189 protein-coding genes, 3 pseudogenes and 1 riboswitch (1 of these 193 cut by a window edge) are annotated in these 230,686 nt (G+C 73.5%); of the genes and pseudogenes, 114 read left to right on the plus strand and 78 right to left on the minus strand.

Annotation, left to right across the window (positions count from 1 at the left end; genetic code table 11):
• Positions 1-90 (plus strand): acyl-CoA dehydrogenase family protein (locus CD790_RS26350; protein WP_144385854.1); only part of this gene is annotated, 90 nt, incomplete at its 5' end.
• A gap of 77 nt (positions 91-167) precedes the next feature.
• On the opposite strand, the gene CD790_RS26355 is transcribed toward CD790_RS26350, so the two are convergent.
• Both CD790_RS26355 and CD790_RS26360 read right to left on the minus strand, forming a co-directional pair.
• The gene (locus CD790_RS26355; RefSeq protein WP_144385855.1) at positions 168-380 is read right to left on the minus strand and encodes a DUF397 domain-containing protein; all 213 of its coding nucleotides are present in this window, start codon (positions 378-380) and stop codon (positions 168-170) included.
• Positions 377-1,144 (minus strand): helix-turn-helix transcriptional regulator, encoded by a 768-nt coding sequence (locus tag CD790_RS26360; protein WP_260867893.1) that lies wholly within the window; start codon positions 1,142-1,144, stop codon positions 377-379. The genes CD790_RS26355 and CD790_RS26360 overlap by 4 nt, the downstream gene beginning before the upstream one ends.
• Before the next feature lie 371 nt (positions 1,145-1,515).
• Between CD790_RS26360 and CD790_RS34860 the strand changes: the two genes are divergently transcribed.
• The 3 genes from CD790_RS34860 (at position 1,516) to CD790_RS26375 (ending at position 5,273) form a co-directional block, all read left to right on the plus strand.
• A complete protein-coding gene (locus CD790_RS34860; RefSeq protein ID WP_186319246.1) occupies positions 1,516-2,052 on the plus strand; it encodes a hypothetical protein in 537 nt (178 codons plus the stop codon).
• 343 nt (positions 2,053-2,395) lie between these two features.
• Positions 2,396-3,175: a phosphotransferase gene (locus CD790_RS26370; RefSeq protein ID WP_260867919.1), complete on the plus strand. Its 780-nt coding sequence runs from the start codon at positions 2,396-2,398 to the stop codon at positions 3,173-3,175.
• Between the two features lie 145 nt (positions 3,176-3,320).
• Entirely contained in the window at positions 3,321-5,273 is a 1,953-nt protein-coding gene (locus tag CD790_RS26375) for a propionyl-CoA synthetase (RefSeq protein WP_260867894.1), read from the plus strand.
• 104 nt (positions 5,274-5,377) lie between these two features.
• On the opposite strand, the gene CD790_RS26380 is transcribed toward CD790_RS26375, so the two are convergent.
• Both CD790_RS26380 and CD790_RS26385 read right to left on the minus strand, forming a co-directional pair.
• Positions 5,378-5,869, minus strand: a complete 492-nt coding sequence (locus CD790_RS26380) for a hypothetical protein (protein WP_144385859.1) — start codon at positions 5,867-5,869, stop codon at positions 5,378-5,380.
• A 189-nt stretch (positions 5,870-6,058) separates the two neighbouring features.
• Positions 6,059-8,023 (minus strand): TIGR03086 family metal-binding protein, encoded by a 1,965-nt coding sequence (locus CD790_RS26385; protein WP_186319247.1) that lies wholly within the window; start codon positions 8,021-8,023, stop codon positions 6,059-6,061.
• 152 nt (positions 8,024-8,175) lie between these two features.
• On the opposite strand from CD790_RS26385, the gene CD790_RS26390 reads away from it, so the two are divergent.
• Positions 8,176-9,273: a YafY family protein gene (locus CD790_RS26390; protein WP_144385860.1), complete on the plus strand. Its 1,098-nt coding sequence runs from the start codon at positions 8,176-8,178 to the stop codon at positions 9,271-9,273.
• Between the two features lie 22 nt (positions 9,274-9,295).
• Here CD790_RS26390 and CD790_RS26395 read toward each other — a convergent pair whose 3' ends face one another.
• The 3 genes from CD790_RS26395 to CD790_RS26405 form a co-directional block, all read right to left on the minus strand.
• Positions 9,296-9,931: a peptide deformylase gene (locus CD790_RS26395; RefSeq protein WP_144385861.1), complete on the minus strand. Its 636-nt coding sequence runs from the start codon at positions 9,929-9,931 to the stop codon at positions 9,296-9,298.
• Positions 9,932-10,152: 221 nt separating this feature from the next.
• Positions 10,153-11,376, minus strand: coding sequence for a hypothetical protein (locus tag CD790_RS26400; RefSeq protein ID WP_144385862.1), 1,224 nt, complete (start codon positions 11,374-11,376; stop codon positions 10,153-10,155).
• A 76-nt stretch (positions 11,377-11,452) separates the two neighbouring features.
• A complete protein-coding gene (locus CD790_RS26405; RefSeq protein ID WP_144385863.1) occupies positions 11,453-12,778 on the minus strand; it encodes a 6-phospho-beta-glucosidase in 1,326 nt (441 codons plus the stop codon).
• Positions 12,779-12,992: 214 nt separating this feature from the next.
• Between CD790_RS26405 and CD790_RS26410 the strand changes: the two genes are divergently transcribed.
• The 7 genes from CD790_RS26410 to CD790_RS26440 all read left to right on the plus strand — a co-directional run bounded on the left by CD790_RS26410 (position 12,993) and on the right by CD790_RS26440 (position 21,728).
• The gene (locus CD790_RS26410; protein ID WP_186319248.1) at positions 12,993-14,390 is read left to right on the plus strand and encodes an ABC transporter substrate-binding protein; all 1,398 of its coding nucleotides are present in this window, start codon (positions 12,993-12,995) and stop codon (positions 14,388-14,390) included.
• Positions 14,387-15,295: a carbohydrate ABC transporter permease gene (locus CD790_RS26415; protein WP_144385864.1), complete on the plus strand. Its 909-nt coding sequence runs from the start codon at positions 14,387-14,389 to the stop codon at positions 15,293-15,295. Before CD790_RS26410 ends, CD790_RS26415 begins: the two co-directional genes overlap by 4 nt.
• 50 nt (positions 15,296-15,345) lie before the next feature.
• Positions 15,346-16,170, plus strand: a complete 825-nt coding sequence (locus tag CD790_RS26420; protein ID WP_144386099.1) for a carbohydrate ABC transporter permease — start codon at positions 15,346-15,348, stop codon at positions 16,168-16,170.
• 64 nt (positions 16,171-16,234) lie between these two features.
• Complete coding sequence (locus CD790_RS26425) at positions 16,235-18,328, plus strand: SpoIIE family protein phosphatase (RefSeq protein WP_144385865.1); 2,094 nt, start codon at positions 16,235-16,237, stop codon at positions 18,326-18,328.
• 104 nt (positions 18,329-18,432) lie between these two features.
• Positions 18,433-19,251 (plus strand): NAD(P)H-binding protein, encoded by an 819-nt coding sequence (locus tag CD790_RS26430; protein WP_144385866.1) that lies wholly within the window; start codon positions 18,433-18,435, stop codon positions 19,249-19,251.
• 345 nt (positions 19,252-19,596) lie between these two features.
• On the plus strand, positions 19,597-20,274 hold the full coding sequence (locus tag CD790_RS26435; protein ID WP_144385867.1) for a DUF4142 domain-containing protein: 678 nt from the start codon (positions 19,597-19,599) through the stop codon (positions 20,272-20,274).
• The gene (locus CD790_RS26440) at positions 20,271-21,728 is read left to right on the plus strand and encodes a DUF1996 domain-containing protein (RefSeq protein WP_313956538.1); all 1,458 of its coding nucleotides are present in this window, start codon (positions 20,271-20,273) and stop codon (positions 21,726-21,728) included. Before CD790_RS26435 ends, CD790_RS26440 begins: the two co-directional genes overlap by 4 nt.
• Before the next feature lie 112 nt (positions 21,729-21,840).
• Here CD790_RS26440 and CD790_RS26445 read toward each other — a convergent pair whose 3' ends face one another.
• Positions 21,841-22,710: a CdaR family transcriptional regulator gene (locus CD790_RS26445; protein WP_260867895.1), complete on the minus strand. Its 870-nt coding sequence runs from the start codon at positions 22,708-22,710 to the stop codon at positions 21,841-21,843.
• 955 nt (positions 22,711-23,665) lie between these two features.
• On the opposite strand from CD790_RS26445, the gene CD790_RS26450 reads away from it, so the two are divergent.
• The 6 genes from CD790_RS26450 to CD790_RS26475 all read left to right on the plus strand — a co-directional run bounded on the left by CD790_RS26450 (position 23,666) and on the right by CD790_RS26475 (position 29,648).
• Positions 23,666-24,325 (plus strand): hypothetical protein, encoded by a 660-nt coding sequence (locus CD790_RS26450; protein WP_260867896.1) that lies wholly within the window; start codon positions 23,666-23,668, stop codon positions 24,323-24,325.
• Complete coding sequence (locus CD790_RS26455; protein ID WP_144385869.1) at positions 24,322-25,815, plus strand: NADH-quinone oxidoreductase subunit NuoF family protein; 1,494 nt, start codon at positions 24,322-24,324, stop codon at positions 25,813-25,815. The genes CD790_RS26450 and CD790_RS26455 overlap by 4 nt, the downstream gene beginning before the upstream one ends.
• A gap of 175 nt (positions 25,816-25,990) precedes the next feature.
• Positions 25,991-27,019: an SCO0930 family lipoprotein gene (locus CD790_RS26460; RefSeq protein ID WP_144386101.1), complete on the plus strand. Its 1,029-nt coding sequence runs from the start codon at positions 25,991-25,993 to the stop codon at positions 27,017-27,019.
• Between the two features lie 2 nt (positions 27,020-27,021).
• Positions 27,022-27,444, plus strand: a complete 423-nt coding sequence (locus CD790_RS26465) for a hypothetical protein (RefSeq protein ID WP_144385870.1) — start codon at positions 27,022-27,024, stop codon at positions 27,442-27,444.
• 201 nt (positions 27,445-27,645) lie between these two features.
• Positions 27,646-29,166, plus strand: a complete 1,521-nt coding sequence (locus tag CD790_RS26470; RefSeq protein WP_144385871.1) for an MFS transporter — start codon at positions 27,646-27,648, stop codon at positions 29,164-29,166.
• On the plus strand, positions 29,163-29,648 hold the full coding sequence (locus tag CD790_RS26475; protein WP_144385872.1) for a MarR family winged helix-turn-helix transcriptional regulator: 486 nt from the start codon (positions 29,163-29,165) through the stop codon (positions 29,646-29,648). The genes CD790_RS26470 and CD790_RS26475 overlap by 4 nt, the downstream gene beginning before the upstream one ends.
• An 81-nt stretch (positions 29,649-29,729) precedes the next feature.
• On the opposite strand, the gene CD790_RS26480 is transcribed toward CD790_RS26475, so the two are convergent.
• The 8 genes from CD790_RS26480 to CD790_RS26515 all read right to left on the minus strand — a co-directional run bounded on the left by CD790_RS26480 (position 29,730) and on the right by CD790_RS26515 (position 39,710).
• Positions 29,730-30,635 carry a UbiA family prenyltransferase gene (locus CD790_RS26480; RefSeq protein WP_186319249.1) on the minus strand — a complete coding sequence of 302 codons (906 nt, stop codon included), beginning with the start codon at positions 30,633-30,635 and terminating at the stop codon, positions 29,730-29,732.
• Positions 30,636-30,694: 59 nt separating this feature from the next.
• A complete protein-coding gene (locus tag CD790_RS26485; RefSeq protein WP_260867897.1) occupies positions 30,695-32,476 on the minus strand; it encodes an NAD(P)/FAD-dependent oxidoreductase in 1,782 nt (593 codons plus the stop codon).
• Positions 32,477-32,526: 50 nt separating this feature from the next.
• Positions 32,527-33,339, minus strand: a complete 813-nt coding sequence (locus CD790_RS26490; RefSeq protein WP_144385874.1) for a TauD/TfdA family dioxygenase — start codon at positions 33,337-33,339, stop codon at positions 32,527-32,529.
• Positions 33,320-34,294 (minus strand): L-tyrosine/L-tryptophan isonitrile synthase family protein, encoded by a 975-nt coding sequence (locus CD790_RS26495; RefSeq protein WP_144385875.1) that lies wholly within the window; start codon positions 34,292-34,294, stop codon positions 33,320-33,322. The genes CD790_RS26490 and CD790_RS26495 overlap by 20 nt, the downstream gene beginning before the upstream one ends.
• Positions 34,295-34,451: 157 nt before the next feature.
• A complete protein-coding gene (locus tag CD790_RS26500) occupies positions 34,452-35,756 on the minus strand; it encodes a cytochrome P450 (protein ID WP_222108305.1) in 1,305 nt (434 codons plus the stop codon).
• A 243-nt stretch (positions 35,757-35,999) separates the two neighbouring features.
• Positions 36,000-37,268, minus strand: a complete 1,269-nt coding sequence (locus tag CD790_RS36660; RefSeq protein WP_186319250.1) for an effector-associated domain 2-containing protein — start codon at positions 37,266-37,268, stop codon at positions 36,000-36,002.
• A 34-nt stretch (positions 37,269-37,302) separates the two neighbouring features.
• Complete coding sequence (locus CD790_RS26510) at positions 37,303-37,851, minus strand: hypothetical protein (protein WP_144385878.1); 549 nt, start codon at positions 37,849-37,851, stop codon at positions 37,303-37,305.
• A gap of 56 nt (positions 37,852-37,907) precedes the next feature.
• A complete protein-coding gene (locus CD790_RS26515) occupies positions 37,908-39,710 on the minus strand; it encodes a hypothetical protein (protein WP_186319251.1) in 1,803 nt (600 codons plus the stop codon).
• Between the two features lie 168 nt (positions 39,711-39,878).
• Between CD790_RS26515 and CD790_RS26520 the strand changes: the two genes are divergently transcribed.
• On the plus strand, positions 39,879-40,367 hold the full coding sequence (locus tag CD790_RS26520) for a glutathione peroxidase (protein ID WP_144385880.1): 489 nt from the start codon (positions 39,879-39,881) through the stop codon (positions 40,365-40,367).
• A gap of 125 nt (positions 40,368-40,492) precedes the next feature.
• Here the strand turns inward: CD790_RS26520 and CD790_RS26525 are convergent, their stop codons facing one another.
• From CD790_RS26525 to CD790_RS26540, 4 genes are all read right to left on the minus strand, one after another.
• Complete coding sequence (locus CD790_RS26525) at positions 40,493-41,557, minus strand: zinc-dependent alcohol dehydrogenase family protein (RefSeq protein WP_144385881.1); 1,065 nt, start codon at positions 41,555-41,557, stop codon at positions 40,493-40,495.
• A gap of 372 nt (positions 41,558-41,929) precedes the next feature.
• A complete protein-coding gene (locus CD790_RS26530) occupies positions 41,930-42,739 on the minus strand; it encodes an SDR family oxidoreductase (RefSeq protein WP_144385882.1) in 810 nt (269 codons plus the stop codon).
• Between the two features lie 133 nt (positions 42,740-42,872).
• Entirely contained in the window at positions 42,873-44,012 is a 1,140-nt protein-coding gene (locus tag CD790_RS26535) for an amidohydrolase family protein (RefSeq protein WP_144385883.1), read from the minus strand.
• A 1-nt stretch (position 44,013) separates the two neighbouring features.
• Positions 44,014-45,432, minus strand: coding sequence for a glutamine synthetase family protein (locus CD790_RS26540; RefSeq protein WP_260867899.1), 1,419 nt, complete (start codon positions 45,430-45,432; stop codon positions 44,014-44,016).
• A 472-nt stretch (positions 45,433-45,904) separates the two neighbouring features.
• Here CD790_RS26540 and ssuE point away from each other — a divergent pair, with 472 nt between their 5' ends.
• The 7 genes from ssuE (at position 45,905) to CD790_RS26575 (ending at position 52,240) form a co-directional block, all read left to right on the plus strand.
• The gene (gene ssuE, locus CD790_RS26545; RefSeq protein WP_144385885.1) at positions 45,905-46,546 is read left to right on the plus strand and encodes an NADPH-dependent FMN reductase; all 642 of its coding nucleotides are present in this window, start codon (positions 45,905-45,907) and stop codon (positions 46,544-46,546) included.
• Between the two features lie 541 nt (positions 46,547-47,087).
• Positions 47,088-47,219, plus strand: coding sequence for a pyrroloquinoline quinone precursor peptide PqqA (pqqA, locus tag CD790_RS26550; protein ID WP_144385886.1), 132 nt, complete (start codon positions 47,088-47,090; stop codon positions 47,217-47,219).
• A gap of 7 nt (positions 47,220-47,226) precedes the next feature.
• Positions 47,227-48,132, plus strand: coding sequence for a pyrroloquinoline quinone biosynthesis protein PqqB (pqqB, locus tag CD790_RS26555; protein ID WP_144385887.1), 906 nt, complete (start codon positions 47,227-47,229; stop codon positions 48,130-48,132).
• Positions 48,133-48,259: 127 nt separating this feature from the next.
• Positions 48,260-49,066 (plus strand): pyrroloquinoline-quinone synthase PqqC, encoded by an 807-nt coding sequence (gene pqqC / locus CD790_RS26560; RefSeq protein ID WP_144385888.1) that lies wholly within the window; start codon positions 48,260-48,262, stop codon positions 49,064-49,066.
• Positions 49,063-49,341, plus strand: coding sequence for a pyrroloquinoline quinone biosynthesis peptide chaperone PqqD (gene pqqD, locus CD790_RS26565; protein ID WP_144385889.1), 279 nt, complete (start codon positions 49,063-49,065; stop codon positions 49,339-49,341). The genes pqqC and pqqD overlap by 4 nt, the downstream gene beginning before the upstream one ends.
• Entirely contained in the window at positions 49,338-50,435 is a 1,098-nt protein-coding gene (pqqE, locus tag CD790_RS26570) for a pyrroloquinoline quinone biosynthesis protein PqqE (protein ID WP_144385890.1), read from the plus strand. Before pqqD ends, pqqE begins: the two co-directional genes overlap by 4 nt.
• Before the next feature lie 323 nt (positions 50,436-50,758).
• Complete coding sequence (locus CD790_RS26575) at positions 50,759-52,240, plus strand: SDR family NAD(P)-dependent oxidoreductase (RefSeq protein ID WP_144386103.1); 1,482 nt, start codon at positions 50,759-50,761, stop codon at positions 52,238-52,240.
• 130 nt (positions 52,241-52,370) lie between these two features.
• Here the strand turns inward: CD790_RS26575 and CD790_RS26580 are convergent, their stop codons facing one another.
• From CD790_RS26580 to CD790_RS26590, 3 genes are all read right to left on the minus strand, one after another.
• The gene (locus CD790_RS26580) at positions 52,371-53,186 is read right to left on the minus strand and encodes an SAM-dependent methyltransferase (RefSeq protein ID WP_144385891.1); all 816 of its coding nucleotides are present in this window, start codon (positions 53,184-53,186) and stop codon (positions 52,371-52,373) included.
• 144 nt (positions 53,187-53,330) lie between these two features.
• Positions 53,331-53,546 carry a DUF397 domain-containing protein gene (locus CD790_RS26585; protein WP_144386104.1) on the minus strand — a complete coding sequence of 72 codons (216 nt, stop codon included), beginning with the start codon at positions 53,544-53,546 and terminating at the stop codon, positions 53,331-53,333.
• A 54-nt stretch (positions 53,547-53,600) separates the two neighbouring features.
• On the minus strand, positions 53,601-54,422 hold the full coding sequence (locus CD790_RS26590) for a helix-turn-helix transcriptional regulator (RefSeq protein ID WP_186319268.1): 822 nt from the start codon (positions 54,420-54,422) through the stop codon (positions 53,601-53,603).
• A 285-nt stretch (positions 54,423-54,707) separates the two neighbouring features.
• Between CD790_RS26590 and CD790_RS26595 the strand changes: the two genes are divergently transcribed.
• Positions 54,708-55,154: an ATP-binding protein gene (locus tag CD790_RS26595; RefSeq protein ID WP_260867900.1), complete on the plus strand. Its 447-nt coding sequence runs from the start codon at positions 54,708-54,710 to the stop codon at positions 55,152-55,154.
• Between the two features lie 102 nt (positions 55,155-55,256).
• Entirely contained in the window at positions 55,257-56,210 is a 954-nt protein-coding gene (locus tag CD790_RS26600) for a TAXI family TRAP transporter solute-binding subunit (RefSeq protein WP_144385893.1), read from the plus strand.
• Here CD790_RS26600 and CD790_RS26605 read toward each other — a convergent pair.
• From CD790_RS26605 to CD790_RS26615, 3 genes and pseudogenes are all read right to left on the minus strand, one after another.
• Positions 56,189-57,610, minus strand: a complete 1,422-nt coding sequence (locus tag CD790_RS26605; protein WP_144385894.1) for a HAMP domain-containing sensor histidine kinase — start codon at positions 57,608-57,610, stop codon at positions 56,189-56,191. The two genes, CD790_RS26600 and CD790_RS26605, sit on opposite strands and share 22 nt — an antisense overlap.
• 113 nt (positions 57,611-57,723) lie before the next feature.
• Positions 57,724-58,389, minus strand: a pseudogene (locus tag CD790_RS26610) (response regulator transcription factor); the annotation flags it as partial.
• A gap of 30 nt (positions 58,390-58,419) precedes the next feature.
• A complete protein-coding gene (locus CD790_RS26615) occupies positions 58,420-59,775 on the minus strand; it encodes an MFS transporter (protein ID WP_260867922.1) in 1,356 nt (451 codons plus the stop codon).
• Between the two features lie 875 nt (positions 59,776-60,650).
• Here CD790_RS26615 and CD790_RS26620 point away from each other — a divergent pair.
• From CD790_RS26620 to CD790_RS26720, 21 genes are all read left to right on the plus strand, one after another.
• Positions 60,651-62,129, plus strand: coding sequence for a sugar transferase (locus CD790_RS26620; protein WP_144385896.1), 1,479 nt, complete (start codon positions 60,651-60,653; stop codon positions 62,127-62,129).
• A gap of 82 nt (positions 62,130-62,211) precedes the next feature.
• Positions 62,212-63,537 (plus strand): nucleotide sugar dehydrogenase, encoded by a 1,326-nt coding sequence (locus tag CD790_RS26625; protein WP_144385897.1) that lies wholly within the window; start codon positions 62,212-62,214, stop codon positions 63,535-63,537.
• Positions 63,527-64,792, plus strand: a complete 1,266-nt coding sequence (locus tag CD790_RS26630; RefSeq protein ID WP_144385898.1) for a glycosyltransferase family 4 protein — start codon at positions 63,527-63,529, stop codon at positions 64,790-64,792. The genes CD790_RS26625 and CD790_RS26630 overlap by 11 nt, the downstream gene beginning before the upstream one ends.
• On the plus strand, positions 64,789-66,156 hold the full coding sequence (locus tag CD790_RS26635) for a Wzz/FepE/Etk N-terminal domain-containing protein (protein ID WP_144385899.1): 1,368 nt from the start codon (positions 64,789-64,791) through the stop codon (positions 66,154-66,156). The genes CD790_RS26630 and CD790_RS26635 overlap by 4 nt, the downstream gene beginning before the upstream one ends.
• The gene (locus tag CD790_RS26640; RefSeq protein WP_144385900.1) at positions 66,153-67,682 is read left to right on the plus strand and encodes a Wzz/FepE/Etk N-terminal domain-containing protein; all 1,530 of its coding nucleotides are present in this window, start codon (positions 66,153-66,155) and stop codon (positions 67,680-67,682) included. The genes CD790_RS26635 and CD790_RS26640 overlap by 4 nt, the downstream gene beginning before the upstream one ends.
• Before the next feature lie 3 nt (positions 67,683-67,685).
• Positions 67,686-69,614: an asparagine synthase (glutamine-hydrolyzing) gene (gene asnB / locus CD790_RS26645; RefSeq protein WP_144385901.1), complete on the plus strand. Its 1,929-nt coding sequence runs from the start codon at positions 67,686-67,688 to the stop codon at positions 69,612-69,614.
• A 17-nt stretch (positions 69,615-69,631) separates the two neighbouring features.
• Positions 69,632-71,815 carry a bi-domain-containing oxidoreductase gene (locus tag CD790_RS26650; protein WP_144385902.1) on the plus strand — a complete coding sequence of 728 codons (2,184 nt, stop codon included), beginning with the start codon at positions 69,632-69,634 and terminating at the stop codon, positions 71,813-71,815.
• Positions 71,812-73,797: an alginate lyase family protein gene (locus tag CD790_RS26655; protein ID WP_144385903.1), complete on the plus strand. Its 1,986-nt coding sequence runs from the start codon at positions 71,812-71,814 to the stop codon at positions 73,795-73,797. Before CD790_RS26650 ends, CD790_RS26655 begins: the two co-directional genes overlap by 4 nt.
• Positions 73,798-73,806: 9 nt before the next feature.
• Positions 73,807-75,351, plus strand: coding sequence for a right-handed parallel beta-helix repeat-containing protein (locus CD790_RS26660; RefSeq protein ID WP_186319253.1), 1,545 nt, complete (start codon positions 73,807-73,809; stop codon positions 75,349-75,351).
• Complete coding sequence (locus CD790_RS26665) at positions 75,341-76,645, plus strand: O-antigen ligase domain-containing protein (RefSeq protein WP_144385904.1); 1,305 nt, start codon at positions 75,341-75,343, stop codon at positions 76,643-76,645. The genes CD790_RS26660 and CD790_RS26665 overlap by 11 nt, the downstream gene beginning before the upstream one ends.
• Positions 76,646-76,653: 8 nt before the next feature.
• A complete protein-coding gene (locus CD790_RS26670; RefSeq protein ID WP_144386108.1) occupies positions 76,654-77,931 on the plus strand; it encodes a glycosyltransferase in 1,278 nt (425 codons plus the stop codon).
• Positions 77,928-79,163 carry a class I SAM-dependent methyltransferase gene (locus CD790_RS26675; protein WP_144385905.1) on the plus strand — a complete coding sequence of 412 codons (1,236 nt, stop codon included), beginning with the start codon at positions 77,928-77,930 and terminating at the stop codon, positions 79,161-79,163. The genes CD790_RS26670 and CD790_RS26675 overlap by 4 nt, the downstream gene beginning before the upstream one ends.
• Positions 79,164-79,176: 13 nt before the next feature.
• The gene (locus tag CD790_RS26680; RefSeq protein ID WP_144385906.1) at positions 79,177-79,971 is read left to right on the plus strand and encodes a glucose-1-phosphate cytidylyltransferase; all 795 of its coding nucleotides are present in this window, start codon (positions 79,177-79,179) and stop codon (positions 79,969-79,971) included.
• Entirely contained in the window at positions 79,968-80,615 is a 648-nt protein-coding gene (locus CD790_RS26685; RefSeq protein ID WP_144385907.1) for a PIG-L deacetylase family protein, read from the plus strand. The genes CD790_RS26680 and CD790_RS26685 overlap by 4 nt, the downstream gene beginning before the upstream one ends.
• A 3-nt stretch (positions 80,616-80,618) precedes the next feature.
• Positions 80,619-81,644 (plus strand): NAD(P)-dependent oxidoreductase, encoded by a 1,026-nt coding sequence (locus CD790_RS26690; RefSeq protein ID WP_144385908.1) that lies wholly within the window; start codon positions 80,619-80,621, stop codon positions 81,642-81,644.
• On the plus strand, positions 81,632-82,915 hold the full coding sequence (locus CD790_RS26695; protein WP_144385909.1) for a DUF4910 domain-containing protein: 1,284 nt from the start codon (positions 81,632-81,634) through the stop codon (positions 82,913-82,915). Before CD790_RS26690 ends, CD790_RS26695 begins: the two co-directional genes overlap by 13 nt.
• A 5-nt stretch (positions 82,916-82,920) precedes the next feature.
• Positions 82,921-84,231, plus strand: coding sequence for a hypothetical protein (locus CD790_RS26700; RefSeq protein WP_186319254.1), 1,311 nt, complete (start codon positions 82,921-82,923; stop codon positions 84,229-84,231).
• Positions 84,228-85,184: a glycosyltransferase family 2 protein gene (locus CD790_RS26705; RefSeq protein WP_144385911.1), complete on the plus strand. Its 957-nt coding sequence runs from the start codon at positions 84,228-84,230 to the stop codon at positions 85,182-85,184. The genes CD790_RS26700 and CD790_RS26705 overlap by 4 nt, the downstream gene beginning before the upstream one ends.
• The gene (locus CD790_RS26710) at positions 85,181-86,389 is read left to right on the plus strand and encodes a polysaccharide pyruvyl transferase family protein (protein ID WP_144385912.1); all 1,209 of its coding nucleotides are present in this window, start codon (positions 85,181-85,183) and stop codon (positions 86,387-86,389) included. The genes CD790_RS26705 and CD790_RS26710 overlap by 4 nt, the downstream gene beginning before the upstream one ends.
• Positions 86,386-86,937, plus strand: coding sequence for a dTDP-4-dehydrorhamnose 3,5-epimerase (gene rfbC, locus CD790_RS26715; protein ID WP_144385913.1), 552 nt, complete (start codon positions 86,386-86,388; stop codon positions 86,935-86,937). The genes CD790_RS26710 and rfbC overlap by 4 nt, the downstream gene beginning before the upstream one ends.
• A 7-nt stretch (positions 86,938-86,944) precedes the next feature.
• Positions 86,945-88,309: a glutamate-1-semialdehyde 2,1-aminomutase gene (locus CD790_RS26720; RefSeq protein WP_144385914.1), complete on the plus strand. Its 1,365-nt coding sequence runs from the start codon at positions 86,945-86,947 to the stop codon at positions 88,307-88,309.
• A 17-nt stretch (positions 88,310-88,326) separates the two neighbouring features.
• On the opposite strand, the gene CD790_RS26725 is transcribed toward CD790_RS26720, so the two are convergent.
• The 5 genes from CD790_RS26725 to CD790_RS26745 form a co-directional block, all read right to left on the minus strand.
• The gene (locus tag CD790_RS26725) at positions 88,327-89,016 is read right to left on the minus strand and encodes a phosphatase PAP2 family protein (protein WP_144385915.1); all 690 of its coding nucleotides are present in this window, start codon (positions 89,014-89,016) and stop codon (positions 88,327-88,329) included.
• Positions 89,017-89,138: 122 nt separating this feature from the next.
• The gene (locus tag CD790_RS26730; RefSeq protein WP_144385916.1) at positions 89,139-89,495 is read right to left on the minus strand and encodes a zinc ribbon domain-containing protein YjdM; all 357 of its coding nucleotides are present in this window, start codon (positions 89,493-89,495) and stop codon (positions 89,139-89,141) included.
• A 70-nt stretch (positions 89,496-89,565) separates the two neighbouring features.
• Positions 89,566-89,961 carry a helix-turn-helix domain-containing protein gene (locus CD790_RS26735; RefSeq protein ID WP_144385917.1) on the minus strand — a complete coding sequence of 132 codons (396 nt, stop codon included), beginning with the start codon at positions 89,959-89,961 and terminating at the stop codon, positions 89,566-89,568.
• A gap of 10 nt (positions 89,962-89,971) precedes the next feature.
• Positions 89,972-90,622, minus strand: a complete 651-nt coding sequence (locus tag CD790_RS26740; RefSeq protein WP_144385918.1) for an NAD(P)-dependent oxidoreductase — start codon at positions 90,620-90,622, stop codon at positions 89,972-89,974.
• An 88-nt stretch (positions 90,623-90,710) separates the two neighbouring features.
• Entirely contained in the window at positions 90,711-91,358 is a 648-nt protein-coding gene (locus CD790_RS26745; RefSeq protein ID WP_144385919.1) for a DsbA family protein, read from the minus strand.
• A gap of 85 nt (positions 91,359-91,443) precedes the next feature.
• Between CD790_RS26745 and CD790_RS26750 the strand changes: the two genes are divergently transcribed.
• From CD790_RS26750 to CD790_RS26760, 3 genes are all read left to right on the plus strand, one after another.
• Entirely contained in the window at positions 91,444-92,358 is a 915-nt protein-coding gene (locus CD790_RS26750) for an AraC family transcriptional regulator (protein ID WP_144385920.1), read from the plus strand.
• A 244-nt stretch (positions 92,359-92,602) separates the two neighbouring features.
• Positions 92,603-94,105, plus strand: a complete 1,503-nt coding sequence (locus tag CD790_RS36210) for a phosphoribosyltransferase family protein (protein ID WP_260867901.1) — start codon at positions 92,603-92,605, stop codon at positions 94,103-94,105.
• A 29-nt stretch (positions 94,106-94,134) separates the two neighbouring features.
• Positions 94,135-94,407, plus strand: a complete 273-nt coding sequence (locus CD790_RS26760; protein WP_144385921.1) for a DUF1876 domain-containing protein — start codon at positions 94,135-94,137, stop codon at positions 94,405-94,407.
• 190 nt (positions 94,408-94,597) lie between these two features.
• Here the strand turns inward: CD790_RS26760 and CD790_RS26765 are convergent, their stop codons facing one another.
• Positions 94,598-95,905, minus strand: a complete 1,308-nt coding sequence (locus tag CD790_RS26765) for a DMT family transporter (RefSeq protein ID WP_144385922.1) — start codon at positions 95,903-95,905, stop codon at positions 94,598-94,600.
• A gap of 159 nt (positions 95,906-96,064) precedes the next feature.
• Positions 96,065-96,847 (minus strand): thioesterase II family protein, encoded by a 783-nt coding sequence (locus CD790_RS26770; protein WP_260867902.1) that lies wholly within the window; start codon positions 96,845-96,847, stop codon positions 96,065-96,067.
• Positions 96,848-97,552: 705 nt separating this feature from the next.
• On the opposite strand from CD790_RS26770, the gene CD790_RS26775 reads away from it, so the two are divergent.
• On the plus strand, positions 97,553-98,233 hold the full coding sequence (locus tag CD790_RS26775) for an alpha/beta fold hydrolase (protein WP_186319255.1): 681 nt from the start codon (positions 97,553-97,555) through the stop codon (positions 98,231-98,233).
• Positions 98,234-98,282: 49 nt separating this feature from the next.
• On the opposite strand, the gene CD790_RS26780 is transcribed toward CD790_RS26775, so the two are convergent.
• Complete coding sequence (locus CD790_RS26780) at positions 98,283-99,266, minus strand: DUF3048 domain-containing protein (RefSeq protein ID WP_399218269.1); 984 nt, start codon at positions 99,264-99,266, stop codon at positions 98,283-98,285.
• 192 nt (positions 99,267-99,458) lie between these two features.
• Here CD790_RS26780 and CD790_RS34870 point away from each other — a divergent pair, with 192 nt between their 5' ends.
• From CD790_RS34870 to CD790_RS26815, 8 genes are all read left to right on the plus strand, one after another.
• Complete coding sequence (locus tag CD790_RS34870) at positions 99,459-99,629, plus strand: hypothetical protein (protein ID WP_186319256.1); 171 nt, start codon at positions 99,459-99,461, stop codon at positions 99,627-99,629.
• Between the two features lie 670 nt (positions 99,630-100,299).
• Positions 100,300-102,495 (plus strand): hypothetical protein, encoded by a 2,196-nt coding sequence (locus CD790_RS26785; protein WP_144385925.1) that lies wholly within the window; start codon positions 100,300-100,302, stop codon positions 102,493-102,495.
• 74 nt (positions 102,496-102,569) lie between these two features.
• Positions 102,570-104,084 (plus strand): GT4 family glycosyltransferase PelF, encoded by a 1,515-nt coding sequence (gene pelF / locus CD790_RS26790; RefSeq protein ID WP_144385926.1) that lies wholly within the window; start codon positions 102,570-102,572, stop codon positions 104,082-104,084.
• Entirely contained in the window at positions 104,081-106,285 is a 2,205-nt protein-coding gene (locus CD790_RS26795) for a hypothetical protein (protein ID WP_144385927.1), read from the plus strand. Before pelF ends, CD790_RS26795 begins: the two co-directional genes overlap by 4 nt.
• A gap of 197 nt (positions 106,286-106,482) precedes the next feature.
• Positions 106,483-107,484, plus strand: a complete 1,002-nt coding sequence (locus CD790_RS26800; RefSeq protein ID WP_144385928.1) for a GDP-mannose 4,6-dehydratase — start codon at positions 106,483-106,485, stop codon at positions 107,482-107,484.
• A 151-nt stretch (positions 107,485-107,635) separates the two neighbouring features.
• Complete coding sequence (locus CD790_RS26805; RefSeq protein ID WP_144385929.1) at positions 107,636-108,349, plus strand: sugar phosphate nucleotidyltransferase; 714 nt, start codon at positions 107,636-107,638, stop codon at positions 108,347-108,349.
• Between the two features lie 8 nt (positions 108,350-108,357).
• Positions 108,358-109,356: an NAD(P)-dependent oxidoreductase gene (locus CD790_RS26810; RefSeq protein WP_144386111.1), complete on the plus strand. Its 999-nt coding sequence runs from the start codon at positions 108,358-108,360 to the stop codon at positions 109,354-109,356.
• A 29-nt stretch (positions 109,357-109,385) separates the two neighbouring features.
• Positions 109,386-110,087 (plus strand): spherulation-specific family 4 protein, encoded by a 702-nt coding sequence (locus tag CD790_RS26815; protein WP_144386112.1) that lies wholly within the window; start codon positions 109,386-109,388, stop codon positions 110,085-110,087.
• Between the two features lie 252 nt (positions 110,088-110,339).
• Here CD790_RS26815 and CD790_RS26825 read toward each other — a convergent pair whose 3' ends face one another.
• Positions 110,340-112,190, minus strand: a complete 1,851-nt coding sequence (locus tag CD790_RS26825; protein ID WP_144385930.1) for a protein-arginine deiminase family protein — start codon at positions 112,188-112,190, stop codon at positions 110,340-110,342.
• Positions 112,191-112,545: 355 nt separating this feature from the next.
• Here CD790_RS26825 and CD790_RS26830 point away from each other — a divergent pair, with 355 nt between their 5' ends.
• The 10 genes from CD790_RS26830 to cobM all read left to right on the plus strand — a co-directional run bounded on the left by CD790_RS26830 (position 112,546) and on the right by cobM (position 124,740).
• The gene (locus CD790_RS26830; RefSeq protein WP_144385931.1) at positions 112,546-113,046 is read left to right on the plus strand and encodes a helix-turn-helix domain-containing protein; all 501 of its coding nucleotides are present in this window, start codon (positions 112,546-112,548) and stop codon (positions 113,044-113,046) included.
• Positions 113,043-113,741, plus strand: a complete 699-nt coding sequence (locus CD790_RS26835) for a hypothetical protein (RefSeq protein WP_399218271.1) — start codon at positions 113,043-113,045, stop codon at positions 113,739-113,741. The genes CD790_RS26830 and CD790_RS26835 overlap by 4 nt, the downstream gene beginning before the upstream one ends.
• On the plus strand, positions 113,734-114,927 hold the full coding sequence (locus tag CD790_RS26840; RefSeq protein WP_144385932.1) for an MAB_1171c family putative transporter: 1,194 nt from the start codon (positions 113,734-113,736) through the stop codon (positions 114,925-114,927). Before CD790_RS26835 ends, CD790_RS26840 begins: the two co-directional genes overlap by 8 nt.
• 277 nt (positions 114,928-115,204) lie before the next feature.
• Positions 115,205-116,452: a cytochrome P450 gene (locus CD790_RS26845; RefSeq protein ID WP_144385933.1), complete on the plus strand. Its 1,248-nt coding sequence runs from the start codon at positions 115,205-115,207 to the stop codon at positions 116,450-116,452.
• A 212-nt stretch (positions 116,453-116,664) separates the two neighbouring features.
• The gene (gene mutA, locus CD790_RS26850) at positions 116,665-118,551 is read left to right on the plus strand and encodes a methylmalonyl-CoA mutase small subunit (protein ID WP_144385934.1); all 1,887 of its coding nucleotides are present in this window, start codon (positions 116,665-116,667) and stop codon (positions 118,549-118,551) included.
• A complete protein-coding gene (scpA, locus tag CD790_RS26855; RefSeq protein WP_144385935.1) occupies positions 118,548-120,752 on the plus strand; it encodes a methylmalonyl-CoA mutase in 2,205 nt (734 codons plus the stop codon). Before mutA ends, scpA begins: the two co-directional genes overlap by 4 nt.
• 4 nt (positions 120,753-120,756) lie before the next feature.
• Positions 120,757-121,773, plus strand: coding sequence for a methylmalonyl Co-A mutase-associated GTPase MeaB (gene meaB, locus CD790_RS26860; protein ID WP_144385936.1), 1,017 nt, complete (start codon positions 120,757-120,759; stop codon positions 121,771-121,773).
• A 24-nt stretch (positions 121,774-121,797) separates the two neighbouring features.
• Positions 121,798-122,619: a (2Fe-2S)-binding protein gene (locus tag CD790_RS26865; protein WP_144385937.1), complete on the plus strand. Its 822-nt coding sequence runs from the start codon at positions 121,798-121,800 to the stop codon at positions 122,617-122,619.
• Positions 122,620-122,732: 113 nt separating this feature from the next.
• A complete protein-coding gene (cbiE, locus tag CD790_RS26870; protein ID WP_144385938.1) occupies positions 122,733-123,959 on the plus strand; it encodes a precorrin-6y C5,15-methyltransferase (decarboxylating) subunit CbiE in 1,227 nt (408 codons plus the stop codon).
• Positions 123,960-123,969: 10 nt separating this feature from the next.
• Positions 123,970-124,740 carry a precorrin-4 C(11)-methyltransferase gene (gene cobM / locus CD790_RS26875; protein ID WP_144385939.1) on the plus strand — a complete coding sequence of 257 codons (771 nt, stop codon included), beginning with the start codon at positions 123,970-123,972 and terminating at the stop codon, positions 124,738-124,740.
• Between the two features lie 112 nt (positions 124,741-124,852).
• Here cobM and CD790_RS34875 read toward each other — a convergent pair whose 3' ends face one another.
• Together CD790_RS34875 and CD790_RS26880 are read right to left on the minus strand one after the other, a co-directional pair.
• Complete coding sequence (locus CD790_RS34875; protein ID WP_186319257.1) at positions 124,853-125,008, minus strand: DUF6131 family protein; 156 nt, start codon at positions 125,006-125,008, stop codon at positions 124,853-124,855.
• Positions 125,009-125,203: 195 nt separating this feature from the next.
• Positions 125,204-126,298, minus strand: a complete 1,095-nt coding sequence (locus CD790_RS26880; RefSeq protein ID WP_144386113.1) for a cobalt-precorrin-5B (C(1))-methyltransferase — start codon at positions 126,296-126,298, stop codon at positions 125,204-125,206.
• 230 nt (positions 126,299-126,528) lie between these two features.
• Here CD790_RS26880 and CD790_RS26885 point away from each other — a divergent pair, with 230 nt between their 5' ends.
• Positions 126,529-127,314 (plus strand): cobalt-precorrin-6A reductase, encoded by a 786-nt coding sequence (locus tag CD790_RS26885; protein ID WP_144385940.1) that lies wholly within the window; start codon positions 126,529-126,531, stop codon positions 127,312-127,314.
• A 272-nt stretch (positions 127,315-127,586) separates the two neighbouring features.
• On the opposite strand, the gene CD790_RS26890 is transcribed toward CD790_RS26885, so the two are convergent.
• The 4 genes and pseudogenes from CD790_RS26890 to CD790_RS26905 all read right to left on the minus strand — a co-directional run bounded on the left by CD790_RS26890 (position 127,587) and on the right by CD790_RS26905 (position 133,109).
• Positions 127,587-129,122, minus strand: coding sequence for a precorrin-2 C(20)-methyltransferase (locus CD790_RS26890; protein ID WP_144385941.1), 1,536 nt, complete (start codon positions 129,120-129,122; stop codon positions 127,587-127,589).
• Positions 129,119-129,769 (minus strand): precorrin-8X methylmutase, encoded by a 651-nt coding sequence (locus tag CD790_RS26895; protein WP_399218276.1) that lies wholly within the window; start codon positions 129,767-129,769, stop codon positions 129,119-129,121. The genes CD790_RS26890 and CD790_RS26895 overlap by 4 nt, the downstream gene beginning before the upstream one ends.
• Before the next feature lie 797 nt (positions 129,770-130,566).
• A pseudogene (gene cobG / locus CD790_RS36220) lies at positions 130,567-131,904 on the minus strand (precorrin-3B synthase); the annotation flags it as partial.
• A gap of 147 nt (positions 131,905-132,051) precedes the next feature.
• Positions 132,052-132,131, plus strand: a riboswitch (cobalamin riboswitch).
• Between the two features lie 9 nt (positions 132,132-132,140).
• Positions 132,141-133,109, minus strand: coding sequence for a hypothetical protein (locus CD790_RS26905; RefSeq protein WP_144385944.1), 969 nt, complete (start codon positions 133,107-133,109; stop codon positions 132,141-132,143).
• 60 nt (positions 133,110-133,169) lie between these two features.
• Between CD790_RS26905 and cobN the strand changes: the two genes are divergently transcribed.
• On the plus strand, positions 133,170-136,796 hold the full coding sequence (gene cobN / locus CD790_RS26910) for a cobaltochelatase subunit CobN (RefSeq protein WP_144385945.1): 3,627 nt from the start codon (positions 133,170-133,172) through the stop codon (positions 136,794-136,796).
• Positions 136,797-136,842: 46 nt separating this feature from the next.
• Here cobN and CD790_RS36225 read toward each other — a convergent pair whose 3' ends face one another.
• Complete coding sequence (locus CD790_RS36225) at positions 136,843-136,980, minus strand: hypothetical protein (RefSeq protein ID WP_260867903.1); 138 nt, start codon at positions 136,978-136,980, stop codon at positions 136,843-136,845.
• Positions 136,981-137,309: 329 nt separating this feature from the next.
• Between CD790_RS36225 and CD790_RS26920 the strand changes: the two genes are divergently transcribed.
• The 4 genes from CD790_RS26920 to CD790_RS26935 all read left to right on the plus strand — a co-directional run bounded on the left by CD790_RS26920 (position 137,310) and on the right by CD790_RS26935 (position 141,780).
• Positions 137,310-138,539, plus strand: a complete 1,230-nt coding sequence (locus tag CD790_RS26920) for a cation diffusion facilitator family transporter (RefSeq protein ID WP_144385947.1) — start codon at positions 137,310-137,312, stop codon at positions 138,537-138,539.
• 270 nt (positions 138,540-138,809) lie between these two features.
• Entirely contained in the window at positions 138,810-140,771 is a 1,962-nt protein-coding gene (locus tag CD790_RS26925; protein WP_186319258.1) for a BTAD domain-containing putative transcriptional regulator, read from the plus strand.
• Positions 140,772-140,905: 134 nt separating this feature from the next.
• On the plus strand, positions 140,906-141,322 hold the full coding sequence (locus tag CD790_RS26930; protein ID WP_144385949.1) for a cupin domain-containing protein: 417 nt from the start codon (positions 140,906-140,908) through the stop codon (positions 141,320-141,322).
• A gap of 5 nt (positions 141,323-141,327) precedes the next feature.
• Complete coding sequence (locus CD790_RS26935; RefSeq protein ID WP_144385950.1) at positions 141,328-141,780, plus strand: SRPBCC family protein; 453 nt, start codon at positions 141,328-141,330, stop codon at positions 141,778-141,780.
• Positions 141,781-141,803: 23 nt separating this feature from the next.
• Here the strand turns inward: CD790_RS26935 and CD790_RS26940 are convergent, their stop codons facing one another.
• Together CD790_RS26940 and CD790_RS26945 are read right to left on the minus strand one after the other, a co-directional pair.
• Positions 141,804-143,249 carry a lipase maturation factor family protein gene (locus tag CD790_RS26940; RefSeq protein ID WP_144385951.1) on the minus strand — a complete coding sequence of 482 codons (1,446 nt, stop codon included), beginning with the start codon at positions 143,247-143,249 and terminating at the stop codon, positions 141,804-141,806.
• Positions 143,250-143,390: 141 nt separating this feature from the next.
• Complete coding sequence (locus CD790_RS26945) at positions 143,391-144,899, minus strand: alpha/beta hydrolase (RefSeq protein ID WP_144385952.1); 1,509 nt, start codon at positions 144,897-144,899, stop codon at positions 143,391-143,393.
• Positions 144,900-145,111: 212 nt separating this feature from the next.
• On the opposite strand from CD790_RS26945, the gene CD790_RS26950 reads away from it, so the two are divergent.
• The 10 genes from CD790_RS26950 (at position 145,112) to CD790_RS26995 (ending at position 157,130) form a co-directional block, all read left to right on the plus strand.
• Positions 145,112-146,368 carry an ATP-grasp domain-containing protein gene (locus CD790_RS26950; RefSeq protein WP_186319259.1) on the plus strand — a complete coding sequence of 419 codons (1,257 nt, stop codon included), beginning with the start codon at positions 145,112-145,114 and terminating at the stop codon, positions 146,366-146,368.
• Positions 146,365-147,174 carry a Rossmann-like domain-containing protein gene (locus tag CD790_RS26955; RefSeq protein ID WP_144385953.1) on the plus strand — a complete coding sequence of 270 codons (810 nt, stop codon included), beginning with the start codon at positions 146,365-146,367 and terminating at the stop codon, positions 147,172-147,174. Before CD790_RS26950 ends, CD790_RS26955 begins: the two co-directional genes overlap by 4 nt.
• Complete coding sequence (locus CD790_RS26960) at positions 147,171-148,298, plus strand: PLP-dependent cysteine synthase family protein (protein WP_144385954.1); 1,128 nt, start codon at positions 147,171-147,173, stop codon at positions 148,296-148,298. The genes CD790_RS26955 and CD790_RS26960 overlap by 4 nt, the downstream gene beginning before the upstream one ends.
• Complete coding sequence (locus CD790_RS26965) at positions 148,295-149,365, plus strand: enolase C-terminal domain-like protein (RefSeq protein ID WP_144385955.1); 1,071 nt, start codon at positions 148,295-148,297, stop codon at positions 149,363-149,365. The genes CD790_RS26960 and CD790_RS26965 overlap by 4 nt, the downstream gene beginning before the upstream one ends.
• Positions 149,349-150,644 (plus strand): MFS transporter, encoded by a 1,296-nt coding sequence (locus CD790_RS26970; RefSeq protein WP_144385956.1) that lies wholly within the window; start codon positions 149,349-149,351, stop codon positions 150,642-150,644. The genes CD790_RS26965 and CD790_RS26970 overlap by 17 nt, the downstream gene beginning before the upstream one ends.
• A complete protein-coding gene (locus tag CD790_RS26975; RefSeq protein WP_144385957.1) occupies positions 150,641-151,438 on the plus strand; it encodes a class I SAM-dependent methyltransferase in 798 nt (265 codons plus the stop codon). The genes CD790_RS26970 and CD790_RS26975 overlap by 4 nt, the downstream gene beginning before the upstream one ends.
• Positions 151,439-151,616: 178 nt before the next feature.
• Complete coding sequence (locus tag CD790_RS26980) at positions 151,617-153,227, plus strand: ABC transporter substrate-binding protein (protein ID WP_144385958.1); 1,611 nt, start codon at positions 151,617-151,619, stop codon at positions 153,225-153,227.
• Complete coding sequence (locus tag CD790_RS26985; protein WP_144385959.1) at positions 153,224-154,177, plus strand: ABC transporter permease; 954 nt, start codon at positions 153,224-153,226, stop codon at positions 154,175-154,177. The genes CD790_RS26980 and CD790_RS26985 overlap by 4 nt, the downstream gene beginning before the upstream one ends.
• A gap of 308 nt (positions 154,178-154,485) precedes the next feature.
• On the plus strand, positions 154,486-155,265 hold the full coding sequence (locus CD790_RS26990) for an ABC transporter permease subunit (protein ID WP_260867925.1): 780 nt from the start codon (positions 154,486-154,488) through the stop codon (positions 155,263-155,265).
• Positions 155,266-155,318: 53 nt separating this feature from the next.
• On the plus strand, positions 155,319-157,130 hold the full coding sequence (locus tag CD790_RS26995; protein WP_144386116.1) for an ATP-binding cassette domain-containing protein: 1,812 nt from the start codon (positions 155,319-155,321) through the stop codon (positions 157,128-157,130).
• On the opposite strand, the gene CD790_RS27000 is transcribed toward CD790_RS26995, so the two are convergent.
• The gene (locus CD790_RS27000) at positions 157,094-157,660 is read right to left on the minus strand and encodes a putative glycolipid-binding domain-containing protein (protein ID WP_144385960.1); all 567 of its coding nucleotides are present in this window, start codon (positions 157,658-157,660) and stop codon (positions 157,094-157,096) included. The two genes, CD790_RS26995 and CD790_RS27000, sit on opposite strands and share 37 nt — an antisense overlap.
• Positions 157,661-158,067: 407 nt before the next feature.
• Here CD790_RS27000 and CD790_RS27005 point away from each other — a divergent pair, with 407 nt between their 5' ends.
• Positions 158,068-160,539 (plus strand): excinuclease ABC subunit UvrA, encoded by a 2,472-nt coding sequence (locus CD790_RS27005; RefSeq protein ID WP_144385961.1) that lies wholly within the window; start codon positions 158,068-158,070, stop codon positions 160,537-160,539.
• 61 nt (positions 160,540-160,600) lie between these two features.
• Here the strand turns inward: CD790_RS27005 and CD790_RS27010 are convergent, their stop codons facing one another.
• The gene (locus tag CD790_RS27010; RefSeq protein ID WP_144385962.1) at positions 160,601-162,055 is read right to left on the minus strand and encodes an amino acid permease; all 1,455 of its coding nucleotides are present in this window, start codon (positions 162,053-162,055) and stop codon (positions 160,601-160,603) included.
• A gap of 465 nt (positions 162,056-162,520) precedes the next feature.
• Here CD790_RS27010 and CD790_RS27015 point away from each other — a divergent pair, with 465 nt between their 5' ends.
• A complete protein-coding gene (locus tag CD790_RS27015) occupies positions 162,521-163,399 on the plus strand; it encodes an Fpg/Nei family DNA glycosylase (RefSeq protein WP_144385963.1) in 879 nt (292 codons plus the stop codon).
• Positions 163,400-164,330: 931 nt separating this feature from the next.
• Complete coding sequence (locus CD790_RS27020; RefSeq protein WP_144385964.1) at positions 164,331-165,257, plus strand: aminoglycoside phosphotransferase family protein; 927 nt, start codon at positions 164,331-164,333, stop codon at positions 165,255-165,257.
• Between the two features lie 409 nt (positions 165,258-165,666).
• Here CD790_RS27020 and CD790_RS27025 read toward each other — a convergent pair whose 3' ends face one another.
• Positions 165,667-165,882 (minus strand): MbtH family protein, encoded by a 216-nt coding sequence (locus CD790_RS27025; protein WP_144385965.1) that lies wholly within the window; start codon positions 165,880-165,882, stop codon positions 165,667-165,669.
• Positions 165,883-166,117: 235 nt separating this feature from the next.
• Here CD790_RS27025 and grpE point away from each other — a divergent pair, with 235 nt between their 5' ends.
• Both grpE and CD790_RS27035 read left to right on the plus strand, forming a co-directional pair.
• Complete coding sequence (gene grpE, locus CD790_RS27030) at positions 166,118-166,576, plus strand: nucleotide exchange factor GrpE (protein WP_186319260.1); 459 nt, start codon at positions 166,118-166,120, stop codon at positions 166,574-166,576.
• 139 nt (positions 166,577-166,715) lie between these two features.
• Positions 166,716-168,020 carry an FAD-dependent monooxygenase gene (locus tag CD790_RS27035; protein ID WP_144385967.1) on the plus strand — a complete coding sequence of 435 codons (1,305 nt, stop codon included), beginning with the start codon at positions 166,716-166,718 and terminating at the stop codon, positions 168,018-168,020.
• A 210-nt stretch (positions 168,021-168,230) separates the two neighbouring features.
• Here CD790_RS27035 and CD790_RS27040 read toward each other — a convergent pair whose 3' ends face one another.
• Positions 168,231-168,449 carry a dodecin gene (locus tag CD790_RS27040; RefSeq protein WP_144385968.1) on the minus strand — a complete coding sequence of 73 codons (219 nt, stop codon included), beginning with the start codon at positions 168,447-168,449 and terminating at the stop codon, positions 168,231-168,233.
• A 263-nt stretch (positions 168,450-168,712) separates the two neighbouring features.
• Between CD790_RS27040 and CD790_RS27045 the strand changes: the two genes are divergently transcribed.
• The 10 genes and pseudogenes from CD790_RS27045 to CD790_RS27090 all read left to right on the plus strand — a co-directional run bounded on the left by CD790_RS27045 (position 168,713) and on the right by CD790_RS27090 (position 184,079).
• Positions 168,713-169,564, plus strand: coding sequence for a metallophosphoesterase (locus tag CD790_RS27045; protein WP_144385969.1), 852 nt, complete (start codon positions 168,713-168,715; stop codon positions 169,562-169,564).
• A gap of 93 nt (positions 169,565-169,657) precedes the next feature.
• Positions 169,658-169,894, plus strand: a complete 237-nt coding sequence (locus CD790_RS27050; protein ID WP_144385970.1) for a DUF5988 family protein — start codon at positions 169,658-169,660, stop codon at positions 169,892-169,894.
• Positions 169,895-170,214: 320 nt separating this feature from the next.
• A complete protein-coding gene (locus tag CD790_RS27055) occupies positions 170,215-171,099 on the plus strand; it encodes a TauD/TfdA dioxygenase family protein (RefSeq protein WP_399218284.1) in 885 nt (294 codons plus the stop codon).
• 9 nt (positions 171,100-171,108) lie between these two features.
• Positions 171,109-171,651, plus strand: coding sequence for an FcoT family thioesterase (locus tag CD790_RS27060; RefSeq protein ID WP_144385971.1), 543 nt, complete (start codon positions 171,109-171,111; stop codon positions 171,649-171,651).
• A gap of 29 nt (positions 171,652-171,680) precedes the next feature.
• Positions 171,681-177,992, plus strand: coding sequence for a type I polyketide synthase (locus CD790_RS27065; RefSeq protein ID WP_144385972.1), 6,312 nt, complete (start codon positions 171,681-171,683; stop codon positions 177,990-177,992).
• On the plus strand, positions 177,992-179,551 hold the full coding sequence (locus CD790_RS27070) for a long-chain-fatty-acid--CoA ligase (RefSeq protein WP_144385973.1): 1,560 nt from the start codon (positions 177,992-177,994) through the stop codon (positions 179,549-179,551). Before CD790_RS27065 ends, CD790_RS27070 begins: the two co-directional genes overlap by 1 nt.
• Positions 179,552-179,559: 8 nt before the next feature.
• Positions 179,560-180,819, plus strand: a complete 1,260-nt coding sequence (locus tag CD790_RS27075; RefSeq protein ID WP_144385974.1) for a cytochrome P450 — start codon at positions 179,560-179,562, stop codon at positions 180,817-180,819.
• 2 nt (positions 180,820-180,821) lie between these two features.
• Positions 180,822-181,016, plus strand: coding sequence for a ferredoxin (locus CD790_RS27080; protein ID WP_144386118.1), 195 nt, complete (start codon positions 180,822-180,824; stop codon positions 181,014-181,016).
• Between the two features lie 276 nt (positions 181,017-181,292).
• Positions 181,293-181,769, plus strand: a pseudogene (locus CD790_RS37010) (ATP-binding protein); the annotation flags it as partial.
• Positions 181,770-181,781: 12 nt separating this feature from the next.
• Positions 181,782-184,079, plus strand: a complete 2,298-nt coding sequence (locus CD790_RS27090; RefSeq protein WP_144385975.1) for a helix-turn-helix transcriptional regulator — start codon at positions 181,782-181,784, stop codon at positions 184,077-184,079.
• Positions 184,080-184,100: 21 nt separating this feature from the next.
• Here the strand turns inward: CD790_RS27090 and CD790_RS27095 are convergent, their stop codons facing one another.
• Entirely contained in the window at positions 184,101-184,868 is a 768-nt protein-coding gene (locus tag CD790_RS27095; RefSeq protein WP_144385976.1) for a DUF4239 domain-containing protein, read from the minus strand.
• A 20-nt stretch (positions 184,869-184,888) separates the two neighbouring features.
• Positions 184,889-185,020, minus strand: a complete 132-nt coding sequence (locus tag CD790_RS36230) for a hypothetical protein (protein WP_260867904.1) — start codon at positions 185,018-185,020, stop codon at positions 184,889-184,891.
• A gap of 844 nt (positions 185,021-185,864) precedes the next feature.
• Between CD790_RS36230 and CD790_RS27105 the strand changes: the two genes are divergently transcribed.
• A complete protein-coding gene (locus tag CD790_RS27105) occupies positions 185,865-186,737 on the plus strand; it encodes a carbonic anhydrase (protein WP_260867905.1) in 873 nt (290 codons plus the stop codon).
• A gap of 102 nt (positions 186,738-186,839) precedes the next feature.
• Here the strand turns inward: CD790_RS27105 and CD790_RS27110 are convergent, their stop codons facing one another.
• Positions 186,840-188,120, minus strand: coding sequence for a YhgE/Pip family protein (locus CD790_RS27110; RefSeq protein WP_313956541.1), 1,281 nt, complete (start codon positions 188,118-188,120; stop codon positions 186,840-186,842).
• A 165-nt stretch (positions 188,121-188,285) separates the two neighbouring features.
• Here CD790_RS27110 and CD790_RS27115 point away from each other — a divergent pair, with 165 nt between their 5' ends.
• Entirely contained in the window at positions 188,286-188,948 is a 663-nt protein-coding gene (locus CD790_RS27115) for a MerR family transcriptional regulator (protein ID WP_144385979.1), read from the plus strand.
• Positions 188,949-189,064: 116 nt separating this feature from the next.
• Here CD790_RS27115 and CD790_RS27120 read toward each other — a convergent pair whose 3' ends face one another.
• Together CD790_RS27120 and CD790_RS27125 are read right to left on the minus strand one after the other, a co-directional pair.
• Positions 189,065-189,895: a carbohydrate-binding protein gene (locus CD790_RS27120; RefSeq protein WP_144385980.1), complete on the minus strand. Its 831-nt coding sequence runs from the start codon at positions 189,893-189,895 to the stop codon at positions 189,065-189,067.
• A gap of 42 nt (positions 189,896-189,937) precedes the next feature.
• Positions 189,938-190,864 carry a helix-turn-helix domain-containing protein gene (locus CD790_RS27125; protein WP_144385981.1) on the minus strand — a complete coding sequence of 309 codons (927 nt, stop codon included), beginning with the start codon at positions 190,862-190,864 and terminating at the stop codon, positions 189,938-189,940.
• Between the two features lie 292 nt (positions 190,865-191,156).
• On the opposite strand from CD790_RS27125, the gene CD790_RS27130 reads away from it, so the two are divergent.
• Positions 191,157-192,026: a class I SAM-dependent methyltransferase gene (locus tag CD790_RS27130; protein WP_144385982.1), complete on the plus strand. Its 870-nt coding sequence runs from the start codon at positions 191,157-191,159 to the stop codon at positions 192,024-192,026.
• A gap of 64 nt (positions 192,027-192,090) precedes the next feature.
• On the opposite strand, the gene CD790_RS27135 is transcribed toward CD790_RS27130, so the two are convergent.
• The 3 genes from CD790_RS27135 to CD790_RS27145 form a co-directional block, all read right to left on the minus strand.
• Complete coding sequence (locus CD790_RS27135) at positions 192,091-193,515, minus strand: NAD-dependent malic enzyme (protein ID WP_144385983.1); 1,425 nt, start codon at positions 193,513-193,515, stop codon at positions 192,091-192,093.
• A gap of 65 nt (positions 193,516-193,580) precedes the next feature.
• Positions 193,581-195,017, minus strand: coding sequence for an aspartate ammonia-lyase (gene aspA, locus CD790_RS27140; RefSeq protein WP_144385984.1), 1,437 nt, complete (start codon positions 195,015-195,017; stop codon positions 193,581-193,583).
• Positions 195,018-195,062: 45 nt separating this feature from the next.
• On the minus strand, positions 195,063-196,202 hold the full coding sequence (locus CD790_RS27145; protein ID WP_260867906.1) for an asparaginase: 1,140 nt from the start codon (positions 196,200-196,202) through the stop codon (positions 195,063-195,065).
• Positions 196,203-196,317: 115 nt separating this feature from the next.
• Between CD790_RS27145 and CD790_RS27150 the strand changes: the two genes are divergently transcribed.
• Positions 196,318-196,773 carry an Lrp/AsnC family transcriptional regulator gene (locus tag CD790_RS27150; protein WP_144385985.1) on the plus strand — a complete coding sequence of 152 codons (456 nt, stop codon included), beginning with the start codon at positions 196,318-196,320 and terminating at the stop codon, positions 196,771-196,773.
• Positions 196,774-196,818: 45 nt separating this feature from the next.
• On the opposite strand, the gene CD790_RS27155 is transcribed toward CD790_RS27150, so the two are convergent.
• The 6 genes from CD790_RS27155 to CD790_RS27180 form a co-directional block, all read right to left on the minus strand.
• Positions 196,819-197,223, minus strand: coding sequence for a VOC family protein (locus tag CD790_RS27155; RefSeq protein ID WP_144385986.1), 405 nt, complete (start codon positions 197,221-197,223; stop codon positions 196,819-196,821).
• A gap of 87 nt (positions 197,224-197,310) precedes the next feature.
• Positions 197,311-197,997: a hypothetical protein gene (locus CD790_RS27160; protein WP_144385987.1), complete on the minus strand. Its 687-nt coding sequence runs from the start codon at positions 197,995-197,997 to the stop codon at positions 197,311-197,313.
• 109 nt (positions 197,998-198,106) lie between these two features.
• On the minus strand, positions 198,107-199,336 hold the full coding sequence (locus tag CD790_RS27165) for a serine hydrolase (protein WP_260867907.1): 1,230 nt from the start codon (positions 199,334-199,336) through the stop codon (positions 198,107-198,109).
• Positions 199,337-199,554: 218 nt separating this feature from the next.
• Entirely contained in the window at positions 199,555-200,088 is a 534-nt protein-coding gene (locus CD790_RS34880) for a hypothetical protein (RefSeq protein WP_186319263.1), read from the minus strand.
• Positions 200,085-200,642, minus strand: coding sequence for a hypothetical protein (locus CD790_RS36235; protein ID WP_260867908.1), 558 nt, complete (start codon positions 200,640-200,642; stop codon positions 200,085-200,087). The genes CD790_RS34880 and CD790_RS36235 overlap by 4 nt, the downstream gene beginning before the upstream one ends.
• A 101-nt stretch (positions 200,643-200,743) precedes the next feature.
• Positions 200,744-201,949: a helix-turn-helix transcriptional regulator gene (locus CD790_RS27180; protein ID WP_144385989.1), complete on the minus strand. Its 1,206-nt coding sequence runs from the start codon at positions 201,947-201,949 to the stop codon at positions 200,744-200,746.
• Positions 201,950-202,156: 207 nt separating this feature from the next.
• On the opposite strand from CD790_RS27180, the gene CD790_RS27185 reads away from it, so the two are divergent.
• Complete coding sequence (locus tag CD790_RS27185; RefSeq protein ID WP_144385990.1) at positions 202,157-202,771, plus strand: DUF3995 domain-containing protein; 615 nt, start codon at positions 202,157-202,159, stop codon at positions 202,769-202,771.
• A gap of 40 nt (positions 202,772-202,811) precedes the next feature.
• Here the strand turns inward: CD790_RS27185 and CD790_RS27190 are convergent, their stop codons facing one another.
• Positions 202,812-203,624 carry a crotonase/enoyl-CoA hydratase family protein gene (locus CD790_RS27190; protein ID WP_144385991.1) on the minus strand — a complete coding sequence of 271 codons (813 nt, stop codon included), beginning with the start codon at positions 203,622-203,624 and terminating at the stop codon, positions 202,812-202,814.
• A complete protein-coding gene (locus CD790_RS27195) occupies positions 203,621-205,267 on the minus strand; it encodes an acyl-CoA dehydrogenase family protein (protein ID WP_144385992.1) in 1,647 nt (548 codons plus the stop codon). Before CD790_RS27195 ends, CD790_RS27190 begins: the two co-directional genes overlap by 4 nt.
• A gap of 96 nt (positions 205,268-205,363) precedes the next feature.
• Here CD790_RS27195 and CD790_RS27200 point away from each other — a divergent pair, with 96 nt between their 5' ends.
• Complete coding sequence (locus tag CD790_RS27200) at positions 205,364-206,161, plus strand: PaaX family transcriptional regulator C-terminal domain-containing protein (RefSeq protein ID WP_144385993.1); 798 nt, start codon at positions 205,364-205,366, stop codon at positions 206,159-206,161.
• Positions 206,162-206,188: 27 nt separating this feature from the next.
• Here CD790_RS27200 and CD790_RS27205 read toward each other — a convergent pair whose 3' ends face one another.
• Positions 206,189-207,193, minus strand: a complete 1,005-nt coding sequence (locus CD790_RS27205; RefSeq protein WP_144385994.1) for a LacI family DNA-binding transcriptional regulator — start codon at positions 207,191-207,193, stop codon at positions 206,189-206,191.
• 241 nt (positions 207,194-207,434) lie between these two features.
• On the opposite strand from CD790_RS27205, the gene CD790_RS27210 reads away from it, so the two are divergent.
• Complete coding sequence (locus tag CD790_RS27210) at positions 207,435-208,457, plus strand: class I SAM-dependent methyltransferase (protein WP_260867909.1); 1,023 nt, start codon at positions 207,435-207,437, stop codon at positions 208,455-208,457.
• An 88-nt stretch (positions 208,458-208,545) separates the two neighbouring features.
• Here the strand turns inward: CD790_RS27210 and CD790_RS27215 are convergent, their stop codons facing one another.
• The 3 genes from CD790_RS27215 to CD790_RS27225 form a co-directional block, all read right to left on the minus strand.
• The gene (locus CD790_RS27215; protein WP_144385995.1) at positions 208,546-209,562 is read right to left on the minus strand and encodes an isopenicillin N synthase family oxygenase; all 1,017 of its coding nucleotides are present in this window, start codon (positions 209,560-209,562) and stop codon (positions 208,546-208,548) included.
• Between the two features lie 428 nt (positions 209,563-209,990).
• Positions 209,991-211,271, minus strand: coding sequence for an acyl-CoA dehydrogenase family protein (locus CD790_RS27220; RefSeq protein ID WP_144385996.1), 1,281 nt, complete (start codon positions 211,269-211,271; stop codon positions 209,991-209,993).
• A gap of 15 nt (positions 211,272-211,286) precedes the next feature.
• Positions 211,287-212,579, minus strand: a complete 1,293-nt coding sequence (locus tag CD790_RS27225) for an acyl-CoA dehydrogenase family protein (RefSeq protein ID WP_144385997.1) — start codon at positions 212,577-212,579, stop codon at positions 211,287-211,289.
• 50 nt (positions 212,580-212,629) lie between these two features.
• Here CD790_RS27225 and CD790_RS27230 point away from each other — a divergent pair, with 50 nt between their 5' ends.
• The 3 genes from CD790_RS27230 to CD790_RS27240 all read left to right on the plus strand — a co-directional run bounded on the left by CD790_RS27230 (position 212,630) and on the right by CD790_RS27240 (position 215,306).
• The gene (locus CD790_RS27230) at positions 212,630-213,418 is read left to right on the plus strand and encodes an SDR family oxidoreductase (protein WP_144385998.1); all 789 of its coding nucleotides are present in this window, start codon (positions 212,630-212,632) and stop codon (positions 213,416-213,418) included.
• A 15-nt stretch (positions 213,419-213,433) separates the two neighbouring features.
• On the plus strand, positions 213,434-214,045 hold the full coding sequence (locus tag CD790_RS27235; protein WP_144385999.1) for a TetR/AcrR family transcriptional regulator: 612 nt from the start codon (positions 213,434-213,436) through the stop codon (positions 214,043-214,045).
• A gap of 103 nt (positions 214,046-214,148) precedes the next feature.
• A complete protein-coding gene (locus CD790_RS27240) occupies positions 214,149-215,306 on the plus strand; it encodes an acetyl-CoA C-acetyltransferase (RefSeq protein WP_144386000.1) in 1,158 nt (385 codons plus the stop codon).
• A 48-nt stretch (positions 215,307-215,354) separates the two neighbouring features.
• Here CD790_RS27240 and CD790_RS27245 read toward each other — a convergent pair whose 3' ends face one another.
• From CD790_RS27245 to CD790_RS27265, 4 genes are all read right to left on the minus strand, one after another.
• Positions 215,355-216,404 (minus strand): nitronate monooxygenase, encoded by a 1,050-nt coding sequence (locus tag CD790_RS27245; RefSeq protein ID WP_186319273.1) that lies wholly within the window; start codon positions 216,402-216,404, stop codon positions 215,355-215,357.
• Positions 216,405-216,421: 17 nt separating this feature from the next.
• Positions 216,422-217,156, minus strand: a complete 735-nt coding sequence (locus CD790_RS27250; RefSeq protein WP_144386002.1) for a CoA-transferase subunit beta — start codon at positions 217,154-217,156, stop codon at positions 216,422-216,424.
• The gene (locus CD790_RS36240; protein ID WP_260867926.1) at positions 217,153-218,166 is read right to left on the minus strand and encodes a CoA transferase subunit A; all 1,014 of its coding nucleotides are present in this window, start codon (positions 218,164-218,166) and stop codon (positions 217,153-217,155) included. Before CD790_RS36240 ends, CD790_RS27250 begins: the two co-directional genes overlap by 4 nt.
• Positions 218,167-218,306: 140 nt before the next feature.
• Entirely contained in the window at positions 218,307-219,068 is a 762-nt protein-coding gene (locus tag CD790_RS27265; RefSeq protein WP_144386003.1) for an enoyl-CoA hydratase family protein, read from the minus strand.
• A 79-nt stretch (positions 219,069-219,147) separates the two neighbouring features.
• On the opposite strand from CD790_RS27265, the gene CD790_RS27270 reads away from it, so the two are divergent.
• On the plus strand, positions 219,148-219,930 hold the full coding sequence (locus tag CD790_RS27270; RefSeq protein WP_144386004.1) for an SDR family oxidoreductase: 783 nt from the start codon (positions 219,148-219,150) through the stop codon (positions 219,928-219,930).
• A 33-nt stretch (positions 219,931-219,963) separates the two neighbouring features.
• A complete protein-coding gene (locus CD790_RS27275) occupies positions 219,964-220,878 on the plus strand; it encodes an SDR family oxidoreductase (protein WP_144386005.1) in 915 nt (304 codons plus the stop codon).
• Between the two features lie 499 nt (positions 220,879-221,377).
• Here CD790_RS27275 and CD790_RS27280 read toward each other — a convergent pair whose 3' ends face one another.
• From CD790_RS27280 to CD790_RS27305, 6 genes are all read right to left on the minus strand, one after another.
• Positions 221,378-222,682: a transglycosylase family protein gene (locus CD790_RS27280; RefSeq protein WP_144386006.1), complete on the minus strand. Its 1,305-nt coding sequence runs from the start codon at positions 222,680-222,682 to the stop codon at positions 221,378-221,380.
• 275 nt (positions 222,683-222,957) lie between these two features.
• Complete coding sequence (locus CD790_RS27285) at positions 222,958-225,975, minus strand: glycoside hydrolase family 38 C-terminal domain-containing protein (RefSeq protein ID WP_144386007.1); 3,018 nt, start codon at positions 225,973-225,975, stop codon at positions 222,958-222,960.
• Between the two features lie 55 nt (positions 225,976-226,030).
• Entirely contained in the window at positions 226,031-228,133 is a 2,103-nt protein-coding gene (locus tag CD790_RS27290) for an endo-beta-N-acetylglucosaminidase (RefSeq protein ID WP_144386008.1), read from the minus strand.
• Between the two features lie 25 nt (positions 228,134-228,158).
• Positions 228,159-229,418 (minus strand): glycosyl hydrolase, encoded by a 1,260-nt coding sequence (locus CD790_RS27295; protein WP_399218298.1) that lies wholly within the window; start codon positions 229,416-229,418, stop codon positions 228,159-228,161.
• A 71-nt stretch (positions 229,419-229,489) separates the two neighbouring features.
• Positions 229,490-230,317, minus strand: a complete 828-nt coding sequence (locus tag CD790_RS27300) for a carbohydrate ABC transporter permease (protein WP_144386009.1) — start codon at positions 230,315-230,317, stop codon at positions 229,490-229,492.
• Positions 230,317-230,686: the 3' portion of a carbohydrate ABC transporter permease gene (locus tag CD790_RS27305; RefSeq protein WP_144386010.1), read on the minus strand. It continues 647 nt past the right edge of the window; only the last 370 of its 1,017 coding nucleotides appear in the window; the start codon falls outside the window, past its right edge — the gene reads right to left on this strand; its stop codon occupies positions 230,317-230,319. Before CD790_RS27305 ends, CD790_RS27300 begins: the two co-directional genes overlap by 1 nt.

A 230,686-nucleotide genomic window follows, 5' to 3' on the forward strand; every position in this document is an offset into this window, starting at 1 on the left:
GAGCGGATGATGCGGGACGCGAAGATCACGCAGATCTACGAGGGCACCAACCAGGTCCAGCGCATCGTCATGGCCCGCAACCTCCCGTAGCAGGTTTCGCAGGTCAGTGGCCCTCGCGGCACAAAGACGCCCCGGCCGGATCGGCCGGGGCGTTTCCTGCTCGGGGCTCAGGCGCCCGGGAACTCTCCCGCCTTCACGCCCTTGATGAACGCACCCCACGCGGTTTCGGGGAAGAGCAGGGAAGGGCCCTCGGGGTTCTTGCTGTCACGAACGGGGACGACTCCGGGGAAGTTGTCAGCTACTTCGACGCAGTCATTTTCGAGTCCGCTGTGAGTGGACTTACGCCATCGCGCTATACCAAGGCCGAGACTCTCGCTCACCGGTACTCCTCCAAGTATTTCCGAACCAGCTCCAACGACTCGCTCTCCGGTAGCGCCATGCCGCGCACCTGGTCGAAGCGTTGGGCCAGTTCCACGACGCGCTTAGGGGACTCTACCAACTCACCCGACCCAAACGATTCGACATAAGCGAGAGTTGAGCCGTTCGGTGCCGTCAGTAGCGTCAGGCTGCCACCGAGCATCCAGTGTTCCCCGCGTTCAAATGGCAGCACCTGAATCGTAATGTCGGGGTTCTCCGCAGCCTTTACGATCCTGGCAAGCTGCTCAGCCATGGCCTGCTTGCCCCCAATTGGGCGGCATAGAGCAGATTCATCCATGATGGCCCAATAGGGGGGTGCGTCTTCGCGGTGAAAAACCTGCTTGCGGCTCATTCGCTTGGCTACGTCTTCGCTGAAGTGGTTTGGCGGTTCCTTCGGGCGGGCTGTGCGAAGCAGTGCGCGCGCATACTCTTCCGTCTGAAGTAGAGCAGGGATAGTGCTACTCGTGAAGACCTGAATGCGTTCAGCTATCCCCTCTCGGGCAGCAGCCTTCCGGCCATACTCCTGCACGGATCCTTCTCGGGCCATGGCCAAAAATGCGATCAGCGTTCCGCCCATGTTGAAGTGCTTATCAAGAGCGGTGATCAGAGGGTCAGATGGGAGTTGATCTCCTGATTCTGCTCTGTGGATATAGGTGTGCTGGTATCCCAACTTGCCCGCCAGGTCTCGCAGCGACAGCCCATCGCGCTCTCTGAGGTGCCGCAGCATGTCTCCGAGTACCCGACGGGGCGTCAGCCGTACGTCTTGCTCTCGCTCAGTCATCGAACAACCGCCCGTCGCTATCTGCGAGTTGTGCACAGTCGGCCTCTGGCGAGGGTATCGCCCCGTGCTCCACGGTAGTAACCGGCCAGTCACGGCGCGTGGGCTATGCCCCGGTGCCGGGCTACCCAGGGCGCGAGAGACCCCCGCGACGCGGCGAACGTCCGGGGGCGTGGCCACCAACCAAGCGGAGTTGATGACATGAGCAAACGTACCGTGCTGGTCTTCGAATCGGTGCTGGGGAGGCTGCGTACATCGGTGCGACGACGCAGTCTCGGGGCCAACGAGTGCGCGGGCCGCGGGTCCACGGGGGTGTCGTGGTGACTCTCCGACAACTGCCCCCGGACGAACACGGCCGGTCGGCGTTCGTGATCACTGACAACCCCGACAGCCCGCTCAGCCGCCTGGCCGACGAGTTCGACAGGGTGGCCGAAGACGAGAACGTGTTCATGTGCAGCCAGCTCCTGGGGCACGCCCGTCACTTGCTCAAGCAGCCGAAGGTGACCGTGGAAGAACTGCGGTTCCTCGCTGAAAGGCTCCTTGAGGGGCTGCTCATGGCCATCAACGCGGCCGAGAGCCGAGACTCCCGTTCGGTGCCGATCACCCCCATGCCCATGATCGGTGATCCCGTCATGGACACGGAGACCGGCAGGGTGGGTCTGATGATGGGCTGGGAGGGCCCTCAGCAGGCGCGGGTGACCCTGTATCCGCCGAATGGGAAGGGCACGCCCTGGGACACCGCCGGCTTCCGCCAGCCCACGAAAGAGGAGTGGCCCGTTGAGGCCCCGCCCCGGCTCGCGGGAGCGCTGAACATGACCGCCCAAGCGTCTCCGCCTGCCTCGATCTTCGGACCGTAGAAGACTCCTGGTCCCCGCCGTCCTCGGCTACCTCGGCGGGGACCAGGTTCAACGCCCGTCCCTACCGTGTGCCAGTCACCCCCCGAAGGCGACACCGGTAGGGGCGGGTACACGTGCACCCAGATGGATATCACTCTCGCGTTGTCGCTGGAATGGAGATCACATGACCATGCAGAACTGCCCCGGAGGCGGGGACCACGACCCGGTGCCGTGGAGCGGAAAGCAGCGCTGCCGTAAGTGCGGCGAGACCCTGTCGTAGGCGCGGCGAGTCTCTGTAAGTAGATCTATCTCATTGGAGGGCCGGTTCCCCCGGCCCTCCAGCCATTCAGGAGAGAGGTTGGAAGTGCGCACCGACTGGATGAGCCTCCCCGCAGCCGTCAGGGACACTGTGGAGTCGCGTACGGGCCCAGTGGTCTCGACGGCGACCATCGAAGAGGGGCTGAACTGCTCTCTCGCGCTGTCATTAAGAACCGCTGAGGGCGATGCGCTGTTCGTCAAGGGCGTACGCAAGGACGATCGCGAAGGCCGCAAGGCGCAGGTCTGGGAGGTGACCGCGAATCCCTGGGTCGCAGGTATCGGTCCGAGCCTCCGTTGGCACGTGGAAGCGGAGGGGTGGTTCCTCCTGGCCTTCGACTACATCGACGGACGGCACGCGGAGCTTGGGCCTGACTCGGACGACTACGAGTGCGTGGCCGATCTTCTCCAGCGGATGCAGGGGCTTCCCCTGCCTGACACTTGGGTTCCCTCGCTGAGCGAGCGGTTCGCTTCCTTCCTGCCTCCGTGGAAAGCCGAGCTACTGAAGGGAGAACACCTCCTTCACACCGATATCAACCCACACAACGTCCTGATTACTGACGGCGGTCGCGCCCATCTAGTGGATTGGGCCATGCCTGCTGTGGGACCGGTCTGGGTCGATGCCGCCTACACCGCCGTGCGGCTGATGGAAGGCGGCACCCCTCCTGTGACGGCTCGCCGCTGGCTGGACCGCTTCCGCTCCTGGCGACAGGCCGACGCGGAAGCCGTCAGGGCCTTCGTCGAGGGCACATGTCGGCACTGGGAACACGTGGCCGGGAACAAGGCTGCGCGGCACAGCAATGCCCGCTTCCGTGCACTGGCAGAGTGACCTACCAGCCCCAGGGGCACCCTGGGAGAGCGCCCGTCGTAGGTGTGTCTGTGCAGGTCAGGGCACTGACAGCGGTAAAGCACGCAGATCTACGAGGGGACCAACCAGGTCCAGCGCATCGTCATGGCCCGCGACCTCCCGTAGCGTGAGCGGCGTCGCGTGGCCGGGTGCCGCGCGGCGTCCGTCCGCGACGACGAGGGAGGCCACACCGATGGGCTCGTACTCCGACAGCTACCGGCACAGCCTGGCGGACCCGACGGGATTCTGGCTGGACGCGGCGAAGGCGATCGACTGGACACGGCCGCCCACCCGCGCACTGGACGACACCGACGCCCCGCTGTACCGCTGGTTCCCCGACGGGGAGTTGAACACCTCCTTCAACGCGCTGGACCGGCACGTCGCGGCGGGCCGGGCCGGGCAGACCGCGCTGATCTGGGACTCGGCCGTCACCGGCGCCAGGCGCGGCTACACCTACCAGGAGCTGCGTGACGAAGTGGCCCGCTGCGCCGGCGCCTTGCGGGGCCTGGGGGTGGAGCGCGGCGACCGGGTGGTCGTCTACATGCCGATGGTGCCGGAGGCCGCCATCGCCATGCTGGCCTGCGCCCGCCTCGGCGCGGTGCACTCCGTGGTCTTCGGCGGCTTCGCCCCCAGGGAGCTGGCCGCGCGGATCGAGGACGCGCGCCCCAAGGTGATCGTGGCCGCCTCCTGCGGCATCGAGCCGTCCCGCGTGGTGGAGTACCTGCCCATCATCGACGCCGCGCTGGAGACGACCGCGCACCAGCCGGAGACGGTCGTGGTCCTCCAGCGCGAGGCCGCGCCGGCGACGCTGCGCCGCCCCCGCGACGTCGACTGGCACGAGCTGATGGCGGACGCCGCCCCCGCCGAGCCGGTGCCGGTCTCCGCCACCGACCCGCTCTACATCCTCTACACCTCCGGCACCACCGGAAAGCCCAAGGGTGTCGTCCGCGACACCGGCGGGCACGCGGTCGCGCTGGCCTGGTCGATGGGGGCGATCTACGGCGTGCGCCCCGGCGACGTCTGGTGGACCGCCTCCGACGTCGGCTGGGTGGTCGGCCACTCGTACATCGTCTACGCCCCGCTGCTGATCGGCGCGACCACCGTGCTGTACGAGGGGAAGCCGGTCGGCACCCCGGACGCGGGCGCGTTCTGGCGGGTGATCGCCGAGCACCGGGTGACGGCCCTGTTCACCGCGCCGACCGCGCTGCGCGCCATCAAGCGCGTCGACCCCGAGGCCCGTGAGCTCGCCGGGTACGACCTGTCGACCTTCCGGACGCTGTTCCTGGCGGGGGAGCGGCTCGACCCCGAGACGTACCACTGGGCGCGCGAGAAGCTCGGCACGCCGGTGGTCGACCACTGGTGGCAGACCGAGACCGGCTGGCCGGTCGCCGCCAACCCGCGGGGCCTGGAGCCGCTGCCGGTCAAACCGGGCTCGGTGAGCGTGCCCGTGCCCGGCTACGACGTGCGGGTCCTGGACCAGGCCGGCGCGCCGCTGCCCGCCGGGCAGGAGGGCGCCATCGCGATCCGGCTGCCGCTGCCGCCGGGCACGCTGCCCACCCTGTGGGGCGACGACGCCCGCTATGTCGAGGGCTATCTCTCCCGCTACGAGGGCTACTACCTCACCGGCGACTCCGGCTACCTCGACGAGGACGGCTACCTCTTCGTCATGGGCCGCACCGACGACGTGATCAACGTGGCCGGACACCGGCTGTCCACCGGATCGATGGAGGGGGTGCTGGCCGGCCACCCCGCGGTGGCCGAGTGCGCCGTCATCGGCGTGCGGGACGAGCTCAAGGGGCAACTTCCGCGCGGGCTCGTGGTGCTGAAGGCCGGTGTCGAGGTCGACGAGGCGGTGCTGCGCGAGGAGCTGATCGCCGCGGTGCGCCGGGAGATCGGCCCGGTGGCCGCCTTCCGGCAGGTGTCGGTGGTCGACGCGCTCCCCAAGACGCGGTCCGGGAAGATCCTGCGGAAGACGATGCGGGGCATCGCCGAGGGGCGTGACGAGCCGGTGCCCTCGACCATCGAGGACCCGTCGGTCCTGGACGCGCTCCGCCCGGTGCTGCGGGACGAAGGCGTGTAGAGGCCCGTCCCCGTTCCCCGAGGGAGCCTCGGGGCGGGGCGGGGCGGGGCGTCGGACGGGCGGGGGCGTCCCGCCCGTCCGACGCGCGCGGTGCGGAGGGTCCGTCAGTCGAAGACGAACGGGCCGGGGGACTGCGCCGACGTGGCGGTGCAGTTGACGGTGATGAGGCCGAAGACGACCAGCTTCAGGGACTTGGCCTCCAGGCGGTCACCGGGGGCGACCGTGCCGTTCAGCGGGCCCGTGCTCACGTCGTCGCCGGTCTTGATGGCCGGGTTGGCGTTGCCGGTGAAGGTGGCGGTGCTGGAGCCGTTCTTGGTCAGGGTGAGCGTCGACTTCACCGCGCCCGCCGGAATGTCGAGCGGCGCCTTGACCGCCGACGAGCTGAGGTTGATGGTCGCCGAGGTGCCGTTCTGGGTGGCGGTCAGCGTCGCCGCCCCCGCGCCGTAGCTGCCGCACTCCGCGGTCAGCGTGGCGGTGGTGGGGTCGACGGCCGCCGCCGTGGGGGCCAGCGCCAGGGCGCCGACGGCCAGGGCCGCGGCGCAGGATGTCGTGCCGATCACGAGCGTGCGGGGTCTACCGGGCTTGCTTCGTGTCATGGAGCTTCCTCCGATGTGGGGGAGTGCCGCGGGTGCGTTCGCCGACCCGCTCCATTCGCCATGGCCATGGCAAGCCCTGTCATTGATGCGTAGGCCATCGAAGAAGGCAAGAGTGATTCCCGGTGATTTTTCCGGCGCCCCCGGGCGGCGAGGCGGAATCACCCGGGGGCGGCCGTACGGAGCGCCCCGTCAGCGCGCCGGCGGCAGGTTGTACGTGAGGCGGAAGATGTTGCCGGGGTCGTAGGCGGCCTTCACCTCCGTCAGCCGCCGGAGGCCGGCCGCCCCGTACAGCGCTTCCAGCCGCTCACCGGTGCCGCGCTCGCCGTGGCCGTAGACGAAGTTGACGGCGCGTCCGACGACGCCCGGCGCCAGCGCGTCCAGCAGGGCCCGATGGGCCTCCGCGATCCGGTCCCGGTCGTCCGCGCCCACCATCGACAACACGCTGACCAGGAAGCGGGCGTCGCGGTGCGCGACCGCGTTCTCCACCGCCGGCCGGCGGCCCAGCGCCCCGCCGAGGTGGCGGATCTGCACCACCGACCAGACCGGCGAGCCGGGCCCGGTCAGCTCCACGACCGTCCGGGCCGCCGAGGCGTCCAGGCCGCTGAGCATCGCGGCGTCGCCCTGGTACGGGTGCGGCTGCTCCGGGTCGTCGTAGATGGACCCCGACTCCGCGTACGGCATCTCGCGGAGCGAGTCGACCAGCCGCGGGCCGACCGCCCGCAGCGGCGCCACCAGCCGTTCGCCCTCGGCCGGGTCGCCGGTGTAGGCGATCCGGATGTGCGCCACATAGCGGCCGCGAAGGTGCTCGGGGACCTGCGGCAGGTCGGGGAAGGGGATCATCCCGATCGACGAGGTCAGCTCCTCGGGTACGGTCTCGGTCCAGCTCAGATAGGTCCGCAGGGCCTCCTCGGCCAGCTCGGCGTCGAACATCAGCCCGCCGCCGTAGAGCCGGGCCACCGGGAACAGGTCGACCTCCATCGCCGTCACCACCCCGAAGTTGCCCACCCCGCCGCGCAGCGCCCAGAACAGGTCCGGGTCGCTGTCCGCCGTGACGTGACGCAGCCGTCCGTCCGCGGTCACCACGTCGAGGGAGCGCACATGGTCGGCGGCGTAGCCGAACTCCCGGGACAGCAGGCCGAGCCCCCCGCCGAGGGTGTAGCCGACCGCACCCACGTGCGGCGCCGAGCCGCTCAGCGGGGCCAGGCCGTGCCGCGCCGCCTCCGGCACCACCCGCGCCCAGCGCACTCCCGCCTCGAACCACGCCGTGCGCGCCTCCGGGTCCACCCGGACGCCGGTCATCCGTCGGGTGCTGATCAGCACCCCGCCCTCGGCCGCGGCGGGCAGCCCGTGCCCGGTGGCCTGGACCCCCACCGGAAGCCCGTAGGCGCGGGCGAACTCCACCGCGGCGCGCACGTCCTCCGCCGTCCGCGCCCCGACGACCACCGCCGGGCGGTGCCGGAAGGCGGTCTGAAAGCCCGCCACCTCGGCGTCGTAGCCGTCCTCGCCGGGCCGCAGCACCGGCCCCGAGACCCGCGCGGCCAGCGCCGCCGCGGCACGGGCCGGGTCCGGCGCCCAGTCGGGACGGCGGCCCAGGAAGGCCGCCAACCGGCCGTAGGCGTCGGCGCCCTCGAGGGCCGGCAGCGCGGCGTCGAACGGGACCGGGCCGCCGCGCCGCTCGGCCGGCAGCGCGGCGTGGACGAACTCGAGCGTGAACTCGGCCAGTTCCGCGTCGAGCGGCCGGGTGTCGCCGAGCGCCCGCGCCAGGTCCCAGGCGTGCGCGACCGCCTCCATGACATATCCCGCCAGCGCGACCCGGCCCGGCACCTCGCCCCAGGGCACCGAGACGGCCGCCGTCAGCCGGGCGTCGTCCGCCCAGGCGGCCACGAGCCGGGCCCGCGCCTCGGCGTACGCCTTGGGCCAGCCGTCGTCCGACACGCCCGGGGCCTCGGCCGGCACCTCCAGCGCCGCGCCGCCCTCACCGACGTGGGAGATCCGGTGTGTCCCGCCCACCACATGGCTCAGCAGGGCCCGCACGTCGTACTCCGCGCACGGCGTCGGCTCCGTGAGCAGCTCGGGACGTACCGCGTCGATGAGGGCGGCGAGCTGGTCGGCGGCGCGCTCGAAGTGGGGGCGCGGGTCGGTCATCGCGTGCATGCGGGTAACTCTCCATTCGTCGCGACGCCCGGTCCGGGCGTCGCGATGACCTTCCCGCCATAACCTGACACCCGCCGTCATGTTTTCCGCCGACCTTCCGCAGCGGCGGCCGGGCGGCGTCCACCGGTCGCACCGTCCGGCAGCATGGGCGGGTGAAATCCGATCGTCTGCTCTCGGTCCTGCTGCTGCTCCAGACCCGCGGCCGGGTGCCCGCCGCCGAGCTCGCCGCCCGGCTGGAGGTCTCGGTCCGCACCATCTACCGCGACGTGGAGTCGCTCTCGGCCGCCGGCGTGCCCGTCTACGCCGAGCGCGGCCGCCACGGCGGCATCGCGCTGCTGCCCGGCTTTCGCACCGACGTCACCGGGCTGACCGGCGATGAGGCGCGGGCACTGTTCGTGCTGGCCGCGCAGGGGACGCACAGCGCGCTCGGCCTCGAAGGGGCGTTCGGCTCCGCACTGCGCAAGGTGATGGCCGCGCTCCCCGCCCCGCACCGCCCCACCGCCGAACTCACCAGCCGCCGCATCCTCGTCGACCCCGACCGCTGGCTGTCCGGACCGCCGGGACGCCCCGACCTCGACACCCTCCACGACGCCGTCTTCGCCGACCGCCGGCTGCGCATCCGCTACCGGCACGGCGGCGAGAACCGGCCGCGCACCTACACCGTCGACCCGTACGGGCTGGTGGCCAAGGCCGGCGTCTGGTACCTGATCGCGGACCGACAGGGCACGCCGCGGCTGTTCCGCGCCGACCGGGTGGCCGAGGCGACCCTCACCGACGCGCCGGTGCGCCGCCGCGACGGGGTGGAGCTGGCCGACGCCTGGGAGGAGCTGCGGCGCCGGGTGGAGCGGCTCCCGGAGGGGATGTGGGTACGTGCCAGGGTGCGCCGCTCCCGGCTGGACATGTTCATCCGCATCATCGGCGCGGCCCGGCTCGCCGGATTGCCGCCGACCGTCCCGGCCCCGGACGGAGAGGGCACGGACGGGGAGAAGGGGATGGACGGCCCGGAGGAGGCGGGGGAGCGCACGAGGACCGAGGACGCGACGGAGGACGGCGACGCGTGGGTGCCGGTGGAGGTCTCCTGTCCCGTCCCCGTCGCCGCACGCCAACTCCTCCAGTTCGGAGCGGACGTCGAGGTGCTCGGCCCGCCCGAGGCCCGCGCGGCGGTGGCGGAGGCCGCCGCCCGGTTGGCGGAGACGTACGCCGAGGACATCCGGGCGGCGGGGGCGACCGGTCGACCGGACGACGACTGACGGCTGACGGCGCGCCGGCCGGTCAGGGCAGCTCGAAGCCGAGCGCGCGGGCCGCGGCCGCCGGGGTGGGCTGCGTCCAGCGCTCCTCCATGGCCCGCGCGGACGAGAGCGAGCGGGTGATGGCCCGGTCGAGATAGAGCATGCCGTCCAGGTGGTCGGTCTCGTGCTGCACGATGCGCCCGGGCCATCCGGCCAGCTCCTCGTCCAGCTCCCGGCCCAGCTCGTCCTGCCCGCGCAGCCGCACGCGCGCGTGCCGCGCGACGACCGCCTGCCAGCCGGGGACGCTCAGACACCCCTCGTAGAAGGCCGCTCGCTCAGCGTCGACCGGCTCGTAGGACGGATTGACCAGCACCCGGAAGGGCAGCGGCAGCCGTCCCCGGGCCCGGGCCACCTCCTCCTCCACCTGAGCCGGGTCCTCCACGACGGCCAGCCGCAGCGGCACCCCGATCTGCGGCGCCGCCAGCCCCACGCCGGGCGCCGCGTGCATGGCCTCCCGCATCGCGGTGATCAGCCGGTCCCACAGCCGGCCGTCCAGCTGCCCCTCGTACGGCACGGCCGGGCTCCGCAGCAGCGGGTCCCCGGCGGTGAGGATGGGCAGCGGCCGGGGGCCGGCGAGCAGGGTCTCCACAAGCTTGGGCAGCGCGCTGATGGTGGACATACGACCAGCCTGGCAAGGGTGGTCGGGCCAGGGCAAACCGGAGTGGGACGGCGGTGCGCACACGGTCCGCGGCGGCCGGGCCGTCGGGCGTGGCGGGCCCGCCTGCCACGGCCGGTCACCCCGCCGACCTCGACGACAGGGGGTGCGGCACCGGTCGGGCGCCCGCTACCCCACGTGTTCGCGCGCGGACACACCGCGACGAGTGCCTCCGCCCGCGCCGCTCAGTCCGTCCCGCCCCGGGGCTTCGGCGACGGGACCGGCGGCTTGCCGGACGGGGGCGCGGGTGCCGGCTTGGGGGCTCCGGGCTGTTCCTCGAACTCCTTCCCGGAGCCGCGGATGTTGGCGAGCACGGTCTTGCCCTGCTGGTCGACGAGGCGGGTGACGGTCTCCTGGAGGATGCCGAAGGCCAGCGCCCAGGCCACGATCTGCGGGCTGGTGTCCAGCGCCTTGAGGCCGGGGACGAACTGGCCGCCGATGAGCAGGATGCCGATGATGGCGGACAGCGCCCCGACCGGAAGACGCAACAGCAGCAGCATCGTGGGGATCTGGTACGGAGCCCCGGTGCCCTGCATGTTCCGCAGCGAGAGCGCGCCCGCGAACGCCGCGGCGAGCGCCCCGGCGAAGGCGACCAGCAGCACGTCGCTGCCGTTCGCCTCGTGGCCGATCGGGCACTCCAGCGTGTTGCCCGGCTTCGGGGTGAAGCACATCTTGACGGCCACGCCGTTCGCGTCGACGAAGCCCCAGACGACGAACAGCGTGGTGAGCACCGACATGACGAAGACGGACAGCATGAGGATGTTGCTGAAGCTGCGCACCCGCGCGCGCTCGATGCTCTCCGCGTGGTTGGCGGCGTCCAGGGTGCGCGCCGCCAGCTCGCGGGCGCCCGGGGTCAGCCTGCCGTTGGTGCGGCGCAGCTCGGCCCGCAGCGCGACCAGCCGCCAGTCGTCCGGCCGCAGATGCTGCTCGGCCTGGGCCAGCACGCCCGCGCTGAACCAGGCCAGCGTCCTACGGGGCGCCAGCCGCAGGAGCTGCACCTCGGCCTCGTGGATGTTGGCCAGCGCGCGGTCGGGCTGGGAGCCGGTGAACCGGGACCTCCAGTCGTGGCTCTCGACCGCGGCGCGCGCGGCCCGTAGCAGAGTGTCGATCTTGTCGGCGATCGCGGTGTCGGAGGGCGACAACCCGGCCTTCCGCATGGCGTTGACCTGCGCCTGCTGAGCCGCGAGATGGGCGCTGTACCGCTGGCACCAGGAGGACTTCCGCAGCCCGGCCACATCGCCGTTCTCGTCGGTCGGGTGCCTGCCGGCGGGGTTGTTCCCGCCTCCGTGGCTGTTCCCGCCCGCGTGGCTGTTCCTGCCGGGTCTGTGCCCGCCGGCGGGGCCGTTCGCGTCGGTCCCGTGCCTGTCGGCGTGCTCGTCGGGCTGCTTGTCGGGGTGCTTGTCGGCCATAGGACGACGCCCTCCGCTGAACGGGTCCGCGTAGGTGCCCCATCACCCATTAGATCACCGGACCGCCGAGATCACCTCACCACGCGGCCCGCAGGATGCGCTCGGCGACCCGCACCGAGTCGACCAGCGGATGCAGCGCCAGCGCGCGCAGCGCCGCCGCCCGTTCACCGCTCTCAGCGGCCTCCATCGTGCAGCGCTCCACCGCCTTGAGGGAGAGCATCAGCCCGAGCTGGTCGGGCGCGACCGCCCCGGCCGCCAGCGGGCGTGGGCCGCCGGCGTCGACCAGGCAGGGCACCTCCACCACGGCGTCCTCGTCCAGCCCCGGCACCGCGGAGCGGTTGCGCACGTTCAGGATCAGCGTGGCGCGCTCGTCGCGCGCGATGGCGCGCATCAGCGCCAGCGCCACCCGGTCGTAGCCGCCGCCCTCCAGGTCGCAGGAGTCGCGCTCCCAGCCGCCGCTGGCCTCCCGGCTCGCCGCCAGATAGGTCACCTCGCGCTCCAGCCGGGTGCGCTCCCACAGCGCCAGCGCCTCCCGCGGACGGTCGGCCGCCTCGGCGTAGAAGCCGGCCTGCTGCTCGCGGAGGAACTCCCCGCGGGTGGCGGCCGCTTCGCGGATCGAGGCCACCGCCTCCCGGTTGAAGTAGTAGTAGTGCAGATACTCGTTGGGCAGCGCGCCCAGGGTCCGCGTCCAGTCGGCGCCGAACAGCCGGCCCTCCTCGAAGGACTCCAGCGCGAACGGGTCGGCGAGCAGCTCCGGCAGCCGGTCCCGGCCGTCGACCAGCATCCGGCGCAGCCAGCCGAGGTGGTTGAGGCCGACGTAGTCGAAGCTCACCCGGTCCGGGTCCGCCCCCAGGGCGCGGGCCGCGCGCCGGCACAGCCCCACCGGGGAGTCGCAGATGCCGATCACCCGGTCGCCGAGCACCCGTTGCATGGCCTCGGTGACCATGCCCGCGGGGTTGGTGAAGTTGATGACCCAGGCGTCCGGGGCGAGCGCGGCCACCCGCTCGGCGATCCGCACCGCCTCCGGCAGCGTCCGCAGTCCGTAGAGCACGCCGCCGGCGCCGACCGTCTCCTGGCCCAGCACCCCCTCGGCGAGCGGGATCCGCTCGTCGCGGGTCCGCCCCTCCAGGCCGCCGACGCGGATGGCGGAGAAGACGAAGTCGGCGCCGCGCAGCGCCTCGTCGAGGTCGGTGGTGGCGCGCACCGAGGGCGCGGCGGACCCGCCCGCCGGGTGGTCGGCCGTCTGCCGGGCGAGGACCGCGCCGATGGCGTCCAGTCGCCGTGGGTCGGTGTCGTACAGCACCAGTTCGGTGCGGTGGCCGCCCTCGCTCGCGTCCCCCAGCAGGGCCCGGTGCACCAGCGGCACCCGGAACCCGCCCCCGCCCAGCACGGTCAGCCTCATCCGGCCACTCCCTCCACATCGACCTCACGGACCGCGGCGAGCCTGGCCGGATCCGCTCTCTTGACTGCCTCTTGCCGTCTCCTGCTGCCGATCAGTGTGCCAAGGAAGCGGCGGACTGCCCCTTGCCCCGCGCCACGAGGGAGGTGCAGGGTGACCCGCACCCGCGGCGACGGCGAAGGGCGGGCCGGGGGAGACCCGTGGAGAGGGGAGACGGATGGGGCGGCGCAGACGGGAGCGGAGCAGGGCCCTGCCGGCCGCGTTAGCCGCCGGCGTGCTGGTGCTGGCGGCGGCCTGTGTGCCGGGCACCGACGGCTCGGCGGCGGACCGGCCGGGTACCGGCGTCGGCACCGCCGTGCCCGACCCGGCCAAGGCCGGCAAGGTCACGCTGACGGTCTGGGACCAGGAGGTCCAGGGCGGTCAGAACGACGAACTGGAGCAGTTGAACCGGGAGTTCCAGAGGAAGTACCCGAAGGTGACCGTCAAGCGGGTGGCGCGCGGATTCACCGATCTGAAGGCCACCCTGAAGCTCGCCCTCTCCGGCAACAACCCGCCCGACGTCGTCCAGGCCAACCAGGGCTACCCGGACATGGTGGCCTTCGTGCGGGCCGGGCTGCTGGCCCCGCTGGACGACTACGCGGGGATCTACGAGTGGAACACCCGCTATCCGACCGCCCTGCTCAACCTCAACCGGGTCTCCGCGGACGGCCGCCGCTTCGGCACCGGCCGCCTCTACGGCATCTCCCAGACCGGCGAGTACATCGGCCTCTACTACAACAAGGACGTGCTGACGAAGGCCGGGCTGCGGCCGCCGACCACCTGGGAGGAGTTCACCGACGGGCTGGCGCGGCTCAAGGCGGCCGGCGAACTGCCCGTCCAGTTCGGCAACCTCGACAAGTACCCGGCGATCCACACCTTCGGCGTGCTCCACGGCCGGCTCGGCGCGGACCGCGCCCGGGCCACCGTGTTCGGCCGTGGCGACGGCTTCGACACCGCCGCCACCCGGGAGGCGGCCGCCACCCTCGCCCACTGGGTCGACCGCGGCTATCTGCCGGCGGGCGCCAACGGTCTGGGGTACGACGACGCGGCCAAGAAGTTCGCCGCCGGCTCCGGCGGCTATCTGATCACCGGCACCTGGCAGCTGGCCGAGCTGAAGCGGGCCATGGGCGACCGGCTGGGCTTCATGCCGCCGCCCCCGACCACCGTCGGCGGCGCCTCGGTCACCACCGGCGGTCAGGGCCTGGCCTGGTCCATCGCCGCACGCTCCCGCCACCGCGAGGTGGCCGCCGCCTATCTGGACTTCCTCACCAGCCCGCACGCCGCCGACGTGATGACCCGGCACGGCGTGCTGCCCGTGGTGCCCGGGCCCGCGGCGCGCCGGGCCGGGCCGGGCACGGTCGACGGCCAGCTGGTCGCCGGCTGGGAACGGCTGAGCGCGGCCGACGGACTCGTCCCGTACCTCGACTACGCCACTCCGACCTTCTACGACACGCTCTCGGAGTCCCTCCAGGGCGTCCTCGCGGGGAACCTCTCCCCGCGCCGGTTCGCCGCCACCCTGCAACGCGACTACGGCGCCTTCCTCAGGGAGCGGCGGACCCGGGCGGCGGGCCGGTGAGCCGCCCACCCCGCCGGCGGGCCGGCCGGGGGCGGGCGCCCGGCGAGCCGCGCGCCGTCGGCTACCTCTACGTCCTCCCGGCCCTCGCCCTCTACGCGGCCTTCCTGCTCTACCCCTTCGGCCAGGCGGTCTGGCTCTCCTTCCTGCACTGGGACGGGCTGACCCGCGCCACCCCGGCCGGCCTCGACAACTACCGCGCTCTGTTCACCGACCCCGAACTGCGCGCGCCCTTCGCCCACGCGCTGCTGCTCCTGCTCTTCTCCTCGGCGCTGCCGGTGTTCCTCGGGCTGCTGCTGGCCGCCGCGCTGTCCCGGAACCGGGTGCGCGGCACCACCTTCTTCCGCACCGTGCTGTTCCTGCCCCAGGTGTTGGCGCTGACCGTGGTCGGCGTCGCCTGGCGCTCCATCCTCGCCCCCGACGGCCTGCTCAACGACACGCTGCGGGTGCTCGGCCTGGGGCGGCTGGCCCGGCCCTGGCTGGGCGACTACGACTGGGCGCTGCCCGCCGTCGGCATCGTCGGCACCTGGGTCGGCACCGGGCTGTGCCTGGTGCTCTTCCTCGCCGGGGCGCAGCGCATCCCGCGCGAGCTATACGAGGCGGCGCGGCTGGACGGCGCCGGGCCGCTGCGCGAGTTCCGCGCCGTGACCCTGCCCGGGCTGCGGCCGCAGCTGGCGGTCGCGCTCACCCTGACCATCGCGGCGGGGCTGCGCAACTTCGACCTCATCTACATCACCACCGGCGGCGGGCCGGGCGACGCCACCTCCGTGCCGGCCTACGAGGTCTACCACCGGGCCTTCGAGACCAACCAGGTGGGCTCCGCCGCCGCGGTCGGGGTGGCCCTCACCGTCCTGATCTTCGCGCTGACCGCCACCGTCGCCCGGCTGGCCGAGGGGCGGCACCCATGAGCCCCCGAGAGCGCGGCCGCGCCGCCCCGACCGCCGCCCACGGCGGCGGGGTGACCTCCCGGTTCGAGCGCGGCGTCACCTACGCCGTGCTGGGCGTCTTCACCGCCCTCGCGCTCACCCCGGTCGTCGGCGTCCTCACCACCGCCCTGGGCCCGCCCGACTCCCTCGACACCGGCTTCTCGCTGCCGACGGACGGGCCGCACTGGGAGAACTTCGCCGACGCCTGGAGCCGCGGCCGCTTCGGCACCTACCTGGGGAACTCCGCCCTGGTGGCGGTGGCGGTGGTGCTGCTCAGCACCGCGCTGGCGGTGCCCGCCGGCTACGCCTTCGGAGTGCTGCGCTTCCCCGGCTCCACGGCGCTGTTCTACCTCTTCGTGATCGGGCTGACCCTGCCGCAGGAGGCACTGGTCGTCCCCCTCTACTTCGATCTGCGGCACCTCGGGCTGACCGACGGCTACGCGGCGCTGATCCTGCCGCAGACCGCCCAGTCGCTGGCCTTCGGCGTCTTCTGGATGCGCGGCTACTTCCGAAGCGGCGCCCTCCCGGTGATCGAGGCGGCGCGGGTGGACGGCGCGGGGAGCTGGACCACGCTGTGGCGGATCCTGGTCCCGATGTCCCGCCCGGCCGTCTCCACCCTGGTGGTGCTCACCTTCATGTGGACCTGGAACGAGTTCCTGATGGCCCTGGTGATGGTGAGCGACGAGGCGCACCGCACGGTCCCGCTCGGCCTCGCCTTCTTCCGGGGGCAGCACGCCTCGGACGCCGCCCCGCTGGCCGCCGCCGCGGTGCTGATCGCCCTGCCGGTGGTGGTGGTCTACGTGCTGCTCCAGCGCCGCCTCATCGCCGGGGTGCTGGGCGGGGCCGTCAAGGAGTGACCGCACGGTCGGGGTGGGCCACCGCCGTGTCGAAAAAACCGACGAATGGTGGCAGAGTGGCGCTATGGCTGAACGGCGAGCGACGTCGGCCGCCGAGTCGGTGCCGGACGACTGGCCCGCCCGCCCGGAACTGAGCCTGGCCCTCAACCGCATGGGCTGCTTCGACTGGGACCTCGACAGCGGCCTGATGTATGTGGACCCGCCCGCGCTCGGGGTGCTCGGCATGACCGCGGACCAGTACGACGGGCATCCGTCCTCCCTCGGCCGTACCCTGCCCACCACCGAGACCGCCCGGCTGGACGCCGTGGTCTCCCAGGCCCTCAAGGACGGCAGCGAGCGCTACAGCACCTACATCCGGGTCCGACACGAGGACGGCGAGCAGAGCTGGGTGCACACCCAGGCCACCATCCAGCGGGACGGGACGGGGCGGCCGTACCGGATCATCGGGATCTTCCGCGACGCCCCCGGCGAGCCCGGCGGCGAGTCCGGGCGCCCGGACCTGGCCGAGGAGCGCATCCGGGTGACCAGCGTCGTGGAGCGGGTCACCGCCATCCTCGCGCACGCCAGGACCGTGCCCGACGTCATCGACGTGCTCAACGACGCCCGTGCCCTCGGCCACCTGGGCCTCGCCAGCGTGATCCTCGGCCTGGTCGAGGGCGGCCGCATCCACATCGTCGCCGAGGGGCAGCTGGGACAGCCCATCCCGGAGTTCGACTGGACCGGGATCGACGACCCGTTCCCGATGAGCGAGGTGGTGCGGACCCTCAAGCCCCGGTTCATCGAGACCCGCCAGGACTTCGCCACCAGCTACCCCGTCCTGTGGCCGCACCTGGATCCGCTGGGCGTCTCCCGCGCCGCCTATCTGCCGCTGATCGCCCAGGGCCGCCCGATCGCCACCCTGGGCCTGCTCTACAAGGACAAGGAGGGCTTCGGCGCCGAGGAGCGCAACCTCATCGTCACCCTCGGCACCAGCATCGCCCAGGGCCTGCAACGCGCCATGCTCTTCGAACAGGAGCACGACCTGGCCGAGGGGCTCCAGCAGGCCATGCTGCCACGCCGCATCCCGGCCATCCCCGGCACCCATATCGCCGTCCGCTACCGCTCCGCCCGCATCGGACGCGACATCGGCGGCGACTGGTACGACGTCATCCCCCTGCCCGGCGGCCGGGTCGGGGTCGCCGTCGGGGACGTCCAGGGCCACGACACCCACGCCTCCGCCGTCATGGGCCAGCTCCGCATCGTGCTGCGGGCCTACGCCGCCGAGGGACACAGCCCCTCCACCGTCATGGCCCGGGCTTCGATCTTCCTCCACGAGCTGGACACCGACCGCTTCGCCACCTGCGCCTACGGCGAGGTCGACCCGCCCACCGGGATGGTGCACCTGGTGCGCGCCGGCCATATCGACCCGCTGCTGCGCCACACCGACGGCACCTGCCGCCGGCTGCCGCTGGCCGGTGGGCTGCCGCTGGGCCTGTCCGCCGAGTTCCGCCGTCTGGAGTACCCCGTCACCACCGTGGAGCTGGACCCCGGCGAGACCCTGCTGATGTGCACCGACGGGCTGGTCGAGGTGCCCGGAGCGGACCTGGACGACGGCATCCAGCAGCTCACCCAGATCGTCCGCGACGGCCCCTACGACATCCAGCAGCTCGCAGAGAAGCTCTGCGCCGTCGTGGAGGACCGCGGCGGCGAGGACGACATGGCGCTGCTGCTGCTGCGCCGCCGCGGTACCGATGTGCCGCAGTCCAGCGGCAAGCTCCAGCAGCACGTCGCCCAGGGCGACCCGGACGCGCTCTCCTCGGCCCGGCACATGATCCGCGCGGCGCTCCGAGCCTGGGGCGCCGGCGAGCGCTCGGACGACATCGAGCTGGTCGCCGACGAGTTGATGACCAACGCGCTGCTCCACACGGACGGCCCCGGGGTCGTGACGGTCCGGATGCTCACCGGCTACGAACGCCGGCTCCGGGTCGAGGTCGAGGACACCTCCAGCGCCCTGCCCCGCCGCCGTGAGGCCGGGGAGTCCGGGGTGTCCGGGCGCGGGCTGCTCCTGGTGGACCGGCTGGCCGACGTGTGGGGCGTGGAGTCGCGCGGCGGCGGGAAGGTGGTGTGGTGCGAGTTCGTCTGCCCGCCGCGCGCCGCCGGCCAGACGTCGCGTCCCTAGCCCGGGCGCGCCCCGGGCGGCGTGGACCGGCCCTGGACGCACGGACATTCCGCTGAGCGTTTCGACGATGGTCGGGCACGGCCGGCGGCGGTTGACTCGTCGCCATGACCGACAAGCCGATCGTTGTTCTCGGCGGCACCGGCAAGACCGGCCGCCGCGTGGCCTCCCAGCTCCAGGAGCGGGGCCACCTGATCCGTGTCGCCTCGCGCTCCAGCGCGCACCGCTTCGACTGGTACGACCGGTCCACCTGGGCCGCCGTGCTCGACGGCGCGGCCGCGGTCTACGTGGTGGACTCCGAGAGCCCCGACGCGGCCGAGCAGCTGCGTGACTTCGGGGCGCTCGCCGCCGAACGGGGCGTGGAGCGCCTGGTCTACCTCTCCGTGCGCGGCGGAGAGCAGGCCGGCGACCAGGACCTGCTGTCCAAGGAGGCCATCGTGAAGGAGGCCGGACCGACCTGGACCATCCTGCGACCCAGCTGGTTCGCGCAGAACTTCGGCGAGCTGTTCATCCTGGCCGACGGGGTGGCCGCGGGAGAGCTGCGCCTGCCGACCGGCGACGGTCGGGAACCGTTCGTCGACGCCGAGGAGATCGCGGCGGTGGCGGTCGCGGCCCTCACCGAGGACGGCCACGGCGGGCAGACGTACGAGCTGTCCGGGCCGCGGTCGCTCTCCTTCGGCGAGGCGGTCGCGGAGATCGCCGAGGCCACCGGCCGGGAGATCCGTTATGTGCCGCTCACCGAGGAGGAGTACGCGGCCGAGCTCACCGCCCAGGGCCTCCCGCCGGAGGTGGTCACGCTGCTGAACGAGCTGTTCCGACGGGTCCGGGAGAACCGTGACGACCATCTGTCCGACGGCGTCCAGCGCGTTCTCGGTCGCGAACCCGCCGACTTCGCCACGTACGTCCAGCGCACCCGCTTCTTCTGAGGGCACGGTTCGCCTATGGGCACCATGGCCGAGCCCGCCTCACGGCTGCGGACGCACTCCGTCCCGTACGGACCGGCGAGTGAGCCGAAGGGCGCGCGGCTGCCGAAAGGGAGAGCGCGCGGAGCCTGTGAGGAACGAGCAGGCGAGCACGGTCGACCGTCGGCAGTCGCACAGAGCGCCCGGAGGCGAACCGAGCCCTGAAAAAAGGGGCTGGCGGCACGGTAGCAGGGATTCCGTGCCGCCATCGTTGTTTGCTCATTCGGTGACCAACCCTCACCGGCACCGCCGCACCCGGCGCTAGCGTCCCTTCGCATCCCATCCGGCAGCGAAGAGGAGGACAGCCCCGTGCTATCCGGCGTGCGGCGTTTCGTCTCCGGCAGATCGACCGCGTCCCGCTACGCGCTCGCCACCACCCTGGTGGTGGGTGCGTTGGCGGCGACGCTCGTGGCCCTGCTGATCCCCGTGCAGTCCTTCGGCGGCGGCGGAGGCACCGGCGCCGCCACCGCGCCCGCCGGGCAGGCGAGCGAGGACGACGGGCGGGGGGTCATGAGCACCCAGTACGGGCCGCTCACCCCCCTGGACCGGGAGTTCGTCCGCAAGGTGCGACTGGCGGGGCTGTGGGAGCTGCCCGCGGGACGCCAGGCGCAGCAACGCGGCAGCACCAGGGCGGTCAAGGTCGCCGGGGAACACCTCGTCGAGGGCCACACCGAACTCGACCGGATGGTGATCCAGGTCGGCGGCGCCGTCGGCGTCGACCTGGCCAACCAGCCCAGCGAGCAGCAGCAGGAGTGGCTCCGACAGCTGGAGGAGGCCAGCGGCCGGGAGTACGAGCGGCTCTTCGCCAACCTACTGCGCCGGGCGCACGGCAAGGTCTTCAACCTCGTGGCGCAGGTGCGTGCCAACACGCGCAACTCCATGGTCCGATCCCTGGCCACCCGCGCCAACACGATCGTCCTCGACCACATCACGGTGCTCGAAGAGACCGGGCTTGTCGACTTCGACGCGCTGAACGACACCCGATGACGAAGCGAAGTGAGCTGATGAGAGAACAGAGCCATAAACGCGCGCGGTTCGCCCGCCCCTATGTGGTGCTGGCCTCGGTGCTGGCGCTGGGCGCCGGCGGCGTCGCCGTCATCGCGGCGAACGCCTCGGCCGGAAACTCCTCGCCACCGGAGGCAGGGCGCGACACCGGGGGCGCGAACACCCGACAGCGCGCCCAGACCATCGACTGCCCCGACGTGGGGGACCGGCTGCGGGACGTCCCCGCCGCCTCCCGCCGGACGGTCGACCGCAATCTCGCCCAGCTCGATGTGCAGGTCGCCGACGCCTACCGGCGACTGACCTCCGGGCGGGCCGCCGGCGGCACCGTGCTCACCGAGCTGAAGGACAAGCGCGGCGCCACCATCGGCCGGATCGTCAACGCGCTGCGCGCCGCCTCCGTGGACACCTCCGGGTTGACGAGGATGAGCGGCTGCCAGGTGAAGTGGGACACGGTGCGCACCACCGGTCAGACGGGCGGCCAAGGGCCGGGCCAGGGCGCTCCGGGCCAGGACCAGGGGCAGGGCGCTCCCGACCAGGGCCAGGGCCAACAGGGCCAGGGCTCCTCGCGCGACGACTTCGTCGACATCAGGAACGTCCGGCCCAACGTGAACGAGCCCGGATTCCGGCGCGACGGCTCCACCGGCACGTTCACCTCGGAGTGCGGCCGCAACGAGAACGGCAGGTTCAACTCCGACAACGTCATCGTCGCCCCCGGGGTGAGCAACGGAGCCCACCACATGCACGACTACGTGGGCAACGACTCCACCGACGGCTTCTCCACCAACGAGAGCCTGGCCGCGGCCGGCACCACCTGCGGCAACGGCGACCAGTCCACCTACTACTGGCCGGTGCTACGGGTGCGCGACGGTCGCCAGGAGCGGGACGTCAACGCGCCCGGCGGCGGCATCGAGGGCAACGTCGGCACCATCCTCACCCCCTCCGAGGTGTCCATCGAGTTCCGCGGCAGCCCGGTCAGCCGGGTCACGCCGATGCCGCGCTTCCTGCGCATCATCACCGGCGACGCCAAGTCGTTCACCAACGGCACCGCGAACGCCAACGCGTCCTGGACCTGCACCGGCTTCGAGAACCGCGAGCTGACGGACAAGTACCCGATCTGCCCCGGCGGCAGCAAGGTGGTGCGCACCTTCCGCTTCCAGAGCTGTTGGGACGGCCGGAACATCGACAGCGCCAACCATCGCACCCATGTCGCCTTCGCCGACGACAACGGCGTCTGCCCCCAGGGCTTCCGGGCGATCCCGCAGCTGGTGCAGCGGATCACCTATGACGTCCCGGGCGGCGCCGTCTTCGCCGTCGACAGCTTTCCCGAACAGTTGCACAAGCCCGTGACCGACCACGGCGACTTCATCAACGTGATGTCGAACCGCCTGATGGCGCGCGCGGCGGGGTGCATCAACAGCGGCCGCGACTGCGGCTGATCCAAGGGAGAGCCGGCTACGGAAACGGCGGACCACCCACACGGAAACAGAGAGGAGGTCACACAAGCGGCGGCCCCGGCGCGATGCCGGGGCCGCCGCGTCACCGTCCGCCCTACAAGCCGTTGACCCGGGCCTCACGTGCGACACCCAGGCTAAGCCGGCCACCCGCCATGCCTCCCACGGTGCCGGCCACGCTCCCCGTCACGCCGCGCGCCTTGCGCGCCATACGGGAGCGATGCCGACGCACCTGCGCCATCAGCCGCCGGCTGCGCAGGGCCAGCTCCAGCTCGAACCGGGTCCTGGGGTCGCGCAGCCCCGGACCGAAGAGCTTCTCGATCTGCCGCAGCCGATAGCGCACGGTCTGCGGATGCACGTGGAGCGCCTTGGCCGCCTCTGGCGCGCCGCCGCCCTCCAGCCAGGCGAGCAGGGTCTCCTCCAGCCGTTCGCTCTGGCGGGGGGTCAGCCCCGCCAGCGGCTGGAGCCAGCGCGTGGCCAGCGCCCTGGCCAGGGACTCGTCCTGCAACAGCAACAGGGTCGACAGGTGGTCGTCGACGAAGACCACACGGGCCTCGGGGCCGCCGCTCTGCGGGGTCAGGCTCAGCAGCCGCCGCGCCCAGCGCAGCGAGGCGCCGGCGTCGTAGAGCGGGACGGTGTGCCCGACGGCCGCGGTGCGGCCGCGCAGCGCGGACTCCAGGGTGAGCCGTGCCTCCGCATCGGGGTCGGGGACGAGCAGGCAGGGCCGGTTCTCCACCATCCCGACAAGGTTGTCACCCAGCGCGGCGGTGAGCCGCGGCAGCTCGCCGGGTGCGGCGAGGGCGACGGCGAGGACCGTGTCGGGCAGCGGCCACCGGGCGGCGTGCGCCAGTTGCGGCAGCGACCGCTCGCCGGCGGAGGCGGGATCCCGGGTCAGCGCCTCGAACAGGTCCTGGCGCGCCCGGTCGGCCGGATCGGCGACCGACGGGGCGGCACGGAGGGGGGTCACCGGGGTCACGGTAGTGACCGCGGCGACGGGCGCCAGGGGCACCGGCCGCACATGACCGCGCGGGTTTACGCGCGTCGACGTATGGTCAGAAACGGTCATGGGCCGGTCATCGGGCGCCTCGCGCAGCCCGAGAGCCAGCAACAGGGCCTGTTCGACGATCCGTTGGGCCTCTTCAGGGGACGTTTCCGCCAGAAAAGCGGGAAAGCCTGGCTTTGCACTCCGAAGTGCGTCTGTGACCGATTCCGCGAAAGATGGGATTTCACTGCGGAGAACGCAGTGCCACTCGCTTTTCGGGCGCGACCACATTCGGTTGAGTAGTTCGCACATTTTTACCTCGATCTGGCCGGGGCTAGAGACGCCCGGTGAAACAGGAGTTGAGGGTCCTCCTCCTGCGCCCTGATGGGCGCTCCTCAGCGCGGTCGGTGCGGGCTGCGGGATCTCCCCGCGGCCGACATCGGGTGGGGGGCAACCGAAGGTCGCGAACCGCAGAATGCGTGCATGGGGACACCTTCCACTCTCGGGGGGTGGTCGGGATCGGCGTCCGGACCGCCCGGATGGGCATCTTCCGCAGCCGCGTGGCGCGACGACTGCGTGCGCCGAAGAATTTGTCACACCGCGATAAAGCTTGTGAAGCTTCTGGGTAGACCCGAGATACTTCAGCACTCCGGCCGGTGCCGCTGGGCAACTCGGCCGGCCACCCCCCGACCTGGGCGTCGAGGTCCTTGTGAAGTGCTCGGCGCCGCGCGCTCGGAAGGCTTCGATGACCTTTTCCCCGACGCAGTCGCAAGTGCAAACAACAACAGAGGCATACGCACCGCCCCGCCCCCGCCGCAGGGGACGTCACGCCGGGCCGCCGCCTCGGCCCGGTGGCGGGCGACGCGCCGCCGGCCGCACCACCACGGCCCGCCGCCCCGCCCCTCCGCCGCTGGTCGGCCGCTCCGGCCCCCGCCCCGCCATGGTCGGCCTCTTCGCCGCGGCCGTGCTGCTCTCCCTGGCGGTGGCGGGTAACGCCGGCGCCTTCACCCGCTTCATGGACTTCCTCGACTTCGGCGCGGGCGTGCTGGCGCTCGTGTCGCTCAGCTCCACCGTGCTGTGGGGCCTGGTGGCCACCGATCGGCTGCTGCTCCAGTCCTCGCACCGGCTCGTCGCCCAGGCCGTCCACCGCGGCCTCGGCGTCTCCGGGCTGGGCTTCCTGGGCCTGCACATCTGGGTCAAGGTGGCCCGGGGGCAGGCCAGCGGCTCCTCCGCCGTCCTGCCGTTCACCGACAGCTCCCAGCCGGTCCTCATCGGTCTGGGCACGCTGGCCGGCTATCTGTTCGTGACGGTCGCGGTGACCGGGGCGCTGCGCAGCGCCTTCGCGCCCAAGGGGCGCTCCCAGTGGTGGCGGGCCGTGCACATGAGCGCCTACGTGGCCTGGGGCTCCGCTCTGGTGCACGGCCTCAAGTCGGGCCGCCTGGCGGCCGGTTGGGTGACCTTCGCCTACGCCCTGTGCCTGGTGGGGGTCGCCGCGCTGCTCGTCCATCGGCTGCGCGCCCGGACCGGAAGCGGTGGATCGGCGGCGCGGGCGAACGCCGCCGACCCCCGCCCCGGTGGCCGGCGCCGGTTCCGGCGGTGACCGGACCCTGGCCGACGCTCGCCTGTGTGGGCCCGCCACGGCTGCTGGCGGGCCTGGACGAGGTGGCGCGGCTGGACCGGGTGGGGCACCTGACGGTGCACGGCGCGCTGCCCGAGCTGCGCGCGGACGAACTGGTGGAACTGGCGGAGAACATCGACCTGCGCGGTCGGGGTGGCGCGGGCTTCCCGTTCGCCCGCAAGCTGCGGGCGGTGACCGCCTCGGCGCGCCGCCGCGACGGCCGGACGGCGGTGGTCGTCAACGGCAGCGAGGGGGAGCCCAGCTGTCTGAAGGACACCGCGCTCTGGCTGCACGCCCCCCACCTGGCGCTGGACGGCGCGCAGTTGGCGGCCGAGGCGCTGGGCGCCGAGGAGGTGGCGGTCGGGGTGACCCGGCCGGACGTGGAGCGCTCGATACGGGAGGCCATCGCCCAGCGCGCCCCCTCCGGGGGCTGCCCCATACGGGTGACCCTGCTGCCCGAACGCTTCGTCACCGGCGAGGGGACCGCGCTCACCAGCGGGCTCAACCGGGGCCCGGCGCTGCCCTCGGGGCGCAAGGTGCGCTCCAGCGACAGCGGCCTGTCCAGCCTCCCCACCCTGCTGTCCAACACCGAGACCTTCGCCCAACTGGCCGTCGCCGCCCGGCTGGGGGCGCTGCCGTACCGCGAGGCCGGGCTGCCCACCGAGCCCGGCACCGTGCTGCTCACCGTCGCCGGCCGGCAGGTGGTGGAGACCCCCACCGGGGTGCCGCTGACCTATGTCCTCCAGCTCTCCGGCACCGACGCCGGACAGGGCGTCCTGGTCGGCGGCTACCACGGTCGATGGCTGGGCCCGGAAGCCGCCCGCGCGGCGACGATCTCCCGCGCCTCGCTGGCCGCGTACGACGCGGTGCTGGGCGCGGGGGCGGTGCTGCCGCTGCCGCACGACACCTGCCCGGCCGGGGAGACGCTCCAGGTGGCGCGCTGGATGGCGGCCGAGTCGGCCGGGCAGTGCGGACCGTGCGTGCTGGGGTTGCCCGCGATGGCCGACGCGCTGGCCCGAGTGGTGTACGGAGGCGGGCGGAACGCCTTCGAGGCCCTGCACGGCCGGGTCAGGGCGGTCCGCGGCCGCGGCGCCTGCAGCCACCCCGACGGCACCTCCTCCTTCGTGGCCTCCGCGCTCGCGGCCTTCCCGGAGGAGTTCGAGGAGCACGCCTTCGGCTCCGGCTGCGGACGCGAGGTGCTGGGCGCCCTGCCGCTGCCCGCCGAGGAGGGCGGACCCGAGCCGGCGGCGGCGTCCGCGCCGGGGCGTGGCGGGGGAGAGGAACGGCTGATGGTGGACTGGACGCTGTGCCAGGGGCACGGGCTGTGCGCCGACATCATCCCCGGCGTCATCCAGCTCGACGCCGACGGCTACCCGGCGCAGGCCAGCATGCCGCTGCCGCGCCGACAGCGCCCCCGGGCCCTCCGCGCGGTGCGCCGCTGCCCGGCTCTCGCGCTGCGCATCCAGGAATGAACTGTTACCCGCCTGTTGCGCTTTTGACGCGATGTGACAAATTCCCCGGCCTTTGAACATCCGCGGCCTCGCCGCCCGTATCAAGGGGCACAACGGCGCGGCAGAGCCGGACCGAGAGAACCCGAACGCACCACCAGAACCGCATCGAAGGCGAAGGGAAACACACATGAGGAACATGAGGAACAAGCGGCACGCGGCATTCGCCGGAGCGGCGGCCACCCTCATCATGCTCACGGCCGGTGCCTGCGGCGGAGAGGACACCAAGTCCCAGGAGAGCAACAACAAGGTCCAGCCGGTCGGTGACACCAAGGACATCGGCAAGGACGGTTATGGAAAGGGGAAGGATTACGGATCCGACGGTTACGGGTCCGACGGCTACGGCGGCGACGCGGGCTCCGCGACCGACGGCGAGGGGGCGGACGCCAAGCCGGCCAAGCAGCTCTCCGTGCGGGAGGACGCCAAGCTGGGCGAGATCGTGACCGACAGCCGGGGCTTCACCCTCTACCGGTTCGACAAGGACACGCCCAAGCCTCCGAAGTCCAACTGCGACGGCGACTGCGCCACGGCGTGGCCGGTCGTCCCCGCCGACGACGCCTCGGCCGCGGCGGGCATGGACTCCTCGCTGCTCGGCTCGGTGGTCCGCTCCGACGGCAGCAAGCAGCTCACCCTGGGCGGCTGGCCGGTCTACCGCTTCGCCAAGGACACCAAGGCCGGCGACACCAAGGGCCATGGTGTGGGCGGCACCTGGAACGCCCTCGCCCCCGACGGCAAGAAGGCAGGTCAGGCGGGCGGCGGCGAGCAGGGCGAGGGCTGGGAGCAGGGTGCCGGTGCCGCCGACACCGAGCTGACCACCACCGAGGACCCCAAGCTCGGCACGATCATCGTCGACGGCAAGCGGATGACGCTCTACCGCTTCAACAAGGACAGCGCCTGGCCGATGAAGTTCGCCTGCAACGACGCCTGCCTGGACACCTGGAAGCCCGCCCCGCCGGTCGACAAGACCAAGGTCGAGGGCGTGGCCGACAAGCTGGTGACCACCGTCACCCGGCCCGACGGGACCAAGCAGCTCGCCATCGACTGCTGGCCGGTCTACACCTTCACCGGCGACGCCAAGCCCGGCGACACCAACGGCCAGGGCAAGCAGGGACTCTGGTTCGCCGTCACCAAGGACGGCAAGAAGGCGGGCGTCGCGGCCGGGGAGTGACGATGACCCCGCCTCCGCGGCACCCCGTCCTCGCCGTCACCGCCCTGGGTTGCGCATTCCTCCTGAGCGGCTGCGGCGGAACGGGAAACGCCGCCGAATCCGACCGGGAATCCCCGGCCCGGCCACAGTCCCTACGGAATATCGCCGACGCCATCGGCTGCACGGCCCAGATCAATGTCAAAGCCGAGGAACTCACCCAGGGCGGCTGCACCACCGAGCGCGGCACCTATAGCATGGTGACCTTCGCCGCGGATTCCGGACAGCGCGCCTGGCTCACCGAATCCGAGGCGTACGGCGGGAAATACCTCATCGGAAAGCGATGGGTCGTCGTCGCGCAATCCCTGGAATCCCTGGACGAGTTGCGCGGGAAGATCGGCGGCACCATCGAGGCGGCGGCCGGCCACAACGGCATGGCCTCGCACTGAACGCGCGCCCCACGCGCACCCGGCGGCGGCCCCGGGGTCCACCCGACCCCGAGGCCGCCGCCGCGCGCACCCGTTCCCTCCCCCTCCCCCCGGGCACGACCGTGTCTTGGCAGCGGCGCACCGCCCCCGCTACGGTGACCGTCAGCTCCACTGACGAATGTGACGGAAGGACAGTCGACCTCCGAACGGTGGGATCGGGCAGTGGCCAAGTGGCGAACGCTGGTCGCGGTGTCCCTCGCGACCTTCATGCTCCTGTTGGACGTCACGGTGGTGAACGTGGCGCTCCCACAGATCCAGCGGGACCTGGACGCCGACTTCGACGCCCTGCGATGGGTGATCGACGGCTATGCGCTGGCCCTCGCCGCCACCACACTGACCTTCGGTTCCCTCGGCGACCGGATCGGCCACCGGCGCACCTTCCGCTGGGGCCTGGTCGTCTTCTCACTCTCCTCGCTGGCCGCCGGGCTGGCCACCACCCCGCTCGCCCTCAACCTGTGCCGGGGCGTCCAGGGCATCGGCGGCTCCGCGCTGCTCGCCCCCTCGCTCGCCCTGCTCGGCGCCGCCTACCGGGAGCGCGACCGGGTGGTGGCGCTCGGCGTCTGGGGTGCCATCAACGGCGGCTCCCTGGCGATCGGCCCGCTGGTCGGCGGCGCTCTGGTCGAGTCCCTCGACTGGCGCGCCATCTTCTGGATCAACATCCCCGTCGGTGCCCTGGCCTGGCTGATGGTGCTGCGCGGCACCCCGGAGAGCCGCCGCGACCGGGTGCCCGGCCGCCTCGACCTGCCCGGGCTGCTGGCCCTGTCCGGCGGGCTGACGGCGCTGGTCCTCGCGCTCTTCGAAGGCAACGCGCGCGGCTGGACGAGCCCGCTCATCCTGGGACTCTTCGTCGCCGCCGCCGCACTGCTCGCCCTGTTCACCACGGTCGAGCGGCGCGCCGCGGACCCGCTGCTGGACCTCGGCCTGTTCCGCACGCCCAGCATCACCGGGGCCTCGCTGGCCGTGCTGGCGCTGGCCACCTCGGTCTTCGCCATGCTCACCTTCTTCGTCCTCTACCTCCAGAACGTCCTGGGACACGACGCGCTGGAGACCGGGCTGCGGCTCATGCCCATCACCACCGGCGCCTTCCTGGCCGCCGGGCCCGGCCTGGCGCTGGCCCAGCGGCTGCCGATACGGGCCGTCCTCAGCGGCGCCCTGGGATGCGCGGCCGCCGGGCTGCTGTTGATGTCCGCCAGTGTGGGGCCGGGCGACGACTGGACCGCGATGCTGGCCGGCGGGGTGCTCATCGGGCTGGGCATCGGCGCGTTCAACCCGGTCGTCGCCCGGGTGGCGCTGGGCACCGTGGCCCCGGCACGCGCCGGGATGGCCTCCGGACTGAGCAGCACCTGCCGGGTGCTCGGGGTGGCGCTCGGCGTCGCGCTGCTCGGCACCGTCTTCGACAGCCGGGTCCGCGACCGGTTCCAGGAGCTGGTCCCCTCCGCCGCGCCGGGGACCGCGGACGCGGTCAGCTCGGCCGGGCTCCAGGAGGTCGCCGCGCGGGCACCGGTCGGGACGCGCGAGCAGGTCGCGGCCGCCGCCGAGCAGGCGTTCGTCTCCGGACTCGACCACATCCTGCTGCTCGCCGCCGTCCTCGCCGCCGCCGGGGCGGTCGCCTCGGCCCTGCTCGTCAGGGGGAGCGACTTCCTCGCCGAGAGCGACGCCACGCCCGCTACCCTGAGTTCATGAACTCGCCTTCGCCTCTCGAAGACCTCTCAGTGGCGCCGGGCCTGCCACCGGGAGCGGTGCCGGAGGTGTTGGGCGAGTGCATCGGCTACCTCCTCGGACGCTCCCACGCCCTGATCCGCTCGCGCGCCGAACTCGCCTTCGCGGAGAAGGGGTTGAGCGTCAAGGAGTACGGGGTGCTGTGCATCCTGCACACCGAGGAGTCCTCCTCGCAGCAGGCGCTGGCGGAGCGCCTGGGAGTGGATCGCACGACCATGAGCTCCACGGTCGACGGCCTCGTACGGCGATCCCTGGTGCGCCGCACCCGCAACCCGCGCGACCGGCGCGCCTACCGGGTGTGGATGACCGCCGAGGGATATCGCACCGCCGAGGAGATCGAGGAGCGGGCGGCCGCCATCGACAAGGAGTTCACCGACCGGCTCTCGGAGGACGAGGCGCGCCGACTCAAGCAGCTGCTCGGGAAGTTGATCGCGTCCTGGGGATGACCGCCCCGACCGCCCCGACCGCCCCGACCGCCCCGACCGCCCCGACCGCCCCGACCGCGCCGGCCCAAGGCGGTCGACGGGTCAGCGGTGCGAGAGCACCAGCGCCGCGGAGGAGAGCACGCCCCAGGCGATCGCGGTGAGCCAGGCCGGCATTCTCCGGGCCGGCGGCCGCAGAGCCGCCACCGCGGCCTCCAGCGGCTTCCCCCGCACGGCGATCCAGATCGCCGCCAGCTCCCACAGCACCCAACCGGCCGCGAGCCCCAGCCCCAGCAGCCCCCAGGACGGGTCGCCGAGGGCGAGCAGCGACAGCGTGCAGGCGACTCCCCCGATCGTCACCATCGCCGCGCCCACCGCGACGGCGTTGGCCGGCCCCAACGTCAGCGCGGAGGTGCGCAGCCCGGCCTCGGCGTCCTCGGGGATGTCCTCGGCCGTGTTGACCAGGATCACGCCCTCCTGGAGCACGCTGTAGCCGGCGATGAGCGTCAGCAGCTCCCAGGGCGGCGCGGCGGCGTACACGCGAGTGACGATCAGCATCGGCAGCGTGAAGATGATGACGCACAGGGTCGGCACCTGCCACAGCCCGCGCGCCTTGAGGTGCAGCGGTCGCACCGAGTACTGGGCGGCCCACAGCAGTTCGAGCACGACCAGCGGTATCAGGTCCCAGTGTCGGGTCCACACGGCCAGCAGGGTGCCGAGCACCACCGCGGCCAGCCAGGTGAGCCGCATCTGCCAGCGCACATTGGACACGCCCAGCCGGTGGACGGCGCCGGAGAGCCGCACCTTGTACTTCGCGTCGAGGTCCCGGTCGGCGAGGCAGTTGATGATGTCGCCGAACTGGAAGAGCAGATAGGCCAGCACGAACGCGCCGGCGAACCGCCAGGAGACCACGGCGCCGAAGTCCGCGGCCATCAGCAGCGTGGGGATCATCACGATCGGGAACGCCGCCACCATGAACTCCGGCCGACGGATCGTCAGGGAGTCCCGCAAGACACCGCGCCACGGGCGGCGCGAGGCCGCCCGTGGCGTAGAGACGTGCGCACACATGATCAGCTCACATGGATCATTTCTGCTCGCACCAGGCGCTTGACGAGCTGGATCTGCGGCGGGCTGAGCCGCTCGCACAGCTCCCCGTAGCGCACCGGCCCCTCGTTCAGCAGCTCCCACAGTCCGGTGCCGCCGTCCCGCTCCAGCGCTCGGACCCCCATGCGGTCGGGGCCGTCGATGAAGTGGAAGCGCTGGCACGGCACCGGCTCGGACAGCGGGGCGGGAGCCATGTGGGAGTTGGCTATCGGGTCCTCCCAGTACTTCGCCATCGCGGCCTTGGCCTCATCCGGCAGCTCGTACGGCTGCGGCAGCTCCATGCCCTTGAAGCCCGGGATGTCCAGGCCCAGGGTCTCCCGCATGGCGACGTTCGGGGCGAGGGTGAGCACGGCGTCCGGGGCCGGGTCGGCCACCGCGCTGCCGAAGGCCCGCATGTACGGGCCGTCCCGCTCCAGGTCCTTCATCTCACCGCTGCCGTGGGTCATGATCCGCAGCAGGTCCGGCACCAGGGCCGTGTTGAGCAGCGCCTGGAAGGTCTGCTCCCGGATGTCCAGGTCCGGGCTCGACCCCTTGGAGTTCCAGTAGACGCTCTCCGGGGAGTACTTGCCGATGGCGTGGTACCACTGGTCGATGGCGAGGGCGAAGGTGTCCGCCATGCCCCGCCACTCGGTGTCGTAGTCGTGCCACAGCTCCTGCTTGACCTCTTCGGAGAGGTCCGGGTCGAAGGTGGACCGCAGCAGCAGCGCCGCCCCCATCGCCTGGGTCACCGCGAACGAGGCGCCCGAGGAGAACAGCGGGTCCACGAAGTACGAGGCGTCGCCCACGGCCAGCCAGCCCTGCTGGTAGGAGGCGAACCGCTCGCTGATCCGCGAGTAGTTGGTGGCGGTGAGCATGTGCTCCCGGACCGGCCGGGCCCGCTGCGTCATCTCCTTGAGCAGCGGCACCTGCCGGATGGTCTCCAGGAAGCGGGTCGGATCGGTGTAGTCCTTCTCCTTGTCCTCCAGCACGGCGGGGTTGGTGACGATGCCGATGGAGTGCACCGTCTTGCGCTCGCCGTCGACGAGCTGCCGGGTGGGGATGTACCAGATCCAGCCGTCGGTGAAGCTGAAACAGCCGATCGGCGACCAGGCGCGGTCGCGGAAGATGTTCCAGTCGCCGGGCAGGTTCTCGGTGAACTCGCAGTCCAGGAAGTGCGACCAGATCGCGATGTTCTTGTAGCCCGAGAGCCAGTCCCGGCGCTTGCGCTCCCCGAGCGGAGCCACGTTGTTCTGGCGGCCAGAGGCGTCGACGAAGAACCGTGCCCGGACGCTCCGGCCGTCCTTGAACGTCACGGTGCACAGGTCGTCGCCGGGCTCGGCGGGCTCGAAGGTGGCGACCTCCACCCCCTCGAAGACGTCCGCGCCGCAGTCGGCGGCGTGGTTGAGGAGGACGTGGTCGAACTCGGCCCGGTTGACATGCATGGACCAGCGGGGAACACCGTCGGAGATGACCGCGGCGTGTTCGAAGTAGGCGGCCGAGGGGTCACCGGGACCCCAGTTGTAGACCCCGCCGTACTTCTGGATCCAGCAGTCGCTCTCGAGCACCTTCTCCAGCGCGCCGCTCTCCTGGATGACCGGAACCAGCGGATGGGCGAAGGACTCACCGATGTGCTCGCGGGGGAAGATCTCCCGCTCCATGATCGCGACGCTTAACCCCGCGTCGCGGCGGAGGAAGGCGGCCAAGGTCGATCCGGCCGGACCGCCTCCCATGATGACGACGTCGTACTGGTCCTGCATGTGGCCTGTCAAGACCCGCTCCTTTCGAGCGGCCGTGCATCTGGCAGATGTCGCTGGACGTACTAGAGGATCTGGATGCGCTGCAACCACCGGGAGGAATCGCCGACGAAGGCGTTCCGGCCGTGGATCAGGGAGTGGTTCTCGGCGATGAGAATGTCGCCGCTCCGCCATCCGTGCGCATAGCAGTATTCCGGACGGTGGGTGATGTCCCGGATCTCCTCGATGAATGCCTCGTGTTCCGCCTCCGGAATTCCCTCCGGTTCCACGGAGAGCGGGTTGAGGAACTTGTCCGCGGGCAGCGGCTCGGCGTACCGAAGCACCTTCTCACCGGACTGCGGATGGATGTCGACGAGCGGTCGGGTCACCTTTCCGCCGTAGTGCGCGAGCTTGTCGGTCCGGTAGGTGATGTTGATGCCCTCCCACCGCCGCCGAAGTTCCTCGCTGGCATCCTGGTACACCAGGCGGGTATCGCAGAAGACCGTTTCCCCGCCACCCGCCTCCGGTGCCTCATGGCACTGGAACATGAAATAGTGCGGGGTGGCCTTGGCGAATGCCCCGTCCCAGTGGAACGGCACCGATCCGCGCGCGAACAGATAGTTCTTCGGGTCCTCCTGGATGTTCAGATCCAGGACCGCTCCGAAGTCCCACTGCAGAATCTCGCCCCAGGTCTCGCAATAGGCGACCCAGTCCTCCTTCTCCAGCAGCTTGAAGCCGCGGAGGACGACCACCTTGGCCTCGTCGGTCCACCGCCCGAGGGTTTCCGGGGCGATATCGCGGAAATCGGCGTCCCCGGCCGGCGATTCGAGGAGCACGCCGAAGGGGCTGAGCGGGGTGCGCTTGAGGTCGGTGACAGCGCTATCGGACGGGTTCGGCATTGATGCTGACTCCTACGGAACCGGGTGCGGGGGCGACGTAGTGGCTCGGCCGCTTGTTGCGCCAGACGAGGGTGGCCGACATCTCCTCGGCCGTCTCCTTCCGCACCAGGCGGAAGCCGCTGCCGTCGTCGAGGGCGACGGAGTGCCAGGGGGTGAACCAGTTCTCCGAGGTCTGCAGCAGCTGGAAGCCGATCTTCTCGGCGTGGCACTGCTGCGGGTGGATGGAGAGACGCAGGGAGCGCGGGAAGCGCTCGGCGACCAGACGGCTCCAGGCGTCGCTGCGCTGGATCACGGAGTAGGCGGTGCCCTTGGCCTGCTCCCGCATCCGGTTGCGGCTGAGCCCGGCGTTCTCGGGGAGCCCGGACTGGTCTTCGAAGACGAACCGGTGGATGCCGTTGAACAGGTACTTGGAGTTCTGGTCGGTGCTGACCTGACGGCGGAGCTCTTCCAGCGGCGTCGCGTACTTGAACGTCAGTTCCTCGCGCATCAGCGAGTAATCGGCCGGCGGGAAGGCGTCGTCGAGCGAGTACAGATCGATGTTCTCGCAGCCGGAGGTCTCGATCATTCGGACCAGCTCGGCGCGGTATTCATCGATGGTGTCGTCCGGAACCCTCACCAGGTCGCCGAACACATGGCCGTCGGAGGCTATTCGGACCCGGGCGCCCGGGGCGTGGAAGTGGCTGATCTGCTCGCAGAACGCCTGCAGGAATTCGACGGCGAGTCGCTCGCCGTGGTCGGGCAGATGGCCCAGGACCTTGTTGGGGTTGGGTGATTTGGCCGGGAAGGCGAGAATGACGAACTCGATCGGTAACTGCTGGCTGAGGAAGTACTCCAGCTTGTCCCGGTGAATGTCGATGCATGTCTCGCAGGGGTTCTCGGCGCACGGATCCTGCGGATTCTGCGTGCGGCGGAACCGGAAGACGTGCTTAAGGATCTGGGCGGCAAGGTCGCTCATCCAGGACTCTCCCCCGTGGATACCTTCTGGACGGGAATGAACTTTTCTTCGATTCGCACAGTGAAGCTCAGGCTAGAGGCTAACTCGTGCTGAGGGCAACGTTTTCCGTCGAGTCGATCTATCAAACTTTGATGATCATCGAAACGGAGTCATTGCTTCAGGTGCGCTCCAGCCGTACGGGAAGGCCGTCCCGCGGGATCGGCAAGGTGCTCATGTCCACCGGCATGGTGTACCCCGGCGGCACGCTCCAGCGGTGGCGCAGCAGCAGTTGGTGTAGCACCGCCTTGATCTGGAGCCCCGCGAACCGCTGGCCGACGCACTTGTGCACCCCGCCGCCGAACGGCGCCCAGGCCAGCGGATGCACCTTGTCCTCGCGTCGGTCCTCGGCGAACCGCCCAGGGTCGAAGCGCTCCGGGTCCGGCCAGTACTCGGACAGCCGATGGGTGGCGTGCAGCCCGAGTACCAGTCTGGTGCCCGCCGCCACATGGTGCCCCAGCAGCTCGGTGTCCCGGACCGCCCGGCGCATGAGCACCGGCACCGGGGTGTGGAGTCGCAGGGCCTCCTTCATCACCAGGTCCACCGCGACCAGTCGGTCCAGGTCCGCGTAGCCCAGCACCGGGGTGCCCACCGCCCGGCTCTCCTCCCGGGCCCGGTCCTGCCACTCCGGGTGTCTGGCCAGGTAGTAGAGCATCGCGGTCAGAGTGATCTTGACGGTGTCGTGGGCCGCCATCAGGAGGAAGACCATGTGATTTATCACATCGTCGTCCGTGAAGCGCAGCCCGTCGTCGGTGCGCAGCCGACACAACACGCTGAACAGGTCCTCGCCGTCCCCGGCCCGCTTCTCCGGCAGCTTGCGGGCGAAGAAGTCCTCCAGTGTCCGGCGTCCGCGCAGCCCGGCCGACCAGCGGCTCAGCGGCAGCGGGAACCGGATCACCGCGGGTCCGGCCCGTACCGTGTCGATGAAGGCGCGGCTCACCCGGTCCGCCTCGGCCCCCAGCCGCAACCCCAGGAACACCTCGGTGGCCAGGTCCAGCGTCAACTGCTTCATCGCCGGCAGCACCCGGAAGTCGGGCCCCGGCCGCCAGCCGGCCAGCCCCTGGGCGATGCCCGTGTTGAGTGCGGTGAGATACCCGGCGAGCCGGTCGCGGGTGAACGCGCCCTGCATCACGCGTCGGTGGTCCAGGTGCTCGGCGAAGTCCAGCAGCATCAGCCCGCGATGGAAGAACGGGCCGATGAAGTACTCCCAACCCTCCCCGCTGGCATACGCCTTGTGCGGATTGGTCAGCACCTCGGCCAGGGCGTCCGGTCCGGTGAGCATGACCAGCCGGGTGCCGAACGCGCGCGTCCAGGTCACCGGGCCGTAGCGGGCGTACTGCTGGAGCCACCAGGGCAGCGGATCGCGCACCAGTGTCAGCGACGTACCGATCAGTGGGAGCCCGGCGGTGCCCTGGACGGCGGTCAACCCGCTCTGACGAGGCGGTTGGGCAAGCGCCCGCGGCCGGGATATTCGTGCGGTAAGAGACATGACCCGCCTTCCCCCGTGTTTCGTCATGATGGCGCGTCAAGGGCCACTGTAACGGGCCGCCTTCGAAGGGCATGGGCGCCAGGGTCACCTGTACAGAACAGACACAAGCGGAGCAACCGCTGCTGCATCAGCGGATGGTGCGGGCGTCCGACCGTCCCGGGGAGACCCTCGGGGCGGGGCTCAGCCCAGTCCCAGCTCCGTCACCAGTGCGGCGAACCGGGCCGCCGCGGGGGAGCGCGGCGCGATGAGCAGCACGCCTTCGACGAGCTCGACCCAGGCGCCGTAGTCCTCACAGGTGCGCAGCAGCGACAGCGCCTCGGGCCGACTCGCCCCGTGCCGGCCCACCGCGGTGCCCATGGTGGGCAGCGCGTCCAGCAGCAGCTGCCAGGTGGCGGGGGCGGTCAGGTCCCGGATGGCCAGCAGGCCGTCGGTCAGAAGGGTGAGTTCGGCGACCGACAGCCGACCGGGGCGGGTGCGGCGGGCGGTGGACGGGGCGGCCATGGACACCGGCGCCGCCGGCGTCACCGGTGTCGCAGAGGTCGGCGGGGCCCCCGGGGCCACCGGGGCCGCCGTGCTCACCGAGGTCGCCACGGGGGGTGCCGCGGGCGCCGAGGCCGTCGTGCGGACCGCCGCCGGGTGCGGAGGCGCCGGCTCCGGGACGGCCGCGGGCAGCCGACTGATCACCTCGTAGGCGAAGGCGGCCGCATGGTGGGAGGCGATCGGCTGCCAGCGCTCGTCGTGCGCCTCGCCCTTGTCGTCGAGCAGGTCGGAGATCCCCCGGACCACCAGCGCCGGGACCTCCTCGTTCACATGGGCGCCGGCCAGGAAGCCGAAGCCCTCCATGTCGACCGCCACGGCGTCGCCCGCGCTCCCGGCGAGCCGCCGGCCCACCTCCGACAGCTGGTGCCCCACCACCCGCCCGCCCGCGGCGATCGGCTTGACATGGGCCCGTGGGCCGTCGGCGGACGCGCCCGGGAGCCGTCGCCGCCAGGTCCCGTCGGCCGCGACGAGCTGGGCCAACTGCACCAGGGAGTAGGCGGAGTGATGGGTCTTCTGACGGGGCAGGAAGCCCGCCTCGGTGTCCTTCCCCGTCTCGTAGTCGTAGACCACGTCGGCGGCCACCACATCGCCCAGCGCCACGTCCTTGCGGCCCCCCGCCACCCCGACGAACAGCAGCGCCCGCGGCGCGAACAGGGCCACCGAGCGCTCGGCCGACACCGCGGCCTGCGGATTCCCGGGACCCGTCATATGGATGGCGACCCTCCGCTCCACCGGGCCGTCGCGGAAGCCGCCCAGCTCGAACCACGAGCCGCGGGCGCTGACCGTGCGCAGGCCCCGCAGCGGTTCGCGCACCGCCCGGTACTCCACGCCCAGCGCGGTCAGCACGACCACGTCGACCCGATCCCCGTCCGCCGCCGGGCCCCGCTCTCCACTCTCACCGAACCGCACAGCTCCCCCTTGTGAACACGGGCCGACCATGGTGTCACGGGCCGCGAAGGTCCGCGTAGAGCGCTATCTGCACCCCCAGCAGGACGATCAACGCCACCTCCAGGACCGACAGCGTGAGCAGCGCCGGATTGACCGGGCCCTGGACCCAGTAGACGATCAGGGACGCGGCCGGCGCGGCGCAGAAGATCAGCAGATCGACGGCGAGTTGCAGTCGCTTGCGGGAGACCCGGCGTCGGTCGCTGCGGTGCGCCGTCTCCCAGCCGAAGACCCCTCTGGGCTGGCCCCCGGCGAGGGCGGCGAGCCGCGGGCCGAGGTCCTCGCGGACATAGCGTCCGATGGCCGAGATCTTCTCGTCGTTGACCAGGTAGGTCCAGCCGAGGAGCACGGTGGCGGGCGGCAGGAGCAGTAACAACTCGGTGTGGCCGTCGTTCTGGAGCGTGAAGGTGATGATGGCCGCCATGGAGGCGAGTGTCGCGTAGAGCAGATTGTCGCGGAACCCGATCCGCGCCCGTTGCTCCTCCTTCACCTGCTCGTACTCCACGATGAGCAGCCGGCCGGCCATCGCGTCCTCCTCGCTCGCCATGGTTCCCCCTGTTCGCTCGCTGCGGTCGCTGTCGCGCTCGTCGATGTCGTCCCCGTTCAGCCGAGGTCCTCATGCGCGGCCCGGCGCAGCGCGGCCTGCAGCGTGCGGATGTGCGGGCGCTCGGCGGGGTCGGCGGCGAGCGCGCGGCGCAGGACGCGAGGGAGGGCATGGGGGAGGGAGTGGGGGAGGGGGCTGGATGTGCCGGGGGCGGGGCGGCCGGTGACCAGGCGGGCGCAGACGACGGCCAACCGGTGGACGTCGGCGCTCTCACCGGCCGCCGTGTCGCCCGCGGCGGGCACCCGGCAGGCGAGCCCGAGGTCGCGCAGGGCGAAGCGCGTGGCCGTCGGCCCACCACCGAGGACCACGATCCCGGCCGGGCCGAGGCGGCGATGGCTGAAGCCCAGCTCGTGCAGGCCGGCCAGGGTGTCGCAGAGCGCCGCCAGCCCGGTGAACAGCCGGAACCGGCGCCACGGGTCGAGGGGACGGCCGTCGGCGTCGAACGCGGCGGCCAGGGTCTCGCACGGATGCCCCGTCACCTCCTGGCGCGGCCAGACGACGGTGAGCACCGGCGCCCGACCGGGCACATACCGGTCCAGCCGGGGCAGCCCCGGCACCCGCTCTCCCAACGCGGGCAGCACGTCCCGTTCCTGGGCCAGCGCCTGGCGGGCGTCGCGCGCCCCGAGGGTGTCCCGGACCGCCGTGACCTGGCGCAGCCAGACGTAGCAGGCCCGCGGTCCCTCGCCGCGCAGGGCCAGGGACTGCCGCTCGATCAGGGAGCCGTCGGCGGAGTGATGCTCCTCGCGGGTCTCCTCGTGCAGGACGTAGGACTCTCCGCCGAGGAGCACGCGCGGCCTGCTACCGCCCTCGGTCCCGGCTCCGCCGCCGTTCCCGTTCTCGACTCCGCTGTCGCCACCGCCGGCCGTCGCGAGAGCCGACGGGGTGCGCCCGGCGTATCCGAGCCGGTCGCCTGGCCGGTGGCCTGCGGGGTCTCCGTACGGGTCGGACAGGCCACCGGCCAGATCGTCGGACAGGCCACCGGGCAGGGCGTCGGGAGCGGGCTCCAGGGCGAGCTCGCGGACCAGGGCGACGGCCAGGGCGGCGGCGTGCCGGGCGGCGGCCTGCCGGGACGCCATCGGCCGGGCGTCGGCGGCGTCCGCCGTCCGCTCGCCCCCGTCCACCCGATCGCTGATGCCGCGCACGATCAGCGCGGAGAGCGCGTGGTTGAGATGGGCCGCGTGGACCACCCCGGCCCCCTCCGTCTCCACGGCGACCGCGTCGTTGTAGCTGCCGCGCAACCGCCGCGCGAGCGCCGAGGAGACGGACCGCAGCACCACGTCGCCCGCCGCGATCGGCTCCAGATGCACCCGCGGCGGGCGCTTCCGGGCGGCGGCCGGCAGCAGCCCGACCCAGGAGCCGGTCCGGTGCAGCCGACGGACCCGCTGCTCCAGATGATGGGGCGCCAGATAGCCCGACGGCCGCGCCTGGAAGCCCTCGTCCGACTCCCGCCCGCCCTGGTAGGCGTGCACCTTGGTCGCCACGACGACATCGCCGACGGCGATGTCCTCCCGCAGCCCTCCGGCCACCCCGACGAACAGCACCGCCCGCGGCCGGAACAGGGCCGCCGCCCGCTCCGTGATCACCGCCGCGCCCTGCGCCCCCGTGCCGATCTCGGCCAGCGCGACCCGCCACGCGGTGCCGGGCACGGTGCCGAGCTCGAAGAGGGTGCCGGCCCGGTGCGCACACGGCCGCAGATCCTCCAGATACGCGCTGACCGCCGCGTACTCCAGGGGCAGCGCGGTCAGCACGACCACCACGGGCGCCCGGCCGGGTGCGTCCTCCACCTCGTACACCGCGGTCATACACCTCGGCCTTCGGTCGCGGTCCGAACACTGCCGACCACATGATGTTACCGGGAACGGTGGGGGTGGAGCGGGTGAAAGGTCAGGTGGAGCGGCCATGACCGGTGCGTCGCGGGGTGGTTGACTGGGGTCCGGAAGCGACGACCGACGAAAGCGGGTCTGACGACGATGAGCCTGTACGACATCCCCCTGCGCACCCTCTCCGGCGAGCCGACCACGCTCGGCGCGCACCGGGACAAGGCCGTGCTCCTGGTCAACGTGGCCTCCAAGTGCGGGCTGACCCCGCAGTACGAGGGCCTGGAGCGGCTCCAGCGGCGGTACGTGGAGCGCGGCTTCACCGTCCTGGGCGTGCCCTGCAACCAGTTCGCCGGGCAGGAGCCGGGGACGGATGAGGAGATCCAGACCTTCTGCTCCACCACCTATGGCGTCACCTTCCCCCTCCTGGAGAAGCTCGACGTCAACGGCGAGGACCGACACCCCCTCTACACCGAGCTGACCCGCACCCCGGACGCGACCGGCGAGGCCGGCGACGTCCAGTGGAACTTCGAGAAGTTCCTGGTCTCCCCGCGCGGCGAGGTCGTCGGCCGGTTCCGCCCGCGCACCGAGCCGGAGGCCCCCGAACTGGTGGCCGCGATCGAGGCCCAGCTCGCCGGCTAGCGAGCGGCCGCCCGGCGGGCGCCGTCGGTGCGGCCGACGACACCCCGGGGCTCCCCGCGCGGGCCGACCGGCGTTCCGCGGCCTCCCCCCCCGGCATCCCGGGCGTGGGAGAGGCCGCCGGGCCGTCACCCCGCGAGCGGCTGGCGGAGATGGGGCTCGATGACGGTGACGCCCGTGCCGCCCCGGGCCGCCAGGCCGACCAGCGCCTCCGGGGCCTGGTCGAGGCCGATGGTGTGGGTCACCAGCAGGTCGGGGCGCAGCACCTTCGCCTTGACCATCTCCATCATCGGCGGGTAGGCGTGTGCCGCCATGCCGTGGCTGCCGAGCAACCGGAGTTCCAGGGCGATCACCCGGTCCATCGGGAGCATCGGGTTCCCGGCGGCCGGCGGGAGCAGGCCGACCTGGACGTGGCGGCCATGCCTGCGCAGGCTGTTGATGGACGCGGCGCAGGTCCGCGGGGAGCCCAGGGCGTCGAGGGAGAGGTGGGCGCCACCGCCGGTGGCGTCCTGGACGGCCTCCGCCACGGAGCCCAGCACCGAGGAGGCGTCGATGCACTGCGCCGCGCCGAACCGCCGGGCCAGGTCGAGCGCGTGGGGCGAGATGTCGACCGCGACCACCCGCGCCCCCGCCGCCGCGGCGATCATGACGGCCGAGAGGCCCACACCGCCGCAGCCGTACACCGCCACCCACTCGCCCGGTGTGACCTGGCCCTGCGCCACCACGGCGCGGAACGCGGTGGCGAAGCGGCAGCCGAGGCCGGCGGCGGTGGTGAAGGACAACTCCTCGCGGATGCCGACGAGATTGATGTCGGCGTTCTCGATCGGGACGTACTCCGCGAACGACCCCCAGTGGGTGAAACCGGGCTGTGACTGTCGCTCGCACACCTGCTGCGCGCCCTCGGCGCAGGCTCCACACCGACCGCAGGCGCAGACGAAGGGCACGGTGACCCGCTGACCCGGCCGCCAGTTGGCGACGTCGGGGCCCACCGCCTCGACGACCCCGGCCAGTTCGTGGCCGGGGACGTGCGGCAGCCGGATCTCCGGGTCGTGTCCCATCCAGCCGTGCCAGTCGCTGCGACACAGCCCGGTCGCCTCGACCCGGATGACCGCGCCGCCGCGGGCGGGAGCGGGATCCGGGACCTCCCGGACCACCGGCCTGCGCCCGAACGCATCGAAGACCACCGCACGCATAGGCCCGCTCCCTCGCTCCTCAACGCCGGTCACCCGACGACGGCGCGGTACGCCGCGCGCGACCGCCCCCCGGTCGCGCGATGTCTGGGCACATTCTTGCCATGCCCCCGCGTGTTCCGCACGTATCGTTGGCCGTCGCCCGTATTTCCGGATCGTTTCCGGGAGGCCGGGCAGCGGAGCCCCTGGCCGCACCGCGGAACCGTACGCCCGGCCCCGGACCGTCCCGCTGAACCCGCCGCTGGAGCCGCCGCCGGCGGTGGAGCGATTGCCGCCGGGGGAGCCCTCGACTGCGGCGGAGCCTCAGCCGGCACCGATACCTCAGCCGGCACCGACACCTCAGCCGGCACCGATACTTCAGCCGGCGCCGGGGCCTCAGTCGGCGGTGGAGCCGTCGCCGTCGCCGGAGCGCCGCGCCTCCGCCATCTCGCGCATGGTACGGGCGCCCACCCGGCGTTGCACCGCCCCGGCCACCCCCGGGAACAGCCCGCCGATCACGCCGCTCAACCGCAGCTCCAACGGCGCGATGGTGACCTCGCCGCGGTCGCGCTCGACGGCACGGATCGTGGCCGCCGCCACCTGGCCCGGGGAGACCGTGCGCACCCCTGGCGGCAGCGTGGCGCCCGAGTCGGCGAACATGCCGACGTCCCGGACGAACCCGGGCTGCACGATCGACACGCCCACGCCCGAGCCGTGGAGTTCCTGCCGCAGGGCGTGGGCGAAGCCGCGCAGCCCGAACTTCGTGGCGTTGTAGAGCGCCGCGCCGGGGGAGGCGGTGCGGCCGGACAGCGAGCCGACCAGCACGATGTGGCCGCGCCGCGCCTCCACCATGCCCGGCCCCAGCATCCGGGCGAGCGCGATCGGCGCCCTGAGGTTCACCTCCAGCGACCGGTCGATGTCCGCGAGCGGGCTCTCCAGCACCGGACCGCTGGAGGACTGGGCCGCGTTGGCGATGAGGATGTCGACGCCGGCGGCCTCCTCGGCGAGGCGGGCCAGGTCCTCGCGGTCGTTCAGGTCGGCCACGATCGCCCGCCCGCCGACGGAGTCGGCCAGCTTCCGGAGGGGCTCGGCGCGCCGCCCGGTCAACAGCAGGTCGGCGCCCCTGGAGGCGAAGGCCCGGGCGAGGGTCCGCCCGAGACCGCCGGTGGCGCCGGTGATGAGGACGGTCGATCCGGATACGTGCATGCGCTCCACCTCGGGCGACGGGTCAGGGGTCCGCACGAACGCTACCCGAGGGGCCGCCCACCGGGAGCCGGGGACGCGGCGGCCCCTCGGGATCGGCCGCCCACCGGTTCCCCCTGGTCGGACCGCCCCGCGGCTACGGCGCCGGAAGCCCGTACACCCGCCGCGCGTTGTCCGCCGCGATCAGCGCCGCGACGCGCGCCGCGTCGTCCCGGGCCCAGGCGCCGCTGGTCACCCAGCGCGCCACCAGGGTGGCCAGGGCCTCCCGGAACAGCCGCACGCCCACCGTGTACAGCTCCGGCAGCCCGTAGGCGTCGGTGGAGAACAGCACCTTGCCGAACGGGGCCAGCTCCAGCACCTCGCCCAGCACGGCCTCGGCGCGCGCCCCGCTGTGGGTCAGCGCCAGCCCGACGTCGGCGTGCACATGGGGGTACATGGCCGCGAGGTACGCCGCGTTCCGGTGGTACGGGTAGCCGTGCAGCAGGACGAGCGGGGCGCCGGTGGGGCCTACCGCCCGGATGAAGTCGGTCAGCAGCAGCGGGTCGCAGCGGTGCAGCGAGAGGTCCGGGTCGCCGAACCCGGTGTGCAGTTGCAGCGGCAGACCGGTGGCGACCGCGGACCACAGCAGATGGCGCAGCAGCACCGGATCGGCGAGCCGGCCGCCGGCGGGGCGCTCGGTGAGCCACCAGGCGGCCGCCGCCAACACCTCCGTCTCCCCGGGCGGACCGGGTGCGAAGTCCAGTCCATGGCGGTAGCCGACGACCGACTTGAAGGCGATCGCGGAACGGGCCGCCGCACGGACCGCCTCGCCGAGGTCGGCGACGAAGGCGTGGGTGGTGCGGGCGTCGTCGGCGACCCGCTCCGCCAACTGCTCCAGCCGCACCACCTCGTGGGCGGTCGCGGAGCCGGCGGCGGCCGCGAGCTCCCCCGGAGTGGTCAGCTCGCCCGGCAGCCCGGTGTCCACCAGGAACGCGCCGATGCCCAGCCCGCCCAGCAGCCGCGAGGTGGCCTCGACGGCCCCCAACTCCCGCCGCCGCGCCAGATAGCGCTCGGGAGGGCAGTGCGGTTCGAGTCCGAGCAGCGGCGGACACCAGCGTCGCACCGCGAAACCGGCCTGGGTGTCGAAGAAGCTGGTGCCCGGCGCGGCCGGCGCGTCCGACTCGGTGAGCAGCGCCTCGAACGCGGCCGCGTCGAGGTCGGCGCGGACCACGCCATGGCAGTGGTGGTCCACCAGCGGCGGCAGGGGGAACGCCTCCGGGTCCGGTGCCGAGGCCATGTCAGTACCGCCAGCGGGTCGCGGAGACGATCTCCTCCGGGGTGGCCCCCTCGAGCAGCGCCACCTCCGCCCGGCGCACGGCGGCGACGGACGTGAAGAGCGGCTCCCCCAGCGCCTCGCGCAGCACCGCCGAGCGCTCGAAGCAGTCCAGCGCCTCGGCCAGCGAGGTGGGCAGTCGGGCCTCGGTGCCGGCCTGGGCGGGGTCGCCGGCGACCGGTGCGGGCAGCGAGAGCCCGGCGTCGACCCCGGCCAGCCCCGCCGCGATCACCGCGCCCACCACCAGATACGGGTTGGCCGCCGCGTCGAAGCACTTGACCTCGGCGTTGGCCGCGCCGGGGTCGTCCGGGGCGCCGGTGACGAAGCGCAGCGCCGCCTCCCGGTTCTCCAGCCCCCAGCACTGGAACACCCCGGCCCAGCGCGAGGGTTCCAGCCGGAGGTAACTCGCCGGGCTGGGCGCGCCGATCGCCAGCAGGGCGGGCAGCTCGCGCAGCACACCGGCCAGGAACGCCGCGCAGACCGCGGTCATCCCGTACGGCCCGTCCCCGCCCCGGCACAGGTTGCGCCCCTCCTGCCAGAGACTGAGGTGCAGATGGCCGCCGTTGCCGACCGAGCCCACCTCGACGGCGGGGGCGAACGAGGCGGCCAGCCCGTGCCGGGCCGAGACCGCCCGGATGGTCTCCCGCACCAGCACCGCGAGATCGGCCGCGCCGACCGGATCGGCCGGGGCGACGGAGACCTCGAACTGGCCCGGCGCGTACTCGGGATGGACCTGGAGCACGTCGATCCGCTGGGCGTGCAGGGCGTCCAGCACCCCGGCGAGATAGTCGGACAGCTCGACCACGCGGGCCATGCCGTAGGCGGGGCCGGTGCCGGCGTAGCGGGGCTCCGCCCCGGGCTCCCCGACCGCGCCCCGCCGCGGCCCGGGGACCGACGCCCGCTCGGGCGCCGGCTCGGGGCCGCCCGCGTGGGCCACCACCCACTCGGTCTCGAACCCCATTCGCGGCTCCAGGCCCCGTTCCCGGGCGCGCTCGACCATGCGCCGCGCGAACAGCCGCTGACACACCGGATGCGCTCGGCCCTGCTGGTCGTAGCGGTCCACCGGGGCCCAGGCCCAGCCGGGCTGGGCGGCCAGCACCGTCAGCCGCTCCAGGTCGGGGAAGAGCCGCAGATCACCGTCCGGGCCGCCGACATGGGGGCTGGTGGTCATCGAGTCGTCCACCAGATAGACGTCGAAGACCGGCGACATGCCCACCCCGCGGCTCGCCGCCTGTGGCAGCCGCGTCGTGGGCACGGCCTTCACCCGGACCAGCCCGGCGTTGTCCACCCAGGTGAGGGCGGCGCCGCGGACGCCCTCCGCGGTCAGGTGGTCGGTCTCCTGGCGGGCCCGGGCCCGCGCTTGCTCACGCTCCTCCGCGTCCACGCGACTCCCGTCCGTCGTCCGGTCCTCACACCGAGTGTGACACGGCGGCAGCTCCCGTTCACGGTGCCCGAGGGGCGCTGCGCGGTGGACATCCGATCGTCTCGGATGGTGAGAGCCGCCGTTGACGATCGCGAAATCGGCGTGCTTGCATCGGCGCATGCACCAGCAGTCCCTGACCCGCCGCCGCTGCGTCGACCTCCTGCGCGTCGCGGCTGCCATCTGTCACACCGGTCGCTGACTGCGTTCACCGTAGGGCCCCTCGGCCACGGCGCCTCCCGCGCGTACGCCGCCACTGCCCGAGCGGCCGCTCTTCCGTAGGCCGCGCCCGGCCGCCGAGGCCGTACGCCCCTCCACGCCACGGCGCCTCCACGCCACCGCGCCACCCACGCCACCGCCTCCCCACGCCTCCCGGCGACGGCCCGTCCCCCGCGGCACCCGTCCCCCGCGCCGCCCACCCCGCAAGGAGCACCCCATGGCTCGTGTCCTCGCCCTCTCCGGCAGCCCGTCCCGCTCGTCGCGCACCGCCGCCCTGCTGCGGTCCGTCGAGGCACGGCTGCACGGGGCCGGGCACACCGTGCGCACCGTCGCCGTCCGCGAGCTGCCCGCCGGCCCGCTGTTGGCGGCGGACACCGCCGACCCGGCGATACGGGACGTGGTCGACGCGGTCGCCCGGGCGGACGCGCTCGTGGTCGCGACCCCCGTCTACAAGGCCGCCTACAGCGGGCTGCTCAAGGTGCTGCTCGACCTGCTGCCGCAGCGGGCGCTGACCGGCAAGACGGTGCTGCCGCTGGCCACCGGCGGCAGCACCGCCCATGTCCTGGCGATCGACTACGCGTTGCGCCCGGTGCTGACCGCGCTGGGCACCGACGCCGTGCTGCGCGGCTACTTCGTGCTCGACCGGCTGCTCGCCGTCGGCCCGGACGGCGCCGCGGCACTGGACCCGCAGGCGGCACGCGGCCTCGCCGACGCCGTGGACCGGTTGGCGACGGCGCTGGCCCCGGCCACCGACGTGGACACCTGGCTCCCCACGCTCGACAGCCGCACGCCGCTCGGCTCGCTCGCCGGTCCCCAACGGGCCGGCGCGGTGCGCCGCCGGCCGTACCGCCCGGTGTAGTACGCCCGGGGGGCCGCCGGTCTCCATGCCGGCGAGCGGGATCCGCCACAGCCGCTCGTCACGGCGGTGGGCGGCGGCGCCGGCCGCGGGGGTGTCCTCCTCCAAAAGAGGTGTGGGCTACGGCGGTCTCCCCGGAGGACGTTCGACAGGGCGCTCCCCGCACGTGGAACGCAGCGATCGCCACCCCGTCAAGGACGGGTACAGGCCATGCCGGCGCCGCGGGGGGGCGACGGCCCTCGGCGGGGCTCGCGCGTTCGGCCGCCCTCCGGTGGCCTGCGGTAACGCGCGTGGCTAGCGTGGCGTTGAGCTGTCGGCGCCCGGTCACGGGGCCGGGATCCGTCGGCGACTCGCCCGCCCCACCGCCCCTGTCCGCCCGTCCCGCCCCTCGGGAGCGCCGAACTCGGTCTTCACGGACCCCTTCGGCCCCCGCCATCCTGGCACCACCAGCCGACGACATGACCTTCGCCCGAGCGCGGAACGCGAGCGACGCATGCGCTTCCGCCCGCTCACACCCCCCGACACAGGAAGGCAGGTACGGCTCATGAACGAACCGGAGCAGCACCCCGAGCAGGCCCCGCAGCCGGGCCCCGCGGAGACCGTCTGGCAGACCCCCGACTTCGTGGTCATCGAGACCGCGCTGGAGGTCACCGCCTACTCCCTCACCAAGCGCTGACCCCGCCATGCTGCTGCGCGTGCTCGGCACCGCGGCGGGCGGCGGCCTTCCCCAGTGGAACTGCGCGTGCCCCGGTTGCTCCGGGGCGCGCGCCCATCCGCGCCGGCGCCGCCGCCACGCCTCGCTCGCCGTCCAGGCGGCGGAAGGCCGCTGGTACCTGATCAACGCCACCCCCGACATCGGCGACCAGATCGAGGACTTCCCCGAGCTGCGCCCCGGCCCCGGCCCCCGGCAGACCCCGGTCGCCGGGGTACTCCTCACCGACGCCGAACTCGACCACACGCTGGGGCTCGCCCGGCTGCGCGAGGCGGACTCGATGCGGATCCTGTGCACCGCGCAGGTCCGCACCGCCCTGCTGGACGGGCTGCGGCTCGGCGCGGCGCTGACCCCCTACCTGCGGCTCGACTGGCGGCGGATCGGCGGCCGCGACAGCTCGCTGGCCGTCGACTCCCCGCTCGCGGTCAGCGCGATCCCCGTCTCCGCGAAGCGCCCCCGCTACGCCGCGGACGTCCCCACCGCCCGGGGTGGGGACGACGGCTGGGTGGTGGCCCTGCGCCTGCACGACCACACCACCGGCCGCTCCCTGGTCTACGCCCCCGCCCTCGCCGCCTGGCCGGACGCCTTCCAGGACGCCGCCGCCGAGGCCGACTGCGTCATCGTCGACGGCACCTTCTGGGCCGAGGAGGAGCCCCTGAACCGCGGCTTCTCCACCCGCACCGCCAGCGCCATGGGACATCTGCCCATCGACGGGCCGGACGGCACCGCGCGGCGGCTCGCGCGACTGCCGGGCCGCCGGTTGTACACCCACCTCAACAACACCAATCCCCTCACCGACCCGACCGCGCCCCAGCACAAGCGGCTGGAGTCCCAGGGCATCGAGGTGGCCGCCGACGGGATGGTGATCGAACTGTGAGCGCGCGAGGCCGCCGGGCCGCGGACGCCGCCGGCGCCGCCACCGCGCCGCGCCCGGCGCGCCCGCGGCGCCCGGCGAGTGCGGAGAGGACCGGGGAGACGACCGCGGAGAGGACCTGGGAGACGACATGAGCATCGGCTTCGAGGAGCGGCTCCGCGCCGTCGCGCGGGAGCACTACCACGACCGGCACCCCTTCAACGTACGGATGCACCAGGGCGAGCTCAGCCCCGCCGAGCTGCGCCGCTGGATCCTCAACCGCTTCCACTACCAGCGTCACCTCCCGGTGAAGGACGCGCTGATCACCGCCAAGCTGGAGGCGCCCGCGCTGCGCCGGATGTGGGTGCGCCGGATCCGGGACCACGACGGCACGGTCGAGGGAGAGGGAGGCATCGAGCGCTGGCTGCGGCTCGGCGAGGCCGCGGGCGTGGAGCGGGACCGGCTGCTGTCCGGGGCGGAGGTGGCGCCCGGCGTCCGCCTCGCCGTCGGGGGATATGTCGACTTCTGTCGCCTCGGCAGCCCCCTGGAGGCCGTCGCCGCCTCGCTCACCGAGCTGTCCGCCCCGGACCTCATGCGTACCCGCGTCGACGCCTTCGAACGCCACTACCCCTGGATCGACCGCGCGGGGCTGCGCTACTTCCGCGATCGCGTCGCCCAGGGCCGCCGGGACAGCCGCGAGGCGCTCGACCTGGTGCTGCGCTGGGCCCGCACCCCCGCCCAGCAGGAGCGCGCGCTGGCGGCGCTGACCTTCAAGTGCGAGGTGCTCTGGGCGCTGCTGGACGCGGTGCAGCACACCGGAACCGGGGCCCGGCCCACGGGCGGCGCCCCGGCCTGCGTCGGGGCCCCGGCCGAGGTCGGCGCGCTGGTCGGCGTCGGGGCCCCGGCCGTGGTCGGCGCCGGCTCCGGGGCCGACCGCCCGGGGGAGGGGGAGCCGTGACGGCCCCGCTCACCGACGCCGCGCCATGGCGGCCCGTCCTACCGCCCGCCGTCCTCCTCCGCCACGACCCGGTGCGCGGGGCCGAACTGCTGGTGCTGCCCGAGCGCGTCGTGGTGCTGCACGGCAGCGCCGGCAGCGTGTTGCGCCTGTGCGACGGCGTCCGCGAGGTCGCGGCCATCGTCGCCGAACTGGCCGCCCGCCACCCCGGCGCCCCGGTCGCGGGCGAGGTGCCCGCCTTCCTGGACCGGCTGCGCGCCCAGGGACTGCTGCGATGAGCGCCGGCTGGGACCGACCCTGGGCGATGCTCGCCGAGCTCACCCACGGCTGCCCGCTGCACTGCCCGTACTGCTCCAACCCGCTGGACCTGGTCCGCCGCTCCCGCGAGCTGTCCACCGCGCAGTGGGTGGACGTCATGCGGCAGGCGGGGGCGTTCGGGGTGGTGCACACCCATCTCTCCGGCGGCGAACCACTGCTCCGCCCCGACCTGGTGGAGATCGTCGCCGCCGCGGAGCGCGCCGGGATCTACACCCAGCTGGTCACCAGCGGCACCGGACTCAGCCGGGACCGGCTCGGCCCGCTCTGCGACGCCGGGCTGCGCGCCGTCCAGCTGTCCGTGCAGCACGCCGACCCGGCCGCCTCGGACCGCATCGCCGGGCGCCGCTCCTCCTTCGTGGAGAAGGAGGAGGCGGCCGCCGCCGTGCGGGAGGCCGGTCTGCCGCTGGGCCTCAACGTGGTCCTGCACCGCGGCAACCTGGACGCCGTCGACGCCATCGTCGCGCTGGGCCTGGACTGGGGAGTGGACCGGATCGAGCTCGCCAACACCCAGTTCTACGGATGGGCGCTGCGCAACCGGCCGGCCCTGCTGCCCACCCGCGAGCAGCTCGCGCGAGCCCGGGAGGACGTCGACCGATGCCGGGCGCGGCTGGCCGGCCGGCTCGACCTGGTGTGGGTGGTGCCCGACTACTTCGACGGCGAGCCCAAGCCCTGCATGGGCGGCTGGGGCGCGGTCTCGCTCACCGTCGCCCCCGACGGCCGGGTGCTGCCCTGCCCCGCCGCCGCCACCCTGCCCGGACTGGACCCGCCCAACATCCGCGACCACCCGCTGGACTGGATCTGGGACCACTCCACCGCCTTCAACCTCTACCGGGGCACCGACTGGATGGCCGCGCCGTGCCGCGGCTGCCCCCGCCGTGAGCAGGATCACGGCGGCTGCCGCTGCCAGGCGTACGCCCTCACCGGCGACCCCAACCGCACCGACCCGGCCTGCGCGCTCTCCCCGGACCACGCGCTGCTGCGCAGCCTGATCGATCCGGACCCGACCACGGCGGCCGCCACCCCGCCCGCGTACGCCTACCGCAAGCCCGAATAGGCGCCCCCCTTTTTTCAAGGCTCGGTTCGCCTCCGGGCGCCTTAAGCGACTGCCGACACTCGACCGTGCTCGCCTGCTCGTTCCTCACAGGCTCCGCGCGCTCTCCCTTTCGGCAGCCGCGCGCCCTTCGGCTCACTCGCCGGTCCGTACGGGGCCGGAGTGCGTCCGCAGCCGTGAGGCAGAGGAGTCCGTTGTGCTCAGTCCTGCTGTCGGAGCGCGGGCGTGGCGCTGAGGCGAGGGCCACAAAAGTTGGTGAACCGGCTCGCCCTTACATACGCTTCCCGAGGTTCCTTGAAGACTCGAACATGAAAGCGGCTGTGGCGATGACGGTGACGGAAGGCGGCCCGGCCGAGTGGGCGGACGCCGCCGAGATGGAGGGCGTCGACCCGGAGCGGATGGCGGTCTGTCTCAGTGTGCTGGCCGAACTGGACCAGCTGCCGCTGGACCACCCCGACGCGATAACGGTGCGGCGCGCCACCTCCCGCATCTACCGGATGGTGAAGCAGCGCCGCCGCCAGGAGCGACGCGCCGCCAAGACAGCGCACGACCGGGCGGTCACCGAGGCGACCGCGACCGGCGCCGCGGACCGGATCGACGACGAGACGCTGGGCCGCGCGCTGACCAGCTCGGTCACGACGGAGATCGCCGGCATTCTGGAGCGGCCGCGCTCCTGCTACACCTGCAAGGGCCGGTACGTCGAGGTCGACGCCTTCTACCACCAGCTGTGCCAGCCCTGCGCCAAGGAGAACCGGGCCCGGCGCGACGCCCGCACCGACCTCACCGGGCGGCGGGCGCTGCTGACCGGCGGCCGTGCCAAGATCGGGATGTATATCGCGCTGCGGCTGCTGCGTGACGGCGCGCACACCACCATCACCACCCGCTTCCCCAACGACGCCGTCCGCCGCTTCAAGGCGATGCCGGACAGCGCCGACTGGCTGCACCGGCTCAAGATCGTCGGCATCGACCTGCGTGACCCGGCCCAGGTGGTCGCGCTGGCCGACTCGGTCAGCGCGGCCGGTCCGCTGGACATCCTGATCAACAACGCGGCCCAGACCGTGCGCCGCTCCCCGCAGGCCTACGCCGAGCTGGTCGCCGGCGAGTCGGCGCCGCTGCCCGCCGGGGAGCTGCCCGAGTCGGTGGTCTTCGGCGCCTTCGGCAGCGGCGCGCAGGCCGCGCTGCCCGGCCCGGCCACGCCCCGGGCGGGCGGGCTGACCGCGGACGACGTGGCGGCCCTGGCGCTGACCACCGGTTCCGCCTCGCTCGCCCGGATCGAGGCCGGCACCGCGATCGACGCGGGTGGTCTGGTGCCGGACCTGGCCCCGACCAACACCTGGATCCAGCGGGTGGACGAGGTCGACCCGGTGGAGCTGCTCGAAGTGCAGCTGTGCAATGAGACGGCGCCGTTCATCCTGGTCAGCCGGTTGCGCGCGGCGCTGGCCGGCTCGTCCGCGCGGCGCAAGTACGTGGTGAACGTCTCCGCGATGGAGGGCAAGTTCAGCCGCGGCTACAAGGGCGCGGGCCACCCGCACACCAACATGGCCAAGGCCGCGCTGAACATGCTGACCCGCACCAGCGCGCGCGAGATGTTCGAGTCCGACGGCATCCTGATGACCAGCGTCGACACCGGCTGGATCACCGACGAGCGGCCGCACCCGGACAAGATCCGGCTGGCCGAGGCGGGCTTCCACGCCCCGCTGGACCTGGTCGACGGCGCGGCGCGGGTCTACGACCCGATCGTGCGCGGCGAGGACGGCGAGGACCTCTTCGGCGTCTTCCTCAAGGACTACGCGCCGACGGACTGGTGAGGCCGGTCGGGGCCGGACGACCGGCCCCGGGGAAACACCGCAGCGGCCGGAGCGAGGGCACCTCGCTCCGGCCGCCGTGTCGGTAGCCGTCTTCGGACGTCGTGTCGCCGGATCGGTGGGCGGACGCCGATCAGGGCTTGCGGGCCACGCCCGCCCAGAAGGACACCTCGGCGTCGGTCACGGTGGCCGCGGCCGCCTCGGCGTCGGGCTTCCAGCGGTGCGGCACCTCCACGCCGGGCTCCACCAGCTCCAGGCCGGTGAAGAACTCCTCGACCTCCTTCCTGGAGCGCACCTGGGCCGGGATGCCGCCCTGGCGGTAGATCTCCACGACCTTCTCCCAGGTGGCCGGGTCGAAGTCCGGGGTGCAGTGCGACAGCACCAGGTAGCTGCCGGGAGCCAGCGGCTCCAGCATCCGCTGGACGATCTCGTACGGCTTGAACTCGTCCGGCACGAAGTGCAGCAGCGCGTTCAGGGAGAGCGCTATCGGCTGGCTGAGGTCGAGGGTGTCGCCCAGCTCGGGAGCGGACATGATGCGCCCGGGCTCGCGCACATCGGCCTGGATGTAGGCGGTGCGCCCCTGGGGAGTGGAGCGCAGCAGGGCCTGGGCGTGCGTCAGCACGATCGGGTCGTTGTCGGTGTAGACGATCCGGGCGTCGGGCGCCACCTGCTGCGCGACCTGGTGCAGGTTGGGCTCGGTGGGGATGCCGGTGCCGATGTCGAGGAACTGCCGGATGCCGGCCTCGGCGGCCAGCCAGCGGGTGGCGCGGTGCATGAACGACCGGTTGGTGCGGGCGCAGGTCTTGATGCCCGGGTAGACCTCGAGGACGTGGGCGGCGGCCTGGAGGTCCACCTCGTAGTGGTCCTTGCCACCGAGGTAGTAGTCGTACATCCGGGCCGGATGCGGCCTGCTGGTGTCTATCTGGCCGGGTGCGCCGTGGTCGGACATGCGGCCCTCCGTTCTGTTGTGCGCCGCGTGGTCGCTGGGGGCTGCCGAAGTGGTCGGCTTCGGTGCGTGGTCGGGGTGGTGCGGTGGCGTGCTGCCGTGGGGGTGGTGTCGTGGGGTGCCGCGGGGATCGCCCGCAGCGGGTCGCTAGGTGAGCAGGAAGTCGGCCGCTCCGGCCTTCGCTCCCTCGATGAACGTCTCGATTTCGTGGTAGGCGTAGATCAGCGCGGGGCCGTCGGGGTCGGTCGACTGGCGCAGCGCCACCCGGCCGTCACCGAGCTTCATGACTTCGACGCAACTACCGCCGTTGGGACCGCTCCAGGGCTTCTGCCAGCCTTCCGTGCCGAGCTCCCTGGAGGGCATGCCGTTGTAGATGTGTGCGAGGGGTGCCACATCGTGATCGTTGGGATCCACGGGTCAGAGCTCCTTGCGAATCGCTCCGAGGTAGGCCTCGGTGTGGTGCACCGGAGTTGCTTGAGTGCACATCCGGTCGAGGGCCTCCAGATAGGTGGCCACATCGGCGCGTTGGTCGATGTAACCCGCGCCGGTCAGGCTTTCGCTGTAGACGATGTCCGGCAGTTCGGGGATGGCGAACCGGAACAACTGGAAGGGGCCGAACATGCCCGGGTGGGGACCCGAGGCGAGCGTGATCACCTGGAGCGTGACATTCGGCCGCTCCAGGGAGGCGATCAGATGGTCGATCTGGCGACGCGTCACCTCGGGGCCGCCGACGGGACGGCGCAGCACGGTCTCGTCGATCACGGCCCACAGGTGCGGGGCGCCCTCCTTGGTGAGCAGCGACTGCCGCTCCATGCGCAGCGCGACCCGGCGGTCCAACTCCTGGTCGGTCGCGGTCGGGAAGCCGATGCGGAGCAGCGCGCGGGCGTACTCCTCGGTCTGCAACAGCCCGGGGACGCAGTGCGGTTCGTACGCCCGGATGCGGACGGCCGCCTCCTCAAGGCTCACGTACAGGCTGAACCACTCCGGCAGCACATCGCGGAAGCGGTGCCACCAGCCCGGCCTGTTGGCCTCCTCGGCGAGGGCGAGGAAGGCGTCGATCTCCTCCCGCTCCACCCGGTAGGTCTGCAGCAGCTTCTCGACGTACGGGATCTTCAGGCCGACCTCGGCCTTCTCCATCCGGCGGACCGTCGTCTGGTTGACGTGCAGCGCCTTGGCGGCCTGGTCGTAGGAGACGCCCGCCTTCTCCCGCAGGGCGCGCAGCCGCATGCCGAGGACCATCTGCCCGACGGTCGGGGCAGACCGCGCTTCAGCCACGTCGTTCCTCCTCGGAGGGCCTGGATGCTCGGACGCCTTGGTGAGCCATGATGACGGCATCAGTGTGCCACGATCGCCTTGGATCGAACAGACTGCGCTCGCTACTCTGCATTTTGCAGAACGCCTCTTGCCAACTTGCAGTGCCAGCAACGATAGTGAGGGAGCGGAGTGGTCCAACAAGGCCACGACGTCGAGGACTTGTAGCACCACCTGGTCCCACCCCCACAGGTAGATGGAAGGCGAACGGCCGTGGCACTACCTCAACGCACGACGATGGTCCGCTCCTTGCCCACCGGCGTCGTTGACGGCGACCGCCAGGAAAGATTCCATCTGCCCGCCCAGGGGACGTCCGTGGCCGCCGCGCGGCGACGGGTGCGGGCGCACGTGCCCGCATGGGGCTTCGGCGGCGACGTCTGTGACGCCGCCGAGCTGGTGGTCTCGGAACTCGTCACCAACGCGCTCGTACACACGGGAAGCGAGCGGATCCTGTGTGTCCTGCGCGCCGAAGAGCGGCTGCTGTACGTCGAGGTCGCCGACCAGGGCGGGGGACCGGTCGGACCCACGGCGCGGCACGCCGCCGCGGACGACGAGGGCGGACGCGGGCTGATGCTCGTGTGCGCCCTCGTCGACGCCTGGGGGGACCGCCGGACAGTCGGCGGGGGCCACGTGGTGTGGGCCCGGTTGGCAGCCGGCTGAGCGCCGGAGGGTTCGGGAGCCCGACCGCCGCGCACTCCGCGGCGACCGGCACGGCCGCGGCCACGCCTCGGGCCCGCCGACGCGGGGTTCTACGATGTCCCCGTGTCAGCCCTCCCACGCCGCGGCCTCCTGGCTCTCCCCCTGGGCACGCTCCTGGCGGGCGGCGCGCTCACCGGGTGCACGGAGTCGGGGCCGCACGGAGCGGTCCGCCTCGCGACGGGCCCCCGCGGCGGGCCGTACGCGATCTTCGGTAGCAGACTCGCCGACGAGGTGCGCGGGTCGCACGCACACCTCGGGGTGCGGGTGCTGACCACCGCGGCCAGCGTGGAGAACCTGCGGCTGCTCGGCGACGGGCGCGCCGACCTCGCCCTCAGCCTCGCGGACAGCGCCGCGGACGCCGCCGCCGGACGTGGAGTCTTCCCCCGGCGGCTGCCGGTCGCCGCGCTCGCCCGGCTCTACCTCAACCACCTCCACCTCGTGGTCCCCGCGCGCTCCGCGATCCGCACGCCCGCCCAGCTCGTCGGCCGCACCGTCTCGATCGGCGCCGCCGAGTCCGGCACCTCGGTGACCGCCGAGCGGGTGTTGGAGGCCGCCGGGGTGGACACCGACCGGGTCGTGCGGCTGGGGCTCGGCGCCTCCGTGACGGCACTGCGCTCCGGCGACGTCGCGGCCTTCTTCTGGTCCGGCGGCGCGCCCACCCAGGCCATCACCGACCTCGCCCGGCGCACCCCCGTACGACTGGTGCCCCTCGGCGACCTGGCGCCGGCGCTGCGCCGGGCGCACGGCCCCGTCTACGAGGGTGTCGCCATCCCCGCCGGCGTCTACGACCAGCCCGGCCCCACCCCGACCGTGGCCACCCCCAGCTACCTCGTCTGCCGCTCCGACCTGCCGGACGACGTGGCCCGTGCCGTCACCGGTGTGCTGTTCGCACGCCGGGACCGGCTCCCCGTCCCGGACGCCCCCGGCAGCCGCCTGGACGAGCGCTACGCGATCGGCACCGGCACCGTCCCGCTCCACCCCGGCGCGGCCGGCTACTACCGCTCCGTCCACGGCTGAGGGGCCTGGGAACGTCGGGCCCCGATTGCCGTGGGCCCGTGGGGTCGCAGTTCCACCACCAGGCCGTGGGGGTGGGCGGGGAGCAGGGTGAGGGTGGAGTCGCTGGAGCGGGCCAGCTCGGCCGCGATCGCCAGACCCAGGCCGCTGCCCGGGACATTGCCGTGGCCGGGGGAGCGCCAGAAGCGGCCGAGGGCCGCCGACCGCTGTTCGGCGTCGAGCCCCGGTCCGTCGTCGGCGATCCGCAGCACCCCCTCGCGCAGCGAGACGGTGACCGTCCCGCCGGGCGGAACGAACTTCGCCGCGTTGTCGAGCGCGATGTCGGCGATCCTGGCGGCCGCGGCGGGCAGCGCCGGCGGCGCCGCGGTGGACGGGGCGCCGCCCGGGGAGCGCACCGCCTCCCCGGTCTCCACCGCCACCTCCAGCGTCAGACCGCGCGCCGCGTACACCTCGCGCCAGCTCTCCAGTCGCCGCGGCAGCTCCGTCGCCGGAATCGGCTCCGGGGCGGTGGCGTCGGACTCGACCCGGGCCAGGGTGAGGAGGTCCTCCATCAGTCGGGCGAGGCGGTCGACCTCCGCCAGCGCCTCGGCGAAGTCGGCCTCGCCGGAGGGGCGCAGATGCGGCTCCAGGTTCTCCAGCCGCAGCGAGAGCACCGTCAGCGGGGTGCGCAGCTCGTGCGAGGCGTCCGCGACGAAGGCGCGCTGCCGGTCCAGGGCGGCGGAGACGGCGTCGGCCATCGCGTTGAAGCGGCGCTCCAGCAGCCGCAGCTCGGCGGGGCCGTGGTCGGCGGCTCCGACCCGCGCGTCCATCCGACCCTCGGCGATGGCGCGGGTGGTGGCGTCGAGCTCGGTGACCGGCCGCAGGATCCACCGGGCGAGCCGTCGCGCCGCGAACAGCGCGCAGCCCACCGCGACCACCGAGCCCGCCGCGATCGCCGCCCAGACCAGCGTCACCTCGTGCCGGGCGGTCGCGGTCGCCACCCGCATCACCACCACTCCCGACACCTGGGCGTCCCGCCCGGCCGGCTCCGCGACCACCGCCGCGTCCGGGCCGAAGGGGGTGACCAGCGGCAGGCTTCCGGTGGTGCGGCCCGACAGCGCCCGCCGGGCGGCCGCCTCGTCCCAGGCGCCGCCGCCCGTGACCGGGGCGCCGTCGCGGTCGCGGATCTCCACCGGGGTGCCGTAGAGCTCGGTGTAGCGCCGCACCTCCAGGACGAGGCCCGTCGTGTCCCCGTCCCGGATCGCCTGGTCGGCGAGTTCCGCGAACCGGGTGGCGTCCGCCCGGCGCTCCAGCAGCAGCCGCCCGGTGCGGTGCGAGGAGTACGCGAGCGCGAAGGGCACGGCGAGCGCGGTGACCAGGCAGGCGACCAGCACCGCGTAGACGCTCAGGATGCGCAGCCGCATCCGCCCGCCGTCCCGCTCTCCGGATCCAAGGGCGTGGCCGCCGTGGGGCCGGCCGGTCCCGCCGTCTCCCGCTCCGCTCGCGCCCTCGGTTGCGGCTCCGGAGCCGCGACCGAACCCACGGCCAGTCGGTAGCCGGTGCCGCGCAGCGTCTCGATCAGGCCGGGGCGGCCGGTCTTGGCGCGGATACCGGCGATGTGGACGTCCAGCGAGCGGGAGGCGGACAGCAGCACATCGCCCCACACCGCGTCCAGGATCTCCTCCCGGCCGCGCACCACACCCGGCTCCCGGGCGAGCAGCGCCAGCACCTCGAACTCCCGGCGGGTCAGCTCCACCGGCCGGCCCGCCACCTCCAAGCGCCGGGTGGACAGGTCGATCCGGACCCCGCCCGCGGCCGTCACCACCACCGGACCCGGGGCGGCGAGCGGCCGGGTGCCGCGTCGCACCACCGCCTCCATGCGGGCGATCAGCTCGGCGGTACGGAACGGCTTGACCAGATAGTCGTCGGCGCCGCCGCGCAGCCCGCGGAGCACATCGCGCTCCTCGGTCCGCGCGGTGACGACGATGACCGGCACCGCGGAGACCCGCCGCAGCCGCCGCAGCGCCTCCAGGCCGTCCATGTCGGGCAGCCCCAGGTCGAGCAGGACGAAGTCGGCGCCGTCCTTCAGCCGCAGCGCGTCGTCGGCCCGCCCGGCGCGGACCACCTGGTGGCCGTGGCGGGCGAGCGACGCGGTCAGGGCGGCCGCCAGCCGGTCGTCGTCCTCGACCAGGAGAATGTGCATGGCGGTAAGGGTAAGTGGGTCCGGCCCAGGTCAGACAGGGGTCTTCGGGCTCACCGCGGGGGCCGCCTCCGTCGGCCGGTCCGGGGTCAGGGCGGCGTCCCGGGTCTCCCGCATGGTCGCGTAGACGACCAGCGAGACGGCGGCGCAGCCGGACACGTACCAGTAGAAGCCGGACTCGACGCCCGCGTTCTTGAACCAGAGGGCCACGTACTCCGCCGTGCCGCCGAACAGCGCGTTGGCGAGCGCGTACGGCAGCGCCACGCCCAGCGCCCGGACATGAGTGGGGAACAGCTCGGCCTTCACCACGGCGTTGATCGAGGTGTAGCCGGTGATGATCACCAGCGCGGCCAGCGACAGCAGCAGCGCCCCGCCGAAGGAGCTGGTCTCGGAGAGGGTGCTCATGATGGGCACGGTGCCCAGCATCGAGCCGACACCGAAGCTGATCAGCAGCGGGCGGCGCCCCACCCGGTCGGACAGTGCCCCGGCCAGCGGCTGGAGCAGCATGAACAGGAACAGCGCGCAGAAGCTGACCAGCGAGGCGTCGGACTTGCTCATCCCGGCGGTGTTCGACAGGTACTTGGTCAGATAGGTGGTGTAGGTGTAGTACGCGACCGTGCCGCCCATCGTCAGCGCCATCACCAGCGCGAACTCCCTGCGGTGGCGGAGCAGTTGGCGGATGGTGCCGCGCTCGTGGCCCTCGGCGCCCCGGCCCTCCTCGGTGCCCTCGGCCGCCTCGTACGCCTCCGTCTCCAGCAGGTTGCGCCGCAGCCAGAAGACGACGGCCGCGCCGACGGTGCCGACGAGGAACGGGATGCGCCAGCCCCAGGAGTGCAGCGCGTCGTCCGACATGGTGTGCTGGAGCAGGATCTGCAGCCCGAGGCCGCACAGCTGGCCCAGGGTCATGGAGACGTACTGGAAGCTGGCGACGAAGCCGCGCCGGCCCGGGTTGGACGCCTCGGTCAGATAGGTGGCGCTGGCGGCGTACTCACCCCCGACGGAGAGGCCCTGGAGCAGCCGGGCCACCAGGAGCACGGCCGCGCCGGCGTAGCCGACCTGGTCGTACGTCGGTGCGACGGCGATCAGCAGGGCGCTCGCCGACATCAGGGTGACGGTGAGGGTGAGCGCCGCCTTGCGGCCGCGCCGGTCGGCGTAGCGGCCCAGCAGCCAGCCGCCGACCGGGCGCATGAAGAAGCCGACGGCGAAGATGCCGGCGGTGTTGAGCAGCTGGGCGGTGGCGTCCCCCTTGGGGAAGAAGGCGCCGGCGAAGTAGGTCGCGAAGCTGGCGTAGACGAACCAGTCGAACCACTCGACGAGATTGCCGACCGAGCCGCCGATCACGGCCCTCCAGGGCGTGCGGCTGCTCGGCGCGGCGGGGGGTGGGGACACGGTCACGGGGGGCCTCCTTCGACGTGCGGGACGCGGCCCGGCCTCCGCGCGCGAGGCGCGGAAGCGGTGCCGCAGCCCGCAGCCTCCGGTTTCGGCCGGCTCGCGTACAGCCTCCGGAGCGAGAGCTAACATCCGGTTAACACAGGCGGCCGGTTCCTCTCGGCAGGAGACCCACAGGGCCTCGCTCCAGGAGACCGACAGAGCCTCGGAACCGCAGCGGCCGGGCCGCGGGTGGCTCGGCAGGGCGGGTCTCAGGCGGTGCGAACGCGCCCCGAGGAGCGTTCCCCGGGTGACGGCGCCGCGCTGATTCACTTGGCGATGAATTCCCGTCGTCACAGGTCACAAGGCACATATTCGTCGTCAAGGCACCCGTGTGCGGTTGTCGATCGGCGGGTCCGGCCGCAAAGCCTCAGCACAAGTTGCACACAACCCTTCTTCATATTGGCCCCGATGGTCTAGATTGACGGTGCTTCAGCTGTTCGAGCATGAGGCGACCAATAATGATCTATAGGTCCGGCGCTGTGGACAGCCAGCAGTGGCGTCCCGGGCGCCAGACCTCGAAGTGATCAATTCTTGGAGCCCGAGCGGGGCTTCGGGTGCGGGGAGCACTCGAGGTTTCCACGGGTTCCCGCGCACCTCGAAAGACTGGCAGGACATGCGAATCCGCTGCCGCCAGGGTGGGTTGTTCACGTAGCGCTGAAATAGCCGGCATGTCATGCGCGGGGGCGGGGGTCTCCCGAGGGGCGGAACAGCGCGGCGCGGGGGGCGGGGGCCTCTCGGGGGGAGGAACAGCGCGGCGCCGGGGGGCGGGGACCTCCCGGGGGAGCAACAGTGCGAGGCGAACACGTCGAACCACTGGGAACCTGGGGGGTTCTGTGCGGCAAGGGGGATTAGTCAGCCCGTTTTCGTCGGAGCGCGGGCGTCTGGCGAACGGGGCGATCGATCAGCCCGCGAACGACTGGGAGCAGCGGTACCGCCGTACCGTGATCATGAGCGATACCGTGGCCACCGCCCTGGTGGTGGCGGCGATCGGCAACTTCTTCGGGGCCCGGGACGCGGCCAACTGGCACGAGAAGTGGGGAATTCTCGCATTCGGCACCGAACTGCTGGTGCTGGGGGCGCTCGCGGTGAGCCGGTCATGGGCTCCGGCCGTGCTCGGCCAGGGCGCGGAGGAATTCCGCCGGCTCGGGCGATCACTGTTCGCGGCGACCGTCGTACTGGCGCTCGGCGGAATCGCCCTCACCTCGCGCAACATCAAACTCTGGATTTTCGTCGCGATCCCCGCGATCGCGCTCATCACCATGACCGCGCGGTATCTGCTGCGCCTCCGGCTGCACAAACAGCGGAAAGAAGGGAGGTGCCTGCGACCGGTGCTCGCCGCCGGGAGCCCGGACACCGTGCGCGACCTGATCACCCGAGCGCGCAAGTTCCCGCACCTCGGCTGGCGGGTGGACGCGGTGTGCACCACGGACGGTCACGGCCTCGACGGTGACCAACTCGACGGAGTACCGGTTGTCGGCCGACTGGTGGACGTCGCCAGCCACGTCCGCCGCGACGGCTACCGTGTCGTCGCGGTCACACCGGACCCGCACTGGTCACCGGACCGGCTGCAGCGGCTGGCCTGGAACCTCGAAGGCAGCGATGCCGAGATGGTCGTGGCCCCCGTGCTGATGGAGGTCGCAGGACCGCGGCTGCACGTCGACGCGGTGCTCGGGATCCCGCTGCTGCGGGTCAGCATGCCGACCTTCACCGGGGGCCGCCGGGTGGTCAAAGCGGTCGTCGACCGGATGGGCGCGGCGATCCTGCTGCTGCTGTTCGCGCCGCTGATGGTGCTCGTCGGGCTGCTCGTCCTCGCGGACAGTCGCGGTGGGGTCTTCTACCGCCAGCGCAGAGTCGGCAAGGACGGCCGCGAGTTCACCATCTACAAGTTCCGCACCATGGTCGCCGGGGCCGACAGGGCACGCGCCGAACTGGCCCACCGCAACGAGGGCGCCGGCCTGCTGTTCAAGCTCCGCCGGGACCCACGGGTGACCAGGGTGGGAACAGTGCTGCGCCGGTACTCGCTCGACGAGCTCCCGCAGCTCTTCAACGTGCTCACCGGATCGATGTCGCTCGTCGGTCCGCGGCCTCCGCTGCCGGAGGAGTCCGCCGCCTACGGCCCGGACATCCGTCGGCGGCTGCTCGTCAAGCCCGGGCTCACCGGCCTGTGGCAGATCAGCGGACGCAGCGACCTGCCGTGGGAGGAGGCGGTCCGCCTCGACCTGCGCTACGTGGAGGACTGGTCGCTCGCCCTGGACACGGTGATCTTGTGGAAGACGCTGCGTGCGGTGCTCCACGGGCAGGGGGCCTACTGATGCGCGGGGGGACCGCGACGGGGCGGCCCCGCCGGCGCGCGGACCGCAGGCCGGGAGGGCCTGCCTGGGGGAGGGACAGGTCATGAGAGTCAGCGTCTTCGGGCTCGGCTATGTGGGCTGCGTATCGGCCGCGTGCCTGGCCAGCATGGGCCACGAGGTCATCGGCGTGGACGTGAACCAGGTGAAGATCGACCTGGTCAACGACGGCAGGGCCCCGGTGGTCGAGGAGCGGATCGGCGAGCTCATCGCCGAGGTGGTGCGGACCGGAGCGTTACGCGCCACCGGCGACGTCCGCGAGGCGATCATGGGCAGCGAGGTGTCGCTGGTCTGCGTGGGCACGCCGTCGGAGCCCAACGGCAGCCTGTGCACCACGTATCTGGAGCGGGTCACCGAGCAGATCGGCGCCGTGCTCGCCGAGGGGGCGAAACAGGGGGGCCGGCATACCGTCGTGTTCCGCAGCACCATGCTCCCGGGCACCTGCCTGAACCTGCTGGTGCCGATCCTGGAGAAGTACGTCGGCGGCACCGCCGGGGCGGACTTCGGGGTCGCGGTCAACCCGGAGTTCCTGCGCGAGGGCACGAGCGTGCGGGACTTCTTCGACCCGCCCAAGACCGTCATCGGCGAGCTCGACCCGGCGAGCGGCGACGCGGTGACGGCGCTGTACGACGGCCTGCCCGGCGAGGTGTTCCGGGTGCCGGTCCCGACGGCCGAGGCGATCAAATACGCGGACAACGCCTTCCACGGCCTCAAGATCGGCTTCGCCAACGAGCTGGGCGCGGTGTGCCAGGCGCTCGGGGTGGACTCGCACCAGGTGATGGACGTGTTCCTGGCCGACCGCAAGCTGAACATCAGCCCCGCCTACCTGCGGCCCGGCTTCGCCTTCGGCGGCTCCTGCCTGCCCAAGGACCTGCGCAGCCTGGTCCACGCGGCGCGGCGGGCCGACGTCTCGGTGCCCATCCTCGCCCATGTGCTGCCCTCCAACTCCGACCATCTGCAGCGCGCGGTGGAGCTGGTCGAGCGCACCGGCAGGCGCCGGGTGGGCATGTTCGGGCTGTCCTTCAAACCCGGCACCGACGACCTCCGTGAGAGTCCGCTCGTCGAACTGGCGGAGAGACTCTTCGGCAAGGGGTACGACCTGCGGATCTACGACCCCAACGTGAACCTCTCCCGGCTGCTCGGCGCGAACCGCGAGTACATCGAGACCCGGCTGCCGCACCTCGCGCAGCTGCTCGCGGACTCCGTCGACGAGGTGCTCGCACATGCCGAGGTGTGCCTGGTCGGGACCAGGGAACCGGACGTCCTCGCGGCGCTGCCGCATGGCGAGGAACCGGTGATCGTCGACCTCATCCGCCTTCCCGACGCCGAGGCGCGCCGGGCTGAACCGGGGTACATGGGACTTGCCTGGTAACACGACCAGCGGCGACCGGCCGGACCGGCGCGCGCTGATCCTGGTGGAGAACCTGTCGGTGCCGTTCGACCGGCGGGTGTGGCAGGAGTGCACCACGCTGCGCGACGCGGGCTGGACGGTGCACGTCATCTGTCCCCGCGGGGAGAAGCGGGACACGGAACCGGAGGCGGTGATCGACGGGGTGCGGATCCACCGCTACCCGTTGCGCGCGGCCACCGGAGGGCCGGCCGGCTACCTGCGGGAGTACGGATCGGCGTTGTGGCACACGGCCCGGCTGGCCCGCACGGTCGGCCCGGTCGACGTGGTCCACGCCTGCAACCCGCCCGACCTGCTGTTCCTGCCGGCACTGTGGCTGAAACGCCGCGGCGCGCGGTTCGTCTTCGACCAGCACGACCTGGTGCCCGAGCTGTACCTCTCCCGGTTCGACCGCGGCGAAGACCTGCTCTACCGCGCCGTGTGCGCGCTGGAACGGATGACCTACCGGGCAGCGGACGTCGTGCTCGCCACGAACGAGAGCTACCGGGACGTCGCGGTGCGCCGTGGCGGTCGGCGGCCGGAGGACGTCTTCGTGGTGCGCAGCGCACCCGCCGTCGAGCGGTTCCAACCGGTACCGCCCGAGCCGGAACTGAAGCGCGGCAAGCCTCATCTGCTGTGCTACCTCGGCGTCATGGGCCCTCAGGACGGCGTCGACTACGCCCTGCGGGCCCTGGCGAAGCTGCGCGACGAGCTCGGGCGGACCGACTGGCACGCGGTGTTCGTCGGCGCGGGCGACGCCTTCGACGCGATGGTGGAGCTGTCCCGGCGGCTCGACCTCTCCGAGCAGGTGCGGTTCACCGGGCGCATTCCGGACGCCGACCTGGTGCGCTACCTGTCCACCGCGGACGTGTGCCTCTCCCCCGACCCGCGCAACCCGCTCAACGACGTGTCGACCATGAACAAGGTCCTGGAGTACATGGCGATGGGCCGGCCGATCGTCTCGTTCGACCTCCGGGAGGCGCGGGTCTCCGCCGGTGACGCCGCCGTCTACGCGCCCGCCAACGACGAGGCCGCGTTCGCCAGACACATCGCGCTGCTCATGGACGATCCGGAGAAGCGCGCCCGGATGGGCGAGATCGGCCGGGAGCGGATCAGCGGACGGCTCTCCTGGCGGAACTCGCAAGCGTCGCTGCTCGCCGCCTACGCCGCGGCCAGCCGTGACCGCACACCGGTGGCGGCGGGCGGCCGGGGCCGCACAGGGTGGAGGCCGCGCGGTTGAGCGAGGACCCGATACGCCTGGTCACGATCGGGCGGATTCTCCGTCGGCGCTGGCGGCTGCTGGCCGTCGTCACCGTGGTGGGCGCGCTCGTCGGCTACGGCATCTCGGTGCTGTTCCCACCGCGCTACACGGCCTCGGTATCGGTACTGCTGCCGGGGCAGTGGGAGGAGCGCGAGCTGCTCACCCAGGCGGAGATCGCGACCAGTTCGTCGGTGGTCGACCGCGCGGCCGCCACGCTCGGCTGGAAGGGCGTCAGCGGCGCCGAGCTGCGGGACCGCGTCAGCGCCAAGGCCACCGACGGGAACATCATCAAGATCTCGGGCACGGCCACCACACCGGAACGCGCGCAGCGGCTCTCCGACCGGGTGGCGCAGGAGTTCGTCGCCTTCGCCGCGCGGATCGCGGGCGACGGCACCGACTCCGACGCGACCACGGGGCCCGAGGCACTGCGGAAGAAGGTGGCGGAGACCAACCGCCGCATCACCGACCTGGCCGAGGCGGCCGATCCGGGGCGGACCGTGGAGAGCGTGCAGGCCCGCACCGAGCTCGCGAAGCTGCGCACCGCGCTGCAGGAGGCCATGAAGAAGCTGGACGAGACCGAGGGGGCGACCAGCAGGGCCGGCATGGTCGTCATGGGGCCGGCGCCCCGGCCGACCGGCGAGGCGCCGCCGACGAGGACGCACTTCGTCGGCGGTGGGGCGGTGCTGTCCTTCCTGCTCGCGGTCGTCGGCCATCTCGCCGCGGCACGGGTGGACCGTCGACCGCGCACCGAACCGGAGATCGCCGCGGCGCTGGGCTCGACGCTGCTGGGGACCGTCGACGTGCCGGGTGAACGGCGCGCGCACCGGCCCCGAGGCGGTGGCTCGCGGGCCTGGATCCGCCGGCTCCTCGGCGTCGACACCCGGTGGGACATGCCGACCCCGCACAGGTCCGGCGACGAGGCCGGCAGGCGGCTCCGCTACCGGCGGGTGTGCGCTCGCCTCCGGGACCGGTCGCCGGCTCCCCGGCGGCTGCTGGTCGTCGTACCGGACGGCGACGAGATCGCCCGCCGGGCCGCCGGGCAGCTCGTCGCGGAGGCCGAGAGCGATCCCGTGCTGCGGGTGGTGGAGGTCTCGGTGTCCCGGCCGATGGTGCCGGACCGCGACACCGAGTCCGGTGCCCTGGTCGTGCTCAGCGCGGGCGACCGGACCGCGGGGGAGCTCGCCGGCATCGCCGAGGCGTGTGCGGACGGCGGGCATGAGGTCGTCGGCTTCGTCGTCGCCGGCGCGGTCCGGGCCCGCCCGACGAAGTCCGCCGGCCATCCCCCCGAGAACGCCACCCTGGCGCTCGCGGGGCGCGGCAGCGCGACGGGAGGTTCGGTGTGACGACGAGCACGACTTCGGAGCCGTCGGCCGCCGCTCCCCTTGTCGACCTCCAGGCGCTGGTGGTGGCGGTGCGCAGGCGCCGCCGCCTCTGGTGCGCCATGGCGCTGCTGGGACTGCTGGTCGGCGCGGCGGTGGCGGTCCTGATGCCGCCGCCGCCGACCGCGGTGACCAAGGTGCTGGTCGCGCATCAGGAGGACCAGCCGAACGACACCGGAACGCTGATCCGCACCGACGTCGAGCTGCTGAGGACCACCCGGATCGCCGGCCAGGCCCTGCGCTCCCTCAACTCCTCGGAAAGCCCGGAAGACTTCCTGCGGGACTACCGGGGTACCGGCTTGACCAACAACCTGCTGCGGATCGATGTGACGGGTGACAGCGACGCGGAGGCGGTGGCCCGGGCCCAGGCGCTGGCCGACGCGTTCGTCGCGGACCATGTGAGGCGGATGCGGGAGACAGCGAAGGCCGAGGCCAAGGCCCTGCTCGAGCAGCGTGACCGCATGCGTAAGGAACTCGCCCGGGTCAACGAGGAGATCGGAGACGGACCGCCGAGGAGCGGCCCGGGGGAGTCGGCGAGAACGGAGTCGCTCTTCGCCCGCCGGGCCGAGCTCACGACGCGCATCGCCGACTTCAACCAGCGTGCCGAGGAGGCGCGCGTCGGCACGCCCCGGCTCATCGCGGGCACACAGATCGTGGACGCCCCACGCCCGCTGCGGCACTCCCTGCCCAAGGCCGCCGCCACCAACGCCGGGATCGGGCTCGTCCTCGGGCTCGTCCTCGGGCTCGCGGTGGCCGCGGTCGGCTCGGTGGTGGCGGACCGTCCCGTGCTGCGCCGCGAGATCGCGGCGAACCTGGGCGCCTCGGTCATCGCGGAGCTGCGCCGCGTGTCCCGCCGACCGGCCGGGCGGTGGCGGCTCCGACGGACCCGGGCGGTACGGACGAGGCTCACCACGACCCTGGTCCGCGCCGTGCGCGGCTCCACGGAACCGGTGTCGCTGCTGGAACTGGGCTGTGCGCGCAGCGCGAGCGCGATCGCCCTGGACCTCGCCAGGGCACTGGCGGCGGAGGGGCCCGTGGTCATCGTCGACGGTCTGCCGGGACCGCTGCTCGCAGGCCGCCACCGGCTGCCAGGGGACCCGGACGTGGTCAGCGGCGAGGCCGCCGCGGCCGTGCCGCGTCAGACGCGTCGGCTCGGCGTCGGCTCGGTCGCGCCCGGCACGGCCTGGACCGACCTGCGGTTCCTCGGCGGGCAGACCGTGCTCGTCGTACGTGCCGGGCACGGCAGCGCCGCATGGCTGCACACCGTGGCGCGGCAGCTCGCGGACCTGGACATTCCGGTGATCGGTGTGGTGCTGATCGACCCCGATCCGCGGGACCGGACCGACGGCACCCTGTGGGACGGGCCGCACACCGCGCTGCGCGGCCCTCATCAGCGGCCGGCCCGGCGGAACGGCATGGGCCGACCGCGGACGGAGCGGCCGCCGGTGCCGGCCGCACGGGTCCCGAACAGCGACCAGGAGGCGCGGTAGAACATGTGTGGCATCGCAGGCGCTTACCGATGGCCGGACGGGAAGGTCGTGACCGACCGGCTCACCGACACCCTCGCCCACCGCGGCCCGGACGGGGCGGGCCGGTACAGCCACCCCGCCGGCGACGGCGAAGTGCACCTCGGGCACCGCCGACTCGCCATCATCGACCTGTCCGAGACCGGCGCCCAGCCGATGGTCTCGGGCGGCCTCGCCCTGACGTACAACGGCGAGCTGTACAACGCGCCCGAGCTGCGTGCCGAGCTGGCGGCCGCCGGGGTGCGATTCCGCGGGACCTCCGACACCGAGGTCGTCCTTGAGGCATGGCGGCGCTGGGGCACCGACTGCCTGCCCCGGCTACGCGGCATGTTCGCGCTCGGGATCTTCGACGAGCGCACCGGTGACCTGGTGCTCGCCCGCGACCAGCTCGGCGTCAAGCCGCTGTTCCTGCTGCGACGCGGCGCGGGCCTGGTGTTCGCCTCCGAGCTCAAGGCGCTCGCCGCCGCCACCGGCGGGTCGCTCCGCGTGGACCACGCGGCGCTGGTGGCCTCGCTGCTGTACTACTGGGTGCCGGACTCGCGCTGCGCGTTCCGCGAGGCGGAGAAGCTGCCGCCGGGGAGCTGGCTCAGGTGCCGGGCCGACGGCCGGGTGGAGCGCGGCCGGTTCTGGAACCTGAAGGACGTCGCCGCCGAGGGCCGGGAGCGGGCCCGCGGCGGCGAGCAGCCGGACCTGGCCGCCATCGTCGAGGAGTCGACCCGGCGGCACCTGCTCTCCGACGTACCCGTGGCGACCTTCCTCTCCGGCGGTCTCGACTCCAGCTACCTGACCGCCCTCGCGGCCCGCCACCAGCCCGGGATCTCCGCTTACACGATCGGGTTCCGCGCCGAGGACGCCAGGTTCGAGGCGATGCCGGACGACCTGCGCTACGCCCGGCGGGTGGCCGAGCGGTTCGGCGTCGACCTGCACGAGATCGAGATCGCCCCGAACGTGCTCGACCTGCTGCCGCGGATGACGTACAGCCTGGACGAGCCGATCGGCGACCCGGCGGCGATCAACACCTTCCTGATCTGCTCGGCCGCCCGGGAGGCCGGGGTCAAGGTGATGCTCTCGGGGATGGGCGCCGACGAGCTGTTCGCCGGGTACCGCAAGCACCTGGCCAACCTGCTCGCGCTGCGCTACCAGCGCGTTCCGCGGCCCCTGCGGCGCGGCGTGTCGGGGGTGGTGGACCGGCTGCCGGTCGCCTCGGCCCGCCGGGGGTACCGGTCGGTGCGCTTCGCGAAGCGGTTCCTCTCCTTCGCCGAGCTGCCGGAGGAGACCGCGTTCCGGCGCAGCTACACCATGTACGACCGGGACGAACTGCTCGCCCTGGTCGATCCGGACCTGGCCGGGACGGTCGAGGACGTGCTGACCGAGCACGCCGACATCTACCGGGACAACGACCTCGACGACTTCGTCAACCGCATGTGCCTGGGCGACGCCCGGATGTTCCTGCCGGGCCTGAACCTCGCGTACACCGACCGGTCGAGCATGGCCGCGTCGACCGAGGTGCGGGTGCCGTACGTGGACGTCGAGGTGGTCAGGGCGGCGTTCGCCGTGCCCGGCGATCGCAAGATCGTCGGACGGCAGGGCAAGGCCGTCCTCAAGGAGGCGGCCACCTCCATCCTGCCCCGGGAGATCGTGTACCGGCCCAAGGGCCTGTTCAGCGCCCCGCTGCGGGCCTGGATGAGCCGGGATCTCGCGCCGCTGGTGCGCGAGGTGGTCAACGACGGCGTGCTCGTCGGTTCCGGGCTCCTGCGTCGCGACGCGCTGGCGCGCATGGTCGCCGAGGACGCCGCCGGGCAGCGGGACTTCTCCAAACATCTGTGGCATGTGCTGACCCTCGAGTACTGGTATCGCGGCGCGACCTCCGGGTCCGGCCAGAAGGCTACGGCGTAGAAACAAGGGGACTTCGGGTGAAACAGGTTGTGCAGAACTACAAGAGCGGCGAGCTGGCGGTGCTCGACGTGCCGGTGCCGGGGTGCAAGCCGGGCGGTGTGCTGGTCAGGACCGCCTACTCGCTGATATCCACCGGGACCGAGCTCATGAAGGTGTCCGAGGCCGGCATGTCGATGCTGGGCAAGGCCCGCTCCCGGCCGGACCAGGTGGCCAAGGTCATGCAGAGCGTGGCCACCAACGGGCTGCCCGCCACCTACCGCAAGGTGATGGGCAAGCTGGACTCCTACACGCCGCTCGGCTACTCGCTGTGCGGGGTGGTCGAACAGGTCGGCGCCGGGATCGACGAGGTGAAGGTCGGCGACCTCGTGGCCTGCGCCGGCAACGAGCACGCGCTGCACGCCGAGCTGAACTGGGTGCCGAAGAACCTCTACACCCCGGTGCCGGACGGCCTCGCGCCGCGCCAGGCGGCCTTCGGCACCGTCGGGTCGATCGCGTTACAGGGCGTCCGCCAGGGCGAGCCGCAGCTCGGCGAGGTGGCGCTGGTCATCGGCCTCGGGCTGATCGGGCAGCTGGTCGTGCAGCTCCTCACCGCCTCGGGAGTCCGCGTCGTCGGGGTCGACCCCGACCCGGCGCGCTGCGGGCTCGCCGAGCGTATGGGTGCCGCGACCTGCGGCGATCCCGCCTCCGCGGCCGTGGCGGCCGCCGTCGCCGAGCTGACCGACGGTCACGGCGTGGACCAGGTGTACCTGGCCGCCGGCGGCGCCAGCAACCAGCCCGTCGAGCTGGCCGCCGAGTTGAGCCGGGACCGCGGCCGGGTCGTCGACATCGGCAAGTGCCGCCTGGACCTGCCGTGGAACGCGTACTACGAGAAGGAACTCGACGTCCGGTTCTCCCGCAGCTACGGCCCCGGGCGCTACGACCCGGAGTACGAGCTGGAGGGGCGCGACTACCCGATCGGCTACGTGCGCTGGACCGAGCGCCGCAACCTCGCGTGCTTCCTCGACCTCGCCGCCCGCGGCCGCGTCGACGTGGAGCCCCTGATCTCCCACGTCGCCGACTTCGACGACGCCGTCGAGACGTACCAGCGCCTCAAGGACGGCGAGTTGAAGGCCGTCGCGGTGCTGTTCCGGTACCCCGAACACGCGGGGGAGGTGGAGGCCCCGGAGGTGGCCGTGCCCACGGTGAAGCCACGCGGCGGCACCGGGTCCACCCCCGCCCGGTCCGTCACGTCACCGGTGCGGCTCGCGTTCGTCGGTGCGGGGAACTACGCGACGTCGATGCTGCTGCCGCACCTGGCCCAGCGCGACGGCCTCGAGCTGTCGACCGTGGTCACCACGACGGCGCTGTCCGCGGCCAACGCCAAGCGGAAGTTCGGCTTCGCCGAGGCGACCACCGACCTCGACGCCGTGCTCGGCGACAAGACCATCGACGCGGTGTTCGTGGTCACCCGGCACAGCTCGCACGCCGAACTGACCCGCAAGGCGCTCCTCGCGGGCAAGACGGTGTTCGTGGAGAAGCCGCTGGCCCTCACCGAGGACGAGCTGGCCGGCGTGCTCGCGGCGGTGGAGGAGTCCGGCAACGACCGGCTGCAGGTGGGCTTCAACCGCCGGTTCGCGCCGCTGCTGCGGGAGGCCAGGAAGCGGTTCGGCGCCCGGACCGGTCCGGCGAGCCTGCGCTACCTGGTGAACGCGGGCCGGCTGCAGCACGGCAGCTGGTACCTCCGAGAGAGCACCGAGGGAACGCGGTTCGCCGGCGAGGGCGGACACTTCATCGACACGGCGAGCTGGCTGCTCGACGCCGACCCGGTATCGGTGTACGCGGCCGCCCCGTCCGGCACCGAGGACCTGCAGATCGTGCTGCGCTACCCGGACGGGTCCACCGCCACCATCAGCTACGTCACCACCGGCGCGCCCGGCTTCCCCAAGGAGACGCTGGACCTGGTAGCGGACGGCAAGGTGCTGCGGCTCGACGACTTCGTCCGGGCCTCGGTGTACAGCCGCAAGCGGTGGGTCAGCTCGCGGCTGCCCAAGGCCCGGGACAAGGGCCAGTCCGCCGAGCTGGCCGCGTTCATCAAGGCCGTGCGGATCGGCGGGCCGATGCCGGTGCCGCTCCAGTCGCTGGTCGCCACCACGTCGGCCACCCTCGCCGTGCGGGCCGGCCTGGCCGGCGGCGCGCCGGTGACGTTGGCGAGGGCACGATGACGGTGAGCTCGGGGAGTCCGGGCTGGTACCTGCGCCGCCTTGCCCGGATGGGACCGCGGGAGGTCGGCGGCCGGATGGCCGACGCGGTGCGCAGGCGGCGGTGGCGGTCGGCGCTGCCCGACCGCCCGAGCGTGACCGGCGCCCGGTTCACCGCGGTACTGCCCGCCGGGACGCTCGCCGCCGTGCCACCGGACGCCGCGAAACGTCTCATCGCCGAGGCGGACCGGCTGATGGCCGGACACGCCGAGTACTTCGGCGTGGACCGCGACGACCTGGCCGACCCGGACTGGTGGCGCGATCCGAAGACGGGGCGCCGCGCTCCGTGGGGCTACGCCTTCGACGTGCCGTACCGCGACGAGGACGCGGTCGGGGACATCAAGCAGATCTGGGAGCTGTCCCGACACCAGTACCTCACCGTGCTCGCCGCCGCCTACGCGATCACCGGGAACGAGCGGTACGCCGAGCGCGTGGCCGAGCACCTGCGGTGGTGGTGGGCGGCCAACGCGCCGCTGCGCGGAGTGCACTGGATCAGCGGCATCGAGCTGGGGATCCGGCTGCTGTCCTGGGTGTGGATCCGTCGACTGCTCGACGGCTGGCCGGGCGTGTCCGAGCTGTTCGAGGACAACCCGGTGGCGCTGCACCAGATCTGGCACCACCAGCGCTGGCTGGCCGCCTTCCCCAGCCGGGGGTCCTCGGCCAACAACCACGTCATCGCCGAGGCCGCCGGGCAGTTCGCCGCCGCCTGCGCCTTCGGGTGGTTCCCCTCCTCGGCGCGCTGGCGAGCCGACGCGCTGCGGTCGCTGGAGCGGCACCTGCGCGGCAACACCTTCGCCTCCGGCCTCAACCGCGAGCTGGCCACCGAGTACCACGGACTCGTCCTGGAGCTCGGTCTGGCCGCGGTGGCCGAGGCGGATGCCGCCGGTGTGCCGGTCCCCGCGTCCGTCCGCCTGGTGCTGCTGCGGATGACCGACGCGCTCGCGGCCGTCGTGGACAGCCGGTTGCGGCCGCCGCGCCAGGGGGACGCGGACGACGGGCACGGCCTGGTCGTGGACGGCGCGGGCACCGACCGCTGGGCCTCGCTCCTCGCCACCGGGGACGCCGTGTTCGGCCGGCTCGACTGGTGGCCGGTCGTGACCGGCACGGATGTGCGCACCCCGCTGCTCGCCGCGCTCATCCGGCCGTACCCGAAAGGCGGCACCGCGCCGGCCGTGCCCCGCCCGCCAAGCCGACCAGGCCACTTCGCCGACGCGGGGCTGACCATCCTGCGCGGTCCGGGGGAGATCTGGTGCCGCTGCGACGGCGGCCCGCACGGCTTCCTGTCCATCGCCGCGCACGCCCACGCGGACGCGCTGTCCGTGGAGGTCCGGCACGACGGCGTCGACGTGCTCGCCGACCCGGGCACGTTCTGCTACCACGGGCAGCCCGAGTGGCGGCAGTACTTCCGGTCGACCCTCGGCCACAACACCCTGCAGCTGGACGGCGGTGACCAGTCCGTCTCCGGCGGCCCGTTCCTCTGGACCCGGCACGCCCGCAGCCGCGTCCTGGTCGCGGACACCTCCGACGCCTCCGACGGGGGAACGGCCCGCTGGTGTGCCGAGCACGACGGTTACCAGCGCTCCGTGCACCGCCGCCGGGTGGAGCTGACGGCCGCGAGCCGGGAGCTGAGGGTGGTCGACGAGGTGCGCGGCCCGCGCCGGGCCGTGCGCCTGGCGTTCCACCTCGGCCCGGCGATCGCCGCGGACCTGGTGGGGAACCGGGCACAGCTCACCTGGACCCGGGACGGTGAGGACCGCTCCGCGGTGCTCGACCTGCCCGGGCAGCTGTGCTGGCGGGCGCATCGCGGCGAGACCGACCCGCCGCTGGGCTGGTACTCCGCCGGCTTCGGGCGCAAGGAACCCGCCACGACGCTGGTCGGCACCGGCTTCGCCGACGGCGCTGCGCTGTTGGGGGATTTCACCACCGTACTCAGGTTCCGCGGCTAGGGAGGACGCGTGGGGATCACGTGGCGGCGACGGGCGTTGCCGGCGGCACCGCTGGCGCTGGCCCTGCTGGTGGCGACCGGCTGTGACAGCACGCCGACCGAGCGGCCGGAGCCGACCGCTGCGCCGTCCACGCCCACGGCCCGGTCCGTGGCCCGGGTGTGCGCCAAGCCCGCGGCCGGTCCCGCGAAGGCACCGGCGGGCGCGGTGACGGTCGACCCCGCGGTCGTCGGTGACCTGGCCGCGAAGACCAGGAGCAGCCCCCCGAACACCACGTTCTGGCTCGCACCGGGCGAGCACCGGCTCGAACCGGAGCGCTACGCGCAGGTCGTTCCCAAGAAGGGGAACCGCTACCTCGGCGCGCCCGGCGCGGTGCTCGACGGCCGGAAGACCAACCAGTACGCGTTCGGCGGCAGCGCCCGCGACGTCACCATCCGCCACCTGACCGTGCAGCGGTTCGTCGCGCCGCACGACGAGGGCGTGGTCAACCACGACATGGCCGACGGGTGGGTGATCGAGCACGCGAGGGTCCAGTACAACTCCGGCGCCGGGATGATGGCCGGTGCCCGCCAGCGGGTCCGCGCCAGCTGTCTGCGCGGCAACGGACAGTACGGAATGAACGCGTACAAGACCGGCGACTCCATCCGTGGCCTGGTGGTCGAGGGCAACGAGATCGTGGGCAACAACACCGGCGACTGGGAGCGAAGGCGGCCGGGCTGCGGCTGCACCGGAGGCATCAAGTTCTGGGCCGTCGACGGCGCCGACATCCGCGGCAACTGGGTGCACGACAACCGCGGAGTCGGGTTGTGGGCGGACAACAACAACAACGACTTCCGCATCGAGGACAACGTCCTCGAGGCCAACGACGGTGCCGCGCTGATGTACGAGACCAGCTACAACGCGGTCATCCGGAACAACACGATCCGGCGGAACAACTGGGTCGAGGGCCGCAAGGGCGCCGACCGCGGCGACGACTTCCCGTACGCGACCGTCTACATCTCCGAGGCCGGCGGCGAACCACGGGTCGAAGCCCGCACGGACAAGATCGAGATCTACCGGAACGTGCTGGAGGACAACTGGAACGGCATCACCCTGTGGGAGAACGCCGACCGGTTCTGCAACAGCCCCGCCAACACCTCCACCGGATACTGCACGTTGCTGGTGAAGGACACCGACCGCTGCGCGCGGCCGGCGATCACCAAGGCACCGCTCTACGCCGACTGCCGGTGGAAGACCCAGCGGGTGGACATCCACGGCAACCGCTTCGTCCTGGACCCGTCCACCGTCAAGTGCACGATGGAGTGCGGCCACATGGCGGTCCTCGCCAACTACGGCACCTATCCGAACTGGTCGCCGTACAAGGGCAGGCGAGTGGCTGAGGCGATCACCCACCAGCAGTACAACCGCTGGCACGACAACGTCTACCGCGGACCGTGGAGCTTCCTCGCGGGCGACCCGAGCCGGAGACTCGGCGCCGGGCAGTGGCAGAGCACACCGTACCGGCAGGACACGGGCAGCACCTTCACCCCACAGGCCGGTGGTCGAGATGGGCGTTGAGACGGGCGGGAACCTGACACGCGGCGGGCCGCCGGGCCGACCGGACCCGGCGGGCACACAGCCCGGTGCCGCACCACGCCCCGCCGGCACACCGAAGGCCGTCGGGATCGTCTGGGCGCTGCTGGCCCTCAACACGCTCGGCTCCGCCGGGGCGAAGACCGTCATCCCGCTGCCCCGTTCCCTCATCCAGACGGCCACCATGGGCGCGCTGGTCACCGCGTTCGCGCTGGCGCTCGCGCTCAACCTCCGGCTGCGCATCCGACCCAGCGCCTTCGTGTTCCTGCTCACCCTGCTCCTGGTGCCCAGCGTGATCTCCAGCGTGAACCTGGAGGTCGGGTACGGCGCGCTGTTCCGCTGCGCCCGCCTCGCGCTCTTCGTCGGCACGCTGTGGCTGCTCAGCCGCTGGTGGGACGGCACCCTGACGTTCGTCCGGTACCACATCCGGATGTACTTCGCGGTGCTCGTGCTGGTGGCCGCGGGCCTGGTCGTCTCGCCGGGCACGGCCCTGCCCGAGTACTACGGCGGACGCCTGGTCGGCGCGCTGTGGCCGCTCACCCCGCCGCAGATCGGACAGTACGCCGCGGTGATCATCGGGCTCACCGTGCTGCTCGTCCTCGGCCGCCACACCACCGGGGCGAGTGCGGCGGTGATCATCGTGCCGTCACTCGTCCTGCTCGTGTTGACCCATACCCGCACGGCCACGCTCGGCCTGCTCATCGGGTTGCTGCTGGCGATCGGCTCGCTCGTGCTGACCAGCGCCGCCGCCCGCCGGTTCTTCGCCTGGACGGTGGTGTGCGCCACGGTGGCCGCGGTGGCCTTCAGCTCCGCGCTGCGGGCGTGGTTCCTGCGCGGACAGAGCCAGGAGAACCTGTCCAACCTCACCGGTCGGGCCAAGGTCTGGGACGCCCTGCTCGCAGCGCCCCGGACCACCGGGGAGAAGGTGTTCGGCGTGGGCCTGAGCGACAAGTCGTTCGGCGGGCTGCCGATCGACAACAGCTGGCTGGCCGTCTACCACGAGCAGGGTCTGATCGGCGTCACCCTCGTGGCGGTGATGATCACCGTCCTGGGCGGCGTCGCGCTGCTGCGGCCACCATCGCTGCCGAGGGCCTGCGCGATCTTCCTGATCAGCTACTGCGCGATCTCGTCGTACACCGAGGCCGGCCTTGGCGACGCCTCGCCCTATCTGCTGCACCTGGCCCTGGCCGCCTCGCTCCTCGCGGCACCCGCCCAGGCCACGCCCCTGTCGACGGCCGCGGTGCCTCGACGACGTATCCCGCGATGGGCCCGGAGGTGACCGTGAGCATGCACGTCCTCGTGGTGCACAACCGCTACTCCTCGAAGCAGCCGAGCGGAGAGAACAGAGTCGTCGACGAGGAGGTGGGGCTGCTGCGCGCGGCAGGCCACCGGGTCGACGTGTTCGAACGACGCAGCGACGACATCGCCGCCCGCTCCCTCCTCGGCAAGGCCGCGGTGCCGCTGCTCGTGCCGTGGAACCCCGCGGTCCGCGCGGAGCTCACCGCCCGGCTGCGCACCGAGCGGCCGGACGTGGTGCACATCCACAACGTCTTCCCGCTCCTGTCGCCCGCGGTCCTCGCCGCCTGCGCCGACGCCGGCGTGCCCGCCGTCGCCACCCTGCACAACTACACCCAGGTCTGCCCGCCCGGCACCCTGCACCGGGACGGCCGGTCGTGCACCGAGTGCGTCGGGACGACGACGTCGCTGCCCGCCGTCCGGCACGGCTGCTACCGGAACTCCCGCCTCGCGACGGTGCCGCTCGCGGTCAGCCTGTCGGTCAACCGACGGCGGTGGTGGTCCGGCGTGGAGCGGTTCTTCTGTATCTCCGCCGCGCAGCGCGACGTCCTGGTGCGGTCCGGCATGCCACCCGAGCGGCTGGCGGTGAAGCACAACTTCGTACCCGACCCGGGCGCCCGCCGAACGGGCGACGGCGAGCATCTGCTCTTCCTCGGCCGGCTCGCGGAGGCCAAGGGCGTACGGCTGCTCATGGCCGCGTGGGACGAGATCGCGGCGAGCGGCGGTGTGGGCGTGCCGCTCGTGCTCGCCGGCGCGGGGCCGCTGGAGGGAGAGGTCACCGCCTGGGCGGCGGGCCGGGACGACGTGCGGTACGTCGGTCTGTACGACCCGGCTCAGTGCCGGCAGGCCGTCGCCCGGTCGGTCGCCGTGGTGGCTCCCTCGATGGCCCTGGAGACGTTCGGCCTGGTGGTCGCGGAGGCGATGGCGGCGGGGGTTCCGGCGGTCGCCGCCGGCCACGGCGCCTTCGTCGAACTCGTCGAGGACGGGGTCACCGGGCTGCTGCACCGGCCGGGCGAGCCCGCCTCGCTCGCGTCCCGCATACGCCGGATCGCGGCCGAGCCCGGCCGCAACCGGGAGATGGGCCAGGCGGCCCGGCGCCGTTACGAGCGGGGTTTCAGCCCGGCCGTCGGCCTGGAGCGCCTGGTGGAGGGGTACCGCACCGCGATCGCGGGTCGGTCGGGCGGCGCGGACGGCGCGCCGCCGACAGGGAACGGAAGCAACGGCTCGCGGCGGGGGGCCCGTGCGAGCAGGGATGGGGGAAGTAGATGACACGATGCCGACTCTGCGGCTCGGCGACGCTGGCGAGCGTCGTCGATCTGGGGGCGACCCCGCCGTGCGAGAGCTTTCTCGCCGCGGACCGACTGGACCAGCCGGAACCGGCCTACCCGCTGCACCTGCGGGTCTGCACGGACTGCTGGCTCGCCCAGATCCCGCCGCTGATCACACCGGAGGAGACGTTCCAGGAGTACGCGTACTTCTCCTCGTACTCGACCTCCTGGGTGGAGCACGCGCGCACGTTCGTCGCCGACGCCGTACAGCGGGTGGGTCTCGGCCCCGACGCCTTCGTGGTCGAGGTCGCGAGCAACGACGGGTACCTGCTGAGACACGTGGTGGACCGGGGGATCCGCTGCCTGGGCGTCGAACCGTCGGTGAACGTCGGCGCGGCGGCGCGGGAGAAGGGTGTGCCCACGCTCACGGAGTTCCTGACCCCGGAGACCGGCTCGGCCGTCCGCGCCGAGCACGGCCCGGCGGACCTGGTCGTGGCCAACAACGTGTACGCGCACATCCCCGACGTCGTCGGGTTCACCCGGGGGCTGCGCGCCCTGGTCGCCGACGACGGCTGGGTCTCCATCGAGGTGCAGCACCTGCTGACCCTGATCGAGCGGAACCAGTACGACACGATCTATCACGAGCACTTCCAGTACTACACGGTCGCGGCCGCGATCCGGGCGTTGGCGAGCGGCGGACTCGCCCTCGTGGACGTCGAGTCGCTGCCCACGCACGGCGGCTCCATCCGGCTGTGGGCCCGGCCCACCGAGGTGGCGGGCGAGCCGACTCCGCAGGTGGCCGACGTGCTGGCCCGGGAGAAGGCCGCCGGGCTCCAGGAACTGTCCGGGTACACCGAGTTCTCCGCCCGGGTGGCCAAGGTGCGCCGGGACCTCCTGCGGTTCCTCATCGAGGCGGCCGAGCGCGGCGACACGGTCGTCGGCTACGGCGCCCCGGGCAAGGGCAACACCCTGCTCAACCACTGCGGCATCCGGCCCGACCTGCTGCCGTACACGGTCGACCGCAACCCCTACAAACACGGCAGGTTCACCCCGGGCACCCGCATCCCGATCCTGCCGCCCGAGCGGATAGCCGCCGACGAACCGGACTACGTGCTCGTCCTCCCGTGGAACCTGCGGGACGAACTGGTCGAGCAACTGTCCTTCGTCCATGAGTGGGGCGGCCGCCTGGTCTTCCCCATCCCGGAACTGAGCATCGTCGAGGTCACGTCGTGAAAGGGGTTGCGGCATGAAGGTCGTTCTGTTCTGCGGCGGCTACGGGATGCGGATGCGCGACGGAGCCTCCGACGACGTGCCCAAGCCGATGGCGATGGTCGGCCCGCGACCGCTGATCTGGCACGTCATGCGCTACTACGCGCACTTCGGGCACACGGAGTTCATCCTGTGCCTCGGCTACGGGGCGCACCACATCAAGAACTTCTTCCTCACCTACGAGGAGACGGCGTCCAACGACTTCGTGCTGCGAGGCGGGCGGACCGAGCTCCTTTCCACCGATATCTCGGACTGGACGATCACTTTCGCGCAGACCGGCATCGAGTCGCCGATCGGGGAGCGGCTGCGCCGGGTGCGGCACCACCTCGACGGCGACGAGATGTTCCTCGCCAACTACGCCGATGTGCTCACCGACGCCCCCCTGCCGGAGATGATCGATTCCTTCGCCCGGCGCGACGCCGGTGCGTCGATGATGGTGGTGCCGCCCCAGTCCTCCTTCCACTGTGTGGAGTTGGGCGAGAACGGCCTGGTGGGGGGCATCACCGCGGTGAGCGAACTGCCGCTGTGGGAGAACGGCGGCTACTTCGTGCTCCGCCAGGAGGTCTTCGACCACCTACCGGAGAACGGGGACCTGGTCGCCGACGGATGCGCCCAACTGGCCAAGCGGGGCCGCCTTGTGGCGCACCAGCACCGCGGCTTCTGGAAGCCGACCGACACCGTGAAGGAGCGGGCCGCGCTGGACGCGGCCTACGCCCGGGGCGACCGCCCGTGGGCCGTGTGGGAACAGGACCGCGCGGGGGTGGGGGCGTGATCCAGCTCAGCACCGGGCGCCTGGACCAGGTCGTCGCGGTGGGCGCGCACTGCGACGACATCGCCATCGGCGCCGGCGGCACACTGCTGACGATGTGCCTCGCGCGGCCGGGGCTACGCGTCGACGCGCTGGTGCTCTCCGGCGGCGGCAGCGAGCGGGAGCGGGAGGAGCAGGCCGCGCTCGCCGCGTTCTGCCCGGGCGCCGACCTGCGGCTGACCGTGCTCAAGCTGCCCGACGGCCGGATGCCCGCGCACTGGGACGAGGCCAAGGCCGCGGTCGAGGAGCTGCGCGAGCGCAGCGAACCGGATCTGGTCCTCGCCCCTCGCGCCGATGACGCGCACCAGGACCACAGCGGCCTGGCGAAGCTGGTCACCACCGCGTTCCGCGACCACCTCGTGCTCGGCTACGAGATCGTCAAGTGGGACGGCGACCTCGGCCGCCTCGCGGCGTACCAGCCGCTGTCGCCCCAGATCGCCGAGGAGAAGGTGCGGCTGCTGCAGGAGCACTACCCCTCGCAACAGCACCGGCCCTGGTACGACCGGGAGACCTTCATCGGCCTCGCCCGGATCCGCGGCATCGAATGCCACGCGCGCTACGCCGAGGCGTTCGCCGCCGCCAAACTCACACTCAACCTGGGGGACTGAACCTTGCGCGTGCTGCTGACCGGACACCAGGGCTACCTGGGCACGGTGATGGCCCCGGTCCTTGGCGCCGCCGGGCACGAGGTCGTCGGTCTCGACTCCGGCCTGTTCGCCGACTGCGTCCTCGGCCCGGCACCCGCCGACCCGCGGGGACACCGGGTCGACCTGCGCGATGTCACGGCCGACCACGTGGCCGGGGTGGACGCCGTGATCCACCTGGCCGCGCTCTCCAACGACCCGCTGGGATCGCTGGCGCCGGAACTCACCTACGACATCAACCACCACGCGTCCGTACGGCTGGCCCGGCTGGCGCGCGACGCCGGAGTGCGGCGCTTCCTGTACGCGTCGACCTGCTCGGTCTACGGCGCCGCCGGCGGTGACGACCTGGTGACCGAGGACGCCCCGCTGCGCCCGGTGACCCCGTACGCGGAGTCCAAGGTGCGGGTCGAGGACGACCTGCACGCACTCGCCGACGACGACTTCACCCCGGTGTTCATGCGCAACGCCACCGCCTTCGGCCACTCGCCCCGGCTGCGCGCCGACATCGTGCTGAACAACCTGGTGGGCCACGCGCTGCTGTCCGGCGAGGTCCTCGTGCTCTCCGACGGCACCCCCTGGCGCCCGCTGGTGCACGCCGCCGACATCGCACGGGCCTTCGCGGCCGCGCTGACCGCGCCACGGGAGGCGGTGCACGACCGGGCGTTCAACATCGGCAGCGAGACCAACAACGTCACGGTCGCCGAGATCGCCGAGCAGGTCGCCGAGGCGGTGTCCGGCGCGAAGGTGGTGATCACCGGGGAGACCGGCGCCGACCCGCGGTCGTACCGGGTGGACTTCTCCCGGTTCCGCGCCGCGATCCCCGGCTTCGACTGCGAGTGGACGGTGAAGCGGGGCGCGCTCGAACTCGCCGACGCCTACCGGAAGCACGGGCTGACCAGGGAGGACTTCGAGCGACGCTTCACCCGCCTTGCCGTGCTGCGCGCGGCGTCCGACACCGGCGCCGTCGACGACACCCTGCGGTGGCGCCGATGACCGCGACCGGAGAGCGGATGCACCAACTGGTGGAGCGGCTGTACCCGCTGTGCCGGAGCATCACCGGCGACGGTGTGCGCGCCACCCTGGAGATCGTCGGCGAGTACGTTCCACTGCGGGTCCACGAGGTGCCGACCGGGACGCGGGTGCTCGACTGGACGGTGCCGCAGGAGTGGAACATCCGGGACGCGTACATCGCCGACACCGCCGGCAACCGGGTCGTCGACTTCGCCGCGTCCAGCCTGCACGTGCTCGGCTACAGCGTGCCGGTGGCGCGGACCATGCCGCTGGCCGAGCTGCGCGCCCACCTGCACACCCTGCCGGAGCATCCGACCTGGGTGCCCTACCGCACCAGCTACTACCAGCCGCGATGGGGGTTCTGCCTGGCCCAGGAGACCCTGGACGCGCTGCCGGACGGCGAGTACGAGGTGTGCGTCGACTCCACACTCGCCGACGGCCACCTCACCTACGCCGAACACGTGGTCCCCGGGCAGGTCCCCGACGAGGTGATCGTCTCCTGCCACGTCTGCCACCCGTCGCTGGCCAACGACAACCTGGCCGGCATCGCGGTGGCGACGTTCCTGGCCCGGGCCCTGGCACAGGAGACGCCCTACTACACCTACCGGTTCATCTACGCGCCCGGCACCATCGGGGCGATCACCTGGCTGGCCCGCAACACGGAACGGATCGAGCGGGTCAAGCACGGGCTGGTGCTGGCCTGCGCCGGAGACTCGGGCCCCGTGACGTACAAGCAGAGCAGGCGCGGCGACGCGGAGATCGACCGGGTGATGCGGCATGTGCTGGTCGCCTCCGAACGCCCGCACCGGATCGCCGAGTTCACTCCGTACGGCTATGACGAGCGGCAGTTCTGCTCGCCCGGGTTCGATCTCGGCGTGGGCTCGCTCAGCCGCACCCCGTACGCCGGCTACCCCGAGTACCACACCTCGGCGGACAACCCGGACTTCGTCTCCCCGCAGGCGATGGCGGACACGCTCGCCGTCTGCCGCGAGGCGTTCTCCGTCCTGGACCGCAACCGGAGCTACCTCAACCTCAGCCCCTACGGTGAACCCCAGTTGGGCCGGCGTGGGCTGTACGACTCGCTCGGCGGCCGCAGCGACGCGAAGCAGGCCCAGATGGCCATGCTCTGGGTGCTCAGCCTGTCCGACGGCGAGCACAGTCTGCTGGACGTCGCCGAGCGGTCCGGGCTGCCGTTCGACACCGTCGCCGCCGCGGCCGGAGCCCTGCACGACGCCGGGCTGCTCAAGGTGTGAGACCGATGACCACCGGGAGGGAGAAGACGACGAAACCGGCGGACCCGGCCGAACCCGCCCGGCGCACCGCCAGGCGCGCCATGGCCGGAAGGCTGTCCTGGGGACTGGCCGACCAGGCGGTCTGCAGCATGACCAACTTCGCGGTGGGGATCTACGTGGCCCGCTCGCTGGGCCTTGCCGCGTTCGGCGTGTTCAGCCTGGCCTGGGTGACCCACGGCGTGGTGCTCAGCGTCTCCCGCGGCCTGGCCACCGACCCGCTCGTGGTGCGCTTCAGCGGCGTGTCGGCCGCGTCCTGGCGCGCGGCGGCGGCCCGGTCGTCGGGTACCGCGCTCGGCGTCGGTGCCGCCGTCGGCGCGGTGTGTCTGGTGGTCGGCCTCGCCCTCGGCGGCCGCGTGGGGCCCGCTTTCGCCTGCCTCGGCGTCGTACTGCCGGGGCTGCTGCTGCAGGACGCCTGGCGGTTCTCGTTCTTCGCCGCGGGCACCGGGCGAAAGGCGTTCGTCAACGACCTCCTGGGAGGCGTCGCACTCGTCCCGGCCATGGTCCTCGCGGCCCGCGTGGGCAGCGTGGCCGCCTTCGTGCTCGCCTGGGGTGCGGCCGCCGCGGTGGCCGCGGTGTACGGCTGCCTCCAGTCCGGCATCCGGCCCCGGCTGACCGGAGCCCGCGAGTGGCTGCGCGAGCAGCGCGACCTCGGCTACCGGTACCTCGTCGAGAACGTCGGCGTCAGTGGCGCGGCCCAGCTGCGGGCCTACGGCCTCGGCCTGATCGTCGGGGTCAGCGCGGTGGGCGTGGTCCGCGGCGCCGAACTCCTGCTCGGCCCCTTCCTCGCCGTGCTGATGGGTCTCTCGCTGGTCACCGTGGCGGAGGCGGCGCGGGTGCTGCGCCGGGCTCCGCACCGGCTGCGCCTCTTCTGCCTCCTGCTCGGCGGCGGACAGGCCGCCGCCGCGCTGCTCTGGGGCGCGGCGCTGCTCCTGGTGCCGGACCGGATCGGCGAGCTCGCGCTCGGCGACGTCTGGCGCTCCGCCTCGGAGCTCATCGTGCCGGCCACGCTCGGCGTCGCGGGCGCGAGCCTGGGCGTCGGCGCGGCGGTCGGACTGCGCGCGCTGGCCGCGGCCCGGCGCGGGCTGCGCTGTCAGCTGTTCGCCTCCACCTGCTATGTCGGCGGCGGGCTCGGCGGGGCGGCCGTGGGCGGCACGGTCGGCTCGGCCTGGGGCGTCGCCGCCGCGACGTTGTGCGGCTCGGCCGTGTGGTGGCTGCACCTGCGGTCCGCCCTGCGCGAGCGCCACCACCACACCATCCCCGAAGTGAGGACGTCATGACCGCGTTACGGCGCGTTCCCCGGTTGAGCATCGGCCTGCCCGTGTACAACGGCGAGGAGTACCTCGCCGAGGCCCTCGACGCCCTGCTCGGCCAGACCTACGAGGACTTCGAGCTGGTCGTCTCCGACAACGCCTCGACCGACGGGACGCAGGACATCTGCCGCAAGTACGCCGCGCGGGACTCGCGCATCCGGTACATCCGGCTGCCCCGGAACATCGGCGCCGCGCCGAACCACAACCACGTGTTCACCGAGTGCCACGGCGAACTGTTCAAGTGGGCCTCGCACGACGACCTGTACGCCCGGGACCTGCTGCGGGCTTGCGTGCAGGCGCTGGACGAACGGCCGGACGTGATCCTCGCGCACGCCGACCAGGCGGTCATCGACGGCGAAGGCCGGGTGAAGGTCCCCTACGCGTACACGCTCGCCACCGACTCGCCGCGCGCGTCGGAGCGCTTCCGCAGCATGCTCTTCGAGCCCGGCGGCGACGACTTCTACGGGGTGATGCGGGCCGATGTGCTGCGCCGGGTGAAGCCGCACGACAGCTACCACCACGCGGACCGCACGTTCGTCGCCGAGATCGGCCTGCACGGGCCCTTCCACCAGGTGCCGGAGCTGCTGTACTTCCGCCGCGACCACCCCACCCGCGCCGAACGGGCCAACCCCTCCAAGCGCTCGCGGTGCGTCAACCTGGACCCGCGCCGGGCGGGCCCGCTGCACCCCACGCCCCGGCTGCTCGCCGAGTACGTCTGGGGCTTCGTCGCGGCGATCCGGCGGGCGCCGCTGTCCTCGGCCGAGCGGCGCGCGTGCTACCGGCACCTGGCCGCGTGGATGGCCAGCCGGGCCCGACCGGGCGCCGGCGAGCGGGTCGAGGACCGCGCCCCGGTCGACCCGGCCCGGCTCACCGTCTCCGTCGACGCCCTCGTCGCGGGCCGCGAGGGGAGGCAGGCATGACGGTCGCGGACGAGACCCCGGTGCGCGTCGGGGTCTTCGGCCTGCTCGGCTCCGGCAACCTCGGCAACGACGGGTCACTCGAGGCCGTGCTCGGGTACCTCCGCGCCGCGCACCCGGAGGCGGTCGTGGACGCGCTGTGCGGCGGACCCGAGGTCGTCGCGACCCGGTACCGGATCCCCGCGACGCGGCTGCACTGGTACCGCGGGGAGTACCGGACCGCGTCGCGGGCGGGCGCGATCGCGGGGAAGGGCCTGGGCAAACTCGTCGACGCCGTCCGCACCGCCGCCTGGGTGCGCCGACACGACGTGGTGATCGTGCCGGGCATGGGCGTCCTGGAGGCCACGCTGCCGCTGCGGCCGTGGGGCTTCCCGTACTCGCTGTTCCTGCTCTGCGCGAGCGGCAGGCTGCTGCGCACCCCGGTCGCGCTGGTCAGCGTCGGCGCGGACGCGATCAGCGCCCGGCCCACCCGGACCCTGGTGCGCTGGGCGGCGCGGCTGGCCACCTACCGGTCGTACCGGGACGCGCTGTCCCGCGACGCGATGCGGGAGATGGGCGTGGACACCACGCGCGACGCGGTCTACCCGGACCTCGCCTTCGCCCTGCCGACGCCGCCGCCCGGCCCGACGGGCCAGGTCTGCGTGGGTGTCATGGACTTCCACGGCGGCGACGACGACCGGGCCCGTGCCGACGAGATCCACCGCCGCTACCTCGAAGGAACGACCCGTTTCGTACGTGCGCTGGTCGAGGAGGGCAGACGGGTCCGGCTGCTCACCGGCGACGAGTGCGACGCGCCGGTGGTCGCCGCGATCCTCGAAACGGTGGACTCGCCCCTGGTCACGGCTGCCGAAGTGTCCTCCCTGGCCGACCTGATGGAGGAGACGGCCGCCGCCGACGCCGTGGTGGCCACCCGCTACCACAACCTGATCTGCGCACTGAAGGCCGGCACACCCACCCTCGCACTCAGCTACGCGGCGAAGAGCGACGCACTCATGACGAGGATGGGCCTCGGCGCGTACCGCCATCCGGCCCGAGAGGTCGAAGCCGACCGGCTGCTGGAGCAGTTCCGGGAGCTGGAGAAGAGATCGGCGGAGCTACGCCGGACCCTCACCGAGCGCAACGAGGAGGCCGCGCGGCAACTAGCCGAGCAGTTCGCCGCCTTGAGCAGGACCCTGTTCAAGAAGACCACCCGGCAGGAGGCCCCGTGAAAGCGACCGAAGTCCCGGCGATCCAGGGCGCGTACCTCTTCGAGCCGACGCCGTACGCCGACGAACGCGGCTTCTTCTGCCGCACCTTCGACGCCGACGTGGTCCGCTCGGTGGGCCTCGACCCGAACGCCTTCATCCAGGACAGCGTGTCCCGTTCGATCCGGGGCGTGCTGCGCGGCCTGCACCTGCGCTCCGGCGCCGGCGAGGCCAAGCTCGTGCGCTGCTCGTACGGGAGGATCTTCGACGTCGTCGTGGACCTCCGGCCCGACTCGCCGACCTACCGCGACCGGGCCTTCTTCGAGCTGTCCGGCGAGACGCAGGCGACCCTCTACATCCCGGCGGGGTGCGCGCACGGCTTCCAGGCGCTGACCGAAACCGCCGACACCTCGTACCGCATCGACCGCCCGCACGATCCGGCCGAGGACGTGACGATCGCCTTCGACGACCCGGATCTCGCCATCCCCTGGCCGCTGCCGGTCACATCGATGTCCCAGCGGGACCGGGAGGCGCCGAGCCTCGCCGAGGTCCTGAAGCAGCAGGAGAGTTGAGGTCGGCGTGGACACCGAGGATTTCCCGCTACCCCGGTCGCGGGCGGCGAACGAGCGACTGCACGCCCTGATCCCCGGGGGCGCGCACACCTACGCCAAGGGCGACGACCAGTACCCCGAGAACCTGGCCCCGGTCATCAGCCACGGCCGCGGTGCCCATGTGTGGGACGTCGACGGCAACCGCTACATCGAGTACGGCTCCGGCCTGCGGTCGGTCAGCCTCGGCCACGCCCATCCACGCGTGATCGAGGCGGTGCGGCGGGAACTCGACCGCGGCGGCAACTTCGTCCGGCCGTCCATCGTGGAGGTCGAGGCCGCGGAACGCTTTCTGGCCACGGTGCCGACCGCCGAGATGGTGAAGTTCGCGAAGAACGGCTCCGACGCCACCACCGCCGCGGTGCGCCTCGCCCGCGCCGTCACCGGGCGCCCGCGGGTGGCCGTCTGCGGCGACCATCCGTTCTTCTCCGTCGACGACTGGTTCATCGGCACCACGCCGATGTCCGCCGGTGTTCCGGCGGCGACCACCGAGCTCACCCTGGCGTTCCCTTACGGGGACCTGGCCGCCACGGAGGAGCTGCTCACCCGGTACCAGGGCGAGATCGCCTGCCTGATCCTCGAACCCGCCACCCACACCGAGCCCTTCCCCGGCCCTCCACTCCGTTCGAGCGGGGAGGACCCCACTCCCGGCTACCTCGCCGGCCTGCGGGAGCTGGCCGACCGGCACGGCTGCGTACTGGTCTTCGACGAGATGATCACCGGCTTCCGCTGGTCCGAGGCGGGTGCCCAGGGCCTCTACGGCGTCACCCCCGACCTCTCCACGTTCGGCAAGGCACTGGGCAACGGGTTCGCCGTCTCCGCGCTGGCCGGGCGCCGCGACCTGATGGAGCGGGGCGGGCTGCGTCACTCCGGCGAGCGGGTGTTCCTGCTGTCCACCACGCACGGCGCGGAAACGCACTCCCTGGCCGCCGCGATGGCCGTGCTCACCACCTACGTCGAGGAGGGCGTCACCGCGCGGCTGCACGCCCTCGGCGAGCGGTTGGCCGCCGGTGTCCGCGACGCCGCGGCCACCATGGGCGTCGGCGACCACATCGTCGTCCGGGGCCGGGCCAGCAACCTGGTCTTCGCCACCCTCGACGAGAACCGGCAGCCGTCGCAGCGGTACCGCACCCTGTTCCTGCGCCGGCTCCTCGCGGGCGGGGTGCTGGCCCCGTCGTTCGTGGTGAGCAGCGCGCTCGACGACGCCGACATCGATCGCACCGTCGACGTGGTGGCCCAGGCGTGTGCGGTGTACCGGAAGGCACTGGACGCCGCCGACCCCACCCCCTGGCTGGGCGGGCGGCCGGTGAAGCCCGTATTCCGCCGCTTGGCGTGACGTGACCTGACGCGTGGTCAGCGGTGCTCTGGCCGTTCCCTGACATCGGCCATCCGTTCGGTCGACCGGTCGGCCGTCCGGTCGACCAGCCACGCGGTCGCCGGTACCACCGCCAGCGCGGTGCACCAGCCGCCGAGGACGTCGGTCGGGTAGTGCGCGCCCAGGGCGACCTGCGCCCAGCCCATGGCGGCGCCGGCAACCAGCGCCGCGGCGAGCACGAGCAACGTGCCGGCCTTCCCGCCGAGGCCGAGCCGGCCGACCGCGATCAGCGCCACAGCGAGGGCGAGCGCGGTGACGAAGGCGGTGTGCCCGCTCGGGTAGGACAGGTTGTCGTCGCCGTGGATGGTGCGTCCCACCAGGGGCTTGAGCAGCGTCGTCGTCCCCACGGCCAGGCCGGTGCCGACGACGACGAGCACGGCCGCCCGAGGTCGCCGAAGAAGCAGGCAGCCCATCACGGTGGCCAGGACCAGCGCCGCCGCTCCGGCGGGCTCCCCCAAGAAGTCCGTGGTCAGAGCGACACGCCGCCATGGCGGCCGCACACTGTCCGCCGTCGGCTGGATGATCCACCCGTCCACCCTGGCGGGCTCGCTGTGTCCGGCGTACAGGACCCCGAGCCCGACGACCACCAGCGTGGCGAGGGCCGCGATCAGCCCGAGCCACGCGCGCAGCGCTGCGGGCAGCAGGGCGGGCGCCGGCCGGCCGGTCACCCGCGACTTCTGCCGACACCGACTCCCCACTGACGAGCCCCCCTCGTGTCGGACGTGGACCGCGCGGGAACCGTCAGGCCCCCGGCTGCCCCGCGAGCTGAGGATCCGTCACGCCAGAACGGTCAGCTCTTGCGGACCACGCTGGACTTCAGCTGCATATGGCCGAAGCCGTCGATCTTGCAGTCGATGTCATGGCCGTCGACTCCGTCGACGAGGCGGATGTTGCGTACCTTCGTGCCCGCCTTGATCCCGGTCGGGTGGCCCTTGACCTTCAGGCCCTTGACGACCGTCACGGTGTCGCCGTCGGCGAGTGCGTTCCCGACCGAGTCCTTGATCACCCGCTCGTCGGGCGAGGTCTCCGCATCAGCGGAGGCAGGCGTCCATTCGTGTCCGCACTCGGGGCACACCAGGAGCGCGCCCATCTCGTACGTGTACGCGCTGGCGCACTCGGGGCAGGGAGGCAAAGGGGTCTCACTCACCTCAACAGTGTATTTCAGACCTCGGCGGCATCCGGCGCCGCTCCATCGCGGCCGGCGGCCCGCTCCGGGTTCATGCGGAGCGGGCCACCCCCGGTTCCGGCAGGGCCGCGGGACCCGACTCCACCGCCGACTCCTCGCCGACCGACTCCTCGGGCCCGGTCAGATACCGCCGGGACCAGGCGCTGAGCGGCTCCAACGCCTCGTTGAGCGCGATGCCGCTGGGAGTCAGCGAGTACTCCACCCGCAGCGGGAGTTCGTGGAACACCTCGCGGTGCACGACGCCCAGCGCCTCCAGCTCCCGCAACTGCTGGACCAGCACCTTCTCGCTGATGCCGGGGACCAGCCGACGCAGTTCACCGAAGCGGGGCCGGTGGTGGTAGAGCGCCCAGAGTATGAGCACCTTCCACTTGCCGCTGATGACGTCGACGGCCGCGACGGTGGGGCACTCAACAGTCCGCTTCCTCATGCCGACGACCCTACCGGGCGACGGTGAAACGCTCCCCGATGTGCTGCGGACGCTCGATCTCGTCGACCAGCGCGACCGCGTAGTCCTCGGCGGAGATGACGCTCTCGCCGTCGGCGTCGGTGACCAACTGCTCGGTGCCGGTGCGGTAGGCGCCGGTGCGCTCGCCCGGGGCGATGGTCGCCGCGGGGCTCAGGCTGGTCCACCGCACGTCGGTCACGCCGCGCAGGAACTCCAGCGCGTCGCCGTGCGCGTGCATGATCTGGAGCAGCCAGTCGGGCAGTCCGGGCGCGTCCCAGACCCGCACGCCGGGCGCCGTCTCCAGGCTGCCCGCGCCGCCGACCGCGATCAGTCGCGGGGCGTCCGCGCCGAGCGCGCGCACCCCCTCCACCAGGGAACGCGCGGCCGGCTCGATGAGCTTGAGGTGACCGGGGCCGTCGCCACCGCCGACCGCGCTGACGACCACGTCGTGACCCTGGGCGGCCGCGGCCACGGACTGCGGGTCGAGCACGTCGCCGGTGGTCACGCCGAGGTTCTCGTGGCTGCGGGTGAGCTTGGCCGGGTCGCGGACGACCGCGGTGACCTGGTGGCCTCGGGACAGGGCCTCGTCCAGGACGCGCTGGCCGATGGTGCCGTTGGCGCCGAAGAGGGCGATCTTCGCCATGGGGGGTTCTCCTTCAGAGGGTGCGTGTGAGGGGTGATGCTGTGAGGGGTGATGTGGATACGGGGGGTGATCAGGTGGTGCGGGCGGATCAGGCCGTGCCGGCGGCCAGGTGCTGTTCCAACGCCGCGGTCAGGTCGTCCGACGAGGCGACCGGGCCGCCCAGGCGGCGCACCCCGCCGGCGGGGGTGTGCAGCAGCAGCGTCGGGTAGCCCTGGACGCCCAGCCGACGGGTCTCGCGCATCTCCCGGGCGGCCTCCTCGCGCACCGCCGGGTCCGCCAGCGCGGCCGTCACCGCGTCCGGGTCGAGGCCCAGCCGCTCGGCCAGCGTCCGGTAGGTCTCCGGCGCCGACAGGTCGCGGCCGTCGCGGTAGAACGCCTGCTGAACGGCGCCCGCGAACTCCACCTGGCGCTCCGGCGCCTGGCGGCGCAGCGCCACCAGACCCACCGCCGGACCCGCGGAGTCCATCACGGCCGAGCCGTCGGCGAGCAGCTCGCGGTACGCGTCTCCGAAGACGGCACCGGTCAGCTGCGCGATGCGCTCGTTGGCGGCCGGGATGTACGGGTGCGCGGCCAGCGGAGCCGCCCGGTCGCCGAGGAACAGCCCGCCGCTGAGGACGCGGATGTCCACCCGCGCCGCGTTGTCGGCGGCGAAGCGGCGCAGCGCGGGGCCGAAGCCGTAGCACCAGCCGCAGTACGCGTCGAACGCGTACGTCAGCCGGGCGCGCTCCTTCTCCATGACCTTCTCCTTGTTTCTCTTTCGGTCATCTGCCTCAAAGCTAAGTCCATAAGCCCAGGTGAACGAGGTATCCTGGCGACTGAGCATGGTGAAAAAGCGACACGATCGGCGGAGCGCGATCCCCGAGGTCGCCTATCGGGCCCCCGCCGGGGCGCCGCCGGGCGTCGAGGTGATGTCCCTGCGCGACCTGCGGGAGCGGGCGCCGGAGGGTGAGTTCGACGCGCCGCAGCGACCGCGCTTCCATCTGCTGTTCGCCATCGACGCCGGCACCGCCTCGCACGCCGTGGACTTCTCCGGCTACACCCTGAGCGAGGGCAGCGTGCTGTGGGTGCGCCCCGGGCAGGTGCAGCAGTTCGGCGACCTGGCCGCCATCGAGGGCACGCTGGTCCTGTTCCAGCCCGGCTTCCTGTCCCCGGCCACCGGGGCGGCGGCCCGGCTGGACGATCCGTACGCCGGCACCTGGTGGCAGCCGGTGGGGGAGGACCGCGCGGCGGTCCTCGCGGCGCTGCGCCACCTCGCCCAGGCGTACGACTCCGGTCACGGGCTGCCGGCCGATGTGCACGCCGAGGTGCTGCGGCACCTGCTCTCCGTGCTGGTGCTCCGCGTCGCGCACCAGGCGGCCCCGGCGGGCAGTGCCGTGGCCGCGCCGCCGGAGGCGTTCGTGCACTTCAGGGACGCGGTCGAGCGCGACTTCGCACGCACCCACCGGGTCGCCGACTATGCACGGGCGCTCGGATACTCGGCGCGCACCCTCTCCCGCGCCACGACCGCGGCGGCGGGGGTCGGCGCCAAGGAGTTCCTGGACCGGCGGGTGGTGCTGGAGGCCAAGCGGCTGCTCGCGCACAGTGACCTCGCGGTCGCGCGGGTCGCCGCGCAGATCGGCTTCCCCGACCCGGCCAACTTCTCCAAGTTCTTCCAGCACCGCGCCGGGCAGACGCCCGGGGAGTTCCGTCGCACGATGCGGGGGCCGGGCACCCCCGGGGCCGTGGCACGGGGCTAGCGGGCCAGGTCGGCGCCGGGGTGCGGGCCTGGTCGACGCCGGGGTAGCGGGCCAGGTCGGCGCCGGGTGACGGGCCCTGTCGGCGCCGGCGCCGGAGGCGACCGCTGGGGTTCAGGGCGCGTCGTCGCCGCGGGGCCTGCCGATGCCCTGCTCTCCTGCCCGTTTGCCAAAAACGAACATTTCGGCTTGATTCGGAAGTGGCGGGCCGTGAGCCTCGCCGCCGTCGCCGCGCTGGGGGCGCATCATGTGGTTCAACGACCGAACGGACGCCGGGCGGCGCCTTGCCGGGCGCCTGGAGGAGCTGCGCAGCGAGAGGCCGATCGTCGTCGGCCTGCCGCGGGGCGGGGTGCCCGTCGCCTTCGAGGTGGCCCGCGCCCTCGACGCCCCGCTGGACGTGATCATCGTCCGCAAGCTCGGCGTCCCGTACCACCGGGAGCTGGGATTCGGCGCCATCGGCGAGGGCGGCGCGCGCGTCGTCCACGAGGACATCGTCCGGATGAGCCGGGTCGACCAGGCGGATCTCGCGGAGGTCGAGCGCACCGAGGAGGCCGAACTCGGGCGCCAGGCCGAGCGGTTCCGAGGCGGCCGAGAGCGGATCCCGCTGTCCGGACGGGTGGTGATCCTGGTCGACGACGGCATCGCCACCGGCGCCACGGCCGAGGCCGCCTGCCGTGTCGCGCGCGCCCAGGGCGCGGCCCGCGTGGTGTTGGCCGTCCCGGTCGCGCCCCCGGACGCGGCGGCCGCGCTGCGCGCCGAGGCGGACGAGGTCGTCTGCCTCTCCACGCCCAGCGACTTCTTCGCGGTCGGTGAGTGGTACCGGGACTTCTCCCAGACCTCCGACAGCGAGGTCATGGAGCTGCTGCACGCCGCCGCGGCGGCATACGGCGAGACCCACGCGGGCACCTCCGGCGACACCGCCACTCCGGAACCGCGACCGGAGCCGCATGCGGAGCCGAAGCCGGAGCCGGTCGCGGAGTCGAACCCGCCCCCGAGCCCGAATCCGGGGTCCAACCCGGGGCCCCACCCGGGCCCCGCCGTGAACCCGGGGCCTGGGGCCGGCCCGGCACCCGCGTCCGGTCCGGTGCGGATCCCGGTGGAGGGCGGCACCGTGGAACTGGCGGGCGATCTGGAGCTTCCCGGGGCGGAGACCGCCGCGCGGTCCGAGGGGGGAGAGGGCGCCCCGGCCGGGCCCGCCCCCGCCATCGTGGTCTTCGCGCACGGCAGCGGCAGCAGTCGGCACAGCCCGCGCAACCGGTCGGTCGCGGAGCGCCTGAACCGGGCGGGCCTCGGCACCCTGCTCTTCGATCTGCTCACCGCGGAGGAGGAGATCGACCGGGCGAACGTCTTCGACATCGAGACGCTGGGGCGCCGTCTCGCCGAGGTCACCCGTTGGCTCCGTACGGAGACCGGCGGTGCCCAGGCCGTCTGCTACTTCGGCGCGAGCACGGGGGCGGCGGCCGCGCTGCGGGCGGCCGCCGCCCCGGGCGCCGACATCGCCGCCGTGGTCTCCCGGGGCGGCCGCCCCGACCTCGCCGGGGAGCGGCTCGCCGATGTCACGGCGCCGACCCTGCTGATCGTCGGCGGCCGCGACGAGACCGTGCTCGACCTCAACCGGCAGGCACAGGCCCAGCTGCGGTGTGAGAACCGGCTGACGGTGGTGCCCGGCGCGACCCACCTCTTCGAGGAGCCGGGGGCCCTGCGGAAGGTGGCTGATCTCGCGTGGGAGTGGTTCAGCGCGCATTCTTGAAGCCTGAGAGGCAAGAGGAGGTGGTCGCCGTGGAGACGATCGTCGGTTGCAACATCGAGATGGAGTTCCATGAGGTCGACGCGACGTTGACCGAGGCTGACGTGCGGGTGCGCCTGCACGACGGGACCGAGGTGAAGGCGCATGGCATCGCCCACCGGCACCCCGACGACCCGGCCCAGCAGCGGGTCGGCGAGGAGATCGCGGCCGCCAGGGCGCTGAACGACCTCTCCCGGCAACTGCTCGACAAGGCAGGCGGAGACATCGAGAAGGTCACCCACTCACCGGCACGCCTGATGGCATAGGAACGTCGTCCCGCGCCCCGCACGCGGGCGGGGCGCTTCCCGATGCGCATGACGGCCGGAGCGCCGGGACCTTCCCCGGGCGCCGGTGCTCCTCTCGCAGTGGTGCTCCCACGGCACCGAGAGAACAACGGAGGGCGGGGCCCGTCAGGCCCCGCCCTCCGCGCGCCCTCCGCGGCGGTCTCAACCGCCCCTACCGCTCCTGGAGCACGCGCGACGCGCGGTCGAAGTCCTCGCGGTCGTTCCCCCCGAGGGCGCCGATCCGGCCGACCAACCGCAGCGCGTTCGCGACCTGGGCGACCTGGGGCACGGCCGAGGACACCGGAGGCACCGCCGACGCGGTCGGGGCGGCCGGCAGGGTCGGCGGCGGCAGCTCGCCCGACCGCGAGCCCGGCTCCTCGACGCTCTCCTCCGCGGGGCGCGCACGCGGGACGGGCACGGCCGCGATCCGCCCCGGAGCGACCTCCGCGGGGGTGGCCGGGGGCGTCGACCCGGCCGGCGCGGCGGCGGACCCGAGGCGAGCCGGGGATCCGGCGGGATCGGTGGTCGGCTCGACGGGGGCGATGGTCGGCCCGGCGGGACCCGCGGCCGGTCCCGCGGTCGGTCCCGCGGTCGGTCCCGTGGCGTCCGCGCTGCCCGCGCTCCCCATGGCCTCGACACCGGCGGCCTCGGCCGGCTGGGCCGGGCCCTCCGTGGTGAGCAGGGCCAGCCCGGCGGTGGCGACCGCCGCCGTGCCCAGGGCCAGCAGGGTGCCGGCGAGGCCCAACCGGAAGTGTTCGCCGAGGGCGGCAACGCCCACGCCGGTCGCCACCACGGGGTTGACCACCGTGGCGGTCGCCAGCGGCGCGGCCAGCCCCGCGCCCCGGTAGGCGGACTGCGAGAGGAAGACCCCGGCGGAGGCCAGCAACCCGATCATCACCAGGCTGGGCAGCGCCTCCGCCCAGGCGTCCCACGCCCAGGCCACCGCCACGTTCTTGGTGAAGACCGAGGAGATCCCGAACGCCGTCCCCGCCGCGGCGGCCAGCAGCACGCTGCGGACGCCGGGCCGGCGCACCCATCGCGCACCGCCGGCGAGCACCGCGACGAGTGCGACGGTCGCCACCGTCACGGCGATGCGCTCGGCGTCGGCCAGCGCCTCGGCCGGCGCCGGCCCGGTCAGCGAGAGCAGCCCGGCCAGGCCCGCGGTGGCCAGCACCGCCCCGCGCCAGCCGGTGGCGCTGACCTTGCGCCGCACGAACAGCGCCGCCATGGGCAGGGCGAAGACGATGGTGAGCGCGCCCAACGGCTGGACCACGCTCAGCGGTCCATAGGCCAGGGCGAGCACGTGCAGGACGCCGCCCACGCCGTTCAGCGCGACCGCCGCCCACCAACTGCCGCGTCGCACCGGCGCGTACGGCCGCTGCGGGGATGTGGCTGCGACGTGCTCCTGGAGTATGGCCCCGGCGGCGTAGCACACCGCCGAGACCAGTGCCAGGACCACGGACAGCGCGAGGGCGGTCATCTCGGGTCCCGCTGTGGTCGTCGTCCCATACCCCTAACAATGACTCCTCGGTCGCGCCGCGTCGTCGTCCTCAAGCACGCACTTCGGCGTACTACTGACGTAGTACGTCTGGTGGAACGGTCTCTTATCGGACGTCAGGGGGCCGATCCCGCCCAGCCCTTATCCGGCCACCTCGAAGGCGCCTTCGGAGAGCGTGCGGAGGTCCTCGACCATGGCGGCGGCGACTTCCCGCTCGGCCCCGTTCAGGTAGAAGTGGCCACCGCTGAAGGTGCGCATCCAGAACGGCCCGCTGGTGAGCCCCCGCCAGGCTTCGGCCTCGGCGGGAGTGACCCGAGGATCGGAGTCGCCGACGAATGCGCTGACCGGGCAGCGCAGCCGCACTCCGGAGGAGTGGGAATACGTCTCGATGGCGGTGTAGTCGGCGCGCAGCGGCTTCACGATCATCCGCACCATGTCCGGGTCGTCGAGAATCCGCGCCTGAGTTCCGCTCAGCGCCTGGATTTCCTTGAGGAGTCCGGCGTCGTCGAGGAGATGCACGGTCTCGTGCCGGTGGATGGTCGGTGAGCGGCGACCGGAGACGATGATTCCCAGCGGCGGGTTGACGCCCCCGCTCTCCAACCGGGCGGCGGTCTCGAAACCCACGACCGCGCCCATGCTGTGGCCGAAGAGGAGCAGTGGCAGATCGGTCATCGGGGTCAGTGCCGAGGCGACCTCGTCGGCCAGTGCCCCGAGGTCCGTGAGGGCCTTCTCCTGGTGGCGTTCCTGCCGGCCGGGGTACTGCACCGCCAGCAGGTCCACGCTGGGCGGGAGATGCCGCGTCAGGGGGAAGAACGCGCTCGCGGAGCCGCCGGCGTGCGGCAGGCAGACCACCCGCACGGTGGCGTCGGGAGCCGGCCGGAATCGACGGAGCCACGCCCCGCTCTGTGAGGTCTTACCAGTCAACGGAACGCACTCTCCTGGTCCTTCCCGGACCCTCCGCGACGCTTTCCGCCACGTGGTGCCGTGGCGTCGCTGAGGGTGGATCGAAGCGGCGGTGACGACGCGCGAATCAAGGGCGTCGTGCCGTGCCATAGCGGGGGGTGAATGGTGTGTCGACCGACGCCCCGGCGTGTCCGGCCCGCTGTGCCGAGGTGCCGAAAACGGCCGAGACGGCCTGAACGCCAAAGCACCACACAATTTTGACGCTATATCAGGTCTTCTTGAGTCGGGCTGACCGCATGATATACCGAGGCCCGCGGGGCCCTGCAAGACGCGGCTTCCGCCCGCGGAACGCCCCTGTCCACCGGCCGTGCGGGCCAAACCCGAGATGCGGGGGCGACCGGTGTCGGCTGCACCTCGGGGCGGTGTCGCAAGCATTTCGTGGGAACGTCCGCCCATTCGACGGGGCCCGCTCTCCCCGCTCCGCCGCCGAGGAATTCCACGCCGTTCGCCGGGCTCTTTGTCCGAATCCCTTCGGTGATCGGCTGAACGTGGCGCGAGTCGCGCTGGAGGAGCCCGCGGGACGACGCGGTGCCGCCCGCGCCGGACGCGGGTGCCTCCCGTTGGCGGAGCGCGCGGCGCCCGCGCCGGCGTGTTCGACGCGCGGGTCCGGGTGCGGCTCGTATGGTCCCTCGCAGGCCGGAATCCGTCGCATCGGAGGCGTACCTCGTGGCAACCATCCTGCTCGTGCACGGCGCCCTCGCCGACGGTTCCTGCTGGAGCGAGGTGATCCCGCCCCTTCAGGACGTCGGGCACTCCGTCGTCGCCGTGCAGCAGCCGCTGTCCTCCATCGACGACGACGTCGCGCGGGTCCGCGCGGAACTGGAGGCGGTGGAGGAGGCGGTGGTCCTCGTCGGTCACTCCTTCGGCGGAGTCGCCATCACCCAGGCCGCGCACCACATGCCCCACGTCAGCGCCCTGGTCTATGTGGCGGCGTTCGCGCCCGACGAGGGGGAGAGCGTGGCGGGGCTCACCGAGCGGGCGCCGAAGCTGCCGTCGGCCGAGCGGTTCACCGTCGACGAGGGCGGCCGCTTCAGGCTGTCGCGACAGGACTTCCCCCGTTTCTTCTGCCCGGACGTCGATTCGGTGCGCGCCCGCGTGCTGGCCGCCGCGCAGGGCCCCGCCGACGCCGGGCGGTTCGACTACCGCTCCGGGCCGCCGGCCTGGCGGGAACACCCGACCTACTACGTGGTGGCGGGAGCGGACCAGATCGTCCATCCGGAGCTCCAGCGGTGGCTGGCCGCGCGGATGGGCGCCATCGTGACCACGGCCGACGGCGCGGGCCACGCCGTGATGGTCTCCCGCCCGGACGTGGTCACGGAGGTCGTCCTCGCCGCGGCCGCGGCCTGAGCCGGGCGCGCCCCGCACGAGCGGTCCGTCGAAGGGGCCGGTCGCGGGCTCAGGCGGGCGGCTGGTCGTCGGCGTCCGCGTACACGACCCACACCGGACCGGTGGCGAAGGCCAGGCGCTTGCCGTCGGGGTCGAGGAACTCGGTGCCGTCCCGCGCGGTGCGCCGCTCCCAGACCGCCTCGTACGACCTGCCGTCGCGCAGCACCGACGCCCGGCCCGCCCCGGTGGTCTCGGTCAGCGGGGACACGCTGCCCAGCCGGTCGTGGTAGCGGGAGGGGTGCACCCGGACGTACTGCACGACCACCGTCGCGGCGCCGAGCCGGTGGCCGTCCGTGGTGGTGGCGGCCCTGCCGTCGAAAGAAACCAGCCAGCGCCGCCGCTCCGCCGACCAGGTGAAGCCGAAGCGCGCCGAGGGGTACCGCACGGTGTGCTCGGGCTCGGCCCGGCCGCCGCCCTTCGGCGCGGCCCCGAAGCGGAAGCCGATGTCCGCGGCCTCGCTGGCCTTGGGCGCGGCGCGCAGGGCGGCGGCCGGACGGACGTAGAGGTTGTACGGGGCGGCGCGGTCCCGCCCGCGGTAGTACGCCTCGGGCGCGCGCCCCGGCGGCACCGGGTACAACGGCGCGGCGTCGATGGCGGGCTGGAGCTTGCGCTGCACCCCGGAGTACGCGAGCGCCGGGGTGCCGAACTGACGCAGCAGGTCCAGGTCGGTCTCGCGGGCGCTGCGCACGGGGCCCACGGCGGGCGGCAGCTCGGCGGAGAAGATCGCGAGCATCCGGCTCAGCCCGGCCTCGACCTGTTCCACATAGACGATGTCGGCCCGGTCCAGCCCGGTCTGCGGGCGCGCGGGCGCGGCGTTGTCGATCTTCACGGCGAGCACCGGGCGCGGCTCCGCCGGGAGGCCGGTGAACGGCGAACGCCCCTGCGGCACCCCCTCGTCCTCGGCCTGGCAGCCCGCCAACGCCAGCAGCAGCGCGGCCGCCAGCGCGACCAGCGCCCGAGTCCCCTTGCCCGCTTCGACACCTGTCACCCGCACGGCCGTCACCCCTCTCGGCACAAGCTCAGCATGCGCGGGCCGCTCACGCACCCCCTGGCCTGCTGATCGTCGCGCCGTTGGGCGTGGGACGGCGCGGGCTCCACCGAAAATCGACGCGCGCTGACAGGGGTGCCTCGTTAACCTGATGTTTGCCGTCGGACAGTCACCGCGTCCGACACAAAGGAGCCCAAGGTGACAGCCGAGAAGAAGAAGCGGAACGATTCGTCGGCCGAGAGCGAGGAGCGCCCCGCGAGGGAGCGTCAACTCGGCAATCTGGAGGTGTGGGCGCGGTCCGCGCCCATCCGACTCGCCGGTTACGAGGAAGACCTCGCGGAGCCGCATATCCTTCCCGGGATCGACTGACCTCCCGGGTGTCGGCCGCCCCCGGGCGTCGCCGGCCCTCCGGGTGCCGATGGCCCCTCGGGTGTCGACGCGCCCCTCCGGAGTCGACTGACGGATCTTCAGGACCGGTCGTGGCCATGACCGGAGGAGGCGGAGAGTTGCATTCCGTCTCACCCGCAACAATTCGGACGGCTCGCATTCGGCCGATTTAACGAAGATCCAATTAAGAGGAACGGGTTGTCGTACTCCGGGGTAATCCATGGCCATTGCCACCGGTATAGACCATTGACGTGACAGGTCAGCCCCGGATGTCCAACCCGCAGGGTTTCCCACACCTGCCGATGACGGTCGGTGAGCCTCCGTTTCGGGAACGGCGAATTCCAGTCACCGCCGTGAGCCCGTTGACCGGAATCTCGCCACAGTGCCCTTCGATCGGTTGAGGCATGGCGCACTATATGGCGTGCGACTTCGGCTTCGGTCGCGCGCCCACAACGCGGACATCGACGTACGCGTCGGGCACAGGGCAGGGGAGTGTGCAGCCGGGGAGGGGAGCCCCGGCCGTCGCGGAAGCCGTTCTCGGGGATTCACTCATCTCGCGTGCGCCGTAGCCGGCTGCGGCCTGCCCGCGCCCGCGAAGAACAAACCGGTCGACGGCTGCCCGCGGGCAGCCGTCGGCGTGGGGGGAGACACCATGGGTCGTCCGACCCGGCTGGCCGCCGCATGCGCGGCGGCGGCCCTGCTCACCATGGGCGTACCGGCGACCGGCGCGAACGCCGCCGAACCGACGCCCAGAATCGATCTGCGGGTGCTCGTCGTCACCGACGGCGGCCCCGCCACCCAGGCGATCATGGCCGAACTCGAGGGATCCGGTACGCCGTACACCACGGTCGACCTCACGGCGGCCGGGCGGCCGAAGATCGACGAGGCGTTCCTCAGCGACTCCGTCGACGGACGGCCGAGGGCCAGGTACCAGGCCGTGGTGCTGCCCGACGACAACCCGTTCGGCGACGCTTCCGCCGAGATGGCGGCCCTGGCCTCCTACGAGAAGCGGTTCGGCATCCGGCAGGTGGACGCGTACACCTACGCCCGCCCCGCCGTGGGCCTCAACCTCGCCCAGAACCCCGGCTACGCGGGATCCCTGGACGGCCGTATCGCCCAGGTCACCGCGGCCGGCGCCGCCGGCCCCTTCGGCTACCTCGACGGACGGATCCCCTTCGAGGACGCCTCGCCCTCCGTGAGCGAGAGCTACGGATACCTGGCGGTGCCGCTGGAGCGGCAGGCACCCGGCGCCGGCTACACCAGCTACGTCGACGCGCCGATCGACGGCACCTCCGCGCGGGGCTCGCTGATCGGCGAGTACACCCACGACGGACGCAGCGAACTCGTCGTCACCTTCGTCTACAACCAACACCAGAGCCAGTACCGGCTGCTCGCCCGCGGCATCGTCGAGTGGGCCACCCAGGGCGTCCACCTGGGCGCCGACCGCAACTACCTCGCGGTCCACGTCGACGACGTCCTCGGCGCCGACGACCGCTGGGACACCGAGCTCAACTGCACCCCCGGCGACATCGACTGCGGCAGCGCCGGAAGCGGCGTGGAGAACGACCCGATCCGGATGACCGCCGCCGACGCGGACCACGCCAAGCAGTGGTCGCAGTCGCACGACCTCCCGCTCGACCTCGCCTACAACGCCGGCGGCAGCGAGTCGTACAAGGAGGAGCACGGCGGGACCGACCCGCTCGCACAGCGGCTCATCACCGACCAGAGCGCCTTCCGCTGGATCAACCACACCTACAACCACCCCTTCCTGGGGTGCGTGCAGGACACCGGCGTCGTCCCCTGGCGCTGCGCCGAGGACCCGCTCGGCGGCACCCGCTGGGTGGGCCAGGGCGAGATCACCTCGCAGATCGACGACAACCTGGCCTGGGCCGGCCGGAACAACGTAGCGGTGGACCGCGACGAGCTCGTCACCGGGGAGCACTCCGGCCTGAAGACCCTCCCGCAGCAGCCGGAGGACAACCCGAACCTGTCCCCGGCGCTCACCCTCACCGGGGTGACCTCGCTCGCCAGCGACAACTCGCGCGAGCGGGAGCAGCGCACCCTCGGCCCGGCGCGGACCGTGCCCCGCTTCCCGATGAACGTCTTCTACAACGCGGGCCGCACCGCCGAGCAGGTCGACGAGTACAACTGGATCTACACCAGGAAGGCCGACGGCGGCAGCGGGCTGTGTGAGACCACCGCCAACACCACCTGCCTGCCGGAGCCGCTGGACACCACGACCGGCTACGCCTCCTACATCGTGCCGCTGGAGTCCCGGATCGCGCTCGGCCACGTGATCGCCAACGACCCCCGCCCGCACTTCATCCACCAGTCCAACCTCGCCGAGGACCGCATCGCCTACCCGGTCCTGGAGAAGGTCCTCGCCGACTACGCCGGCCTCCACGCGGACAACACCCCGCTGGTCAACCTGCGGATGAAGGACATCGGCAGCGAGCTGCGGCGCCGCGCCGCCTGGCGCGCCGCCGTCGACGCGGGCCGCGTCAGCGGCTACCGGATCGGCGACACGGTCACCGTCACCACCGACGGATCGCACGTCCCCGCGACCCTGCCGCCCGGCACCGAACTGGCCCAGACCCAGGGCGGCGTCCCCTTCGGCAGCCCCTACGCCGGACGGCGCTCCGGCTGGGCCGCGCCCGCCGGGCTCCAGAACGAGGTGGTCCTCACCCTGCCCGGCGGCGCCACGCCCGCCGCGGAGTCCGCGCCGGTCACCGCCGCCCGGGTGCAGGAGCCCGCGCCCGAGCCGGTGCTTCCCGCGGGGGTGCGCGAGCCGGTGTCCTACGGGCCCGGCGACACCGTCGCCGAGAGCGCCCGACAGCCCCGCAGCTAGGCCCCGGCCGCGACCGGCGACCGGTCGTACCGGCCACCCGCTTCCACACCGTCTCGGGGGAGACACGAACCGACATGCGCGGACCGCTCGCCGAACCCGTGTTCGGCACCACTTCGGTGACGCTGCTCACCGAGGGCACCTACCCGCACAGCCACGGCGGAGTGAGCGTCTGGTGTGACCAGCTCGTCCAGGGAATGCCCGACGTCGACTTCCGGGTCATCGCCGTCACCGGCACCGGCCGGGAGCCCCTCGCCTGGGAGCTTCCGGCGAACGTGCACGGTGTCGACTGTCTCCCGCTGTGGGGGCCGGCCACCGGCCGGCCGCCCCGCCGCCGCGAACTCCGCCGCTTTCTGACCGGTTACGAACGCTTCCTCAGCGCACTGCTCGACACCCGCCAGGACCCCTGGCAGGAACGGGCCTTCGCCGAGGAACTGTACGGTCTGGCCCACTTCGCGGAGCGGGGCACGCTGTCCGCCGCGCTGCGCACCGAGGCGGCGGTGCGCGCGCTCAGCCGGGTGTGGAACCGGCCGCACCTGCCCACCGCCGCCGCCCGCCCCACCCTCCACGACGCGCTCACCGCCACCGACCTGCTGGAGCACGCGCTGCGCCCGCTGGTCGCGCGGCCGCCGTCGGAGGGGGTCACCCACGCGGTGAGCGGTGGGCTTCCGGCGCTGCCCGGACTGCTGGCACGGGAGCGGTACGGCACCCCGTTCCTCCTCACCGAGCACGGCGTCTACCTACGTGAGCGGTACCTCGGCTTCCGCACGGAGCCGTACCGCTGGCCGGTGAAGGCGCTGATGCTCGGCTTCTTCCGGCTGCTGGCCCGCGAGACCTACCGGCGGGCCGCACTGGTCACCCCCGGCAACCGCTACAACCGCCGCTGGGAGGAGCACGGCGGCACCCCGCCGGAGCGCATCCGCACCGTCTACAACGGCGTCGACCCGGCCGCCTTCCCGCCGGCCGGTCCGGAGCCGGAGACCCCGACCCTCAGCTGGGCCGGGCGCGTCGACCCCATCAAGGGTCTGGAGACCCTGATCCGCGCCTTCGCGCTGGTCCGCAAGGAGGTGCCCGCCGCGCGGCTGCGGCTGTTCGGCGGCACCCCGCGGGGCGGCGAGGGCTACCGCACCGACTGCGAACGGCTCGCCGCCGACCTGGACGTCGGCGACGCCGTCACCTTCGAAGGCCGCGTGGAGGACATCCGCGACGCCTACGCCGCCGGCAACGTGGTGATGCTCTCCAGCATCAGCGAGGGCTTCCCCTTCACCCTCATCGAGGCCATGTCCTGCGGCCGCGCCACCGTCTCCACCGACGTCGGCGGGGTCCGGGAGGCGGTGGGCGACAGCGGCCTGGTGGTGCCGCCGCGCGACCCCGAGCGGATGGCCCGCGCCGCGCTGAAGCTGCTCCACGATCCGGCGCTGCGCGCTCGGATGGGCGAGGCGGCCCGGCTCCGGGTGATCGAGCAGTTCACCCTCCGCCAGACCATCAGCGCCTTCCGCGACATCTACCACGAACTGGCCGGAGCACGCCGCCCGGAGGCGGCCCCCACCTCGGCACCCCCCATGGCCCTGGCCGCGGGCGGTGCCCGGTGAGCGGCCTCATACGGCTCATCCCGGACGAGCCGCCGACCGAGGCGGGCAGCGGCGCGCGCGGCGGGGAGACGGCCGGCGTTCCGGTGGCGAGCAGCGGACTGCGGTATGCCGCCGACGCCGGAGTGCGGAAGCCGGGCGGGGGAGTGCGGTCCGGTACCGGCGCGGGCGCCGGTGCTCGGGCCGTGGGCAGCGGGCCGTGGGCGGAGGTCGACGCCGGAGTACGGGCCGTGGACGACCGGCCGTGCTCCGATGTAGGGGCCACCGTTCCGCTCCGCACCCCCGGGTGGGCGGCCCGCCCGGGGCACGCGACGAGCGACTCCGTACCACGGCGACCGGGCCCCGCGGTGGCGCGCGGTGGGCCGTCCGGCACCGTCCCTCCGGCCGTCCCGCGGCCGTCCGCGGCCCCGCGGCGTGCGCCGCGGTGGGCCACCGACCCGGTGCACGAGCTCGCCGACGACCTGGCGGAGGTGATCGCCGCCGCGGTCCACCCCGACGAGATCGCGGCGGTTCTGGAGGCCGACGGGCTCACCGGGGACCAGGTGCGGGAGCGGTTCGGCCGCCGCGACACCTTCGAGCTGGCCGCCGAGCTGTACGCGCGCACGCCGCGTGGGTTCCCCGAGCCGCCGGCCGGCACCGACCCGTGGCGGGTGGCCCCCGGTCAGTTCGTGCTGCGCGGGCTGGTGTTCACCCTGCCCGGCCTCGGCTACGCGCTGGGGGCACCCTTCCTCGGCGGCCCACCCGACGGCTTCGGGCTGCCCGCCGGGTGCGCCGCGCTCACCGCCGCGGCACTCCTGGGCTGGGCCTGGAACCAGGCGCTCGCCCACCGCGCGTTCACCGCCCTGGCCGTCGGCGGCCGCGCGGCGGCCGGGCGGTCGCTGCTGAGCGGCGCCCCCATCGGCGCGCTGCTCGGCTTCCTGGCCGCCTGGCTGCTGCCCGCCTCCGGCGGCGTGTGGGCCTTCGCCGCCGGCCAGTCGGGCTATCTGGCGGCCGCCACCGCCCTGCTGGTGCTCGGTCGGGAGCGACTGCTGCTGCTCGCCCTGGCACCCACCGCCGCGGGGGCCCTCGCCCTGCCCCTGTTCACCCCGCCGGGTCCGGTCCGAGTCGCGCTGCTCGCCGCCACCGTGGCCGGGGCGCTCGCCATGGCCGGCCGGGAGGTGGCCCGAACCGGGGCGGTATGGATCCCCCGCCGCGCGCGCCGCGAGGACGGCGAACCGGCCGCGAGCGGTAGGGGAGAAGCCGCGAGCGGCAGGGGAGAAGCCGCGAGCGGTACGGGCGGGGCCGCGGCCGCGCCGGACGCCTCGCCGCGCTCCCCGATCTCCGCCGTGGCGTGTGCGGGCTCGGGGGCGGACGCGCCGCGGGCCCGGCTCGTCCCGTGGAGCCGGCATCGCCCGCTCCGCGGGCCGGCGCGGGCGGTGGGCGGACGGTGGGCACGGCTGCCGGTCGTCCTCGCACGCTCGGTGCCGGGCGCGCGGACCGCGCCGCCCGCGGCCGACGCCTCGCGGGCGACCGAGCCCGGTGCCGGCTCCGCGCGGCGGTTCCCGGCGCGCCGGGCGCGGCGACTCACCCACCCTCGGCGGCGGCGGGGTCGCCCGCGCGCCGGCGGGGGACTTCCACCGGTCGCCGCGTCACTGCCGTACGGCCTGTTCGGACTGGGGTGCGGGGTGCTGACGACGGTGGCGGCCCTCGGCGACGTGCTGCGGCACACCGCCGGCGCCGCGGTCGCCGGGGCCGTGGTCGTCGCCCTCACCCTCAGCATGGGGGTCGCCGAGTGGCTGCTGTACCGCTGCCGTTCGCGCGCCCTGGCCGCGCTCGCCGCCAGCCGCACCCCCGGCGGGCTGCTGGTGCGGGCCGGCCGGGTGCTCGGGCTCTGCCTGGCCGGCTATCTGACGGCCCTCGCCCTGCTCTGCCACGCCGTCGACGCGCTGTGGCCGGTCGCCGCCGCGCCGCCGCTCGGCCCGGACCGGCTGCTGGCGACGCTGGCCCTGGGCGCGGTGCTGTGGACCGGGCTGCTGCTCCAGGCGTTCGGCAGCGCCTGGTTCCCCGCCGCGGTCTGCCTGCTCGCCTCGGGCGTCGAGGCCACGGCGCTCGCGGCGGACACCGGCTCGTCCACCACCGTCCAACTCCTCGCCTGCGGAGGGGCGGCGGTCGCGCTGCTCGCCGCCGCCACCACGCTGCTCGGCCGCACCACCACGCACCGCTGAACCGCCCGGCGCCCGTACACCCCACCCCGTACGCGGTCCGGTTCCCCCACGCCCGGCACGCCCACGCACCGCCAGGCCGCACCCGCACACGTACGTGCGGGCGCGTCGGCACGCACCCACGACCCACGGGCGCGTGCCCGCACGCCCGCACGACATCACACAGATCGACCGACCCGTAACAGAGGGAGAGCATCCGCATGTCCACAACGCCACGCGTCGCCGTCACCGGCGCCGAGGGATTCATCGGCTCGCACCTGGTGGAGGCGCTGGTCGCCGCGGGTCACCCGGTCCGCGCCATGGTGCAGTACAACTCGTTCTCGTCGTTCGGCTGGTTGGAGACGCTGCCCGCGGAGGTGCTCGCCGAGGTCGACATCCAGCTCGGCGACGTCCGCGACCCCGGCTCCGTCACCGGGCTGGTCACCGGGGTGGAGGCGGTCTACCACCTCGCCGCGCTGATCGCGATCCCGTACTCGTACCGGGCCCCGCACAGCTATGTCGAGACCAATGTCACCGGCACCCTCAACGTGCTGGAGGCCGTGCGCCACCTGGAGATCCCCCGGCTGGTGCACACCTCCACCAGCGAGACCTACGGCACCGCGCGGACCGTGCCGATCACCGAGGACCACCCGATCAACACCCAGTCGCCGTACGCCGCGTCCAAGGCGGGCGGGGACCGGCTGGCCGACAGCTACCACGCCAGCTTCGCCACCCCGGTCGTCACCCTGCGCCCCTTCAACACCTTCGGCCCGCGCCAGTCCATGCGCGCCGTCATCCCGACGGTCATCGGCCAGGTCGCGGCCGGGGAGCGGACCATCGTCCTCGGCGACCTGCGCCCCACCCGCGACTTCAGCTACGTCAAGGACACCGTCGCCGCCTTCCTGGCGGTCGGCACCGCGCCCGCCGAGCAGGTCGTCGGCCGCACCTTCAACTCCGGTACCGGAGGCGAGATCTCCGTCGGCGAGCTGGTCGGCCTGATCGGCAAGCTGATGGGCGCCGATCTGGACGTCCGAGAGGACGAGGAGCGGGTGCGGCCCGCGGGCTCCGAGGTGATGCGGCTGGTCGCCGACGCCTCCCGGCTGCGCGCCGCCACCGGCTGGAGCCCGGCCCACACCCTGGAGGACGGGCTGCGCCACACCATCGACTTCTTCCGCGACCCGGCCAACCTGGCCCGCTACAAGACCGACCGCTACAACGTCTGACCGACCCGACCGACCTGACGGGCCGACAGGTCCGTCCGTTCCCGGGGTCGGTCCGGCACGACCCCTGTCCACGAGCGCGCGTCACGGTCCCCGAGTGGGGCGCGCCCCAAGACAGGCACCTCCTCACGACCGCTCCGAGAGAGGACACGCCATGCACGCAGTCATCCTGGCCGGAGGCAAAGGCGTCCGGCTCCGCCCCTACACCACCGCGCTGCCCAAACCGCTGGTCCCCATCGGCGAACAGCACGCGATCCTGGAGATCGTGATGCGTCAGCTGTCGTCGGCCGGATTCACCAGCTGCACCCTGGCCATCGGCCACCTCGGCCACATCATCCGCGCCTACGTCGGCGACGGCTCCCAATGGGGGCTGAGAGTGGTGTACGCCACCGAGGAGAGCCCGCTGGGCACCATGGGGCCGCTGCTCACCATGGTCGACCGGCTCCCCGAGCACTTCCTGGTGATGAACGGCGACGTCCTCACCGACCTCGACTTCGGCGACGTGCTCCGCACCCACCGGGAGTCGGTGGCGCCGCTGACGATCGCCACCTACGCCCGCCAGGTGCACATCGACTTCGGCGTGCTGACCACCGACTCCGGGCGCGTCGTGGACTTCACCGAGAAGCCGAGCATCGACTACCGCGTCTCCATGGGCGTCTACGGCGTCTCCCGCGCGGCCCTGGCCCGCTACACCCCCGGGCTGCCGCTCGGCTTCGACGAGCTGGTGCTGGACCTGCTGAAGGACGGCACCCCGCCGCACGCCTACGAATTCGACGGCTACTGGCTGGACATAGGCCGCCCGGACGACTACGACCGCGCCAACGCCGAGTTCACCAGCCGGCGCTCGTTGCTGATCAAGGGAGCGTGAGGCTTCCCGTGCGCATCCTCGTCCTGGGCTCCACCGGCTTCCTGGGCGGCCACACCGTCGAGCAGCTCCGCGCCCTGCCGGGCGTGCGGGTGCTCCTCGGCGGCCGCGCCCCCGGCGCCGAGCCGCACATCGACCTCGCCACCACGCCGCTGACCGAGCTGACCGCCACCCTGCGCGACCTCGACCCGGACGCGGTCGTCAACTGCGCGGGCGCGGTCGGCGGCGCCGCGCCGCGCCTCGCCGAGGTCAACGCCCGCGGCCCCGCCGTGCTCGCCGAGGCGCTGTGGCTGGCCGCCCCCGAGGCGCGGCTGGTGCATCTCGGCTCGGCCGCGGAGTACGGCGTCACCGAGGCCGGGCGGGGCGTCGCCGAGACCACGCCGGCCCGCCCCGTCTCGTTGTACGGCGCCACCAAACTGGCGGGCACCCTCGCCGTCACCGGCTCCTCGCTGGACGCGGTGGTGCTGCGGGTGTTCAACCCGGTCGGTCCCGGAGCCGCCCCCGCCTCGCTGCCCGGCCGGCTCGCCGCCGAGCTGCGCCGCACCGTCCCCGGTGAACCCGGCGCGACGGTCGCGGTCGGCGACCTGTCCGCGCACCGCGACTTCGTGGACGCCCGGGACGTGGCGCTGGCCGCCGCGCTCGCCGCCACCGCCCCCCGGCAACTGCCCCGCGTGCTGAACATCGGCAGTGGCACCGCGCGGCCGGTGCGCGAGGTCGCCGAGCAGCTGGTGCGCGTCAGCGGCTTCCGCGGCCGGATCGGCGAGACCCTGGACACCACCCCGGGCGCCGAGCGCTCGGGGGCCGTCTCCTGGCAGCGCGCGGAGATCGCGGCCGCCGGCGAGGCGCTGGACTGGCGGCCGCGGTACGCCTTCGCCGAGTCGCTCGCCGACCTGTGGGCCGCCACGGTCCCGGCCGCCGGGCCGCCCGGGGCCGACCCGAGGTCCGCCGCCCCCAGGTCCGCCGCCCCGCCGGCCACCACCGCGGCGCCGACGGGAGACCCGGCGCGGTGACGGAGCCCCAGGGGCGGCTGCTCGTCCCGATGTATGTGCACCCGGCGGTCGATCCGGCCGCCTGGCGGGCGCTGGAGCGGGCCGCCGCGCGGCTGTACGCGGTGGTGCTGAACGTCGCCGACGGGCCGGGCGACCGGCCCGACCCGGCGTTCGGCACCGCCGCCGATCGGCTGCGCGCCGCCGGCGTGCCGCTGCTGGGGTACGTCGACACCGCGTACGGCCGCCGCCCGGCCCGCGCGGTGGTCGCCGACATCCGCCGGCACCGCCGCTGGTACCGGGTGGACGGGGTCTTCCTCGACCAGGTCGCCGCGCGGGCCGCGCTGCTGCCGCGCTACCGGCGGCTGATCACCGCCGCGCGGCTGCTGGGCGCCCGTACCGCGGTGCTCAACCCCGGCACCCACCCCGATCCGGGCTATGCGCGCCTCGCCGACCTCCTGGTCACCTTCGAGGGCCGCTTCGACGCCTACCGCACCAGCGAGGTGCCGGCCTGGACCGCCGCCCATCCACCACGGCGCTTCTGCCACCTGGTGTACGCGGTGCCCGAGGGGAGCGACGGCCTCGTGGCCCGTACCGCGCGCCGGCGCGGAGCCGCGGTCCACTACGCGGTGCCGGGAGCGGGCCACAACCCCTGGCGGTCCGCGCCCGCCGACATCGAGGTCGACGGGCACGCGGAGGACGGCGACGGGACGGAGGAGAGGGACGGCATGGAGTCCCAGGGGGAGGGGACATGAGGGCCCGGCGCGGCCGGCCCGGCGCCGGTCCGCGTTCGGCGCGCCGGCGTCGGGCCCGCTGGCGGTCGTGCCGCTCGCGCTCGCCGACCGCTCCGGCGCGGACGGGCCCGGGGACGCGCCGCCCGGCCCGTCCCCGGAGGCCGCCCGCCCGCCGCAAGGAGCCCGCTCGGCCCGCTGGCGGCCGCGCCCCGGCACCGCCGGGCAATGGCAGCTCGGCGACGGAACCGTCGACACCGGCGCCGACGTGCCCGGCTACGACATCGACGGCTTCGAGAACCCGGCGGCGCCCGTGCTGAGCCGGGGGCCGGCCTCGGCCGCGCCGGTCCGGACGTCGCGCAGCGCGTTGGTGGCGCAGTGCACCTCGCCGCCGTTGCGGTGCGCCCAGGAGAAGTTCTCCACCCAGTGCGTCCGCACCCCGCCCGCGGCCAGCCGCTCCTCGGTGAGCCGGCGGAACAGATCGCGGCCGGCCAGCCGCGGCCCGTGCGGATCGGGGGCCGCGTAGTCGCGGGCGGTCAGCGAGAGCCCGTTGACGAGGGCGGGCGTGAAGGGGTACGCGAGCCTCGGCCCGCCCTCCTCGGGCGCCACCTCGGTGTACAGCACCGGCAGCCGGACGATCTCCGAGGGCCGCAGCCCGGTCTCGCGCAGCAGGACCGCCAGCTGCCCGTCGATGTGGCGGGCGGCCGTGGCGTTGGCCCCCGTCCGCCGCTCGTAGTCGAGGAACTCCCGGACGGTCGGCTTCTCGTGGGCGGCCGTGTCCGCGAGCAGCCGCTGTCCGCCCTCGCCCGCGTCCCGGACCCGGCGCAGCACGTCGAGCGCGAGCCGCGGGTCGGGTACCGCCAGCGTCCAGCCGCGGGCGTTGCGGGCCCGCACCACGTGCACCGTCTCGTCGACATGGCCGACCAGCAGCCAGGACGTGTCGAGGACGACCGGCGGCTGGACGCCCTGGGCCCGCAGCAGGGTGGTGAACGACGGGTCGGGGTGGCGGCCCTCGGTGGCGCCGTAGACCACCCGTCCCCGGGGGTGGCCCGGGTACGGCGGCAGGGACTCCACGTTGCCGGTGAAGTTCAACAGGTCGTCCACCCCCGCGTCGCGGTCGGCGGTGTACTGCTGGACCACGCCGACGTCCGGGCCGCGCAGGTCGCGGAAGAGCAGCCGGCCCGCGCGGCGCAGGCTCGCGGCGCTTCCGTCCTCCGCCTTCCAGTAGTTGGGGGAGCGCAGCAGGATGCGCAGGGTCTGCGTGCCGTGCGCGGTCGGCATGGAGACATAGCCGGGCTCGGCGATGTCCTGGCGCCAGATGTCACGCCACCACCGGGAGGTGCCGGGGGTGAAGGTCAGCGCGTCCTTCGGCAGCCCGGAGGCGCGGGCGGCCGCCCGGAGCGTGCCGGCGAACTCCGGCCACCGGGTCGGTTCCTCGGGCGAGAGGTCGACCTCCTCGGGCTGGCCGGTGCCCGGACCGGGCGCGGCGGCGAAGACCCGCTGGGCGCGCTGGAGGTCGTGCTGGAGCAGCACCGGCGCCACCCGCAGGGGCACCCGATCGGTGCCGGTGCGGCCGCGGTCGGTGACGGTCAGCGTCACCGCGACCCGACCGTCCCACACCCGCCGGTCCCGGACGATGTCCCGGCCCTCGACGGCGAGGCGGACCCCGGAGCGCAACTCGCCGGCGGTGAGCGCCCCGTCGGCGCCGAGCGCCGTGAGCCGGCCGGCCCGCTCGACGAAGATCCGCAGGTACCGCCGCTGTGGCTCGGGCACCGAGACCCGGCCGGTGGCGTCGCCGCTCACGCGCACCGGCAGCACCCGCAGCGGCGTCAGGTCCTTCGCGTCGGCGGGCCCGTTGACGACGTCGTCCGCGGCGTCGTGACAGGCGGCCAGGCGCTCGTCGACGGCGAGATCCAGCCGGTCGAGGTCGCCGCGGCGCAGCGCGCAGCGCCGCTGGTCGTCGTCGAGGTTGGGCAGGAAGACGTCCGAGCCGGCCCACAGGCGCGGGACGGGGGGTTCGGAGGCCGCGGGTCGGGCGGGCGCGGCGTGCGCTCCCACCGGAGCCAGCACGGTGGCCAGCGTCGTCGTGCAGGCCAGGGCGCGTGCGGCCGTGTGCCGCAGGGTCATGTCGGAACCTCTCCTCGGCGTGATCGGGTCGCGGGGCGTACGGCGGGCGAGCGAAGCCGCACGGGGCCGCACCGGGGTGTACGGCCGCTGTCGGCCACTGTTCTCCTCGCCCGGGCCGTGCGCGTCGTCCGACGGGTCGAGAGGCGGGTGGGCCGTTGTGTGCAGCGCCCCCGAAACCCTCTCCACCTGCGGTCGGAGGGGCACTCCGGCGGTTACCAACTGGTAGTTAAGTTCGTCACGCGCTGATGTCCCAAGGCGGGCTGGTCCTGCGTGTTCACGCCATGGCAGGATGCCTTTGGGGAGACGACGCGCCTTAACCGGCCGTGAGAGTGTGAGCGTGGAAGGGGGGCTGGGAATGGGATCCGGAACGGGAGCCGGGGGCGACAAGTCGAGCGCCGCGGACAGCCCGCTGGCGGGCCGGCTGAACTACCTGTTCGCGAACATGCACCCGCCCGGCGCTCCGTACACCAACGCACACGTCGCCGACGAGATCAGCCACAGCGACGAATACGGCGGCGTGAGTCTGACCGAGCAGTATCTGTCGATGCTGCGCAACGGCAGGCGCACCAACCCCAGCCCCGACGTCCTCCGCGCGCTGGCCAGGTTCTTCGCCGTGCCGGTCGGCTACCTCCTGGGGGACCTGTCCCCCTCGCAGACCGAGCGGATCGAAGAGGAAGTGCGGTTCCTGGTCGCCATGCGCGACCAGCGGGTGCGCGGCATCGCCCTGCGCGCCGTCGGCCTCCCGCCGGAGGTCCAGGACAGCCTCACCACGATCATCTCCCAGTTCCGGCAGCAGATGAACCTCCCGCCGGAGCCGCCCGCCCCGGGCGCGCCGGAGGGTGAGGCGTCCCGTTGAACACCACCATCGGCAGTGAGACAGCCCAGCTGTTCTACTCCTGGCAGCTGACCGCGACCGAGGACGGTGCAACCATGCGAGTGGGACGGATACGCCGGCAGTGCAAGCGGCTCATCCAGGAACTCGACCTGCCCGCCAGCACGGATCTGCAGGGCCTGTGCGACATCGTCGCGCGCCGGATCGGCCGCCCCATCCGACTGGTGCCGATGAGCCTGGGCGGCGTGGTCTCCGGCATGACGGCCACCACCGACGACGAGTTCTGGATCTTCTACGAGCTCAGAACCTCCCCCTGGCACCAGATCCACATCGTGCTGCACGAGATCGGCCATCTGCTGCTCGGCCACGACCAGGACCCGACCGTCACCGAGGACGCGCTGCGCCTGTGGGCGCCGTCGGTCGACGCGGCGACCGCGATGCGCCGGATGGGCCTGGCCCCGGGCCTCGCCCGGCACCACGCCTACGACAACCTGGCCGAGCGCGAGACCGAGGTGCTCGGCACCCTGCTGATGGGGCACGTGGTGCCCAGCGCGGCCGACCACGGGCTGCCGCTCCAGGGGCGGGCCGCCGAACTCGCCGCCGCCCTGGGGCCGGCGCTGCGCCACGACCGCAGCCGGCAGGCCGACGCCGCGCCCGAGGGGCGTTCCGCCGAGGGGGACGACGCGGAGGACGACGGCGGCGGGGGTGCGCGTGTTTGACGTCGTGTACCTGAGCTTCGGCGTCGCCGCGTGGACGATCGTCGGCTACAAGGCCCGCGCCTGGCTCCGCGACCGCGCCAACACCGACCTGGGCCTGGCCTGTCTGATGACCGGCAGCGTCGCCAACGTCTTCCTGCTCTCCGCGCCCAGCGTCTACCGCGGGTTCGACCGGCTGGTCGGCGTGGCCAACCTGGCCATGGTCTTCCTCTACTCCTCCGTGGTGCTCTTCGCCGCCGGGGCCCTCGTGCTGCTGCTGCGCTGGACCGGCTCGGCGGTGCGCCCGCGCACCGTCGTCGCCGGCATCGCCGCGCTGTGGACCGTCGCCGTCACCGGCTTCGCGCTGGGCCGGCCGGACGCCGTGGAGCACCCCCGGGACTTCAGCACCGCCTACGCCGACGCGCCCGGCGTCGTCCTCTTCCTCGTCATCTACCTCGCGATCTTCGGCGCCGCGCTGGCCGGGCTCGGGCTGCTCTGCCCGCGCTACGCCGTCAACCTGAACGGCTCCTGGCTCGCCCGGGGCCTGCGGCTGATCACCGTGGGCTGCTGGCTGGGCCTGGCCTACTGCGCCTGCAAGCTGATCGGCTTCGGCTTCTCCTGGGCGGGCCGTGAACTCACCTGGCTCTCCAACGGCGTGGCCCCGCTGACCGCCTCCATCGCCGCGCTGATCGTGTTGGCCGGGTTCGCGGTCCCCGCCGTCGGCCCCCGGGTCTCGGCCTGGCGCCGGCTGCGCCGCCTCCAGCCGCTGTGGCGGGCCGTCACCGAGCAGGCCCCCGAGGTCTCCATGGGCCGCTCCCGCTGGCCCGCCTGGTGGCCCTTCGCCGATCTGGAGTGGCGCGCCAACCGCCAGATGGCGGAGATCCGGGACGTCCAGCGCGGGGTGCGGCGGTATGTGGAGGCCGAGGCGCTCGAGATCGCGCGTGTCAAGGCAGGCGAGGCCGCGTACGACAATTGGCAGCTTGCTGCCGTCGTGGAAGCGGCGGCCCTGCGGCGTGGTTTGCAGAACCAGGCGGTGGGACACGTCCCGGAGGTCGGGGCCGACAGCGTGGTGGTCGCCACGGGTGCGGAACTGGCCGACGAGCACGAACACCTGGCCCGCGTCGCGGACGTCTACCGTCATCCGCTCGTGGACGCGGTCCTCGACGAACTGAGAGAACGCGGCGCCGCGCGCGCCGACAGGCAACGGTAGCGACACCGGGATCCACACCACGAGGGATCCACAGTCGAGGTGGCCCTGGACGGGGGTCAAGGCCACCTGTGGCAGAGGGCGACGCCGGGACACCACCCGGCGTCGCCCTTCGGCCTGTCGGCCGGGCTTCGTGCGGGGCCTCCACACACTCGTGGCCTTCGGATCGCGGTGTGTTCGGCCCGCCGGGAACCCGCTGTGGTGGATCTCGCCGTCGCGGGGGGCGGGATGTGATCGCCCGTCTGCGGGCGGGCAAGTGACGCGTCTACAGTCGGTGTTCATGCAGAACACCGCCACCCCCGAACCCCCCTGCCCCGAACCCGTCGACACCACCACGCTCCTCCCCGATCCCCACGGATCCCTCGCCCGGCTGCGGGAGGCCGGGCCCGTGCACCCCGTCCGGTACCCGGACGGACAGAAGGCGTGGCTGGTCACGCGGTACGAGGATGTGCGGCGGGCGCTGGCCGACGACCGCCTCTCGCTGGACCGGAGGCACGCGCTGCCGGGCAACTACCGCGGCTTCTCGCTGCCGCCGGCGCTCGACGCCAACCTGCTCAACATGGACCCGCCGGACCACACCCGGGTGCGCCGGCTGGTGGTCAAGGCGTTCACGCCGGGGCGCGTCGAGCGGATGCGGGAGCCGGTGACGCGGATCGCGGACGACCTGCTGGACGCCATGGAGCCGCACGGCCGGGCGGACCTCCTGGACGCCTACGCCGGCCCGCTGCCCATCGCCGTGATCTGCGACCTGCTCGGCGTGGAGCGCGCCGACCGGCACGACTTCCGCGCCTGGACCGACGCCATGCTGCTGCCCGACCCCAAGCGGCCGCACCTGGCCAAGGAGGCCGTCGGCAACCTGCTGCGCTTCTTCACCGACCTGATCGCCACCAAGCGGGCCCACCCCGGCGACGATCTGCTGTCCGACCTGATCACGGTGCGGGACGAGGCCGAGAGCGGGGCGGACGGGGCGCGAGCGGGCGACCGGGACCGGCTCAGCGAGGACGAACTGACCTCCCTGGCCTTCCTCATCCTCTTCGCGGGCTACGAGAACTCCGTCCACCTCATCGCCAACTCCGTGCTCATCCTGCTCGACCACCCCGAGCTGGGGGAGCGGCTGCGGGCCGATCCCGCCCTGCTCCCCGCCGCCGTGGAGGAGTTCCTGCGCTACGACGGACCGGCCACGCTGGCGATCCGTCGCTTTCCGCGGGAGGACCTGGAAATCGGTGGCGTGACCGTTCCCGCCGGTGAGACGGTGCTGCTCTCGCTGGCGTCCGCCAATCGAGATCCGGCGCGATTCAGCGACCCGGACCGCATCAATCCACATGATGGCCGGATAGGGCATCTTGCGCTTGGCCACGGAATCCACTATTGCCTCGGCGCGCCGCTGGCCCGACTGGAGGCCGAAATCGCGCTGGCCTCGCTGGTCAGGCGGTTTCCGGGACTGCGCCTGGACGTCGCGCGCGAAGAGGTGCGCCGCCGGCCGTCGATCCGCACGGGTGGCCTGATCTCGCTGCCCGTGGCCTGGTGAACGGAGAAGCGAACACCTTTTTGATGCATGGACCGTCTTCCATGCGGTAAAAAGGTGCACGTGCCTGTCCGGTGTGCATCCCCCGTCGCACCGGACAGGCCACTTGTCTTCTTGCGGCCGGGCGGATGACCGATGACCGATCATCCAAAGAGTTGAAGGTCACAGCGGACCCCTCTGCTGTCTCTTTAGGCTCCCGCACTAGCCTTCCGTCTATGACGGTCCTGCCCGACGGGCTTTCCCTGGCCGCCGAGTTCCCCGACGCGACGCGGGAACAATGGCGCACCCTGGTCGAAGGCGTCCTGCGCAAAACAGGCACATCTCCTGCCTCAGCCGCGGACGCCGAATTGGCGCTCGCCACCGCGCTCCAGGACGGCGTATCCGTACGCCCCCTCTACACGTCGCAGGATGCCCCGGTCGATGCCGGATATCCCGGATTCGCCCCCTTCGTCCGCGGTGGTCGGGCGCAGGGCTCGGCGGTGTCGGGCTGGGACGTGCGCCAGCGCCACAGCCACCCCGACCCCCGGCGCGCCAACGCGGCCGTCCTCGCCGACCTGGAGCACGGAGTGAGCTCGGTCTGGCTGACGGCGGGCGCCACCGGCGTGCCGGTCGCCGCCCTCTCCGAGGCGCTCCAGGGCGTCTACCTGGACCTCGCCCCGGTGATACTCGACGCGGGCGCCGACTTCGAGGCCGCGGCCCGGGAGCTGCTGCGGCTCTACGCGGAGCGCCAGGTCCCGCCGGGCGCGGCGCTGGGCAACCTCGGTGCTGACCCGCTGGCCCTGGCCGCCCGCACCGGCGACCACACCGAGCTGCCCGCCCACCTGGCCGCCGCCACCGAGCTCGCCCGGCTGACCGACGCCGACCACCCGGGCGTGCGCGCCTTCGCGGTGGACGGACTGCCGTACCACGAGGCCGGCGGCTCGACGGCCGAGGAGCTCGGCTGCACCCTCGCCGCCGGCGTGGCGTATCTGCGCCGACTGACCGAGGCGGGGCTCTCCGTCGACGCGGCCTGCGCCCAGCTGGAGTTCCGCTACGCCGCCACCGCCGACCAGTTCCTCACCATCGCCAAGCTGCGCGCGGCCCGACGGCTGTGGGCGCGTGTGGCACAGGTGTGCGGAGCCCGCCCGGAGTCCGGCGCGCAGCGCCAGCACGCCGTCACCTCCACGGTCATGATGACCCGTCGGGACCCGTGGGTGAACATGCTGCGCACCACCGTGGCGGCGCTCGCCGCCGGAGTGGGCGGCGCCGACGCCGTCACCGTGCTGCCCTTCGACGAGGCGCTCGGCCTGCCGGACGACTTCGCCCGCCGTATCGCCCGCAACACCTCCACCATCCTGCTGGAGGAGTCGCACCTGGCCCGGGTCATCGACCCCGCCGGCGGCTCCTGGTACGTCGAGCGGCTCACCGACGACGTGGCCCGGGCCGGCTGGGCCTGGTTCCAGGAGATCGAGGCCGCCGGCGGCCTGGCCGCCGCGCTGGCCTCCGGGATGGTGTCCGAGCGGCTCGCCGCCACCTGGCGGCGACGCTCCCGCGATCTGTCCCGCCGCAAGGAACCGATCACCGGCGTCAGCGAGTTCCCCAACCTGGCGGAGCAGCCGGTCGAGCGCGAGGCCGCCCCGGCCCCGGTCGGCGGCGGACTGCCGCGGGTCCGCCGCGACGAGGCGTTCGAGGCGCTGCGCGCCCGCTCCGACGCGGCGCTGGCGGCGGACGGCGCCCGGCCCCGGGTCTTCCTGGCCGCGCTGGGCCCCGCCGCCGCGCACACCGCCCGCGCCTCCTTCGCCGCCAACCTCTTCCAGGCCGGCGGAATCGAGGCCGTGCACCAGCCCCTGACGGTGGATCAGGACACGGTGGCCGAGGCGTTCGCCGCCAGCGGCGCCCGCATCGCCTGCCTGTGCTCCAGCGACGCGCTGTACGAGGAGCAGGCGGCGGCCGTCGCCGAGCGCCTCAAGGCCGCCGGCGCGCTCCGCGTCTACCTGGCCGGACGGCCCGGCGAACGGCGCGCCGAGTACGAAACGGCCGGCGTGGACGAGTTCGTCTTCGTCGGCTGCGACACGGTCGAGGTGCTGTCCTCGGCTCTCGACACCGTGGGGGTGGCGGAATGATCCCGGACTTCTCGAGCATCGCTCTGGACGGGCCGGAGGCGACGGGGAAGCCGGCGACCGCCGAGGAGTGGCGCGCCGCGCTCCAGGAGAGCACCGGCAAGGACGTCGACAACCTGCTGTGGGACACCCCCGAGGGCATCGGCGTCAAGCCGCTGTACACCGCGGAGGACCTGGCCGGGCTGGACTTCCTGGAGACCTACCCGGGCGTGGCCCCGTATCTGCGCGGCCCCTACCCGACGATGTACGTCAACCAGCCCTGGACGATCCGCCAGTACGCGGGCTTCTCCACCGCCGAGGAGTCCAACGCCTTCTACCGACGCAATCTGGCGGCCGGTCAGAAGGGCCTGTCCGTCGCCTTCGACCTGCCGACCCACCGCGGCTACGACAGCGACCACCCCCGCGTCACCGGCGACGTCGGCATGGCGGGCGTGGCCATCGACTCCATCTACGACATGCGGCAGCTGTTCGACGGCATCCCGCTGGACCGGATGAGCGTGTCGATGACGATGAACGGGGCCGTGCTGCCGGTCCTGGCGCTGTACATCGTCGCGGCCGAGGAGCAGGGTGTTCCCCCCGAGAAGCTGGCGGGGACCATCCAGAACGACATCCTCAAGGAGTTCATGGTCCGCAACACCTACATCTATCCGCCGCAGCCCTCGATGCGGATCATCTCCGACATCTTCACGTACACCTCGCAGAAGATGCCGCGCTACAACTCCATCTCCATCTCCGGCTATCACATCCAGGAGGCCGGCGCGACGGCCGACCTGGAGCTGGCCTACACCCTGGCCGACGGCGTGGAGTACCTGCGCGCGGGGCGGGCCGCCGGCATGGACGTGGACGCCTTCGCGCCCCGGCTCTCGTTCTTCTGGGCGATCGGCATGAACTTCTTCATGGAGATCGCCAAGCTGCGCGCGGCCCGGCTGCTGTGGGCCCGGCTGGTCAAGCAGTTCGACCCGAAGAACCCCAAGTCGCTCAGCCTGCGCACGCACTCGCAGACCTCCGGCTGGTCGCTGACCGCCCAGGACGTCTTCAACAACGTCACCCGCACCTGCGTCGAGGCCATGGCCGCCACCCAGGGCCACACCCAGTCGCTGCACACCAACGCGCTGGACGAGGCGCTGGCGCTGCCCACCGACTTCTCCGCCCGCATCGCCCGCAACACCCAGATCCTGCTCCAGCAGGAGTCGGGCACCTGCCGGGTCATCGACCCCTGGGGCGGTAGCGCCTACGTCGAGAAGCTCACCTACGACCTCGCGCGCCGCGCCTGGCAGCACATCGAGGAGGTCGAGGCGGCCGGCGGCATGGCCAAGGCCATCGACGCGGGCATCCCCAAGCTGCGCGTGGAGGAGGCCGCGGCCCGCACCCAGGCCCGCATCGACTCCGGCCGGCAGCCCGTCATCGGCGTCAACAAGTACCGCGTCGACAGCGACGAACAGATCGAGGTGCTCAAGGTCGACAACTCCTCGGTGCGCGCCCAGCAGATCGAGAAGCTGCGGCGGCTGCGCGCCGAGCGCGACGAGGCGGTCTGCCAGGACGCGCTGCGGGCGCTGACCGCGGCCGCCGAGTCCGGCCCGGGCACGGGTCTTGAGGGCAACCTGCTGGCGCTGGCGGTGAACGCGGCCCGCGCCAAGGCCACCGTCGGCGAGATCTCGGACGCCCTGGAGAAGGTCTACGGACGCCACTCCGGCCAGATCCGTACGATCTCCGGTGTGTACCGAGAAGAAGCAGGGCCGTCCTCGTCCGTGGACCGGACCCGCAAGCTGGTGGACGCGTTCGAGCGTGCGGAGGGCCGTCGGCCGCGCATCCTGGTCGCCAAGATGGGCCAGGACGGCCACGACCGCGGTCAGAAGGTGATCGCCACGGCCTTCGCCGACCTGGGCTTCGACGTCGACGTCGGCCCGCTGTTCCAGACCCCGGAGGAGGTGGCGCGGCAGGCCGTCGAGGCGGACGTGCACATCGTCGGCGTCTCCTCCCTCGCCGCCGGCCACCTCACCCTGGTGCCGGCGCTGCGCGAGCGGCTGGCCGAGGAGGGCCGGGAGGACATCACGATCGTGGTGGGCGGCGTCATCCCACCGCAGGACGTGGAGCCCCTCCACCAGGCCGGGGCCGCCGCGGTCTTCCTGCCCGGCACGGTCGTCCCCGACGCCGCCCACGACTTGGTCAGGTCCCTTGCCGCGGACCTCGGCCACGAGCTGTGAGCCCATGCGTCCAGGAAACGGTCAGCGTATCGACATCGACACCTACGCCAAGGGCGTGCTCGACGGCAGGCGCGCCTACGTCGCCCGCGCGATCACGCTCGTCGAGTCCACCCGGCCCGACCACCGCGAGCTCGCCCAGCGGCTGCTGATCGAGCTGCTCCCGCACACCGGCAAGGCGCGGCGGGTCGGCATCAGCGGGGTGCCCGGCGTCGGCAAGTCCACCTTCATCGACGCGCTCGGCACCATGCTCACCGGCCTCGGCCACCGGGTCGCGGTGCTCGCCGTCGACCCGTCCTCCACCCGCACCGGCGGTTCCATCCTGGGTGACAAGACCAGGATGGAACGGCTGTCGGTCGACCCGGCCGCCTTCGTACGGCCCTCGCCCAGCGCGGGCACCCTGGGCGGTGTGGCCCGCGCCACCCGCGAGTCCATGGTGGTGATGGAGGCGGCCGGCTACGACGTGCTGCTGGTGGAGACCGTCGGCGTCGGCCAGTCCGAGACGGCCGTCGCCGGCATGGTCGACTCCTTCCTGCTGCTCTCCCTCGCCCGCACCGGCGACCAGCTCCAGGGCATCAAGAAGGGCGTCCTGGAGCTCGCCGACGTCGTCGCCATCAACAAGGCCGACGGCCCGCACGAGCGCGACGCCAGGTCCGCGGCGCGGGAACTGGCCGGCGCGCTCCGGCTGCTCCAGCCCGCCGACGCCCCGTGGAACCCGCCCGTGCTCACCTGCAGTGCGCGCGAGTCCACGGGCCTGGACGTGGTGTGGGAGCGCCTGGAGCAGCACCGCCGGGTCCTGGACGGCACCGGCGCGCTCCAGGAGAAGCGCCGCGCCCAGCAGGTCGAGTGGACCTGGGCCATGGTCCACGACCAGTTGCTGACCCGGCTCCGCGAACACCCCGAGGTCCGCCGCCTCGGCCCGGACCTCGAACGGCAGGTCCGCGAGGGCACGGTGACCGCCACCCTGGCGGCCGACCGGCTGCTGGCGGCGTTCACCGCGACGCTCCCGCCGGCCGCCGGCTGACGGGGCGTCGGAGTGTCGGATGCGATGACCCCCGACGAGGCGCTCCGGCGCGCGGCCGGAGCGGGCCCGTTCTTCGCCGTACGGCTGGGGGCGGGAGCGCCCGACGGGCCGCGCGGCGAGGGGTACGTCAGGCTGGCCGAGGTGTACGGCCCGGGCGAGGCGTCGCCGGCGTACGCGGGCGACGGGGCCGACGCGGCGGGGTCGCCTGAGACGGCGGACGCACCGGGCGCGTTGGACGTGTCGGGCGTCTCGCCCGCCCTGCTCGCCCGTCTCGACGCCGTCGGGACGTCGCTGCGCGTCGAGGAGCGCCGGGTGGCGGCGTCGCTGGCCTTCCAGGGGCTGGCGGCGCGGCTGTGGTCGATCGCGCTCGGCCCGGCGGCGCTCACCGGCCTGGTGCCCGACCTCTCGCCCGGCGCCCTGTGGTGGAACCCCGCCCGAACGGCCCCGGACGACCTGTGGCTGCCCGAGCCACGTCCGCTGACGGTCGATCCGGTGCTGGCGGCGGCGAGCCTGCGGCAGACGGTCCTGCTCGCCAACCTCACGCCGCTGCACCACGCCACCCGCGTCGCCTGCCGCGTCTCGGGCCCGCTGCTGTGGGGCAACGCCGCCTCCGCGCTGGCCGGCACGCTCCGCGTCTGGCAGGACTGGTGCCACCGCGGGCGCCGTCCGGACGCCGCGGACCGGGCGGCGCAGCTGACCCGCGATCTGTTCGCCGACCCGCCGCTGCGGGACACCGGCGGCTGGACCCCAGGCCCCCGGCCGTCCTTCCGCCGGAACAGCTGCTGCCTCTACTACCGGGTGCCGGGCGGCGGACTGTGCGGGGACTGCGCGCTGCGGTCGCGATGAGCCGGCGAGCCGCCCCGAGGGGCCATGGCCACCCCAGCCGACGGCCCCGCGCGGGAGGTCAGTAGAGTGCGGGGGCCGTCCTTCCCGATCTTCTCCCGCCCGAGGTACGCCACGTGAGTCCCGCCCGCCCCGTAGTGACCGTCGTGGGGCTCGGCGCCGACGGCTGGGACGGCATCGGGCCGCGCGGCCACGAGGCGCTGCGCGCGGCCGAGGTGGTGATCGGCGGTCCGCGCCAGCTGGCCCTGCTGCCCGCCGAGTGCCCCGCCGAGCGCGTGCCCTGGCCTTCGCCGCTGCGGCCGGCCGTGCCCGCTCTGCTGGCCGCGCACGCCGACCGCCGGGTGTGCGTGCTGGCCAGCGGCGACCCCATGTTCTACGGCATCGGCCGGACGCTGGTGGAGGTGCTGGGCGGCGTGGCGGCGCTGCGCGTCCTGCCGCACCCGTCCTCCGCGTCCCACGCCTGTGCGCGCCTCGGCTGGCCGCTGGAGGAGACCGAGGTGATCAGCCTGGTCGGCCGGCCGTTGGACGCCCTGACCGCGGCCCTCCACCCGCGGCGCCGGCTGCTGGTGCTCAGCGCGGGCGCCGACACCCCGGCGGAGGTCGCCGCGCTGCTGCGGCGGCGCGGCTTCGGCCCCACCCGGATGTGGGTCCTCGAACAGCTCGGCGGCGACCGCGAGCGCCTGCTGGAGGGCACGGCCGAGGACTGGCCGCACCCGCCCGGCGACCCGCTCAACCTCATCGCCCTGGAGTGCGCCGCCGCCGCGGACACCCTGCGGCTGTCCGCCGCCCCCGGCCTGCCGGACGAGGCGTACGAACACGACGGCCAGCTGACCAAGCGCCATGTGCGCGCCGCGACGCTGGCCGCGCTCGCCCCCGCACCGGGCGAACTGCTGTGGGACGTCGGCGGCGGCTCCGGCTCCATCGCCATCGAGTGGCTGCGGACGCACCGCGGCTGCCGCGCCGTCTCCGTCGAACGCGACCCCGTGCGCGCCGAGCGCATCGCCCGCAACGCCGCGACGCTGGGCGTGCCGGGGCTGCGCGTGGTCACCGGCGCCGCGCCCGCGGCCCTGGCCGACCTGCCCACCCCCGACGCGGTGTTCATCGGCGGCGGGTCCACCGCGCCCGGGCTGCTGGACGCCTGCTGGGCGGCGCTCCCCGCCGGCGGCCGACTGGTCGCCAACACCGTCACGCTGGAGTCCGAGGCGCTGCTCGCCGACTGGTACCGGCGGTACGGCGGCGAACTGGTGCGGATCGCGGTGGCGCACGCCGTCCCGGTGGGCGGCTTCACCGGCTGGCGGCAGGCGATGCCGGTCACCCAGTGGTCGGCGGTCAAGTCCTCGTGAGGAGAGAACGATGACGGTGTACTTCATCGGCGCGGGCCCCGGCGCCGCCGACCTGATCACCCTGCGCGGCGCGCGCACCCTGGCCCGCTGCCAGGTCTGCCTCTACGCGGGCAGCCTGGTCCCCCGCGAGCTGCTCGCCGAGTGCCCGCAGGACGCCCGGCTGGTCGACACCGCCCGGCTGACCCTCGACCAGATCGTCGAGGAGCTCGTCCAGGCCCACGCGGCCGGCCATGACGTCGCCCGGCTGCACTCCGGCGACCCGTCCGTCTTCAGCGCCGTCGCCGAACAGATGCGCCGCCTGGACGCGGTGGGGATTCCGTACGAGGTGGTGCCGGGCGTCCCCGCCTTCGCCGCGGCCGCGGCCGCCCTCAAGCGGGAGCTGACGGTACCCACCGTCGGCCAGACCGTCATCCTCTCCCGCATCGCCCAGCAGGCCACCCCCATGCCCGACGGCGAGGACCTCGCGACGCTCGGCCGCAGCCGCGCGCTGCTGGTGCTGCACCTCGCCATCCGCTATGTCGACCGCGTGGTCGGCGAGCTGCTGCCGCACTACGGTGCCGACTGCCCGGTCGCCGTCGTCGCCATGGCCAGCCGCCCCGACGAACTCGTCCTCCGCGGCACCCTCGCCGACATCGCCGACCAGGTGAAGGCCGCCGGAGTGACCCGCACGGCGGTCATCATGGTGGGCCGCACGCTGGGCGCGGAGCAGTTCCGCGACAGCTACCTGTACTCGGCCGACCGCACCCGCTGCGAGGTTCCCTCGGCCGGGACGAGCGGCTGACGGCCTGCCGGGCGGCGCGGCTGTCGCACGGCCGCGCCGAGGCCCGCCGGGCCTCGTGCCGGGCCGCGGGGCCCGTCACCGGGTGTGCGTACCGGCACGTGTCGGCGGCTTGCTACCAGTAATGTCGACGCCCTCCCACCTCGCGCCCCATAGCCCCCAGGATCCACAGGATCGCTCCGATGACGAGGAGGATGATCCCGATGGTCCAGAGGATGGAGAGGCCGGTCAGAAAGCCGATGATGAGGAGAATGACTCCTAGGATGATCATGGAGTCTCCGATCTCTTGAGGGGCCTCTTGAGAGGCCTCATCTCTCACTCTGACCCTCGGATGACCGCTACGCCACATTTGTTCGAGCCGCTCATGCTCCGGTCCGCGGGGAAGCGCTCTCCCCGCGATGCGTGGAGATCGTTCCGATCTTCCAGGGCTGTCTCTCCGACGCCCCCCCTCGCCGTTCGCGACGGGTCATCGGGGGCCCCGTGCGTCCGCCCGTCCGACGATCGTCCCCGCTCGGTCGACGCAGATCACGTCGACGGCGACGGGGGCGCCGCGCAGCACCCCGAGGGCCGCGTCGCGGGCGGTGGCGGCGACGAGGTCGCCGAGGGGGACCCCGCGGGCGGCGCAGAGCTGCACCGTCTCCAGGCCGGTGTTGGCGGCGGCGACGGCGGCGGCCAGCTCTTCGTCGGCGCCCCCTCGCCGCGCCAGCTCGGCGAGGAAGCCCTTGTCCACCTGCGAACGGGAGGAGTGCAGGTCCAGGTGGCCGGCGGCCAGCTTCGACAGCTTGGCGAACCCGCCGGCGATGGTCAGCCGGTCCACCGGGTGGCGGCGCAGGTACTTCAACACGGCCCCGGCGAAGTCGCCCATGTCCAGCAGCGCGTCCTCGGGCAGCCCGTGCACGGCGACCGCGACCTTCTCGGAGGTCGAGCCGGTGCAGCCGGCCACATGCGTACGGCCCGCCGCGCGGGCCACGTCCACGCCGCGCCGGATGCTGTCGATCCACGCTGAGCAGGAGTACGGCACCACGATGCCCGTGGTGCCCAGGATGGACAGACCGCCCAGAATGCCCAGCCGCGGGTTCCAGGTGGAGCGGGCGAGCTCCTCGCCGTGGTCCACCGAGATCTCCACCTCGACGTCCCCGCTGCCGCCGAGCCGGGCCGCGACCTCGGCGACATGGTCGCGGATCATCTGCCGCGGCACGGGGTTGACGGCGGGCTCCCCGACCGGCAGCGGGAGGCCGGGGCGGGTGACGGTGCCCACCCCGGGGCCGGCCCGGAAGACCACGCCGCTGCCCGGCGGCAGCGGCCGTACGGTGGACCGGACCAGGGCGCCGTGCGTCACGTCCGGGTCGTCGCCCGCGTCCTTGACGACGGCGGCCATCGCCTCGCGGCCGGCCGTGAGCCGCTCGGCGGCCAGGGCGAAGGCGGGCCGCTGCCCCTTCGGCAGGGTGATCGTCACCGGGTCGGGGAACTCCCCGCCCAGCAGGGCGGTGTAGGCGGCCGTCGTAGCCGCGGTCGCGCACGCGCCGGTGGTCCAGCCGTGCCGCAGCCCGGTCCGCTCCAACTGGGCGGTGCGACCACTGGCCGTCTGCGCCCCGTCGACCGTCTGCTTCCCGTCGACCGTCTTCGCCGCGTCGACCGTCTTCTCCGCGGGCGTGCCGGGCCCCGCGCTCGGCTCAGCCACGGCGGCCGCCGCTCCGGCCGCCCGGCCCGTACGAGCGCCGACCCGGACGCGCCGCGGCGCCGGGGGCCGTGACAGGCTGCACCCGGCGTACGCACCACGAAAGGGACCCGATGAACGACCCCGAGCCCGAGGCGATCACGCGGACCGGCCGCGGCCGACACGTGCTCATCCTGGGCGGCACCACCGAGGCGCGCCGGCTGGCGGCCGGGCTGGCGGCCGACCCGGCGCTGCGCGTCACCAGCTCGCTGGCCGGCCGGGTCGCCCAGCCACGGCTGCCGGCGGGGGAGGTGCGGATCGGCGGCTTCGGGGGCCCCGAGGGGTTGGCGCGCTGGCTGCGCGAGCACGAGGTGGACGCGCTCATCGACGCCACCCATCCTTTCGCCGACACGATCAGTTTCAACGCGGCCCGCGCGGCCGCAGAGGTCCATGTTCCCCTGCTGGCCCTGCGCCGTCCCGGCTGGGTGCCGGGAGCCGGGGACCGCTGGCACTCCGCGGCCTCCCAGGCCGAGGCCGCCGAGCTGCTGCCCGCGCTGGGCGAGCGGGTCTTCCTCACCACCGGACGCATGGGGCTCGCGGCCTTCGCGCACCTCACCGAGCAGTGGTTCCTGGTGCGTTCGGTGGACGCCCCCGAGGCCCCGCACCCGCCGCGGATGGAGGTGCTGCTGGAGCGGGGACCGTTCACCGTCGAGGGCGAGGCCACGCTGCTGCGCCGCCATCGCATCGACGTCCTGGTCACCAAGGACAGCGGCGGCCAGGCCACCGCCGCCAAGCTCACCGCCGCGCGCGACGCCGGACTCCCGGTCGTGGTCGTCCGCCGCCCGCCCGTGCCGCAGGGTATCCCGGTCGCCCCCGACCCGACGGCAGCGACGTCCTGGCTCCGGCAGACGCTGGACTGAACCCCGCCGCCGACGGGGTCGGCAGACGCTCCGCACGGCAGCCCCGGTCGGCCCGTACGCAGCCCAGCGGCGACCTCCGCGGGCCGACCGGCTCCCGCGCGAGGTACGCGCCTTAGCGGAGGTCGTTCCCGGCCCCGCGCGGTCGCCGCCAGGCGGTCGAGTGGGGCCACGGCCAGCCCCGCGGTGACCGCCCGCGGGTCGGCCCCCCGCCGTTCGGTGTCTACCGGCGCTCCAGTGACCGTCTCGGCGGGTTCGGTGCCTCGGCGGTCGGCTCAGCGCTCCGGGTACCGCCGCGGCGTCCAGACGATCTCCGTGCCATCGCCACGTCGGACCGCGCGGGTCTGCGACGAGCCGACGAGCAGGATGGTCCTCATGTCCACCTGGTCCGGGTCGAGATCGGCCAGCTGAACGATGCGGACGCTCTCCTCGGGGCCGCCGACGTCGCGGGCGACGACGACCGGGGTGTCGGGAGAGCGGTGCGCCAGCAGCAGCTCACGAGCCTTGCCCACCTGCCAGATCCGGCTGCGGGAGCCGGGGTTGTAGAGGGCCAGCACCAGGTCCGCCTCGGCGGCGGAGCGCAGCCGCTCCGCGATCACCTCCCACGGCTTGAGCCGGTCCGAGAGCGAGACGACCGCGTAGTCGTGGCCCAGCGGCGCGCCCGCGCGGGCGGCGGCCGCGTTGGCGGCGGTGAGGCCGGGCAGCACCCGCACCGGGACGTCCCGGTACTCGTCCTGGGAGGCGACCTCCAGCACGGCCGTGGCCATGGCGAAGACGCCCGGGTCGCCGCCGGAGACGACGGCCACCCGCCGCCCGCGCCGGGCCAGGTCGAGGGCGAACTCGGCGCGCTCCGCCTCGACCTTGTTGTCGGAGCCGTGCCGCCGCTGGCCGGGCCGTACCGGCACCCGGTCCAGATAGGTGGTGTAGCCGACGAGTTCCTCCGCGGCGGCCAGCGCGCCCCGGGTCTCCGGGGTGAGCCACAGCGGCCCCGCGGGGCCGGTGCCCACCACGACCACCTCGCCCCGCGCGGGGTCGCCGTCGGCCTGGTCCCGATCCTGGTCCGCGGTCGGCGCGGGGTTGGCGATCCGGCTCGGCAGCACCGCCACGGAGAAGTACGGCACCGACGCCGGGTCGGTCTCCGCGAGCGCGCCGGTGCGCTCGCCGCTCATCGTGGCGCGTTCCACGTACCGCGCCTCCGCCAGCCGGCCGGAGCGCTCCATGGCGCGGCGCACGGTGGGGAAGGTGCGGCCCAGCTTCATCACCACGGCCGCGTCGGTGCTGGCCAGACGGGCGGTCAGCTCCTCTTCGGGGAGCGTGCCCGGGAGGATCGTGAGCACCTCGTCGGCCTCCACCAGCGGGGTGCCCAACCGGGCCGCGGCGGCGCTGACCGAGGTGACGCCGGGGATCACCTCGGTCGGGTAGCGGTCGGCGAGCCGCTTGTGCATGTGCTGGTAGGAGCCGTAGAAGAACGGGTCGCCCTCGGAGATGACCGCGACCGTGCGGCCGGCGTCCAGATGGGCCGCGAGCCGCGCCGCCGCCTCCTCGTAGAACTCGTCCAGCGCGCCCCGGTAGCCGCCCGGGTGGTCGGTGGTCTCGGTGGTGACCGGGTAGACCAACGCCTCCTCGACATGGTCGGGGCGGATGTGCGCGGCGGCGATGGAGCGGGCGATGCTGCGCCCGTGCCGGGCGCTGTGGTACGCGATGACGTCGGCCTCCGCGATGACCTGGACCGCCCGTACGGTCATCAGCGACGGGTCGCCGGGACCCAGCCCCACCCCGTAGAGCCGGCCGGTGGTCTGCTGCTCGCTCACTCTTCCTCGCTCGCAATCGCGTTGATCGCGGCCGCGGCCATGGCGCTGCCGCCGCGCCGGCCCCGTACCACCAGATAATCGAGCCCCAACGGGCTGTCGGCCAAGGCGTCCTTGGACTCGGCGGCGCCGATGAAGCCGACGGGTATCCCGATGACCGCCGCCGGGCGCGGCGCGCCCTCGGCGACCATCTCCAGCAGTCGGAAGAGGGCGGTGGGCGCGTTGCCGACCGCGACGACGGCCCCCTCCATGCGGTCCCGCCACAGCTCCAGCGCGGCCGCGCTGCGCGTGGTGCCCAGCTCGGCGGCGAGCGCCGGCACGGACGGGTCCGAGAGCGTGCACACCACCTCGTTGTCGGCGGGCAGCCGCTTGCGGGTCACCCCGCTGGCCACCATCCGCGCGTCGCAGAGGATGGGCGCGCCGGCGCGCAGCGCGGCCCGGGCACGGGAGACCACCTCGGGGGAGTGGGCGAGGTCCTTCACCAGGTCGACCATGCCGCAGGCGTGGATCATCCGCACCGCGACCTGGCTGACGTCGGCGGGGAGCCCACCGAGATCCGCCTCGGCGCGGATGGTGGCAAAGGACTGGCGGTAGATCTCCGCGCCGTCCTTCTCGTAGTCGAACACTGTGTCCTCGATCGTTTCGGTCATCTCGGTCATGCCATTCCGCGCGCCGCCGCCACCGCGTCGGCGACCTCGTCCGCCGTCACGGTCACGGTCTCTGTCGCTCCCGCTCTCGCTCCCGCGGCTGTCCCAGCCGCCGGTGCTCCCGGTACCGCCGGACCCGGCCGACCCGCGGCCGCCGTCGGAGCCGACGGACTCCGCCGGTCCGCGGGCGCCCCCGCGGGGGCGCGGTCGTGGCCCGCCCGGTCGCGCGGTGTGTCCGGCGGTCCTCCTGGCCCGGGGGCCGGGGTGTTGCCCGGGTCCGGCCGGGAGGTTGTCGACCGGGGTGTGCCGTGCGGCTGCTGGTGGACCGGGGGGCCCGGCGGTGCGACGGTCGGTTCCACCGGGGCGCGGGGTGTGTCCGGCGGTCCTGCCGGCGCGCGAGCGGGGGCGTTCCCCGGGGCACGCCGGGCGGTTGCCGGCCGGATGGCCGCGCCGTGGCCCCGCTCGTTGATCGGAGACCCCGGCGGCAAGGCGACCGGCTCCGCCGTGGCACGCGCGGTGTCCGGTGGCCCTCCCGCTGCACCGCGCGTCGCCGACCGGGCGTCATCCACCGCCCGGTTCACCAACGCCGCCCCGCCTCGGTCCGCGGGTTGGCGCGGTTTTGGGGCCTCTGAGGGTTGGTTTGATGCGGCTTCGGGGTCGCCCGGTGCGTTGTTGGGTTCGTCGAGTGCGTCCGCCGGTCGGCCCGGCGCGTCCGCAGGTGGGCCCGGTGCCTCCGCGAGCTGGCCCGGCGCGTCCGCCGGCTGGTGCGGCGCGGCGGTGGGTTCGTGTGGTGTGGCCGTGGGCTGGCGCCGTGTCTCCGCGGGTTCGCGCGGTACGTCCGCTCGCTCGTGCGGGGCGTTCGCCGGGGCCGCCGGCAGGTCCCAGACGGATACCCGGTAGCCGCTCCCGGTGGCCAGCACGTCCACCCAGCGGCCGGCGGCCGGGTGACCGCAGCGGCGCTCGCAGCCCGACCAGTAGACCGGTAGCGCGTCGAGCGCGGAGCCGCGCGCCGTCCGGGCGGCCTGAGCCGCGTCCGCGCGGACGTCGGCCAGCGACTTGGCACAGCCGGGGCGGCCCGTGCAGGCGCCGACGCCCAGCCACGGCGAGTCTCCCGCGGTGACGAGTCCGGCGTCGGCCAGCTCCCCGAGTCGGGCGGCGGCGACGCCGGCGCGGAGGCCGGGCAGCAGCACCCCGCGCCACGGCGTCACGCGCAGCTCGTCCGCCCCGTCCCGGCCCGCCACGTCGGCCAGCAGCCGCCACTGCGCGGTGGTCAGCCGGCCGAGCGGCGCCAGTACGGACAGCGCGTGGTGGCCGTCCGGCCCCTCGACCAGGCCGGGAGCGGGCGGGGCGCCGGGCGGGCGCGCGGGCGACGGCGGTGCGGCGGGCTCACCCGGCTCCAGGCCCGCCTCCACGAGCCTCCGCGCCACCCGCCGCGCCGACAGGGCGTGGGGGGCGGGGAGTTCCCGCACCCGCCAGGCGCGCGTGCCGCTCTCCGCCACCGCCGCGAGGAACTCCCGCGCCGCCAGCACGGCGGCGCGCGGCGCGTCCTCGGCCGGCACGGGCAGCCCCACGGGGTCGGCGCCCAGGCACAGCAGGGCGCCGCTGCTCGGCGTTGCGATCAATGTCACATCGCCCCCGAGGGCCGCCACATCACCGCGTCCGTCGTCGAGTGCGAACAGGAATCGCCCGGAAAGTCCGGCGGTGTCCGCGTGTTCGCGCAGCAGTGCGTCGAGTCGCCGTGCCCAGCTCTGGACGTCGGCGAAGCCCAGGCCGTCCAGCCCGCACAGCGGCGAGGCGACCACGTTGCGCGCCCGCTCGTGCCGGTCCGACGGCAACAGCCCGGCGGCCCGCAGCCGCTCGGCGAGCTCGCCGCCGCAGTCGGCGGCCAGTCCGCGCAGCTGTACGTTGCCGCGCGAGGTGATGTCCAGCTGTGCGTCCCCGAGCTCCTCGGCGGCGGTCGCCAGCGAGTGTGCCTGATGGGCCGTCAGGAGTCCGGCGGGCAGGCGGATCCGGGCCAGCGCGCCGTCGTCGGCCGCGTGCAGACGCAGTGCGCCGGGGCAGGCGTCGGCGCGCCCGCGCACGGGCGGCTCGACCCCTGTCGGGGCGGTTGCGGGGGAGAGCGGCATGGCGGCGAGCATACCGACGACCTCGGCTGATGCCCTCCCCTCGGCCCGTCCGGCGGCTACCTCGCGCGAGCTCGCCCTTGCCCAGGGTTGATCTCCTCCCCGTACTATGCCTCTCGGTGGACCTGCTCCGGTCCGCCACCGCCAGCGACGGCGTCAGGGGAGGAAGCCGGTGTGAATCCGGCGCGGTCCCGCCACTGTCAGCGCGGCGGCCCACCGGCCGTCGCGTGAGCCAGGAACTCCCGCCGTCCTCAACCGCCCGGGGCGCGGACCCCGAGGAAGGCTTGCCGCAGCATGCTCATGTTCCGGTCGCGCTCGGGCCCCGCGCCCGTGCCGCCTCCGGCGCGCCCGGCGCCCCCGGTGCCCGCGCCGCCCCCGGTGCTCCGGGAACCCCCGGCGCCCGGCGCCCCGTCCCCGATACGCCCGGCAGCGACAGCGACCACCCGGCGCCCGGCCCCCGCCCGGCGCCTGACGCCCGTGGCGCCCATGGCCCGCACCACGCCCGCCGTAGCGACGTTGGCGCCGCCGCCCTCGATGCCCGCCCCGAAGCCCACGGCGACCGCCGTACGCGCCCTGTCCGCGAGGCCCGCGACGCCCTCGACACCCGCCGTACGCACGCGGTCCATGGCGCGACCGACGTCCGCGGTGTTCTCCCCGTCTGCCGTGGCGCCGTCGTCCACGGTGTCCGCGGTATCCGCCGTACGCGCGGTGGCCATGGTGTCGCCGTTCGAGGGGCGGTTCGACGGGCGGTTCGAAGGGCGCCTCTCGTCCGCCGTGCCGACGCGGTCCGCGGCGTTCGCCACGTCCGCCGTCCGCGCGGCGGCCACCGCCCCTGCCACACCCGCCCCCGCCGCGCCCGCGGCCTTCACGATGCGCGCCGCCGTCCCGTCACCTATGACGCGCGGCACCGTCCCGTCACTCACGACGCGCGGTGCCGTCCTGGCGTGCACGACGACCGACGCCGCCCCGACGCACTCCGCGGCGTCCCCGATCTCCCCGGCGTCCCCGGCCTCCCCAACGCCCGCCGCCGCGACGGCGCCCGCCCGCCCGGCCGCCGTATCGGCCGTTGTCGCGCAGGCGTCCGCCGTGGCACAGGCGCCAGTCACGGCGCAGGCGCCCCCGAAGGCGCAGGCGTCCGCCACGGCGGCCGTCCGCGCGGCACGCTCCGTGCCGCGCGGGGCGCCGCCCTCCGCCGCGCACCGCGATGTGCGCGGCACCATCCCCGCCCTCCACGCCAGGTCGGCTGCCTGGCCCGGCCCGAATGCGCGAGGCGAAGTCCTGTGATCCTGCTGCTGTCGACGTCCGACACCGATCTGCTCAGTGCCCGAGCCGCCGAGGGGCCCGTGCCCTTCCGGCTCGGCAACCCGGCCCGGCTCGACCTGGACGAGCTGCCCGCCCTCCTCGACGGCGTGGAGCTCGTCGTCGTTCGCCTCCTCGGTGGCGTCCGCGCCTGGCAGGAGGGGATCGACGCGCTGCGCGCCACCGACCTCCCGGTCGTGGTGCTGTCCGGCGAACAGGCCCCCGACGCCCAGCTGATGGAGGCGTCCACGGTCCCGGTCGGCATCGCCGCCGAGGCGCACGCCTACCTGGCGCACGGCGGGCCCGCCAACCTGGAGCAGCTGGCCCGCTTCCTCTCCGACACCGTGCTGCTCACCGGCCACGGCTTCGAGCCGCCGAGCCCGGCGCCCTCCTGGGGCCCGCTGGAGCGCACCGCGCGGAACGACAGCGGCCCGGTCGTGGCCGTGCTCTACTACCGCGCCCACCACATGAGCGGCAACACCGCCTTCGTGGAGGCGCTCAGCCAGGCCGTCGAGGACGCCGGCGGGCGCCCGATGCCGCTGTTCGTCGCCTCGCTGCGGGCGCCCGAGCCGGAGCTGATCGAGGAGCTGCGGGCGGCCGACGCCATCGTCACCACCGTGCTGGCCGCCGGCGGCACCCGACCCGCGGAGGCATCCGCGGGCGGCGACGACGAGGCGTGGGACGCGGGCGCGCTCACCTCGCTCGACGTCCCGGTCCTCCAGGCGCTCTGTCTGACCGGCTCGCGCAGCGCCTGGGAGGAGAACGACGAGGGGCTCTCGCCGCTCGACGCCGCCACCCAGGTCGCCGTGCCCGAGTTCGACGGTCGCCTCATCACCGTGCCGTTCTCCTTCAAGGAGATCGACGAGGACGGGCTGCCGGTCTACGCCGCCGACCCCGAGCGCGCCGCGCGGGTCGCCGGCATCGCGGTCCGGCACGCCCGGCTGCGCCACATCCCGGCGGCCGAGAAGCGCTTGGCGCTGGTCCTCTCCGCGTACCCGACCAAGCACTCCCGCATCGGCAACGCGGTGGGCCTGGACACGCCCGCCAGCGCCGTCGCCCTGCTGCGCCGGCTGCGCGAGGAGGGCTACGACTTCGGCACCGAGGAGGTCCCGGGCCTCGCCTCCGGCGACGGCGACGAGCTGATCTACGCCCTGATCGAGGCGGGCGGCCACGACCAGGACTGGCTGACGGAGGAGCAGCTCGCCCGCAACCCGATCCGCATCCCGGCCGCCGACTACCGCCGCTGGTACGCCAAGCTGCCCAAGGAGCTGCGGGACGCGGTCGAGGAGCACTGGGGCCCGCCGCCGGGCGAGATGTTCGTCGACACCAGCCGGAATCCCGACGGCGACATCGTGCTGGCCGCGCTGCGCTTCGGCAATCTGCTGATCCTCATCCAGCCGCCGCGCGGCTTCGGCGAGAACCCCATCGCCATCTACCACGACCCGGACCTGCCGCCCTCGCACCACTACCTGGCGGCCTACCGCTGGATCGGCACCCCGCGGTCCGACGGCGGCTTCGGCGCCGACGCCATGGTGCACCTGGGCAAGCACGGCAACCTGGAGTGGCTGCCGGGCAAGAACGCCGGCCTGTCCGCCGCCTGCGGCCCCGACGCCGCGCTGGGCGACCTGCCGCTGGTCTACCCGTTCCTGGTCAACGACCCGGGCGAGGGCACCCAGGCCAAGCGCCGGGTGCACGCCACCCTGGTCGACCACCTGGTGCCGCCGATGGCCCGCGCCGACTCCTACGGCGACATCGCCCGGCTGGAGCAGCTGCTGGACGAGTACGCCCAGATCTCCTCGATGGACCCGGCGAAGCTGCCGGCCATCCGCGCCCAGATCTGGACCCTGATCCAGGCCGCCAGGCTCGACCACGACCTGGGCATGGCGGACCGCCCCGACGACGACGGCTTCGACGACTTCCTGCTGCACGTCGACGGCTGGCTGTGCGAGGTCAAGGACGCCCAGATCCGCGACGGGCTGCACGTCCTGGGCGGCGCCCCGACCGGCGCCGACCGGGTCAACCTGGTGCTGGCCATCCTGCGCGCCCGGCAGATCTGGGGCGGCACCTCGGCGCTGCCCGGACTGCGCGAGGCCCTCGGCCTCGACGAGGCCGCCGCCACCCGCACCGGCGCCGACGAGGCGGAGGAGCGGGCCCGGGCGCTGGTCCAGGCGATGGAGGACGCCGACTGGCGGCCGGAGGCCGTCGCGGAGGTCTGCGCCGGGGTCCCGGAGGATCAGCGCACCGCGGTCGTCGCGATCCTGGACTTCGCCGCCCGCCAGGTGGTGCCCCGGCTGTCCGCCACCACCGACGAACTCGACCACGCGGTGCACGCCCTGGCCGGCGGCTTCGTGCCGGCCGGCCCGTCCGGCTCGCCGCTGCGCGGACTGGTCAACGTGCTGCCGACGGGCCGCAACTTCTACTCCGTCGACCCCAAGGCCGTACCCAGCCGGCTGGCCTGGGAGACGGGCCAGGCGCTCGCCGACTCCCTGCTGGAGCGCTACCACGCCGACAACGGCCGCTGGCCGGAGTCGGTCGGCCTGTCCCTGTGGGGCACCAGCGCGATGCGCACCGCCGGCGACGACGTCGCCGAGGCGATGGCGCTGCTGGGCGTGCGCCCGGTCTGGGACGACGCCTCGCGGCGCGTCACCGGCCTGGAGGCCGTGCCCCTGGACCAGTTGGGCCGCCCGCGCATCGACGTCACCCTGCGCATCAGCGGCTTCTTCCGGGACGCCTTCCCGCATGTGATCGGGCTGCTGGACGACGCCGTACGGCTCGCCGCCTCCCTCGACGAGGCCGACGAGGACAACTACGTACGGGCGCACACCCGCGCCGACCTCGCCGAGCACGGCGACGAGCGCCGGGCCACGGTTCGCATCTTCGGCTCGCGGCCCGGCACCTACGGCGCCGGTCTGCTCCAGCTCATCGACAGCCGCGACTGGCGCACCGACGCCGACCTGGCCGAGGTCTACACGGTGTGGGGCGGCTACGCCTACGGGCGCGGGCTGGAGGGCCGTCCGGCGCGCGCGGAGATGGAGACCGCGTACAAGCGGATCGCGGTGGCGGCGAAGAACACCGACACCCGCGAGCACGACATCGCCGACTCGGACGACTACTTCCAGTACCACGGTGGCATGGTCGCCACCGTCCGTGCGCTGAAGGGCACCGCCCCGGCCGCGTACATCGGCGACAGCACCCGCCCCGAGACGGTGCGCACCCGCACCCTGCACGAGGAGACCTCGCGGGTCTTCCGCGCCCGCGTGGTCAACCCGCGCTGGATCGAGGCGATGCGCCGCCACGGCTACAAGGGCGCCTTCGAACTCGCCGCGACCGTCGACTACCTCTTCGGCTACGACGCCACGACCGGCGTCGTCGCCGACTGGATGTACGACAAGCTCGCGCAGAGCTACCTGCTCGACCCCGAGAACCGCGCCTTCCTGGAGGAGGCCAACCCCTGGGCGCTGCACGGCATGGCCGAGCGGCTGCTGGAGGCGGAGAGCCGAGGGATGTGGGCCGAGCCGGACGCCGAGGTGCTGGCCGCCGTGCGCGAGCTCTACCTGGAGACCGAGGGCAACCTGGAGAGCGGTTCCGGGGAGGACGCCGAGGGCTGACCGCGGCCACGGCCGAGGCCGAGACGCGAGACGGCGGCTACCGGGTTCAGGGAACCTGGTAGCCGCCGCCGCTGTCCGGCCACGGTGGCCGGCGCATCAGCTCGGCCCACTCGTGGTCGTAGGAGCCCGGGACCGTGCGGCCGGCCGAGGCCCAGCGCTGCACGAGGTCGGAGTAGATGGGCACACAGGCCGACTGAGGAACCGTTTCGGCCTGTGAAGCCCAGGTCAGTGGTCTGCTGCCCGGCGAGGCGAGGCGCCGTTGCGTCATGGTAGCCACAACCCATCAACGCGCGGCCGGGGGTGCGGTCACCCTCCCCGGGCACGTCTCACCCGGACCGGGGCGGTCTCGTACGCACCAGCGATTTCGGCGCCCGGTGCGCTCCTCTGAAAAGCGTTCTCGAAATCGAATTCGGAATATCTGGCAATCGATAACCGTCTCCATTGCAGTCTTTGGAGAATTCTCTGACGCGGTGTTCAATTGCGATGTTCCGACGGCGATTCGAGGAGGAGTGGGTGGGCACTCACACGCAAGCGCACGAGGACGGCCAGGACGCGCGCGGCGAGCACGACCATGGACCGGGAGCGCGGCGGCGACGAGCGCGTGACCACGGTGGCCACCGGCCCGGCGGCCCCGGCCACGACGGTCACGAGGGACGCGGGCACGACGGCGGGCACGGACCCGACGGCCACGGGCACGCGGGCCGGGACGGTCACGGGCACGGCCACGCGGGACACGACGGCCACGGCCACGACGGACACGGGCACGGGGGGCACAGCCACGGCGTGTCGGCCGACGCCGACCGCCGCTGGTTGACCCTCGCCCTCACCCTCATCGCCGCCTTCATGGCGGTGGAGGTGGTCATCGGTGTGATCGCGGGTTCGGTGGCCCTCCTCTCGGACGCCGCCCACATGCTCACCGACGCCGCCGCGATCGTGCTGGCACTGGTCGCGATCCGGCTCTCCGCCCGCCCCGCGCGCGGCGGTTACACCTACGGCCTCAAGCGCGCGGAGATCCTCTCCGCCCAGGCCAACGGACTGTCGCTGGTGCTGCTCGCCGGATTCCTCGGATACGAGGCGGTGCAGCGGCTGATCGACCCGCCCGCGGTCGACGGCGGACTGGTGCTGGCCACCGGGCTGGCCGGAGTGGTCGTCAACATCGCGGCCGCCTGGTGCATGTCGCGGGCGAACCGCTCCTCGCTCAACGTGGAGGGTGCCTTCCAGCACGTCCTCAACGACCTCTACGCCTTCATCGGCACCGCCGTCTCCGGACTGGTGGTCCTGCTGACCGGCTTCGCGCGGGCCGACGCGATCGCCGCGCTGGTCGTGGTCGCCCTGATGCTCAAGGCCGGGGTGGGGCTGGTGCGGGCCTCCGGTCGGATCCTGCTGGAGGCGGCGCCCGCCGGCGTCGAGCCGGACGAGGTCGGCAACCGGCTGGTCGCCCATCCGCAGGTGGCCGAGGTGCACGACCTGCACGTCTGGCAGATCACCTCCGGCGAGGTCTCGCTCTCCAGCCATGTGCTGGTCGCCCCCGGCGGGGACTGCCACGCCGTGCGCAAGGAACTGGAGGCCGTGCTGCACCGGGAGTACGGCATCACCCACACCACCCTCCAGGTGGACCATCTGCGCGGGCACGAGGTGCTGTGGCGACCGGTCGGGGCGGAGGCCGACGACTCCGCGCCGCGCCCCGAGCACTGCCTGACCGCCCACGGCCCGGTGCACCGCGCGACCCCCGGTCTCGGCTGACCGACCCGCCCGACGCACGCGACCCGCCCCCCGGCCCCCGCCGGGCGGGCGGGTCGCGGCGTTCGGGCGGGCCTCTCACGGCGGTGCGCACGTCGTTGGCGGGGCTCATGGGAAGGGTGCCGAGCCCCGTGTCCAAGGGATGGAGGCATAACTGAACCGAAACATGCCACACCGGTATCGATCGGGCGCCGCGATGGTATGTTCGGCCTCAGCCTGAACACGGGGGGCGAGATCCGAACCTTCACCCATCATCACAACACGGGGGTCGGGATGAGGTTTCAGGTTCTGGGCAATTTCGAAGTGCTGACGAGCACCCAGACACGGGCCACGCCGAGCGCACCCAAACTCCGTCGCGCCCTGGCCCTGCTGATACTGCGGCACGGCGAGGTGGTGCCGACGAAGGCGCTCATCGACGAGCTGTGGGGGAGCAACCCGCCGGACAAGGCGGTGCGCGCGGTGCACACCTACGTCTACGAGCTGCGCCGGTCGCTGGCGCGCGGGCAGGATCACGGACGGGATCCGGAGTCGGACGGCTCCTTCCTGGAGACCCGGCCGGGCGGCTATCTGATCCGCGTACCGGACGAGGCCGTCGACGTGAGCGCCTTCCGGTCGCTGGTCAGGGAGGGCGGCGACGCCCTGGCCGCCGGGGACCCGGGGCGGGCCAGCGCCACCCTCGCCCGCGCGCTGGGCCTGTGGCGCGGCGGCGCGCTCGCCAACGTCGAGTGCGGGGAGTTACTGGAAGCGCACGCCGCCGAGCTGGAGGAGAGCCGGCTGCGGGCGCTGGAGATGCGCATCGAGGCCGACTTCCAGCTGCGCCGCCACCAAGAGCTGACCGGCGAGCTCAAGGCGCTGGCCAGGTCCAGGCCGCTGCACGAGGGCATCCACGCCAAGCTGATGCTGGCGCTGTACCGCTCCGGGCGGCGCAGCGAGGCGCTCAAGGTCTTCCAGGATCTGCGCGGCCAACTGGTCGACGAGCTCGGTCTGGAGCCCGGCCCCGAACTCCAGCGGCTGCAGCGCTCGATGCTCATCGCCTCGCCCACCCTCGATCCGCCGCCCGCCGGGGCGCCCGCCGCCCGCCGCGCCGCGCCCCCACCCGCCCAGCTGCCCCGGGACACCGCGGACTTCACCGGGCGGCGGCAGCTCCTCGGCGAGCTGGGCGGGCTGCTGGCCACCGGCTCCGGGCGGGCCGGGCCTCCGGTGGTCTCCCTCGTCGGCATGCCGGGCACCGGCAAGACGGCCACCGCCGTCCACCTGGCCCACGCCGTCCGCCACCGCTATCCGGACGGTCAGATCTATGTGCCGCTCGGCGGCTCGCAGCGCGCCCCGGGCGCGGCCTGCGCCGCCTGCGGCCGCCACGGACCCGCGGGCGCCGCGGACGGCTGGGAGCAGATCCTGCGCGGCATCGGCATCCCGGCCGCCGAGGCGCCGGCCACGGTGGGGGAGCGGATGGCGCTGTTCCGCACCTGGAGCGCGGAGCGGCGGGTGCTGCTGGTGCTGGACGACGCCGCCTCCGCCGCCCAGGTGGAGCCGCTGCTGCCGGGCGGCTCCGCCTGCGGGGTGCTGGTCACCAGCCGTTCGCTGCTCTACGGGCTGCGCGCCGAGCGCGTCGTTCGGCTGGGCTGTCTGTCGGTGCGGGACGGCGTGCGGCTGCTGGCCCGGATCATCGGCCGGGAGCGCACCGACGCCGAACCGCAGGCGGCGGCCGAGGTGGTCCGCATCGTGGACGGGCTGCCACTGGCCATCACCTTCATCGGCGAGCGGCTGATGGCCACCCGTCCCATCCGCGTCTCCTGGGTGGCGGCGCAACTGCGCACCGCCAAGGGGCAGCGTCGCATGGCGGACCTGGCCAGCGTGGGCCTGGATCTCTACGACCGGCTGGAGGCGTGCTTCGACCGGCTCGACGGGGACACCCAGACCGCCTTCCTCCGGCTGGCGCTGGCGCCCCGCCGGATGCTCACGGCCGCCCAGGGGGCGCGGACGCTCGGCCTCGACCCCGCCGCCGCCGACATGGTGCTGATGCGGCTCGCCGACGCCTCCCTGGTCGAACTCGCCGACGACGGCGCCGACACCCAGCGGCACTACCGCTTCCGCGGGCTGGTGCGGGAGTACGCGTTGGAGCGGATCGGCGCCCCCGAGGTCTCCGCCGACGCCGATGCCGCCCCGCTCGCCGACTCGCGGGCCGGATCGGCGACCGGGGCGGTCGCCGAGGAGGGGACGGGAGGGGCCTGCTGAGGGCCGCTCTTGTGGCGGACCTGTGCGTTTCCTGAGCGGGGGTGGGCACGCTCGCATCACGGCGTTTCCGGGCGAACGGCGCGGAACGCCGCGACCCCACCACCTCACCACCGGTGCCGTTCCGAGGAGGAACCGTGAGCGCACAGCATGTCCCCGTCGTCTCGCTCGGCGATGTCGCGCCCGACCGCCGGCGCGGCGGAGAGCTGCGCACCCTGCTCAGCCCCAAGTCCGTCGGCTCCACCTCGGGCTTCCTCGGCGTGGCGGGCATCCAGCCGGGTGACTACGTCGCCGAGCACTACCACCCGTACTCCGAGGAGTTCGTCTTCGTCGTCGAGGGCAGCCTGGTCGTGGACCTCGACGGCACCCCGCGGGAGCTGCGTGCCGACCAGGGCCTGATGGTGCCCATCGGGGTGCGCCACCGGTTCCGCAACGTCGGCCTGGTCCCGGCGCGTGTCGTCTTCCATCTCTCCCCGCTGGCCCCGCGCCCGGAGCTGGGGCACGTCGACACCGAGACCCACACCGGCTCCACGAGCGCCGTCGGCGGGGAGTGAGCGGGATGACCGCGCGCGTGGACAACTCCATCGTCATCCAGGCCCCGATCGACCTGATCTGGGAGATCACCAACGACGTCGAGTCCTGGCCGGATCTTTTCAGCGACTACGCCACCGCGGAGATCCTGGTCCGGGAGGGCAACACCACCCAGTTCCGGCTGACCCTGCACCCGGACGACTGCGGTTCGTACTGGAGCTGGGTCTCCGAGCGCACCGTCGATCCCGCGACCCGCACGGTGCGCTCCCGTCGGGTCGAGACCGGTCCCTTCGAATCCATGGCCAGTGTCTGGGAGTTCACGGAGGTCGGCAGCGGCACGCAGATGCGCTGGGTGGACGAGTTCCATCTGAAGGCCGAGGCGCCCGCCTCCGCCGAGGCGATGGCGGCGCACATCAACCGCAGCACCCAGCTGCAACTGCGGGGCATCCGCGACCGGATCGAGGCTCGGCTCGCCGACTGACCGCTCGCCGCCCGGGCCCCGGCTCAGCCCACCTCGTCGCCCGCGTGGCTCCGCCGCACCGGCGGCAGGAAGTCGCGGACCGGCGTCCGGTGCCACCACGCGCCGGTGGCGCGCAGCTCGCTCCAGGTCGTGAAGCGGTAGAGGTAGACCCGGGCCCGGACGTAGGTCGGCGGGCTGCCGGGGAAGGGGCTGGAGCGCAGCAGTCGGAGCGTCGCCGGGTCGTTGTCCAGCAGCTTGCCGACCAGCGGGACGAACCATGACCTGGCGTAGGCGGGGGACAGCGCGGCGAACCACATCAGCCAGTCCAGCCGCAGATGGTACGGGGCGAACTGGCGCGGCAGCCGGCGCACGTCCCCCGGTTTCCCCTTGAACTCGTACGCCCGCCACACCGTGTCCTGGGTGACCACGGCCTCGTCCGTGCCCTCGATCACCACCTCGTAGCGGCTGCGGCTGATGGAGCCGAAGGCCCCGTAGGCGTTGACCAGGTGCAGCGGGTTGAAGGAGTAGTTCATCAGCTGATGGCCCGACAGCAGATTGCGGGCGGGCCAGTAGCTGAGCCACAGCGTGAAAGCGGTCACCGCCAGCACCAGGGCCGCGAACCACATGGGGGTGGCGGGCGTCGACGGCGGCGCGGGCAGCGACAGCACCTCCGCGGCGCGCCGGCCGTCGACCGCCGGCACCGCCAGCAGGATCGTCAGCCAGTTGAGCCAGGAGAAGTTGCCGGAGACCACCAGCCACAGCTGGGTGACGATGATCAGTCCGGCCGCCACGCTCGCCACCGGCTGCGGGGTGAAGAGCAGCACGGGCAGGCCGAGCTGGGCGACGTGGTTGGCCGCCACCTCCACCCGGTGCAGCGGCCGGGGCAGGTGGTGGAAGAACCAGCTCAGCGGGCCGGGCATCGGCTGTGTCTCGTGGTGGTAGTAGAGGCAGGTCAGATCGCGCCAGCAGCTGTCCCCACGCATCTTGATCAGCCCCGCGCCGAACTCGACCCGGAACAGCACCCAGCGCAGCAGCCACAGCACCAGCACCGGCGGGCCGGTCTCGTCGTTGCCGAGGAAGACGGCGAGGAAGCCCGCCTCCAGCAGCAGCGACTCCCAGCCGAAGCCGTACCACACCTGTCCGACGTTGACGATCGACAGGTACAGCGCCCACAGCACCGCCCACATGACCATCGCCGCCCACAGCGGCACCGCGTCGGCAGCGCCCAGCAGCACCGCCGCCGCCAGCGCCGCGCCCGACCAGGCGCAGCCGGCGAACAGCCGGTCGGAGTAGCGGAGCTGGAAGAGGCTGGGGGCGCGGCGGAACGGCACCCGCGCCGTGAACTCCGGCACGGGCAGCATGCCCCGCTCGCCGATCAGCGCCCGGAACTGGTTGCCGGCCACCACGAACGCCACCAGGTAGACGGCGGCCAGCCCACGCTGGAAGACCAGCCGGCTCAGCCAGTAGTCGGCCGAGGTGAACCACTCCATACCGGCTGCTCCCTGCCCGTGTCCCCGCCTCGACGTGCGGCTATCCGTACCACCTCGACCGCCGTCGGGCCGTCTGGTACGGCCGGCGGCCCGGCGCGTTCGCCCGCCAGGGGGATCCGCGGCCGAGGGCCGCCCACCGGGTCACGGCAGGCCGGCCCCCGCGCACCGCACGTCCCGTGCCGGCACCGACCCGTCGACCAGGTACGCGGCCACCGTCCCGTCCACGCAGGCGTCGCCCCGGCTGGCGAAGACGCCGTGGGAGTAGTCGTCGTACAGGGTCACCAGTCGGGAGCCGGGGAGGGCGCGGCGCAGCCGATGGGCGCCCGCGACGGGGGTGACGGGATCGTGCTCGGAGGCGACCAGCAGCACCGGCGGGACGTTCGGGCCGCCGAGTCGGGTGCGCGCGGCCGGCCGGTGCGGCCAGTAGGCGCACACGTCCGCCTCCAGCCCGGTCACCACCGGCAGCGGGTCCAGCCGACGGAGTCGCCGCAGCTCGGGGAGGAGCCGGCTGGCCTTCGGCCCCGGCCCGTCCGCGCACTTGACCGTGCGGTTGGCGGCCTCGTACGTCCGGGAGTCCGGGCCGTCGAAGGGGACGCCGGGGCGCAGTCCGGCCACCGTGCCCTCGCGGAGGTAGCCGCGCAGCCCCTCGCCGAACGGCGCCCAGCGCTCGGTGCGGCCCAGCGTCCGGTAGACGGCCCGGTCGAAGGCCGCCGCGCCGAAGCCGTCCACCGGCCGGGCGGTGAGCTCCGCCCGCACCCGGGCGTAGCCGGCGCGCACCTCGGCCGCCGTGTCGCCCAGGCCGAAGCGGTCGTGGTGCCGGGCCAGCCAGCCGAAGAGTCGGGTGCGCTGCGCCAGCAGGGCACGGGCCTGGCGCAGGTCGAAGTCGTACCAGTCCTCCGGCCCGACGACGCTGTCCAGCACCATCCGGCCGGTGCGGTGCGGGTACCGGGCGGCGTAGGCGGCCCCCAGATAGCTGCCGTAGCTGACGCCGAGGAAGGACAGCTTCGGCTCGCCGAGGGCGGTGCGTATCGCCTCCATGTCGTGGGCGGTCTCACGGGTCGACAGATGCGGCAGCGCCTTGCCCACGCCGGCGGCGCAGTCGGCGGCCATGCGGCGCAGCGCGGCGAGGTGGGCACGCTCGGCGGCCGGCCCGCGGGGGACGGGGTCGGCGCCGGGGGCGTCGGCGGCGAACAGGCCGCCCATCGGGCCGCAGTCGGCGGGCGCGCTGCGCCCGGTGCCGCGCGGGTCGAAGCCGATGACGTCGTAGCCGCGGCGCACCCGTTCCGGCAGCTTGGCGCGCTTGGTCACGGCGTACGACAGTCCGGCCCCGCCCGGTCCTCCGGGGTTGACCAGCAGGATCCCGCGCCGCTCGGCGGGCGTTCCGGAGGCCGGGACGCGGGAGACGGCGATGTCGAGGTGGCGGCCGTGCGGCCGGCGGTGGTCCAGCGGGACGCGCAGCGTGCCGCACTCGACGCGGTCCGGCGGGGCGGGGGTGGGGACGGAGGCCGGGCAGGGGCCGAAGGCGATGCCGCCGGTGGTGGTGGCGCCGGTGGTGGTGGGGGCCGCGGCGGGGTGCGCGGCCGGGGGCAGCACGGCGGCGCACGCGGTCAGCGCGGTCAGCACGGCGGTGCGGCGAAGGGCGGGTGTCACGACGGAGCTCTCTCGATCGGGCGTATGTCATTCAGTCAGATGACAATGAAAACGATTATCGATAACGTGGGGAGTGGTCAACCGCCGCCGTGACAGCGCCGTCGGTGCGCTCCGCCGCGCCCGGAGGCACCCGGAAGCGCCCGTCGCGCACCGGCGGCGTCGCGGCCCCCACCGGGGCGCCGTCGACGGCCTCATCGAGACGAAGGAGAGACGTGGGTCACCTGCTGATGGTCGAGAGCTGGGTCGGGTCGATGAGCAGACTGCTGCCACGGGCGATCCGCGAGGGCGGCCACGAGTTCACCTTCCTCACCCGCGATCTGCACCACTACCTGCGATCGGCCCCCGAGGGCACCGCCCACCCGCTGCTCGCGGCGCGCAACGTGCTCACCGCGGACACCAACGACCTCGACGCTCTGCTGCCCCAGGTCGAACGGCTCCACCAGGTCCTCGGCTTCGACGGCGTCCTCACCTCCTGCGACTACTACCTGCCGGCCGTCGCCCGCATCGCCGGCCACCTCGGGCTGCCCGGCCCCGCCCCCGCCGCCGTCGAGGCCGCCTGCCGCAAGGACGCCACCCGGCAGGCGCTCTCCGCCGCCGGCGTGCCCGGCCCCCGGTACGCGGTCTGCGACGACTGGGCCGGCACCGCCGCCTCCGCCCGCGAGATCGGCTACCCCCTCGTCCTCAAGCCCGTCGACCTGTGCGCCGGGATGTACGTGCGGCGGGTCGACGACGAATCCGCGCTCTCCGCCGCCTACCGGGCCCTGGCCGACTTCCCCGTCAACGCGCGCGGTCAGCGGCGCTCCCCCCAGGTGCTGCTCGAAGAACTCCTGGACGGGCCCGAGGTCAGCGTGGAGACCGTCTCCCACCGCGGCGCCACCCACGTCGTCGGCGTCACCGACAAGAGCGTCGGCGGCGCGCCCGCCTTCATCGAGACCGGCCACATGTTCCCCGCCGCGCTCGCCGCGGACGACGCGGCCGCCGCCGCGGACACGGCCCGCGCCGCCCTGGCCGCCCTCGGCCTGGACGACGTCGTCGCCCACACCGAGATCAAACTCACCGCCGCCGGCCCGCGCGTGGTCGAGGTCAACCCCCGCCCCGCCGGCAACCGCATCACCGAACTGGTCCGCCACGTCACCGGCGTCGACCTCGCCGCCGCCTGCGTGGAGGTGGCGCTCGGCCGCGCACCCGAACTGACGGTGCGGGACACCGGCCTCCACAGCGCCGCCATCGGCTTCCTGGTGCCCACCGCCACCGGCGTGCTGGAGCGCATCGACGGCGCCGCGCACCTCGACGGCGCGCCCGGCGTCCTCGAAACCCAGCTCGCCCGCCCCGGCACCACCGTCACCGCGGCCGGCAGCAACAACGACTACCTGGGGCACGTCATGGCCGCCGACGCCGCCGGAACCGGCGCCCGGGCCCGCGTCACCGAGCTGCTCGCCGGCGTGCGGCCGTGTGTGGTGAGCCGATGACCACCGCCTACGACGCGCTCGTGCGCCGGGTGCGGGCCGGCGAGCTGGGCCCCGACCCGCGCCGGCGGACCGTCTCCGTCGCCTTCACCACCAGCCAGGCCGTACGCCACGCGGGGCGCGCCGGCGGCTACCGCAACGAGGTGCTCAGCCTGCGCCTGGACGAGGCCGTCGGCTCCTGCGCCGTGGAGCCGGGCGCGCTCCGCGCGAGCGCCCTGGACGACTGCGTCGGCGCCGACGTCGCCACGCTGCTGGACCACCCGCTGCGGGCGGTGCGGGTCGCCGCCCTCGACGCCTACCTCATGCACGCCACCCCGCACAGCCGACCCGCCGGCGGGGCCCGCCCCTGGCCGCTGCCGGGCGGCGACTCGCTGCTCAAGTCGCGGGCCCGCGCCCGCGCCGTCACCGAGCTGCTCGACCTGGAGCCCGGCCGCACCGTGCTGGTCGTCGGCGTCGTCAACTCGCTGCTGGAGCAACTGCGCTCGCGCGGCCTCGGGTACATCCCCTGCGACCTCAAGGGCGGCAGCACCGAATGGGGCGAGCCCATCGCCACCGACGCCACCGCCCACCTCGACCGCTGCGACGCCATCCTCGCCTCCGGCATGACGCTCGGCAACGACGGCTTCGAGACGCTGCGCGCCCACGCCGCCCGCCACGACAAGCCCCTGGTGATGTTCGCGCAGACCGGCAGCGCCGTGCTGCCCCACTTCCTGGGGAACGGGGTCACCGCCGTGTGCGCCGAGCCCTACCCCTTCTTCTGGCTCGACGGCGGGCCGGGCTTCGTCTACCGCTACGGAGGCGCCCGATGACCGCGACCGCGCTCCGAGCCCCCACCGCCGACCCCGGGCTCCTCACCCTGCTGGGCCGCACCCCGCTCGCCCGCATCGGCTGCGACCTGCCCTGCCCCCAGCCCGGCTTCTTCGCCAAGCTCGAAGGGCTCGGCGCCGGCGGCATGAAGGCGCGGGCCGCCGTCTCCATGCTGCTCGGCGCCCGCGAGCGCGGCGAACTGTGCCCCGGAGCCCCGGTGGTGGAGTCCACCTCCGGCACCCTCGGCCTCGGGCTCGCCTTCGCCGGCCAGGCCCTCGGCCACCCCGTGGTGCTGGTCTGCGACGGCGAACTGGAGCCCGCCATGCGCCGCCTGCTGCGCGCCCACGGCGCCCGGCTGGAGCTCGTCGACCGCCCCGCCGCCGACGGCGGCTGGCAGGCCGCCCGGCTGGCCCGGCTGCGCGAGCTGCTGGCCGACCTGCCCGGCGCCTACTGGCCCGACCAGTACAACAACCCCGACAACGCCGCCGGCTACGCCTCGCTCGCCGCCGAACTCGCCACCGCCCTGGACCACCTCGACATCCTGGTGTGCAGCGTCGGCACCGGCGGCCACAGCGCCGGCATCGTCGCCCCGCTGCGCCGCTACTGGCCCGCGCTGCGCCTCATCGGCGTGGACGCCACCGGCTCCACCATCTTCGGCCAGCCCGCCCGCGGCCGGCTGATGCGCGGCCTGGGCAGCAGCATCCACCCGCGCAACGTCGCCTACGAGGCGTTCGACGAGGTGCACTGGGTCGGCCCGGCCGAGGCCGTCGACGCCTGCCGCCGGCTCGCCCGCGCCAGCTTCGTCAGCGGCGGCTGGAGCACCGGCGCCGCCGCCCTGGTCGCCGCCTGGGCCGCCCGCGTCCACCCCGGCGCCGTCGTCGCCACCGTCTTCCCCGACGGCCCGCACCGCTACCTCGGCACCGTCTACGACGAGGACTACACCGCGGCCCACGGCGTCGACCCGGCCACCGCCGCCACCCGCCCCGTCGAGATCCCCCACCCCACCGCCGCCGAGGCCACCGGCTGGACCCGCTGCACCACCGTCGTCGACCCGCTGGACGACACCGGGCCGACGGCCGCCGCCCCGGCGCCCCGCCCCGTCCCCGCAGTGGAGGCCACCCCGTGAAGAGCACCCTGCGCACCGTACGCCTACAACTCGCCGAACCGCTGCGCATCTCCCGCTCCGTGATGGCGGCGCGGGACGCCGTCTGGCTCTCCCTCGAACACCGCGGACTGCGCGGCCACGGCGAGGCCGTGGCCAGCGCCTACTTCGGCCTCGACGCCACCACGATCGGGCGGCTGCTCACCGACGCCGGCGGCGCGCTGGCACGGTTCGCCGACCCCGAGAGCGCGCTGGCCGCCCAGCGCGCCGGGGAACTCCTCCCGGAGGGAACCCCGCCGGCCGTCGCCGCCGCCGTCGAGTCGGCGCTGCTGGACCTCGTCGGCAAGCGCGCGGGGGCCGCGGTCCACCAGCTGCTCGGCACCCTCACCCCGCCCGCCGCCGCGACCGCCCGCACCATCGGGATCACCGACCCGCAGCACGCCGCCGCGCAGGCCCGCCGGCTGGCCGCCGCCGGCTTCCGCCTGCTCAAGGTGAAGGCCGGCACGCCGGACCCCGAGGACGACCTGGCCCGGGTGGCCGCCGTCCGGCACGCCGCACCGGACGTCAGGCTGCTGCTCGACCCCAACGGCGCCTGGACCCCCACCGAGGCGCGGGCGCTCCTGCCGCGCTACGCCGACCTGGGCGTGGAGGCCGTCGAACAGCCCATCGCCCCCGGCGACCCCGAGGCCCTCGCCCGACTCGCCGAGGGCGCCCCCCTGCCCGTGATCGCCGACGAGGACGCCGTCGGCTACGACGACGCCCGCCGGCTGGCCGGCCGGGTGCACGGCGTCAACGTCAAGCTCGCCAAGTGCGGCGGGGTGCACGCCGCGCTGCGCATCGCCGAACTGATCGCCGGCAGCGGAACCGCGCTGATGCTGGGCTGCCTCACCGCGAGCTCGCTGGGCATCGCCCCCGCCGTCCACCTCGCCGACCGCGCCCGCTGGGTCGACCTCGACGGCCATCTGCTGCTCGCCGACGACCCGTGGAGCGGGATCGGCGGGGCGGACGGGACCGTGCGGGCGAGCGGCCGGGCCGGCCTCGGCGTACGACCGGACCACCATGAAGGGCACTTCCGTGAAGACGTGGCGTGAGCTGCGCGGATTTCCGTTCGCGATACGCCTGCTGTTGCTCAACCAGCTCGGTGTGAACACCGGCTTCTACCTGCTCGTCCCCTACCTCGCCACCCACCTCGGCGAGGACCTGGGCATGTCGGCGGCCGTCGTCGGCATCGTCCTCGGCGTCCGCAACCTCAGCCAGCAGGGGCTGTTCATCCTGGGCGGCTCGGCCGCGGACCGGCTGGGGGCGCGCGGCGTCATCATCGCCGGGTGCGGGCTGCGCACCGTCGGCTTCGCGCTGTTCGCGCTCGGCGACGGGCTGCCGGTGCTGATCGCGGCGTCCGTGCTCAGCGGGCTCGCCGGGGCGCTGTTCAACCCCGCCGTGCGGGCCTATCTCGCGCGAGAGGCCGGGGACCGCAAGGCCGAGGCGTTCGCGCTGTTCAACGTGTTCGCCACCACCGGCGCGCTGCTCGGCCCGCTGCTCGGCAGCGCCCTGCTGCTCGTGGACTTCCGCGCCTCCGCGCTCACCGCCGCCGGCATCTTCGCGGTCCTCACCGTCGCCCAGGCGCTGGTGCTCCCGGCCCGCGAGACCCCGCCGGCGGGCGGCAGCGTGCTCGGCGACTGGCGCGAGGTCCTCGGCGACCGGGCGTTCCTCGCCTTCTCCCTCGCCATGACCGGCATGTTCACCCTGGAGAACCAGCTGTACCTGCTGCTTCCCGACGGCGCCCGGCGGGCCACCGGCTGGGAGGGGGCGGCCGGCGTCGTCTTCCTCACCGGCACCCTGGCCAACCTCGCGCTCCAACTCCGCATCACCCGCGCCCTGAAGGACCGGGGCCGCCGGACGGTGTGGATCGGCTGCGGACTCGCCCTGATGGCACTGGCGTTCCTGCCCCCGCTGCTCACCGCCGGGGAACCGGCCGCCGAGGGCACCGGCGGGGCCGCGCTCGCACTGCTGCCGGTCCTCGCCGGGGCGCTGCTGCTCTACCTCGGACTCATGGTCGCCCAGCCCTTCGTCATGGAGCTGATACCCGCCTTCGGCCGCCCCGAGCTGACCGGCACCCGCTTCGGGATCTTCTACGTCACCTCCGGGATCGCCGCCGCCCTCGGCAACACCCTCGTCGGCTGGGCCATGGACACCGGCCGGAGCGGGGCGGCCTGGCTCCCCTGGGCCTGCTGCGCCGTCCTCGGCCTCCTCTCGGCCGCCGGCGTCGGCTGGCTGCACCGCCTCCGCGCGGTGCCCGAGCACCAGCCGCCCCGCCCGGTCGCGGCGGTCGGCGGAGACACCGGCAGGCAGCGTGACGAGGTGACGACATGACGACACGACAGGGAAACCTCCTCACCGACCACCCCGAGCTCTACGAGGCCCGCTTCCCCGACCCCGACCGGCTCGCCGCCCGCTGGGCGGAGGACCGGCTGCGGCACCACGGCGCCGGGCCGCGCGTCCTCGACCTCGGCTGTGGCACCGGCCGCGACGCGGCCCACCTGCACGCGGCCGGTCGCCGCGTGGTCGGCGCCGACAGCTCCGAGGCGATGCTCGCCCACGCCCGCGACCGCCACCCCGGACCCGAGTACGTCCACGCCGACCTGCGCGGGTTCGACCTGGGGGAGCGGGCGTTCGACGCGGTCGTCTGCCTGGACAGCGCCTTCCTGTACGCCCACACCAACGACGAGCTGGACGGGCTGCTGTCCTCCTGTCGACGGGCGCTCGCCCCCGGTGGGCTGCTGATCGCCGAGATGCGCAACGGCGCCTTCTTCCTCGGCCGCACCGAACTGCTCGACGCGCCCGCCGTCAGCCGCTTCACCTGGGAGGGCACCGCCTACCGCGCGGTCACCACCCTGCACGTCGACCGCGCGGCGCAACTGCTGCGCCGCCGCCGGGTGTGGACCGCCGACGACGGCCTCCCCCCGACCGAACAGCACTCCGCGTGGCGGCTGCTCTTCCCCCAGGAGCTGCGGTACGCGCTGGCCGCCCACGGCTTCACGGTGCTGGCCCTGCACGACGGCCCGGGCCCGCGCACCGAGCCGCCCTGGCGGGAGGGCGATCCGGAGCCCGGCGCCACCGCCGACGGCGACCGGCTGCACCTGGTCGCCCGGCTGGCGGCTTCGTAGCGGCCTCGTAGCGGCCTCTCAGCGGCTCCGGAACGCGACGGCCGAGACCGGCCCCGGCACGCCGCCCACGGCGGTACGGCACTCCGCCGCTACGGCCACCACGACGGCGCGGCCCGGCGACCGTCCGCCACCGCGCCCCACTCACCCCCACCACCGGCACCCACCACGAGGAGACCTCATGACGCACACCCCGGACAACGAACGCCACCCCGGCCTCCACCGCCGTGGCTTCCTCGCCGCCACGGGCGGCCTGGGGATCGGCATCGGCGCGCTCGCCGTCACCGGCTGCGGCGACTCCGGCTCGGGCACCGCCGAATCCGGCACCAAGGGCGGCAAGCCCCAGCGCGGCGGACGCCTGCGGGCCGCCTTCGCCGGCGGCGGGGCCAGCGAGACCCTCGATCCACACCTGGGCAACCTGTTCGCCGACGCGGCGCGCGCCAAGGCCCTCTTCGACAAGCTGGCCGACTTCGGCGCCGACCTGTCGCCCCGGCCCCGGCTGGCCGCCCGATGGGAGCCGAACGCCGCCCTGGACCGGTGGACGATCACCCTGCGCCAGGCCGAGTTCCACGACGGCCGGCCGGTCACCGCGGAAGACGTGTTGTACAGCTACCGTCGTATCGCCGACCCGAAGAAGGCGTTCCGCGCCAAGGCGTCGCTGGAACCCATCGACCTCGACGCCAGCCGGGCGACCGGGCCGCGGACCGTCGAGTTCCGGCTGAAGCGGCCGACCGCCGAATTCCCCAACATACTCGCCGCGTTCGGCGCGTACATCGTTCCCCAGGGCTCCGGTGAGAAGGGCGAGTTCGACCGGCGCCCGATCGGCTCCGGGCCCTTCCGCTTCGAGTCCTTCGCCCCCGGCCGCTCCGCCGTCTTCCGGCGCAACGAGGAGTACTGGGACGGCGCCCCCTACCTGGACGAGCTGGAATTCGTGGTCGCCAACGAGGAGTCGGCGCGGATCAACGCGCTGCTCGGCGGACAGATCGAGTACGCCCACGAGCTCAACCCCACCACCGCCCGCGCCCACCAGGACGGCGGCCGGATCGAGATCGTACGGCTGCGCAACAGCGCCATGCAGGCGTTCGCGATGAAGACCGACCGGGCGCCCTTCGACGACAAGCGGGTCCGCGAGGCGTTCTTCCTCATCGCCGACCGTAAGGAGCTGATCGACGGGGCGCTGTCCGGGGCCGGCGAGATCGGCAACGACCTGTTCGGCAAGGGCTACGCGTACTACGCCGACGGGCTGCCGCAGCGCGAACAGGACCTGGACCGGGCCCGCCACCTCCTCAAGAAGGCAGGCGCCGAGGACCTGCGGATCACCCTGGACACCTCCGACGTGGCGGCCGGCTTCACCGAGGCGGCCGGGATCTTCCGCGACCAGGCTGCCAAGGCCGGCGTACGGATCAAGGTCAGGACCGGCAGCAAGGACAGCTACTGGGCCGACATCCTGGACTCCGGCACCCTGTGCTGCTACCGCTCCGGCGCCATGCCCATCGAGTCGCACATCTCCCAGCGGCTGCTCACCGACTCCACCACCAACGCCACCCACTGGCGGCACAAGGACTTCGACGCCCTCTACCAGCAGGCCCAGTCCACCCGGGACGACAAGCGGCGGGCCGCGCTCTACGAGAGGATGCAGCGCCGGCTGCACGCCGAGGGCGGCTTCCTGGTGTGGGGCTTCGCCGACTGGATCGTCGGCACGGCCCGCACGGTGCGCGGCGTCGAGCGCCAGGCGCCGGCCAACACCCTGGACTGGGCGCGGTTCGACAAGGTCTGGCTGGCGACGGCGTGACCGGACTGCGCGGCTGGCTCGTCCGGCGGCTGCTGCTCGGTGCCGCGCAGATCGCGGCCGTGGTGCTGCTGGTCTTCGCGCTCACCGAGGCGCTGCCGGGCGACGCCGCCACCTCGCTGGCGGGCGACCAGCCCGACCCCGCGCGGATCGCCGCCATCCGGGCCGAGATGGAGCTCGACCGGCCGGCCCACCAACGGCTGCTCGACTGGGCGGCCGGACTGCTCCACGGCGACCTCGGCACCTCGCTGGTCTCCGGCCGCCCGGTCACCACCTACCTCGGCGACGGCTTCGGCCCCACGCTGCTGCTGGCCTCCCTCACCCTGGCGCTGCTGGTGCCGATCGCGCTGGGCCTCGGGGTGCTGGCGGCGAGCCGCGCGGGCGGCCGCACCGACCGGCTGATCTCCTCGGCCACCCTCGGGGTCTACGCGGTCCCGGAGTTCGCCCTCGGCGTGCTGCTGGTCACCGTCTTCGCGCTGCGCCTGGACTGGCTGCCCCCGACCGCCGTCGGCTACGGCACCGATCTGCTCGACCACCCCGCCGTGCTGGTGCTGCCGGTGCTGGTGCTGCTCTCCCGGCCGGTGTGCTCCCTCAGCCGGCTGGTGCGGGCCGGGATGATCGACGCGCTGGCCGCGCCGTACGCCGCGCAGGCCCGCCGCTACGGCGTCTCCGAGACCCGCGTCCGCTACGCCCACGCCCTGCCGAACGCCATCGCGCCCGCGGCGCAGCAACTCGCCCGCACCGTCGACTGGCTGCTGTGCGGGGTGATCGTGGTGGAGGCGCTGTTCGTCATCCCCGGGCTGGGCACGGTGCTGATGAACGGGGTCGCGGAACGGGACCTCCCGGTCGTCCAGGGGCTCGCGGTGGTCTTCGGCGTCATCGCCGTCGTCCTCAACCTCGCCGCCGACCTCGTCGCGCGGCGCTTCTCCCCGCGGACGGAGATGGCGGCGTGACCGACCGTCCCCTCACCTCACCTCAGCCGACACCGGCGGATCCCGGACCCGACGTGTCGCACACCCCGTCTGCCGGCCTCGACACCGGCGTGTCGCACACCCCGTCGGCCGCCCCCGACACCGGCGTGTCGGACACCCGGTCGCCCCGCCTCGAACCCGCCACCGGCGTGTCGGGCTCCTCGTCGCCCGGCCCCCGGCCCGACACCCGCGCGTCGCGGACGCCGGTCCGGTTCGGCCCGCGAAGGTCGGACCCTTCCGGCCCCGGCCCCCGCGCGGCGCGGCCTGGCCGCTACGCGCTCGGCGCCGTCCTGGTGAGCGTACCCCTGCTGCTCGCCCTGCTCGGGCCGCTGTTCGCCGGCGCCCCGGGGCCCCGCGCTGCCTCCTTCACCCTCGGCGGCGGCCACTGGCTGGGCACCGACTTCGTGGGCCGCGACGTCTGGCGGCAGGTGCTGCTCGGCGGGGAGTCCGTGGTGCTGGTCGCCCTCGCGGCCACCGCGCTGGCGTACGCGGTGGCGCTGCCACTCGGCCTGGGCGCCGCGCTCACCCGCCGGCCCTGGCTGGAGGAGTCGCTGATGCGACCGCTGGACGTGCTGCTCGCGGTGCCGTCCCTGCTGGTGGTCCTGTTGGTGGCCGCCGTCAGCGAACCGGGGGCGGCCGGCCTCGCGCTGCTGGTCGCGCTGGTCAACATCCCCGACGCGGCCCGTATCGTCCGGGCCGCGGCGGCGCAGGCGGCCGCCAGCCCCGCCGTGGAGGCGCTGCGCATGCAGGGCGAGAGCCGGTGGCGGATCGCCTTCGGCTTCGTCGGCCGCTCCCTGCTGCGCACCCTCGCCGCGGATGCCGGCGTACGCCTCACCGGGGTGCTCTACCTCGTCGCCACGGCCGCCTTCCTGGGCGTGGGCGTCGCCCCCGACGCAGCCGACTGGGCGGTCATGGTCGACCGCAACCGCACCGGCCTCTTCGTCCAGCCCTGGGCGGTCGTCGTCCCCGCGTTGCTGATCGTGGCCCTGTCGACGGGCACCAACCTGCTCTTCGACGCCGCCCTCGACGGCGGCCGCCGAAGCGAGAAGCGAAAGGAGCCGCGCCGGTGAACACCACAGCGGACGACGCGATACCGGGTCCCCCGACACATCCCGCGGCCGCGGTGCGGGAGGGCACGGCCTCGGCGACCGCCGCGCGGCAGCCGGTGGCGGAGGTCGAGGAGCTGCGCGTCGAGGTCGACGGCCGTGCGATCGTCGACGGCGTGTCCCTCCGCCTCCTGCCCGGTCGGATCACCGCCCTCGTCGGCGCCTCCGGCAGCGGCAAGACGACCACCGGCCGCGCCCTGCTCGGGGAGTACCCCGAGACCGCGCGGGTGACGGGACGGGTGCGTGGGCCGGGGCGTGGCCTGGTCGGCTATGTGCCGCAACACCCGGCCGCCGTACTCAACCCGGCGCGCCGCGTCGGGGCCCTGCTCCTCGACCTCGCCCGCGCGCGGACGACGGAGGTGCCCCGGCGCGCGCGGCGGGCCGCGGCGCGGGAGCGGGTGCTGGGCGCGCTGGCCCTCGCCCAGTTGCCCGACGGCGCCGAGCTGGTCCGGCGCCATCCGCACCAGCTCTCCGGCGGCCAACAGCAGCGCGTCGTCATCGCGCAGGCGCTGCTGTCGGGCGCGCCCCTCGTGGTCGCCGACGAGCCGACCACCGGCCAGGACGCGCTGACCAAGCGGCGCGTCGTGGCGGAGCTGGCCGCGCTCGCGGACCGCGGCATCGCGGTGCTGCTGCTCAGCCACGACCTGGAGGCGGTGCGGGAACTCGCCGACGACGTCCTGGTGATGAAGGACGGGCACGTGGTGGAGTCCGGGCCGGCCGAGCGGCTGTGGCGCGCCCCGCGCCACGCCTGGACCCGCGCTCTCCTGTCCGCCGCGGCCCGCCCCGAGCCGGCCGCGGCCATCGGACCGGACGCCCCTGTTCGCCGTGGGCCGGCCGAGCCCGCTGGGCTGGACGCCCTGGTTGGTCCTGAGCGGGTCGAGCCTGCCGGGTCGGACGCCCCTGTTCCTCCCGGGCCGGCCGAGCCCGCTGGGCTGGACGACCCCGCGCGCCCCGAGTCGGCCGCGCCTGCCGGGTCGGACGCCCCTGTTCCTCCCGGGTCGGTCGATCCCGCTGGGCTGGACCACCCCGCGCGCCCCGAGTCGGCCGCGCCCCTGCTCCGGGTCCGTTCCCTCACCGCCCGGCATGGCTCGGCCGTCGTACTCCGGGACGCAGGGCTGTCCGTGCGGGCGGGGGAGTGCCTGGCCGTGGTCGGACGCTCGGGGAGCGGCAAGACGACGCTCGCGCGGTGCGTGGCGGGGCTGCACCGGGAGTACGCGGGGGAGGTGCTGCTCGACGGCGTGGCGCTGCCGCGGAGTCTGCGGGACCGGAGCCGCGATCAGCTCGCCGCCGTGCAGTACGTGTTCCAGGACGCGCACGCCGCGTTCGACGGGCACCGCGCGGTGCTGGACCAGGTGGCCCGCACGGCGGTGCGGCTGCGCGGCCTCGGCGCGGCCGAGGCGACGGCGGAGGCGCTGGAGACCCTGCGCGGGATGGGACTCGCCGAGGAGCTGGTCCGGCGGCGCCCGGACGCGCTGTCCGGCGGCGAGCTCCAGCGTGCCGCGCTGGCCCGCGCGCTGCTGGCCCGGCCCCGCGTCCTGATCTGCGACGAGGTCACGTCCGGGCTGGACCCGGTCACCCGGCGGGACGTCCTCGACCTGCTCGCCGCCCTGCCGCGCGAACGGCGGGGAATGGCGCTGCTGCTCATCACCCACGATCTGGACGCGGCGGCGCTCGGCGGACGCGTCGTGGTGCTGGACGGCGGCGAGGTCGTGGAGAGCGGCCCGACCCGGGAGGTGCTGGCCGCGCCCCGGCACCCGTTCACCGCCGCGCTGGTGACGGCTGCCGGACCGGCTCAGTCCGCGCGCAGCAGGTGCCCGATGCCCGGATAGGTCAGCACCAGCCCGTCGCGGCTGAACTCGATGTCGCTGCTGAAGTCGCCGGAGGTGTAGCGGATGCGGGCGCCCCGCGCGGTCAGGCCGATGTGCTCGTAGGTCTGCTCCGACGGTCGGACCGTGAGATCGGGCACCGACACCCAGGCCATCAGGAAGTCATGGCGGCCGGGCCCGGTGTGCAGCTGGTGGCGGAGCGTCGGCATGGCATTGGTCAGCGGGGACAGCCCCAGGTCGCAGTCGAGGGCACCGGCCACCTCGGGCAGCGGCTTGCCGTCGGCCGTCCAGGACCCGCCGTCGCGGCGCAGGTCCAGCCGGTGGGTGGCGGAGGGGGTCTCGGCGGTCACCTGGAGCCGGCGCGTCACATAGCCCTGCCCGGTCTCCAGCTCGTACGTCATCCAGTACGGTCTCGGCCGCAGCCCCAGCACCCGGCCGCGGGCCCGCAGCCCGGTGCCGGAGAGGGTGACCCACGCCGTCTCGTATCCGCCGCTCTCGGTGACCGCCCAGGTCAGGACGTGCTGATCGGTCATCGGTCTCCTCGGGACGAAGCGAGCGGGACAACGCGGCCGGACGGTGCGGGGCCACCGCCACAGCGCAGGCTACCGGCGTGGGGTGCCCGCCGCCGCGGATCGTGACAGGAGGCTCCGGCCGCCGAGGCGATGCCGCCGGGGCGACCGGACGCGACCGCCGGCGGCCGGACGATCGGCGGGGCGGCCGGTCCGATCGCCGAGGCGCTCCCTCACGCCGGCCGAGGCGCTCCACCGCACTCACGAGGGGGGTCCCTCACGCTCGCCGAGGCGATCGACCACGTTCGCCGAGACGAGCGACCGCGGTCACCGGGGCGATCCATCACCCTCGCCGAGGTGATCGACCACGCTCGCCGAGACGCTCCACCGCGCTCGCCGAGGCGCCCTTCCGATCACTTAGGATCGCCAGAATGGCACCTCACGCACCTCATGACCCGTTCGTCCGCGTCCGCGGTGCCCGCGTGCACAATCTGCGCTCCGTCGACGTGGACGTTCCGCGCGACGCGCTCGTCGTCTTCACCGGCGTGTCGGGCTCCGGGAAGTCCTCGCTGGCCTTCGGCACCCTCTACGCGGAGGCGCAGCGGCGCTATCTGGAGTCCGTCTCGCCGTACGCCCGCCGGCTGATCCACCAGACCGAGGCACCGAAGGTGGCGGAGGTCACCGGGCTGCCGCCGGCGGTGGCGCTGGAGCAGCGGCGCTCCGCGCCCACCTCGCGTTCCTCCGTCGGCACCGTCACCACCCTGTCGAACTCGCTGCGGATGCTGTTCTCGCGGGCCGGCACCTACCCGCCGGACAGCACCGGCCGGCTGGACTCCGACGCCTTCTCGCCGAACACCGCGGCCGGCGCCTGCCCCGAGTGCCACGGGCTGGGCACGATCCACCAGGTCACCGAGGAGTCCCTGGTCCCCGACCCGTCGTTGAGCATCCGCCAGGGCGCCATCGCCGCCTGGCCCGGCGCCTGGCAGGGCAAGAACCTGCGCGACATCCTCGGCGCGCTCGGGTACGACCTCGACGCCCCCTGGCGCGACCTGCCGCCGGAGGACCGTCGGTGGATCCTCTTCACCGACGAACAGCCCGTCGTGACCGTCCACCCCGAGCGCGAGGCCCACCGCATCCAGCGCCCCTACAAGGGCACCTACATGAGCGCCCGGCGCTATGTGCTGCACACCTTCGCGGACTCCAAGAGTCAGACGCTGCGCACCCGGGTGGGGCGGTTCATGGTGAGCGCGCCCTGCCCGGTGTGCCGGGGGCGGCGGCTGCGCGCCGAGGCGCTGGCCGTGACCTTCGCCGGACACGACATCGCGGCGCTCGCCGCGCTGCCGCTGACCGCGCTCGCGCGCGTGCTCGCCCCCGCCGTCGACGGCGCCGACGAGACCGCGGCGACGCTCGCCCACGACCTCGTCGCGCGCATCGAGGTGCTGACCGAGCTGGGCCTCGGCTACCTCAGCATGGACCGCGCCACGCCCACCCTCTCCGCGGGCGAGCTCCAGCGCCTGCGGCTGGCCACCCAGTTGCGCTCCGGCCTGTTCGGGGTGGTCTATGTGCTGGACGAGCCCTCGGCGGGGCTGCACCCGGCCGACAGCGCGGCCCTGTTGACCGTCCTGGACCGCCTCAAGGCCGCCGGGAACTCGCTGTTCGTCGTCGAGCACCACATGGACGTGGTGCGGCGCGCCGACTGGATCGTCGACGTCGGCCCGCGCGCCGGCGAGCTCGGCGGCGAGATCCTCTACAGCGGACCCGTCCCCGGCCTGGCGGACGTCGCGGCCTCGGCCACCCGCCGCTACGTCTTCCCGGACGGGGAGGAAGGGGCCGTACGCGAGCCCCGCACCCCGGCTGGCTGGCTGCGGCTGCACGGCGTGACCCGGCACAATCTGCGCGACGTCGACGCCGAGGTGCCGCTGGGTGTGTTCACCGCCGTCACCGGGGTCTCCGGCTCGGGCAAGTCCACCCTCATCTCGCAGGTGCTCGCCGAGGCGCTCGCCGAACACCTGGGCCTGGCCGGAGCGGAGGCCGAGGAACCGGAGCAGCCGGGCGCCGCCGCCCGCCCCGGCCTCGCCGACCTGCGGGCCGTCAGCGGCCTGGACGCCGTCGACCGGCTGGTACGGGTCGACCAGAAGCCCATCGGCCGCACCCCGCGCTCCAACCTCGCCACCTACACCGGCCTCTTCGACGCCGTGCGCAAGCTGTTCGCCGGCACCGAGGAGGCCCGCGCCCGGGGCTTCAACGCCGGGCGGTTCTCCTTCAACGTCGCCGGCGGCCGCTGCGAGACCTGCCAGGGAGAGGGCTTCGTCGCCGTGGAGCTGCTCTTCCTGCCCGGCACCTACGCCCCCTGCGCGGACTGCCGGGGCGCGCGCTACAACGCCGCGACCCTCGAGGTCGGCTACCGGGGCGCCTCCATCGCCGACGTGCTGGGCATGACGGTCGACGCCGCGGCCGACTTCCTCGCCGACGTCCCGGCCGCCGCCCGCGGCCTGCGCGCCCTGCGCGAGGTGGGGCTGGGCTATCTGCGGCTGGGCCAGCCCGCCACCGAGCTGTCCGGCGGCGAGGCGCAGCGCATCAAGCTCGCCACCGAACTCCAGCGCACCCGGCGCGGCCACACCGTCTACCTGCTGGACGAGCCCACCACCGGGCTGCACCCGGCCGACACCGAGCTCCTGCTGCGTCAGCTGCACGGTCTGGTCGACGCGGGCCACTCCGTGGTGGTGGTCGAGCACGACATGGCGGTGGTCGCCGGTGCCGACTGGGTCATCGACCTCGGCCCCGGCGGCGGGGACGAGGGCGGCCGCGTCGTCGTGAGCGGCCCGCCCGCCGTGGTGGCCCGCGCCGCGGCGAGCCGCACCGCCCCGTACCTGGCCGGGGCGGTGCGCGGACCGGAGCGCTGAGGAGCCGCCGACGTCCGCCAAAGGCGTGGCCCGCCGGCCGTGTCGACGGGCCGGCACGGCGCTACAGTTCGCCGCCGGGGATCGCGCGGCGGCGCACCTCCGCCTCCTCCTTGGCCAGCTCCGACTTCCGGTAGCCGTAGGCGAAGTAGATGACCGCGCCGATGGCGAACCAGATGGCGAACCGCACCCAGGTCCGCCAGTCCAGGTAGGTGATCAGCCAGATGGAGGAGGCGACCCCGACCAGGGGCACCAGCGGCATCCACGGGCAGTAGAACTGGCGCGGCAGCTCGGGCCGTCGGTAGCGCAGCACGATGACGGAGACGCAGACCACCGCGAAGGCCAGCAGAATGCCGATGTTGGTGAGCTCCGCCGCCTCGCCGATCTTGACGAAGCCGGCGATGCCCGCCGAGGCGAAGCCGACGATCCAGGTGACCCGGGTGGGCACGTGCCGGGTCGGGTGGGTCTTGGCGAACCAGTGCGGCAGCAGACCGTCGCGGCTCATGGAGAACCAGACCCGGGTGACGCCCAGCATGAAGGTGAACATGACGGTGAGGATGCCGATGATCGCGCCCACCGCGATCACATCGGCGACGCCGCTGAGCCCCACCGCCTTGAAGGCGCTGGAGAAGCCGCTCTCCGGGTCGATGTCCGTGTAGTTCTGCATGCCGGTCAGCACCAGACAGGCCAGCACGTACAGCACCATCGAGATGCCCAGCGAGTACAGGATCGCCTTCGGCATGTGCCGCTGCGCGTCCTTGGACTCCTCGGCCGCCGTACTCATCGCGTCATAGCCGAAGACCGCGAAGAAGACGGTCGCGGCGCCGGTGAACGCGCCGCCGATGCCATAGGGGAAGAACGGCGTGTAGTTGTCGGTGTTGATGTGGAAGAAGCCGATCACGATGACCAGCAGCACCACCGCCACCTTCAACACCACCACGACCATCTCGAACCGGGCCGCGCTCTTGATGCCCAGGTTGAGCAGGTACGCCACGAACAGGCACAGGATCACGGCGAAGAGGTCGATCCGATGGCCCGGCCCGGTGCCCGGCGCGCCCAGCATCCAGGCCGGCAGGTCCGCGCCCATCTCGCCCACCAGGAACGAGAAGTAGCCGGAGATGCCGATCGCGACCACCGCGACGATCGCCGTGTACTCCAGCAGCAGGTCCCAGCCGATGAACCAGCCCGCGAACTCGCCGAGCACCGCGTAGCCATAGGTGTAGGCCGAGCCCGCCTTCGGGATGAGCCCGGCGAACTCCGCGTAGCTGAAGGCGGCCGCCGCGCTCGCCACGCCGGCGATGAGGAACGAGATGAGCACCGCCGGCCCGGCCGTGCCGTTGGCGACCGCGCCCGCCAGCGTGAAGATGCCGGCGCCGATGATGCCGCCGACACCGATGGCGGTGAGCTGCCACAGCCCCAGGGCGCGGGTCAGCCGCTCGCTCGTGGCCCCCTCGGGCTCCTCGATGTGGTCGATCGGTTTCTGGCGCAGTACGCCCGATCCCATTCGGAGTCTGGCCATGGTCTGTCCTCTCCGCCGACGCCGACTGCTGACGGCCGATGATGATGAAGCAGCCCGGAGGCCGTGGGAAGGCACCGCGCTGGACCATGGCCGGATCCGGGCCCCGGCGCCGGCGGGGGTCGGCGGCGGACGCGACCGGCCGGCGGCCGACGCCCGGCGGTTGCCACCTGACGCCCGGCGGCTGACGCGCGACGCCCGGCGGTCGGCGCCCGGCGTGGCGCGGGTCGCAGGCCGTGCGGCCCGCGGCATCGGGGGCATGTGCGGCCCGCGCGCCGGGCGCGGCGACCGGCCGCGCGGTGCCGACGGCGGCGGGACCGCGGTACGCCCCGCCCACCCGCCTCGTCCTGCGCGCTCCGCGCGGTGTCGGCCATGCACGCACCGTAGTCAGCGTCGGCCGTCGGCGCAGCCGGGGCGTGGTGTGCGGGTGACCGGGCGGACGTGGGGGCGCTGCGGCACACTGGTCACATGCCGGAGCTGCCCGAGGTCGAGGCCCTCGCCGGGTACTTGGCCGAACACGCGGTCGGCCGGGAGATCGCCCGGGTGTACCCGGTCGCGGTCAGCGTGCTCAAGACGTACGACCCGCCGCTGACGGAGCTGGAGGGCCGCCCCCTCACGGCCGCCGGGCGGTACGGAAAGTTCCTGCACCTCGCCACCGGCGACGGCCCCCACCTGGTGATGCACCTCGCTCGCGCCGGCTGGCTGCGCTGGCGGGACGAGCTCCCGCGGGAGCCGCCGCGCCCCGGCAGGGGACCGCTGGCGCTGCGGGTGCGGCTGGTCGAGCGGGAGGGCGCGGCCGGAGCCGGTTTCGACCTCACCGAGGCCGGCACGAAGAAGGGGCTCGCCGTCTACTGCGTCCGCGACCCGCGGGACGTCCCCGGGGTCGCCCGCCTGGGCCCCGACCCGCTCGACGCCGCCTTCGACTACGCCGCCTTCGCCGCCCTGCTGCGCGGCCAACGGCACCAGATCAAGGGTCTGTTGCGCGACCAGTCCGTCATCGCGGGCATCGGGAACGCCTACTCCGACGAGATCCTGCACGCCGCTCGCCTCTCGCCCTACCGCCTGGCCGTCGACCTCACGGCGGAGGAGACCGCAACCCTCTACGAGGCGATGGGCACCACCCTGCGGGACGCCGTCGAACGCTCACGCGGGCTGGCGGCGGGGGAGCTGAAGGCGGAGAAGAAGACCGGCCTCCGGGTGCACGGCCGGACCGGCCAACCCTGCCCGGTCTGCGGCGACACCATCCGCGAGGTGTCCTTCAGCGACTCCACGCTCCAGTACTGCCCCACCTGCCAGACCGGCGGCAAGCCCCTGGCCGACCGACGACTGTCACGCCTGCTGAAGTAACCGGCTGCCCCACCTGACGAGGGCGAACCCCCGACCGCGCGAGAGCGCGGCGTCCCACGGGTGTGCGTCGGCTCGCGTGACGATTGGCCGAGGTGTGCCGACCGCGCGGGTGTGCCGTCGGCCGTGCGGGAGGTGTGCTGGCCTGCCGCCGGGCGTGCGTGGGGCGCTTCCCGGCACGGCTGTGCCCGTTCAGCGCGCGTGTGCCGGACCGGCGGTGCCAGCCCGTGCTCCCGGGGTGGGGCGTCCCGAGGGTGCGGCGAGGGGCGGGGGCGCGCTGTCCATGCCGCCGGTCGCGCGAGGGCGTCGTCCGTCCGGGAGTACCGGCCCCCGCGCGGTGCGCGATACGCGGTACGCGGGGCGCGCCGGGCGTGGTCCCCGTGTGCCGGTCGCGCCGTATGCGTCGGCAGCGGTGCGGGCCAGCCGCGCTGGAGGTGCGCTGAGCCCGACGCCGAGACCACGCGCGGGGCGCCGACCGCGCGGGCTGTGCCGGCCGCGCGGGCGCGGCGGTTCGGCGCGTCCGTGCGCGGTCCGCGCACATGCGTGGGGCGCGGTCGCCGAACGCGGAGGTACGCCGCCCACGCGCAGGGGGCCGGGTGCGCGCGTGCGTCGAACGCGCGGGGCGCGCCGGCGCGCGCCGTACGGACCTGCCCGGCCCCGTACGGCGCGCGGGGCGCGGCGGCCCACGTGGTCGCGAGCCGGCCGCGCGGGTGTGGGGCTGCTGGGCGTCGTCAGCCATGGTGCCGGCTGCGCGGTGGGGTGCCGGCCATGCGGGACGTGAGCCGCCGCGCGGACGCCCTGTAATTCACCCTCTTGACGTGATCGCGTTCGATTAGGCTGAGGTCATGCTTTGACGCCTGCCCGGCATCCGGGCACCCCCGTGACTCCTTCGTCCGTCGCATACCGAACCGCGTCACACGAAGGAGACCTTTCCATGAACACGTCGACCACCATCGACGTACCCGACGCCTTCGCGGCGTCGTACGGCGCGCACGACCCCCAGGCGCGGGCCTGGGTCGCCGCGCTGCCCCGGCTCGCAGCCGACCTTCTCGAACGCTGGGAGCTGCGGCTCGACGGCCCGACCGCGTACGGCATGGCCTCGCTCGTCCTGCCGGTGCTCCGGGCCGACGGCACTCCCGCCGTGCTCAAGCTCCAGCAGCTCCGGGAGGAGACCGCCGGTGCCGCCGTCGGGCTGCGGGCGTGGCGGGGCGAGGGCATGGTGCGCCTGCTCGACCACGACGAGGCCAGCGGCGCCCAGCTGCTGGAACGGCTGGACGGGTCCCGTTCCCTGTCCTCGGTGGCCGACGACGAGGCCGCCATGCGGATCCTGGCCGCGCTGATGGCCCGTCTGACCTCGGTACCGGCCCCCGACGGGCTGCGGCGGCTGTCCGACATCGCCGCCGCCATGCTCGACGAGGTCCCGCGGGCCGTGCCCGCCCTGCGTGACCCCGCGGAACGGCGCCTGGTGCGGACCTGCGCGTCGGCCGTGGCCGAACTGATCGGCGAGTCCGGCGACCGCCTGCTGCACTGGGACCTGCACTACGACAACGTCCTCGCCGGCGAGCGGGAGCCCTGGCTGGCCATCGACCCCGAACCGCTCGCAGGCGATCCCGGGTTCGAGCTGCTGCCGGCGTTGGACAACCGGTGGGACGAGGTGACGGCGACGGGCGACGTGGAGCGGGCGGTGCACCGCCGCTTCGACCTGCTGACCGAGGCCGTCGGCCTCGACCGGCAGCGGGCCACCGGCTGGACCCTCGGCCGGGTGCTGCAGAACGCGCTGTGGGACGTCGAGGACGGCAGGACGACGCTGGAGCCGGCCCAGGTCGCCATCGCTGCGGCCCTGCTGCGCCGTTCGGCATAGGGTCGCGGGAGGCTGGCGCGCCGCGTCGTCCGCCGGGTGGCCTGCTGCTGGGGCACCACCTGCTGGGAGCACGCCGCCCGGCTCCCGCGCCGCCCGAAGCCCGAGACCACTGGAGACCCGCGCCGCCCGGCTCCCGCGCCGTGGGGCGGCTGGGCGGCGGGCCCGGTCCGTGTCCCGGCGGCGTCGCGCGCCGTAGGGCCTCGCGCGCCGTAGCCGGGCCCCGCGCGGGCCGTCGGGCCCAAGGGCGGCCGGGCACTCGCGCGGGAGCCGGGCCCTCCCGCGGGCCGTCTGGCCGCCCCGCGCGGGCGGTCGGGCCCCCGCGCGGGCGGGTTAGCTCGCCGAAGGAGCGACCACCCGACCGGGCGCACGCCGTGGACGCGCCACGGCGTGCGCCCGGCCCGGTGGGGTGCTACGACGCGCCGTCCATCGCGGCGACAAGGCTCTTGGGGCGCATGTCGGTCCACTGCGTCTCGATGTGGTCCAGGCACTCCTGACGGCTGCTCTCCCCGAGGGCCACGGTCCAGCCCTCCGGCACCTCCGCGAAGGAGGGCCACAGCGAGTGCTGGCCCTCGTCGTTGACGAGCACGAGGTAGAGCGCGTCCGGGTTCTCGAACGGGTTGGTCATGGGCCTTCCCCTCAGGTCACAGGTTCTTGACGGTCGGTCGGGTGGACGCCGCCCACCCGACCGACCGTGTCACGACCGTATCCCGCGCGGCCGCCGGAAGCGGTGGCGGGGGACCCTGACGATGTGCTGTACGGGTCGGGTATGTCCGGGCACACTGGGCATCCCCCACCTTCTGTTCCGCCCGGAGGCTGCGGCGTCGGCGATCGCGAGGGGGATCGCCAACGGGGAGACGACGATGGCATGGAATCCACTGCTCAAACGGTTTTCCGCGCGACTGCGTGAGGAGAACGCCCTGCTGCGCGCGGAGGCCGCCGAACTGCGCGCCGAACAGCGCATGCTGCGCGCGGAGGCGGAGCTCCCGCATCCGGTGGTGTCGGAACTGCTCGCCATAGCCGACCGGCTCACCGAACTCACCAAGGAGGGCGGCGCGCCCGCCGACGCCGCCCAGGCCGCGGCCGCGCTGCGCTGGCTGGACGGCCGGCTGTCCCGGCTGCTGTCCGCCTGCGACGTGGCCGACGTCCACGACGAGGGGCCCGTCGACCCGGCCCGCCACCACGTCGTCGGCGTCCGTCCCGCCGACGACGGCCGTCCCATCGGCTCGATAGCGGAAACCGTCCGCCGCGGCTATGCCTGGCACGGGCATGTCCTGCGCCACCAGCAGGTCATCGTCTACGTCGAGCCGGACCCCGACTGACCCGCGTCGAGCCCCTGATTCCGCCCCGGGCGGTCTGGACGTCCCGCGCCCGCCCCTGATAGCGCTGGTCCTGCCCCTGCCCCTGCCCCTGCCCCGCCCGACCGGCACATCACCGGTTCCGACCGCTGGGAGCACCCCCATGACCCCCCACCCCGTGATCATCGGTGGCGGCATCGCCGGCGTGGTGGCCGCGCTGGCGCTGCACAAGGCCGGGTTCGACCCGGTCGTCTACGAGGCGCGGCCCGAGACCGAAGGGGTCGACGACACCGGCGCGTTCCTGCTCGTCTTCGCCAACGGCCTGGCCGCGCTGCGGGCCGTCGACGCCCATCGACCCGTGTGGGACGCCTCCTTCCCCGCCGAGACCGTCACCTTCGTCAGCCCCACCGGCAAGCGCCTCGGCACCAGGCCCCTCGCGGGCTCGGCCCCGACCCCCGCCCCGCCGGCCTCGACCCGTACCCCGGACCCGGCCCCGGACCCGGACCCAGGCGCCGGCGCGCGGCGGCACGTCGGGGCGGACGACGACGCCCTGGGCCCCCGCACGCTCAAACGGGCCACCCTGTGCCGGGTGCTGCGCGCCGAGGCGGCGCGCCGCGGCATACGGATCGAGTACGGCAAGCGCTTCGTGGCCGCCCACACAGGCCCCGACGGGTCCGCCGTCGCCTCCTTCGCGGACGGCGGACGAGCCCGCGGAGACCTGCTCATCGGGGCCGACGGCATCCACTCGGCCATGCGGAAGACCATCGACGCCGCCGCGCCCCGGCCCCGCTACACGGGCCAGAACACCGTCTGCGGCTACCGCCGCGCGACCGACCCCGCGCTCCCCGCCGACCTGATCGACGGGTACACCATGATCTATGGGAAGCGCGCCTTCTTCGGCTGCACCCGCGCACCGGACGGCGAGCTCTGGTGGTTCGCCAACGCTCCCGGGGCGGAGCTGACGCGGGAGGAGCTCGCGACCGCGACCCCGCGGCAGTGGCAAGACCGCGTCGTGGAGCTCTTCGCGGGCGACGACACGCCGGTCGCCGACCTCGTCCGCACCACCGACGGCCCCGTCGTCGGCAGCAACGCCTATGACCTCGCCACCACGCCCACCTGGTCCCGTGACGCCATGGTCATCATCGGGGACGCCGCACACGCCGCCGCGCCCCACGCCGCCCAGGGTGCGTCGATGGCCATCGAGGACGGCGTCCAACTCGCCCGCTGCCTGCGCGATCTGCCGAACCGTCGGCGGGCGTTGGCGGCGTACGAACGGTTGCGCCGCGAGCGGGTGGAGCGGGCGGTGGCCACCAGCGCCGCCATGGCCCGGCAGGTGGCGTCGGGTCCGGTCCAGCGTGTGCTGCGGGACGCGCTGTCACCGCGCCGGGTGGAGCGCGGCGGGAGCGGCGCCGACGACTGGCTCACCGGCCACCGCATCGACTGGGACGCGCCCGTCACGGCGTTCTGACACATCCGCGGCGGGGCGGGTCACGAAGATCACTCGTGGTGCCGCACGCGCCTCACGTACGCTGCTGTTGTCAGGGGCGCGGCAGCGAGGGCGGCGGGGGATATGACGATGCGTCGGCGCGGTCCGGCCGTGGAGGCCGTGGGCCGCCGCCCGGGACGCCGTCCGCATACCGGGGGCGGTGGCGCACGCCCGGCATCGCGGGGGCGGTGCTCAGGACTCCGCCTCCTCCAGCCGGAACCCGACCTTCAGACCCACCTGGTAGTGGCCGATCTGCCCGTCCACCAGATGGCCGCGGATCTGACCGACCTCGAACCAGTCCAGGTTGCGCAGTGTCTTGGCGGCCCGCGCCAGGCCGTTGCGGATCGCGTCGTCGACGCCTTGCTCGGAGCTGCCGACGATCTCGGTCACCCGGTAGGTGTGGTGGGACATGGCGCTCTCCGCGTTCCGTGCGAGGGTTCGGTGGTCCCTCTCACCGTGCCGCACCGCACCCCACCGCGCGAGCCGGACGTCGCCCGAGGGGTACCCCGCCGCCTGCGGCCGGGTGTGGACTCGCCCGTCCGCCCCGCGTTCGAAGGACGCGGGCAGTTTGTCCACCACATCTGCGAGGCTTGCGCCAGAGCCGGTCATGTGATCAACCGGCCCGCACTGGCGAGTCAGCGCACCATGATCGCCACCGTACGACAGGAGAAGTAATGGGCGGTACGCACCGGGGCGAACTACTCGCCATCAGTGACCTGCACGTGGCCTACGAGGAGAACCGGGCGATCGTCGAGCGGCTGCGGCCGGGCTCCGACGACGACTGGGTGATCGTCGCCGGCGATGTCGGCGAGGTCTTCGCCGACATCGAGTGGGCGCTGGGCCTGCTCAGCGAGCGGTTCGCCAAGGTGATCTGGACGCCGGGCAACCACGAGCTGTGGACCCACCCCAAGGACCCGCTGGAGCTGCGCGGCGTCGCCCGCTACGAGCACCTGGTGGAGATGTGCCGGTCCAAGGGCATCGTCACGCCCGAGGACCCGTACCCGGTCTGGGAGGGCAACGGCGGTCCGCTCACCATCGCCCCGCTCTTCCTGCTCTACGACTACACCTTCCGGCTGGACGGCATCACCACCAAGGAGGCGGCGCTGGCCCACGCCCACGAGGTCGGCGTGGTCTGCACCGACGAGCACTTCCTGCACCCGGACCCGTACCCCACCCGGGACGCCTGGTGTCGGGCCCGGGTGGCGGAGACCGAGGCCCGGCTGGCCGCCCGCGACCCCGAGCTGCCGACCGTGCTCATCAACCACTGGCCGCTCACCCGGCTCCCCACCCGGGTGCTGCGCTACCCCGACTTCGCGCTGTGGTGCGGCACCGAGCTCACCGCCGACTGGCACCAGCGCTTCAACGCGGAGACGGTGGTCTACGGACATCTGCACATCCCCCGGGTGACCGTGGAGGACGGGGTGCGGTTCCAGGAGGTCTCCGTGGGCTATCCGCGGGAGTGGAAGCGGCACGGCCGGCTGCCGGCCGATCCGCTGCGTCGCATCCTGCCCGTCGCGGTGCGCTGACCGGTCACTCCACCGGCGCTACGGCGTCGGTTGAGCCTCTCCTGAGCGACGCTGGCCACAGTGGGAGCCGGCGGCTAAGGAAGTGAGGCGACCATGGCCCATGTCCATGAAGACGGCAACGCGGTGCTTCGCGGCGGCCCCGCGGCCCTCTCGGCGGACCCCGCCGTCGAGAACGAGTGGATAGTGCGTGTGGAGGACCTGGAACAGACCCTCAAGCTGCCCTGTGGCAGCCACTACGACCATTACGCGCCCACCGCGGAGTGGTTGGAGAGGTCCGGCCGGACGCTGCGGGTCTTCCGGTGGAGCCGCCGCACCTACGTGGCCGAGTGAGGCGCGCGGCGTAGACCGCGCCCCACCGCGCCGACGGAATCAGAGCCCGGAACCCCGAGCGGGGCGTCGCATGGCGACGCCCCGCTCCGTCGTGTGCCCGCCCGCGCGTTCGGCCCGGCCTTCCCCGGGCCCGCCGTGCGTACAGCTCGCCGCCCCCTTGCCTGCGACACATGCCGTAGGGGTGTACCGGGATGGCCACCCCTACCTCCCCTGTCTTGGTGAGGGTGACCCCTAAGAGGCTTCAGGTGTCCTGTCATCGTGACCAACGCGCTGCCTAGGTTGAAGGCGACTCTGTTGCCGAACCCCCATGAAGGTGACCGATGATCACCATTCCACAGGAAGGCGCCCGGATGGGCGTGGCGGTCGACGAGCTCGACGCACTCAACGCGCCCGCCGAGGATCTCACGGCGCTCAAGCAGCTCGTCTACCGGCACCGCATCGTGGTCCTGAAGAACCAGCACCTGACGCCCGGCGAGTACGTGGCGTTCGGCCGGCGGCTGGGCGAGGTGGAGACCTACTACCAGCCGATGTACCACCACCCCGAGCACAAGGAGATCTTCGTCTCCTCCAATGTGAAGGAGGACGGACAACAGGTCGGCGTGCCGCAGACCGGGAAGTTCTGGCACCACGACTACTCGTTCATGCCGCGGCCGTTCGGGCTGACGCTGATCTACCCGCAGGTGGTCCCGGAGCACAACCGCGGCACGTACTTCATCGACATGGCGCGGGCCTACGAGAAGCTGCCCGAGGAGCTCAAGACCGAGATCAAGAACACCCGCAGCGAGAACAGCGTCCGCCGGTACTTCAAGATCCGGCCCAGTGACGTCTACCGCCCGATCGTCGAGATCCTCGCGGAGATCGAGGAGGAGACCCCGGCCTCCCGGCACCCCACCGTCTTCACCCACCCGGTGACCGGCGAGTCGGTGCTCTACCTCAGCCAGGCCATCACCTGCGGGCTGGAGGACGAGTCCGGCAACCCGCTGCGGGAGGGGCTGCTCGAGGAGCTGTTCGACGCGGTCGGCCAGTCCGACCCCACCTGCCAGCACGAGAACGTCCACCTTCAGCGGTTCGACAAGGGCGACATGCTGATCTGGGACAACCGCGCGCTGGTGCACCGGGCCCTGCACACCGTCAAGCCCGAACCCACGGTCTCCTTCCGGGTGACCGTGCACGACGAGTTCGAGTTCTACCCCGGTATCGGCTGAGGAGGTCATGTGGAGTTCCCGAACGACGAGGCACTGCTGGAACGGGTGTTGCGGGTCTACAAGCCGCACTGTCGCTATCTGACCTCGGTCACCACCCTCGCCAAGGGCGACCCGGGTGAGGCGGGCGGACAGGTCAGCGTCCGCGGTCGGTTCCACATCCCCGAGTCCTGCTACATCGACGACACCGGCCACTTCAACGCGGTGGAGTTCAACATCTGCTTCAACCAGATGTACTACTTCATCGTCGCCAAGTCGGTCAAAGAGGGGCTGGTCCGCGCCCTGAGCGACTGGACCATGGACGACTACTGGGAGCGTCAGCTCCAGGACATGTTCCTGGTCGACTTCCGCTCCAGCTTCCGGCGTGCCATCACCACAGGTCACTTCTGGGGCCAGCTCGACCTCACCGGCGCCCAAGAGCGGGACGGCGGCAACGGACCGCTGCTGATCCTGAACACCGAGGTCCGCTACGGCGAGGACGAGACCGCCGCCTGCAACGGCAAGGTCCGCCTGGCCATCCGCAACCACAAGCCGTCCTCCGTGCCCACCGCGTGACACCGTCCAGCCGACCCAGAGCAGGAGCCATGCCCTCTTCCATCGACGAGCCCATCGCCATCGTCGGTATCGGTCTGCGCCTCCCCGGCGGCAACAACACCCCCGAGGAGTTCGCCGAGTTCCTGCGCACCGGACAGTCCGGTGTGCGGCCCTTGCCCACGGACCGCTGGGACCCCGGACTGGAGTCCGACGACCCCGAGTCCAAGGGCACCATCCGGTGCGCGCAGGGCGGGTTCATCGACAAGCCCGACCACTTCGACGCGAAGTTCTACAACATCTCGCCGAAGGAGGCCGACTTCGTCGACCCGCAGCAGCGGCTGGCGCTCGAAGTCGGCTGGGAGGCGCTGGAGGACGCGGGCATAGACCCGACGCCCCTGCGCCACGGGCGCGGCGGCGTGTACATGGCCGTCAGCAACTTCGACTACGCCGGCGAGATGGCCGGCTACTCCAACCTGGAACTCAACAGCTACATGCCCACCGGCGCCACCCTGAGCGCGGTCGCCGGCCGGCTCTCGTACTTCCTCGGCTGGCGCGGCCCCTGCGTGACCGTGGACACCGCCTGCTCGGCCTCGCTGGTCGCGGTGCACCTGGCCGCCCAGGGCCTGCGCAACGGCGAGACCGACATCGCGCTGTGCGGCGGGGTCAACGCCATCCTCAGCCCGCGCCCCTACATCATGGCCAGCCAGTCGAACATGCTCGCCCCCGACGGGCAGTGCAAGACCTTCGACGAGTCCGCCAACGGCTACTGCCGCAGCGAGGGCGGCGCGGCCCTGATCCTCAAGCGGCTCTCCGACGCCCAGCGCGCCGGCGACCGCGTCTACGCCCTGATCCGCGGCTCGGCCATCGGCCAGGACGGCGAGAGCAGCTCCCTGATGGTGCCCAACGGCACCGCCCAGGAGGGGCTGCTCCGGGTCGCCCTGGAGTCCGCGGGGCTGCGGCCGCACGACATCTCGTACGTCGAGGCCCACGGCACCGGCACCCCGCTGGGCGACCCCATCGAGATCGGCGCCATCAGCGCCGTCTTCGGCGAGTCGCACACCCCCCGCGACCCGGTGACCGTCGCCTCGCTGAAGACCAACGTCGGCCACATGGAGTCCGCGGCCGGCATCGGCGGTCTCGTCAAGACCGCCCTCCAACTGCGGGACGCCGCCATCTACCCGCACCTGAACTTCACCACCCCCTCCAGCCGCATCGCCTGGGACACGGCACCGGTCACCGTGCCCACCACCCTGCAGCCCTGGAAGGCCGAGACCCGACGGGCCATGGTCAACTCCTTCGGCCTCACCGGCGTCATCGCCTCGGTCGTCCTGGAGCAGGCCCCGGAGCCGGACCCGCGACCCGCGGAGGAGTCGCGGCGACCAGACGACGACGGCGCCCACCTCTTCACGCTCTCCGCCAAGACCGCGCCCGCGCTGCGCGGACAGATCCAGCGCTACCAGCGGCTGCTGCGGGACGAGCCCGACACCGACGTCGGCGACCTGTGCTACACCGCCAACACCGCGCGGGCCCACTTCCCGCTGCGGCTGGCCGGAGTGGTCCGGGACCACGACGACCTCGCCCGACTGCTGGACCGCGGGCTGACCCGGGCCGCGCAGGGCGCGCCCGCCGCCGGACCGGCCAAGGTGGCCTTCCTCTTCTCCGGCGGCGGCACCCAGTACGTGGGCATGGGCCGGCCGCTGTACGAGCGGTTCGAGGTGTTCCGCGAGCACCTGGACGCCTGTGACCGGCTCTTCACCCCGCACCTGGGCCGCTCCATCCGGGACATGATCCTCGGCGACGCGGACGACGCCGAGCTCATCCACCAGATCCGCTATATGCAGCCCGCCCTGTTCGCGCTGGAGTACGCGGTGGCGAAGCTGTGGCTGTCCTGGGGCGTGCGGCCCTCCGTGCTCGCCGGGCACAGCATCGGCGAGATCGTCGCGGCCACCGTCGCCGGGCTGTTCACCCTGGAGGACGCCGTCGTCCTGATGGACGCCCGCGCCCGCTTCATGGACGCCTCGCCGCCCGGCGCGATGGCCGCCGTCGAGGCCGCCGTCTCCGAGGTCGCCCCCTATCTGGAGCGCTACGAGGACCTGTCCGTGGCCGCCGTCAACGGCACCCGGCAGATCGTGCTCTCCGGCGGCAAGGAGTCGCTCACCCAGGTCGAGGAGGCCCTCGCCGCCCGGGACATCAAGACCAAGCGGCTCGCCGTCTCCTGCGCCTCCCACTCGCCGCTGATGGCCGAGGGCGCCGAGGCGCTCCGCGAGGTGGTCGCCGGACTCACCTTCCACGAGCCCGAGTTCACCCTCGTCTCCAACCTGACCGGGAAGATCGCCGAGCCGGCCGAGCTGGCCACCCCCGACTACTGGGCCCGCCATCTGCGCGGCGCCGTGAGGTTCGCCGACGGCATGCGGGCCATCGCCGAGCGCGGCCGACACGTCTTCCTGGAGACCGGCCCCGCCACCGAACTCATCGGCATGGGCAAACAGTGTCTGGAGGACGCGGCCGACCACCAGTGGCTCAACAGCCTCCACCCGGAGGACACCGACGCCACCGTCACCCGGCAGACCCTCGCCCAGCTCTACACCGCCGGCGCCCCCGTCGACTGGCCCGAACACCACCGCGGCCGCACCCACCGCCGGATCACCCTGCCCACCTACGCCTTCGACCGCCGCCGGCACTGGCTCCCGGCCCCCTCCGGCGCCCTCCCGGCCGCCCGCGGCGGCTCCGACGGCCACCCGCTGCTCGGCGGCGAGGTCTCCACCGACGCCCAGCGCGCCGCCGGGGTGCGCGAGTTCGCCGCCCGCGTCGCCGCCGACCGGCCCGGCTACCTCGCCGACCACAAGGTGATGGGCAAGGTCGTCTTCCCCGGCGCCGGCTACATCGAGATGCTGCTGGCCCTCCAGGACGCCGTGCACGGCGAGACCGGGCTGCCGGTCACCGACGCCCGGATCCACGAGGCGCTGTTCCTCCCCGAGGACACCACCGTCGAGCTGCGCACCCGGCTGCGGACCCGGCCCGACGGCACCGCCGAGGTGGAGATCGTCAGCCTGGTGCCCGGCGAGGAGCCCGACGACGAGGCCCTGGAGCGCACCCATGTCACCGCCACCCTCGGCACCGGACCCGCCCCGGAACTCGCCGAGACCGACCAGATCCTGCGCGGACTGACCCGGCAGCGCGCCGAACCCGGCCGCCAACATCAGGCCGACGACCTGTACGCGGACTTCTCCGAGCTCGGCGTCGACTACGGCCCGACCTTCCAGGGACTGCGCCGGGCCGAGGCGTACGGCACCGACCTGGCCGTCGGCGAGCTGCGCGGCCCCGCGTCGCTCACGGCCGAGCACCTGCCGCCGGCCATCCTCGACTGTGCCTTCCAGACGCTGGCCGCGCTCGCCGGCGACAGTGAGGTCGTCGCCATGCCGGTCGGCTTCACCCGCTGCCGGCTGCTGAAGAAGCCGCGCGGCGAACAGCTCCGCAGCATCCTGCGGCTCCATGTGCCCGAGGCGGACGCCGACACCGCCGGCGGCCCTGACGAGCCGTCCGCGCCCACCGCCGACCTGCTGATCCTCGACGGCGACCGCACCGTCTTCGTCCTGGAGGGCCTGGCGCTGCGCCAGGTGGCCGGCGCCGCCCCGGACCGTGACCGGATGTACTCCGAGGTGCGATGGGTCAAGCGCTCGCTGCGCACCACCGATCCCGAACCGCGCCGGGCGCTGCTGATCGGCGCCGGACAGGAGGGCCTCGCCGCGCTCACCGGGCCGGCCGCCGCGCGGGACGTCACCCTGGCCGTCGTCGACACCACCGCCGAGGCCGTGGAACAGCTCCGGGACCGGCCCACGGACGTCTGCTGGTTCTGGCAGCCCGCCCGCCCCGGCGAGGAGCTGCGCGAGGAGTGCGAGCGCAACTACCGCGACCTGCTGGAGCTGCGGGACGCCCTGGAGGAGATCGGCTTCGGCCGCGACCAGCGGCTGTGGCTGATCACCGAGGGCGGCCAGTGGGTGCCCGGCGACCGGCCCGGGGCCGAGGCCGGACACGCGCCACCGGCCTCCGCCACCCTGTGGGGCTTCGGCCATGTGATGTGGACCGAGTACCCCACCTACCGGGTCACCCTGGTCGACCTGCCCGCCGCGGGCGAGGACGGCTCCGGCTACCCCGCGCTGCTGGAGGAGTGGGCCGCCAAGGACTCCACCGACTATCAGGTGGCCTACCGCGCCGGGCTGCGCCATGTGCGCCGGGTCTACGCCGAGACGGGCGGCCCACGCACCGACGTCGAGCTGGTCGTCAAGGAGTACGGCCAGGTCAGCGGCGTGGTTCCGGTGCCGCTCCAGGAGCAGCCCGACCCCGTGGGAAGCCGGGTCCGGGTCCGGGTGCGTGCCGCGGGCCTGAACTTCAAGGACGTCTTCAACGTCCTGGGTCTGCACCGGCAGTTCGCCGAGGAGGCCGGCACCGGGCCGCTGGAGCTGCCGCTGGGCCAGGAGTGCGCGGGCGTGGTCACCGCGGCCGGCCCCGACGCCGCCTTCCAGGTGGGCGACGAGGTCGTCGTCGCGCACCTCGGCTCGCTGCGCGGAGAGGTGACCGTGGAGTCGGCGCAGGCGGTCGGCAAGCCCGCCCACCTGAGCTTCGCCGAGGCCGCGGCGCTGCCCACCGCCTTCCTCATCGCCCACCACGCGCTGCACGAGCTGGCCCGCGTCCGGCCCGGGGAGCGGGTGCTGATCCACTCGGCGGCCGGCGGCGTCGGCCAGGCCGCGGTCCAGCTCGCCCAGCGGGCCGGGGCCGAGGTCTTCGCCACCGCCCACCCGGACAAGTGGCCGCTGCTGCGCTCACAGGGCGTGCGCCAGGTGCTGGACTCCCACTCCCTCGACTTCGTCGACCAGGTGCTGGACGCCACCGACGGCAACGGCGTGGACATCGTCCTCGGCGGGCTGAACAAGGACTTCGCCCAGGCATGCCTGCGCGCGGTGGCCCACGGCGGCCGCTTCGTGGAGCTCGGCAAGGTCGGCCTGCTGACCCCGGACGAGGTCTCCCGGCACCGCGCGGACATCGACTACCTCGACTTCAGCGACGTCTCCGTGGAACAGACCCGGCGGCTGGCCGAGACCACCCTGGCCTCCGTGGTGGAGCTGGTGTCCACCGGCGAGCTGACCCCGCCGCCCGTCACCGTGTACACCCTGGACGAGGTCGACGAGGCGTTCGGGGTGCTCAGCCGAGGCGCCAACATCGGCAAGGTCGTGATCGGCTTCGGCGCGGAGCGCCCGCCCGCCGCGGCCCCGATCGAGATCAGCCCGGACCACACCTACCTGATCACCGGCGGTTTCGGCTCGCTGGGCCGGCCGGTCGCCGAGCGCCTCGCCGGACTCGGCGCCCGTCACCTCGCCCTGCTGGGCCGGCGCACCCCGCCCGCCGAGGAACTCGCCGCCCTCCGCGCCCGGCTCGGCCCGTCCACCGAGGTGCTGGCCCTGGCCGGCGATGTCGCCGACCCCGCGGACGTCGCCCGGATCAACGAGGAGCTGCGCGCCCGCCCACGGCCGCTGGGCGGCATCGTCCACGCGGCCGGTGTGCTCGCCGACGCGCCGGTGGCCGCGCAGACCTGGGAGAGCATCGACACCGTCTTCGGAGCCAAGGTCTACGGCAGCTGGCTACTGCACCAGGCCGCGCTCACCCACCCCGAGCTGCGGTTCTTCATCGGCTACTCGTCCGTCACCTCGGTGCTGGGCTCGCGCGGCCAGGCCAACTACGCGGCCGGCAACGCCTTCCTGGACACCCTGCTGGTGCGCCGCCACGCGGCCGGGCTCCCCGGCACCAGCGTCAACTGGGGCGCCTGGGGCGAGATCGGCCTGGCCGCCGGCATGGACGAGCAGCACATCGCCAACATCGAGCACCAGGGATTCAGCTTCTTCAAGCCCACCGCCGGCGTCCGGGCCCTGTTCCGGCTCTTCGACGCCCCGCCGGCCCAGGTGACCATCGCCGAGGCCGACTGGGACCAGGTCGCCGCCTCGCGCCCGCAGACCAACGCCCTCTACCACCAGGTCGGCAGGGTCTCCGGACCCGCCGCCATCGACGTCGACCTGGACGCGCTGCTGGAGCGGCCCCGGGCGGAGCGACAGGAGGCCGTCACCCTGGTGGTGCGCCAGGTCATCGCCCATCTGCTGCACTTCGACGGGCCCGACGACGTGCCGCCGGACGCCCGCTTCTTCGAGGTCGGCCTGGACTCGCTGGCCGCCGTCGAGCTGAAGAACGCGCTGGAGCTGATCTTCCGCATCCCGCTCTCGGCCTCCAGCGTCTTCGACCACCCCTCGGTCGCCCAGCTCGCCGAGTTCATCGACACCCTGCTCACCACCGCCGCGACCGAAGGAGCCCGATGATGAGCGGCGGGAGCGCCGCCGTGCCCCGGCTGCCCACGATCGCCGCCACCGCGGCCCACCACGCGGAGGCCCGGCCGGACCGCATCGCCATCGAGTGCGAGGGCGTCACGGTCACCTTCCGGGAGCTCCAACTGCGCAGCAACCGCACCGCGCACGCCCTGCTCGCCGAGGGTGTCGCCCGCAGCGCCCGGATCGCCTACCTCGGCAAGGACTCCGAGCACTACTACGACCTGCTGCTGGCGTGCGCCAAGACCGGCGCCGTGCTGGTGCCGGTCGACCCGCGACTCACCGCCGGCGAGATCGAGCACGTCCTGGGTGACTCCGGGGCCGAGCTGCTGTTCACCGAGGAGGAGCACCTCCCCGCTGTGGCGGGCCTCCGAGCCCGGCTGGGCGGGCTGCGCACCGTGATCCCGCTGGAGCCCACCGAGACGCACGGCAGGGGCTTCCTCACCTGGAAGGCGGAGCAGCCCGACACCGACCCGGGCACCGCCGCCAGCCCCGGCCGTCCGCTGGCCCAGATCTACACCAGCGGTACCACCGGGGCGCCCAAGGGCGTGATGCTCAGCCAGGCCAGTTTCTGGGCCGTCAACGACCTGCTGGCCCGGCACCGGCTGGACTGGCTGGACTGGCGCGAGGACGACCGGAGCCTGAGCGTGCTGCCCGGCCACCACATCGGCGGGCCCTGGTGGTTCCTCCAGGGCTTCCGGGCCGGGGCCACCAATGTGCTGACGCGCAGCTTCGACGCGAAACAGATCATGGGGCTGATCCGCGACGGCGGCGTCACCACCACCCTGATGGTCCCCTCCATGCTCCAGATCCTGCTCGCCGAACCGGCCACCACCCCGGCCGACTTCACCGGGCTGCGCAAGGTGGTCTACGGCGGCTCGCCCATCCCCGAGCCGCTGTTGAAGGAGTGCCTGGAGGTGATGGGCTGCGAGTTCGCGCAGATATACGGGCTCACCGAGACCTGTGCCTCCGCGGTCTGTCTGCCCCCGGCCGACCACGTCCCCGGCAACCCCCGGCTGCGGGCCGCCGGGCGCCCCTATCCGGGGGTGGCGGTGCAGGCCGTCGGCTCCGACGGGAGCCCGCTGCCGCCCGGTCGGGTCGGCGAACTGCGCATCGACACCCCGGCCGTGATGGACGGCTACTGGAACCGGCCCCGCGAGACCGAGCGCGCCGTCGTCGACGGCTGGCTGCACACCGGGGACGCCGGCCATGTCGACGAGGACGGCTACGTCTACATCCGCGACCGCATCAAGGACGTCATCCTGGTCGGAGGGGAGAACGTCTACCCGGCCGAGGTCGAGGCGGCGCTGAGCCGGCACCCCGCGGTCGCCGAGGCCGCCGTGGTCGGCGTGGAGCACCAGGTGCGCGGCGAGGCGGTGCACGCGTACATCGTGCCCCGCCCCGGCCTGCGGCCCACCGCCCGGGAGCTGGTGCTCTTCCTCAAGGGACACCTCGCCGACTACAAGACGCCCACCGCCTACGAGTTCGTCGACCGACTGCCGCGCAACGCGGGCGGGAAGATCCTCCGCCGCGCGCTGCGCGAGCGGGCCTAGGAGGGACCATGGACGCAACCACGGACCGGTCCGTCGGGCAGGACCTGCTGGACCTGCCCATGCCGCGACCGAGCGAGTGCCCCTTCGGGCCGTCACCGGAGTACGCCCGGCTGCGGGCGGAGGCCCCGGTGACCCGGGTGAAGTGCCCCACCGGCGTCACGGCCTGGCTGGTCAGCCGGTACGCCGACGTCCGGGAGGCGCTGGGCGACTCGGAGCGCTTCAGCAGCCGCCCCGGGCAGGTCGTGCACTTCATGGCGCACGCCGACCCCGACCGCCCGGTGGCGCCGGGGGAGTTCACCCGGATGGACGGGCCGGAGTACCAGCGCTTCCGCCGGCACATCGGCCCCGAGCTCGGCACCCCCAAGCGGCTGGACCAGCTGCGGCCGAAGGTGCAGCGGATCGTGGACGAGCGGCTGGACGCCATGGCGGCGGCCGGCACGACCGCCGACTTCTACCACGACTTCGCGGTGCCGGTCACGACCGCCGCGATCGGCACGGTGGTCGGGGTGCCCTACGCCGACCGGGCGCTGTTCCACGACGCGGCGGCGGTGGTGTTCAGCGGGCTCACCGACGCCCTGCAACTGGCCGAGGCGATCAAGCCGCTGCACGGCTACCTCTACGAGCTGGTACGGGAGCGTCGGAAGAACCCGCGGGACGACGGGGTCAGCCGAATGATCGCCCGCAGCGCGGCGGCGGACGAGTCGTTCAGCGACATGGAACTGGTGTCGATGAGCGCGGTGATGCTGGTCGCCGGCTTCGACACCACCGCCACCGCGCTCTCGCACGGCATGCTCGCCCTGCTCGCCCACCCGGAGGAGCTGGCGCGGATGAGCGCCGACCCGGAGCTGATCCCGGGCGGGGTGGAGGAGATCGTGCGCTTCTTCGGCGGCGCGGCGGGGATCTTCCGCGAGGCGACCCGGGACACCGTGCTCGGCGGTCAGCCCATCGCCAAGGGCGACTATGTGATCCTGGCGATCCAGGCGGCCGACCGCGACCCCGGGATCTTCCCCGACCCCGACCGGCTCGACATCGCCCGGAAGACCACCGGACACCTGGGCTTCGGATACGGGGCACATCAGTGTTTCGGCCAGCAGACCGCGCGGGTGGAGTTGACAGTGGCACTGGAGACGATCCTGCGGCGCGTGCCCTCGCTGCGGCTCGCCGTGCCGCTGGCAGAGGTCCCGTTCAAGACCGGCACCCCCGTGGCCGGACCCGCGGCCGTGCCCGTAGCGTGGGAGGCCATCCTGCCGAAAGAGAAAGGGCATTGACGATGAAGGTGAAGGTCGACGCCGATCGGTGCGTGGCCTCGGGGATGTGCGCGTTCAGCGCGCCTGAGGTCTTCGACCAGAACGAACACGACGGTGTGGTCGTGCTGTTAACGGAGCTGCCGTCGGCCGAGCACCACGACGCGGTCCGAAGCGCGGTCCGCAACTGTCCCAACATGGTGATCGCGATCGAGGAGTAGCCGGAGGGCACCCGCCCGCCGGTCGTGATCCCCCCCAGCGGCGGCTGTTGTGCGCGATATCGCGCACAACAGCCGCCGCTGTTCGTCGTGGGCCGTCATCTGTTCGATCGATTCGGTCGAATGGTTTCGGCCATTTCGTCGCGTGATCGAGGTCATGTTTGGCCTAATCGGTTAGGTGCATGCTTACACTGGCGGGTGTCGAGGCGCACGCCGGTATAGGAAATTCGGGCTGGCGCATCGGTTCGCCGGTACCCGGTCGGTGCGGGGGAGGGGATATTGCTTATCGAGCGGGAATGTGAATTGGGGTTCCTGCAGGATGTGCTTTCCGGGAGGTACTCGAATGCTCCTCGGGTGGTGCTCGTGGAGGGGGCGGTCGGATGCGGTAAGAGTCGGTTGCTGGATGTCGTCGCGGAGCGGGTCGCGGACGCGGGCTGTCTCGTCCTGGCCTCCGCGGGCTGCGCCGTTGGGGCGCAGCAGCGGACCGGGCTGTTGCGGCGGCTGCTCGCCGGTCCCGCGCTGACCGATTCCGCCAGAATGAGGATACGTTGGGTTCTGGATGAGTTGATTACTTCACGAGCTTCGCTCGAATTGCCTTCGAATCCCCCGGGAGGGGTACGGCTCGACGCGGTGGGAGACATCTGTTCGGCCCTTGTCGAGGCGGCGTGCGGTCGCCATGTGGTGGCTTTTGTCGACGATGTCGAAAAGGCCGACAAAGTGTCCTTGGAGTATCTTCTCGCAATCGGTAGGGAGCTTCGGTCCGCGGGAATGTCGCTGGTCTTCGCGGAATCCCTCGACCGCGATTCCAGCGACCCGGTCTTCCATACGGAACTGTTGCGGCAGGCGAACTTCCAGCGAGTGCGGCTGGGGCGGCTGAGCCGCCACGGCGTGGACCGGATGCTGGCCGCCGAGATCACCGAGCCCGCCGAGTCGACCCTCCACCAGGAGCTGTGGGCGGCCAGCGGCGGCAACCCGCTGCTGCTCCGCGCCCTGTTGGAGGAGCACCGGCTGAGCGGGCGGTCCGACGGCGCGGCGCAGAGCGCGGACGGCGCCCTTCGACTGAGCGTCGGCGGCCCGTTCGCCCAGGCCGTCCTCGCCTGCCTGCACCGCAGCGGGGCGCGGACCGCCGAACTCGCCGCCGGCGCCGCCGTGCTCGGCGCGTACAGCACCCCCGAACTCCTGGGCGGGCTGCTGGGGGCCGGAGCCGCCGTGGCGGCCCGGCGCAGCCAGGCGCTCAGCGAGGCGGGCATCCTCGACGGCGGCCGCTTCCGACACCCGGTCGCCGAGGCGGCCGTGCTGGAGCACATCCTCCCCCAGCGCCGCATGGAGCTGCACCGCAGGGCGGCGCGGCTGCTGCACACCGCCGCCGTCCCCTCGCGGGAGGTCGCCCGTCACCTGCTCGCCGCCCGCCACACCGACGAGCCATGGGCCACCGCGGTGCTCCAGGAGGCCGCCGACGAGGCCCTGGAGCGCGACGAGGCGAAGTCCGCCATCGACTACCTGGAGTTGGCGTCCGCCGGCTGTCCCGACGAGCGGCTGCGCGCCTCGATCAGAATCAGGATCGCCTTCGTCACCTGGCGACTGAGCCCGTTCATCGCCGAACAGCACCTGGCCGGCCCCGTCGAGGCCGACCGCGCCGGACTGCTCTCCGCGTCCTCCGCCGAACTGCTCGGCAGGCTGCTGCTGATGCACGGCAGGACCGAGCCGGCGGGCCGGGGCCTCGCCCCGGAGACACCGGGCGCGGTGGGCCCGGTGGGCGCGGTGGGCGCACCGGAGCACGCCCGGCGGCGGGGGCCGGGCGCCGAACCGGAGCGCGCCCCCGGCCCCCACCCCCTCCGCGCCTCCCCGGTGGCCCCGGCCGCGCTGCCCGCCCTGCTGGCGTCCAGCACCGTGTGGCTGCACCTCGGCCGGGGCGTCGACGGCTGCACGGTGGCCGAGGCGGAACGCGCCCTCGACGCCTCCCCGCTCATGGACACCACGCTGCCGACCGTGGCCAACTACCTCAAGGTGCTGTCCCTCGCCGGGCATCCGGAGCGGGCCACGGCGCGCGGCCGGCGGCTGTACGAGGAGGCCGGCCGCCGGGACGCTCCCGGTTGGCAGGCGCTGCTCTGCGCCGTGCTGGCCGAAGTGGCCGTGATGCGCGGCCGGTTCGCCGAGGCGGAGGAGTACGGACGGCTGGCCCTCGGCCACGCCCCCGTCCGCAACCGCAGCGTCTTCGGCGTCGGGCCGACCGTGAGCCGCGTCCTGGCCTGCACCGCCATGGGCCGCTACGCCGAGGCCGGAGTGCTGCTGGAACAGCCTGTCCCGGACGATCTGTTCAACAGCCTGGAGGTGCTGCCCTACCTGCGCGCCCGAGGGCGCTACTACCTGGCCACCAACCGCCACCACGCCGGGCTGGGCGACTTCATGAGCATGGGGTGGCTCGCCCGGAAGTGGGGCGTCGACCGGCCCGCCCTGCTGCCCTGGCGGATCGACGCCGCCGAGGCGCTGCTCGCCCTGGGGCGCCGCGCCTGCGCCGAACACACCATCCGGGAGCAGTTGGCCGCCGTCGAGCAGAGCCCCGCACGCGTCCGCGGCATGGCCTGGCGCGCCCAGGCCGCCGTCGCCGACGAACAGCAGCGGCCCCGGCTGCTGGCCCAGGCCGTCGACGAGCTCCACCCCGTGGGAGACGGCTATGAACTCGCCCGCACCCTGGCCGACCTGGCCGACGCCTACCAGACCACCGGCGATGTCGCCCGCTCCAGCATGATGAAGCGGCGCGCCTGGCAGATGGCCGGCGAGTGCGGTGCCCAACCGCTGTGCGACGCGGTCCTCCCCGGGCACCACGAGGAGGACTACCGGGAGTTCGGGCAGACACCGGGCCAGGACAAGATCAGCGACTCGGAGCGCCGGGTGGCCGCGCTCGCGGCACACGGCTACACCAACCGCGAGATCGCGGCCAAGCTGTTCATCACCGTGAGCACCGTGGAACAGCATCTGACCCGGGTCTACCGGAAACTCAACATCAGCCGCCGACAGGACCTGACCTCCGTCGACTTCACGGACCGGATCGACGAGTCGGCCTGAGCGGAACCCCGGCGCGCAGGGCTAGTCGCCCCGCGCGCCGGGGAACAGGTCGGTGAACGGGCCGACGGCGTCCGCCACGTCCCGGCCGAAGGGGGCGTCGAAGTCCCAGACCAGGAACAGCAGGAACGCGATGAGCATGCTGAACAGGCCGGAGAGCATCAGCTCGCGCGGTGAACGGCGGATCTGGAGCGTGAAGATGAGCCCGACGGCCAGCACCGCTCCCAGCACCAGCCCGAACCACACCACGCTCGGCATCGTCGGCCCCGCGCTCTCCCGCCGTGCGCCCCGCGCGTCGTCGGCCGCGGCCACCTGGTCCAGCAGCCCCGGGTACGCCTGCGCCGCCTCCACGTCCTCGCCCCGCAGCTCCAGGACGTCCCCGCGCACCCTGTTCAGGAGCTCGTCGCCGCGTTCGGTCAGCTCACCCTTGTCGAGCATCACCCGCCACTCCACGTTGACGACGTGGTCCACATACGCCGCCACGTCCCGGCGGATCCGCTCCCGGGCATGGGCCGGGTAGGCGTCCGCCCGCAGACTCACCTCGTGCAGCGCCTGCGCCTCGGTGCGCACCCCGTCCTGCGCCGCGCCGCGCGACTCCCACACCCCGGCGATGGCGAGCCCGAGCACGATGGCGTAGACCACGCCTACCATCATCGTCATGTACTCGATCACGTCCGGGGTTTCGCTGGGGTCGTAGTCGTCGCTCACCCGGCGCTCCTTGGCGACCGTGATGACGACGACCACCAGGCACGCCCCGCCCATCGCCAGCAGCAGTACCAGCCATTCGGACATCAGTTGACCTCCCGGGGTCGTCAGCGGCCACGCCTGCCGCCGGAGCCGGCGCGCGAGCGGGGGCGGAGGATGGCGGCCGCCAGCACGGCGGGAACCGTGAGCAGCAGGGTGAAGGTGACCAGCGAGGTGCGGCGCTCCGGCCGTTTCGTCAACGGGCGGTGCTGGGCGCGCAGTTCGACCCGCGCGACGGTCGGCTTCGGCGACGGCGTCGGCCTGGGCTTCGGCGATGTCCTCGGGGGCGGCGCCGGCCGCGCCACCCGGGTGGGCGGCGGCTCCGGCGCGGGCCGGGTGATCGGCGGCGCGGGCGCCGGCGTGGGCCTCGGCGGCGTGGGGCTGGGTCGGGGCGGCAGCGGAGGCGTGGTGACCGGACTGGGCGTGGGCCGTGGGCTCGGCGTCGGCGAAGGGGTCGGTTTGGGGGTGGGCTTGGGGGTGGGGGACGGGCTGGGCGTGGGGGTCGGCGTCGGTGTCGGCGTGGGGCTCGGTGTCGGCGTCGGGCTCGGCGTCGGCGTGGGGGTCGGCGTGGGGGTGGGGCAACGGTGCATCCGGGCCACGGCCCCGCCGGGGCCGGCGGAGGCGGTCAGACACCACCCCGCCCCGCGCGTCGTGGCCACGGCCCCATCGTCGGCTGTGGCTATGGTCCCGGAGGACAGGGCCACGAAGGCCGCGGCCAGGGCTCCCGCCCGTCGGGCGCGCTTCCGTGTTTTCACGCGGAGATGGTGGACGAGCGGGGCCGCCCACCCGCCGCATCACCCCGATAATTAGCCCGATAGGGGGAGTTGGGGGCCGGATCTCCCGGGTCGGTGTTTAGACGTCGACCAGCCGGATGTCGGAGCGGAACTCAGGTGCGTCCCGTTGGCACGCTGTGGCCAGAGGCTCGCGCGAGGGTGGGTAACTCGCCGACGAACGTCGTGGTTTGTCCAAGTCTTGCTCAAGGGTGGGCCAAACGCGGGAGCAATCCGGAGAGCCCGAAGCCGGGCGCGCCTAACTTGTGCCGGTATGAGCGGTGATGCTGGTGGTCCCCGCGGGGTCGACGCATGGCTGCGCCGGCGCCAGGTGATGCGGGCCGGGGTCGGTGGCGCGGTCGCCCTGGGAACCGGGTCGAGGCGCGGAGCCTCGGCGGCGTCGAGCGGCGGCAACGGTGTCGTCGCGGCCGCCGACCCCCGCGGGGTGGCCGCCGCCCCTGGCGGCACGGGCCCGGACCCTGGCGGCACGGGCGCGGACCTCTGCGGGATCGCCGTCGACCCCCGCGGGACGGTCGTCGACGTCTGTGGGGTGGGCGCTCGGCCGGGGACTCCGGAGGCGGCGCTGCGGGCGCTGGCGGCGGGGAACCGGCGCTGGCGGACGTTCCGTGAGCGCCATCCCGACCAGGGCCGCGCCGTGCGGGAGTCGCTGGCCGGCGGGCAGCATCCCTTCGCCGTGGTGCTGGGGTGCGTCGACTCCCGCGTCCCTCCGGAGCTGGTGTTCGACCAGGGGCTGGGTGATCTGCTGACCGTGCGGTCGGCGGGCGAGGTCCTGGACGAGGCGGTCCTCGGGAGCATCGCGTACGGGGTTCTGGAGCTGGGGGTCCCGCTGGTCGTGGTGCTGGGGCACCAGTCCTGCGGGGCCGTCTCCGCGGCCGTCCGCGCCGACGAGGGCGGCTCGGAGCTGCCGGCCCATGTGCGGTATCTGACGGATCAGATCCGCCCGGTGATCGACCACACCCTCCAGGGCGATGCCCGGGTGGACGCGGCGATCACGGCGAACGTGCGGCGGGTGCGGTCGCGTCTGGCCTCGGAGTCGGATCTCGCCGCGAAGATCACGGCAGGGGTGCTGGACGTCGTGGGGGCCCGCTACGAGCTCACCAGTCAGCGGGTTCACCGGGTCCGCTGAGAAAAGCCACGACGGGCCTGCCCGTCCCACGAAGGGGACGGGCAGGCCCGTCTCCGGCCCTCTCCGGCGGCTCCTCGCGTGTGCGCGCCGGACGGGTCGGTCTCAGGCCGCCGCGGGCTCCGGCGCGGCTGCGGAGTCGGCGGGGCGGGGGATGCGGTGCAGGCCCTTGCGGTCGTAGAGGCGGGTGATGCCGAAGCCGAAGAGCAGGGCGGCGACCAGGGCGACGCCCATGGCGGTCCAGGCGCGGGCGAGGCCGGCGTCGGCCTGCGCGTCGAAGTAGAGGATGGAGCGCGCGCCGTCGGTGATCTGTCGCAGCGGCTCGAACTCCGCGAGGGTGCGGAAGAAGTCGGGCATCGCGTGGATCGGCACGGTCGCTCCGGAGGAGGGGACGGCCATGGCGACGAAGACGACGGTCGAGAGCAGGAGGCCGGGGGTGCCGAAGGCGGCGAGCAGCGCCAGGACGCCCACGCCGACGACCGCGATGGTGGCGACGGAGTAGAGCCACAGCAGCCCGCGGTGGGGGGCGTCCATGTCGAGGAGGCCGACCGTGGCGGCCTCGACCAGCGAGCCCATGAGCACGGAGAGCCCGAGCATGACGACGGTGTTGATGGCCAGCGTGCGCGCGCGACTGGTGTGCTGGACGGGCTTGCGCAGCCGGATGGGGCCGTAGTCGCTGTGCAGGTAGCCCAGCGCGGTGTCGACCTGGGAGTGGATCACGTTGGCGCCGAGCATGCCGCAGACGACCAGGACCAGCGCGTAGTAGAAGGCGCTCAGGCCCATGGCGCTGTGCGAGCCGAGCGGGTGGCCGACGGCCACCTTCACCGAGACGGGGTCGGCGAGCATCAGCTGGGCGGCCGGGGTGAGTCGGGCGCCCTGCTGGTCGGCCCGGCTGAGGAGGTCCTTGCCGATCTGGGCGGAGGCCGCGTGGGCGGCCTGCTGGGTCGCCTGGCTTGCCAGGGAGGAGCCGATGCTGCCGGCGGCCTGGTTGGTCAGCACGGTCAGGGTCGGCCGGGCGACCTGCTGCTTCTGCTGCGGGCCGGCGAGCCCCGTCACCGTGGCGGTGAAGTCCTTCGGCACGACGAGGGCGCCGTAGATCTTGCCCTGCCCCAGCCGCTTGTCGGCCTCCTGTCGGCTGAGCACCTGCCAGTCGATGCTGTCGCCGTCCGCGGCGGACTTCTCGATCCCGGAGACGACCTGGTCGCCGAGGTTGAGGTGCTTGCCCTTGACATCGGCGCCGCTGTCGCTGTTGACCAGCGCGATGGGCAGATCGCGCAGGTTGCCCTTCGGGTCGACGTTGCCGCCGACGTAGAGCAGGGCGAACACGGTGGAGACCACCGCGACGATCAGGCCAGCGCCGATCCACAGCCGTGGGCTGCGGAGCACGGAGGAAGGCTGAGGGGAAGGCATGGTGGCAGATTGCTCCAGTGCGATGACATTCCGTAACTAGATACTTAAGGTATCTAGCTGCTAGATAGTGACAGTATCGAGGTGGGGTGTCCAATCGCCTGCCGGCGGGTGCCCGGCCGCACCATCAGTCGAGGAAGTCATATGAAGATCTCGGAGCTCAGCCGCGTGACCGGCGTGCCGGTCGCCAGCATCAAGTACTTCCGGCGGCAGGGCCTGCTGCCCGCCGGTCGGGCGACCGCCGCGACGCTGGCCGAGTACGGGGAGGAGCACGTCCAGCGGCTGCGGCTCATCAAGGCGCTGACCACCCTCGGCGGGCTGTCCATCGCCGCCACCCGCGACGTGCTGACCGCCGTCGAGCAGTCCGACAGCACCGAGGGGGCCCTCGGGGCGATCAGCTATGCCCTGCCGGTGCCCGTCGCGGAGTCGCCGGCAGGGGAGGCCGACGGGGAGGCGGAGGCCGAGGCGGCCGCCGAGGCGGACGTGGCGGACCTGATCGAGGCCATGGGCTGGCAGGTGCCCAGCACCTCCCCGCACGTCCGCGGGCTGACGACGGCGCTGAAGGAGCTCAGGCGACTCAAGGCGGACTACCAGCTGGACCGGCTCCTGGCCTACGCGGAGCTGGCGGGCTCCACCGCCCGCCTGGACCTCCAGCGCGCCGCCGCCATCGACGATCCGGCGGCCCAGGCCGAGCGGGCGGTCATCGTCTTCGCCCTCTCCGCCCCCATGCTCGAGCTGCTGCGGCGGCTCGCTCAGGAGGACCAGGTCCGCCGCCTCGCCGCGGGCGGCGACCTCGAGACCGAATGACCCCGAGGTCTCCTTCTCGCGCGGCGACGACCGGAGGCGGCTCCGTCATGGGCCGGGCGGCGGACGGATGGCGCGGGATCCGGGACCGGCCCAGGGGTGGCCCGGGGGGCGGTCGCTCAGCCGGCCCGCCACAGGGCGGGGGCCGACGGAGGCTCCCAGCCGCGCTGGGCGGTGTGCGCCTGGAGGCACACATAGCCCGAGGAGCCGTGGGTGACCCGGTCCCCGGCCGCGTAGGCGGTGCCGACGGCCCATGTCCCGCCGGGCGGCGGGGTGGTCGCGGTGGCGGTCGGCGTGGGCGTCGGACCCGGACCCTGGGACACGTTCAGCACGAAGTCGAAGGCGGCCTCCTTGGCCCCGCCGGTGTCCCGCACGGACATGAGCAGCCGGGGGTCGAAGATCGGGTCGGTGTTGTTGCGGGGCTCTCCCGGGAAGTACAGCTGGGTCGTCAGCACCGGCCTGCCCGGTGCCTGAAGCTTGACGTGGAGGTGCCGGGTGCGGCCCGGGTAGAGGCCCGGCACGATCGTGGTGAGCGTGAACGCGCCGCGGGAGTCGGTGAACTGGTGGCCGCGGAGGCGGAACCCGGCGTTGTCGTAGGCGCCGTTGGTGTCGGCCTGCCAGAAGTCCAGCAGGACCCCGGAGACCGGGTGGCAGGCGAGCCCGAAGACATAGCCGCTGACGGTCAGTCGGACGCCGGGCAGGCCGGGCTCCAGCAGACTGCTCCGCCGGGGCGAGTTGGGCTTGAAGTACGGGCCCTCGGTCTGCGGCGGGGTCGGGTCGTCCCCGTCGTCGCACGGCGGGGTGAGCGCGGGGGGCTCGCCGCTCCCGGTGAGGGTGCGGGCGAGCGCCGGCACGCCCATGAGGGTCACGGGCACCGCCATGCCGACGGCTGCCGCGGCGCGCAGCACCGTCTTGCGGCTGACGTGGGCGGGTTTGGCCTCGCTGTCCATGCCTGCTCCTCGTGGGGGAGGTGAGGGGGGTCGGCAATGAACCTAGGCGGGCGTGTCCGCGGCTTCGATGGACGGGGCGCGGTGACCGTGGTGTTTTCGGAAGTCGCCCGGACTGGTCCCGGTCTCCCGGCGGAAGAAGCGGCAGAAGTAGGCGGGGTCGGCGAAGCCGGTCCGGGTGGCGACCTGACGCACCGACAACTCCGTGCTGATGAGGAGGCGTTGCGCCTCGCAGGCGCGGGCCTCCCGGAGCAGGCGGGCGGGGGTCCGTCCGGTGGCCGCCCGGACCGCCTCGGTGAGATATCCGGGAGTGACCCCCAGTCGCTCGGCGCACTCCCGCACGGACCACACCGCCGTCTCGGTGCGGGCGACCAGTCGGGCGAACTCCTCGGCGACGGCCCCCGGGCGGGTGGGCGGCGGCGCCGCGCCGGAGCCGCACAGCCGTGCCGTACGGACGACCAGGATGTGCAGCAGGGAGCGCAGCACGGTCTCGAAGCCCGCCGACCCCTGCCGGTACTCCTCGGTCAGTTCGGTCATCAGCCGCGCGGTCCGGGCGTGCGCGGACGCGTCGAGGCCGAGCCAGGGGCGCTCCCCGAGGCGGCGCAGCAGCGCCCGGTCGCCCGGGTGGTCCAGCAGGAAGTCCTCGGTGAACAGGACGACGGTGCCGTCCAGCTCACGGACGTCGGCCCAGTGGTGCACCTGCCCGGGCGGGATCACGCACAGGTGCGGCGGGCGCAGCTCCCAGCGGACCAGGTCCAGCACGTGCGTCCCCGTGCCGGCCGTGACATGGACGATCTCGTAGAAGGTGTGCCGGTGCGGGAAGGGCGCCCGGGACAGCGGGCCGATCGCGTCGAAGCTCCCCGCGGCGAACGGCACCGCGTCGGGCAGGGACACCTCCAGGCGGTGCAGGGGTGGTTCGCCGTCCCTGGGAGTGGCGCAGGGCGTCCCCGGTGTCACGGTGGTGTCGCGCATCGACCCTCCGGTGGCAGGTGCAGACCAATCGGGCGGCTCCACGATGGCACGGGCTCCGCCGCCGGGTCACCGGGGCAGGGACGTCCCGCCCAGCCGCCGGGTCTACGGTCCGGTCGCCGTGCGGCAGATGGATGCCTCGCCGTCAGCCCCTGACCCGCGCCGGGCAGGCTCCCGACCGGGAGCCACCCCCGCGACGCGCCCTGTCAAGCACCGTGGCGGACCCCGGCGGGCGCCCACTAGGCTTCCGGCGGCCAGGTACCGTCGACCGCGCGGCAGGAGACAAGGGGCGCCCATGACCTCGGAATCCAAGCGATCCATCCCGCCCACGGTCCGCGAGGTGTACGGGCCCGCCGACCTCAGCACGGTCCCCGCCTTCGCGGGCGGCTTCATCAACTTCGGCCACTGGGAGGGCATCGACCTCACCCGCCCGCTGACGGTGGCGGACCGCGTCCGGAGCCAACAGCAGCTGTACCGGCGCGTGCTGGAGGCGCTCACCCGTACGGAAGAGAGCGCGGGCCCCGCGCGGGCGCGGGGCAGCGTGCTGGAAGTGGGCTGCGGGCGGGGACTCGGCTGCGCCCTGGCCGTCGAGGAGTTCGCCTTCGACGAGGTCACCGGCATGGACATCCATCCGCAGCAGGTACGGCGGGCCACGGAGGAGAACCGCGGGCTGCTCGACGGCAGCCCGCGGCGGCTCCGCTTCCGCGAGGGCGCGGCCGAACACATGCCCTTCGAGGACGGACGGTTCGACGGTGTCTACAGCGTCGAGGCCGCCCAGCACTTCCGGGATCTCGCGGCCTTCGCGCGCGAGACCGGCCGGGTGCTGCGCCCGGGCGGCCGTCTGGCCCTCGCCGGATTCTTTCCGCCGGATGACCGCCCCGACGCCGAGGAGCGTCTGGCGGGGATACTGGACAGCTTCGCCAGCGGCCTGGACGTCGCGCATCCGCTCGACGCGCTGACCGACGCGTTGCGCGCGGCCGGACTCCGCGCCGTGCGGGTGGAGTCGATCGGGGCACAGGTATGGCCCGGCTGGGACCGCTGGCTGGACACGGCGGGCTACGCCGGGACCTGGTCGCGGAACTTCCTCACCGCCTACCGGGAGGGGCTGCTCGACTACTACCGGATCACCGCCGAGGCGCCGGCGGCACCGCCCGGGGACGCCTGAGACGGCGTCCCCCGGTGACCCGGCGGCCCGGCGGGGGACGCGCTTCGGCGGGCGTACGTACCGGCTACTCGGCCTGACGGAGCGCCAGAGCCGCACGCTTCACGGCCGCGGCGACGGACTCCGTGGCGCGCGGGTTGAAGACGGACGGGATGATGTAGTTCGCGTTGAGCTCCTCGTCGTGCACGACGTCGGCGAGCGCCCGCGCGGCGGCGAGCATCATCTCGGTGTTCACGGTGCGCGACTGGGCGTCCAGCAGGCCGCGGAAGACGCCCGGGAAGACCAGCACGTTGTTGATCTGGTTGGGGAAGTCGGAGCGGCCGGTGGCCACCACCGCGGCGGTCTGCCGGGCGAGGGCCGGCTCCACCTCGGGGTCGGGGTTGGCCAGTGCGAAGACGATCGCGTTCTCGGCCATCGCGGCGACGTCCTCGCCGCCCAGCACGTTGGGGGCGGAGACGCCGATGAACACGTCGGCCTCCCGCACCGCCTGCTTCAGGGTGCCGGTGACACCCTCGGGGTTGGTGTTGTCCGCGATCCAACGCAGCGATGCCATGTCAGAATGCGTGTCGGCGTCGACCAGGTCGGCGCGGCCGGCGTGGACCACGCCCTCGATGTCGGCGACCACGGCGTGCTTGACGCCGGCGGCGATCAGCAGCTTGAGGATCGCGGTGCCCGCGGCGCCGGCGCCGGACATGACCACCCGCACGTCCTCGATGGCCTTGCCGACCACCCGCAGCGCGTTGGTGAGCGCGGCGAGCACCACGATGGCGGTGCCGTGCTGGTCGTCGTGGAAGACCGGGATGTCCAGGGCCTCGCGCAGTCGGGCCTCGATCTCGAAGCAGCGCGGGGCGGAGATGTCCTCCAGGTTGATGCCGGCGAAGCCGGGGGCGATCGCCTTGACGATGGCGACGATTTCATCGGAGTCCTGGGTGTCCAGGCAGATCGGCCAGGCGTCGATGCCGGCGAAGCGCTTGAAGAGGGCGGCCTTGCCCTCCATGACGGGCAGGGCGGCCTTGGGGCCGATGTTGCCCAGGCCCAGCACGGCGGAGCCGTCGGTGACGACGGCGACGCTGTTGCGCTTGATGGTCAGGCGGCGGGCGTCCTCGGGGTTCTCCGCGATGGCCTGGCAGACCCGGGCGACACCGGGGGTGTAGACCATGGAGAGGTCGTCACGGTTGCGGATCGGGTGCTTGGAGGACATCTCGATCTTGCCGCCGAGGTGCATCAGGAAGGTGCGGTCGGAGACCTTGCCCAGCGAGACGCCCTCGATGCCGCGCAGCTTCTCGACGATCTCGTCGGCGTGCGCGGTGGAGGTCGCGGCGATGGTGACGTCGATCCGGAGCTTCTCGTGACCGGAGGCGGTCACGTCGAGGCCGATGACCGACCCGCCGGAGGACTCCACGGCCGTGGTCAGCTGGCTCACGGCGCTGCCACCGGCCGGCACCTCCAGTCGGACCGTCATCGAGTACGAGACGCTGGGCGCCGTTGCCATGGTGGTGTCGCTTCCTTCTCGTGTCACTGCTGTTGCTTCTGCGCGTACGGGTGTCACCGGGGCGGTCAGGCGTCGGCGGCCGCGGCGGCCCGGATGTGGGGGCGGGCGAGGTTGTCCGGGTGCAGGATCTCCCCGAGCTGCTCCGGGGTCAGCAGGCCCTTGGTCAGGACGAGGTCGTGCACCGCGGCGCCCGTGGTGAGCGCCTCCTGCGCGACGGCGGTGGCCTGCTCGTAGCCGATGTACGGGTTGAGGGCCGTGGCCAGGCCGATGGACTGGGCGACGAGGCGCGCCAGGTGCTCGCGGTTGGCGGTGATGCCGGTGACGCACCGCTCCGCCAGGGTCAGGCAGCCGGCCCGGAGGTGGAGGATGCTCTTGAGGAGGCTGTGGGCGATCACCGGCTCGAAGGCGTTGAGCTGCAACTGGCCGCCCTCGGCGGCGAAGGTGACCGTGACGTCGTTGCCGATGACCTCGAAGGCGATCTGGTTGACGACCTCCGGGATCACCGGGTTCACCTTGCCGGGCATGATGCTCGAACCGGCCTGGACGGGCGGCAGGTTGATCTCGGCGAGGCCGGCGCGCGGGCCGCAGGAGAGCAGGCGCAGGTCGTTGCAGGTCTTGGAGAGCTTCACGGCGACCCGCTTGAGCACGCCCGAGAGCTGCACGAACGCGCCCATGTCCTGCGTGGCCTCGACCAGGTCGCCGGCGACGGTGAACGGGATGCCGGTGATCGAGCCGAGGTGGCGGCAGGCGAGTTCCGGGTACGCGGGGTGGGCGTTGAGCCCGGTGCCGATGGCGGTGCCGCCGAGGTTGATCTCACTCAGCAGCGCGCACGCCTCGGTCAGCCGCGCCCGGTCCTCGTCCAGCATGACGGCGTAGGCGGCGAACTCCTGGCCCAGCGTCATGGGCACCGCGTCCTGCAACTGGGTGCGGCCCATCTTCAGGACGTCGGCGAACTCCTCCGCCTTGGCCGCGAACGCCTCACGCAGCACGTCCATGGCCTCCAGCAGGCGGGCGGCGGCGAGCCGCAGCGCCAGGCGGACGGCGGTCGGGTAGACGTCGTTGGTGCTCTGCCCGGCGTTGACGTCCTCCAGCGGGTGCAGGTGCCGGTACTCGCCCTTGGAGTGGCCGAGGAGCTCCAACGCGCGGTTCGCGATGACCTCGTTGGCGTTCATGTTGCTGGAGGTGCCGGCGCCGCCCTGGATGACGTCGACGACGAAGTGGTCGTGCCACCGCCCGTCGCGGATCTCCTCGCAGGCCCGCACGATCGCGTCCACCTTGCGGCCGTCGAGCAGGCCCAGGTCGCGGTTGGCGAGGGCGGCGGCCTGCTTCACGGAGGCGAGGGCGGTGACGAGGTCGGGGTAGGCGGAGATGGGCGTCCCGGTGATGGGGAAGTTCTCCACGGCGCGCAGGGTGTGGACGCCGTAGTACGCGGCGGCGGGGACGTCGCGGTCGCCGAGGAGGTCGTGTTCGGTGCGGGAGGGGCCGGGGACGGGAGCCGACATGGGGTATCCGATCGGGTGCGGTGGGGGAGCGGGGGAGGAAACGTTTCAGCCGGCGGCCGGCGCGCCGTCGGTCACGGCGGGGCCGTCGACGCCCACGGTCGGGGAGCCGTCGGCGAAGGCCGGGGCGCTGTCGGCGACGGCCGGGGTGCCGTCGGCGGCGGTCGAGGCGCCGACGGTGTGGCGCAGCGCGCGCGTCCGCCCGTCCGTGTCGTCCGCGTCTGGGGTGGCGAGCACGGCGGCGAGGACCGCGATCCGGGACTGGCCGGCGCGGAGGGTGCCGGTGAGCACGGCTCCGGCGGCGGCGAGGTCGACGGCGCCGCCCTGGGTGTAGATCTCGGCGACCGGTCCGGAGGGGACGCGGGTGGTGAGGGCGACGAGCACGCCCTTGGAGACCGCGGCGGCGACGGCGGCGGCCATCTCGGGGGTCGCGTTGCCCGCGCCGGTGGCGACCAGGACGATGCCCCGGGCCCCGGCCGCGACGGCGGCGTCGAACAGCACCGGGTCCGCGTCGCAGTGGTGGGTCACGATGTCCACCCGGGGGAGGGGCTCGCCGTCGGCCGGCAGGGGCAGCGGCGTCGGCCGTTCCGGCCGCCGGTGGACGAGGAGGCGACCGCCCTTGACGTCGGCGACCGGGCTGCCGGACGGGTCGGCGAACGCGTCGGCCGCCAGGGTCCGGACCTTCACGGTGCCCCGCGCCGCGTGCACCTGCCCGTCGAAGACCACCAGCACGCCCATGTCGCGCATCGAGGCGGTGCTCGCGGCCAGCAGCGCGTCGTGCAGGTTGCGCGGGCCGTCGCCGTTCGGCGCCTCGAGCGGGAGCTGGGCGCCGGTGAACACGACCGGGCGGGGGTCGTGGTGGTGGAGGTCGAGCAGGAAGGCCGACTCCTCCAGGGTGTCCGTGCCGTGCGTGACCACGATCCCGTCGACGTCGGGGTCGGCCAGCACCTCGTGCACCGTCCGCAGCAGGGCCAGCTGGTCGCGGGTGGTCAGCCGGGCGCTGTTCACGCTCATCAGGTCGACGACCCGTACCAGGACGCCCTCCGGCACCGCGGCGGTGGCGAGCACGTCGCCGCCCCGCGCGTCGGCGGCGAACCCCGACCCCTGCCAGCGGCTGGCTATCGTTCCACCCGTGCTGATGACGACGACCTGTCCCACGTCGGCCCGTCCCTCCTCGATCGAGATCATGACGGCCGTCCACGGGGGCGTGGCGGCCGGGCAGAGGGAGGATAGGACGAATCGCGCGCAATTGGATCGCTGATTTGAGCGCGCGATCCAGAGAAGTGTGGCGGATAATTGCGCGGTGGATTCCATCGACAAGAATATCTTGCGTGAGCTCCAGAGTGATGGCCGCCTGACCATCCAGGAGCTCGCCCAGCGCGTCGGTCTGACCCCCTCCCCCTGCATGCGCCGCGTCCGCCAGCTGGAGCAGGACGGCGTGATCCAGGGCTACCGGGCGATCATCAACCCCGAGGCCGTCGGCCGGAGCTTCGAGGTCCTCGTCTCCATCGAGGTCAAGCGCGACCGCGAGGCGGTGGAGGCGTTCGAAGCGGCCCTCCAGGACATCCCCGACGTCATCGAGGCATACCGCCTCTTCGGCAGCCCCGGCTGCCTGCTCCGCATCGCGGTCGCCGACATCACCGCCTACGAGCAACTGTGGATCGAGCGACTCACCACACTGGCGGGCATCACCGAGGTGAACTCGCAGATCATCATGAAGCGCGTCAAGGAGCCGAAGGGCCTCCCGGTCGGGCCGTGAACCAGGAGGCCGCCCGTGGCCGCGACCGGGACGGTCGCCGGCCGGCTACCCGTCGAGCTCGGTGAAGAGCGTCAGCTGAAGCGCGCCCGGTGCCTCGAGACGGGAGTTCAACGAGTTCCACGGGGTGACCGTCGGCTCGGCGATCACCTCGGCCCCCGCGGCGGCCAGCTTCTCCGTGGTGGCGGCGGAGTCGTCCACCTGGAAGGCGACCCGTATGTGGCCGGCCGCTCGCCGCCCGACCTCGACCTCGTCGATGAAGGCGGCATGGTGGGGGTCGGTCAGCTCCAGGGTGGCCCGGCCGGCATCGAGGATGGTGACCCGCCCGCCGGGGGAGGCGAACGCGCCGCGTTCGGTCAGCCCGAGGACGTCGCGGTAGAAGTGCAGCGCCTCGTCGTAGTCGGCCGCCGTGACCACCAGGCGGAGTTCGCGGACGGCGGGTTCGTCGGACATGTCAGCTCCTTGGAAGATCTCGCGTGCCGACACCTCAACCCCGTGATCGTCCGGACGATTCCCCTCCGGACGGCCCCTGGCCACCCGTCAGTCCACCCGCGTGTCCCAGGCGTTGCCCAGCCAGCTGTCGTGGCTGGTGAGCAGGGCGACCAGGGAGGCGGTGACCCGCGGATCCCACCAGTCGGCCAGGGCCTCCAGCCCGAAGTCGCCGAATCCGTTCGCCCAGTCCAGCACCGTCTCCCCCTCGATCCGCCACTTCGTGCGGCGCGGGGTGCGCGCGACATCGCCGCCGCCGAGGATGCTGGCGATCACGATGGCCAGCTGGATGGGCGAGATCAGCCACCACAGGGCCCACCACACCGGGTGGCCCTTCCGACCGACGGCCGGCTGCCTCCCGGTCTGCCGCACGGTCCAGCGGGTGCGTACCGCCCCGCCCCGCGCGGCCGGATCGCGCTGGATGACCGCCAGCGACTCGCCCGCCGCGCCCAGCACCTCGAACACCGCCGACTGCCCCTTGGCCGCCGACCTGGTGACGACCTGGGCGTACACCTGGTGGCGGTACGGGTCGGCCCACAGCACCAGATGACGCGCGCCCTGCTTGCGTGCCGCCTGGTACTCCTTCAGGCCCCCGCCGGCCGGGAGGTGCCGCTCAGGGAAGGCGACGGTGCGGTGGGCGGCTCGCTGCTCCTCGGCGAGGCCCTCGGCGATCCGTATCTCGCGAAAGACCCGGCCGTCCTCCGGCTTGCTCCACTTCGACCTCCCACCGGTGGACACGCTCGGATCGTGCAGCCACAGAATCCTCCCCAACGCCCATCTCTCCCATCGTGATCTCGTACGCGGGGGCGGACTCTACCCGTCGTGCGTGTCCCGGCCGGCGCCGCCCTTACCCGTGCGTACGCCCGGGCCGCTGCGGGCCGGGGCGTGACGCGGGGGCGGTGCCCGGCTCGGTGCCGCAGAACTCGGCCTCCACCAGGTTGGCCGGCATGGCCCAGTCGCCGTTGAGGTTGTAGGCCAGGGTGTGGCGCCCGTCGACGGTCGACACGACCGCCGACAGTGAGCCGAGCCAGCCGCCGTCGTGGCCCCAGACCGTGGTACCGCAGCTCGTCTGGTACTTCGCGAGGCCCAAGCCGTAGCCGGCGGTGGGGACCTCGGGGTGGGGAACCGTCGTCGTCATGGCCTTGAGCTGCTTGGCGGGGAGCAGCTCGCCCCGGAGCAGGGCGCTGAGGAACCGGCTCAGGTCCCCGGTGGTCGAGATGATGTCGCCGTCCCCCCAGCTCTGGGAGCCGTTCTGCGCCGTGACGTCGTAGATCTTCGTCGCCTCGGGGTCGGGGGAGAGCGTCGAGTAGGCCCGGCTGCTGGGGCGGGGCATGAACGAGGTGTCACCGGGCAGGCTGGTGCCGCGCAGGCCCAGGGGCTCGATGACGCGCCCGCGGATCTCGTCCTCGTACGAGTCGCCGCCGGCCGCTTCCAGGATCAGCCCGGCCAGGACGTAGTTGGTGTTCGAGTACTGGTACCGGGTGCCCGGCGCGAAGTCCGGCTGGTGCGCCATGGCGACGTCCACGGCCTCCTGCGGGGTCCTGGTGTCGTAGCGGTGCTTCAGGAAGCCCGGGGCGTAGACGTACTTCTTCAGATAGTCGTCGTCGTTGGTGTAGTCGTAGACACCGCTGGTGTGGTTGAGCAACTGCCGTACGGTGATCTTCCGCCCGTCGTGGCCGTGCCCCCGGACGACTCCCGGCAGCCAGCGCTCCACCGTGTCGTCCAGCCGGAGCCGGCCCTCGGCCTCCATCTGGAGCAGCACGGTCGCCACGAAGGTCTTGGTGATGCTGGCGACTCGGAAGCGGTCCTCGGTGCCGCGCGGCTTGCCGGTCCTCAGATCACCCACCCCCGCGGTCCCCCTCCAGACGCCCTCCCGGTCCCTCGTCCGGGCGGTGACACCGGGGATCCCGCCGTCCACCACGGCCTCCATCGCCCGCTGGACCGCCCCGTGCCCCGGGCTCCCGTCCGCGCTCCGCTCCGAACCGGCCCACGCGGGCGCCGCGGACACCGTGGCGGCCATGGCCGTCACGGCCACGCCCACCACGCCCGCCCGTACCGCTCGCCGAACCGTCCTCACACGCCTCTGCCTCATCGCGTCCCCCCTGCTCCGGTGGAATGACCGCCGCCCTCGGCACAGGCCGTGAGAGCCGGCGTCGTGTCACGCGCCCGACACCGCCATCGCCGAAGGCCGGCACAGAGGAAGACTCCTCACCGAGAGCGCGAGTTGACTCAGCGGTGCCTCAGCGGCCTCGGCGACCAGACCTTCACCGCCTGAACGCCCGACACGGTGTCCGCCTACGAGAGCAGGGCCCTGGCCCGTGCCTCCCGGTAGCGGGTCCATCGTGCGAGCCCGGTCGTGCACGCCGTGGGGCACCGGCGGCACACGGGGCAGTTCGTGGCGTGCACGATGAACGGAATCCAGGCCGCGCGCACCGGGTCCTCCCGGCCGCCGGTCGCCTCCACCAGCGCCGCGTGGAGGCGCAGCGCGTCGGTGAGGCCGCGGGTGGGGCCCGGCGGCACCCGCCAGTGCACGGCGGCGCCCTCGGTACGTCGGGCCGGCGGCACGGGCACGAAGGCGCCGAGCCGGAGGACCGGGTGCGGCAGGGTCCACCCTTCGGCGGCACCCGGGGCCACCAGCCAGTACCGGCACGCCTCGGCCGGGTCCTCGATCACCGCCCCGCTCTCGTCACCGAGCCGCTTGAGCACGTCGTCGGCGCTGCCGAGGCTCACCCGTACGGCGTCCCAGGTCAGGCCCGCGGGCTGCTTCACGGGCGCCGCGCCGGCCGGCGGGGTGATGGCGTTGATCGCCGTGGTGTGGCGGCGGTTCACCGGCTCCGCCCTTCGAGCGCGCGGCGGTCGGCGGCGATCTGGGCGAGGGGGTCGTACGGGGGCGGGTAGTGCGGCGCGCAGGCCGGGCAGGCGTGGATGATGTGGCCGGAGCCGGTGGCGCCGTGGACGTCGGCGACGACGACGGGTTCGGCCGTCATGCGGTCGCAGCGGTGGCAGTGCTTGACGGTGTGGCCGGCGGCCAGCAGCGCGGCGTGGAGCCCGGCGGGCTCGGTGAGGCAGCGGCCCGGTGCCGGCGGTACGCGCCAGTGCAGGCCCGGCCCCTCCGTACGGTCGGCCGGGGGCACGGCGACGTACGCGCCCTTGCCGAGGACGCGGTGCAGCGTCCAGTCCGTGGCCGCGCCGGGTGCCACGAGCCAGTACCACAGGGCGCATTTGCCGTCGGCGATGACGGCCCCGGAGTCTTCGCCGAGGAACGTCAGGGCGGCCTTGCCGATCAGTGCGGGGACTTTGACGGCGTCCCAGGAACGGCCTGCGGGTTGTGCCTTGATGTCTCCGCTATGGGGTGGCATCCACGGGAGGGGGCGGGTCGTCATGGTCGGCTCCAGTGACGGTTGGTCTGTTGACCGTCACATGGTGTCGACGCGGCGGGCTCATAGTGTTCCCGATTCGGGAACACTATGAGCCCGTTGGGGTCCTACATGCCGACCCAGGCGGCCATGGAGGCCAGGGAGTCGGAGGCCCGGCGCTGCCGCCGGACCAGGGTGCCGATCGTCTCCCGCATGAGCGGGTGGTACCTGGCCTGCTGAGGGGCCACCTGACGGGCCCGGCGCAGTGATCGCTCCGCAGCCGCGCCGCGGCCCATCTCCGCGTAGGCGCGACCCATCTCGATGTAGTAGCGCCCCATCCGGATCTTCGGGTGACCCGGCGGGAAGTGCAGCGCCTTGGCCTCCTTCACCGCCTCGCCCAGCTTGCCCAGCTCCACGCGGGTGGCGACGTCGAAGTGGATCACGTTGGTCTTGCCGAAGGACGTCCAGTACACGGTGGGGACGTCGCGCCCGATCTCCTCGGCGGCCTTCCGCGCGAGTTCCATGGAGCCCTTGACGCCGTCGCCGTTCTTGGCCTGGGCCGCGGCGATGGCGGAGGCCAGGTGGAGGCTGCCGGCGACGGCGAGCGCCGGCACGGATCGCGGCTCGTCGCACTGCTCGACCAGGCGGTGGCCGCGTTCGATGACCTTCAGCGACATGCGGTTGTCGCCCCTACGCAGCAGCATGCTGCTGCGCTTGCTCAACCGGATGGCCAGCAGCAGCGGATCCTGGGCCTGTTCGGCCATCCAGCCCATGCGTTCCAGGGCGATCGAGGCGAGTTGGTGGTAGCCGAGGCGGTAGGCGAATTCGTACGACACCCAGTAGCACCAGCTCAGCGAGGTGCTGGCGCGCCGCTGTTGCTCACCCGGCGGCAGCAGGCTCAGCGCGGTGGTGAGCTCGCCCAGCAGGCCCGGGAGCCTGGTGCCGATGTCCTTGTACTCCGTGGCGCACGTTCCCTCGCACAGGGCGTCGACGTCGGCGACGATCCGGTCGATGGGCCGGGGCACGATGTCGGGGTCCGGACCGAGGTCGTACAGGTCCAGTGCCTCGGACAGCGGGCTGATCAGCTTGTCGAGGTGGTCCTGCTGCATCTCGGAGAGGTAGGGCTGGCCGTTGAGGACCGCCACATCGACCTGAAGGACGCGGGCGACCGCCGCGACGAGGGTGGGAGTGGCCGGTGACAGCCCGCACTCGATCTTGGCGAGGGTGCTGCGATTGATGAAGGCCCGTTGCGCCAGCGCCGTTTGTGACAACTGGCGGATTTTCCGGTAGTCCGCGATCCGTGCGCCGGTGTGCTCATCGATGCGCTGTGCCATGCTGGCTCCGTTCTGAACCCAAGACATTCAGAACGGTACCCCTGGTCGGCTCCGGGGGTGGTGCGATCGGCCCCCACTCCGGTGGGGGCCGACGTGTCTGAATCCCTGCGTCTCAGCCACGAGGACGTCGCGAGGTAGCTCCCGCGGCGGAGGTCGATCATCCGCGCGGATGACATCTCGTCGTCGTGGTCCGGCCAGGATGGAGTCATGGCGATCGAGCTCTCTGTGAACGATGCAGTACGTCCGGCCCCGCGCCGGGCACCCCGCCTACGGCCGGGCGCATGGCCGGGGCTCGCTGCCGCGGTGTGGGGGCTCCTGTTCGCGGTACCCAGTTTCGTCTGGGCGATGGGATTCACCTTCGGCGCGCGGACGACGGTGGCGCCGTCCCTGGTGGAGCTCGCCGAGGACCGGGTGGCGTGGTTCGTGGCCGTCTTGTGGGTGACCGGTCTGCTGAAGGTCTTCGGGGCCCTGATCGGGGTCGGCCTGACACGCCGGCGCGGCGGATGGGTCGGCCGTCTCATGGTGTTCTGTGGCGGTGGCGCAGCGGTGCTGCTGGTCTGGCACGGGTGTCTCTTCGTCGTCCATGGAGTGCTGGTCGAGATCGGGACCCGCTCCGTCGCGCCTGACCTGGCGGGGCTGACCCGCTGGTATCTCGGCCTGTGGGGACCGTGGTTCATCGTGGGCGGTCTGGCTTTCGCCGCCGCCACCACGCGGTATGTCCGCCGGCTGGATCCCCGGCGTGAGATGCGGATCTACGGTGCCGTGGGGGCGCTGGGCGCGTTGCTCCTGTCGTCGGCGTCGATGATCACCGGGATCGGCTGATGACCCTCGCGCGGTCCAGCCCACCGTGCTCGGAGGGTGGTCAGATGTCGGAGAAGTCCCCGTGCCGCCCGGCCCCCGCCGCGAACCGCTCGGCGCCGGTCAGGGCCTCCGCGAGGACGCCCTGACCGTGCCGGAGTTCGACCGCAAGGGCGGCCTCTTCGGGCAGCGCCTCCTGCTCCAGCAGCGCCGCGCGGTCCGAGCGGAGGCACGCCTGCGGGTAGCGGGCCAGTTCGGCGGCGAGTCGCTCGGCCTCGGCGCGGGCCCGGCCGCTCGGGACGAGGCGGTTGGCCAGGCCGATCGCGTACGCCTCGGCGGCGGGTACGGGGCGGCCCGTCAGCACCAGGTCCATGGCGCGGCTCGCGCCGATCAGGCGGGGCAGGCGGACCGTGCCCCCGTCGATGAGCGGCACTCCCCAGCGGCGGCAGAAGACGCCGAAGACGGCGTCCTCCTCGGCGACCCGTAGATCGCACCAGAGGGCCAGCTCCAGGCCGCCCGCCACCGCGTGACCGCTGACCGCCGCGATCACCGGCTTGGAGAGGCGCAGCCGGGTCGGGCCCATGGGTCCGTCGCCGTCGGCCGCGACCCGGTTGCCGCGGTCGCTCCCCATCGCCTTGAGGTCCGCCCCCGCGCAGAAGGTCCCGCCTTCCCCCCACAGGACCGCCACCCGGGCGCCCGGGTCCGCGTCGAAGGCGCGGAAGGCGTCGGCCAGCGCCGAGGCGGTGGGTCCGTCCACCGCGTTGCGGACCTCCGGGCGGGACAGGACGACCGTGGTGACCGGGCCCACCCGCTCGACACGGACCGCCGTGCCGCCGGCGGGGGTGTCCGTCGGGCCCTCCGGGTCCGATGCGGTCACCGGACGTCCTTGAGGCGGGCGCGCTCCAGGATGGGGCCGGTGTCGGCGCCGGGAGGCAGCGTGCCGAAGGCGTGTCCCCAGTCCCCGCCGAGGCGGGAGGCGCAGAAGGCGTCCGCGACCGCAGGGTGGCTGTGCCGCACCAGCAGGCTGCCCTGGAGGACGAGGGCCATCTGCTCGGCGAGCCGGCGGGCGAGCAACTGGGCACGCTGGGGGTCGGCGAGTCGGGGGAGCAGCTCGCGCAGCCGCGCGATCGCCGCGTCCAGTCGGGCGTCGGCGCCCGCGGCGGTTTCCACCTCGGCCAGGAAGGCGTCCAACACGCCCTCCTCGCGGCTCAGCGCGCGCAGCACGTCCAGGGCGGCGACATTGCCCGAGCCCTCCCAGATGGAGAGCAGCGGCGCCTCACGGTACAGCCGCGGCATGCCGGAGTCCTCGACGTAGCCGTTGCCTCCCAGGCACTCCAGAGCCTCGGCGGCGTGCGCGCTGCCCCGCTTGCACACCCAGTACTTGCTCACCGCCAGCCCCAGCCGGCGCAGCGCCGCCTCCGCCGGATCGCCGGCCTCCGCCCGGTCCAGGGCGGTGGCCAGCCGCAGCGCGAGCGTGGTGGCCGCCTCGGACTCGATCGCCAGGTCCGCCAGGACGTTCCGCATCAGCGGCTGGTCGATCAGCTCGGCGCCGAACGCCCGCCGGTGCTCGGCGTGGTGCATCGCCTGTCGCAACCCGGCGCGCATGCCGGCGGCCGACCCGATCACGCAGTCCAGCCGGGTCATGTTGACCATCTCCACGATGGTGCGCACCCCGCGGCCGGGCTCGCCGACCCGCCAGGCGAGGGCTCCCTCGTACTCGATCTCGGAGGAGGCGTTGGAGCGGTTGCCCAGCTTGTTCTTGAGCCGCTGGAGCCGGATCGGGTTGCGCGTGCCGTCGGGCAGGACGCGCGGCACCAGGAAGCAGGTCAGCCCCTCGTCGGTCTGCGCCAGGGTCAGGAAGACGTCGCTCATCGGCGCGGAGGTGAACCACTTGTGGCCGGTGAGCGCGTAGGAGCCGTCCGGTTGGGCCTCCGCCCGCGTGGTGTTGGCCCGCACGTCCGAGCCGCCCTGCTTCTCCGTCATCGACATCCCGGCGATCAGGCCGCGCTTCTCCAGCGGGGGCCGCAGCCCGAAGTCGTAGGTCCGGGCGCCGAGCAGCGGTTCGTACACGGCCGCCAGGTCCGGCTGCGCGCGCAGCGCGGGGACCGCGGCGTACGTCATCGAGATCGGACAGCCGTGGCCGGGCTCGGCCTGCGCGAAGGCGTAGAACTTGGCGGCGCGCACCAGATGCGCGCCCGCGCGGGGCTCGCTCCAGGCCGCCGCGTGCTGGCCGCTCTCGACGGCGACCGTCATCAGACGGTGGTACGCCGGGTGGTATTCGACCTCGTCCACCCGGTGGCCGTACCGGTCGTGGGTGTGCAGCACCGGGGGGTTCTCCTCGGCCATCCGCGCCCACTCCCGCACCTCGGCGGAGCCGGCGCGCCGGCCCACCTCCCCGACGTCCGGCACGCCCCACTCGGCTCCGTCCCGACGCAGCGCCTCCAGCAGGGCGGCGTCGTCGGCGGTGCTGAAGTCGATCAGCGGCGGAGCCTGGTTGAAGACCTCGTGGGTTGCGCTCACAGCGACCTCCTGGTCGGCGGGGCGGGGCGTCAGCGAAGTATTACGCTTCCATCATGCGTGATGGAGAACTGTAAGGGATAGGGTTTCCGGGTAGCCATGGAACACACCGCATCCGGCCCCGACGCCGGCACCACCACCCACGGCACCGGCTCCAGCCCCGACGCCGGGCCGCTCACGTTGCGCCCGCTGACCGCGCGCTCGGTGGTGCTCAGCACCCTGCTGGGCCACCACCCGCCGCAGCTCCCGGCCCGCGCGCTGGTCCGGATCGGAGCGCTGTTCGGCACCGCGGAGGGCACCGTCCGCACCGCCCTGACCCGCATGGTCGCCGCCGGCGACCTCGAACCGCACGACGGCGGCTACCGCCTCACCGCGCGGCTGCTGGCCCGCCAGGCGCGCCAGGACGAGAGCCGCGCCCCGCACACCCGGCGCTGGAGCGGCGGGTGGGAGATCGCCGTGGTCACCTCGGAGCGCCGCCCGGCCGCCGAGCGCGCCGCGCTGCGCCAGGCGATGGCCGAACTGCGCCTCGCCGAACTGCGCGAGGGGACGTGGCTGCGCCCCGACAACCTGCTGCGCCCGCACCCGCCCGTCGTCGCCGCGCAGTGCACGCTGCTGACCGGCGCCCCGCGGGACGACCCGGCCGCGCTGGCGGCGCGGCTGTGGGACCTGGACGGCTGGGCGCGGCACGCGCGGGCGCTGCTGTCGGCCCTGGACCGCGCGGACGGTCCCGCCGCGCGCTTCACGGTCGCCGCCGCGATCCTGCGCCATCTGCTGGCCGATCCGGTGCTGCCCGGTCGGCTGCTGCCCGCCGACTGGCCGGGCAGGGAACTGCGGCTGCGCTACGACGAGTTCGAGCGGGAGCTGCGGGCGCTGCTGCCCCGGCACACCGGGGGCTAGCGGGGCCGCACGGCAGGGAGCCCCCGGTCAGGCCGACTCGCGCACCACCAGCTCGGTCGGGAGCACCACCGCCGGCTCCACCTCCTCGCCGCCGGCCAGCCGCAGCAGTTGGCGGGCCAGCACCCGGCCGAGGTGGGCGATGGGCTGGCGGACGGTGGTCAGCGGCGGCTCGGTGTAGCGGGCGGGCTCGATGTCGTCGAAGCCGACCACGGCCACGTCGTCGGGGACCCGGCGGCCCGCCTGGCGCAGCGCGTGCAGCGCGCCCATGGCCATCAGGTCGGAGGCGGCGAAGACCGCGTCGAGATCGGGCCGGTCGGCGAGGAGTTCGCGCATCGCGCGGGCGCCCGACTCGCGGGTGAAGTCGCCCACCGCGACGTACCGCGGCAGCTCCGCGGCCTCCATCTCGGTCCGGTAGCCGGCGAGCCGGTCGATGCCCGCCACCATGTCGCGCGGCCCGGCGACGGTGGCGATGCGGGTGCGGCCCGAGTCGAGCAGATGGCGTACGGCGGCGGCCGCACCCCCCTCGTTGTCCACCCCGACATACGGCAGCGACCGGGGTCCCAGCAGGCGCTCGTTGCAGACGACGGGGATGCCCATCCGGGCCAGCCGGGCCGGCAGCGGGTCGGTGCCGTGCAGCGAGGCCATGATCACCCCGTCCACGTGCCGGGCCAGGGCGAAGCGTTCGATGCGCTCGCGGCCGGCCGCCGAGCGGGCCATCATCAACACCAGTTGCTTGTCGGCCTCTTCCAACTCCTGGCTCACCCCGCGCACGATGCCGGGGAAGAACTGGTCGTCGGAGAAGACCCGCCCCGCCTCCTCGGACAGCACGAGCGCGAAGGAGTCGGTGCGTTGGGTCACCAGGCTGCGCGCCGCCTGGTTGGGCACGTAGCCCAGCTCCCGTATCGCCCGGAGCACCGCCTCCCGACTGTCCTCGGCGACCTTGGGCGAGCCGTTGACGACGCGGGAGACCGTGGCGCGCGAGACGCCCGCGTACAGTGCCACGTTCTCCAGGGTCGGCCGGGTCCGGTGCATGCGCGAGTACCTCATTCGGGTGTCGTCGTACGGATGTCCTAGCTGGTGGGGTGTGCGCCGTCCATGCTCGCAGCACGGTCAAGAGGCCCGGGAGCCATGGGCATAGGGCGGTCTTGCGCGGGTTTCGGAAGGGGTCTGAGACTGCGCCGTGGCCGCGTGGCGACGGATCGCGCGGCGAGACCCCGCGGACCGGCGCACGCGCGCCCACCGAGCGGACCCCCATACCCTTCGAGGAGAGACCTTGAGCAACCTACGGACGATGGCCAAGCTCGTCGGCAACCGGCAGGGCGTTCTGCTGGTGTCGCTCTGGCGGAGGGTGCTCACCCCCGTCTGCCGCGCGGCGTTCCTGACCTCGGCGGTGCACAACGGAGTGCTCCGGCTGCTGGCGGACCAGCCGCGCACCGCCGAGGAGCTGGCCCTCGCGCTCGGCGCGCCCGCCGAGGCCGGCCCTCGGCTCCGGGGCTGGCTGGACGTGGGCGTCGAGCTGGGCGAGCTGGGCCGCCGCGGCGACCGCTACCGGCTCCGCGGCCGGCTGTCCAGGGCGCTCGTCCGCCAGGGTAACGAGGCCGTGGCCGCCTCCCTGGAGCAGATGGTGAGCTACCAGATCCCGGCGCTGCTCCACGCGCCCGCCATGATCAAGGACGGCCGGCGGCTCACCCTGGGCGACATGGACGGCGAGGTCACCGCGCGGGCGAGCCGGGTCCTGGAGCCGTTCATCGAGGCGGCCATCGAACGCGTCGTGGACCGCGGCCGACCGGTCCGGCTGCTCGACATCGGCTGCGGCACCGGCGTCTACTCACGCCACGCGGCGCGCCTCAACCCGCTGCTGACCGGGCTCGCCGTCGACCTGCAACAGGACGTGGCGGACCAGGCGGCCGCCAACCTGGCCCGCTGGGGGCTGGCCGACCGGGTCGACACCCGCCGCGCCGACCTGCGGGAGCTGGAGCCGGGGGAGCCGTTCGACCTCGTGATGATGCACAACAACATCTACTACTTCTCCGAGGGGGAGCGGGTCGCCGTGCTGGAACGGGCCCGCCGGCTGCTCGCGCCCGGCGGGCGGCTGCTGTTGACCACCTCGTGCCGGGACGGGAACGTGGGGCTGCGCATCCTCAACCTCTGGTTCGACCTGGCCGACTTCGGCGGCCCGCTGCCGCACCACCACGAACTCCTGGCGCAGTTGGAGGGAGCGGGCTTCACCGAGGTCCAGGCCACCCGGCTGATGCCGGGTCAGGCGTTCCGCGCCTTCGTGGGCGTGAACGGCTGATCGGCCCGGCGGCTGGTGGGTCCGGTGCCGAGTGCGTGGGTGATGGTGCCGCCCGTCGGAAGCCGTCTCGTACCGCCGCAGAGCGGCGTCAGGCCGCCGACGCGTTCTCCTCCAGGAGCGAGGCGTGGTGGCGCCGGGTGACACCGGGGTGGGCGCGGAGCCAGCCCTTGAGCTCGTTGCGACCGTACTCCGCGAACAGCGGGTTGTTCGGGTCTCGGGTGGCACCGGGCGCCGACTGCGCGTGGGCGAACGGCAGCGGCTTGACCCGGGCGTCCAGCCGCGGGTTGTAGAAGAACGGCACCGAGAAGCGCTCGCGTTCGCTGGGCGGGCTGACCACCCGGTGGTGCGTGGCCTTCAGATAGCCGTCGGTGGCCACCTCCAGCAGCTCGCCGAGGTTCACCACGAACGCCCCGGGGATCGGGGGCACGTCGTGGAAGGCGCCGTCGGCCCGCTCCACCTGGAGCCCGCCGATGTCGTCCTGGAGCAGCAGCGTCAGGAAGCCGTAGTCCTTGTGGGCGCCCACGCCCTGGTCGGCGCCGTCCGGAGCCCGCCCCGGGTAGCGCACCATCTTCAGGTGCAGATGCGGCTCGTCGCGGAAGATGTCGTCGTAGAAGTCCGGCGGCGCGCCGATCGACGCCAACAGCTCGTGCAGCAGCCGGTTGGCGACGTCGCTCAGCCGGTCGACCCAGCGCAGGGCGGTGGTGCGCAGCTCGGGGAGGGCCTCGGGCCACTGGTTGGGGCCCTCCAGCCACCAGTACGCGGGGTCGTTCGGGCCGGGGATCCGCGGCGGCCGCTCGGCCCCGATGTCGAGCTGGTCGCGCCAGTCCCGGCTGCCGCCGGTGTGCTCGTCGCCGATCCGCGTGTAGCCGCGGAAGTGCGGGGACTCCAGGTTGGATATCGCGAGCCGGTCGGCTTCGGGGAGCGCGAAGAAGGCGCGCATGACCCGCATCAGCTCGGCGGTCTCCGCGTCGGTGATGCCGTGGCCGGTCAGCTGGAAGAAGCCGACGTCGTGGGCGGCCGCATGGAGTTCGGTGTGCAGTCGCGCACGGGCCTCCGGTCCGCGGGAGGCGGCGGAGAGATCGATCACGGGCAGCTGCTGCGACATGGGTACATCCGCGAGGTTGAGGCCCGGCGCGGACCGCTGATGGGCGGGCCGCACCGCGACGGTGTCCGGGTGAGACACGGCGCGGCACCGGGTGAAGGCTGAAGGGAGGTGACCGTTCGCGGGGAACGGTAGGTGACGGGTGACGGGTCAGCCAGTGCGCAAACAGGACATGCTCGTGACGCGGACGAAGTCCACGTAGCGGCGGCGAACGAGCGGAATCATGTCTGTCACATTACTTCCGCGTGTACGGCGAGTCGGTGACGGGCGTCACATTCAGGCGATCTTTTATGTCATCAAAGTCTCACTAATACATACCGGCTACGCTCGGCTGACCTGCGACTTCATGCAGTGACCGAAAGGGGGGGCGGCCGTCGGCGGACGGGGACGTCGCCGACGGACGGGGTGCCGCCGACGAGTCGGTCGACGGGTCAGTCGGTGGGTCGGTCGACGGGTCGGTCGACGGGTCGGCCGGCGAGCACGCGGGCGCGACAGTGCGCGGGGCTGCCCCAGGCCGTCCGGAGAGCTCGGGCCTTCCGGAACCAGAGGGACAGCGGGTACTCGTCCGTGTAACCGAGCGCCCCGTGCAGTTGGAGCGCCGCCCGCGCGGCGTCGTACGCGGCCTCGCCCGCCGCGACCTTGGCGGCGGCGACCGCGGCACCGGCGTCCCGCGCCCCGCCGGCCAGCGCCACCGCCGCCCCGTACAGCAGTGGACGGGCGAACTCCAGCGCCACGTGCACGTCGGCCAGCCGGTGCTTGACCGCCTGGAAGGAGCCGATCGGGCGGCCGAACTGAGCGCGCTGCTTCGCATACGCGACGGTGCGATCCAGCAGTGTCAGCCCCACGCCCAGCGTCTGGGCCGAGGTGGCGAAGGCGGCCCAGTCCGTGGCCCGCGCGGTCGCCGCCGCCGCCGCGCGGCCCCGCGCGAGCACCGCGCCGGCCGGGACCGGTCGGGCCAGCCGGCGCGCCGGGTCGAACGAGGGCTGCACCGGGTCGTGCCCGGCTGCCAGCCGCACTGTCGGGCCCTCGGCCTCGACGGTGAACACCGCGTCGACGGCGTCCGCGTCCAGCGCGTACGGGCCGCCGGCGGGGGCGGCCAGCGTGACCGAGGCCCGGCCGGAGGCGATGCGCGGCAGCCAGAACCCGGCCGCCGCGCGGGCGGCCGACCCGGTGGTGCCGTCCGAGGCCCTGACGGTGTCGTTCGCCTTCTTGCTCGTGTCGTCCGCGTTCCGGGTGCTGCCGCCTGGGTCCCGGGGGTTGTCGCCCGTGCTCGGAGTGGTCCGGGGGCTGTCTCCTGCACTCGCGGTGGTGCCGCCTGGGCCCTCGGGGTCGTCACCCGTGCTCGCGGTGGTGCCGCGCGGGTACCGGGTGGTGCCGCCGGAGTCCCCGGCGGAGCCGTCCGCCTCTTCGGCGAGGGCTGTCAGGAGGGCCGAAGCCGCCACCGTCTCGACCAGTGGCCCCGGCACCGCGTGTCGCCCCGCCTCGATCAGCGCCACCGCCAGCTCCACCGGCAGCGGGCCCACGCCCTCGTACGCCTCCGGCACGGCCAGGGCGAAGACGCCGGCGTCCGCGAGTCGTGTCCACAGCGCGCGGCCGGGGCCGTGCTCGCCCGCCGCCCAGGCGCGCGCGACCGCCGGGGTGTCGGCGGCCGACAGCATCCGGTCCAGCGTCCGGGCGAACTCCCTCTGCGCGTCGTCCAGGTCAAACCGCATGCGCGCCCCCCGCCGTCACCGGCGCCCCCGGTCCAGGCCGAGCAGCCGCTCGGCGATGATGTCGCGCTGGATCTCGTTGGTGCCCGCGTAGACCGGCCCGGCCAGCGAGAAGACGTAGCCCTCGGCCCAGCGGCCACCGCCAGGGGCGTCCGTGGCCGCGTCCGACAGCTCCCCGTACGGCCCCAACAGATCCAGCGCCGTCTCATGCAGGGCGAGGTCCAGCTCTGACCAGAAGACCTTGTTGACACTGGCCTCGGCGGGGTTGTCGGCGTTCTGGCGATCAGCCGCCCGCGCGGTGGCGGCGGCCGCGTGTCGCCGGACGGCCGCCCGCGCGGAGGCGCGCGTGCCACTCCATGCCTCAGCCGTCCGCCCTTCAGTCGCCCGCGCGGCGGCCGCCTCGGCCTCCCGGGTCGCGGTCGCACAGGCGCGCAGGTGGTAGGCGCGGGCGGCGATGACCGCGTCCGCGACCCGGTCGCGCAGCGCCGTGTCCGCGGGGTCGGCGCGCTCCCGCCACAGCGCCGCCAGCCGCTCGGCGGCCGCCGTGAACCGCCCCGGCGAGCGCAGCGTCAGCCCCCGCTCGCTGCCGGCGGTGCTCATCGCGACCCGCCAGCCCTGCCCCGGCTCGCCGATCACATCGCGGTCCGGGACGAAGACGCCGTCCAGGAAGAGCTCGGCGAAGGCCGGCTTGCCGTCGAGCCGGCGGATCGGGCGCACCGTCACCCCCGGCGCGTCGAGCGGCAACATCACATACGTCAGCCCCTGGTGCGGGCGCTCGCCCGTCGGCCCGCCGCGGAACAGCCCGAAGGCCCGATCCGCGAAGGCCGCCCGTGAGGACCAGGTCTTCTGCCCGTACAGCAGCCAGCCTCCGGAGGTCCGTCGGGCGGTGGCGCGCAGCGCCGCGAGGTCCGAGCCGGCCTCAGGCTCGGACCACGCCTGGGCCCAGATCACCTCGCCGGCGGCCATGGGCGGCAGCACCCGGGCGCGCTGCTCGGCGGTGCCGTGCGCGAAGAGGGTGGGGGCCAGCAGTTGGGTGCCGTTCTGGCTGACCCGGCCGGGCGCCCCGGCCGCGTAGTACTCCTCCTCGAAGAGCAGCCACTCGGTGGTCGAGGCCCCCCGGCCGCCGTAGCGGCGCGGCCAGGAGACGACCGACCAGCCGTCGGCCGCCAGGGTGCGCTCCCACGCGCGGTGCGCGGCGAAGCCCTCGGCGGTCTCCAGCGAGGGCAGCGGGGCGGTGGGGACGTGCGCGGCCAGCCAGGATCGCGCCTCCGCGCGGAAGGCCGCTTCGTCCGGGCTGGGGTCCAGGTCCATGGGCGCCGCACTCCTTCCCTAACAAGTGTTTGGTAGGTTACCGTGCGCATGTGACCGATAACAGGGCGCGGTACGTCCCGGGACACGGTCTGCTCACCGGGCGCACCGCCGTCATCACCGCCGCCGCGGGCAGCGGCATCGGCGGCGCCACCGCCCGCCGCTTCCTGGAGGAGGGGGCCCGGGTCGTCATCGGCGACGCCCACGCACCCCGCACCGCGCGGGCGGCAGGGGCGCTCGCCGAGGAGTTCGGCGCGGAGCGCGTCGCGGGCCTGGCGTGCGACGTCACCCGGGAGGACGCCGTCGCCGCGCTGCTGGACCTCGCGCGGGAGCGCCACGGACGGCTGGACATCGTGGTGAACAACGCGGGGCTCGGCGGCACCGCCGAACTGGCGGACATGACCGACGGGCAGTGGCACGCCGTGGTCGACACCACCCTCGACGGCACCTTCCGCTGCACCCGCGCGGCGCTGCGCCGGATGCGCGCGGACGGCCGCGGCGGCGTCATCGTCAACAACGCCTCCGTCCTCGGCTGGCGCGCCCAGGCCGGCCAGGCCCACTACGCGGCGGCCAAGGCGGGCGTCATGGCGCTCACCCGCTGCGCCGCCGTCGAGGCGGCAGCCTTCGGAGTGCGGATCAACGCGGTCGCGCCGAGCCTGGCCCTGCACCCGCACCTGGCGAAGGTCACCACCGCGCGAGTGCTCACCGAGCTCGTCGAACGGGAGGCGTTCGGTCGGGCCGCCGAGCCCTGGGAGGTCGCCAATGTCATCGTCTTCCTGGCCAGCGACTACTCCTCGTACATGACGGGCGAGACGGTGTCCGTGAGCGGGCAGCACCCGTGAGGCGACAATGGCCGCGTGCCGAACATCAAGAAGACCGCCGTGAGCGCCGCACCGGAGCGGCGCAGGGAGCTGCTGGACACCGCCGCCGAGGTGTTCGCCGCCCAGGGCTACAACGCGACCACCGTCCGCCGGATCGCGGACGAGGCGGGCATGCTGGCCGGCAGCCTCTACTACCACTTCGACTCCAAGGAGTCGATGCTCGACGAGATCCTCTCCACCTTCCTGAACGAGCTGTGGGCCGGCTATGACGCGGTGCTCGCCGCCGACCTCGGCCCCCGGGAGACGATCGAGGCGCTCGTCACCGAGTCCTTCCGGGAGATCGACCGGCACCGCGCGGCGGTCGCCATCTACCAGAAGGAGTCCAGACAGCTGTCCGCGCAGCCGCGCTTCGGCTACCTCGCCGAGTCGCAGGTGCGGTTCGAGAGGGCGTGGCTGGGCGCCCTGGAGCGCGGTGTCGCGGCCGGGGCCTTCCGTGCCGACCTCGACATCCGACTCGCCTACCGCTTCGTGCGCGACACCGTCTGGGTCGCCGCCTCGTGGTACCGGCCGGGCGGGCGGCACAGCCCCGAGGAGATCGCCCGCCAGTATCTGTCCATGGTGCTGGACGGCATCGCGCCGCGCCAGTGACACACCCCCACGACCGGGCCCGCACGGGCGTCCACGGCCGCCGCGTACCACCGACGCCGCCAACGTCCGGCCCGGGACCATCTCCACGAACGGAGGAGCGGCCATGACCGAGGCATACATCGTCGAAGCCGTACGCACGCCCGTCGGCAAGCGCGGCGGCGCCCTGTCCGCCGTGCACCCGGCCGATCTCGGCGCCTTCGTGCTGCGCACGCTGATGGACCGCGCGGGCTGCGACCCGGCCGCCGTCGACGACGTCGTCTTCGGCTGCCTGGACGCGGTCGGCCCGCAGGCCGGGGACATCGCGCGGACCAGCTGGCTGGCCGCCGGACTCCCGGAGTCGGTGCCGGGGGTGACGGTCGACCGCCAGTGCGGCTCCTCCCAGCAGGCCGTCCACTTCGCCGCCCAGGGCGTGCTCTCCGGCACCCAGGAGCTGGTGGTCGCCGGCGGTGTGCAGAACATGTCCCAGGTGCCGATCGGCTTCGCCAGCCGGCAGGCCACCGAGCCGCTCGGGCTGCGCGAGGGGCCGTTCGCCGGCTCCACGGGCTGGCGGGCGCGGTACGGCGACCAACCGGTCACCCAGTTCCACGGCGCCGAGCTCATCGCCGAACAGTGGGACATCTCGCGGGAGGAGATGGAGGAGTTCGCCCTCCGCTCCCACCAGCGGGCGGTGCGCGCCGCCGACGAGGGCCGCTTCGACCGCGAGATCGCGGCGTACGGGGAGACGTCGGCCGACGAGGGGCCCCGCCGCGACACCTCGCGCGAGAAGATGGCCGCCCTCAAGCCGCTGCGCGAGGGCGGCCGGATCACCGCGGCCCTCGCCGCCCAGGTCTCCGACGGCGCCGCCGCGCTGCTCCTCGCCTCCGAACGCGCGGTGCGCGACCACGGCCTGACGCCGCGCGCCCGCGTCCACCACCTGTCCGTACGCGGCGAGGACCCGATCCGGATGCTCACCGCCCCGATCCCGGCCACCGCCCACGCCCTGAGCCGGACCGGCATGACCATCGACGACATCGACCTGATCGAGATCAACGAGGCGTTCGCCCCCGTGGTGCTCGCCTGGCTCAAGGAGACCGGCGCCGACCCCGCGCGGGTCAACGTCAACGGAGGAGCCATCGCCCTGGGCCACCCCCTCGGCGCCACCGGAGCCCGGCTGATGATCACCCTCCTGCATGAACTGGAGCGCACCGGAGGCCGCTACGGGCTCCAGACGATGTGCGAGGGCGGCGGTCAGGCGAACGTGACGATCATCGAACGGCTCTGAGGACGCCGTCGCGCGGACGCCGTCGGCCGTCAGGCCCGCGCGGCGGGTTCACCCCCGCGCGGGCAGCCGGGACAACACCTCGGACGCCTCGGTCATGACGCGTCCGACCAGCTCCGCGCACGACGGCAGGTCGTCGACGCGGCCGACGACCTGCCCGGAGGCCATCACACCGAGATCGGTCCTGCCGTCCACCATGGACGCCTTGAGCAACATCGGGGTGTTCGCGGCCAACAGCACCTGACTCCACGACAGGCCCCGGGCGCGCCGCAGCGCCGCGCCGTCGCGCAGCAACTCCGCCCAGCCGAGCCCCGACAGCCGCCGGAAGGACGCGGCGTGCCGCGCGGCGCGCAGCAGCGCGGCGGCCCGGCCGGAGCGCTCCAGGGAGGCCACGAGCTCGCTGCGGAGCATCCGATGGGGCAGCCCGTCCACCCGGGTGGTGACGACGGCGTCCGCCGCTGCGGACGCCAGATAGCGGGTCTTCACGGCGTCGGGGACCGTGCTGTCGGAGGTCAGCAGGAAGCGCGTGCCCATGGCCACGCCGGCCGCGCCGTAGGCGAGCGCGGCGACGAGCCCACGCCCGTCGCAGAAGCCGCCGGCGGCGATGACGGGGATGTCGACGGCGTCCACGACCTCGGGCAGCAGCACGGTGGTGGCGACCCCTCCCGTGTGTCCGCCGCCCTCGCCGCCCTGCACCAGGACCGCGTCCGCGCCCCAGGCCGCCACCTTCTCGGCGTGCCGGCGGGCGCCGACCGACGGGATGACGACCACACCCGCGTCCTTCAGTCGGGCGATCAGCGTTCGGGAAGGGGCGAGAGCGAAGGAGGCGACGCGCACCCCCTCCTCGATGAGAACGCGCACGCGCTCGGCCGCGTCGCCGGCGTCGGCACGCAGATTGACGCCGAAGGGCGCGTCCGTGCGGGACCTCACCTCGCGCACCGCCGCCCGCAGCCGCTCCGGGGTCATGGTCGCGGAACCGAGCACGCCCAGCGCCCCGGCTTCGGCCACGGCGGAGACCAGCCGGGGCCCGGCCACCCAGCCCATGCCCGGCTGCACGATCGGATGGCGCACGCCGGTGAGCCGGGTCAGCGCGGTCGGCAGGGCGGGCGGGGCGGCGGTCACGCCCGCACCTCCCGGTGGCGGCCGCCGCGCGGGTCGAGCACGTCCCTGATCAGACGCAGCTCCTCGGGCGTGGGCTCGCGGGTGTACGGGACGTCGTCGGGCACCGCCAGCGGGAATCCCGTCGCGTCCCGCACCTGGTCGACGCCGACGCCGGGGTGCAGCGAACGCAGCCGCATGGTGCGGTCGGGAGTCTCGAAGTCGAGCACGGCGAGGTCGGTGACGACGCGATGGAGGTGGTGGTAGCGGGTGGCCGAGGGGCCGGCGGCGGCCGCGCGGTCGTACCCCACGCCGCAGACCATGTCGACCCGCTCGACGAAGACCCGGCGGGTGTGCCGGGGGATCCAGTAACTGGTCGGGTGGTTGACGGTGTTGACCGGGGCACCGCGCACGCCCAGCAGCTGCCGCAGGGGCTGCTTCCAGTCGCCGATGCAGGAGATGTTCTGGTTGCCGTGCCGGTCGAGCTGGGCGGCGCCCATCATCACGTGCCGTCGGCCGCCGGTGACCAGCGCCAGGTGCCGCCGGTACGGCAGCCAACCCTCCACGACGCCCGGCTCGGCGCCCACGAGCATCGCCTCACCGTCGGTGAGCAGCAGACCGGGCGAGAAGGTGGCCTTGGCAAGCCGCGCGCCGATGCCGGGCACCGTGCCCATCGGGCTGGCGAGGATCTCGCCCGCCCCCCGCCACACCTCGGCGCAGGCGACCACGCAGTACTCGGCGCGGGTGGCGGTCACGCGTCCTCCTCGGTGAAGGCCGCCACGGCGGCCTGGTAGTCGTCCTCGGTCCCGGACAGGAACCGCGCGGTGAACTCCCGCCAGGCGGCGGGGTCGGCGGCCGCCGCGGCGTACGCGCGCTGGAACGCCTCGTCGCGGCCGTAGTCCGGGGCGCAGGAGGTGAAGTGCGCGCCGTGGGGGGCTTCGATGACGCCGGTGACCACGTCGCGACGCAGGAGCAGCGTCTGCGGTACGACCGCCCCGCGCGGGGCGGTGCCGCCCGCACCGCCTCCCAGCCCGGGTCGGCCGTCGCCCGTACCGCCCGGAACGCCCCCCGCGCGGGCCGAGTCGTCGTCCGCACCGCGCGAATCGCCGTTCGCGCGGGCCGTGCCGCCTCCCGCGCGGTCGCCGTCGGACCGCTCCGCGCCCAGCAGGTCCGCGCTGGCCACGACGCGCTCACACGACACGTACGCCTCCGTCGCCGCCTCACAGAACAGGTCGTCGAAGTACGGATCGGGACCGAGGTACTGGCCGTTGCCCCGCGCGTCCGCGCGGTTGAGATGCACGAGCGCGGCGTCCAGTCGCAGCGCCGGCACGGCCGCCAGCTCCTCCCCGTCCTCGTAGGGCGATCTGACCGTGCGCAGCCCGGGGTTGACCGTCATCACGTCGGAGCCGAGCCCGGCCCGCACCGGCATGAAGGGCACGCGGTGCACGGCGGCGGTCAGCCCCCACATCACCATCGCCTCGTCCAGCTCGGTCAGTTCGAAGCCGCCGCGCTGCCGTGCCGCGCGGAAGTGGGGTTCCAGGGGGATCGAGTCGAGCGTGGCGAAGGCCGTGACGAGCCTGCGGATCCGGCCGGCGGCGGCCAGCAGACCGACGTCCGGGCCTCCGTAGGAGACGACCGTCAGATCGGTGACGTCCGAACGCAGCAGGGCGCGCACGAGCGCCATCGGCTTGCGCCGCGCGCCCCAGCCGCCGATGCCGACGGTCATGCCGCTGGAGAGCCGTCCGACGGCCTCGTCGGCGGTCATGGTCTTGTCCGCGCGTACGGCACCCGCGCCCGTGCCCGCGCCCCCGCCCGCGCCCGTGGCAGGCGGCTCCGTGGCGTCCGCGACGGTGGCGCCCGTGCCCCCGACCTCCGGGGGCGTGCCGTCCCTGGTCATGTCCCTGGTCATGCCCGTCGCTCCCGGTCGTCGAAGGCGTCACGGACCCGCTGGGCCACGCCGTCGAGCGCCGCCTCGAAGGTGAAGCCCTGCTCGTAGCGGTAGCTACGCCGCACGTCGACCGCGTCCAGGCCCTCGATGCCGTTGATGGCCGCCTTGGCGAGCCGCAGCAGGGTGCCGTCCTTGGCGGCGATCTCGCGAGCCAGCGCCAGGGCCGTCCGGTCCAGCTCCGCGCGGGACACCACCGACCACACCGAGCCGTGCCGGTGCAACTCGTCCGCGGTGGCGGTGCGCGAGGTGTAGTACAGCGCGCGCATCAGGTGGCGGGGGACCAGGCGGGCCAGGTGCGTGGCGGCGCCGAGCGCGCCGCGGTCCAGCTCGGGCAGCCCGAAGACCGCGTCGTCGCTGGCCACGATCGCGTCCGCGTTGCCCACCAGGCCGATGCCGCCGCCCAGGCAGTAGCCGTGCACGGCGGCGACGACCGGCACCTCGCAGTCGTAGACGGCGGCGAAGGCGGCGGCGCAGCCCCGGTTGGCCCCGAGCAGCGCCGCGTGACCCGCCGCGCGCCGTAACTCCTTGATGTCGACGCCGGCGTTGAAACCCCGGCCGGCGGCGGTCAGCAGGACGCAGCGGTTCCCGGGGTCCGCGCCCGCGCGGCGGACGGCGTCGGCCAGGTCGTACCAGCCCCGCACGGGAAGAGCGTTGACCGGGGGATAGTCCACGGCGACCACGGCGACGCCCGGTTCGGGAACGGTGGTGGAGACACCCATGAGCAGATCCGCTACCTTTCCACCAAACGTTTGTTAGGTGCGAAGGTAGCAGCGGATCGCGCGCCGCGGGAGGTGCCCCTTGGCCGTCACCATCGACCTGTCCGGCCGCGTCGCGCTGGTCACCGGGGGCACCCGCGGCGTCGGCGCGGGCATCGCCCGCGCCCTGCTCGCCGCGGGCGCGGAGGTGGTGGTCTGCGCGCGCCGACCGCCCGACCACCCCGTCGCGGCGGACGGCCGCACCGCCCGCTTCCTCCCCGTCGACCTGCGCGACCCGGCCGCCGCGGAGACGCTCTTCGCACGGCTCGGAAAGGACCACGGACGGCTGGACACCCTGGTCAACAACGCCGGCGGCACCCCCTATCGGCTGCTCGCGGACGCCACCTCGGGCCATGCCGTCCGCGTCGTCGAGCTCAATCTCCTGGTGCCGTTGACCGCGTCGCTCGCCGCCTACGCGCTGATGCGGGAGCAGCGCGGCGGCGGGAGCATCGTGATGATCGGCAGCGTCAGCGGCAGCCGGCCGTCACCCGGCAGCGCGGCGTACGGGGCGGCCAAGGCGGGTCTGGAGAGCCTCGCCCGGTCCATGGCCGTGGAGTGGGCGCCGACCGTGCGCGTCAACACCGTCGTCCTCGGCATGGTCCGCACCGAACGGACCGCGATGCACTACGGGGACGAACAGGGGGTCGCCGCGGTCGGCCGCACGGTGCCGCTGGGTCGCCTCGCGGAGCCCGCCGAGGCCGGGGACGCCTGCGTCTTCCTCGCCTCCGAGTTGGCCGCGTACATCAGCGGGGCGAGCCTGCACGTCCACGGCGGCGGCGAGCGCCCGGCGTTCCTCGGCGCGGCCAACGCCCACCCCACGACCTGAACGAGGAGCCGTGATGACACGAGAGGAGCCGTGGTGAGCGGAGTCTGCGCGGGGCGCGTCGTCGCCGTCACCGGCGCGGGTCGCGGGCTGGGCCGCGCCCACGCGCTCGCCTTCGCCGCCGAGGGGGCGCGCGTCGTCGTCAACGACCTGGGTGTCCGTCCGGACGGGGAAGGGGGCTCCGCCGACCCGGCCCAGCGGGTGGTCGAGGAGATCAGGGCGCGCGGCGGCCAGGCCGTCGCGCACGCCGGCGACATCGCCACGGTGGACGGCGCGGACTCCCTGGTCGCCACCGCGCTGGACGCCTTCGGCGGGCTGGACACCCTGGTCAACAACGCGGGGTTCGTCCGGGACCGGATGCTGGTCAACCTCGAGCAGGCCAACTGGGAGGCCGTGTTACGCGTCCACCTCACCGGGCACTTCCTGCCGCTCCGCAGCGCCGCGGCACACTGGCGGGCCGAGGCGAAGGCCGGTCGGGAGCCCGTCGCCCGGGTCGTCAACACCGCTTCGGGAGCGGGGCTGGCGGGCAGCGTGGGGCAGAGCGGCTACTCCGCCGCCAAGGCCGGGATCGTCGGCCTCACCCTCGTCGCGGCGGCCGAGCTGGGCCGGTACGGGGTCCAGGTCAACGCCGTCGCCCCGGCTGCCCGCACCCGGATGACCGAGCACGTCTTCGCGGAGACGATGGCCGCGCCCCCCGACCCGACCGCCTTCGACGCGATGGCCCCGGGGAACGTCTCCCCTCTGGTGGTGTGGCTGGGCTCGGCCGCCTGCGCCGGCGTCACCGGCCGGGTCTTCGCGGCGGAGGCCGGGCGGATCACCGTGATGGAGGGGTGGCGCCCCGGCCCCACCGTCGACAAGGGAGCCCGCTGGACCCCGGCCGAGGCCGGCGCGGCCACCACCGAACTGCTCGCCCACGCCGAACCGCCCCAGCCGGTCTACGGGGCGGAATGACCCTGGTCCGCGGGCTGACCCCCGCCTGGGGGGTGGCTGATTCCCCGCCTCGGGGGGTGGCTGAACCCCCGGGCTCGGGGGGTGGCTGAACCCCGCCTGGGGTGGCTGATCCCTGCTCCGGGGGGTGTGGCTGAACCCCCCGCCCGGGGGTGGCTGAACCCCGCGGTGGGGTGGTGCCAACACCACCCCACCGCGGGGGTCCAGGGCCATGGGCGGGAGCTCGCCGGCCCGGCACTCTGGATGCGTGGGAAACACGACCGTCACGCACACCCGGGGGGCACGGATGGACACACACGTCGCGGACCGCCGAGCACCTCACCCTCGGCGGCCTGGAGCAGTAGCGGCGGAAGCCACGCCAGGACGCGGGGCAGGTGCCTCGTGGCGCACGTGCCTCGGACGCACGTCCCTCGTGACGCACATGTCTCGTGACGCACGTGCCTGGTGGCCCCATCGCCGGTCACGCCGCGCCCGACGATGGGAGCCCATGCCGCCGGTCGGCTCAGATGGTGACGCCGTGGGCGCGCAGATAGCCCAGCGGGTTGATATCGGAGCCGTAGTCGGGACCGGTGCGCACCTCGAAGTGCAGATGGGGGCCGGTTGCGTTGCCCGTCGAACCCGACCGGCCGATCTGCTGACCGGCGTTGACCGGCTTCCCGGCCCGCACCGACAGCTGAGAGAGGTGTGCGTACTGGCTGTACTTGCCGTCGGGATGGCGGATCACCACCTGGTAGCCGTAGGCGTCAGCCCAGCCGGCCGAGACGACCTCGCCGGCGGCGATGGCCTTCACCGACGTGCCGATCGGCACCGGGAAGTCGACGCCCGTGTGGTAGCCGCTCGCCCAGCCGGAGCCCGGGACCCGATAGGCGGTGCCCGGGCCGATGCCGCCGACCGGGGCCGTGAAGCCGGACTTCGCGGACCGGGACTCGCGGGACCGCTGCTGGCCCCGTTCGGCCCGGTCCCCGGCCTGCTTCCCGGCCTGCTTCCCGGCCTTGTCCTCCTTCCCGCGCTTCCCGCTCTGGGAGCCCCCGCCGCCCGGGGACTTCTTCGCCGGGGCGCCCTCCTTGAGGGAGAGCCGCTGGCCGGGGAGGATCAGGTCGGGGTCGTCGCCGACGACCTCGCGGTTGACGGTGTAGAGCGTCTGCCAGCCGCCGTCGAGATCGTGCGCCTCGGCGATCCCGGACAGCGAGTCGCCGCCGACGACCACATACGCCCCGGCCTTGCCGCCGGAGCGCCCCGGCAGGCTGGTCGGCTCGCTCTTCGGCGTCGCCCCGGGCTTCTTCTGGGACGTACGGGCCGTGGCGGAGGTCTTCTCGGCGGACGGCTTCGCGCCCGACGCCGCCTTGGGCTTCGCGCCCGACGCCGCCTTGGGCTTCGCGCTGGACGCCGCCTCGGGCTTGGCCTCCGGTGTGCGCCGTGGAGCCGCGCCGTCCCGGGTCAGCCCGGCCCGCTGGGAGCAGACCGGCCAGGCCCCCGGACCCTGGCCGTCCAGGACCCGCTCGGCCACCGCGATCTGCTGGTCCTTGCTGGCCAGGTCGGCACGGGCGGCGTAGGCCGTGCCGCCGTACGCCTCCCAGGTGGACTGGGTGAACTGCAGCCCGCCGTAGAAGCCGTTGCCCGTGTTGATATGCCAGTTGTTGGTGGACTCGCAGGCGGCGACCTTGTTCCAGGTGTCGACGGAGGCGGCGTGCGCGCCGGTCGCGCCGACCAGCGGGATGGCCAACCCGGCGCCGCTCGCGGTGACGCTCAATGACGCCCGGGAGACTCGATTGGGACGGTACCGGCGGTGACGTCCGCGTGCAGGCATGAACCGCATCCTCTCGACCGGGGGCAGGGGTGCGTGAGCGTCCCCATGTGATGCCCTCAAACTCGCCAACCGCGCCGGAGGCACAGCGTAGGGCGGCCGATTTGAGCCCTACAACCCCTACAGGGGGACTCAGGGAGGTGATGCGGCGCAGGACGGGAGCGCATCGGCATATGCTGCGACGCTCCCGCCCTCATGTGACCCGCGTCATACCGGCGTTCGCGCCCGCGGAACCGCCGTCCGGCCCATCTCCGTTACCGCGAAGGGAAGTTGAGTTGTCACCTGGTCAGGCGCAGGGTGACGATCTGGTGCGGCCGCAGCTCGAGCCGGACGGACTCCGCGTCGTGCTCGGCCGGGCCGGTGGGGCGCTCCAGCAGATCGCAGACCGAGGCCGAGGCGATGGGGAAGCCGGCGGACAGTCGGGTGCGGACGCGTCCGCCGCGCGACTCGTACAGCCGCACCACCACATCGCCGCTGCCGTCGTCCGCGAGCTTGACCGCGCTGAGCACCACCGCGTCATCGCCCACCGCCACCAACGGCTCCACCACGGCGTCGCCCGGCACCCGCCGCTCCGGCAGGTTGATGCGGTAGCCCTCGCGCACCGCGTCGCCGACGGTCGCCCCCGGGGCCAGCGCATAGCGGAAGCGGTGCGCGCCCTGGTCGGTGCGCGGGTCGGGGAAGCGCGGCGCGCGCAGCAGCGACAGCCGCACCGTCGTGGTGGTGCCGGTGTCGGCCTCGCGGACCGTGCGGGTCACGTCGTAGCCGTAGGTGGAGTCGTTGACCAGCGCCACGCCCCAGCCGGGCTCCTCCAGGTGGACGAAGCGGTGCGCGCACGCCTCGAACTTCGCCGCGTCCCAACTGGTGTTGGTGTGTGTGGGTCGGTACAGGTGGCCGAACTGGGTCTCGGCCGCCACGCGGTCGGCGTGCAGATCCAGCGGGAAGGCGGCCTTCAGGAACTTCTCCGTCTCGTGCCAGTCCACCTCGGTGTCGATGTCCACCCGCCGCTCGCCAGCCGGCAGCGCGATCCGCTGCTCGACCCGCGAGGAGCCGAAGGAGCGCACCAGGCGCACCACGCCGTCCTCCAGCAGCTCCAGCGACTCGAGATCCGTCAGATCGGTGACGGTGTTGCGGTAGAAGTGGTCGACGTCCCAGGCGTCCCACATGTTCGGGAAGTCGGGGTGCAGCTGGAGCAGGTTGCCGGCCGCGCCCGGCGCGAGGGTCTCCCGGTCCGCCGCCACGTCGTACACCGACACGATCAGCCCGTGCGCGTCGATCTCCACCCGCAGCAGCCCGTTCTCCAGCACGAAGCCGAGCCCCTCGCGGGGCGCGGCCGACACCGCGGCCGCCCGGGTGCCCGGCTCCACCGGGGCCGCGCCGCCGCCCGGCACGCCGCCGCGCGCGTGCGGGGCCGCGTTGAAGACGACCGTCGTGCCCGCCTCGGCGTCACCGGCCAGCGCGGCCTGCGCCGCCCCGATGATCCCCGTCAGCTCCTCGGCGACCGCCGCGTACCGCTCCTCCGCCTCGCGGTGCACCCAGGCGATCGAGGAGCCCGGCAGGATGTCGTGGAACTGGAGCAGCAGCACCGTCTTCCACAGTCGGTCCAGCTCCTCGTGGGGATAGCGGAACCCGGCCCGCACCGCCGCCGTCGCCGCCCACAGCTCGGCCTCCCGCAGCAGGTGCTCGCTGCGCCGGTTGCCCTGCTTGGTCTTCGCCTGGCTGGTGAGCGTCGCCCGGTGCAGCTCCAGATACAGCTCGCCCACCCACACCGGGGCGTGCGGATACTCCGCGTGCGCCTTCTCGAAGAACGCCGACGGCTTCTCGAAGGTCACCCGCGCCGAACCCTCCAGGTCCGCCAGCCGCCGGGCGCGCGCCAGCATCTCCCGGGTGGTGCCGCCCCCGCCGTCGCCCCAGCCGGTGGGCGCCAGCGAGCGCGTCGCCGCGCCCTTCTCCTGGAAGTTGCGCACCGCGTGCGCCACCTCCTTGCCGGACAGCTGGGCGTTGTAGGTGTCGATCGGCGGGAAGTGGGTGAAGACGCGGGTGCCGTCGAGGCCCTCCCACCAGAAGGTGTGGTGGGGGAACTTGTTGGTCTGGCTCCAGGAGATCTTCTGGGTCAGGAACCACTTGGCGCCTGCCTGCCTCACCAGCTGCGGCAGCGCGGCCGAGTAGCCGAAGGTGTCCGGCAGCCACACCTCCTCCGTCTCGATCCCGAACTCCTCCAGGAAGAACCGCTTGCCGTGCACGAACTGCCGGGCCAGCGCCTCCGAGCCCGGCATGTTGGTGTCCGACTCCACCCACATGCCGCCCACGGGCACGAACCGGCCGTCCGCGACCGCCTTCTTCACCCGTGCGTACACCTCCGGCCGGTGCTCCTTGATCCAGGCGAACTGCTGCGCCTGCGACATGGCGTAGACGAACTCCGGCTCGTCCTCCAGCAGCGCCGTCATGTTGGAGGTGGTGCGCGCCACCTTGCGCACCGTCTCCCGCAGCGGCCACAGCCACGCCGAGTCGATGTGCGCGTGCCCGACCGCGCTGATCCGGTGGGCGGACGCGTGCGCGGGCGGGGCGAGGACGCCCGCGAGCCGCCCGCGGGCGCTCCCCGCCGTACCGCACACGTCCTGGAGGTCGACCGCGTCCAGTGCCCGCTCGACGGCGCGCAGGATCTCCCAGCGGCGCGGGGAGTCATCCGGCAGCTCCGCCATCAGCTCGCCCAGCACCTCCAGGTCCTGCACCAGCTCCCAGACCGTCTGGTCGAAGACCGCCAGGTCCATCCGGGCCAGCCGGTACCGCGGGGCGCTGCCCGCGGTCTCCCGGTCGCCCAGCTCGGTGGGGAGGAACGGGTGGTAGTCCAGGATCACCGGATTGGACGCCGCCTCGATGTGCAGCTCCACCGCCTCGCCGCCGACCGCCGGCACCGCCACCCGCACCCACTGGTTGCGCGGGTTGAGCCCCTTCACCGGCGAGCCGTCCGGCCGGTAGACCAGCCCCTCGCACTGGAAGCCCGGCATGTTCTCGTCGAACCCCAGGTCCAGCAGCGCCTCCACGGTGCGCCCGGCCCACGCCTGTGGCACGGTGCCGGTGACCGTGAACCAACTGGTGCCCCACGGCGGCCCCCACTGCGCGCCGACCTCGATCGGCGTGCGCGGGGCCGCCAGGCCCTCGGCGACGGGCACCGGCTCCCCGGGCGCGTCCCAGACCCCGACCGTCAGCGGCACGGACTCCGGGTACACGGCCGGGCGGATCCGCTCCTCCAGGACGCGCTTGAGGCGGGCTTCGGTGACGGCACGGTCGCTGTGCATGAGGTGGGGCGCTCCTTACGGCTCGGTGATCAGGGGGTGGCCACCGCGGTGACGGTCACCAGTCGTACGAGACGGCGGACGGGGCGGAGCAGGCGAACAGCTCGTCGACGGCCCGCACCTCGATGCGGGTCGCCGCCTCGCCGTCCACCCGGCGCAACGCGGGGACGTAGAACGCGGTGCCGCAGGTCCCACCGAGGAACCGGCGACCGCCCCCGGGCAGCACCTGATGCAGTTCGTAGTGGCGGACGGCGCCGGACGACCGGTCCCAGACCAGCCGGAGCGCCGCCGTTCCGTCGGAGTTCTGCTGCCCCGCCGCCACCTTCGGCACACCCGGCCGCGCGGGGGCGGCCGGTGCGGCGTTCCGCACCGCCAGGCCCCCCAGCCGCCAGCGCACCGGGCCACCGTCGGGCGCGGTGAGGCGCACGCCCAGGGCATGCAGGGTCCCCGCGCGCCGACCGGCGAGCCGCTTGCCGGGGCGCAGCGTGACGGTGGTCCAGCCCCCGCCGCCGGCCGGCGGCGTGCCCGCCGGGAGGTACGTGAAGCGGTACGGCCGGCCGGGCGCCCCCGGCTCCTCCAGGGCGACCGCCAGCTCCACCCGGACCGCGGCCGAACCGGAGTCCACGCGGTGCGCCAGCTCCACCACCGTCTCCGCCGCCAGCGGCAGCCGCACGGAGTACAGCTCCACCGTCGCGGGGGCGTCCAGCGCGCCGGAGACCAGCAGGCTGGAGCCGCCCCGCCAGGCGTCGGCGAAGTCGAAGCCGACGGCCGGCCGGGCCCCGGAGGTGCGCACCACCCAGCGCCGCCCCGGCAGCCGGTCCTGGAGCCCCAGGTGGCTCCACTCGGCCGTGGAGAGCGCCTCGCCCGCCTCGTACCACCCCAGCCCGTGGCCGGTGTTGAAGCTGGTGGCGAACGGCAGCGCGGCGACGGTCGAGCGGTCGGCGACCGACAGCGCGGGCGCCCGCCAGGAGCCGGTGCCGCCGGCGGGCGCGGACGGGTCCAGCGAGGGACCGGTCCAGAAGCGGTCGTCGCGGGCGTGGAAGGCGGCCGGTGTGCGCCGGCCCGCCGGCTGGCTGGTCCAGGTCCACTCCGGCCGGTAGAAGCCGTACGACACCACATGGGACCCGCTCGCGGGGACGATCGCGTCCCAGTCCACCGGGGTGTCCCAGCCGCGCGACTCCACGTCGACGCCCGCCCACAGCTCGTACCGGTCGCGGCCCAGGCTCCGCGCCAGCCGGCCGGACGCGGCCAGCCCCGAGCGCGTCCAGTCGAAGTTCACGAACATCGAGTCGCTGGCCCGGAAGAAGGAGTCGTTGCGCGAGTTGAGCGCGTTCTGCCAGCTCACCGCCCCGGACTCGACCATGGAGTCGTACCAGGTCACCCGCAGCCCGTCGGCCCGCTCCCGCAGGTGGAGCAGGAAGTCGCGCATGTCGGTGGCGAGTCGGGTGTCGCCGCCGCCGGTCTCGGCGTTGACGAACCAGCCGTCGAAGCCGTACGCCCGCGCCACCTGGAGCAGCTTGTCCGCGACCGGGAAGCCGCCGTCCGGACCGCGCCGCACCAGGTCCCGGGTCCACTGGAGCTGTCCGCCGTACGCCGCCGGTGGCAGGAATATGTTCCCGAGGACGGGCACGCCGTTGCGGTGCGCGGCGTCCACGACCGGCGCGTTGGGGGCCAGGATCAGCCCCTCGCCCGAGGAGCCGCCCCAGAAGACCAGCTCGTCGATGTAGGCCCAGTGGGTGAGGGCGTAAGTGTCGGCCTTCGTCGCGCCCTGCGAGGGGTTGAGCGAGGTGGGCGCGAAGGCCGCCAGCGCGCTGACCCGGGCCTGCCCGGCGCGGGCCGTCGGGTTCGGCGGCACCGGAGTGAAGCGCCGTGCCAGCGGCACGGTGGCGGTGTTGTACGGCAGGTCCGCGTCGTCCTCCGGCGTCCACCTCGCCAGGCTGCGCCACACCACCCCGGCGCCGGGGCTGCCGGCCGGAAGGCTGTCGGGGAACCAGTACGCGGCGTACGGCTGGAGGTCGGCCGCGGCGCCGGATCCCGCCGGGCCGGCGGCGGGGGCCGCGGCGGCCGCGCCGGCCGGGAGCGCGGCGGCGGCCGCCGTGCCGGCTCCGGCCAGCAGCAGATCGCGGCGGGTGGGGCGGGGTCGTGCGGGTCTGTCGGTCATGGTGTGCTCCTTGGGAAGAGGGACATCAGCCGATCCGCTCCGTCGTCAGGACGTCCGTGATGCCGCGGGCCGCGAGGTGCGCGGCGTCCGCCGCCCGCTCGGCCAGCACCACCGCCGGCCGCAGGCCGTGCGCCGCGGCCCGCATCCACGCCTCGAAGTAGGCGCCGCCGGGGGCGCACACCGCGCGGTCCGGCCCGGCCGCGCGCTCGCCGCCGTCGAGCTCGGCGGCGACGTCCAGGACCAGCGCCGTGGTGCGCGGCGCCGGCCCCCTGGACGTGTGCGGCGGCCGGTCCCGGACGAAGGCGGCGAGCGCCTCGGCGGCGGGCTTGCGACGGCGGTCGTTGGTCAGCAGGCCCAGGCCGTACTCCAGCTCCGGGAAGTCGGCCAGCGCCCGGTCCACGTCGTGTGAGCACCACCAGGTCACGCCCCACAGATCGGGGCAGTCGAGCGCGTGCTCCAGGGTCGCGAGGGTGAAGGCGGCGGCCCGCTCGGGCGGGATGTGCGGCGCCGGCGCCCCGACCTCCTGGAGCCACACCGGCCGACGCGGATCGTCCGCCCACGCCTTCGACAGCTCGATCAGGTAGGCGGCGTGGAGCTCGGTGGCGGCGCCCCGGGGTCCGTGGCGCTGGGCCGTGCCGTTGAAGACCCAGGAGTGCACGGCGGTCGCCGCGCCGATCCGGGCCGAGTGCGCCGGGGTGAAGGGGTGCCCGTCGTGGTACCAGGCGGCGTCGTACGAGGCGTGCAGGTGCAGCCGGCCCGGCGCGCCCTTCTCGCAGGCGTCCAGCATCCGCCGCAGCCAGTCGGCGGCCTGCTCCGCGGCGACCCGGTCCGGGTCGGGGTGCGGGGCGGCGGAGAACTGGTTGATCTCGTTGCCGACGGTCATGCCGATGAAGTTGGGCCGGTCCGCGAGGGCGGCGGCCAGCGTGCGCAGATAGGCCGCCTGGCCGTCGACCACCTCCGGGTCGGTGAACAGGTTGCGGCGGTGCCAGGTGGTGGTCCAGGACGGCACGAAGTCGAAGCTGGACAGATGGCCCTGGAGCCCGTCGACATTGACGTCCAGGCCCCGCTCGGCGGCCGCGTCGACCAGTGCCACGAGCTGTTCGACGGCGCGTGGCCGGATCAGGGTGCGATTGGGCTGGAAGAGCGGCCACAGCGGAAAGACCCGGATGTGGTCCAGGCCGAGCTCGGCGATGGAGTCCAGGTCCGCGCGCACCTCGTCCAGGTCGAAGTCCAGCCAGTGGTGGAACCAGCCGCGGGTGGGGGTGTAGTTGACGCCGAAGCGCAAGGAAGTCAGTCCCTTCAGCCGTGGGGTGTCCGGCCCGGCCCGATCGGGCCACGCCGGGGCGGCGGGGTGGTTCAGCCCTTGACGGCGCCCTCGTCGACGCCCTTGAAGAAGTACCGCTGGAGGCAGACGAACATCACGACGAGCGGGGCGACCGCGATGATCGTGCCGGCCGCGACCAGCCGCGGGTTGTTGGCGAAGGTGCCGTGCAGATAGTTCAGCCCGACGGTCAGGGTGAACTTGTCGGAGTCGGAGAGCACGATGAGGGGCCACAGGAAGTCGTCCCAGGCGCCCATGAAGGCGAAGACGGCGACGACCGCGAGGGTCCCCTTCACGGACGGCAGCGCGACACGGGTGAAGCGCTGCCAGACGTTGGCGCCGTCGATCACGGCCGCCTCTTCGAGCTCGTACGGCACGTTGGAGAAGGCGTTCCGCATCAGCATCACATTGAGCGCGCTCACCGCGCCGGGCAGCACCACCGCGATGAGGGTGTTGTTGAGCTCCAGCTCCCGCATGGTGGTGAACTGGGCGATGATGATGGACTCCAAGGGGACCAGCAGTGCCATCACGAAGGCCAGCGTGGCGGCCCCGCGGCCGCAAAAGCGCAGCCGGGCCAGCGCGTAGCCGGCCATGGCCGCGCCGACGCAGTTGGTGACCACGTTGGCCAGCGCGACCTTCAGCGAGTTCAGCGCGTAGTCCCAGACCGGAATGGTGTCGGCGACCTTGCGGTAGTTGTCGAGGGTCGGCTGCTCGGGGAGGAAGCGCGGCGGCGAGGTGTAGATGTCCTCCGTGCCGCCCTTCAGCGAGGTGGACAGCTGCCACACGAACGGCCCGACGGTGATCGCCAGGACGAGCAGCAGCAGGACGTAGCGCAGCGCCTTCTCCCAGCCGGAGGTCCGCATCAGCGCCCCCCTCCCCGCTCGGACCGGCCTTCGCGGTGGTTCGGGGCGCCCCGGTCGTCCCGGTCGGCGCGCAGCACCAGCAGCATCAGCAGCAGCGCGATGGCGAAGACGACCAGCGAGATCGCGGAGGCGTAGCCCACCCGGCCGTTGAGCCCGGTGCCCACCCGGTGCACCAGCATCACCAGTGTGGTGTCCTCGCCCGCCGGTCCGCCGCTCGGCCCGGCCAGCAGATAGACCTCGGCGAAGACCTTGAAGGCGGCGACGGAGGAGAGCGCGCCGACCAGCACCATGGTGGAGCGCACGGACGGCACGGTGACGCTGAGGAAGCGACGGAAGGCCCCCGCGCCGTCGACCGCGGCCGCCTCGTGC

Source organism: Streptomyces sp. SAJ15, from assembly GCF_007595705.1.
GTDB lineage: Bacteria > Actinomycetota > Actinomycetes > Streptomycetales > Streptomycetaceae > Streptomyces.

Excerpts from the sequence above, each read along its gene's own strand:
- CD790_RS26360 (WP_260867893.1), bottom strand. The coding sequence starts at position 1,144 with ATGCTGCGGCACCTCAGAGAGCGCGATGGGCTGTCGCTGCGAGACCTG.
- CD790_RS26380 (WP_144385859.1), bottom strand. The coding sequence starts at position 5,869 with ATGACACGAAGCAAGCCCGGTAGACCCCGCACGCTCGTGATCGGCACG.
- CD790_RS26385 (WP_186319247.1), bottom strand. The coding sequence starts at position 8,023 with ATGCACGCGATGACCGACCCGCGCCCCCACTTCGAGCGCGCCGCCGAC.
- CD790_RS26395 (WP_144385861.1), bottom strand. The coding sequence starts at position 9,931 with ATGTCCACCATCAGCGCGCTGCCCAAGCTTGTGGAGACCCTGCTCGCC.
- CD790_RS26400 (WP_144385862.1), bottom strand. The coding sequence starts at position 11,376 with ATGGCCGACAAGCACCCCGACAAGCAGCCCGACGAGCACGCCGACAGG.
- CD790_RS26405 (WP_144385863.1), bottom strand. The coding sequence starts at position 12,778 with ATGAGGCTGACCGTGCTGGGCGGGGGCGGGTTCCGGGTGCCGCTGGTG.
- CD790_RS26410 (WP_186319248.1), top strand. The coding sequence starts at position 12,993 with ATGGGGCGGCGCAGACGGGAGCGGAGCAGGGCCCTGCCGGCCGCGTTA.
- CD790_RS26425 (WP_144385865.1), top strand. The coding sequence starts at position 16,235 with ATGGCTGAACGGCGAGCGACGTCGGCCGCCGAGTCGGTGCCGGACGAC.
- CD790_RS26430 (WP_144385866.1), top strand. The coding sequence starts at position 18,433 with ATGACCGACAAGCCGATCGTTGTTCTCGGCGGCACCGGCAAGACCGGC.
- CD790_RS26440 (WP_313956538.1), top strand. The coding sequence starts at position 20,271 with ATGACGAAGCGAAGTGAGCTGATGAGAGAACAGAGCCATAAACGCGCG.
- CD790_RS26450 (WP_260867896.1), top strand. The coding sequence starts at position 23,666 with ATGGTCGGCCTCTTCGCCGCGGCCGTGCTGCTCTCCCTGGCGGTGGCG.
- CD790_RS26460 (WP_144386101.1), top strand. The coding sequence starts at position 25,991 with ATGAGGAACAAGCGGCACGCGGCATTCGCCGGAGCGGCGGCCACCCTC.
- CD790_RS26465 (WP_144385870.1), top strand. The coding sequence starts at position 27,022 with ATGACCCCGCCTCCGCGGCACCCCGTCCTCGCCGTCACCGCCCTGGGT.
- CD790_RS26475 (WP_144385872.1), top strand. The coding sequence starts at position 29,163 with ATGAACTCGCCTTCGCCTCTCGAAGACCTCTCAGTGGCGCCGGGCCTG.
- CD790_RS26490 (WP_144385874.1), bottom strand. The coding sequence starts at position 33,339 with ATGCCGAACCCGTCCGATAGCGCTGTCACCGACCTCAAGCGCACCCCG.
- CD790_RS26495 (WP_144385875.1), bottom strand. The coding sequence starts at position 34,294 with ATGAGCGACCTTGCCGCCCAGATCCTTAAGCACGTCTTCCGGTTCCGC.
- CD790_RS26510 (WP_144385878.1), bottom strand. The coding sequence starts at position 37,851 with ATGGCGAGCGAGGAGGACGCGATGGCCGGCCGGCTGCTCATCGTGGAG.
- CD790_RS26515 (WP_186319251.1), bottom strand. The coding sequence starts at position 39,710 with ATGACCGCGGTGTACGAGGTGGAGGACGCACCCGGCCGGGCGCCCGTG.
- CD790_RS26520 (WP_144385880.1), top strand. The coding sequence starts at position 39,879 with ATGAGCCTGTACGACATCCCCCTGCGCACCCTCTCCGGCGAGCCGACC.
- CD790_RS26525 (WP_144385881.1), bottom strand. The coding sequence starts at position 41,557 with ATGCGTGCGGTGGTCTTCGATGCGTTCGGGCGCAGGCCGGTGGTCCGG.
- CD790_RS26530 (WP_144385882.1), bottom strand. The coding sequence starts at position 42,739 with ATGCACGTATCCGGATCGACCGTCCTCATCACCGGCGCCACCGGCGGT.
- CD790_RS26535 (WP_144385883.1), bottom strand. The coding sequence starts at position 44,012 with ATGGCCTCGGCACCGGACCCGGAGGCGTTCCCCCTGCCGCCGCTGGTG.
- ssuE (WP_144385885.1), top strand. The coding sequence starts at position 45,905 with ATGGCTCGTGTCCTCGCCCTCTCCGGCAGCCCGTCCCGCTCGTCGCGC.
- pqqA (WP_144385886.1), top strand. The coding sequence starts at position 47,088 with ATGAACGAACCGGAGCAGCACCCCGAGCAGGCCCCGCAGCCGGGCCCC.
- pqqB (WP_144385887.1), top strand. The coding sequence starts at position 47,227 with ATGCTGCTGCGCGTGCTCGGCACCGCGGCGGGCGGCGGCCTTCCCCAG.
- pqqC (WP_144385888.1), top strand. The coding sequence starts at position 48,260 with ATGAGCATCGGCTTCGAGGAGCGGCTCCGCGCCGTCGCGCGGGAGCAC.
- pqqE (WP_144385890.1), top strand. The coding sequence starts at position 49,338 with ATGAGCGCCGGCTGGGACCGACCCTGGGCGATGCTCGCCGAGCTCACC.
- CD790_RS26575 (WP_144386103.1), top strand. The coding sequence starts at position 50,759 with ATGACGGTGACGGAAGGCGGCCCGGCCGAGTGGGCGGACGCCGCCGAG.
- CD790_RS26580 (WP_144385891.1), bottom strand. The coding sequence starts at position 53,186 with ATGTCCGACCACGGCGCACCCGGCCAGATAGACACCAGCAGGCCGCAT.
- CD790_RS26585 (WP_144386104.1), bottom strand. The coding sequence starts at position 53,546 with ATGCCCTCCAGGGAGCTCGGCACGGAAGGCTGGCAGAAGCCCTGGAGC.
- CD790_RS26590 (WP_186319268.1), bottom strand. The coding sequence starts at position 54,422 with ATGGTCCTCGGCATGCGGCTGCGCGCCCTGCGGGAGAAGGCGGGCGTC.
- CD790_RS26605 (WP_144385894.1), bottom strand. The coding sequence starts at position 57,610 with ATGCGGCTGCGCATCCTGAGCGTCTACGCGGTGCTGGTCGCCTGCCTG.
- CD790_RS26625 (WP_144385897.1), top strand. The coding sequence starts at position 62,212 with ATGAGAGTCAGCGTCTTCGGGCTCGGCTATGTGGGCTGCGTATCGGCC.
- asnB (WP_144385901.1), top strand. The coding sequence starts at position 67,686 with ATGTGTGGCATCGCAGGCGCTTACCGATGGCCGGACGGGAAGGTCGTG.
- CD790_RS26655 (WP_144385903.1), top strand. The coding sequence starts at position 71,812 with ATGACGGTGAGCTCGGGGAGTCCGGGCTGGTACCTGCGCCGCCTTGCC.
- CD790_RS26665 (WP_144385904.1), top strand. The coding sequence starts at position 75,341 with ATGGGCGTTGAGACGGGCGGGAACCTGACACGCGGCGGGCCGCCGGGC.
- CD790_RS26670 (WP_144386108.1), top strand. The coding sequence starts at position 76,654 with ATGCACGTCCTCGTGGTGCACAACCGCTACTCCTCGAAGCAGCCGAGC.
- CD790_RS26675 (WP_144385905.1), top strand. The coding sequence starts at position 77,928 with ATGACACGATGCCGACTCTGCGGCTCGGCGACGCTGGCGAGCGTCGTC.
- CD790_RS26680 (WP_144385906.1), top strand. The coding sequence starts at position 79,177 with ATGAAGGTCGTTCTGTTCTGCGGCGGCTACGGGATGCGGATGCGCGAC.
- CD790_RS26700 (WP_186319254.1), top strand. The coding sequence starts at position 82,921 with ATGACCACCGGGAGGGAGAAGACGACGAAACCGGCGGACCCGGCCGAA.
- CD790_RS26705 (WP_144385911.1), top strand. The coding sequence starts at position 84,228 with ATGACCGCGTTACGGCGCGTTCCCCGGTTGAGCATCGGCCTGCCCGTG.
- CD790_RS26710 (WP_144385912.1), top strand. The coding sequence starts at position 85,181 with ATGACGGTCGCGGACGAGACCCCGGTGCGCGTCGGGGTCTTCGGCCTG.
- CD790_RS26735 (WP_144385917.1), bottom strand. The coding sequence starts at position 89,961 with ATGAGGAAGCGGACTGTTGAGTGCCCCACCGTCGCGGCCGTCGACGTC.
- CD790_RS26740 (WP_144385918.1), bottom strand. The coding sequence starts at position 90,622 with ATGGCGAAGATCGCCCTCTTCGGCGCCAACGGCACCATCGGCCAGCGC.
- CD790_RS26745 (WP_144385919.1), bottom strand. The coding sequence starts at position 91,358 with ATGGAGAAGGAGCGCGCCCGGCTGACGTACGCGTTCGACGCGTACTGC.
- CD790_RS26750 (WP_144385920.1), top strand. The coding sequence starts at position 91,444 with ATGGTGAAAAAGCGACACGATCGGCGGAGCGCGATCCCCGAGGTCGCC.
- CD790_RS36210 (WP_260867901.1), top strand. The coding sequence starts at position 92,603 with ATGTGGTTCAACGACCGAACGGACGCCGGGCGGCGCCTTGCCGGGCGC.
- CD790_RS26765 (WP_144385922.1), bottom strand. The coding sequence starts at position 95,905 with ATGACCGCCCTCGCGCTGTCCGTGGTCCTGGCACTGGTCTCGGCGGTG.
- CD790_RS26785 (WP_144385925.1), top strand. The coding sequence starts at position 100,300 with ATGGGTCGTCCGACCCGGCTGGCCGCCGCATGCGCGGCGGCGGCCCTG.
- pelF (WP_144385926.1), top strand. The coding sequence starts at position 102,570 with ATGCGCGGACCGCTCGCCGAACCCGTGTTCGGCACCACTTCGGTGACG.
- CD790_RS26800 (WP_144385928.1), top strand. The coding sequence starts at position 106,483 with ATGTCCACAACGCCACGCGTCGCCGTCACCGGCGCCGAGGGATTCATC.
- CD790_RS26805 (WP_144385929.1), top strand. The coding sequence starts at position 107,636 with ATGCACGCAGTCATCCTGGCCGGAGGCAAAGGCGTCCGGCTCCGCCCC.
- CD790_RS26815 (WP_144386112.1), top strand. The coding sequence starts at position 109,386 with ATGTATGTGCACCCGGCGGTCGATCCGGCCGCCTGGCGGGCGCTGGAG.
- CD790_RS26825 (WP_144385930.1), bottom strand. The coding sequence starts at position 112,190 with ATGACCCTGCGGCACACGGCCGCACGCGCCCTGGCCTGCACGACGACG.
- CD790_RS26830 (WP_144385931.1), top strand. The coding sequence starts at position 112,546 with ATGGGATCCGGAACGGGAGCCGGGGGCGACAAGTCGAGCGCCGCGGAC.
- CD790_RS26845 (WP_144385933.1), top strand. The coding sequence starts at position 115,205 with ATGCAGAACACCGCCACCCCCGAACCCCCCTGCCCCGAACCCGTCGAC.
- mutA (WP_144385934.1), top strand. The coding sequence starts at position 116,665 with ATGACGGTCCTGCCCGACGGGCTTTCCCTGGCCGCCGAGTTCCCCGAC.
- scpA (WP_144385935.1), top strand. The coding sequence starts at position 118,548 with ATGATCCCGGACTTCTCGAGCATCGCTCTGGACGGGCCGGAGGCGACG.
- meaB (WP_144385936.1), top strand. The coding sequence starts at position 120,757 with ATGCGTCCAGGAAACGGTCAGCGTATCGACATCGACACCTACGCCAAG.
- CD790_RS26865 (WP_144385937.1), top strand. The coding sequence starts at position 121,798 with ATGACCCCCGACGAGGCGCTCCGGCGCGCGGCCGGAGCGGGCCCGTTC.
- cobM (WP_144385939.1), top strand. The coding sequence starts at position 123,970 with ATGACGGTGTACTTCATCGGCGCGGGCCCCGGCGCCGCCGACCTGATC.
- CD790_RS34875 (WP_186319257.1), bottom strand. The coding sequence starts at position 125,008 with ATGATCATCCTAGGAGTCATTCTCCTCATCATCGGCTTTCTGACCGGC.
- CD790_RS26885 (WP_144385940.1), top strand. The coding sequence starts at position 126,529 with ATGAACGACCCCGAGCCCGAGGCGATCACGCGGACCGGCCGCGGCCGA.
- CD790_RS26895 (WP_399218276.1), bottom strand. The coding sequence starts at position 129,769 with ATGACCGAAACGATCGAGGACACAGTGTTCGACTACGAGAAGGACGGC.
- CD790_RS26905 (WP_144385944.1), bottom strand. The coding sequence starts at position 133,109 with ATGGTGCCGCGCACATCGCGGTGCGCGGCGGAGGGCGGCGCCCCGCGC.
- CD790_RS26925 (WP_186319258.1), top strand. The coding sequence starts at position 138,810 with ATGAGGTTTCAGGTTCTGGGCAATTTCGAAGTGCTGACGAGCACCCAG.
- CD790_RS26935 (WP_144385950.1), top strand. The coding sequence starts at position 141,328 with ATGACCGCGCGCGTGGACAACTCCATCGTCATCCAGGCCCCGATCGAC.
- CD790_RS26940 (WP_144385951.1), bottom strand. The coding sequence starts at position 143,249 with ATGGAGTGGTTCACCTCGGCCGACTACTGGCTGAGCCGGCTGGTCTTC.
- CD790_RS26955 (WP_144385953.1), top strand. The coding sequence starts at position 146,365 with ATGACCACCGCCTACGACGCGCTCGTGCGCCGGGTGCGGGCCGGCGAG.
- CD790_RS26960 (WP_144385954.1), top strand. The coding sequence starts at position 147,171 with ATGACCGCGACCGCGCTCCGAGCCCCCACCGCCGACCCCGGGCTCCTC.
- CD790_RS26975 (WP_144385957.1), top strand. The coding sequence starts at position 150,641 with ATGACGACACGACAGGGAAACCTCCTCACCGACCACCCCGAGCTCTAC.
- CD790_RS26980 (WP_144385958.1), top strand. The coding sequence starts at position 151,617 with ATGACGCACACCCCGGACAACGAACGCCACCCCGGCCTCCACCGCCGT.
- CD790_RS27000 (WP_144385960.1), bottom strand. The coding sequence starts at position 157,660 with ATGACCGATCAGCACGTCCTGACCTGGGCGGTCACCGAGAGCGGCGGA.
- CD790_RS27005 (WP_144385961.1), top strand. The coding sequence starts at position 158,068 with ATGGCACCTCACGCACCTCATGACCCGTTCGTCCGCGTCCGCGGTGCC.
- CD790_RS27010 (WP_144385962.1), bottom strand. The coding sequence starts at position 162,055 with ATGGCCAGACTCCGAATGGGATCGGGCGTACTGCGCCAGAAACCGATC.
- CD790_RS27015 (WP_144385963.1), top strand. The coding sequence starts at position 162,521 with ATGCCGGAGCTGCCCGAGGTCGAGGCCCTCGCCGGGTACTTGGCCGAA.
- CD790_RS27020 (WP_144385964.1), top strand. The coding sequence starts at position 164,331 with ATGAACACGTCGACCACCATCGACGTACCCGACGCCTTCGCGGCGTCG.
- CD790_RS27025 (WP_144385965.1), bottom strand. The coding sequence starts at position 165,882 with ATGACCAACCCGTTCGAGAACCCGGACGCGCTCTACCTCGTGCTCGTC.
- grpE (WP_186319260.1), top strand. The coding sequence starts at position 166,118 with ATGGCATGGAATCCACTGCTCAAACGGTTTTCCGCGCGACTGCGTGAG.
- CD790_RS27035 (WP_144385967.1), top strand. The coding sequence starts at position 166,716 with ATGACCCCCCACCCCGTGATCATCGGTGGCGGCATCGCCGGCGTGGTG.
- CD790_RS27040 (WP_144385968.1), bottom strand. The coding sequence starts at position 168,449 with ATGTCCCACCACACCTACCGGGTGACCGAGATCGTCGGCAGCTCCGAG.
- CD790_RS27045 (WP_144385969.1), top strand. The coding sequence starts at position 168,713 with ATGGGCGGTACGCACCGGGGCGAACTACTCGCCATCAGTGACCTGCAC.
- CD790_RS27050 (WP_144385970.1), top strand. The coding sequence starts at position 169,658 with ATGGCCCATGTCCATGAAGACGGCAACGCGGTGCTTCGCGGCGGCCCC.
- CD790_RS27055 (WP_399218284.1), top strand. The coding sequence starts at position 170,215 with ATGATCACCATTCCACAGGAAGGCGCCCGGATGGGCGTGGCGGTCGAC.
- CD790_RS27065 (WP_144385972.1), top strand. The coding sequence starts at position 171,681 with ATGCCCTCTTCCATCGACGAGCCCATCGCCATCGTCGGTATCGGTCTG.
- CD790_RS27070 (WP_144385973.1), top strand. The coding sequence starts at position 177,992 with ATGAGCGGCGGGAGCGCCGCCGTGCCCCGGCTGCCCACGATCGCCGCC.
- CD790_RS27075 (WP_144385974.1), top strand. The coding sequence starts at position 179,560 with ATGGACGCAACCACGGACCGGTCCGTCGGGCAGGACCTGCTGGACCTG.
- CD790_RS27080 (WP_144386118.1), top strand. The coding sequence starts at position 180,822 with ATGAAGGTGAAGGTCGACGCCGATCGGTGCGTGGCCTCGGGGATGTGC.
- CD790_RS27090 (WP_144385975.1), top strand. The coding sequence starts at position 181,782 with ATGTCGCTGGTCTTCGCGGAATCCCTCGACCGCGATTCCAGCGACCCG.
- CD790_RS27095 (WP_144385976.1), bottom strand. The coding sequence starts at position 184,868 with ATGTCCGAATGGCTGGTACTGCTGCTGGCGATGGGCGGGGCGTGCCTG.
- CD790_RS27105 (WP_260867905.1), top strand. The coding sequence starts at position 185,865 with ATGAGCGGTGATGCTGGTGGTCCCCGCGGGGTCGACGCATGGCTGCGC.
- CD790_RS27115 (WP_144385979.1), top strand. The coding sequence starts at position 188,286 with ATGAAGATCTCGGAGCTCAGCCGCGTGACCGGCGTGCCGGTCGCCAGC.
- CD790_RS27120 (WP_144385980.1), bottom strand. The coding sequence starts at position 189,895 with ATGGACAGCGAGGCCAAACCCGCCCACGTCAGCCGCAAGACGGTGCTG.
- CD790_RS27125 (WP_144385981.1), bottom strand. The coding sequence starts at position 190,864 with ATGCGCGACACCACCGTGACACCGGGGACGCCCTGCGCCACTCCCAGG.
- CD790_RS27130 (WP_144385982.1), top strand. The coding sequence starts at position 191,157 with ATGACCTCGGAATCCAAGCGATCCATCCCGCCCACGGTCCGCGAGGTG.
- CD790_RS27135 (WP_144385983.1), bottom strand. The coding sequence starts at position 193,515 with ATGGCAACGGCGCCCAGCGTCTCGTACTCGATGACGGTCCGACTGGAG.
- aspA (WP_144385984.1), bottom strand. The coding sequence starts at position 195,017 with ATGTCGGCTCCCGTCCCCGGCCCCTCCCGCACCGAACACGACCTCCTC.
- CD790_RS27145 (WP_260867906.1), bottom strand. The coding sequence starts at position 196,202 with ATGATCTCGATCGAGGAGGGACGGGCCGACGTGGGACAGGTCGTCGTC.
- CD790_RS27155 (WP_144385986.1), bottom strand. The coding sequence starts at position 197,223 with ATGTCCGACGAACCCGCCGTCCGCGAACTCCGCCTGGTGGTCACGGCG.
- CD790_RS36235 (WP_260867908.1), bottom strand. The coding sequence starts at position 200,642 with ATGACGACCCGCCCCCTCCCGTGGATGCCACCCCATAGCGGAGACATC.
- CD790_RS27180 (WP_144385989.1), bottom strand. The coding sequence starts at position 201,949 with ATGGCACAGCGCATCGATGAGCACACCGGCGCACGGATCGCGGACTAC.
- CD790_RS27185 (WP_144385990.1), top strand. The coding sequence starts at position 202,157 with ATGGCGATCGAGCTCTCTGTGAACGATGCAGTACGTCCGGCCCCGCGC.
- CD790_RS27200 (WP_144385993.1), top strand. The coding sequence starts at position 205,364 with ATGGAACACACCGCATCCGGCCCCGACGCCGGCACCACCACCCACGGC.
- CD790_RS27205 (WP_144385994.1), bottom strand. The coding sequence starts at position 207,193 with ATGCACCGGACCCGGCCGACCCTGGAGAACGTGGCACTGTACGCGGGC.
- CD790_RS27215 (WP_144385995.1), bottom strand. The coding sequence starts at position 209,562 with ATGTCGCAGCAGCTGCCCGTGATCGATCTCTCCGCCGCCTCCCGCGGA.
- CD790_RS27220 (WP_144385996.1), bottom strand. The coding sequence starts at position 211,271 with ATGCGGTTTGACCTGGACGACGCGCAGAGGGAGTTCGCCCGGACGCTG.
- CD790_RS27225 (WP_144385997.1), bottom strand. The coding sequence starts at position 212,579 with ATGGACCTGGACCCCAGCCCGGACGAAGCGGCCTTCCGCGCGGAGGCG.
- CD790_RS27240 (WP_144386000.1), top strand. The coding sequence starts at position 214,149 with ATGACCGAGGCATACATCGTCGAAGCCGTACGCACGCCCGTCGGCAAG.
- CD790_RS36240 (WP_260867926.1), bottom strand. The coding sequence starts at position 218,166 with ATGACCGCCGACGAGGCCGTCGGACGGCTCTCCAGCGGCATGACCGTC.
- CD790_RS27265 (WP_144386003.1), bottom strand. The coding sequence starts at position 219,068 with ATGGGTGTCTCCACCACCGTTCCCGAACCGGGCGTCGCCGTGGTCGCC.
- CD790_RS27280 (WP_144386006.1), bottom strand. The coding sequence starts at position 222,682 with ATGCCTGCACGCGGACGTCACCGCCGGTACCGTCCCAATCGAGTCTCC.
- CD790_RS27285 (WP_144386007.1), bottom strand. The coding sequence starts at position 225,975 with ATGCACAGCGACCGTGCCGTCACCGAAGCCCGCCTCAAGCGCGTCCTG.
- CD790_RS27290 (WP_144386008.1), bottom strand. The coding sequence starts at position 228,133 with ATGACCGACAGACCCGCACGACCCCGCCCCACCCGCCGCGATCTGCTG.
- CD790_RS27300 (WP_144386009.1), bottom strand. The coding sequence starts at position 230,317 with ATGCGGACCTCCGGCTGGGAGAAGGCGCTGCGCTACGTCCTGCTGCTG.